Source organism: Rhodococcus sp. NPDC006774, assembly GCF_040636045.1.
Taxonomy (GTDB): domain Bacteria; phylum Actinomycetota; class Actinomycetes; order Mycobacteriales; family Mycobacteriaceae; genus Rhodococcoides.
On the sequence record NZ_JBEYIW010000002.1, the window covers coordinates 1 to 228,130 of the forward strand.

Annotated in this window: 214 protein-coding genes, 1 tRNA gene and 2 pseudogenes (1 of these 217 cut by a window edge); 97 read left to right on the plus strand and 120 right to left on the minus strand. The window is 64.7% G+C overall.

Features of this window, described 5'->3' with window-relative positions; translation table 11 throughout:
• Together ABZ677_RS03035 and ABZ677_RS03040 are read left to right on the plus strand one after the other, a co-directional pair.
• Window positions 1-123 (plus strand): annotated as a pseudogene (locus ABZ677_RS03035) (acyl-ACP desaturase); the annotation flags it as partial.
• 62 nt (window positions 124-185) lie between these two features.
• Window positions 186-890 (plus strand): M50 family metallopeptidase, encoded by a 705-nt coding sequence (locus ABZ677_RS03040; RefSeq protein WP_358366542.1) that lies wholly within the window; start codon window positions 186-188, stop codon window positions 888-890.
• A 32-nt stretch (window positions 891-922) separates the two neighbouring features.
• On the opposite strand, the gene ABZ677_RS03045 is transcribed toward ABZ677_RS03040, so the two are convergent.
• Window positions 923-1,393, minus strand: coding sequence for a YdeI/OmpD-associated family protein (locus tag ABZ677_RS03045; protein ID WP_179273422.1), 471 nt, complete (start codon window positions 1,391-1,393; stop codon window positions 923-925).
• Window positions 1,394-1,523: 130 nt separating this feature from the next.
• On the opposite strand from ABZ677_RS03045, the gene ABZ677_RS03050 reads away from it, so the two are divergent.
• Both ABZ677_RS03050 and ABZ677_RS03055 read left to right on the plus strand, forming a co-directional pair.
• Window positions 1,524-2,486, plus strand: coding sequence for an SMI1/KNR4 family protein (locus ABZ677_RS03050; protein ID WP_358366544.1), 963 nt, complete (start codon window positions 1,524-1,526; stop codon window positions 2,484-2,486).
• Between the two features lie 40 nt (window positions 2,487-2,526).
• Window positions 2,527-3,129, plus strand: coding sequence for a YdeI/OmpD-associated family protein (locus ABZ677_RS03055; RefSeq protein WP_358366546.1), 603 nt, complete (start codon window positions 2,527-2,529; stop codon window positions 3,127-3,129).
• Between the two features lie 482 nt (window positions 3,130-3,611).
• On the opposite strand, the gene ABZ677_RS03060 is transcribed toward ABZ677_RS03055, so the two are convergent.
• Window positions 3,612-5,015 (minus strand): GntP family permease, encoded by a 1,404-nt coding sequence (locus ABZ677_RS03060; RefSeq protein WP_037196098.1) that lies wholly within the window; start codon window positions 5,013-5,015, stop codon window positions 3,612-3,614.
• Between the two features lie 116 nt (window positions 5,016-5,131).
• On the opposite strand from ABZ677_RS03060, the gene ABZ677_RS03065 reads away from it, so the two are divergent.
• The 6 genes from ABZ677_RS03065 to ABZ677_RS03090 all read left to right on the plus strand — a co-directional run bounded on the left by ABZ677_RS03065 (window position 5,132) and on the right by ABZ677_RS03090 (window position 10,142).
• On the plus strand, window positions 5,132-6,097 hold the full coding sequence (locus ABZ677_RS03065; RefSeq protein ID WP_094740330.1) for a lysophospholipid acyltransferase family protein: 966 nt from the start codon (window positions 5,132-5,134) through the stop codon (window positions 6,095-6,097).
• 96 nt (window positions 6,098-6,193) lie between these two features.
• Window positions 6,194-7,180 carry an ATP-binding cassette domain-containing protein gene (locus tag ABZ677_RS03070; protein WP_358366548.1) on the plus strand — a complete coding sequence of 329 codons (987 nt, stop codon included), beginning with the start codon at window positions 6,194-6,196 and terminating at the stop codon, window positions 7,178-7,180.
• On the plus strand, window positions 7,177-7,932 hold the full coding sequence (locus ABZ677_RS03075) for an ABC transporter permease (RefSeq protein ID WP_094740245.1): 756 nt from the start codon (window positions 7,177-7,179) through the stop codon (window positions 7,930-7,932). The genes ABZ677_RS03070 and ABZ677_RS03075 overlap by 4 nt, the downstream gene beginning before the upstream one ends.
• Before the next feature lie 102 nt (window positions 7,933-8,034).
• Window positions 8,035-8,520: a hypothetical protein gene (locus ABZ677_RS03080; RefSeq protein WP_358366550.1), complete on the plus strand. Its 486-nt coding sequence runs from the start codon at window positions 8,035-8,037 to the stop codon at window positions 8,518-8,520.
• 57 nt (window positions 8,521-8,577) lie between these two features.
• The gene (locus tag ABZ677_RS03085) at window positions 8,578-9,315 is read left to right on the plus strand and encodes a 1-acyl-sn-glycerol-3-phosphate acyltransferase (protein ID WP_094635171.1); all 738 of its coding nucleotides are present in this window, start codon (window positions 8,578-8,580) and stop codon (window positions 9,313-9,315) included.
• Window positions 9,316-9,383: 68 nt separating this feature from the next.
• Window positions 9,384-10,142: an SDR family oxidoreductase gene (locus ABZ677_RS03090; RefSeq protein ID WP_037196086.1), complete on the plus strand. Its 759-nt coding sequence runs from the start codon at window positions 9,384-9,386 to the stop codon at window positions 10,140-10,142.
• A 78-nt stretch (window positions 10,143-10,220) separates the two neighbouring features.
• On the opposite strand, the gene ABZ677_RS03095 is transcribed toward ABZ677_RS03090, so the two are convergent.
• The 5 genes from ABZ677_RS03095 to ABZ677_RS03115 form a co-directional block, all read right to left on the minus strand.
• Window positions 10,221-11,114: a glucose 1-dehydrogenase gene (locus ABZ677_RS03095; protein ID WP_094635349.1), complete on the minus strand. Its 894-nt coding sequence runs from the start codon at window positions 11,112-11,114 to the stop codon at window positions 10,221-10,223.
• 123 nt (window positions 11,115-11,237) lie between these two features.
• A complete protein-coding gene (locus ABZ677_RS03100) occupies window positions 11,238-12,032 on the minus strand; it encodes an SDR family oxidoreductase (RefSeq protein ID WP_037196083.1) in 795 nt (264 codons plus the stop codon).
• Window positions 12,033-12,148: 116 nt separating this feature from the next.
• Window positions 12,149-12,997: a 3-hydroxybutyryl-CoA dehydrogenase gene (locus tag ABZ677_RS03105; protein WP_303396309.1), complete on the minus strand. Its 849-nt coding sequence runs from the start codon at window positions 12,995-12,997 to the stop codon at window positions 12,149-12,151.
• A 5-nt stretch (window positions 12,998-13,002) separates the two neighbouring features.
• Window positions 13,003-14,160: an acyl-CoA dehydrogenase gene (locus ABZ677_RS03110; protein WP_037196251.1), complete on the minus strand. Its 1,158-nt coding sequence runs from the start codon at window positions 14,158-14,160 to the stop codon at window positions 13,003-13,005.
• A gap of 148 nt (window positions 14,161-14,308) precedes the next feature.
• Entirely contained in the window at window positions 14,309-14,956 is a 648-nt protein-coding gene (locus ABZ677_RS03115; protein WP_358366553.1) for a TetR family transcriptional regulator, read from the minus strand.
• Between the two features lie 116 nt (window positions 14,957-15,072).
• Between ABZ677_RS03115 and ABZ677_RS03120 the strand changes: the two genes are divergently transcribed.
• The 3 genes from ABZ677_RS03120 to ABZ677_RS03130 all read left to right on the plus strand — a co-directional run bounded on the left by ABZ677_RS03120 (window position 15,073) and on the right by ABZ677_RS03130 (window position 18,681).
• The gene (locus tag ABZ677_RS03120) at window positions 15,073-15,417 is read left to right on the plus strand and encodes a metalloregulator ArsR/SmtB family transcription factor (RefSeq protein WP_094635350.1); all 345 of its coding nucleotides are present in this window, start codon (window positions 15,073-15,075) and stop codon (window positions 15,415-15,417) included.
• A gap of 108 nt (window positions 15,418-15,525) precedes the next feature.
• Entirely contained in the window at window positions 15,526-17,223 is a 1,698-nt protein-coding gene (locus ABZ677_RS03125; RefSeq protein ID WP_358366556.1) for a SulP family inorganic anion transporter, read from the plus strand.
• Between the two features lie 39 nt (window positions 17,224-17,262).
• Window positions 17,263-18,681: an FGGY family carbohydrate kinase gene (locus tag ABZ677_RS03130; protein ID WP_358366558.1), complete on the plus strand. Its 1,419-nt coding sequence runs from the start codon at window positions 17,263-17,265 to the stop codon at window positions 18,679-18,681.
• A 92-nt stretch (window positions 18,682-18,773) separates the two neighbouring features.
• On the opposite strand, the gene ABZ677_RS03135 is transcribed toward ABZ677_RS03130, so the two are convergent.
• The 7 genes from ABZ677_RS03135 to ABZ677_RS03165 are packed head-to-tail and all read right to left on the minus strand — an operon-like array spanning window position 18,774 to window position 26,138.
• Entirely contained in the window at window positions 18,774-19,847 is a 1,074-nt protein-coding gene (locus tag ABZ677_RS03135) for an SDR family oxidoreductase (protein ID WP_358366560.1), read from the minus strand.
• 46 nt (window positions 19,848-19,893) lie between these two features.
• A complete protein-coding gene (locus ABZ677_RS03140; RefSeq protein WP_037196247.1) occupies window positions 19,894-20,619 on the minus strand; it encodes a sulfite exporter TauE/SafE family protein in 726 nt (241 codons plus the stop codon).
• Between the two features lie 11 nt (window positions 20,620-20,630).
• Window positions 20,631-21,626, minus strand: a complete 996-nt coding sequence (locus ABZ677_RS03145; protein ID WP_358366562.1) for an oligopeptide/dipeptide ABC transporter ATP-binding protein — start codon at window positions 21,624-21,626, stop codon at window positions 20,631-20,633.
• Window positions 21,619-22,638, minus strand: a complete 1,020-nt coding sequence (locus ABZ677_RS03150) for an ABC transporter ATP-binding protein (RefSeq protein ID WP_358366564.1) — start codon at window positions 22,636-22,638, stop codon at window positions 21,619-21,621. Before ABZ677_RS03150 ends, ABZ677_RS03145 begins: the two co-directional genes overlap by 8 nt.
• Complete coding sequence (locus ABZ677_RS03155; RefSeq protein WP_358366566.1) at window positions 22,635-23,621, minus strand: ABC transporter permease; 987 nt, start codon at window positions 23,619-23,621, stop codon at window positions 22,635-22,637. Before ABZ677_RS03155 ends, ABZ677_RS03150 begins: the two co-directional genes overlap by 4 nt.
• A gap of 8 nt (window positions 23,622-23,629) precedes the next feature.
• Window positions 23,630-24,559: an ABC transporter permease gene (locus tag ABZ677_RS03160; protein WP_358366567.1), complete on the minus strand. Its 930-nt coding sequence runs from the start codon at window positions 24,557-24,559 to the stop codon at window positions 23,630-23,632.
• A gap of 1 nt (window position 24,560) precedes the next feature.
• The gene (locus tag ABZ677_RS03165) at window positions 24,561-26,138 is read right to left on the minus strand and encodes an ABC transporter substrate-binding protein (protein WP_358366569.1); all 1,578 of its coding nucleotides are present in this window, start codon (window positions 26,136-26,138) and stop codon (window positions 24,561-24,563) included.
• 338 nt (window positions 26,139-26,476) lie between these two features.
• Between ABZ677_RS03165 and ABZ677_RS03170 the strand changes: the two genes are divergently transcribed.
• Window positions 26,477-27,472 carry a 2-hydroxyacid dehydrogenase gene (locus ABZ677_RS03170; protein WP_358366571.1) on the plus strand — a complete coding sequence of 332 codons (996 nt, stop codon included), beginning with the start codon at window positions 26,477-26,479 and terminating at the stop codon, window positions 27,470-27,472.
• Window positions 27,469-27,864 (plus strand): universal stress protein, encoded by a 396-nt coding sequence (locus ABZ677_RS03175; RefSeq protein WP_037196059.1) that lies wholly within the window; start codon window positions 27,469-27,471, stop codon window positions 27,862-27,864. Before ABZ677_RS03170 ends, ABZ677_RS03175 begins: the two co-directional genes overlap by 4 nt.
• A 3-nt stretch (window positions 27,865-27,867) precedes the next feature.
• Here the strand turns inward: ABZ677_RS03175 and ABZ677_RS03180 are convergent, their stop codons facing one another.
• Entirely contained in the window at window positions 27,868-28,761 is an 894-nt protein-coding gene (locus tag ABZ677_RS03180; protein ID WP_358366573.1) for a LysR substrate-binding domain-containing protein, read from the minus strand.
• A gap of 170 nt (window positions 28,762-28,931) precedes the next feature.
• Between ABZ677_RS03180 and ABZ677_RS03185 the strand changes: the two genes are divergently transcribed.
• Together ABZ677_RS03185 and ABZ677_RS03190 are read left to right on the plus strand one after the other, a co-directional pair.
• A complete protein-coding gene (locus tag ABZ677_RS03185) occupies window positions 28,932-30,440 on the plus strand; it encodes a SulP family inorganic anion transporter (protein WP_256986531.1) in 1,509 nt (502 codons plus the stop codon).
• Window positions 30,441-30,470: 30 nt separating this feature from the next.
• Complete coding sequence (locus ABZ677_RS03190) at window positions 30,471-30,875, plus strand: MerR family transcriptional regulator (RefSeq protein WP_037196051.1); 405 nt, start codon at window positions 30,471-30,473, stop codon at window positions 30,873-30,875.
• An 11-nt stretch (window positions 30,876-30,886) separates the two neighbouring features.
• Here ABZ677_RS03190 and ABZ677_RS03195 read toward each other — a convergent pair whose 3' ends face one another.
• Both ABZ677_RS03195 and ABZ677_RS03200 read right to left on the minus strand, forming a co-directional pair.
• On the minus strand, window positions 30,887-32,512 hold the full coding sequence (locus ABZ677_RS03195) for a ribonuclease J (RefSeq protein ID WP_094740236.1): 1,626 nt from the start codon (window positions 32,510-32,512) through the stop codon (window positions 30,887-30,889).
• Window positions 32,513-32,715: 203 nt separating this feature from the next.
• Complete coding sequence (locus ABZ677_RS03200) at window positions 32,716-33,645, minus strand: serine/threonine dehydratase (RefSeq protein WP_358366576.1); 930 nt, start codon at window positions 33,643-33,645, stop codon at window positions 32,716-32,718.
• A gap of 92 nt (window positions 33,646-33,737) precedes the next feature.
• Between ABZ677_RS03200 and ABZ677_RS03205 the strand changes: the two genes are divergently transcribed.
• The 3 genes from ABZ677_RS03205 to ABZ677_RS03215 are packed head-to-tail and all read left to right on the plus strand — an operon-like array spanning window position 33,738 to window position 36,786.
• On the plus strand, window positions 33,738-35,276 hold the full coding sequence (locus ABZ677_RS03205) for an NAD(P)/FAD-dependent oxidoreductase (RefSeq protein WP_358366577.1): 1,539 nt from the start codon (window positions 33,738-33,740) through the stop codon (window positions 35,274-35,276).
• Complete coding sequence (locus ABZ677_RS03210) at window positions 35,273-36,118, plus strand: SDR family NAD(P)-dependent oxidoreductase (RefSeq protein ID WP_037196044.1); 846 nt, start codon at window positions 35,273-35,275, stop codon at window positions 36,116-36,118. Before ABZ677_RS03205 ends, ABZ677_RS03210 begins: the two co-directional genes overlap by 4 nt.
• Window positions 36,115-36,786, plus strand: a complete 672-nt coding sequence (locus tag ABZ677_RS03215) for a TetR/AcrR family transcriptional regulator (protein WP_358366580.1) — start codon at window positions 36,115-36,117, stop codon at window positions 36,784-36,786. The genes ABZ677_RS03210 and ABZ677_RS03215 overlap by 4 nt, the downstream gene beginning before the upstream one ends.
• Here the strand turns inward: ABZ677_RS03215 and ABZ677_RS03220 are convergent.
• The gene (locus ABZ677_RS03220; RefSeq protein ID WP_358366581.1) at window positions 36,783-37,709 is read right to left on the minus strand and encodes an alpha/beta hydrolase; all 927 of its coding nucleotides are present in this window, start codon (window positions 37,707-37,709) and stop codon (window positions 36,783-36,785) included. The genes ABZ677_RS03215 and ABZ677_RS03220 overlap by 4 nt on opposite strands.
• A gap of 81 nt (window positions 37,710-37,790) precedes the next feature.
• On the opposite strand from ABZ677_RS03220, the gene ABZ677_RS03225 reads away from it, so the two are divergent.
• Window positions 37,791-38,339, plus strand: a complete 549-nt coding sequence (locus ABZ677_RS03225) for a TetR/AcrR family transcriptional regulator (RefSeq protein WP_358366582.1) — start codon at window positions 37,791-37,793, stop codon at window positions 38,337-38,339.
• Between the two features lies 1 nt (window position 38,340).
• Here the strand turns inward: ABZ677_RS03225 and ABZ677_RS03230 are convergent, their stop codons facing one another.
• From ABZ677_RS03230 to ABZ677_RS03245, 4 genes are read right to left on the minus strand one after another with little or no spacing between them, the layout of a single operon-like run.
• Window positions 38,341-39,288: a GGDEF domain-containing protein gene (locus ABZ677_RS03230; protein ID WP_037196040.1), complete on the minus strand. Its 948-nt coding sequence runs from the start codon at window positions 39,286-39,288 to the stop codon at window positions 38,341-38,343.
• 48 nt (window positions 39,289-39,336) lie between these two features.
• Window positions 39,337-40,608, minus strand: a complete 1,272-nt coding sequence (locus tag ABZ677_RS03235) for a glucarate dehydratase family protein (protein WP_358367202.1) — start codon at window positions 40,606-40,608, stop codon at window positions 39,337-39,339.
• On the minus strand, window positions 40,605-41,531 hold the full coding sequence (locus ABZ677_RS03240; RefSeq protein ID WP_358366584.1) for a 5-dehydro-4-deoxyglucarate dehydratase: 927 nt from the start codon (window positions 41,529-41,531) through the stop codon (window positions 40,605-40,607). Before ABZ677_RS03240 ends, ABZ677_RS03235 begins: the two co-directional genes overlap by 4 nt.
• Before the next feature lie 31 nt (window positions 41,532-41,562).
• Window positions 41,563-43,161 carry an aldehyde dehydrogenase (NADP(+)) gene (locus tag ABZ677_RS03245; protein ID WP_358366585.1) on the minus strand — a complete coding sequence of 533 codons (1,599 nt, stop codon included), beginning with the start codon at window positions 43,159-43,161 and terminating at the stop codon, window positions 41,563-41,565.
• A 288-nt stretch (window positions 43,162-43,449) separates the two neighbouring features.
• On the opposite strand from ABZ677_RS03245, the gene ABZ677_RS03250 reads away from it, so the two are divergent.
• The 3 genes from ABZ677_RS03250 to ABZ677_RS03260 all read left to right on the plus strand — a co-directional run bounded on the left by ABZ677_RS03250 (window position 43,450) and on the right by ABZ677_RS03260 (window position 47,022).
• Window positions 43,450-44,796 (plus strand): enolase C-terminal domain-like protein, encoded by a 1,347-nt coding sequence (locus ABZ677_RS03250; RefSeq protein WP_358366587.1) that lies wholly within the window; start codon window positions 43,450-43,452, stop codon window positions 44,794-44,796.
• A complete protein-coding gene (locus ABZ677_RS03255) occupies window positions 44,796-45,749 on the plus strand; it encodes a 2-hydroxyacid dehydrogenase (RefSeq protein ID WP_358366588.1) in 954 nt (317 codons plus the stop codon). Before ABZ677_RS03250 ends, ABZ677_RS03255 begins: the two co-directional genes overlap by 1 nt.
• 73 nt (window positions 45,750-45,822) lie before the next feature.
• Window positions 45,823-47,022 (plus strand): mandelate racemase/muconate lactonizing enzyme family protein, encoded by a 1,200-nt coding sequence (locus ABZ677_RS03260; RefSeq protein ID WP_358366590.1) that lies wholly within the window; start codon window positions 45,823-45,825, stop codon window positions 47,020-47,022.
• Between the two features lie 16 nt (window positions 47,023-47,038).
• On the opposite strand, the gene ABZ677_RS03265 is transcribed toward ABZ677_RS03260, so the two are convergent.
• A complete protein-coding gene (locus ABZ677_RS03265) occupies window positions 47,039-48,307 on the minus strand; it encodes an EAL domain-containing protein (RefSeq protein WP_358366592.1) in 1,269 nt (422 codons plus the stop codon).
• 288 nt (window positions 48,308-48,595) lie between these two features.
• Here ABZ677_RS03265 and ABZ677_RS03270 point away from each other — a divergent pair, with 288 nt between their 5' ends.
• Both ABZ677_RS03270 and ABZ677_RS03275 read left to right on the plus strand, forming a co-directional pair.
• The gene (locus tag ABZ677_RS03270) at window positions 48,596-49,909 is read left to right on the plus strand and encodes a potassium transporter TrkG (protein WP_358367205.1); all 1,314 of its coding nucleotides are present in this window, start codon (window positions 48,596-48,598) and stop codon (window positions 49,907-49,909) included.
• The gene (locus ABZ677_RS03275; protein ID WP_037196024.1) at window positions 49,902-50,567 is read left to right on the plus strand and encodes a TrkA family potassium uptake protein; all 666 of its coding nucleotides are present in this window, start codon (window positions 49,902-49,904) and stop codon (window positions 50,565-50,567) included. Before ABZ677_RS03270 ends, ABZ677_RS03275 begins: the two co-directional genes overlap by 8 nt.
• Here the strand turns inward: ABZ677_RS03275 and ABZ677_RS03280 are convergent.
• Both ABZ677_RS03280 and ABZ677_RS03285 read right to left on the minus strand, forming a co-directional pair.
• Entirely contained in the window at window positions 50,551-52,026 is a 1,476-nt protein-coding gene (locus ABZ677_RS03280; protein WP_358366594.1) for a mannitol dehydrogenase family protein, read from the minus strand. The genes ABZ677_RS03275 and ABZ677_RS03280 overlap by 17 nt on opposite strands.
• A complete protein-coding gene (locus tag ABZ677_RS03285; protein WP_037196018.1) occupies window positions 52,023-53,045 on the minus strand; it encodes an NAD(P)-dependent alcohol dehydrogenase in 1,023 nt (340 codons plus the stop codon). The genes ABZ677_RS03280 and ABZ677_RS03285 overlap by 4 nt, the downstream gene beginning before the upstream one ends.
• 116 nt (window positions 53,046-53,161) lie before the next feature.
• On the opposite strand from ABZ677_RS03285, the gene ABZ677_RS03290 reads away from it, so the two are divergent.
• The 5 genes from ABZ677_RS03290 to ABZ677_RS03310 are packed head-to-tail and all read left to right on the plus strand — an operon-like array spanning window position 53,162 to window position 58,491.
• Window positions 53,162-54,193 (plus strand): sugar-binding domain-containing protein, encoded by a 1,032-nt coding sequence (locus ABZ677_RS03290; RefSeq protein WP_037196016.1) that lies wholly within the window; start codon window positions 53,162-53,164, stop codon window positions 54,191-54,193.
• The gene (locus ABZ677_RS03295; protein ID WP_230596525.1) at window positions 54,190-55,542 is read left to right on the plus strand and encodes a sugar ABC transporter substrate-binding protein; all 1,353 of its coding nucleotides are present in this window, start codon (window positions 54,190-54,192) and stop codon (window positions 55,540-55,542) included. The genes ABZ677_RS03290 and ABZ677_RS03295 overlap by 4 nt, the downstream gene beginning before the upstream one ends.
• A complete protein-coding gene (locus ABZ677_RS03300) occupies window positions 55,539-56,489 on the plus strand; it encodes a sugar ABC transporter permease (RefSeq protein ID WP_037196012.1) in 951 nt (316 codons plus the stop codon). Before ABZ677_RS03295 ends, ABZ677_RS03300 begins: the two co-directional genes overlap by 4 nt.
• Window positions 56,489-57,373, plus strand: coding sequence for a carbohydrate ABC transporter permease (locus ABZ677_RS03305; protein ID WP_037196010.1), 885 nt, complete (start codon window positions 56,489-56,491; stop codon window positions 57,371-57,373). Before ABZ677_RS03300 ends, ABZ677_RS03305 begins: the two co-directional genes overlap by 1 nt.
• Window positions 57,374-57,384: 11 nt before the next feature.
• Window positions 57,385-58,491, plus strand: coding sequence for an ATP-binding cassette domain-containing protein (locus tag ABZ677_RS03310; RefSeq protein ID WP_037196008.1), 1,107 nt, complete (start codon window positions 57,385-57,387; stop codon window positions 58,489-58,491).
• Here the strand turns inward: ABZ677_RS03310 and ABZ677_RS03315 are convergent.
• Window positions 58,488-58,961: a DUF3995 domain-containing protein gene (locus ABZ677_RS03315; protein ID WP_358366597.1), complete on the minus strand. Its 474-nt coding sequence runs from the start codon at window positions 58,959-58,961 to the stop codon at window positions 58,488-58,490. The two genes, ABZ677_RS03310 and ABZ677_RS03315, sit on opposite strands and share 4 nt — an antisense overlap.
• A gap of 104 nt (window positions 58,962-59,065) precedes the next feature.
• Between ABZ677_RS03315 and ABZ677_RS03320 the strand changes: the two genes are divergently transcribed.
• The gene (locus tag ABZ677_RS03320) at window positions 59,066-60,754 is read left to right on the plus strand and encodes an AMP-binding protein (protein WP_094635355.1); all 1,689 of its coding nucleotides are present in this window, start codon (window positions 59,066-59,068) and stop codon (window positions 60,752-60,754) included.
• Window positions 60,755-60,822: 68 nt separating this feature from the next.
• Here the strand turns inward: ABZ677_RS03320 and ABZ677_RS03325 are convergent, their stop codons facing one another.
• From ABZ677_RS03325 to ABZ677_RS03335, 3 genes are all read right to left on the minus strand, one after another.
• Window positions 60,823-61,608 (minus strand): alpha/beta hydrolase, encoded by a 786-nt coding sequence (locus ABZ677_RS03325; RefSeq protein WP_358366599.1) that lies wholly within the window; start codon window positions 61,606-61,608, stop codon window positions 60,823-60,825.
• A gap of 64 nt (window positions 61,609-61,672) precedes the next feature.
• A complete protein-coding gene (locus tag ABZ677_RS03330) occupies window positions 61,673-63,283 on the minus strand; it encodes an ATP-binding cassette domain-containing protein (RefSeq protein ID WP_358366601.1) in 1,611 nt (536 codons plus the stop codon).
• 133 nt (window positions 63,284-63,416) lie between these two features.
• The gene (locus ABZ677_RS03335) at window positions 63,417-63,962 is read right to left on the minus strand and encodes a hypothetical protein (RefSeq protein WP_037196003.1); all 546 of its coding nucleotides are present in this window, start codon (window positions 63,960-63,962) and stop codon (window positions 63,417-63,419) included.
• Between the two features lie 92 nt (window positions 63,963-64,054).
• Between ABZ677_RS03335 and ABZ677_RS03340 the strand changes: the two genes are divergently transcribed.
• The 3 genes from ABZ677_RS03340 (at window position 64,055) to ABZ677_RS03350 (ending at window position 68,429) form a co-directional block, all read left to right on the plus strand.
• On the plus strand, window positions 64,055-65,884 hold the full coding sequence (locus ABZ677_RS03340; RefSeq protein ID WP_358366604.1) for a penicillin-binding transpeptidase domain-containing protein: 1,830 nt from the start codon (window positions 64,055-64,057) through the stop codon (window positions 65,882-65,884).
• A 105-nt stretch (window positions 65,885-65,989) separates the two neighbouring features.
• Window positions 65,990-67,651 carry an NTF2-like N-terminal transpeptidase domain-containing protein gene (locus ABZ677_RS03345; protein WP_358367207.1) on the plus strand — a complete coding sequence of 554 codons (1,662 nt, stop codon included), beginning with the start codon at window positions 65,990-65,992 and terminating at the stop codon, window positions 67,649-67,651.
• A 31-nt stretch (window positions 67,652-67,682) separates the two neighbouring features.
• Window positions 67,683-68,429, plus strand: a complete 747-nt coding sequence (locus ABZ677_RS03350) for a sulfite exporter TauE/SafE family protein (RefSeq protein ID WP_094740219.1) — start codon at window positions 67,683-67,685, stop codon at window positions 68,427-68,429.
• Between the two features lie 29 nt (window positions 68,430-68,458).
• On the opposite strand, the gene ABZ677_RS03355 is transcribed toward ABZ677_RS03350, so the two are convergent.
• The 13 genes from ABZ677_RS03355 to ABZ677_RS03415 all read right to left on the minus strand — a co-directional run bounded on the left by ABZ677_RS03355 (window position 68,459) and on the right by ABZ677_RS03415 (window position 80,860).
• Entirely contained in the window at window positions 68,459-69,793 is a 1,335-nt protein-coding gene (locus ABZ677_RS03355; protein ID WP_358366606.1) for an NAD(P)-binding domain-containing protein, read from the minus strand.
• Window positions 69,790-70,860, minus strand: a complete 1,071-nt coding sequence (locus ABZ677_RS03360; RefSeq protein ID WP_358366607.1) for an ArsO family NAD(P)H-dependent flavin-containing monooxygenase — start codon at window positions 70,858-70,860, stop codon at window positions 69,790-69,792. The genes ABZ677_RS03355 and ABZ677_RS03360 overlap by 4 nt, the downstream gene beginning before the upstream one ends.
• 5 nt (window positions 70,861-70,865) lie before the next feature.
• A complete protein-coding gene (locus ABZ677_RS03365; protein WP_358366609.1) occupies window positions 70,866-71,282 on the minus strand; it encodes a low molecular weight phosphatase family protein in 417 nt (138 codons plus the stop codon).
• Window positions 71,279-71,701, minus strand: coding sequence for an arsenate reductase ArsC (locus ABZ677_RS03370; protein ID WP_358366611.1), 423 nt, complete (start codon window positions 71,699-71,701; stop codon window positions 71,279-71,281). Before ABZ677_RS03370 ends, ABZ677_RS03365 begins: the two co-directional genes overlap by 4 nt.
• Entirely contained in the window at window positions 71,701-72,789 is a 1,089-nt protein-coding gene (gene arsB, locus ABZ677_RS03375; RefSeq protein WP_037195985.1) for an ACR3 family arsenite efflux transporter, read from the minus strand. Before arsB ends, ABZ677_RS03370 begins: the two co-directional genes overlap by 1 nt.
• Window positions 72,786-73,151, minus strand: coding sequence for a metalloregulator ArsR/SmtB family transcription factor (locus tag ABZ677_RS03380; protein WP_358366613.1), 366 nt, complete (start codon window positions 73,149-73,151; stop codon window positions 72,786-72,788). Before ABZ677_RS03380 ends, arsB begins: the two co-directional genes overlap by 4 nt.
• Window positions 73,152-73,182: 31 nt before the next feature.
• Window positions 73,183-74,436 carry an APC family permease gene (locus ABZ677_RS03385; RefSeq protein ID WP_358366615.1) on the minus strand — a complete coding sequence of 418 codons (1,254 nt, stop codon included), beginning with the start codon at window positions 74,434-74,436 and terminating at the stop codon, window positions 73,183-73,185.
• A gap of 66 nt (window positions 74,437-74,502) precedes the next feature.
• Window positions 74,503-75,600 carry a serine hydrolase domain-containing protein gene (locus ABZ677_RS03390; protein WP_358366617.1) on the minus strand — a complete coding sequence of 366 codons (1,098 nt, stop codon included), beginning with the start codon at window positions 75,598-75,600 and terminating at the stop codon, window positions 74,503-74,505.
• A 42-nt stretch (window positions 75,601-75,642) separates the two neighbouring features.
• A complete protein-coding gene (gene nhaA, locus ABZ677_RS03395) occupies window positions 75,643-76,953 on the minus strand; it encodes a Na+/H+ antiporter NhaA (RefSeq protein WP_037195971.1) in 1,311 nt (436 codons plus the stop codon).
• A 150-nt stretch (window positions 76,954-77,103) separates the two neighbouring features.
• The gene (locus ABZ677_RS03400; protein ID WP_358366618.1) at window positions 77,104-77,478 is read right to left on the minus strand and encodes a DUF3054 domain-containing protein; all 375 of its coding nucleotides are present in this window, start codon (window positions 77,476-77,478) and stop codon (window positions 77,104-77,106) included.
• 103 nt (window positions 77,479-77,581) lie between these two features.
• On the minus strand, window positions 77,582-78,133 hold the full coding sequence (locus tag ABZ677_RS03405) for a YceI family protein (protein WP_037195967.1): 552 nt from the start codon (window positions 78,131-78,133) through the stop codon (window positions 77,582-77,584).
• A 111-nt stretch (window positions 78,134-78,244) separates the two neighbouring features.
• The gene (locus ABZ677_RS03410; protein ID WP_037195966.1) at window positions 78,245-79,375 is read right to left on the minus strand and encodes a YbhN family protein; all 1,131 of its coding nucleotides are present in this window, start codon (window positions 79,373-79,375) and stop codon (window positions 78,245-78,247) included.
• Between the two features lie 9 nt (window positions 79,376-79,384).
• Window positions 79,385-80,860 carry an adenylate/guanylate cyclase domain-containing protein gene (locus tag ABZ677_RS03415; RefSeq protein WP_037196235.1) on the minus strand — a complete coding sequence of 492 codons (1,476 nt, stop codon included), beginning with the start codon at window positions 80,858-80,860 and terminating at the stop codon, window positions 79,385-79,387.
• Between the two features lie 142 nt (window positions 80,861-81,002).
• On the opposite strand from ABZ677_RS03415, the gene ABZ677_RS03420 reads away from it, so the two are divergent.
• From ABZ677_RS03420 to ABZ677_RS03435, 4 genes are read left to right on the plus strand one after another with little or no spacing between them, the layout of a single operon-like run.
• Window positions 81,003-82,196, plus strand: coding sequence for an AI-2E family transporter (locus ABZ677_RS03420; RefSeq protein WP_170945806.1), 1,194 nt, complete (start codon window positions 81,003-81,005; stop codon window positions 82,194-82,196).
• On the plus strand, window positions 82,183-83,352 hold the full coding sequence (locus tag ABZ677_RS03425) for a DUF5931 domain-containing protein (protein WP_358366621.1): 1,170 nt from the start codon (window positions 82,183-82,185) through the stop codon (window positions 83,350-83,352). The genes ABZ677_RS03420 and ABZ677_RS03425 overlap by 14 nt, the downstream gene beginning before the upstream one ends.
• Window positions 83,349-84,008: a response regulator transcription factor gene (locus ABZ677_RS03430; protein ID WP_037196234.1), complete on the plus strand. Its 660-nt coding sequence runs from the start codon at window positions 83,349-83,351 to the stop codon at window positions 84,006-84,008. The genes ABZ677_RS03425 and ABZ677_RS03430 overlap by 4 nt, the downstream gene beginning before the upstream one ends.
• Before the next feature lie 37 nt (window positions 84,009-84,045).
• A complete protein-coding gene (locus ABZ677_RS03435; protein ID WP_094635220.1) occupies window positions 84,046-84,267 on the plus strand; it encodes an autophagy-related protein 2 in 222 nt (73 codons plus the stop codon).
• 2 nt (window positions 84,268-84,269) lie between these two features.
• Here ABZ677_RS03435 and ABZ677_RS03440 read toward each other — a convergent pair whose 3' ends face one another.
• Window positions 84,270-84,659, minus strand: coding sequence for a MarR family transcriptional regulator (locus ABZ677_RS03440; RefSeq protein ID WP_037195957.1), 390 nt, complete (start codon window positions 84,657-84,659; stop codon window positions 84,270-84,272).
• 109 nt (window positions 84,660-84,768) lie between these two features.
• On the opposite strand from ABZ677_RS03440, the gene ABZ677_RS03445 reads away from it, so the two are divergent.
• The 3 genes from ABZ677_RS03445 to ABZ677_RS03455 all read left to right on the plus strand — a co-directional run bounded on the left by ABZ677_RS03445 (window position 84,769) and on the right by ABZ677_RS03455 (window position 88,530).
• Window positions 84,769-85,881 (plus strand): glycosyltransferase, encoded by a 1,113-nt coding sequence (locus ABZ677_RS03445; protein ID WP_358366623.1) that lies wholly within the window; start codon window positions 84,769-84,771, stop codon window positions 85,879-85,881.
• A 21-nt stretch (window positions 85,882-85,902) separates the two neighbouring features.
• The gene (locus ABZ677_RS03450) at window positions 85,903-86,553 is read left to right on the plus strand and encodes a DUF1707 domain-containing protein (protein ID WP_037195953.1); all 651 of its coding nucleotides are present in this window, start codon (window positions 85,903-85,905) and stop codon (window positions 86,551-86,553) included.
• Between the two features lie 75 nt (window positions 86,554-86,628).
• On the plus strand, window positions 86,629-88,530 hold the full coding sequence (locus ABZ677_RS03455; RefSeq protein ID WP_358366625.1) for a DUF2339 domain-containing protein: 1,902 nt from the start codon (window positions 86,629-86,631) through the stop codon (window positions 88,528-88,530).
• 164 nt (window positions 88,531-88,694) lie between these two features.
• Here the strand turns inward: ABZ677_RS03455 and ABZ677_RS03460 are convergent, their stop codons facing one another.
• From ABZ677_RS03460 to trmB, 4 genes are all read right to left on the minus strand, one after another.
• Window positions 88,695-90,848 (minus strand): MMPL family transporter, encoded by a 2,154-nt coding sequence (locus tag ABZ677_RS03460; RefSeq protein ID WP_358366627.1) that lies wholly within the window; start codon window positions 90,846-90,848, stop codon window positions 88,695-88,697.
• Window positions 90,849-90,936: 88 nt separating this feature from the next.
• The gene (locus tag ABZ677_RS03465) at window positions 90,937-94,047 is read right to left on the minus strand and encodes an MMPL family transporter (RefSeq protein WP_358366629.1); all 3,111 of its coding nucleotides are present in this window, start codon (window positions 94,045-94,047) and stop codon (window positions 90,937-90,939) included.
• Window positions 94,048-94,722: an NYN domain-containing protein gene (locus tag ABZ677_RS03470; RefSeq protein WP_358367211.1), complete on the minus strand. Its 675-nt coding sequence runs from the start codon at window positions 94,720-94,722 to the stop codon at window positions 94,048-94,050.
• A 26-nt stretch (window positions 94,723-94,748) separates the two neighbouring features.
• Window positions 94,749-95,507: a tRNA (guanosine(46)-N7)-methyltransferase TrmB gene (gene trmB / locus ABZ677_RS03475; protein ID WP_037195945.1), complete on the minus strand. Its 759-nt coding sequence runs from the start codon at window positions 95,505-95,507 to the stop codon at window positions 94,749-94,751.
• A gap of 212 nt (window positions 95,508-95,719) precedes the next feature.
• Here trmB and ABZ677_RS03480 point away from each other — a divergent pair, with 212 nt between their 5' ends.
• The 4 genes from ABZ677_RS03480 (at window position 95,720) to ABZ677_RS03495 (ending at window position 100,750) form a co-directional block, all read left to right on the plus strand.
• On the plus strand, window positions 95,720-96,748 hold the full coding sequence (locus tag ABZ677_RS03480) for a hypothetical protein (RefSeq protein WP_358366631.1): 1,029 nt from the start codon (window positions 95,720-95,722) through the stop codon (window positions 96,746-96,748).
• Window positions 96,745-98,274 (plus strand): hypothetical protein, encoded by a 1,530-nt coding sequence (locus ABZ677_RS03485; RefSeq protein WP_358366633.1) that lies wholly within the window; start codon window positions 96,745-96,747, stop codon window positions 98,272-98,274. Before ABZ677_RS03480 ends, ABZ677_RS03485 begins: the two co-directional genes overlap by 4 nt.
• A 32-nt stretch (window positions 98,275-98,306) precedes the next feature.
• On the plus strand, window positions 98,307-98,612 hold the full coding sequence (locus ABZ677_RS03490; RefSeq protein ID WP_052048118.1) for a DUF6802 family protein: 306 nt from the start codon (window positions 98,307-98,309) through the stop codon (window positions 98,610-98,612).
• Window positions 98,613-98,920: 308 nt separating this feature from the next.
• Entirely contained in the window at window positions 98,921-100,750 is a 1,830-nt protein-coding gene (locus ABZ677_RS03495; RefSeq protein ID WP_037195939.1) for a phosphoenolpyruvate carboxykinase (GTP), read from the plus strand.
• A gap of 66 nt (window positions 100,751-100,816) precedes the next feature.
• Here the strand turns inward: ABZ677_RS03495 and ABZ677_RS03500 are convergent, their stop codons facing one another.
• The gene (locus ABZ677_RS03500) at window positions 100,817-101,695 is read right to left on the minus strand and encodes an ROK family protein (RefSeq protein WP_358366635.1); all 879 of its coding nucleotides are present in this window, start codon (window positions 101,693-101,695) and stop codon (window positions 100,817-100,819) included.
• A 9-nt stretch (window positions 101,696-101,704) separates the two neighbouring features.
• On the minus strand, window positions 101,705-102,475 hold the full coding sequence (locus tag ABZ677_RS03505; protein ID WP_256986535.1) for a class I SAM-dependent methyltransferase: 771 nt from the start codon (window positions 102,473-102,475) through the stop codon (window positions 101,705-101,707).
• 84 nt (window positions 102,476-102,559) lie between these two features.
• Between ABZ677_RS03505 and ABZ677_RS03510 the strand changes: the two genes are divergently transcribed.
• Complete coding sequence (locus ABZ677_RS03510) at window positions 102,560-103,780, plus strand: glycosyltransferase family 4 protein (RefSeq protein WP_358367214.1); 1,221 nt, start codon at window positions 102,560-102,562, stop codon at window positions 103,778-103,780.
• Here ABZ677_RS03510 and ABZ677_RS03515 read toward each other — a convergent pair.
• Window positions 103,727-105,490 (minus strand): hypothetical protein, encoded by a 1,764-nt coding sequence (locus tag ABZ677_RS03515; protein ID WP_358366637.1) that lies wholly within the window; start codon window positions 105,488-105,490, stop codon window positions 103,727-103,729. The two genes, ABZ677_RS03510 and ABZ677_RS03515, sit on opposite strands and share 54 nt — an antisense overlap.
• On the opposite strand from ABZ677_RS03515, the gene ABZ677_RS03520 reads away from it, so the two are divergent.
• Window positions 105,489-106,703 carry a polysaccharide biosynthesis protein gene (locus tag ABZ677_RS03520; protein WP_179274834.1) on the plus strand — a complete coding sequence of 405 codons (1,215 nt, stop codon included), beginning with the start codon at window positions 105,489-105,491 and terminating at the stop codon, window positions 106,701-106,703. The two genes, ABZ677_RS03515 and ABZ677_RS03520, sit on opposite strands and share 2 nt — an antisense overlap.
• Here ABZ677_RS03520 and ABZ677_RS03525 read toward each other — a convergent pair.
• Window positions 106,684-107,760, minus strand: coding sequence for a substrate-binding domain-containing protein (locus ABZ677_RS03525; RefSeq protein ID WP_358366639.1), 1,077 nt, complete (start codon window positions 107,758-107,760; stop codon window positions 106,684-106,686). The two genes, ABZ677_RS03520 and ABZ677_RS03525, sit on opposite strands and share 20 nt — an antisense overlap.
• A 106-nt stretch (window positions 107,761-107,866) precedes the next feature.
• On the opposite strand from ABZ677_RS03525, the gene ABZ677_RS03530 reads away from it, so the two are divergent.
• The 3 genes from ABZ677_RS03530 to ABZ677_RS03540 all read left to right on the plus strand — a co-directional run bounded on the left by ABZ677_RS03530 (window position 107,867) and on the right by ABZ677_RS03540 (window position 111,630).
• On the plus strand, window positions 107,867-108,304 hold the full coding sequence (locus tag ABZ677_RS03530) for a MarR family winged helix-turn-helix transcriptional regulator (RefSeq protein ID WP_094635230.1): 438 nt from the start codon (window positions 107,867-107,869) through the stop codon (window positions 108,302-108,304).
• Window positions 108,305-108,472: 168 nt separating this feature from the next.
• Window positions 108,473-109,915: a cytosine permease gene (locus ABZ677_RS03535; protein WP_358366641.1), complete on the plus strand. Its 1,443-nt coding sequence runs from the start codon at window positions 108,473-108,475 to the stop codon at window positions 109,913-109,915.
• Complete coding sequence (locus ABZ677_RS03540; protein ID WP_358366643.1) at window positions 109,912-111,630, plus strand: nitrilase-related carbon-nitrogen hydrolase; 1,719 nt, start codon at window positions 109,912-109,914, stop codon at window positions 111,628-111,630. The genes ABZ677_RS03535 and ABZ677_RS03540 overlap by 4 nt, the downstream gene beginning before the upstream one ends.
• A 97-nt stretch (window positions 111,631-111,727) precedes the next feature.
• On the opposite strand, the gene ABZ677_RS03545 is transcribed toward ABZ677_RS03540, so the two are convergent.
• Window positions 111,728-112,861 carry a DUF3068 domain-containing protein gene (locus ABZ677_RS03545; protein ID WP_037195929.1) on the minus strand — a complete coding sequence of 378 codons (1,134 nt, stop codon included), beginning with the start codon at window positions 112,859-112,861 and terminating at the stop codon, window positions 111,728-111,730.
• Between the two features lie 166 nt (window positions 112,862-113,027).
• Here ABZ677_RS03545 and ABZ677_RS03550 point away from each other — a divergent pair, with 166 nt between their 5' ends.
• Window positions 113,028-114,176 carry an acyltransferase gene (locus tag ABZ677_RS03550; protein ID WP_037195928.1) on the plus strand — a complete coding sequence of 383 codons (1,149 nt, stop codon included), beginning with the start codon at window positions 113,028-113,030 and terminating at the stop codon, window positions 114,174-114,176.
• Here the strand turns inward: ABZ677_RS03550 and ABZ677_RS03555 are convergent.
• The 3 genes from ABZ677_RS03555 to ABZ677_RS03565 all read right to left on the minus strand — a co-directional run bounded on the left by ABZ677_RS03555 (window position 114,154) and on the right by ABZ677_RS03565 (window position 119,165).
• Window positions 114,154-118,401 carry an alpha-(1->3)-arabinofuranosyltransferase gene (locus ABZ677_RS03555; RefSeq protein ID WP_358366646.1) on the minus strand — a complete coding sequence of 1,416 codons (4,248 nt, stop codon included), beginning with the start codon at window positions 118,399-118,401 and terminating at the stop codon, window positions 114,154-114,156. The two genes, ABZ677_RS03550 and ABZ677_RS03555, sit on opposite strands and share 23 nt — an antisense overlap.
• A 22-nt stretch (window positions 118,402-118,423) precedes the next feature.
• Complete coding sequence (locus ABZ677_RS03560) at window positions 118,424-118,594, minus strand: DUF2613 domain-containing protein (RefSeq protein ID WP_082073827.1); 171 nt, start codon at window positions 118,592-118,594, stop codon at window positions 118,424-118,426.
• 103 nt (window positions 118,595-118,697) lie between these two features.
• Window positions 118,698-119,165 carry a universal stress protein gene (locus ABZ677_RS03565; protein WP_027495380.1) on the minus strand — a complete coding sequence of 156 codons (468 nt, stop codon included), beginning with the start codon at window positions 119,163-119,165 and terminating at the stop codon, window positions 118,698-118,700.
• A 101-nt stretch (window positions 119,166-119,266) separates the two neighbouring features.
• Between ABZ677_RS03565 and ABZ677_RS03570 the strand changes: the two genes are divergently transcribed.
• Both ABZ677_RS03570 and ABZ677_RS03575 read left to right on the plus strand, forming a co-directional pair.
• Complete coding sequence (locus ABZ677_RS03570) at window positions 119,267-120,442, plus strand: glycoside hydrolase family 3 N-terminal domain-containing protein (protein WP_358366649.1); 1,176 nt, start codon at window positions 119,267-119,269, stop codon at window positions 120,440-120,442.
• A gap of 62 nt (window positions 120,443-120,504) precedes the next feature.
• Window positions 120,505-121,107 carry a TetR/AcrR family transcriptional regulator gene (locus tag ABZ677_RS03575; RefSeq protein WP_032396646.1) on the plus strand — a complete coding sequence of 201 codons (603 nt, stop codon included), beginning with the start codon at window positions 120,505-120,507 and terminating at the stop codon, window positions 121,105-121,107.
• 75 nt (window positions 121,108-121,182) lie between these two features.
• Here the strand turns inward: ABZ677_RS03575 and ABZ677_RS03580 are convergent, their stop codons facing one another.
• Both ABZ677_RS03580 and ABZ677_RS03585 read right to left on the minus strand, forming a co-directional pair.
• On the minus strand, window positions 121,183-122,040 hold the full coding sequence (locus tag ABZ677_RS03580; protein ID WP_037195924.1) for a MaoC/PaaZ C-terminal domain-containing protein: 858 nt from the start codon (window positions 122,038-122,040) through the stop codon (window positions 121,183-121,185).
• A complete protein-coding gene (locus tag ABZ677_RS03585; protein WP_094635237.1) occupies window positions 122,037-123,383 on the minus strand; it encodes a 3-oxoacyl-ACP reductase in 1,347 nt (448 codons plus the stop codon). The genes ABZ677_RS03580 and ABZ677_RS03585 overlap by 4 nt, the downstream gene beginning before the upstream one ends.
• 83 nt (window positions 123,384-123,466) lie before the next feature.
• On the opposite strand from ABZ677_RS03585, the gene ABZ677_RS03590 reads away from it, so the two are divergent.
• Window positions 123,467-124,810: an acetyl-CoA C-acetyltransferase gene (locus ABZ677_RS03590; protein ID WP_052048116.1), complete on the plus strand. Its 1,344-nt coding sequence runs from the start codon at window positions 123,467-123,469 to the stop codon at window positions 124,808-124,810.
• Window positions 124,811-124,944: 134 nt separating this feature from the next.
• Here ABZ677_RS03590 and ABZ677_RS03595 read toward each other — a convergent pair whose 3' ends face one another.
• Genes ABZ677_RS03595 through ABZ677_RS03615 form a run of 5 tightly spaced genes read right to left on the minus strand, consistent with a single transcriptional unit; the run spans window position 124,945 to window position 129,744 of the window.
• A complete protein-coding gene (locus ABZ677_RS03595) occupies window positions 124,945-126,264 on the minus strand; it encodes an ABC transporter substrate-binding protein (RefSeq protein ID WP_037195919.1) in 1,320 nt (439 codons plus the stop codon).
• Window positions 126,261-127,304 carry a branched-chain amino acid ABC transporter permease gene (locus tag ABZ677_RS03600; RefSeq protein ID WP_037195917.1) on the minus strand — a complete coding sequence of 348 codons (1,044 nt, stop codon included), beginning with the start codon at window positions 127,302-127,304 and terminating at the stop codon, window positions 126,261-126,263. Before ABZ677_RS03600 ends, ABZ677_RS03595 begins: the two co-directional genes overlap by 4 nt.
• Before the next feature lies 1 nt (window position 127,305).
• Window positions 127,306-128,184: a branched-chain amino acid ABC transporter permease gene (locus tag ABZ677_RS03605; RefSeq protein WP_037195915.1), complete on the minus strand. Its 879-nt coding sequence runs from the start codon at window positions 128,182-128,184 to the stop codon at window positions 127,306-127,308.
• A gap of 26 nt (window positions 128,185-128,210) precedes the next feature.
• Window positions 128,211-128,933, minus strand: a complete 723-nt coding sequence (locus tag ABZ677_RS03610; protein ID WP_037195914.1) for an ABC transporter ATP-binding protein — start codon at window positions 128,931-128,933, stop codon at window positions 128,211-128,213.
• A complete protein-coding gene (locus tag ABZ677_RS03615; RefSeq protein WP_230596523.1) occupies window positions 128,923-129,744 on the minus strand; it encodes an ABC transporter ATP-binding protein in 822 nt (273 codons plus the stop codon). The genes ABZ677_RS03610 and ABZ677_RS03615 overlap by 11 nt, the downstream gene beginning before the upstream one ends.
• Before the next feature lie 148 nt (window positions 129,745-129,892).
• On the opposite strand from ABZ677_RS03615, the gene ABZ677_RS03620 reads away from it, so the two are divergent.
• From ABZ677_RS03620 to ABZ677_RS03635, 4 genes are all read left to right on the plus strand, one after another.
• Window positions 129,893-131,197 (plus strand): helix-turn-helix domain-containing protein, encoded by a 1,305-nt coding sequence (locus tag ABZ677_RS03620; RefSeq protein ID WP_288143177.1) that lies wholly within the window; start codon window positions 129,893-129,895, stop codon window positions 131,195-131,197.
• A 228-nt stretch (window positions 131,198-131,425) separates the two neighbouring features.
• Window positions 131,426-133,708 (plus strand): VanW family protein, encoded by a 2,283-nt coding sequence (locus ABZ677_RS03625; RefSeq protein WP_358366654.1) that lies wholly within the window; start codon window positions 131,426-131,428, stop codon window positions 133,706-133,708.
• A 148-nt stretch (window positions 133,709-133,856) separates the two neighbouring features.
• Complete coding sequence (locus ABZ677_RS03630; protein WP_037195909.1) at window positions 133,857-134,348, plus strand: flavin reductase family protein; 492 nt, start codon at window positions 133,857-133,859, stop codon at window positions 134,346-134,348.
• Window positions 134,349-134,908: 560 nt separating this feature from the next.
• A complete protein-coding gene (locus ABZ677_RS03635; RefSeq protein ID WP_358366656.1) occupies window positions 134,909-135,895 on the plus strand; it encodes a hypothetical protein in 987 nt (328 codons plus the stop codon).
• 169 nt (window positions 135,896-136,064) lie between these two features.
• Here ABZ677_RS03635 and ABZ677_RS03640 read toward each other — a convergent pair whose 3' ends face one another.
• The 3 genes from ABZ677_RS03640 to ABZ677_RS03650 form a co-directional block, all read right to left on the minus strand.
• Window positions 136,065-137,900, minus strand: coding sequence for an acyl-CoA dehydrogenase (locus ABZ677_RS03640; protein WP_358366658.1), 1,836 nt, complete (start codon window positions 137,898-137,900; stop codon window positions 136,065-136,067).
• A gap of 79 nt (window positions 137,901-137,979) precedes the next feature.
• Window positions 137,980-138,603: a class I SAM-dependent methyltransferase gene (locus ABZ677_RS03645; RefSeq protein ID WP_094740198.1), complete on the minus strand. Its 624-nt coding sequence runs from the start codon at window positions 138,601-138,603 to the stop codon at window positions 137,980-137,982.
• A gap of 23 nt (window positions 138,604-138,626) precedes the next feature.
• Window positions 138,627-139,697: a DUF4185 domain-containing protein gene (locus ABZ677_RS03650; protein ID WP_094635365.1), complete on the minus strand. Its 1,071-nt coding sequence runs from the start codon at window positions 139,695-139,697 to the stop codon at window positions 138,627-138,629.
• A gap of 177 nt (window positions 139,698-139,874) precedes the next feature.
• Here ABZ677_RS03650 and ABZ677_RS03655 point away from each other — a divergent pair, with 177 nt between their 5' ends.
• Window positions 139,875-140,309, plus strand: a complete 435-nt coding sequence (locus ABZ677_RS03655; protein WP_358366660.1) for a MarR family transcriptional regulator — start codon at window positions 139,875-139,877, stop codon at window positions 140,307-140,309.
• Between the two features lie 6 nt (window positions 140,310-140,315).
• Here the strand turns inward: ABZ677_RS03655 and ABZ677_RS03660 are convergent, their stop codons facing one another.
• From ABZ677_RS03660 to ABZ677_RS03680, 5 genes are all read right to left on the minus strand, one after another.
• Window positions 140,316-140,477, minus strand: a complete 162-nt coding sequence (locus tag ABZ677_RS03660; RefSeq protein ID WP_170945786.1) for a hypothetical protein — start codon at window positions 140,475-140,477, stop codon at window positions 140,316-140,318.
• A 195-nt stretch (window positions 140,478-140,672) separates the two neighbouring features.
• A complete protein-coding gene (locus ABZ677_RS03665) occupies window positions 140,673-141,323 on the minus strand; it encodes a DUF2064 domain-containing protein (protein WP_358366662.1) in 651 nt (216 codons plus the stop codon).
• Window positions 141,320-141,973, minus strand: coding sequence for a glycosyltransferase (locus ABZ677_RS03670; protein ID WP_037195893.1), 654 nt, complete (start codon window positions 141,971-141,973; stop codon window positions 141,320-141,322). The genes ABZ677_RS03665 and ABZ677_RS03670 overlap by 4 nt, the downstream gene beginning before the upstream one ends.
• A complete protein-coding gene (locus ABZ677_RS03675) occupies window positions 141,966-143,024 on the minus strand; it encodes an NAD-dependent epimerase/dehydratase family protein (protein ID WP_037195891.1) in 1,059 nt (352 codons plus the stop codon). The genes ABZ677_RS03670 and ABZ677_RS03675 overlap by 8 nt, the downstream gene beginning before the upstream one ends.
• Window positions 143,021-143,818 (minus strand): S-methyl-5'-thioadenosine phosphorylase, encoded by a 798-nt coding sequence (locus ABZ677_RS03680; RefSeq protein ID WP_037195889.1) that lies wholly within the window; start codon window positions 143,816-143,818, stop codon window positions 143,021-143,023. Before ABZ677_RS03680 ends, ABZ677_RS03675 begins: the two co-directional genes overlap by 4 nt.
• 79 nt (window positions 143,819-143,897) lie before the next feature.
• Between ABZ677_RS03680 and ABZ677_RS03685 the strand changes: the two genes are divergently transcribed.
• The gene (locus ABZ677_RS03685) at window positions 143,898-145,214 is read left to right on the plus strand and encodes a hypothetical protein (RefSeq protein WP_358367217.1); all 1,317 of its coding nucleotides are present in this window, start codon (window positions 143,898-143,900) and stop codon (window positions 145,212-145,214) included.
• Here the strand turns inward: ABZ677_RS03685 and ABZ677_RS03690 are convergent.
• The 5 genes from ABZ677_RS03690 to ABZ677_RS03710 form a co-directional block, all read right to left on the minus strand.
• Window positions 145,201-145,866 (minus strand): methyltransferase domain-containing protein, encoded by a 666-nt coding sequence (locus ABZ677_RS03690; protein ID WP_082323875.1) that lies wholly within the window; start codon window positions 145,864-145,866, stop codon window positions 145,201-145,203. The two genes, ABZ677_RS03685 and ABZ677_RS03690, sit on opposite strands and share 14 nt — an antisense overlap.
• Entirely contained in the window at window positions 145,863-146,333 is a 471-nt protein-coding gene (locus tag ABZ677_RS03695; RefSeq protein WP_358366665.1) for a hypothetical protein, read from the minus strand. The genes ABZ677_RS03690 and ABZ677_RS03695 overlap by 4 nt, the downstream gene beginning before the upstream one ends.
• A gap of 92 nt (window positions 146,334-146,425) precedes the next feature.
• Window positions 146,426-147,121, minus strand: coding sequence for a hypothetical protein (locus tag ABZ677_RS03700; protein ID WP_037195884.1), 696 nt, complete (start codon window positions 147,119-147,121; stop codon window positions 146,426-146,428).
• 162 nt (window positions 147,122-147,283) lie between these two features.
• The gene (locus tag ABZ677_RS03705) at window positions 147,284-148,870 is read right to left on the minus strand and encodes a GMC family oxidoreductase N-terminal domain-containing protein (RefSeq protein ID WP_358366666.1); all 1,587 of its coding nucleotides are present in this window, start codon (window positions 148,868-148,870) and stop codon (window positions 147,284-147,286) included.
• 34 nt (window positions 148,871-148,904) lie between these two features.
• Window positions 148,905-150,647 carry an aldehyde dehydrogenase family protein gene (locus ABZ677_RS03710; protein ID WP_358366667.1) on the minus strand — a complete coding sequence of 581 codons (1,743 nt, stop codon included), beginning with the start codon at window positions 150,645-150,647 and terminating at the stop codon, window positions 148,905-148,907.
• A 164-nt stretch (window positions 150,648-150,811) separates the two neighbouring features.
• Here ABZ677_RS03710 and ABZ677_RS03715 point away from each other — a divergent pair, with 164 nt between their 5' ends.
• Window positions 150,812-151,999, plus strand: a complete 1,188-nt coding sequence (locus ABZ677_RS03715; RefSeq protein ID WP_358366669.1) for a helix-turn-helix domain-containing protein — start codon at window positions 150,812-150,814, stop codon at window positions 151,997-151,999.
• Between the two features lie 4 nt (window positions 152,000-152,003).
• On the opposite strand, the gene ABZ677_RS03720 is transcribed toward ABZ677_RS03715, so the two are convergent.
• From ABZ677_RS03720 to ABZ677_RS03745, 6 genes are all read right to left on the minus strand, one after another.
• Window positions 152,004-152,960 (minus strand): alpha/beta fold hydrolase, encoded by a 957-nt coding sequence (locus ABZ677_RS03720; RefSeq protein ID WP_358366671.1) that lies wholly within the window; start codon window positions 152,958-152,960, stop codon window positions 152,004-152,006.
• Window positions 152,961-153,128: 168 nt separating this feature from the next.
• On the minus strand, window positions 153,129-153,980 hold the full coding sequence (locus tag ABZ677_RS03725) for a glycoside hydrolase family 16 protein (RefSeq protein WP_358366673.1): 852 nt from the start codon (window positions 153,978-153,980) through the stop codon (window positions 153,129-153,131).
• Between the two features lie 370 nt (window positions 153,981-154,350).
• Window positions 154,351-154,424, minus strand: a tRNA-Gly gene (locus tag ABZ677_RS03730).
• 32 nt (window positions 154,425-154,456) lie between these two features.
• Complete coding sequence (locus ABZ677_RS03735; RefSeq protein WP_358366674.1) at window positions 154,457-156,319, minus strand: EAL domain-containing protein; 1,863 nt, start codon at window positions 156,317-156,319, stop codon at window positions 154,457-154,459.
• 36 nt (window positions 156,320-156,355) lie between these two features.
• Entirely contained in the window at window positions 156,356-158,485 is a 2,130-nt protein-coding gene (locus ABZ677_RS03740; protein ID WP_358366676.1) for an Rv1355c family protein, read from the minus strand.
• Window positions 158,482-159,195 (minus strand): hypothetical protein, encoded by a 714-nt coding sequence (locus ABZ677_RS03745; RefSeq protein ID WP_037195869.1) that lies wholly within the window; start codon window positions 159,193-159,195, stop codon window positions 158,482-158,484. Before ABZ677_RS03745 ends, ABZ677_RS03740 begins: the two co-directional genes overlap by 4 nt.
• Before the next feature lie 139 nt (window positions 159,196-159,334).
• Between ABZ677_RS03745 and dcd the strand changes: the two genes are divergently transcribed.
• From dcd to ABZ677_RS03780, 7 genes are all read left to right on the plus strand, one after another.
• Window positions 159,335-159,913 (plus strand): dCTP deaminase, encoded by a 579-nt coding sequence (dcd, locus tag ABZ677_RS03750; RefSeq protein ID WP_032396620.1) that lies wholly within the window; start codon window positions 159,335-159,337, stop codon window positions 159,911-159,913.
• Between the two features lie 169 nt (window positions 159,914-160,082).
• The gene (locus ABZ677_RS03755; protein WP_358366679.1) at window positions 160,083-161,603 is read left to right on the plus strand and encodes an Hsp70 family protein; all 1,521 of its coding nucleotides are present in this window, start codon (window positions 160,083-160,085) and stop codon (window positions 161,601-161,603) included.
• Between the two features lie 55 nt (window positions 161,604-161,658).
• The gene (locus ABZ677_RS03760) at window positions 161,659-163,101 is read left to right on the plus strand and encodes a CYTH and CHAD domain-containing protein (RefSeq protein ID WP_094740189.1); all 1,443 of its coding nucleotides are present in this window, start codon (window positions 161,659-161,661) and stop codon (window positions 163,099-163,101) included.
• Window positions 163,102-163,182: 81 nt separating this feature from the next.
• Window positions 163,183-164,286, plus strand: a complete 1,104-nt coding sequence (locus tag ABZ677_RS03765) for a hypothetical protein (protein WP_358366681.1) — start codon at window positions 163,183-163,185, stop codon at window positions 164,284-164,286.
• A 151-nt stretch (window positions 164,287-164,437) separates the two neighbouring features.
• Entirely contained in the window at window positions 164,438-164,725 is a 288-nt protein-coding gene (locus tag ABZ677_RS03770; RefSeq protein ID WP_358366683.1) for an ANTAR domain-containing protein, read from the plus strand.
• Window positions 164,726-164,865: 140 nt separating this feature from the next.
• Complete coding sequence (locus ABZ677_RS03775) at window positions 164,866-165,834, plus strand: Hsp70 family protein (RefSeq protein ID WP_358366685.1); 969 nt, start codon at window positions 164,866-164,868, stop codon at window positions 165,832-165,834.
• 50 nt (window positions 165,835-165,884) lie between these two features.
• Window positions 165,885-166,997 carry a fused (3R)-hydroxyacyl-ACP dehydratase subunits HadA/HadB gene (locus ABZ677_RS03780; protein WP_358366687.1) on the plus strand — a complete coding sequence of 371 codons (1,113 nt, stop codon included), beginning with the start codon at window positions 165,885-165,887 and terminating at the stop codon, window positions 166,995-166,997.
• Between the two features lie 387 nt (window positions 166,998-167,384).
• On the opposite strand, the gene ABZ677_RS03785 is transcribed toward ABZ677_RS03780, so the two are convergent.
• A complete protein-coding gene (locus ABZ677_RS03785; RefSeq protein ID WP_358366689.1) occupies window positions 167,385-167,852 on the minus strand; it encodes a helix-turn-helix domain-containing protein in 468 nt (155 codons plus the stop codon).
• A gap of 93 nt (window positions 167,853-167,945) precedes the next feature.
• Here ABZ677_RS03785 and ABZ677_RS03790 point away from each other — a divergent pair, with 93 nt between their 5' ends.
• Window positions 167,946-169,115, plus strand: coding sequence for a thiolase family protein (locus ABZ677_RS03790; protein ID WP_358366691.1), 1,170 nt, complete (start codon window positions 167,946-167,948; stop codon window positions 169,113-169,115).
• 20 nt (window positions 169,116-169,135) lie between these two features.
• Here ABZ677_RS03790 and ABZ677_RS03795 read toward each other — a convergent pair whose 3' ends face one another.
• The 3 genes from ABZ677_RS03795 to ABZ677_RS03805 are packed head-to-tail and all read right to left on the minus strand — an operon-like array spanning window position 169,136 to window position 172,464.
• Window positions 169,136-170,005, minus strand: a complete 870-nt coding sequence (locus tag ABZ677_RS03795; RefSeq protein WP_358366693.1) for an alpha/beta fold hydrolase — start codon at window positions 170,003-170,005, stop codon at window positions 169,136-169,138.
• Between the two features lie 14 nt (window positions 170,006-170,019).
• On the minus strand, window positions 170,020-171,240 hold the full coding sequence (locus ABZ677_RS03800) for a lipase family protein (RefSeq protein WP_358366695.1): 1,221 nt from the start codon (window positions 171,238-171,240) through the stop codon (window positions 170,020-170,022).
• 39 nt (window positions 171,241-171,279) lie between these two features.
• Window positions 171,280-172,464 carry an oxygenase MpaB family protein gene (locus ABZ677_RS03805; protein ID WP_358366697.1) on the minus strand — a complete coding sequence of 395 codons (1,185 nt, stop codon included), beginning with the start codon at window positions 172,462-172,464 and terminating at the stop codon, window positions 171,280-171,282.
• A 44-nt stretch (window positions 172,465-172,508) separates the two neighbouring features.
• On the opposite strand from ABZ677_RS03805, the gene ABZ677_RS03810 reads away from it, so the two are divergent.
• Together ABZ677_RS03810 and ABZ677_RS03815 are read left to right on the plus strand one after the other, a co-directional pair.
• On the plus strand, window positions 172,509-173,141 hold the full coding sequence (locus ABZ677_RS03810; protein WP_358366699.1) for a TetR/AcrR family transcriptional regulator: 633 nt from the start codon (window positions 172,509-172,511) through the stop codon (window positions 173,139-173,141).
• 52 nt (window positions 173,142-173,193) lie between these two features.
• Window positions 173,194-173,949 carry a TspO/MBR family protein gene (locus ABZ677_RS03815; protein WP_358366700.1) on the plus strand — a complete coding sequence of 252 codons (756 nt, stop codon included), beginning with the start codon at window positions 173,194-173,196 and terminating at the stop codon, window positions 173,947-173,949.
• Between the two features lie 12 nt (window positions 173,950-173,961).
• On the opposite strand, the gene ABZ677_RS03820 is transcribed toward ABZ677_RS03815, so the two are convergent.
• Together ABZ677_RS03820 and ABZ677_RS03825 are read right to left on the minus strand one after the other, a co-directional pair.
• Entirely contained in the window at window positions 173,962-174,627 is a 666-nt protein-coding gene (locus ABZ677_RS03820) for a TetR family transcriptional regulator (RefSeq protein ID WP_358366702.1), read from the minus strand.
• A gap of 70 nt (window positions 174,628-174,697) precedes the next feature.
• The gene (locus ABZ677_RS03825) at window positions 174,698-175,900 is read right to left on the minus strand and encodes an oxidoreductase (RefSeq protein WP_358366703.1); all 1,203 of its coding nucleotides are present in this window, start codon (window positions 175,898-175,900) and stop codon (window positions 174,698-174,700) included.
• 140 nt (window positions 175,901-176,040) lie between these two features.
• On the opposite strand from ABZ677_RS03825, the gene ABZ677_RS03830 reads away from it, so the two are divergent.
• Window positions 176,041-176,472: an SRPBCC family protein gene (locus ABZ677_RS03830; RefSeq protein WP_358366705.1), complete on the plus strand. Its 432-nt coding sequence runs from the start codon at window positions 176,041-176,043 to the stop codon at window positions 176,470-176,472.
• A 126-nt stretch (window positions 176,473-176,598) separates the two neighbouring features.
• Here ABZ677_RS03830 and ABZ677_RS03835 read toward each other — a convergent pair whose 3' ends face one another.
• Together ABZ677_RS03835 and ABZ677_RS03840 are read right to left on the minus strand one after the other, a co-directional pair.
• Window positions 176,599-178,947, minus strand: coding sequence for a pyruvate dehydrogenase (locus ABZ677_RS03835; protein WP_358366707.1), 2,349 nt, complete (start codon window positions 178,945-178,947; stop codon window positions 176,599-176,601).
• Between the two features lie 267 nt (window positions 178,948-179,214).
• Entirely contained in the window at window positions 179,215-179,844 is a 630-nt protein-coding gene (locus ABZ677_RS03840; protein WP_358366709.1) for a TetR/AcrR family transcriptional regulator, read from the minus strand.
• Window positions 179,845-179,962: 118 nt separating this feature from the next.
• On the opposite strand from ABZ677_RS03840, the gene ABZ677_RS03845 reads away from it, so the two are divergent.
• Genes ABZ677_RS03845 through ABZ677_RS03865 form a run of 5 tightly spaced genes read left to right on the plus strand, consistent with a single transcriptional unit; the run spans window position 179,963 to window position 184,164 of the window.
• A complete protein-coding gene (locus tag ABZ677_RS03845) occupies window positions 179,963-180,598 on the plus strand; it encodes a VOC family protein (RefSeq protein ID WP_358366711.1) in 636 nt (211 codons plus the stop codon).
• A 41-nt stretch (window positions 180,599-180,639) separates the two neighbouring features.
• A complete protein-coding gene (locus ABZ677_RS03850; RefSeq protein ID WP_358366713.1) occupies window positions 180,640-181,566 on the plus strand; it encodes a fumarylacetoacetate hydrolase family protein in 927 nt (308 codons plus the stop codon).
• Window positions 181,563-182,150, plus strand: a complete 588-nt coding sequence (locus ABZ677_RS03855) for an FAD-dependent monooxygenase (RefSeq protein WP_358366715.1) — start codon at window positions 181,563-181,565, stop codon at window positions 182,148-182,150. Before ABZ677_RS03850 ends, ABZ677_RS03855 begins: the two co-directional genes overlap by 4 nt.
• On the plus strand, window positions 182,143-183,342 hold the full coding sequence (locus tag ABZ677_RS03860; protein WP_358366717.1) for an FAD-dependent monooxygenase: 1,200 nt from the start codon (window positions 182,143-182,145) through the stop codon (window positions 183,340-183,342). The genes ABZ677_RS03855 and ABZ677_RS03860 overlap by 8 nt, the downstream gene beginning before the upstream one ends.
• A 60-nt stretch (window positions 183,343-183,402) precedes the next feature.
• Entirely contained in the window at window positions 183,403-184,164 is a 762-nt protein-coding gene (locus ABZ677_RS03865; protein ID WP_358366719.1) for a lysophospholipid acyltransferase family protein, read from the plus strand.
• Window positions 184,165-184,168: 4 nt separating this feature from the next.
• Here ABZ677_RS03865 and ABZ677_RS03870 read toward each other — a convergent pair whose 3' ends face one another.
• On the minus strand, window positions 184,169-184,327 hold the full coding sequence (locus tag ABZ677_RS03870) for a hypothetical protein (protein ID WP_358366721.1): 159 nt from the start codon (window positions 184,325-184,327) through the stop codon (window positions 184,169-184,171).
• A 354-nt stretch (window positions 184,328-184,681) separates the two neighbouring features.
• Between ABZ677_RS03870 and ABZ677_RS03875 the strand changes: the two genes are divergently transcribed.
• Both ABZ677_RS03875 and ABZ677_RS03880 read left to right on the plus strand, forming a co-directional pair.
• A complete protein-coding gene (locus ABZ677_RS03875) occupies window positions 184,682-184,825 on the plus strand; it encodes a hypothetical protein (protein ID WP_155292954.1) in 144 nt (47 codons plus the stop codon).
• A gap of 4 nt (window positions 184,826-184,829) precedes the next feature.
• Window positions 184,830-185,042, plus strand: coding sequence for a hypothetical protein (locus tag ABZ677_RS03880; RefSeq protein ID WP_037195837.1), 213 nt, complete (start codon window positions 184,830-184,832; stop codon window positions 185,040-185,042).
• 10 nt (window positions 185,043-185,052) lie between these two features.
• On the opposite strand, the gene ABZ677_RS03885 is transcribed toward ABZ677_RS03880, so the two are convergent.
• Complete coding sequence (locus ABZ677_RS03885) at window positions 185,053-185,721, minus strand: TetR/AcrR family transcriptional regulator (protein ID WP_358366723.1); 669 nt, start codon at window positions 185,719-185,721, stop codon at window positions 185,053-185,055.
• Window positions 185,722-185,874: 153 nt separating this feature from the next.
• Here ABZ677_RS03885 and ABZ677_RS03890 point away from each other — a divergent pair, with 153 nt between their 5' ends.
• The 4 genes from ABZ677_RS03890 to ABZ677_RS03905 are packed head-to-tail and all read left to right on the plus strand — an operon-like array spanning window position 185,875 to window position 188,802.
• Window positions 185,875-187,077, plus strand: a complete 1,203-nt coding sequence (locus tag ABZ677_RS03890; protein ID WP_358367220.1) for a cytochrome P450 — start codon at window positions 185,875-185,877, stop codon at window positions 187,075-187,077.
• A complete protein-coding gene (locus ABZ677_RS03895) occupies window positions 187,074-187,271 on the plus strand; it encodes a ferredoxin (RefSeq protein WP_037195832.1) in 198 nt (65 codons plus the stop codon). The genes ABZ677_RS03890 and ABZ677_RS03895 overlap by 4 nt, the downstream gene beginning before the upstream one ends.
• Entirely contained in the window at window positions 187,268-188,410 is a 1,143-nt protein-coding gene (locus ABZ677_RS03900) for an FAD-dependent oxidoreductase (protein WP_358366725.1), read from the plus strand. The genes ABZ677_RS03895 and ABZ677_RS03900 overlap by 4 nt, the downstream gene beginning before the upstream one ends.
• Before the next feature lie 11 nt (window positions 188,411-188,421).
• On the plus strand, window positions 188,422-188,802 hold the full coding sequence (locus ABZ677_RS03905; RefSeq protein WP_358366726.1) for a hypothetical protein: 381 nt from the start codon (window positions 188,422-188,424) through the stop codon (window positions 188,800-188,802).
• A gap of 21 nt (window positions 188,803-188,823) precedes the next feature.
• On the opposite strand, the gene ABZ677_RS03910 is transcribed toward ABZ677_RS03905, so the two are convergent.
• Window positions 188,824-190,128, minus strand: coding sequence for a carboxylesterase family protein (locus tag ABZ677_RS03910; protein WP_358366728.1), 1,305 nt, complete (start codon window positions 190,126-190,128; stop codon window positions 188,824-188,826).
• Window positions 190,129-190,203: 75 nt separating this feature from the next.
• On the opposite strand from ABZ677_RS03910, the gene ABZ677_RS03915 reads away from it, so the two are divergent.
• From ABZ677_RS03915 to ABZ677_RS03935, 5 genes are all read left to right on the plus strand, one after another.
• On the plus strand, window positions 190,204-190,755 hold the full coding sequence (locus ABZ677_RS03915) for a TetR/AcrR family transcriptional regulator (protein WP_358366730.1): 552 nt from the start codon (window positions 190,204-190,206) through the stop codon (window positions 190,753-190,755).
• Between the two features lie 102 nt (window positions 190,756-190,857).
• Entirely contained in the window at window positions 190,858-192,447 is a 1,590-nt protein-coding gene (locus ABZ677_RS03920) for a GMC oxidoreductase (RefSeq protein WP_358366731.1), read from the plus strand.
• A gap of 20 nt (window positions 192,448-192,467) precedes the next feature.
• On the plus strand, window positions 192,468-193,763 hold the full coding sequence (locus ABZ677_RS03925) for a lipase family protein (RefSeq protein ID WP_358366733.1): 1,296 nt from the start codon (window positions 192,468-192,470) through the stop codon (window positions 193,761-193,763).
• 26 nt (window positions 193,764-193,789) lie between these two features.
• Window positions 193,790-194,035 carry a hypothetical protein gene (locus ABZ677_RS03930; protein ID WP_358366735.1) on the plus strand — a complete coding sequence of 82 codons (246 nt, stop codon included), beginning with the start codon at window positions 193,790-193,792 and terminating at the stop codon, window positions 194,033-194,035.
• Entirely contained in the window at window positions 194,022-194,768 is a 747-nt protein-coding gene (locus ABZ677_RS03935) for an EAL domain-containing protein (protein WP_358366737.1), read from the plus strand. Before ABZ677_RS03930 ends, ABZ677_RS03935 begins: the two co-directional genes overlap by 14 nt.
• 23 nt (window positions 194,769-194,791) lie before the next feature.
• On the opposite strand, the gene ABZ677_RS03940 is transcribed toward ABZ677_RS03935, so the two are convergent.
• Window positions 194,792-195,481 carry a helix-turn-helix domain-containing protein gene (locus ABZ677_RS03940; RefSeq protein ID WP_358366738.1) on the minus strand — a complete coding sequence of 230 codons (690 nt, stop codon included), beginning with the start codon at window positions 195,479-195,481 and terminating at the stop codon, window positions 194,792-194,794.
• Window positions 195,482-195,641: 160 nt separating this feature from the next.
• Here ABZ677_RS03940 and ABZ677_RS03945 point away from each other — a divergent pair, with 160 nt between their 5' ends.
• Together ABZ677_RS03945 and ABZ677_RS03950 are read left to right on the plus strand one after the other, a co-directional pair.
• The gene (locus ABZ677_RS03945) at window positions 195,642-196,292 is read left to right on the plus strand and encodes a redoxin domain-containing protein (protein WP_358366740.1); all 651 of its coding nucleotides are present in this window, start codon (window positions 195,642-195,644) and stop codon (window positions 196,290-196,292) included.
• Between the two features lie 45 nt (window positions 196,293-196,337).
• Window positions 196,338-197,153 carry an MBL fold metallo-hydrolase gene (locus ABZ677_RS03950; RefSeq protein ID WP_358366742.1) on the plus strand — a complete coding sequence of 272 codons (816 nt, stop codon included), beginning with the start codon at window positions 196,338-196,340 and terminating at the stop codon, window positions 197,151-197,153.
• Between the two features lie 135 nt (window positions 197,154-197,288).
• Here the strand turns inward: ABZ677_RS03950 and ABZ677_RS03955 are convergent, their stop codons facing one another.
• From ABZ677_RS03955 to ABZ677_RS03970, 4 genes are read right to left on the minus strand one after another with little or no spacing between them, the layout of a single operon-like run.
• Window positions 197,289-197,900 carry a methyltransferase gene (locus ABZ677_RS03955; protein ID WP_358366744.1) on the minus strand — a complete coding sequence of 204 codons (612 nt, stop codon included), beginning with the start codon at window positions 197,898-197,900 and terminating at the stop codon, window positions 197,289-197,291.
• A 23-nt stretch (window positions 197,901-197,923) separates the two neighbouring features.
• Window positions 197,924-198,916, minus strand: a complete 993-nt coding sequence (locus ABZ677_RS03960) for a tripartite tricarboxylate transporter substrate binding protein (RefSeq protein WP_358366746.1) — start codon at window positions 198,914-198,916, stop codon at window positions 197,924-197,926.
• Complete coding sequence (locus ABZ677_RS03965; protein ID WP_358366748.1) at window positions 198,913-200,436, minus strand: tripartite tricarboxylate transporter permease; 1,524 nt, start codon at window positions 200,434-200,436, stop codon at window positions 198,913-198,915. The genes ABZ677_RS03960 and ABZ677_RS03965 overlap by 4 nt, the downstream gene beginning before the upstream one ends.
• Window positions 200,437-200,439: 3 nt before the next feature.
• Complete coding sequence (locus ABZ677_RS03970) at window positions 200,440-201,015, minus strand: tripartite tricarboxylate transporter TctB family protein (RefSeq protein WP_358366750.1); 576 nt, start codon at window positions 201,013-201,015, stop codon at window positions 200,440-200,442.
• 142 nt (window positions 201,016-201,157) lie between these two features.
• Between ABZ677_RS03970 and ABZ677_RS03975 the strand changes: the two genes are divergently transcribed.
• Window positions 201,158-201,997, plus strand: coding sequence for a hypothetical protein (locus ABZ677_RS03975; RefSeq protein ID WP_358366752.1), 840 nt, complete (start codon window positions 201,158-201,160; stop codon window positions 201,995-201,997).
• A gap of 74 nt (window positions 201,998-202,071) precedes the next feature.
• A pseudogene (locus tag ABZ677_RS03980) lies at window positions 202,072-203,040 on the plus strand (MFS transporter); the annotation flags it as partial.
• A 126-nt stretch (window positions 203,041-203,166) separates the two neighbouring features.
• Here ABZ677_RS03980 and ABZ677_RS03985 read toward each other — a convergent pair.
• The 6 genes from ABZ677_RS03985 to ABZ677_RS04010 all read right to left on the minus strand — a co-directional run bounded on the left by ABZ677_RS03985 (window position 203,167) and on the right by ABZ677_RS04010 (window position 207,887).
• Window positions 203,167-203,601, minus strand: a complete 435-nt coding sequence (locus ABZ677_RS03985) for a GNAT family N-acetyltransferase (protein ID WP_358366753.1) — start codon at window positions 203,599-203,601, stop codon at window positions 203,167-203,169.
• Between the two features lie 31 nt (window positions 203,602-203,632).
• The gene (locus ABZ677_RS03990) at window positions 203,633-204,052 is read right to left on the minus strand and encodes a DUF4234 domain-containing protein (protein ID WP_094703074.1); all 420 of its coding nucleotides are present in this window, start codon (window positions 204,050-204,052) and stop codon (window positions 203,633-203,635) included.
• Window positions 204,053-204,165: 113 nt separating this feature from the next.
• Entirely contained in the window at window positions 204,166-204,882 is a 717-nt protein-coding gene (locus ABZ677_RS03995) for a TetR family transcriptional regulator (RefSeq protein ID WP_358366755.1), read from the minus strand.
• A gap of 57 nt (window positions 204,883-204,939) precedes the next feature.
• On the minus strand, window positions 204,940-205,725 hold the full coding sequence (locus tag ABZ677_RS04000) for an SDR family oxidoreductase (RefSeq protein ID WP_358366757.1): 786 nt from the start codon (window positions 205,723-205,725) through the stop codon (window positions 204,940-204,942).
• Entirely contained in the window at window positions 205,722-206,702 is a 981-nt protein-coding gene (locus tag ABZ677_RS04005; protein WP_358366759.1) for an NmrA family NAD(P)-binding protein, read from the minus strand. The genes ABZ677_RS04000 and ABZ677_RS04005 overlap by 4 nt, the downstream gene beginning before the upstream one ends.
• Before the next feature lie 207 nt (window positions 206,703-206,909).
• Entirely contained in the window at window positions 206,910-207,887 is a 978-nt protein-coding gene (locus tag ABZ677_RS04010; RefSeq protein WP_094740144.1) for a bile acid:sodium symporter family protein, read from the minus strand.
• Between the two features lie 200 nt (window positions 207,888-208,087).
• Here ABZ677_RS04010 and ABZ677_RS04015 point away from each other — a divergent pair, with 200 nt between their 5' ends.
• On the plus strand, window positions 208,088-208,495 hold the full coding sequence (locus ABZ677_RS04015; RefSeq protein ID WP_358366761.1) for a hypothetical protein: 408 nt from the start codon (window positions 208,088-208,090) through the stop codon (window positions 208,493-208,495).
• Window positions 208,496-208,497: 2 nt separating this feature from the next.
• On the opposite strand, the gene ABZ677_RS04020 is transcribed toward ABZ677_RS04015, so the two are convergent.
• The 3 genes from ABZ677_RS04020 to ABZ677_RS04030 form a co-directional block, all read right to left on the minus strand.
• Window positions 208,498-209,292: a hypothetical protein gene (locus ABZ677_RS04020; protein WP_358366762.1), complete on the minus strand. Its 795-nt coding sequence runs from the start codon at window positions 209,290-209,292 to the stop codon at window positions 208,498-208,500.
• Between the two features lie 113 nt (window positions 209,293-209,405).
• Window positions 209,406-209,690: a hypothetical protein gene (locus ABZ677_RS04025; RefSeq protein WP_358366764.1), complete on the minus strand. Its 285-nt coding sequence runs from the start codon at window positions 209,688-209,690 to the stop codon at window positions 209,406-209,408.
• 532 nt (window positions 209,691-210,222) lie between these two features.
• Window positions 210,223-210,639 (minus strand): hypothetical protein, encoded by a 417-nt coding sequence (locus tag ABZ677_RS04030; RefSeq protein ID WP_358366766.1) that lies wholly within the window; start codon window positions 210,637-210,639, stop codon window positions 210,223-210,225.
• A 66-nt stretch (window positions 210,640-210,705) separates the two neighbouring features.
• Between ABZ677_RS04030 and ABZ677_RS04035 the strand changes: the two genes are divergently transcribed.
• Window positions 210,706-211,275, plus strand: a complete 570-nt coding sequence (locus tag ABZ677_RS04035; RefSeq protein ID WP_358366768.1) for a CGNR zinc finger domain-containing protein — start codon at window positions 210,706-210,708, stop codon at window positions 211,273-211,275.
• On the opposite strand, the gene ABZ677_RS04040 is transcribed toward ABZ677_RS04035, so the two are convergent.
• The 3 genes from ABZ677_RS04040 to ABZ677_RS04050 form a co-directional block, all read right to left on the minus strand.
• Window positions 211,276-212,409, minus strand: coding sequence for an NAD(P)/FAD-dependent oxidoreductase (locus ABZ677_RS04040; protein ID WP_358366770.1), 1,134 nt, complete (start codon window positions 212,407-212,409; stop codon window positions 211,276-211,278). It abuts the gene before it with no gap.
• A 103-nt stretch (window positions 212,410-212,512) separates the two neighbouring features.
• Window positions 212,513-213,175 (minus strand): TetR family transcriptional regulator, encoded by a 663-nt coding sequence (locus ABZ677_RS04045; protein ID WP_358366772.1) that lies wholly within the window; start codon window positions 213,173-213,175, stop codon window positions 212,513-212,515.
• 97 nt (window positions 213,176-213,272) lie between these two features.
• A complete protein-coding gene (locus ABZ677_RS04050) occupies window positions 213,273-213,902 on the minus strand; it encodes a helix-turn-helix domain-containing protein (protein WP_358366774.1) in 630 nt (209 codons plus the stop codon).
• 72 nt (window positions 213,903-213,974) lie between these two features.
• Here ABZ677_RS04050 and ABZ677_RS04055 point away from each other — a divergent pair, with 72 nt between their 5' ends.
• Entirely contained in the window at window positions 213,975-214,919 is a 945-nt protein-coding gene (locus ABZ677_RS04055; protein ID WP_358366775.1) for a zinc-binding dehydrogenase, read from the plus strand.
• Window positions 214,920-214,957: 38 nt separating this feature from the next.
• Here the strand turns inward: ABZ677_RS04055 and ABZ677_RS04060 are convergent, their stop codons facing one another.
• The 11 genes from ABZ677_RS04060 to ABZ677_RS04110 form a co-directional block, all read right to left on the minus strand.
• Window positions 214,958-215,527, minus strand: a complete 570-nt coding sequence (locus ABZ677_RS04060) for a hypothetical protein (protein ID WP_358366777.1) — start codon at window positions 215,525-215,527, stop codon at window positions 214,958-214,960.
• A gap of 317 nt (window positions 215,528-215,844) precedes the next feature.
• A complete protein-coding gene (locus ABZ677_RS04065; protein ID WP_358366778.1) occupies window positions 215,845-216,873 on the minus strand; it encodes a hypothetical protein in 1,029 nt (342 codons plus the stop codon).
• A 5-nt stretch (window positions 216,874-216,878) separates the two neighbouring features.
• Window positions 216,879-217,994, minus strand: coding sequence for a glycosyltransferase (locus tag ABZ677_RS04070; protein ID WP_358366779.1), 1,116 nt, complete (start codon window positions 217,992-217,994; stop codon window positions 216,879-216,881).
• Window positions 217,991-219,136 (minus strand): polysaccharide biosynthesis C-terminal domain-containing protein, encoded by a 1,146-nt coding sequence (locus ABZ677_RS04075; RefSeq protein ID WP_358366780.1) that lies wholly within the window; start codon window positions 219,134-219,136, stop codon window positions 217,991-217,993. Before ABZ677_RS04075 ends, ABZ677_RS04070 begins: the two co-directional genes overlap by 4 nt.
• On the minus strand, window positions 219,133-220,203 hold the full coding sequence (locus ABZ677_RS04080) for a glycosyltransferase (RefSeq protein WP_358366781.1): 1,071 nt from the start codon (window positions 220,201-220,203) through the stop codon (window positions 219,133-219,135). The genes ABZ677_RS04075 and ABZ677_RS04080 overlap by 4 nt, the downstream gene beginning before the upstream one ends.
• On the minus strand, window positions 220,203-220,808 hold the full coding sequence (locus tag ABZ677_RS04085) for an acyltransferase (protein ID WP_358366782.1): 606 nt from the start codon (window positions 220,806-220,808) through the stop codon (window positions 220,203-220,205). Before ABZ677_RS04085 ends, ABZ677_RS04080 begins: the two co-directional genes overlap by 1 nt.
• Complete coding sequence (locus ABZ677_RS04090) at window positions 220,805-221,779, minus strand: GDP-mannose 4,6-dehydratase (protein ID WP_358366783.1); 975 nt, start codon at window positions 221,777-221,779, stop codon at window positions 220,805-220,807. The genes ABZ677_RS04085 and ABZ677_RS04090 overlap by 4 nt, the downstream gene beginning before the upstream one ends.
• Window positions 221,776-222,771, minus strand: coding sequence for a GDP-mannose 4,6-dehydratase (locus ABZ677_RS04095; RefSeq protein ID WP_094740132.1), 996 nt, complete (start codon window positions 222,769-222,771; stop codon window positions 221,776-221,778). Before ABZ677_RS04095 ends, ABZ677_RS04090 begins: the two co-directional genes overlap by 4 nt.
• Complete coding sequence (locus tag ABZ677_RS04100) at window positions 222,768-223,901, minus strand: glycosyltransferase (RefSeq protein WP_358366785.1); 1,134 nt, start codon at window positions 223,899-223,901, stop codon at window positions 222,768-222,770. Before ABZ677_RS04100 ends, ABZ677_RS04095 begins: the two co-directional genes overlap by 4 nt.
• Window positions 223,902-224,332: 431 nt before the next feature.
• Complete coding sequence (locus ABZ677_RS04105) at window positions 224,333-225,823, minus strand: cellulase family glycosylhydrolase (protein ID WP_230596252.1); 1,491 nt, start codon at window positions 225,821-225,823, stop codon at window positions 224,333-224,335.
• 141 nt (window positions 225,824-225,964) lie between these two features.
• Window positions 225,965-227,404 carry an O-antigen ligase family protein gene (locus ABZ677_RS04110; protein WP_358366787.1) on the minus strand — a complete coding sequence of 480 codons (1,440 nt, stop codon included), beginning with the start codon at window positions 227,402-227,404 and terminating at the stop codon, window positions 225,965-225,967.
• Between the two features lie 93 nt (window positions 227,405-227,497).
• Here ABZ677_RS04110 and ABZ677_RS04115 point away from each other — a divergent pair, with 93 nt between their 5' ends.
• On the plus strand, window positions 227,498-228,130 hold the beginning of the coding sequence (locus ABZ677_RS04115; RefSeq protein ID WP_358366789.1) for a polysaccharide biosynthesis tyrosine autokinase. It continues 840 nt past the right edge of the window; the window shows 633 of its 1,473 coding nt (coding positions 1-633); it begins with the start codon at window positions 227,498-227,500; its stop codon lies beyond the right edge, outside the window.

Here is a 228,130-nt window from a genome sequence, read left to right on the forward strand (position 1 = left end):
AACAAGCGCGAAGAACTCGCCGCGTTCCTCGAAGACCTCGAGCGGCAGGCCACCAAGTTCGAGGAGATGCGCGATCGCTCCCTCGCCCGCGAACGTGCGAAGGCCGAGTCGCGCGCGTCCTGACGTGACCGATGTGAGCGGAACTTCGTAGCCTGCTCCGAAGTTCCGCTCACATAGGGTGTGGTGTGAACGAATTCTGGGACCGCATTTCCGCGGTGAGTCCTGATCCACCGGTGTGGATCGTCCAAGTCGCTGCCCTGGCTGCACTCGTCATCGTCGTTTTGCCGCAGACGTGGCGGATCGCACGCAACGTCGTGACCATCGCGCACGAGGGCGCGCATCTGTTCGTCGCGCTGATCACCGGCCGACAGCTGATGGGGCTGCGACTGCACTCCGATACCTCCGGCGTCGCCATCTCCAAGGGCAAGCCCACCGGCCTCGGCGTCATCGCGATGACGTTCGCCGGCTACGTCGGGCCGTCGCTTCTCGGCCTCGGTGCCGCTCTGGTGCTGGGCACACAGCGAGCGTCGGCGGTGTTGTGGATCGGCATCATCTCGATTGCGTTGATGCTGTTGATGATTCGCAACATCTACGGACTGCTGTCCCTCGTCACCGTTGGTGGACTGTTGTTCGTGGTGTCCTGGTGGGGCACCGGAGAGCAACAGGTCGCCGCGGCGTACTTCATCACGTTCTTCCTGCTGATCGCCGGTCCGCGCCCCGTTCTCGAACTGCAGAAATCCCGCAGCGCAGGACGGGCTCGGGACTCCGACGCCGATCAACTGGCCCGGCTGACCTTCCTTCCCGGCATCGTCTGGGTCGGCCTGTTCCTGCTCGTGACCGTCGGCGCATTGGCGTTGGGGGCGTGGAGAATTCTCGTTCCGGTGCAGTGACGGAGGGCGGCCTGGGCGCCTCGACTGTCCGGTCATGGATTTTCCGTCAACATCCCGACCAGTCGCGCTACGCGGTCTGCGCGGGTCTGCTCTCGCGCAGCGTTGTCGATGGGCATCAACAACTGACGACGCTCGCTCGGCCGCTTCCGCTCCCACGCGGATGTGCAGTGCGCCGTCTCCATTGCCTCCGCGACATCCTGCGGGACAGGTACCAGATCGGGGTCGGCCGGTTCGAATTCACACGACACCAGATCACCGGGGTGGACGCCCAATCGGCGCTGAAGGCCTGCACCGATGTAGACGAACGACCCGGGCATCACATTCGAATCTGCTTTGTTGAGACCGAGATTGAGACTCAGCCCGTCGATCGAACCGTCGATCCGGCGAGTCGGCCACCGCTCCGCTGCCTCGACCAATCGAGTCGGAACACGGATGATCGTGTACGTGTTCTTGCCCCACGTCATCGGCTCGAGCACTCCGTCGAATCGAATGCTGTCACTCACGATTGCCTCGCACCGTCGATACACCGCTGAAGGAAATGTCGCCTGAGACTGCAGCATATCGAGTGATCTCCGCGGAAAGGAGACCCGTATCGAACCCCCCTCGCCGATCGAGACCCATTAGGTTCGAGTCGTGAACCTCACCGCGGTATGGACCGCGTACATGACGACGCTTCGTGAACGTGCGCCCATCACTGCTGCGTCGATTCGGCCGCCGCGAACCGCGGGCGAGCGAGAGTCTGCGGAACGTGCGACAACGCCGTGGACCGAGGAACTGCGCGAGTTCTACGGACTGCACGACGGGCAGCACGTTCCGGAGGGTGAGGACTGCGGCCGAATCGGTTCGGTGCTACCGGACTCGACCCTGTTGTCGCTCGACGAGGTTCTCGCCCGGCACACGTTCAGCCTCGAAAACCCGCATTCGATCGACGATCTGGGCGATGACTGGCCGGACGTCGTCCGCGCTCAGGAGGCAGGTGAGACGGCCGAAATGTTTCTCCCCTCCTATGTCCCGTTCGCCGAGGATGGTGCCGGTGGCACAACCTACGTCGACACACGTCCCGGTACGCGTCGAGGGTGTATCCGCAACTTCTCGCATGATTCCGCTGACCAGGGTGCGCCGTGGTTCGACTCCCTGACCGAATACATCGCAGCGGTCCACCGCAGCATCGAGACCGGATCGGCGATCTACGACGATCTGACTCCCACGTTCGCGGACGGTGTGCTCGAGTGGCGTGACCCCGAGTTTTCCGACGGATCGATGGCTCATGCGGCGACGCTCCCCGTCATCCGAATACCTTTCGCACTCATCGACTTTCGTCCGTCGCAACTGTCGGATGACGACGACCTGATCGATCTCGACCATGTCCGTCGTACCGTCATCGAGACCGCTCGGAGGCTGCATCCGCAGGCCGTGGTCGAGGACGCCCGAGCGGTGTATCGGCAGGTGCCGCGTCTGCGCGGTGCGAACATGAATTGGTGGGTGGGGATCGACGGTGCGGAGCTCATCTTCACCGCGATCGTCACCGGAGAGGACCACGACGTCATCGTCCTGGAGCTTCCACCCGGGGGATGCGTGTTCGAAGCCGACGAGTGAGACGAGCGCTGTACTGGTGCCGACGAACGAAGGGGTACGCATGGCCGTCATGGACGACGCACCGAGAGTGCATGCCGAGACACGAGCCCAGTGGCGGACATGGCTGATCGCACATCACGACAGAGCGAAATCGGTGTGGCTGGTGTCGTGGAAGAAGGCCACCGGGAGACCGGCGATCAGCTACGACGACGCAGTGTCGGAAGCACTCGCCGTGGGGTGGGTCGACAGCCGACCGCGCAAGCTCGACGACGAGCGCACCATGTTGTATTTCTCGCCCCGGAAACCCGCGAGTGCATGGTCCCGTCCGAACAAGATCCGCATCGAGGCCCTTCGTGAAGCGGGCCTGATGCTTCCGGCGGGGGAGCGCGCCGTCGAGGCCGCCGTCGCCAATGGAGCATGGACCGTACTCGACGAGGTCGAGGAGCTGATCGTTCCCGACGACCTTGCGGCTGCATTCGCCGAGTACGTTGATGCGGAGGACAATTGGAACCAGTTTCCGCCGTCCGCGCGTCGAGGGATTCTGGAGTGGATCGTGACCGCCAAGCGGCCCGAGACCCGAGCCGCTCGTGTGCACGAGACTGCACGGCTCGCATCGATCGGCGAGCGCGCAGCTAGATGGCAACCCAAGCGCGACGGACGATAACAGCCAGGGTCGCCGACTGTCACGAGCGAAGCGATCCTCGAAAGAGTATGTCCAGCAATTGGCGTCGTGCCTCGGTCGGTGAGTAGGGCAAGACGGACCTGGTCGCTACAGGTGAGACGCCGCGCGCCGCTGAAGAGCACTCCAGTAATGCCATCGAGCGTGCTTTCCCCGCGGGTGCTCCCACCCCGAACAACACTGTGTTCGACCTCGTCGACGACACCGGCCAGATCGTCGGGTACCTCTGGATCGGTCGCGACAACTCGGACGACGCCAGCTCGTGGTGGGTGTGGGATGTCGTCGTCGAGCCGGATATGAAACCACAAGTGTGAAGATGCGCAAGCAGCTCTGACCCCCCTCGGTTCTTGGCCTGTCGGGATGGCCGTGACCTGGTGGAAGGTCGCGCCGATGCCCGAGCTTGTCCTACCGACGTTCGACGACATACATCCGATACAGAGCGGCCGTGCTGGTTGTGGCCGAAGCCGCTAGAACACCACCCACAGCAGCGACGCGAGGGCGAATATCGCCAGTCCCAGTGTCGTTTCCATGACGGTCCAGGTTTTCAGTGTCGTCTTCTCGTCCATGCCGAAGAAGCGGCTGACGAGCCAGAAGCCGGAGTCGTTGACGTGGGAGAGCACGGTGGCTCCGGCGGCCAGTGCGAACACCAACAGCGCGATCTTGAAATTGCTCAGATCGAGCTCGGCGACCTGGACCGAGATCAGCCCGGCGGTGGTGGTCAGGGCCACGGTGGCCGAGCCCTGCGCGACGCGAAGGGCGGTGGCGATCAGGAAGGCTTGCAGCAGGATCGGCAGTCCGAGGCCGGACAGCGAGGAAGTGAGCGACTGCCCGATGCCGCTGGCCCGCAGCACTCCACCGAACATGCCGCCGGCGCCGGTGATCAGGATGATCGAACAGATGGGTCCGAGGGCCTGATCCATGTACTTGGCACCGTCGGCGACGGGGAAGCGTCCCGGCGCGAGAATGAACAGAGCCAGCAGCAAGGTGATGAGCAGCGCGATGGGCGTCTGACCGATGAGTGTCAGCGCTGCTGCCCAGGTCTCGTCTCCGGTCAGCACTCCCGAGGTGGTCAGAGTGTTGACCACGGTGTTGAGGGAGATCAGTACGAGCGGCGTCAACAGAATGAACAGCACCGCACCGAACTTCGGCGCAGGGTCGCGGAGGCCGGCCATCTCTTTGTCGTGTTCTTCGGAGTTGGCTGCGCCGTCGGCGAAGAGGTCGGCGGGCAAGGTGTGGAACCGCTTACCGAGCTGAGTGCCTACGAGGTACGAGCCGACGAACCAGGAGACGACGGCGACGGGGACGCCGACCAGCAGTACCGATCCGATATCGCCGCCGAGAAGTTCGGTGGCGGCGACAGGTCCGGGGTGCGGGGGAACGATCGCGTGCATCGCGGCGAATGCGCCTGCCGTCGGGAGGGCGTACAGCAGCACCGATCCACCGAATCGCTTGGCGACGGTGAAGATGATCGGCAGGAAGACGACGAGGCCGGCGTCGAAGAAGATGGGAAAGCCGAAGATGAGTGCGGCCACACCGAGGGCGAGCGGTGCACGCTTGGCACCGAATCGGTTGATCAGGGTATCGGCCAATACCTGTGCACCACCGGTGATTTCGAGCAGTCTGCCGACCATCACGCCCAACGCGACGAGTAGGGCGACCGATCCGAGTGTGGAACTGAAGCCCGAGAGCAGGGCCGACGGCACGTCTGCCAGTGGGATTCCCGCCGCGACGGCGGTGACCGCGCTGACCAGGACCAGGGAGACGAAGGCATGCAGCTTCACCTTCATGATGAGGAACAACAGAATTGCAACGGCTGCGGCGGCGATCAGCAGCAGTGCTGTCGTTCCGTATGCCGGTTCGATCGGATCCATCGGTGTACCTCGTTCGCTCGGCTCGAATTTTGACCATAACGGACAGACGGGACGTCGCGCGGGGTTACGAGCGCTGGTTGTGAGTCGGCTTCGGGCGAGTGGAGTACCGTTCGGGTATGAGTGATGGGGATCACGTATTGGGCGGGGACGGCTCCGAAGAACCGACGAAGGAGCAGCTGCGCGAGCAAGCGCAGCGGTACGCCGCGGCAGCGCGACTGAAGATGAAGGAGCGTCGGGCGAAGGCGTCCGGTGGTCTCGGAGCCGTTGTCGCCGAACGCGCAGGTGGCTGGGACCTCGACGATCAGAACACCGTGGCGATGGACCGGCAGCAGCGGCTGTGGAACGGTGTGATGGACCGCTACTTCCGAATGGAGATAGACGGGTGGGAGACCATCCCCGAGTCGCCGGTGCTGGTCGTGGGCGTGCACTCGGGTGCGCCGTTCGTGTGGGACGCGTGGACCGTCGGTGCGCAATGGTGGCGACACTTCGGCGAGAAGCGGATTCTGCACGGTACCGCGCACGACGCACTCATGGCGTTCCCGTTGATCGGCAAGGTCTTTCGATCCATGGGTGTGCTGCCCGCGGCACCGGACTCGATGTCGACGGCACTGGCCGAGGGGCGGGACGTCATCGTGTGGCCGGGCGGTGAGGTCGATTCGTTGCGGCCCTGGAGCAAGCGAGACGAGGCCACTCTCGGCGGTCGAACCGGCTTCATCAAGCTCGCCATTCGGATGGGCGTTCCCATCGTGCCGGTGGCGACGGTGGGTGGCGCCGACGCGATGCCGGTACTCATTCGTGGTGACAAGCTGTCGAAAGCGTTGAAGCTGGACAAGATTGCACGGTTGAAGGTGTTCCCGATCGCGATCTCGCTTCCGTGGATCATCGCGCCCGCCGCGCTGCCACAGATTCCCTTGCCCGCCAAGATTCGTACTCGATTCATGCCGCCCGTCGAACTGGATCACGATCCGGCTCGGTGCGAGGACGAGGCGTACGTCGACGCGAAATACGACGAGGTGCGCGCGAGCATCCAGTCCGGGATGGACGCCCTCGCCAGTAAGCGAAAGTTCCCCGTCTTCGGCTGATTGTTCGCCGCCTCGGCAACGCGGACCGAAGCTGACCGCGATCGTTTCTAACGTCTCCGTCGTAGGAATTCACCGCTACGACGAGGGGCGTCACAGATGATCGAAACATCGGGATTGACCAAGACTTTCCGGCAAGGCAAGAAGACCGTGAATGCGGTACGCGGCATCGACCTGGCGATCGGTGAGGGAGAGTTGGTGGCTCTGCTCGGTCCGAACGGGGCAGGCAAGTCGACCACTCTGCGGATGCTGACCACCCTGCTGACACCGACGTCGGGCTCGGCCCGCATCGCCGGGTTCGACGTGGGCAAGGACCGGGATCGAGTCCGGCGGAGCCTGGGCTACGTGGGGCAGGGAAACGGTGCGGGACACAATCAACGCGTCCGTGACGAGCTCGTCGTGCAGGGCCGGTGCTACGGCATGACGCGTCAGCGATCACGCAGTCGTGCAGACGAATTGATCGAGGCACTCGAGCTCGGCGAGCTCGCTGCCCGTACGGTCTCGACTCTCTCGGGTGGGCAGCGTCGACGGCTCGACATCGCACTGGGTCTGGTGCACCGTCCGCCCCTGTTGTTTCTCGACGAGCCGACCACCGGAATGGATCCGCAGAGCCGAGCGAACCTGTGGGACCACATTCTCCGGCTCAGGCGAGAGATGGGCACCACCATCGTGCTCACCACCCACTATCTCGACGAGGCCGATTCCATGGCCGAGCGGGTGATCGTCGTCGATCGCGGCACCGTCATCGCCGATGACACCGCCAGCGCACTCAAGTCGGAACTGGCAGGCGATCTCATCGTCCTCACCGTGTCCGACGCCGCGGCGTTGGTCCCGCTGCTCGACGGTGTGGGCGGAATCAAGGACGTGACGGTGGCGGGGTCGAGGTTGAACATCAGGGTCGAGCGGGCCGAGGTGGTTCTCCCGGATCTACTGCGGCTCAGCGAGTCTCATGGAATCACGGTGCACACGGCGGACATGACGAGGCCGACCCTCGACGATGTGTTCCTCGGCCTCACCGGCCGCAGTCTTCGTGAGAGCGCCGCGGCGGGCACGTCTTCCCTCGAAACCGCGGGAGAACTCCGATGAACGTACTCGCGGGAAGCGCCTTGGTGATGGGCCGCGAACTGCGGCCGATGGTCCGCGATCCGTTCACCGTCATCTTCAGTCTCATCCAACCGCTCATTCTCCTCGCACTGTTCGGCCCACTGCTCACCGATGTTCCCGGTCTGGGAGACGGAAGTGTGTGGGACTGGTTCGTTCCCGGCGTGCTCGCCATGATCACCATCTTCGGAACGTCCATGACGGGTTCGAATCTGTTGGCCGAGTTGCAGCAGGGTTCGCACGAACGAATGTTGGTGACCCCGTTGCCGCGATCGGCGCTGCTCGTCGGGCGCGCGTTCAAGGAAATGGTGCCGCTGGCCGCACAGGCCGTGCTGATCGTTCTGGTGGCATTGCCGCTCGGGCTGTCCGTGAATCCGATCGGTGCTGCCGTCGGGATCGTGCTGCTCGGTGTGTTCGGCGTCGGGCTCGGCGCACTGTCCTACTCATTGGCTTTGGCTGTGCGCGGGCAGGATTGGGTGTTCTGGTCCATCCAGCAGACATTGATGTTCCCGCTGCTCATCCTCTCCGGCACGATGCTGCCGCTGACGGCCGCCCCGGGGTGGATGCAGTTCCTGGTGAACATCAACCCCCTCGGATATCTCGTCGATGCCGAGCGTGCACTGTTCGCCGGCGACTTCGCGAGTTCGACGGTGATGGCAGGTGTCGTCGCAGCCGCGGCCACTGCGGCGGTCGGACTTGCCGTCGGGATCCGGGCAATGGGTTCCTCGCGGGTGTGAGGCCGGCTCGAACCGTTCGCGGTGCTCACAGCGCTGCACAACCGAGCCCACAGGCGCAGACTGGCGGTCGTCCGGGCAGGGTTCACGAGGAGTGCAACGCCGATGAACAGTCGATCGACTTTGGGATGTGCGGTAATTCTCCTCGCTGTCGCGGGGTGTTCGTCCACTGGAGAGAACCCGTCCACTACAGCTGAGCCGTCGGCCGCAGAATCGGTGGAATCCGTGGAGTCGGTCGAGGCGGATTCGGGTGGGTCGGATTTCTGCACGCTGTACGCCACACAGGTGGCGCAGGGTCTGGCCAATCTGCGGGAAGCCGAGGCCGGTGGTGTCGAAGTAGCCGAATCCATTGCCGACGATCTCGCTGCGAAGGCCCCGGTGACCCAGTCGGAGCTGCAAGCCGTCGCTCCACCGGAGCCATTGGCGTGGCTACGAGCCATGGAAGAGGCCGACGCCAAGGGTGCGGCAGGCGACTTCAGCGCGATGGATGGGGTGTTCGAGAACCTCACCCTGCTCACCGACTGGTCGATCGCGAACTGTGGCCCCGAGTACGCGCCGATCTTCACCGAATACAAGGCGATCATCGGGTAGGCGATACGAATGAGGGCTCGGCCCCGACGGCGCAGCTCGAACCATTAGGCTCGGCTCATGGATCGGCCTGCGGTAATTCTCGAAAACGATGTGACCGTGTACGACTTCTATCTGCGTCATCAGCAGAATCGTCAGGTCGCGAGGCTGGCGTATGCCGCCCTCGCCCGACGCTTCCGCCCGCGGGTGTCGTACCCCGACGGTGCTCGTGAGGAGCTGCGTCGTCTTGTCTACGACAACACGCGTCTGCTCATCGCGGTCAATCATCTGACCGAGAACGATCCGTACACGCTCGCAGCGGCGGCATGGGCGTCGCCGCTGCGTCCGGTCATCGGCCGCACGCGGGTATTGGCCAAGGACGAGCTCTTCCAGGAACCGAAGCAGCGCAGGCGAATCGACATGATGGGTGGCATCCCCGTCTTCCGCGGCAAGAATCACGGCATGCGAGCCGTCAGCGCAGCAGGCAGCCGCATGATGGACGTCAGTGCCGAGCGAATGAAGCGGGGCGACGACCTCGCAGTGTTCCCCGAGGGCACCTGCAATCTCGAAGACCCGACGACGGTGCAGCACGTCGGCAGCGGGATCGGCCACATCGCGATGCGGGCGCGCAAGCTCGGGGTCGAACCGGTGCTGGTCTGCATCGGTCTGAGCTACGGCCCCGGTACGCCCAAGGTGAAGCAGGCGAGCGTCTACATCGACACGCCCATCACCGAACTGCCCGAGAAGCCGATCGACATCACCCGAGTGGTGGCAGAGGGAATGCAGAAGGCGCTCGACGGAGCGGTGGCTGCGTACTGACTGCGCCGCCGGGGTTGGTAGAAACAGATGACAGGTAATTCGATTCGGCGTTGTGTCAGGAGATATTCGTGAGCGATCAGATCAAGACGGCCATTGTCACCGGTAGTGCGCGTGGAATCGGCGCTGCGGTAGCGAAGCGGCTGGCCAAGGACGGTTTCGGAGTTGCCGTGGTGGACCTCGACGAGGCCGCGTGCAGCGATACCGTCGGTGCGATTCAGGCCGCGGGTGGGCAGGCAGTGGCCATCGGTGCCAACGTCGCCGACGAGGAATCCGTCCAGACCGCGGTCGATCGCATCGCCGGCGAGTTCGGTGCGCCGACCGTACTGATCAACAACGCAGGCATCACCCGCGACAACCTACTGTTCAAGATGACCGTGCAGGACTGGGATTCCGTTCTCGGCGTACACCTGCGCGGATCGTTTTTGATGACCCGCGCGGTCCAGAAGCACATGATCGACGCCAAGTGGGGTCGCATCGTCAACCTGTCGAGCACGTCCGCCCTCGGCAACCGTGGCCAGGCCAACTACTCCGCCGCCAAGGCCGGAATGCAGGGCTTCACCAAGACCCTCGCCATCGAACTCGGCAAGTTCGGTGTCACCGCCAACGCCATCGCCCCCGGGTTCATCGAGACGGAGATGACGGCGGCCACCGCAGAACGTGTCGGCATGCCGTTCGAGGACTTCAAAGCTGCTGCGGCGTCGCAGATTCCGGTCAATCGCGTCGGACACCCCGACGACATCGCGCACCTGGCGTCGTTCTTCGTCAGCGAGGGTGCAGGCTTCATCTCGGGTCAGGTCGTCTACGCCGCTGGTGGGCCGAAGGACTGACCTCTCCTGAACGCGTGAATGGACCATTCACAGGCCCAGACGGGTGTCAATGGTCCATTCACGCCGAACGGATACGGACTACGGCGTCGGCATTCCGCCGTTGACGTTCAGTGTGTCGCCGGTGACGTAACCCGATTCGGCGGACGACAGATAGACGTACGCTCCGGCGATCTCGGCGGGCTGCCCGGCGCGTCCGAGCGGTGTTTCCTTGCCGAATTCCGGCAGTGCCGAGGTCGGCTGACCGCCGGCTGCCTGCAGCGGTGTCCAGAACGGTCCCGGCGCAACCACATTGACGCGAATTCCCTTGGGTGCCAACTGCTGGGCGAGGGCCTTGCTGATGGTATTGATGGCCATCTTCGTGGTCGCGTAATCCACCAGTCCGGGTGACGGTGTGTATGCCTGGATCGAGCTGGTGTTCACGATGGTGGAGCCGGCGGGCATGTGCGGCACCGCTTCCTGGATGATCCAGAACAGTGCGTAGACGTTGGTTTTGAACGTCTGATCGAATTGCTCGGACGTCAGGTCGGCCAGGTCTTCGACGAACTGCTGTTTACCGGCAACGTTGATCAGCAGGTCGAGGCCACCGAGTTCGTCGACAGCAGTGCGCACGATACCGCGCGCGGCCTGCTCGTCGGTGATATCTGCCGGTGCCAGGACTGCGGTGCGTCCGGCGTCGCGTACCAGCTGAGCAACTTCCTGAGCGTCTTTTTCTTCCGACGGCAGGTAGTTGAGCACCACGTCGGCACCCTCGCGGGCGATGGCAATGGCTGCTGCGCGACCGATTCCGGAGTCTGCACCGGTGACGAGCGCTTTGCGGCCGGTCAGTCGACCGGAACCGCGATAGCTGTTCTCGCCGTGGTCGGCAAGGGGCTGAAGATCTGCGGCCAGACCGGGCGGATCCTGGTGCTGCTCCGGGAAGCCGTCCTGACGGTACTGCGTGACGGGGTTGGTGAAGGTGTACTGATCGCTCACTGTGGAATCGTCTCCGAATACGGTGAAATGCGTGAAGAACCTTTGCTTGATTCCGTGTATTTCACGCATGCCCCGAAGCGGTCGGCCACAAACTGTGACCGACCGGACCGGCCTGACGGAAACTCAGGGCAGTATCGAGTCGACGTAGCCGCCGTCGACGCGTAGAGCGCCACCGGTGGTCGCAGAGGCTTGCTCGGAGCTCAGATAGACGATCATGTTGCCGATCTCCTTCGGCTCGATCAGCCGGCCGATCAACGATTGCGGACGGTTCTCCTTCATGAACTTGGCCTGAGCTTCGTCCCAGGGCAGTTCGTCGCCGACGAGCTCGGCCACGAATTTCTCGACGCCCTCGGTGTGGGTAGGTCCGACAATCACGGAATTGACCGTGACGCCAGTTCCTGCAGCGGCTTTCGCGAACCCGCGGGTCACCGCGAGCAGGGCTGTCTTCGTCATTCCGTAGTGGATCATCTCTTCGGGAATCACGACTGCGGAATCGCTGCAGATATTCTGGATTCGGCCCCAGCCCGCTTCGGTCATCGCCGGCAGATACGTGCGGATCAGCCGGATTGCCGAGAGCACGTTCACCTCGAAATAGCGTCGCCATTCGTCGTCGTCGATGTCGAGGGCGGCTTTGGCTCCGAAGATTCCGAGATTGTTCACCAGAATATCGACCACCGGGACCGTGGCGAGCAGCGTCTCGACCCCTTCGGCCGTCGCGAGATCGGCTGCCACGACGATCACTCGTGCGCCGGGTACTTCGGTGAGCAGTTGTTCCTCGGCCGAATCCAGCGCGGATGCGCTCCGACCGTTGAGTACGACGCGCGCACCGGCACGGGCCAATTCGGTGGCGATGGCCAATCCGATGCCCTGACTGGAGCCGGAGATCAATGCAGTTCGGCCGTCGAGATCGATGTTCATGAAGCCTCCCAGTGTTGTGGAACGACTCCAGTGTGCGCCTTTCGAAGACGTGAATGGTCCATTCACCGGCCCTGACGGGGGTGAATGGACCATTCACGCAGACTCGGGGGAGACCACTACGAATACGAGTAGAAACCCTTACCGGTTTTGCGGCCCAGCATTCCGGCGTCCACCATGCGCTGCAGCAGTGGCGGCGGAGCGTAGTGCGGTTCGCGGAACTCCGCGTAGAGGGACTCGGCGACCGCGAGGGTGACGTCGAGGCCGACGGTGTCGGTCAGACGCAACGGGCCCATGGGGTGTGCGCAGCCGTTGACCATGCCCTCGTCGATGTCCTCAGCGCTGGCGAAGCCGGACTCGAGCATGCGGATGGCCGAGACCATGTACGGGATGAGCAAGGCGTTGACGATGAATCCGGCGCGATCACCGGCGCGAATCGTCTTCTTGCCCAGTGTGTTCCCGGCGTAATCCGTCACCGCTGCAACGGTCTCTTCGCTGGTGAGAAGGCTGACGACGATCTCGACCAACGGCAGCACCGGCACCGGGTTGAAGAAGTGCACTCCGACGACCTTGTCGGGACGCTTCGTCGCGTTGGCCATCTTGATGACGGGGATCGACGACGTGTTGGTGGCCAGGATTCCGTCGGGCTTGACGATGGAATCGAGCTTTCCGAACAGATCGAGCTTGAGCGATTCGATCTCCGGTGCTGCCTCCACCACGAGATCGCGGTCTGCGAAATCGTCGATGTCGAGCGTCAACGTGATTGCTGCTCGGGCCTTCTCGGCCGCGTCGGCTTCGATGCGGCCGGACTTGACGGCGCGGGCGAACGACTTGTCGAGGCGTGCCTCTGCAGCATCGGCTGTGGCCTGACTGGTTTCGAGGATCAGCACCGAACTGCCGGAGCGAGCGCACATCTCGGCGATGCCTGCTCCCATGGTGCCGCCGCCGATGACGCCTACGAGGTTGATGTCGCTCATTTGAGCAGCGCCCGCGACATGACGACACGCTGGATCTGGTTGGTGCCCTCGTAGATCTGGGTGATCTTGGCGTCGCGCATCATGCGCTCGACCGGGAAGTCGGTGGTGTAGCCGGCACCGCCGAAGAGCTGCACGGCGTCGGTGGTGACCTCCATGGCCACGTCGGAGGCGAAGCATTTCGCGGCCGCGGAGATGAACCCGAGGTTCTTCTCGCCACGCTCGGCGCGGGCTGCGGAGCTGTAGACCATCAGTCGAGCAGCTTCGACCTTCATCGCCATGTCGGCGAGCATGAACTGCACGGCCTGGAAGCTCGAGATCGCGGTGCCGAACTGCTTACGGTCCTTGGTGTATGCGATGGCTGCGTCGAGTGCACCCTGTGCCAGTCCGACGGCCTGCGCGCCGATGGTGGGGCGCGTGTGGTCGAGTGTTTCCAGCGCGGTCTTGAAGCCGGTGCCCGGGTCGCCGATGATGCGATCGCCGGGGATCTTGCAGTTCTCGAAGTAGAGCTCGGCGGTAGGTGAGCCCTTGATGCCGAGCTTCTTCTCCTTGGGGCCGACGACAAATCCCTCGTCGTCCTTGTGCACGATGAACGAGGAGATGCCGTTGGCGCCCTTGTCGGGGTCGGTCACGGCCATGACGGTGTACCACTCGGACTTGCCGCCGTTGGTGATCCAACACTTGGAGCCGTTGAGGATCCAGTCGTCACCATCGGCCTTGGCGCGGGTGCGCATGCTCGCCGCGTCGGATCCTGCTTCGCGCTCGGACAGGGCGTACGACGCCATCGCGCCACCGGCGAGGGACGGCAGAACCTGCTTCTTGAGCTCCTCGGAGCCCTTGAGGATCAGGCCCATCGTGCCGAGCTTGTTGACCGCGGGGATCAGCGAGGACGAGCCGCACACGCGTGCAACCTCTTCGATGACGATGCAGGCAGCGACGGAATCGGCACCCTGGCCGTCGTACTCCTCGGGAACGTGGATGGCGTTGAAGCCCGAGGCATTCAGCGCTTTGAGCGCCTCCTCGGGGAAACGGGAGTCCTCGTCGACCTCTTTGGCGTACGGAGCGATCTCCTTCTCCGAGAGAGCCCGAATGGCCGCGCGCAGTTCGTCGTGCTCTTCGGGCGATTGATACAGATCGAAGTCGGGATTTCCGGCCATGTCGGCCACGCTCCTCGGTGTGTCGGGGGTAGCACTGCCCACAGGGGGCACTCAGTGCCAAGGATTGCCCCAGTGTACGTCCGGATTCGGACCGATTCAAGACCGGGTCTTCGGCATCCGGCACTCAGTGCCATTTGAACCGGGCAGATCAGGCGGTTGTGTGATCGGCCAACGCATCGACGACTTTGGTGACGGACGTGCCCCGGGGGAACGACGCGACGACGATCTCACCGAAGAACTGCGCGCGGACCTGCGCCAGTGCCGAACGCAGATCCTCGACGGATGTCGGCAGGCCGTCGCGAATCATTCGACGAAGGATGTAGTTGTGCGTCGCAGTCACCGAAGCCGAGAACTGCAGAATCTCCAGGTGAGGGTGATCGGGCAGAACGCGCTGCAGATATTCGACGAAGAGTCGGTCGTAGCGAAACACGGTGACGATCTCCCGATCGCGCAGCGCAGGGTTGCGGTGCACCACCTGATAGCGCAGGCGCGACATCTCGATCCAATCGGAGAATCGCTCGTACACCTGCTGCGCGGCATCGCACACCGCCTGCCAGGGATCGCCCTCGTTCGATTCGAGGAAGGCGCCTGCCTGCTCGAGCAGTATTTCGTGATCGGCGAAGACGACGTCTTCCTTGGCGCGGAACTGACGAAAGAATGTCCGACGCGAGATTCCGGCGGCACCGGCGATGTCGTCCACCGTCGTCGACTCGTATCCCTTGACGGAGAACAGGTCGAGGGCCGCTGTGGCCACGGTGAGCCTGAAGTCGGTCGATTCTTCCGGGTCTCCGCGCATGGGAGTGAAGGTAGCCGAGTTTCGGGACGTGCAGGGAGGTCGTCCCGTTCCGTCCTTTGATTGCTAGTGTTCGCAAGTAGCCTGCTGCGCGGTGGTGGGTGCCACGGGAGGACTTCATGGCCACGGATTCGAGCCGGCCGCTCTACAGAATGAAAGCCGACTTCTTCAAGACGTTGGCGCATCCCGCCCGTATTCGGGTGCTGGAGTTGCTGAGCGAGCGCGAGCACGCCGTGTCCGAGATGCTGCCGGAAATCGGCATCGAGCCGGCCAATCTGTCTCAGCAGTTGTCGATCCTCCGGCGCGCCGGTCTCATCGAAGGCACCCGGGAAGGCCTGTCGGTGTCCTACACATTGACGTCGCCGAAGGTGGCCGACCTGTTGGTCGTCGCGCGGGAAATACTCACGGGAGTGGTGGCCAACCAGGCCGAGCTGCTCGAAGGCGAGTCCGGAGCGCGCGCCTGACTCGACGGCTCGGGATGGTCTGGCTCACGTGGCTGTTCACCTGATTCATTACTTGCTAAACTTAGCAAGTAGCTCGATCAGGATCGATGAGTTCTCAGAAAGCGTCACATGTCCGAACCGACGAAACCCGCCCGTAAGACCGACGCCGTGAGGGCTGTGACAGCGCTCCTGCCCAGGTGGAGCGAGTGGAAACCCGCCCTCCGCGCGCCCGGTGCGGATCTGCTGGCCGGCCTGATCGTGGCCCTGGTCGCGCTGCCTCTGGCGCTCGGCTTCGGCGTCAGTACCGGCCTGGGTGCGGCGGCCGGCCTGACCACGGCGATCATCGCGGGAGTCGTGGCCGCGGTATTCGGCGGATCGCGGTTCCAGGTGTCCGGTCCGACCGGTGCCATGACGGTGGTGCTCGTGCCGATCGTCGCCGAATACGGGCCGACCGGAGTGCTCGCCGTCGGCCTGATGGCCGGGGTGATCCTGCTCGCGCTCGCCGTCGCCGGAGTCGGTCGAGCCGTCCGGTACATGCCGGCACCCGTCATCGAAGGGTTCACCGCCGGCATCGCCGTCGTCATTGCGCTGCAACAGGTTCCGTCGGCCCTGGGTATCACGGACGCCGAGGGTGACAAGGTGTGGCAGTCCGCGTTCGACGCGGTGCGCTCGTTCGTCTCGCACGCGAGCATTCTGACGCCCACCGTGGCCGTCACGGTCGCGATCGTCATGCTCGTCGGTGGCCGCCTGGCTCCGAAAGTACCGTTCTCTCTGGTTGCGGTCGCGGGAGCAACGGTGGTCACCCAACTGTTCGATCTCGACATCGCCCGTATCGGCACGATTCCGTCGTCGTTGTCCGCTCCGAGCCTGAGCTTCTTCCATCTCGGTGACGTGACGGCGTTGTTGGCACCGGCGTTCGCCGTCGCTGCGCTGGCTGCCCTGGAATCGTTGCTGTCCGCGACCGCGGCGGACTCGATGGGCGTCGGCGCGCGGCACAATCCCGACCGTGAACTGTTCGGGCAAGGGCTGGCGAACATCGCCGCACCGTTGTTCGGCGGTATCCCCGCCACCGGTGCCATCGCCCGCACTGCCGTCAACGTCAGATCCGGAGCACGCACCAGGCTCGCCGCGCTCACCCATGCCGTGATCCTCGCCGCGATCATGTATTCCGCCGCGGGTCTGGTGGCCGACATTCCACTCGCAGCCCTCGCCGGGGTGCTCCTGGCGACGACGGTGCGCATGGTCGAAACTGCGTCCATCCGAGCAATTTCCCGCGCCGGTCGTGGGGACACCGTGGTGATGTTGTCGACCTTTCTCGTCACGGTCGTTTTCGACCTGGTGACGGCGGTGGCGGTCGGCGTCGGGTTCGCTGCGGTGCTGGCACTGCGCGCCGTCGCGCGATCGGCCACCGTCGAGAAGGTGCCCCTCGATGCACTCGACGCGGTCTCGAAGGAAGAACAAGACCTGCTGCGCGAGCACATCGTCGCCTACCGGATCGACGGTGCACTGTTCTTCGGAGCCGCGCACAGCTTTCTGCTCGAGCTCGCCGACGTGTCGGACGTGAAAGTGGTGATCCTGCGCATGTCGCGGGTGACCACCATCGATGCCACCGGAGCCATCGTCCTCAAGGACACGATCACCGAACTCGAACACCGCCGCATCACCGTCCTCATCTCCGCGGCCAAACCCGAACACCTTCGCCCGCTGACGGCGCTGGGGGTGTTCACCACCAAGGACGACGAAGCGCGCCGTGTTTTCGAGACCACGCCGCAGGCCATCGCCTACGCGCGCACGCTGGTGACCGAGGCAACCGCGCCTCGCGGGTAGGGTCCAAGTCACACTTGCGTAGGAAAGGACCGGCTCATCGTGGCTCTCGTTGCAGGGATCGACTCCTCCACCCAATCGTGCAAAGTCTTCGTTCGTGACGCCGAATCGGGAGAGTTGGTGCGCCAGGGGCGAGCCGCCCATCCCGACGGTACCGAGGTCGACCCGCAGCGATGGAAAGACGCGCTCGACGAGGCGGTGGCAGCAGCAGGCGGACTCGACGACGTGGACGCGGTGTCGGTCGGCGCGCAGCAGCACGGCATGGTGTGCCTCGACGACGCGGGATCCGTGGTCCGTAAAGCGTTGTTGTGGAACGACACTCGGTCGGCGCAGGCCGCGACGGACTTGGTGTCGGAGTTGGGGAAGGAGACCGGCGTCGACGGCGGGCAGGCCTGGTCCGACGCCGTCGGAGTGGTTCCATTGGCCTCGATCACCGTCGCCAAGTTGCGATGGCTCGCCGACCACGAGCCGGAGAACGCCGATCGCACTGCGGCGGTGTGCCTTCCACACGATTGGCTGAGTTGGCAGCTCGGCGGGGCATCGGGGCTCGACGCTCTGGCCACCGATCGAGGCGACGCCAGTGGCACCGGGTATTTCTCGGCCGCGTCTAACGAGTATCGAACCGACCTGTTGCAGTTCGGTTTTCGTGGGCGTAACCCGCAGCTTCCGCGGGTCGCCGCACCGAACGAGACCATCGGCCGCACACCGAGCGGGGCCCTCATCGGGCCGGGGACCGGAGACAATGCCGCCGCGGCCCTTGCTCTCGATGCCCAGCCCGGTGACGTGGTGGTGTCGGTGGGGACCTCCGGCGTCGTATCGGCGGTGACCTCGGTTGCGGCAGCCGACGGTTCGGGTCTCGTCGCCGGATTCGCCGACGCCACCGGCCGTCAGTTGCCGTTGGTCTGCACGCTCAACGCTGCCCGGGTGCTCGATGCCACGGCGCGTCTACTGGGCGTCGATCATGACGAACTGTCTCGATTGGCGCTGTCGACGACCAGCGAAGGTCTGGTGTTGGTGCCGTATCTCGAAGGTGAGCGCACCCCCAACCGCCCCGATGCATCCGGTGCGATTCACGGCCTGCGACTGAACAATTCGACGCCCGGTCACCTGGCGCGCGCGGCAATCGAGGGACTGCTGTGCGGCTTGGCCGACGGCATCGATCACCTGCGTGCACAGGGGGTGGAGACGAAGCGGGTGCTGCTCATCGGCGGCGGCGCGAAATCGGCGGCGGTGCGGGAGCTGGCCCCGGCCATTCTCGGGGTCCCGGTGATCGTGCCCGAGCCGGGTGAATACGTCGCCGACGGTGCCGCGCGCCAGGCTGCATGGACGTTGGCCGGGACTATTGAGCCGCCGACCTGGGCGCAGGCCGCGTCGAAGACATACGAGGCAGACCCGACCCCGGCGGTGCGAGAACGCTACGCCGAGGTGCGGGATCTGACCGAGGGTGCCGCCCCCAGGTGAGCGGAACCTCGTAGCAGAGGTCGAGTTCGGAGTGGAGCCTGCGGAACGACCGCAGGCTCCGCGCGCACGTGCGGCGCAGCCGCTCTCACGCTCTAGGGAATCAGGCGAGCGTCTCGGTAGCGCTGAATCACCGAGGCGATGGCATCCGGCGTGGACCGGAAGCCGAGGAAGCCGGCCTTCTTGGACTTGTTCATGTCGGTCAGACATTCCATGTCGCGGCCGAGGTCGCCGTCGGTGTGCCACCACGACGCCAGACGGGAGACATCGCTCTCCACCAGATCGTGCTTCTCCGCGATGCGCTTCCACGCGGCAGCCGCGTCGGACATGCGGGGTTCGAGGGGACGCGGTTCGGTTTCGAAGCCCTCGGGCTCCACGCCGAAGTGCGCGGCGAACTGGGGCCACAGCCAGCGCCAACGGAACACGTCACCGTTGGCGATGTTGAAGGCCTCGTTGTGCGCATTGTCATCGGTTGCGGCCCAGACCATCTGCTCGGCAAGCAGGTCGGCGTCGGTGAGGTCGGTGAGCCCGTTCCACTGCGTTTCGGAGCCGGGGAAGACGAACTTCTCACCGAGTTCCTTGCAGATCGACGCGTACACGGACAGCGTCAGCATCATGTTCATCGCGTTGCCGACCGCGAAGCCGGAGATGGTGTGGGCGCGGTGCACGCTCCAACCGAATCCGAACTTCTCGGCACCGGCGAACAGTTCGTCTTCCTGCGCGTAGTAGAAGTTCGGGGTGTCGAGGCGATCCTCGGTCTCGTGGAACGGCGTCTCGGCCATCACTGCCTCACCGTAGGCATCGAACGGTCCGAGGTAGTGCTTGAGGCCGGTCATCAGCGCGACGTGCTTCACCGACTCGAGGGGCCCGAGAACATTCAGCACATTGCGTAGGGTCGCCGAGTTGACCTCGATGTTCTCCTGCTCGGAGTCCTTCTTCATCCATGCGGTGAAGAACACGACCTCGGGGCGAACGTCCTTCAGAGCCTTCTCGAGCGAGGCCGGATCGAGCAGGTCCGCGGCCACCGGCACGACGCCGTCGACGGGGGTACTTCCGCTGCGACTCAGTCCGTAGGTGGTCCAGCCTGCATCGAGTGCTGCGTGGCACAGGGCCTGCCCGGAAATACCGGTGGCACCGACGATCAGCGCGCGCGTCGTGTTCGTAGTCATCGTGAGCGGTTACCCACTGGAGCCGATGCAACACGTGACACGGCCCTCACATCAGAGCGAGTACCTGCTGGGCGACGAGCACGAGTGCGCCGGCTGCGGAGACACCGATCGCGGTGATGCGCAGGCGTCGACGATCGAGAACGCGATTGACCACGCGAGAGAGCAGGAAGCCGAGAACTGTCGCCGGGGCCAGGAACACGAACAGCGTCGCGGTATGCGCGTCCACTGCACCGGCCACCGCCAGTACCGCCAGCGAGATGAGTGATCCGACGAGGAAGAAGCAGCTCATGGTGCTGCGCAGTTCGGCTCCGGTGTTGCGTTGCCACACCAGGGCCATCGGCGGTCCGCCGATGGAGGTGGCCGTTCCCAGAATTCCCGACGCGGCCCCGGCCACCACCAGGTTTCGTCTGTGCGGCAACGGGACCCAACCGAAGGACGTCAGTGCGACGCCGCTCAGCACCACCAGCGCGAGCAGGATGGCCAGGCCGCGCTCGGGCAACAGCACGAGCAGCAGTGCGCCCACCGCCGATCCGGGTAGGCGACCGGCCAGCGCCCACCCAGCACCCGAGAGGTCGAGGGCAGTGCGATCACGAACCAGGACGAGCACACTGACGACCACGGCGAGCATGATCAGCGTCGCTGGGATGAGCCCGGGGTCGACGATGGCCACGATGGGCGCGGCGAGCATGCCCATGCCGAATCCGATGGACGCCTGCATCGCCGACGCGAAGAAGATGGCAAGCGCGACGACGACGAATCCGGTGACGCTCAGGTCTGTCGCCATCACGTCCCGGCAGCGACGAGGCCGAGATTGCCTGCGGCGAGCGGATAGTGGCATTCGGCGATGTGATCGGCCTCGTCGGCGTCGAGCGCCACCGGGGGTGCCTCACTGGCGCACAGTTCGGTCGCTTTCCAGCAGCGTGTGCGGAACCGGCATCCCGACGGCGGGTTCAGCGGAGACGGTACCTCGCCCTTCAGCAGGATCTTCGTCCCGCGGTTCGACGCGTCGAGTGTAGGTGCGGCCGACATCAACGCCGCGGTGTACGGGTGCGCGGGACGCTCGAACACGGCCTCGGTAGCGCCGGATTCGACGATGCGGCCCAGGTACATCACCGCGACGCGGTCGGCGACGTGTCGGACGACCGACAGATCGTGCGAGATGAACACGTACGAGATGCCGAGTTGCTTCTGCAGGTCGTTGAGCAGGTTGAGCACCTGCGCCTGGACCGAGAGATCGAGTGCCGAGACCGGCTCGTCGCAGATGATCACGTCGGGGTTCAACGCCAGGGCCCGCGCGATGCCGAGGCGCTGGCGTTGACCGCCGGAGAACTCTTGCGGGAATCGGTTCTCGTCGCTCGGTCGTAGGCCCACCAGATGCAACAGCTCACGCACTCGTGCGGAGCGATCGCGGCGAGTCTTGTACAGGCCTTTGTGAGTTCGCCACGGCTCGCCGATGATGTCACCTGCCGTCATCCGCGAGTTCAGTGAACCGTACGGGTCCTGGAACACCATCTGTACTCGTCGACGCCACGCGAGGAGTTCCTTGCCGCGCAGGGCGAACGGATCGATGCCGTCGAAGGCCACGGTTCCCGAGTCGGGTCGTTCGAGCATCATCAGCGTGCGCGCGAGAGTGGACTTGCCGCAGCCGGATTCACCCACCAAGCCGAGGGTCTCGCCGCGTCGCAGGTCCAGGTCGATGGCGTCGAGGGCGCGGAGCTTGCCGCGGCCGACGTCGAAGGTCTTGTTCAGGCCGCGCACGGTCAACAGTTGTTCAGGCATGGCTGGATACCTCGTTCGGGAAGTGGCACGCCGACATCCGGCCGTCGGCGACGGATTCGAGCGGAGGGCGTGTGCTGACGCAGATGTCGCGGGCGATGGGGCAACGGGCCTGATAGACGCACCCGTCGGGAATCGAATGGAGATCCGGCGGGGTGCCGCCGATCGACTTCAGATCCTCACCGCGGACGGCGTGTACAGGGACCGAGTCGAGCAGTCCCTTGGTGTACGGGTGGCGCGGTTCGCCGAACACCTCGGACACCGGTCCGGTCTCGACGACGTTGCCCGCGTACATGATCGCGACCCGGTCGGCTTCCTCTGCCACCAGGGCGAGATCGTGGGTGATCAGGACGACGGCCATGTCGTGCTCGGTGCGCAGTTCCTTCAGCAGAGCCATGATCTGCGCCTGGACCGTCACGTCGAGCGCGGTGGTGGGTTCGTCGGCCAGCAGTACCGACGGACTCAGGGCCACGGCCATCGCGATCAGCAGTCGCTGACGCATGCCACCGGAGAACTGATGCGGGTAGGAGTCGGCGCGCGATTCGGGCTCGGGAATGCCGACGCGGGCCATGAGTGTGATCGCCTCGACGCGTGCCTGTTTGGCCGACATGCCCCGGTGGATCCGAAACGGCTCGGCCAGTTGAGTTCCCACGGTGTAGACGGGATTGAGTGCCGTCAGTGCATCCTGGAAGACGATGGCCAGTTCGGTGGCCGCGATGGTGCGTCGCACCTTGGTCTTGGCGGTCACCAGGTCCACCTCGCCCAACTCGACGGAACCGCCGGTGATGTCGGCGATCGGCTCGAGCAGACCGACGATGGCCTGTGCCGTCATCGACTTGCCGCAGCCCGATTCACCCAGCAGAGCCAGGGTTTCACCGCGGCGGGCGCTGAAGGTGACGTTGTCGACGGCGCGAATGACACCCGACGGCGTCCGCAGATCGACGGTCAGTCCGCGTACGTCCAGGGCGACGCTGCCGGTGTCCGGTCGCTGTGGTGCGGTTGCCGGTGCGCTCATGAGACGACCTTTCGTACGGGGAGCAGGCGAGACCGCTTGGAGCGGGGGACATTGAGTCGCCAGCGCTGCGCCGGGTCGGTGGCGATGCGGGCCCAGGCGGCGAGGACGGTGGCCGAGACGGTCGTCAGCACGATGGCCAGGCCGGGGAAGAAGGAGAGCCACCAGGCGGTCTGCAGGTAGGTACGGCCCTGCGAGACCATCAGGCCCCACGAGACGTCGGGTGGCTGAATGCCGATGCCCAGGAAGCTCAGTGACGATTCGGCGAGAATGACGAAGCAGAAGTCCAGGGTGGCGACGGTGAGCAGGGTCGGCAGCAGAATCGGGGCCACGTGGCGTCGGATCACCGATCCGCTCTTCGCGCCGAACGTACGGGCGGCATCCACGAACAATCGACTCTGCAGTTCGGCCGACTCGGCGCGGGCGGTACGCAGGTAGATCGGGATACGCGTGACCGTCAGGACCAGAACGATGTTCGCGGCACTGGGCGAGAAGACGTAGAGCACCACGACGGCCATCAGCAGCGACGGAAAGCTGAGGATGACATCGGCGACGCGCATCGCCGCGGTCTCGCGCCAACCGCGATGGAAACCGGCCCACATCCCGATGAACGAGCCGATGATCGCCGAGAGGATCACCGCCGGAATGGCCACCGACAGTGTGGTTCTGCTGGCCACGATCAACCGGGCCAGCATGCTGCGCCCCAGTGGATCGGTACCGAGGATGTTCATCCAGCCGGTGTCGAGGGTGAACGGCGGCAGGTTCGAGCGGTCGAGATCTTGATCGGTAGCAGCATCACCGACCAACATCGGGCCGAAGATCGCGGTGAGGAAGACCAGCACCAGAATCGCGGCGGCGACGGTGGCGACCCTGTCTCGCAGGAGCAGCTTCCACAACGGGGCCGATGCCTTGCGGGCTTCCACCGGAACCGTAGGTGGAACATCCTCGGGCTCGGACGTTTTCGGTGCTTCGAAGTCGAGTGACATGTTCTTACCTAGACCTTCACCTTGTCGCGAACCCGGGCGTCGAGCAATGCATAACAGGCATCGATGACGATGTTGAGCAAGAAGATACTCACCGCCGTCAACAGCACGGCCGCCTGCAGAACGGCGAAGTCGCGCTGCAGGATGGCGTCGATCATCAACTTTCCGATGCCGGGCCACCCGAAGATGGCCTCGACGACCACCGCGCCGTTGACGAGTCCGACCATCAGGTCGCCTGCAACCGTGAGCGCCGGTGCCGCGGCGTTGCGTAGGGCGTGATGGGTGACGACCCGAAGATTTCCTGCCCCTTTGCTTCTCGCGAGCCGAACGTACGGTGCCGACAGTGCCGAGACCATCGCGCCACGCACCACCTGAGTCAGCACGCCGAGGGGTCGAATGAGCAGTGTGGCGATCGGCAACACCCACGAGAGCATTCCGCTGTCCACGCCCGAGGTGGGCAGCCAGCCGAACACGATGGCGAAGACGTAGACGCCCATGATGGCGAACCAGAAGTCGGGGATCGACGCGGCCGTCATCGACAACAGGCTCGAGATGCGATCGGCCAACGAGTTCGGTCGGTACGCAGCCCAGCAGCCGATGATCACGGCACCGAGGATGGCGAGGAACATCGTCGCGAAGGCGAGCTGCAGCGTTGCGGGGAAGGCGCGCAATGCCATCGCCGACGCGTCCTCACCGGTGCGGAGCGACTGCCCGAAGTCGAGTTGGACGACGCCCTTGAAGTAGTCCATCAGCTGCGTCAGCACCGGCTGATCGAAGCCGTTGGTGGCACGGAACGCCTCGCGCTGCGCTTGGGTGGCCGACTCGGGTAGGTACAGGCTGGTGGGGTCGCCGGTGAGACGAGCGAGGAAGAACACGCCCAGCAGGACGACGAACAAGGGGATCAGGCTGGTGTAGATCCGTCGGCGCAGAAATCTGAACATGTCAGGGCCTCTCGGTATCGGCGCGCGTCATCGCGGCCAGGTGCATTTCGTCGACCGTGGCCGAGTTCGGCGTGTAGTCGACCGAGGCGGCCTTGGCGAGCACCCCGTTCATGTGCGCGATGTACGCCATCTGCATGATGTCTTTCGGTTCGTCGGCGAACACCTGGGCGTATGCGGCCTGCCTGTCCTCTCCGGTGAGTGCACCGGCGGCAGCGATCTCCTTGTCGAAGTCCGCTGTGCCGTAGGCACTCTGGAATCCGTCACTGGTGAAGTACTGGTCGACGGTGAAGGCGGAGTCGCCGGCCTGGTTGCCGTGCTGAATCACCAGCAGATACGGCCCGACGTCCGGGAACGGACGTTCCTGGTATTCGGCGGTACCGGCGGCGTCCATCATTTCGATCTTGACGTTCATGCCGATCTTGGACAGTGAGTTCTGGATGACCTCCACTGTCTCGTTGATCTTGGGGAACTGTCCGGTGCGTCCGATCAGGCGGATCTCGGTGTCCACCGGTACCCCGTCTGCCCGTGCCTCGTCGATCAGCGTGCGGGCCTGGTCCATGTCGTATGGCCACGGCGTCAGGTCCTCGTTGTAGCCGACGACGCCCTCGGAAATCAGTTGTGCTGCCGGTGAACCGAGTCCCCTGAACAGGGCCTTGACGATGCCGTCGCGATTGATCGCGTAGTTGATCGCCTGCCGCACCCGCATGTCGTCCAGTGGTGGCTGAGCGGCCTGGATGCGGAGCGCCGTCGTTTCGTTGTTGGGGTACGCGACCCCGAGGTCGCCTGCACCGTCTTCCGGTCCGACGGAGGTTGCGATCTCGGCCTCGCCGTTGGTCACCATCGAGGCGCGGACGCTGCCCTCGCTGCGCCACTGGTACTCGGCCCTGGCGTACTCGGGCTTCGGACCCCAGTAGGTCTCGTTGCGTACGAGCGAGAGCTTCTGGCCGTAGTCCCAACGCTCGATCGCGAACGGTCCCGTTCCGATGGGCTCGCGTACCCGCTCGGTGTAACTGGCTGTGCGCGGGACCATCTCCACGAACGACAGGCGCAGCGGCAGAATCGGGTCGGGTTCCGGCGACTGCACGGTCAGTGTCATCGGGTCGACCGCCGTGACCACCAGGTTCGCGTCGCCGAAGACGTAGCCCTCGACGTTGCAGCCCAGTTCCGAGTTGACCGTGCGATCGATGGAGAACGCGGCGTCCTCGGCCTCGAAGGGACTGCCGTCGCTGAACGTCACACCGGGGTGGATCGCGAACGTCCATTCGGTATCGGAGGTCTGCTCCCACGAGTCGGCGAGCTTGGGTTCGAGATCGCCGGTGCTGGGATTGCGCTCCATGAGCGGCTCGGTGATGTTCGAGCGCGTCACCACACCCACCGATGTCAGTGAGACATCGCAGGCTTCGAGGGTCGGCGGTTCCTGCGGCAGAACGATGCGGAGAGTATCTGCGCGGCTCGGTCCACCGTTGTTGGAATTGGCGACGGTGCAACCGCTCACGACAAGTGAAAATGACAGTGCGCCAACGGCTGTTGCGGCGACGCGATGGGTCCGTCCCTGCTGCACGAAGAGTGCAGGGCTCATGGTGGCCTCCAGTGGGAAAAGGATCCGCGTCTGCGAGTCGCAGCCGAATCTGTGACGGTAGACACACGGTATGAGCGGGCTGTCTTCACCGTCAACCGGACGAAATGCCCTTTCCGGCCAGTTTTGTGGGTCACAGTGACAGTTTCGATGAGGCCTGAATCACATCTGTAGTGGACTGACCAGGTCGGATGTAGGGAAGACTGGACGGGTCTGCATCGGCAATGCGTCGTTCATGCCGTTTGGGTATCGGTCCATGTTATTTCCGTGTTGGACAGGTATTCGAGGAGCGGCATACCGTACAGGAAACGCGCACGTTCCACCATCTCGCGAGGAGAACAATGGTCACCGTCAGCTCGCAGAGTTCCTCTGTGTCTCAACCGGATTCGCAACAGGGCGGTCGAGTGCTCCGAGTCGGACCGCTCAAACCGTCTCTGATGGACACCTTGGTCGCCGAGTACGACGCGCTGGAACTGCCCGAAGGGGATGGTCGCGACGAATTCCTCGATGCGCACGGCGAATCGATCACCGCAGTGGTCACCTCCGGCCGCACCGGCGTCGATGCCGCGTTGATGGAGCGATTGCCGCAGCTCGGAGCCGTGGTGAACTTCGGCGTCGGATACGACACCACCGATGTCGACGCCGCAGCAGACCGCGGCATCGCCGTGAGCAACACCCCCGACGTGTTGACCGACTGTGTGGCGGACCTCGCTGTCGGTCTGGTGATCGACACCGTGCGTGGGCTCTCGTCCGCCGAGCGTTTTGTGCGCGCCGGCCGCTGGCCTGCCGAGGGCAACACGCCACTGACGCGCCAGGTCACCGGCAAGCGCGTCGGAATCATCGGGCTCGGCCGAATCGGCTCGGCAATTGCCGATCGGCTCAACGGATTTCGATGCGAAATCTCGTACCACAATCGAAACGAGATCGACGGCTCTCCCTACGTCTACGCCGCCAGTCCGACAGCGCTCGCCGAGAACGTCGACGTACTGATCATCGCCGCGTCCGGCGGTTCGGGAACTGCACATCTGGTGGATCGCGCGGTGCTCGAAGCGCTGGGACCGCAGGGATATCTGGTCAACGTGGCCCGCGGAAGCGTCGTCGACGAGGAAGCACTCATCGAGTTGCTCGCCGCCGGGCGGCTGGCCGGAGCCGGTCTGGACGTCTTCGCCCACGAGCCGAACGTGCCCGACGCCCTGCTGGCGATGGACAACGTGGTGCTGCTGCCGCACGTGGGCAGCGCAACGGTGGAGACCCGCGCCGCGATGGAAGCGCTCACGCTCGAGAACCTCGATCGCTTTCTGGCCGACGGCACCCTCGTCACGCCGGTGACGCAGTGACCGTCGTCGTCGGCTACTCGCCGACCACCGAAGGAAAAGGCGCGCTGCCCTTCGCATTCCGCGAGGCTCACATGCGTGGAACGGATCTGATTGTCGTCGCCGAGGACAACAGCGCGTCCGACGCCGAGTTCGGTGCCGTCGTCGAATCTGCCCGCGACGAGGCGGGCGCGATCGGCGTGACGACGAAAGTCCACGACAACGAGGCCGGTCGCTCACATGCAGACAATCTGATCGACCTGTCGTTCGACGAACAGACGCAACTGGTCGTCATCGGCATCAGGCGTCGATCGCCCGTCGGAAAGTTGTTCATGGGCAGCATCTCTCAGCGCGTTCTCCTCGAGGCGCACTGCCCGGTGACGGCCGTCAAGCCGCCGGTGGGGACGCCGCGGTAGCCGTCACGACCACTCACGTGCCGGCAACACATCGGTCATGAAGCGGTGCAGTGCCGGGTTGTCGTTGTCCACGCGCCAGGCCGCGTCGAGTTCGACGGGGCGTTCCTTCACGGTCCGAACCGGCCGGAAGACAACACCTTCCGGCCGCATGGTCGACGCCGACTCCGGTACCAATGCCAATCCGATGCCGGAACGAACGAGCACCAGCATCGTGTGCACCTGGGTCACGTACTGCACGTAGCGCGGGGTCACGCCGACGATGGTGAACGTACTGATGAGCAACTCGTGGAAGTACCGCGCATCGACCGGTGAGTACATGATGATCGGCTGGTCGTCGAAGTCCTCCACCGACAGTTCGTCCTTCTCGGCCAGCGGGTGAGAGTCGGGCATCGCTGCGATCAACGACTCGTGCAGCACCGGCCGGGATGCGATGCCCGGTCGCTTGAGTGGTGGCCTGGCCAAACCGAGATCCAGATCGCCGACGGCCAAGGACTCCATCTGCACTGCCGAGACCATCTCGCGTAGAACGAGTTTCACGTCCGGCAGCTTTTCGCGCGCGGCGTCGAGCAACTGCGGGAGTACTGCATGGGCCGATGCGCCGGTGAATCCGACGACCACGGTCCCCAGGTCCCCGGTGGGAACGCGTCGCACCGTCAGCAACGCGCCCTCGGCGAGGTCGAGGATGCGTCGGGCCTCGGGAAGGAAGGCCAATCCCGCGGCCGTCAGGGTCACCGACCGGCTCGTGCGGTCGATCAGCTGCACGCCGACTTCGCTCTCGAGCTGTTGGATCTGCCTGCTCAGGGGCGGCTGAGTCATGTGCAGCCGTTCGGCAGCGCGGCCGAAGTGCAATTCCTCGGCGACGGCGATGAAGCAGGAGAGCCTGTTGAGCGAGAACATCGATTCATTCCTTGCATCGCGGAGTGAGTTCTGTTGTGCCTCTGTAGATCAATCTAACTCACCGGCCGCGCCCGAACGATTGACAACCTTCTCTCCGGTAAGAGTAGAGTTGCTCGCGGAGTGGACGCCACATCGGCCGCGGTCCCTCGCACCCATCGAACGGAGTTGTCGTGTCTCGAGCTGCCCAGGTGCCTGCCACCGCCGTCGAAGACGTTTCGGTGCTGGGTGCGTTGCGCTCACCCAGGCGGCTCAAGACCGAAGTTCTGGCGGGCCTGGTGGTGGCTCTGGCGTTGATTCCGGAGGCCATCTCGTTCTCGATCATCGCCGGGGTCGATCCGCGCGTCGGGCTGTTCGCGTCGTTCACGATGGCCGTCACCATCTCCATCGTCGGTGGCCGACCGGCGATGATCTCCGCGGCCACCGGAGCGATTGCCCTGGTCGTCGCCCCGTTGGCGCGTGAATACGGCCTCGACTACCTCATCGCGGCGGTGATCCTCGGCGGAGTGTTGCAGGTGGTGCTCAGCGTGCTCGGCGTCGCCAAACTGATGCGGTTCATCCCGCGCAGCGTCATGGTGGGATTCGTCAACGCGCTGGCGATCCTGATCTTCACTTCGCAGGTGCCGTACTTGATCGGAGTGCCGTGGCTGGTCTATCCGATGGTTGCCGTGGGCCTGCTCATCATGTTCTTCCTGCCCAAGCTCACCACCGTTGTGCCGGCTCCGTTGATCGCCATCGTGATACTCACCGGCGTCACACTCGTCTTCGCTCTCGCGGTTCCCGATGTGGGTGACGAAGGTGAACTGCCGTCCTCGCTGCCGTCGTTCCTGATCCCGAATGTGCCGTTCACGTTCGACACGCTGAGCATCATCGCCCCGTTCGCACTCGCCATCGCCCTCGTTGGGCTGCTCGAATCTCTGATGACGGCCAAGCTCGTCGACGACATCACCGACTCGCACTCCAACAAGACCCGTGAGGGCTGGGGTCAGGGTGTGGCGAATCTGGTCACGGGATTCACCGGCGGTATGGGCGGTTGCGCGATGATCGGCCAGACCATGATCAACGTCAAGGTCTCCGGAGCCCGCACTCGAATCTCGACGTTCCTTGCCGGCGTCTTCCTGCTCATCCTGGTCGTCGGTCTCGGCGACATCGTCGCGCTGATTCCGATGGCCGCGCTCGTCGCAGTGATGATCATGGTCTCGATCGGCACCTTCGACTGGCACAGCATCGACCCGAAGACGTTGCGCCGCATGCCCAAGAGCGAGACCCTCGTCATGGTCGCCACGGTTGCGGTCACCGTCGTCACCCACAACCTCGCGTACGGCGTGCTCGTCGGTGTCATCACTGCAATGGTGCTGTTCGCCCGACGGGTCGCCCATCTGACCGAGGTGGTCGATGTGGCCCATCCCGACGAGGACACCCGGGTGTACGCGGTGAAGGGCGAGTTGTTCTTCGCGTCGAGCAACGATCTGATCTATCAGTTCGACTACGTCGGAGATCCGAAGAACATCGTCATCGACATGTCCGAGTCGCACATCTGGGACGCATCGACCGTGGCGACCCTCGACGCCATCACGACCAAATACGCCGCCAAGGGCAAGACGGTGAAGATCGTGGGGCTGAACGCGCCGTCCACCGAGCGGCACGACCGCCTCAGTGGAAACCTCGGTGCCGAGCACTGACTAGGGTGGGCTGTCGAGGAGAGGCGGCACATGGCAGACGACGGCATGCACATGCAGATCGGACAGGTAGCTCAACGAACCGAGCTGTCCATCCGCACGGTTCGTCATTACGACGACGTCGGCCTCGTCACGCCCTCTGCTCGGACCGTCGGCGGCTTCCGGCTCTACACCGAGTCCGACGTCGAACGACTGCTCGTCATTCGTCGGATGAAGCCCCTCGACTTCACGTTGGCCGAAATGAAACAGCTACTCGAATCCCTCGACGTTCTGGGGGACGAGAACGCGACGGACGACGCCAAGTCCTCGGCCGCGGCCTTCGTTCGTGAGTGTCACACCAAGGCCGAGGAAAGCTGCCGCACGTTGCGGCGGCAGCTCGCCTACGCCGAGGAACTGACCGATGTGCTGTCCACCCGTGGTGCGGCAGCCCAGATCTGACCGGACCGGCTCTAGCCGTCCACGACCACCGGGACGATGAGGGGCTGACGGCCCAGGGTCTGCTTGGCCCAGCGTGCCGATTCCTGCACGATGCGCTTCTCGATGTTCTCGCGAGACGCAACCTTGACGTCGCTCTCGCGCGTGAGGGTCTTGCCGATCGCCTTGGCCAGCGAGTCGAATGCGTTGGCCTCGTGGGCAAATCCGCGTCCGATGAAGTCGACGTCGTCGACCAGCAGGCCGGTGTCTGGATCCACGATCGCGATGACGGTCAGCACGCCCTCGTTCGCGAGCAAGCGACGCTCGGCCAGCGAATCCTCGGTCACACCACCGACGGCACTGCCATCGACATAGATCAGTTCGATGGGGACGGAGCCGGTGATCTGCGCGACGCCGTCGAACAGGTCGATGACGCTTCCGTTCTCGGCGATCAACACTCGATCGCGGGGAACGCCGGTCCTGATCGCGAGATCGGCGTTGGCGCGCAGATGTCGCGACTCACCGTGTACGGGAAGCACATTGGCGGGTTCGAGGATGTTGTAGCAGTAGACCAACTCGCCTGCGCTGGCGTGACCGGAGACGTGCACCTTGGCATTTCCCTTGTGCACCACACGTGCACCCTTGTCGACGAGACCGTTGATGACGCGGTAGATCGCGTTCTCGTTTCCGGGAATGAGACTGCTGGCCATCAGTACGGTGTCGCCGTCACCCACCTTGATCTGATGCTCGCCCGACGCCATCCGCGACAGCGCGGCGAGGGGCTCGCCCTGCGATCCGGTGCAGATCAAGGTGATCTTGTTGGCCGGAAGTCGGTTGAGCTTCGGTAGATCGACGACGAGCCCGTCGGGCACATCGAGGTAGTTCAGATCGGTCGCAATCTTCATGTTGCGCACCATCGATCGGCCCACGAACGCAACCTTGCGGCCCTGCGCATGCGCGGCGTCGAGTACCTGTTGAATGCGGTGCACGTGACTGGCGAAGCTCGAGACGATCACGCGCCCCGTCGTTTCACGGAACACCTTCTCGATGGCCGGGACCAGATCGCGTTCGGACACCATGAACCCGGGAACTTCGGCGTTGGTGGAGTCGACGAGGAGGAGATCGAGCCCTTCCTCGCCGAGGCGTGCGAAGCTACGGAGATCGGTGATCCGGCCGTCCAGCGGGAACTGGTCCATCTTGAAGTCGCCGGTGTGCAGCACCAGCCCGGCGTCGGTGCGAATGGCGATGGCGAGACCGTCGGGGATCGAGTGGTTGACGGCGATGAACTCGAGCTCGAACGGGCCTTCCTGACGGGTTTGTCCCGCTTCGACCTCGATCAGCTTTGTCGAGACCTTGAACTCCTCGAACTTGGCAGCCAGGAAGTGCAGGGTCAGCCGCGACGAGATGACGGGGATGTCGCCGCGCTCGCGCAGCAGGTAGGGGACGCCCCCGATGTGGTCCTCGTGTCCGTGGGTGAGGACGATCGCGACGACGTCGTCGAGACGATCCCGGATGCAACTCCAGTCGGGGAGGATGACGTCGACGCCGGGCTGGTGCTCTTCGGGGAACAGGACGCCGCAATCGACGATGAGCAGTTTTCCGTCGTACTCGAACACGGTCATGTTCCGACCGATCTCGCCGAGACCGCCGGTCGCGATCACGCGAAGGTGCCCTGCCTGAAGCGCGGAGGAGGATCGCTTTCTCGGTGCGGCGGGGGATCTGCGGTTCCGTGGTGATCTCGACATGCCTCTTACGCTACGGGGGGTTCTTCACCTGGTCTCGACCCCGGTCCGAAGATTTGCATATTGTTCCCCGTCGAGGGCGTGATGTCAGGTGCCTACCGGCTTCGGCTTGTCGGCCCGGGTCAACGCAGGTCGGAGGGATCGGAGTTCGCTCCGCAGAGGATGATTGCGACTCTCTCGCCGGGTTTCGGTTCGTATCTTTTCGCTCTGATCGCAGCAACCGCTGCCGCAGCCGCATGCTCGACGACGAGCCGCCGCGAATCCCACAGATGTTGTCGCGCTTCGACGATGGCAGCGTCGTCGACGAGAACGGAGATGGTGTCCGACGCCGCGGCCGCAGTCAGAGCGAGCGGCGTGACCCGCCGCGCGCCCAGAGAATCTGCGGCAATCGAATCCACCGGTACGTCGACAGGGAAGCCCGCCTCCAACCCTGCTGCGAAGGCTCGACACTTCTCGGGTTCGACGGCCACCACCCGAACACCTCGTTGCGCCGCGACAGTCGCGATGCCGGCGAACAGTCCGCCTCCACCGACCGAGACTACAACGGTGTCGAACGCGTCGGCGGTCAGCATGTCGAGCAGGAGAGTTCCGGCACCCGCAGCGATCAGCGGGTTGTCGTAGGCATGGGAGGCCAGAGCTCCGGTGTCCGCGGCGTAGTCCATCGAGGCCTCGAACGCCTCCGCGTACTCGGTCCCGACGGCTCGAACGTCTGCGCCGAGAGCGATCAGTTTCGCCTTCTTGAACTCGGGCACCGTGGCGGGCACGAACACGGTCGCGGGCACGCGGTACTTCGTCGCCGCCCACGCACAGGCCAACCCTGCGTTTCCTCCCGAGGCGATCACGATCCCCGCGTCGGGCATCGTTCCCGCCTGCCGGTGCGCGGTGACGAAGTTGACGGCTCCACGTGCCTTGAACGTTCCCGTGTGCTGCATGAATTCGGCCGCGTACAGCAGGTCCGGGGGCTCGGCCGCGATCATCGTGACCGGTCTGACGGTGCCGGCAATACGTGATTGGGCATCGACGACGTCGTCGTACGTGATCGCAAGAGGCACCCACCCATTGTGGTCCTCCCACGTGAACGTCCGCCGAAGGGGACAGCGACCGCCGAAACCATTGCGGAATCGCGCGTCATCACTTTAAAGTGATGACACGCATCATCGGATTGCATCTCGTGCGGGAGGGGTTCGTCAGCATGCATATTCACACCGTGGTGATCATCGGCAGCGGCTTCGGTGGCCAGTGCGCAGCGAAGGCATTGCTCGATCGAGGCATCGACGACCTCGTCGTTCTGGAGAGACGATCCTTCATGGGTGGCACGTGGAAGCAGAATCGCTACCCGGGCGCAGCCGTCGACGTGCAGAGTCCGCTGTACTCGATCGCGTCGGAACCGTTCGAGTGGACGCGCATGTTCGCCGAACGCGAGGAGCTCGAGCGGTACACCGACCATGTGCTCGAATCCAACGGTCTGCCGGCGCGGACGCATGTCGACACCGACGTCCAGAAGATCGAATGGGCCGGAGACCACTGGACCATCACCACCTCGCGGGGCGGCTACGCGGCGAAGTTCGTCGTCAACGCGTCGGGACCACTCAGTACGCCCGTCATACCGCCGTTCCCCGGCCGAGAGAAGTTCCAGGGCACCCAGTTCCACACCAACGACTGGCACACCGACTACGACCACGCAGACAAGCGAGTGGCGATCGTTGGCAGCGGTGCCAGTGCCGCGCAGGTGATTCCCGCGATCCAACCCGACGTGGCGCAGCTGCACGTCTTCCAGCGCACCCCGCACTGGGTGATGCCACGTCACGATCGCGAATTCACGCCGCTGCAGCGCAGGCTGCTGAAGTTGGAACCGATCCGCAGGCTGGTCCGCGCCGGGATCTACTGGAGTCTCGAAACTCGTATCCTCGGCTTCAAGTACTCACGGACGATGTTGAAGGCGGTCGCCCAGCGAACTGCGGTGAAGCACATCGAGTCTCAGGTTCCGGATCCCGAGCTTCGAGCGAAGGTCACCCCGGACTACGTCATCGGGTGCAAGCGGGTTCTGCTGTCCAACACGCTCTATCCCGCGCTGGGGCAGGCGAACGTCACCCTGCACGACAAGAACGACGGCATCGCGGAGATCACCGAAACCGGAATCGTCACCACCACCGGCGAACACGTCGACGTCGATCTGCTGGTGTGGTCCACCGGATACGACGCGACCGACGGCGTCATCTCGTACCCGGTGATCGGCCGCGACGGCCGAGCGCTGTCCGAGGTCTGGGATCCGTACCCGCGCGCCTACCTCGGCACCACGATTCCCGGCTTTCCCAACCTGTTCGTCGTCACCGGACCGAACACCGGAATCGGGCACACCTCTGCGATCTTCCTCATCGAGGCGCAGATGGAGTACATCGTGCGGGCCGTCGACGCCGTCCGACAGGTGGGTGCGACCGCCATCGAGGTCACCGCAGCCGCCGAGCAGGAGTACACCGACACCATTCACCGCGAGATGGAAGGCACCGTCTGGAAGGACGGCGGCTGCCACAGCTGGTACCAATCGAAATCCGGGCACGTCGTTGCCATGTTCCCGGGATTCAGCTTCACGTTCCGCCGCTGGGCCAAGCGTTTTCGGCCGGAAGCCCATCACATCCACCGGTCATCCACCGAGGTGACGACGAAGGACGAGGTCTCGGCATGAGCAAGCACACCGGACAGGTAGCGCTGATCACCGGCGCGGCAGGCGGAATCGGTTCCGCCGTGGCGACCGCACTGCATCGACGCGGCGCCTCGATCGTTCTCGTCGACATGGCGTCGACCGACCTCGAGGCCGTGGCGGCGAAGCTGGGCAACCAACGCGTGGCGATCGCGTATGCCGACGTCACCGTGCGGGAGCAGCTCGATGCGGCCGTCGCGACCGCGATAGACACCTTCGGCAAGCTCGATTTCGTGATGGCCAACGCCGGAATCTCCAGCGGTGCACAGGCATCGACCGTTCGGTCGATCGAGGACGGAGTCTTCGAGCGGGTCATCGGCGTCAACCTGATCGGCGTCTGGAACACGGTGCGTGCCGCCCTTCCGCACATCGTCGAGTCCGGGGGCTACGTGCTGCTCACCTCGTCGACGTACGCGTACCTCAACGGACTGGCGAATGCGCCGTACGCGGCATCGAAGGCGGCGGTCGAACAGCTCGGTCGTGCTCTGCGTGCGGAACTCGCGGGCACGAAAGCGACTGCCGGAGTGCTGTATCCGGGGTGGGTGGCAACTCCGATCGCCGAAGTCGCGTTCGGCGGCGACGACGTCGCGACGGCCATGATCGACCGCGCCTTCCCCACGCCGCTGCTCCGCCCGATCACACCGGACAAGCTCGCGCGCGTGGCCGTTCGAGGGATCGGACGGCGGGCTGCGCGCATCGCCGTGCCCGGTCGCTGGATCCCGATCTCGCTGTTGCGTGGCATCGTCAACCCGGTCATGGACGCCATGATGGAGCGGGACGCCGAATTGATCCGTCTCACTGCCGAACTGGATGCCCGACGGTCATGAGTGCAGCGCCGGAAGCCGCCGGCCGCGCCTACGGCGGTGAGAGCGCGGCCGACCGCGACGACCGCAGGCGGCGGCAGCTTCTGGACGCCGGCCTGCGGGTGTTCGGCAGCACCGGGTACCGCGCCGCGACCGTCCGCGGACTGTGCCGCGAGGCCAAGATCGCCGACCGGCACTTCTATCAGTATTTCGACAAGACCGAGGATCTCCTGCTCGCTGTCTACGCGGAATGCATTGCACACCTGACCGACTCGGTGTCCGGGGCCATCACGGAGGTGGAGACGGGCAGCGAGATCAGGGCTGTCGCCGAGCAGTTGCTCGAGCCGTTCTTTCGGGTCGTCGAGGACCCGCACCTCGCTCGCGTGGTGTGGATGGAGGTGCTCGGAGTCAGCCCTCGCGTGGAGCAGACGTACCTGACAGTGATGCAGCAGTTCGGGACGCTGTTGCTCGGCTACCTCCGCACGTTCGCCGGCGACGTACCGTCGGGCCCCGATCTGGATGTCGACCTTCTCGCCACCGCTGCGATCGGCGGAATCAGCCACACGGCCATGACCTGGTATCAGAGCGGTTATGTCGCAGAGCGTCGCATCGTCGTCGCCACCATCGCGACCATGCTTGCCAATATCGTTGCACCGCTGACGAACACAGAATTCGAGGGCCGAGAGAGTTAGCGCACCGGCACAGTCCTCTTCAGGAACTCCAGCTGCTTTTCGATGATGATCGGGAACAACGGCTGCACGTAGGGGTCGAAGTGGCCGCCCTTGTGGATGTGCACGGTGGCGTCGGGAATCTTCGCTGCGATCTTCACGGTGACGTACGCCGGCGTGACCACGTCGTCGGACATGATCTGCATCAGAACGGGGCAGGTGATGTTCGACGCGGTCTTGCCCGGCGAGTACAACCCGATGCGCAGGAGTATCCGCGCAGCAACGGTTTCCGGGTAGTCGCCGTCGGTCAATCCGGATTCGGCGAGGAGGAGGTCGCGGCCGGGGACGGCGTCGGGTGAGGTCATCACGGCTCGATCGCCGGGGTTGCCGACCGAGTCGACGTACAGGGGTGATTTCCCGCGCACTGCGCGGATCTGGTCGATCACCGCTGACGGGGCGAGCTTGACGATGCGCCGAAGTCCGGTCGCGCGCACGGCTGCGATCCCGTCCACGTGCGGGATCTGGGCGATGACGGCGGCGAAGTTCTCTCCTGTGCCGGCCCGGGTGAGCACGTGTCCGCCGGCGAAGGAGGTACCCCAACCGACGATGCGTGCCGAGTCGACACCGTCGAGTGTCCGGGCGTAGGCGACGGCGTTGCGCCAGTCGACGAGTTGCCTGCCGATGTCGAGCAGCTGCCGCGGCTCACCGTCACTGTCACCGAAGTGGCGGTAGTCGAAAACGAGAACCGTGTAGCCGGCGCGGGCGAAGACCTCCGCGTAGGCGAAGAGGCGAATGACACGTGGGGTGCCGAATCCGTGGGCCATGACCACGGCAGGAGCGTCGACCGTCGTGCCCGTGGGCCGATACACCGCGACAGCGCAACGGACTCCCTCCGAATCGAACCATTCGTCGGTACGGCTGTATTCGGGCTGGTCGTAGGCGCTCATGTGGTTGTCCTTCTTCGTTCTCTTGATCGGCATTCAAGAAAATAGCACCGTCTTGAATGACGATCAAGATAGGATGATGCAATGCCGCGCAACCGTCGACCCGTCGATCGCGCCGAGAAGCGCTCCGAGATCGTGAACGCCGCTCGCTCGCTGTTCGTCGACGACGGCTACGAGAACACCCCGATGGGTCGAATCGCCACCGCTGCCGGAGTGACCACCAATACGATCTACTGGTATTTCGGCGACAAGGACGAGCTGCTCGTCGGGGTGCTCGACGACATTCACAACGAGGCCCTCGGCCGATTCGGTGCTCTCGCGGCGCAATCGGTGAACGAGCAGGTCCTCTGGGTGGTCGACGAGCTGGAGAAATATCATCGACTGGTCGATACGGTGCACTCGCGAACGTCGGTAGCTGCCTGTATCGACAAGTGGCACAACGATTTCCATGCGTTGTGGGAACAGTGGATCGCCGTCGAGCTACGCAACGCCGGCGTAGATGACGCAGACATCGAACCGACGACACGAATGATCGTCTTCGTCATCGAGGCCATGCTGACGCACCCGCAGGACGAGGCGTCGAAACGGGCCATGATCGATCTGCTGTTCCGCAAGGTCGGCGTCCGACGTTGACCTACTCGTGGACGGTTGTGCGGTTCCGCCCGAGATTCTTGGACTCGTACAACGCTCGGTCGGCGCGCGCGAGGGTGGCGCGGGCGGCTTCGCCGTCCTGCCGGCTCGCCACTCCCGCCGAGATCGTCACGTCCTTCGGTAGCTCCGTCCGAACGCGATCGACGGCGTCGCGTAGTTCGGCGGCTGTGCCCGTGATGCACAGCACCGTGAATTCATCGCCGCCCGAGCGGCTCAGCAGGTACTGCCGCGGCAGGCAGGTGCGTAGTGCGGACGACACGATCTCGAGCGCGCGATCACCGGCCGCATGACCGTGGTCGTCGTTGATCACCTTGAAGCGATCGATGTCCACCACTGCGATGGCGTCGATCTTTCCGCTCGCCACCGTTCCCGGACGAGCGTCCAACTCACGGGTGAGGCGCCGTCGATTCGGGAGCTGGGTGAGGTGGTCGATCTCGGAGGTCGAGGCCACGCTCTGGACCCAGGCCGCGGAGATCGCGATGGCGACGAGCACCAGTTGGGCGTTGATCACCAGGACGGGATGGATACCGCCGACGACGGCACCCAGGTACGCGACGTACACGGCGTTGAGAACCGTCGTCCGCCAGGCGATGCGGTTGGGCAGCACGATGAACGCAGGCGTCACCAGAAGTAGCTGCAGGAAGATGCCGGACATGGCCGCGATCGCCCCGCCCGCCGCGCTGCAGAACAGGGCGATGCTCGTCAGACCGGACAGGTGCATCGCCAGGTAGAGGCGTCGAGACAGCACCGGTGCCGCCGCGATCATGTAGATGCCCAGTGCGCACCATGCCACCGCCAGGACGAGCAACACGGTCGCCGCCCGAGGCGAAGCCCCGACGACGGTGACGACACCCACCAGTCCACTGACGAGGCAGTTGACCCCGGACGTTCGCGCGACCGGCGCGGGGGAATATTGCCAACCGGTGTTCACACGACAGACCTCTCGCACGGATCCCCACGACCCGGAGCGAGCTTAGTCCTACCAGCGCGGGCAGGTGTTTTCGAAGCTCGAATCGATGCTCTGCATGTATCCGGTGTCGTCACGGTCGCGGATACCGCAGTCGAGGTACTGCTGATGCAGCGCCGCGAGCGCGTCCTCGTCGATCTCGACGCCGAGGCCGGGCCCGGTGGGAACTGCCACCGAGCCGTCGACGAAGTTCAACACCCCGGGTACGACGACGTCCTCGCTCTTCCACGGCCAGTGCGTGTCGCAGGCGTAGGTCAGGTTGGGCGTCGCCGCGGCGAGGTGAACCATGGCGGCCAGGCTGATTCCGAGGTGGCTGTTCGAGTGCATCGACAGACCCAGCTCGAAGGTGTCGCAGATGCCGGCGAGCAACCTCGATCGTTGTAGCCCGCCCCAGTAGTGGTGGTCGGACAACACCACCTGCACCGAGTCCTTCACCACCGCGGGCTTCAGATGATCGAAGGCGACGACGCACATGTTGGTCGCGAGAGGCATCTTCGCCTCGCGCGCGACCTCGGCCATCCCGTCGAGTCCCGGTGTCGGGTCCTCGAGATACTCGACGATGCCGTCGAGCTCGGCGGCGACACGGATGGACGTGTCGACCGTCCACGCCGCGTTGGGGTCCAGCCGGAGCGGTAGCTCCGGGAATGCCTCCCGGAGCGCCTTGATCCCGGCTATCTCCTCGTCGGGTGGAAATACGCCGCCCTTGACCTTGATGGCCTCGAAGCCGTACTCGTCGATCATCTTTCGGGCCTGGCGTACCAGGCCGGCCGGGTCGACGGCCTCGCCCCACTCGTCCGGTCGGCCACCGGGATGTGCTGCCCATTTGTAGAACAGGTACGCGCTGAACGGAACGGAGTCCCGAACCTTGCCCCCGAGCAGGTCCGACACCGGTCGCCCCAGCACCTTGCCCTGCACGTCCAGGCACGCGATCTCGAACGGCGAGAAGACGCGGTCGGTGGTACTGGCCGTGGTGATCATTCCCGCGACGCCGTCTCCGCCGGTGATGGACAGCGTCCCGAGTACCGTATCGACGGCATCTCGAATCTCGTTGAGTGCGAACACGTCCAGGCCGGTGATGGCCTGAGCCGCCGCGTCGAGACGAGCCAGATGCGCAGTGTCGGCGTAGGTCTCACCGAGTCCGACGACGCCGGCATCGGTGTCCAGCTGAATGATCGCGCGCAGTGCGTACGGCTGATGCACCCCGACTGTGTTGAGCAACGGAGGGTCCACGAAGGCGATCGGCGTGATCCGAGCGCCGGTGATCAGAACCGGATCCTGCATCAGCGCACCGCGAGCTCGTTCGCCAGCACGGCCCGGCCGGCGGCGACGATCGCGGTCAGTTCCTCGAGGTGCGGCGCACTGATGTCCACCAGCGGCGGGCGCACCGGTCCGGCCTCGATACCCTCCATCGTCACGCCTGCCTTGATGAGAGCGACGGCGTACCCGGGAACCTTGTCGCGTAGACGCACCAGTGGGTGGAAGAACTCGCGAAGCAGTGCAGCAGTGAGCTTCTCGTTGCCGCTGTCCAGAGACCGGTAGAACGCCAGCGCCAGCTCGGGAGCGAATGCGAACGTGGCCGAGGAGTACAGAGTGACACCGATGGCCCGGTACGCCTGTTGTGAGACCTCTGCGGTGGGCAGTCCGTTGAAGAACTGGAAGGGCTTGCCGGACGGCTCGAGTGCATCCAGTACTGCGCGGACGATCCGGCCGACCTGATCGAGATCGCCTGTGCCGTCCTTGAACCCGACGACGGTGGGCAGCTGCGCAACCTCGACGGCCGAGTCCTCGGTGAAACGAGCGTTGCCGCGGTTGTAGACGATCAACGGCAGATCGGACGCGGCGGCCACGGCCTTGGTGTAGTTGACCAGACCGGCCTGCGGCATCGTCACCAGGTACGGAGGTAGCAGCAGGATGCCGTCGGCTCCGTTGGTCTTCGCGCTCGCCGCGAACGCCTTTGCCTGCGCCACGGAACCGCCTGCGCCTGCGTACACCGGCACACGGCCCGCGACGACGTCGACTGCAGTGCGCACGATCTTGCCGAATTCCTCGCCTTCGAGGGCATGGAATTCGCCGGTGCCGCAGGCGATGAACACCCCACCGGGTCCGGCATCGACGCCCTTCGCGATGTGCGCGGCCAGCAGGTCGTAATCGACCTCACCGGAGGCGGTGAACGGGGTGACGGGGAAGAACAGGACTCCGTCGAGCATGGTGGTCTCCTCGGGAACTTGGTGGGGTGAGTCAGTCTTGGGTGAGCTGGCCGTCGATGCGGCGAAAGATTCCCTCTGGGTTGCCGTCGGCAATTGCAGTGGGCAGCAATGATTTCGGAACGTCCTGGTAAGAAACGGGACGCAGGAAGCGCTCGATGGCGAGAGATCCGACCGAGGTGGTGCGGGAATTGGAGGTGGCAGGGAAAGGGCCGCCGTGGACCATTGCGTGGCCCACCTCGACTCCGGTCGGCCATCCGTCGAACAGGATGCGGCCGGCCTTGAGTTCGAGAACCGAGAGGAGCTTGCCTGCCTCGGTGTGATCGTCCTCGTCGGCGTGAATCGTGGCGGTGAGCTGACCTTCGAGTAGCGCGGCGACGTCGCGAACCTGCTGCGCGTCGGTGCACCGAACGATGAGGCTCGACGCCCCGAACACCTCGGCCTGTGCGTCCTCGGAGGTCAGGAACGTATCGGCGTCGGTCTCGAACAGCGCTGCGCGGCAGGCGTTCGGAGCATCGGAGTCGGATCCTCGCGCGACCACAGTGACTGCTTCGGACAGCGTGGCGACGCCGTCCGCGTAGCTGGACGCGATGTTCGGGGTCAGCATCGTGGTGGGGGCGGATTCCTCTACCGCCGCCGTCGCTGCCTCGGTGAAGGACTGCAGTCCAGGGCTGTCCACGGCGATGACGAGACCGGGGTTGGTGCAGAACTGGCCCGAGCCCATCGTCAGCGATGCGACGAAGGCGCGGCCGAGCTCGGCTCCGCGGGTGGCGAGAGCGCCGTCCATGACGAACACCGGGTTGATGGAACTCATCTCGGCGTACACCGGGATCGGCTCACGACGACCGGCCGCGGCAGCGACGAGAGCAGTTCCACCCGAACGTGATCCGGTGAAGCCGACTGCCTTGATGCGAGGGTCGGTCACCAGAGCGGTGCCGAGTCCACGGCCGGAGCCGAACAGCAGAGAGAATGTGCCCGAGGGCATTCCGGTGGAAGACACCGCATCGGCGATCGCTCGACCGACCAGTTCGGACGTTCCCGGATGGGCATCGTGGGCCTTGACGACCACCGGGCATCCGGCTGCGAGAGCGGAGGCGGTGTCGCCGCCGGCGACGGAGAAGGCGAGCGGGAAGTTGCTGGCTCCGAACACTGCAACCGGGCCCAACGGAATCTGCCGCTGGCGGATGTCGGCGCGGGGGAGTGGCGTGCGATCGGGCTGGGCCGGATCGATACGGGCACCGTTCCAACTGCCCTCGCGCAGAACGGAAGCGAACAGACGGAGTTGGCCGGTGGTGCGGCCGACCTCGCCGGTGATGCGGGCCAACGGAAGTCCTGACTCGGCGACGGCGCGCTCGATCAGCGTGTCGCCGAGAGCCGCGATGTTGTCGGCGATGGTCTCGAGGAACTGAGCGCGGGTCTCCGAGGACGTGGCCCGGTAATCGGCGAACGCCTCGGCCGCTGCGGCACAAGCTTTTTCGACGTCGGCATTGTCGCCGTGTCCGTAGGCAGGGTCGAGGTTAGCGCCGGTGCTGGGGTCGATTCCGTGAATCTGCGTACCGCCACCGAAGACCGGGACGCCGGCGATGATCATCCGGCCGGTGAGGTGGGTGGACTGTGTCGTCGACGCTGTCATGGGGTGACTCCTAAGGCTGTGGTGCGGTACGTACGCTGACGCCGAGGCGTGACCTGGCTCATAGCTCACCACGGTAGAAGGCCGATCGATACATGTCCAAGTCTAAAAATGTCGCATTTGATTCAGTCTCGGTATCGATCTCACTGCCAGGACTGATGCGCTCTCGGTGTCGTTACCGATGCCACTACTGCATCGGTCGATGCGCAGATGGTCTTGGACAGGAATCGATCGACAGCCCTACTGTCGTCTGTGAGCCGAGTCACCAGAAGTATGTGAGAAAGGTCGGGCATGAACGTCCACACCAGCACACCCGTCGTAGCCGAGATGCGTGTCATTCCGATCGCGGGTCACGACGACATGCTGCTGAACCTCAGCGGAGCCCACGCCCCGTACTTCACCCGCAATCTGGTGGTGCTCACCGATTCGGACGGGCGCATCGGCGTCGGTGAAGTGCCGGGAGGAGAGGCGATTCGGCAGACTCTCGAGGATGCGCGGGTACTCGTCGAGGGCCAGGGCATCGGTCGGTACAACGCTGTGCTGGCCGACATGCGCCGCACGTTCGCGGATCGTGATGCCGGAGGCCGCGGAGCGCAGACCTTCGATCTGCGGATCGCGATTCACGCTGTGACCGCGGTGGAATCGGCATTGTTGGATCTGCTCGGCCAGCATCTCGGCGTCAGTGTTGCAGCACTGTTGGGTGACGGACAGCAGCGCGAGAAGGTTCAGGCTCTGGGCTACCTGTTCTTCGTCGCCGATCGGACCAAGACCGACCTCGCGTACCGCAGTGCAGCCGACGAGGCCGCCGGAGCAGACGACTGGATGCGTATCAGGCACGAGGAGGCCATGGATCCCGAGTCGATCGTGCGCCTCGCCGAGGCGGCGCAGGCACGCTACGGCTTCCAGGACTTCAAGCTCAAGGGGGGTGCGCTGCCCGCCGCCGAGGAGGCCGCCGCGGTACGTGCTCTGGCCGAGCGATTCCCCGAGGCTCGAATCACGTTGGATCCCAACGGTGGTTGGTTGCTGAAGGACGCGATCGAGACGTGTCGTGGCCTGCGGGATGTCCTGGCCTACGCCGAAGACCCCGTCGGCCCGGAGGGCGGATTCTCCGGCCGAGAAGTGATGACCGAGTTCAAGCGCGCCACCGGGTTGCAGACCGCGACCAACATGATCGCCACCGACTGGCGCGAGATGGGCCACACCATCCGATCCGGTGCGGTGGACATCCCACTCGCCGACCCGCACTTCTGGACGATGGCCGGTTCTGTCCGTGTCGCGCAGCTGTGCGATGCGTGGGGTCTGACGTGGGGTTCGCACTCCAACAACCACTTCGACATCTCGCTGGCCATGTTCACACACGTGGCCGCGTCCGCTCCGGGGACGATCACGGCCATCGATACGCACTGGATCTGGCAGGACGGACAGCGAGTGACCAAGGAGCCGTTCACGATCGAGGATGGCTACCTCACCGTGCCCGACAAGCCGGGTCTGGGTGTCGAACTCGACTTCGAGCAGATCGACGCGGCGCACGAGTTGTACCAGAAGGAAGGTCTCGGTTCCCGCGACGACGCCATCGGTATGCAGTATCTGATCGAGGGGTGGACGTTCGACAGCAAGCGGCCGGCTCTGGTCCGCTGATGAAGATCGTCGTCGGCGATCGAAATGTGCTGCCCCATCGGGAGCAGTTCGAGGCGGACCTGCCAGCCGATGCCGAGGTGGTCTGGTGCGTGCCGTTCGACGAGAGCCGGGTCATCGACGAACTTGCCGATGCGGACGTCTACGTCGGTGGGAAGTTCAGCGCGGCCATGGGCAGCGGTGCACCGAAGCTACGCATGGTGCACGTTGCCGGTGCCGGAACGGACAACGTCGATCGCTCCGGATTGGGCCCCGATGTGCAGGTGTGCAACACCTTTCACCACGAACAGTCGATTGCCGAGTACGTGGTGGCAGCAACGGTAATGCTGCGCCGACAGTTTCTGCTACAGGATCGGGCACTGCGCGAGGGGCGGTTCGCGACCGCCGTCTACGACCCGAGCATCCCGCAACCGTTGTCGCTGAGCGGTGCCCGCATCGGCTTCGTCGGCTTCGGACACATCGGTCGGCGAACCTGGCAGCTGTTTCAGGCGTACGGGGCGACCGGTGCTGCGGTCACCGGAAGCGGGCGGGCTCCGGATGAGGGACTCCAATGGGTCTCGGATGCGGGGGATTTGACGAGGCTCGCCGATTTCGCGGATGTTCTCGTGGTCTCCGCACCGCTGAACGAGCACACGCGCGGGATGATCGGTGCCGACGAGCTGAGCAGACTCGGTCGCGACGGGGTACTCGTCAATGTCGGTCGTGGACCCTTGGTACAAGAGCAGCCACTGTTCGACGCGTTGTCTTCCCGCAAGATTGCCGCTGCCGCAATCGATGTCTGGTACCAGTACCCCGGGCCGGACGGCGTGGGAGAACCGAGTGTGTTGCCGTTCCGCGATCTCGACAATGTGCTGATGACGCCCCACTCGTCGGGCGTCACGCATCATACGTTCGTGGGACGGGTCGCGGATATCGCGTCGAACATCGATGCTCTGGCGGCATCGATCAATCGATAATTGGTGTTGGACCCACATCGATCGCCGAAATATTCTGTGAGACAGAGTAAATCGACGATCCCAGGAGCCCGTGATGACCATCGCCACAGAAAAACCGACAAGCGGCCTCACTGCCCCCGATGCGGCAATCATGGCACTGGCTCCCGGTGTCGCAAGTATCGATCGTATCGCCGAAGTCACGCTGTCCTCGATCGTGTTACCGCTGAAGAATCCGATCAGCGACGCCAAGGTGCTCACCGGCCGGCAGAAGGCGATGACCGAGGTGGTGTTCCTGTTCGCCGAGATTCGTACCGAACAGGGGCATGAGGGAATCGGTTTCGGATACTCCAAGCGCGCCGGCGGGCCCGCCCAATTTGCGCATGCCCAGGAGATCGCCCCAGTTCTCATCGGCGAGGACCCGAACGATATCGGCAAGATCTGGACCAAGCTCGTGTGGGCCGGAGCGTCGGTGGGCCGGAGCGGTGTTGCGACGCAGGCGATTGCCGCGATCGACATCGCGCTGTGGGATCTAAAAGCCAAGCGGGCGGGGTTGCCGCTGGCCAAACTGATCGGCTCGGCGCGCGATTCGGTGCAGACGTACAACACCTCGGGTGGTTTTCTGCACACTCCCATCGAGGAGGTCATGGAGAACGCCGCCATCTCCCTGGCCAACGGCATCGGCGGTATCAAACTGAAAGTGGGCCAACCGGATTGGCGTACCGATATCGCCCGCGTCACCGCGGTCCGTGAATTCCTCGGTGACGATGTCCCGCTGATGGTGGACGCCAATCAGCAGTGGGACCGCCCGACGGCGCAGCGCATGGGCCGAATCCTGGAGCAATTCGACCTCGTGTGGATAGAGGAACCCCTCGACGCGTACGACGCCGAGGGGCATGCCCAGCTCGCTCGTAGCCTGGATACCTCGATCGCAACGGGAGAGATGCTGGCGAGCGTCGGCGAGCACGTCCGCCTCATCGAGGCCGGCTCGGTCGACATTCTGCAACCCGACGCTCCCCGCATCGGCGGGATCACGCAATTCCTGAAGTTGGCCACGCTGGCAGAGCACCACAATCTGCAACTCGCCCCGCACTTCGCCATGGAGATCCATCTGCACCTCGCGGCGGTGTATCCACTGCAGACGTGGGTGGAGCACTTCGACTGGCTGGACCCGCTGTTCGACGAGCATCTCGAGACCCGAGACGGGCGTATGCATCTGTCTGCACGTCCGGGACTGGGCTTCACGTTGAGCGAGCAGGGTCGGGCCTGGACAGTGGCGAGGGTGGTGGTGCGCTAGCTGGTACCAGCCGCAGTCACATAGGAATGATGCGGCGCATGAGCGATCTGGCTGCGGCGACGACGAGCTGCCGATTGTGCGTGTGCACGAACTCGAATCGTCGATCCGCGTCGGCGCAGTCGGTGTCGCCCAGATCGCGGGCGATGAGCGCCGAGAAATAGTGCTGACCGACCGCCGTGATCGTCCACTCTCGAGTGAACTCCTCCGTGGGATCGAGATCTGCTCCGCGCACACCCGGTGCAGGTGCCCCTCCCAAGCCGACGCCGACGGCCGCGACGAATGCGTGCTTGGTGGCCAGCAAGGCGTATTGCTCGGCGACAGGCGGGCTGAACCATCGGGAATGCTGGAAAGTGGACATGAGGGCCAGCGAATCGTTGGTATCGCGGGCGTAGTCCTCGATCTGGCGGGAGATGGCGCGGATGAAGGCTTTGGTTCCGATCGACGGAGCCACGAGCTCGAAGAGATCCGATGGCAGGTTCGGGACCAGACCGGAGTTCGAAACGGGTTCGCTCAGAATCGACAGCGCACCCGGTGCCGTCCGCACCGACTCGGGCAGCGGACCGGGCTTTCCGAACAGCCAGCCCTGGCCCAGTACCGCCCCGAGTGAGTGAGCGCGGGCGAGGTGTTCGTCATTTTCGATGCCCTCTGCCAGAACAGTCGCCCCGGTCGCCTCGGAATGCGCTCGTACCGCGGCGATCACGCGCGCCTGCGCTCGATTCGGATCTTGCTGGACCAACGAACGGTCGAGCTTGATGATGTCCGGTGCGACGAATTCGAGCATGGTCACCGTGTCCGGATGCACTCTGATGTCGTCGAGAGCGATGCGGCATCCTGCCCGCCGACCGTCGGCAACCACGGCCAACAACACTGCGGGATCGGCCAGCAGTGACCTCTCTGTCAGCTCGAGCACCACGGAGAATCGGCCCTCGGCCGATGCGAACACGCGCTTGGCGGCGTCGGGCGGTCCGGTCGCGGTGTGGGGTTCCACGTTGACGAACAAACACAGTTCCTGTGCCATCCCTGCAGCGAGTGCTGCGTCGACCGCGCTTGTGCGACAAGCCCAATCGAGCTCGTCCACCACACCCAGATCTGCGGCCGTCGAAAACACGGAATCCAGGTCCAATTGGGGCCACTCGGGCCACCGCGCCAGAGCCTCGTACCCGAGGACGGTTCCGGTGCCGAGTTCGACCACGGGTTGGAATACCGGTCGGACAGCGCTCACATCGGCGAGGGCAGAGGAAATCGCCTCGTGCGAGGAACGCTCGCGCACAGCGTCGTCCGGCATGAAGGTGTCTTTCTTCGCGATCGAACAATAGATTTTCAGCTCGTTTTCGACGTTACCCGCCCTGCGCGAGTTCGGCCCGGGGACGTGCAGATCACCACTGGGTGGGTCTCGCGCCGTAGGCACTGCGCGGTCGGATGCCGCCCGGGGCCCATGGGAGTGCAGCTTGCGGAACGACCCGCGGGCTTTGCCACACCACTGCGCGAGGTGCACAGTACTGTTTCTCGGGTGACAGACGCTCACCAGGCATCGCGATGGGCCGCGATCTTCAGGCCGACGCCGGTCCGGGTCATGGCCACAGGCTTCGCGCTCGCCATTGCGATAGGTGCGGGCGTGCTGTCGCTGCCTGCGGCCACCGTTCCCGGCAGTGAGACCGGGTTTCTGCAGTCGTTGTTCACGTCGACCTCCGCCGTCAGTCTGACGGGTCTGATCGTGGTGGACACCCCGGTGTACTGGTCGGGTTTCGGGCAGGGCGTGATTCTCGGCCTGATCCAGATCGGTGGGTTCGGGATCATGACGATCGCGTCCCTCGTCGGGCTGGTCCTGGCCGATCGAATAGGTCTGCGCGGCAGGCTCAATGCGGCTGCAGAGGTACGTACATCGGGTCTGGGCGATGTCCGAAGCGTCGTGGTCGGGGTGTTCCGTACCAGTCTGATCATCGAGAGCGTCGTCGCGATCGCCCTCGCGGCGCGGTTCTTTCTCGGATACGACGAGCCTCTCGGGCGCGCACTCTGGCTGGGGATCTTCCATGCGGTCTCCGCGTTCAACAACGCCGGCTTCGCCCTGTTCAGCGACAACATGATCGGGTTCGCCACCGATCCGTGGATCTGCATTCCACTGTTGATTGCGGTCGTGTTGGGCGGCATCGGATTTCCGGTTCTCTTCGAGATCGCCCGCCACCTCCGCGCACGTGCCTGCGGCGTTCGGGCACGCAAGAGATGGTCACTGCACACTCGGCTGACCTTGACCGTCACCGGCGTTCTTCTGGTGCTCGGGCCGACGGTGGTGATGTTGTTCGAGTGGTCGAGAACGCTGGGTGGATTCGGCTTCTGGGACAAGATGCTCGTCGCGACGTTCCAGGGCGTCATGCCTCGAACCGCAGGATTCAACAGTGTCGACTACGCCGATGTCGACAACGCGACCCTGTTGGTCACCGATGTCCTGATGTTCATCGGCGGCGGCAGCGGCGGCACGGCGGGTGGCATCAAAGTCACCACCTTCGCGCTCCTTCTGTTCGTCATCCTGGCCGAGATCCGCGGAGACCGGGAAGTGACGGTGTTCGATCGTCGGATCGACGCGCGCGTGCAGCGTCAGGCGTTGACGGTGGCACTGATCGGCGTCGCGTTGGTCATGCTCCCGGTCGTCGCGTTGTTGGCGGGCACGAACTTCGACCTCGACGTCCTCCTGTTCGAGGTCGTCTCCGCGTTCGCCACCGTAGGCCTGTCCACCGGCATCACCGCACAGTTGCCCGGGTGGGGGCAGGTGATCCTGATCGTTCTGATGTACCTGGGCCGCATCGGATCCATCACTCTGGTCAGTGCCCTTGCCGCCCGCGACCGCGGTCGGCGCTACACGCTCCCCACGGAAAGGCCGTTCATTGGCTAGGAAACCATCCTCCGACGTCGTCGTGGTTCTCGGGCTCGGCCGTTTCGGCAAGTCGCTGGCACTGGAACTGATGGGCCAGGGAGTCGAGGTGCTCGGCATCGACAGCGACGAGGCCGTAGTACAACGCGTGGCAGACCGTTTGACGCATGCTGTGGTGGCCGATACCACCGACGAGGAGTCTCTTCGGCAATTGTCGGTGCACGAGTACGACCGTGCAGTCGTGGGCATCGGGTCCAATCTCGAAGCCAGCCTGCTCACTGCATCGGCTCTGGTGAATCTGTCGATGTCGACGATCTGGGCCAAGGCTCTGAGCAACGCGCACGCCAAGATTCTCACCCAGATCGGCGTGCACCATGTGGTGCGGCCCGAGCACGACATGGGCAAGCGCGTCGCCCACCTGGTGCGCGGTCGGATGATGGACTACATCGAATTCGACGACGGTTTCGCCATGATCAAGACTTCTCCGCCCGCCTCCATCATCGGAAAGAAGTTGGGCGAAAGCGGGATACGCACCAAGCATCGTGTCACCGTCGTCGCGGTCAAGCGTCAGGGCGAAGGATTCACCTACGCCACGGCCGACACGGTGATCGGCGCGGGCGATACCGTCATCGTCTCCGGTCAGGTTCGAGACGCCGAACGATTCAGTGAGTCGACCTGAGCGATTCCAGCGTCGCGCGTGCTCCCTGCTCCTGCAGAGACGACAGTTGTTTCGTGTACTCGGCGACGAACCGCTCGTTGTCGATCAGATCCCCGAACACCGCGCGGTTGGCAATGAACGCCGTCGGATTCTCACGCTGACTCTGCGCGATCGGCACCAGTGAATCCTTCAACTGGTCGACGATCTCGATGGGATCGCCGGACTCGTCGACGGCCTCGGCGTAGCGAGCCCAACTGGCCACCACTGCGGTGGAGCGGGTGATGTCACCGCCGGTCTCGAGATTCTTGCGGATGACAGGCAAGAGCCACTTGGGAATTCGGTCGGAGGACTCGGCACACAGGCGGGCGACGGTATCGCGAATCTCGGGGTTGGAGAACCTCTCGATCAACGTCCGCTTGTAGTCGGTCAGATCGATTCCGGGGACCGGCTGCAGCGTCGGGGTTGCCTCCTCGTCCATGTAGGCGAGCAGGAAGTCCGCGAACAGCGAATCCTGGCACACCTCGTGGACGAGGCGATAGCCACTGAGATAGCCGAAGTACGCGAGCGCCTGATGGCTGGCATTGAGCAACCGCAGCTTCATCAGCTCGTAGGGGGTGACATCCTCGACCACCTGCACGCCCACCTCTTCCAGCGGCGGACGGCCGAGGGTGAAGTTGTCCTCGAGGACCCACTGTGTGAACGGCTCGCCCGCGACGGGCCATTGGTCGTCGATGGCGTATCGAAGCGAAAGCTGTTCGGTCACTTCCGGTGTCGTGACCGGCGTGATGCGATCGACCATCGAATTGGGGAACGCGCCTTCGGCTTGGATCCAGTCGGCCAACTCCGGGTCCTTCAGGCGCGCGAACGTCGTGAACGTCGACTGCGCCATATGACCGTTGCCCTCGATGTTGTCGCAGGACATGATGGTGAACGGGGTCATGCCACGCTCCTTGCGCCGAGCCAACGCCTCGATGACCAGTCCGAATGTCGTTGCGGGAACTGCGCCGTCGGCGAGGTCGGCGACGATGGCCGGATTGTCCGCGTCGAACTCGCCCGTCGTCGCGGAGAAGTTGTAGCCACCCTCGGTGATGGTGAGCGAGACGATCTTCGTCGTGTCGGCGGCCATCTTCTCGATCACGGCCTCGGCGTCGTCCGGTGCGAACAGGTACTCGACGATGGAACCGATGACGCGGGTGTCCCACGTGCCGTCGGAATGCTTGAGCGCCAACGTGTACAGGCAGTCCTGTGCCTGCATGACGTCGTTCATTCGACGGTCACCGGGCAGCACCCCCACACCGCAGATTCCCCAGTCCAGCGCCTGCCCCTGCTGCATCAGACGGTCGATGTACATCGCCTGGTGGGCACGATGGAAGCCGCCGACACCGAAATGCACGATGCCCGCCGTCACCTCGGATCGGTCGTACGTCGGAACTGCGACGTCCTCGATGAAGTCGGCGAGGTTCTGCGAGTTCAACTTCATGCGTTCGTCTCCTTCGAAAGTCCTGGGATCACTACGGCTTTGATGCTTCCGGGTTGCCTGTCGGCGTTCAACGCATCCTCGACGCCCTCTAGTCCGAAGCGCGCCGTCACCATCGCGTCGAGATCCACCATGCCCGACGCCACCAGCGCGCGTGCGATCGGCCATGTGTTGGCGTATCGAAAGACGCCGGTGAGCAGCAATTCTCGGTTCTGGATCCGCGAGATCGGCAGCGGGTAGTCCGATCCGCCCATGCCGACGAGGACGACCGTTCCTGCGGGACGTACCGCGTGGATGCCGTCGATCACGGCTCGGGCCGCACCGGATGCGTCGATGAAGGCGTCGACCGTCAGGGAGCGCACGTCCTCGGCCGTGGGGTCGAGGACGCGAGTCGCGCCGAACTTCGCCGCGTTGGCGCGGCGGGACGCGTCGATGTCGGTGACGATCACTTCGGTGGCTCCGAATGCGCGCGCGACCTGAGCGGTGACGAGCCCGACGGGGCCCGCCCCCGCGATGAGCACACTCGATCCCGCGGAGATACGTGCCTTCTGGGCCGATGCGATGCCGACCGACAGCGGCTCGAAGAGGGCTGCGGCCTCGTCGGAGATGTCGTCGGGGACGTCGTGGGCGAAGGTCGATTGGATCAGTACGTACTCCGCGAGCGCTCCGTCGATGGGCGGCGTCGCGAAGAACTCCATGGCCGGGCACAGGTTGTAGCGGCCGGCGCGAGACTGAGCGCTGGTGGGATCGGGGCGCTGCGGCTCGATGGACACTCGCTGTCCGACGCGGGTGTCGGAGACGTCGGTGCCCACGGCCACGATGACGCCCGCTGCCTCGTGTCCGAGTACGAGGGGACCGTCGACCACGTAGTCGCCGATGTGTCCCTCGCGGTAGTAGTGCGCGTCGGAACCGCACACCCCGACTGCTGTGACCTGCACGAGGACCTCGTCGTGCGCGGGCGTGGGGACGGGCCGTTCTTCGAGTCGTATCTCCTGCACTCCGGTCAGGACGCTGGCCTGCATGGACTGTGGCACGGGTCGCTGGTGGCGAGGGGGTGTTGTGTAGATCACACCTTAATGTTAGCTTAGTGAGCAGATGAACACGAGCTGAGCATCTGCTCACAACTTGGGGAGGCGACATGGATGGATCGTCATCCGGTCCAGCGGGGTCGAAGTCTCCGCGGTCGGGAGAGGACCTCCGCTTGGCGCTGCGCGCCGCCACCATGTATCACCTCGAAGGCGCGACGCAGGCCGAGATCGCCGTGAAGCTCGGCGTCTCGCGCCCGACGGCGGGACGGCTGGTCGCTCGTGCCCGCACCCAGGGTCTCGTCACCATCGAGATCAACGTTCCCGACGATCTGCAGGGCACCGTCCACGCCGACGTCGAGCGTGAACTCGAGGCTCGCTATGGGCTGACCGAGGTACTCGTCGTATCGGACGTCATCGACGGCACGGACGCCGGCTACGGGTCGCTGGGTCGCGCAGCGGCGACGTTGCTCTCGCGTCGCCTCAAGGATCAGGACGTTCTCGGCTTCACCTGGGGGCCCGAAACGGTTGCGGTGGCCAGCTCGCTCAAGACCAGATCCACCAAATGTGCTGCGGTGGTGCAACTCGACGGTTCCATCACCTCGGCCGATTACCAGACCGGTGTGGAGTACACACTCGGACGCTGCGCTGCGTACCTGCAGGCGACACCCGTCAGGCTCAATGCGCCGCTGTATGCCGATCAGGCGACAGTGGTTGCGTTGGAGCAGGATTCCGTGATCTCGCGTGCCCTCAAGGCCGGGACCGATGCCGATGTGATGATGTACGGCATCGGTCCCGTTTCCACGTCCACCACGTTGTTCGAGGGCAGCTTCATCGACCTCGAGGTGCTCGACGAACTGCGTCGCCTCGGTGCGGTCGGTGAGATCGGCGGACGGTTCTACGACGCAGACGGCAAGGACACCGGAGGATCGCTCCCCGGCCGAACCGTGTCGGTGGGGCTCGACGCCATCAGGGCCTGTGATCGGGCCGTGCTCGTCACCGGCGGAAAACGAAAACACGAAGCGCTGCTCGGTGCGTTGCGGGGTGGACTGGCCTCGATCCTGGTCACCGATATCGAAAGTGCACGTTGGCTCGTTGCGCAAGCTCCGGCAACGGCGACCTCCAATGGAAAGGTATTTCAGTGAGGGTTCTACCGAAAGTGGTTGTCGCGAGCTCACTCGCGACGACCTTGGTGCTGTCCGGATGTGCCGGCGCCGGCTCGTTCGGCGGTGACGGTGACGGTACGACGATCACCGTCGCGATCGTCTCGAATTCACAGATGTCCGACGCCATTTCGCTTGCGCCCGAGTTCGAGGCGGAGAACCCTGGCATCAATCTGAAGTTCGTGTCGCTGTCGGAGAACGAGGCCCGGGCCAAGATCACGGCCTCGGTCGCGACGGGTGGCGGCGAGTTCGACGTGGTGATGATCAGCAACTTCGAGACCCCGCAGTGGGCCGAGAATGGCTGGCTCACCAACCTTTCCGAGTACGCGGACGCCACGCCGGGGTACGACGAGGACGACTTCATCCCGACGTTGAAGGAATCGCTGTCGTACGAGGGCAGCATGTACTCGGTGCCGTTCTACGGTGAATCCTCGTTCCTGATGTACCGCAAGGATCTGATGGAGGCCGCGGGCATCACGATGCCGGCGGAGCCGACGTGGCAGCAGGTGGCAGACGCCGCGGCCGCACTCGACAGCCCCGGCCTGTCCGGAATCTGCCTGCGCGGCAAGCCCGGCTGGGGTGAGGTGCTCGCGCCGCTCGACACGGTCATCAACGCGTTCGGCGGCCGCTGGTACGACGAGAACTGGAATGCCCAGCTGAACAGTCCCGAGGTACGCGAAGCCGTCCAGTTCTACGTCGACACCGTGCGCGAGCACGGTCAGGCCGGCGCGGCCACCAGCGGCTTCAGTGAGTGCGGAACGCAACTCTCGCAGGGCAACACGGCAATGTGGTACGACGCCACCTCGGCTGTCTCGGTACTCGAGGATCCGTCGTCGAGCAACGTCGTCGGGCAGATCGGTTATGCCAAGGCCCCGTCGGCGGCCAAGGGCGACAACGGTTGGCTGTACTCCTGGGCGCTGGGCATTCCCCAGACCAGCGAGGCTCCCGACGAGGCGTGGAAGTTCGTCTCGTGGATGACCAGCAAGGAGTACCTGAACAAGGTCGGAAACGAACTCGGTTGGGAGCGTGTGCCTCCCGGAAGTCGTCTCTCGACCTACGAGATTCCCGAGTACGCGGAGGCGGCGGCTGCCTACGGTCAGCTGACCCTCGACTCCATCGACAGTGCCGACCCGAACAACCCCACCGTGGACCCGGTTCCGTACACCGGAGTCCAGTTCCTGACCATTCCGGAGTTCCAGGACCTCGGTACCCGGGTCAGCCAGCAGATCAGCGCCGCGATCGCCGGACAGATCAGCGTCGACGAGGCGCTCGACCAAGCGCAGCAATACGCCGAAGTGGTCGGCAAGACGTATCAGGAGGACCAGGGATGACCACCACCGAAGAACGGACGGCTCCGGCCGAACCGGAGAAGTTCGTACCGCGACCGAGAACGATCTCCAAGGCCGAGGGCTGGCGTCGACGCGGACCGCTGTTGCCGGCGTTGGTGTTCGCCATCATCGTCACCCAGATCCCGTTCCTGTTCACGCTGTACTACTCGACGCAGTCCTGGAACCTCGTTCGTCCGGGGTCGCGTGAGTTCAACGGACTGAACAACTACATCGACGTCTTCCGCGACAGCCAGTTCCGCGAGGTCGCGATGAACACCGTGATCATGATCGTCGGAACCGTGATCATCTCGGTGGTCCTCGGTCTGGCGCTCGCGCTGCTGCTCGATCGAAAGTTCATCGGGCGCAGTCTGATCCGTACACTGCTGATCACCCCGTTCCTCGTCACCCCGGTCGCCGGTGCGCTGATCTGGAAGACGACGATGTTCGATCCCGTCTTCGGTCTGATCAACTTCGCTCTGAGTCCGTTCGGAGTCGGTGAGATCGACTGGGTTTCGCGGTTCCCGCTGGCCGCGGTCATGACGAACCTGGTGTGGCAGTGGACGCCGTTCATGATGCTGCTGATTCTCGCCGGGTTGCAGTCCATGCCCAAGGACATCGCCGAGGCCGCACGCGTCGATGGCGCAGGCCCGTTCAAGCTCTTCCGTGAGCTGACGTTGCCGCACCTGCGCCGGTTCATCGAACTGGGCACGGTTCTCGGTGCCATCTACCTCGTCAACACCTTCGACGCCGTCTACATGATGACCTCCGGTGGACCGGGAGTCGCGTCGGCCAACCTCCCGTTCTACATCTACCAACGTGCCTTCCTCGGCTTCGACATCGGTCAAGCCGCGGCCATGGGCGTCGTCACCGTGGTGGCAACCATCGTCCTCAGCACTCTGGCGCTGAGATTGATCTTCAAGAGCTTCAGCGCAAACGAGGAGGCGGCGTGATGAGCACGGCAACCACGAGCAAGAAGAAGGCCGTCGCGCAGACCTCCGACGGGCAGGAAATTCGCAAGAAGAGCAAGTGGGGCCCGGGCACGATCTGGTCCTTCGTCGCCTGGGTGGCCGGTATCGCATTCTTCTTCCCGGTGCTCTGGATGGTGATCACCGGCTTCAAGCAGGAGGCCGATGCGTACTCCAACCCGCCGAAGCTGATCTTCACCCCCACCCTCGATCAGTACCGGGGTGTCCTCGACAGTGGTATCGGAACGACCCTGCTGAACTCGGCGTTCGCGACGATCGTCTCGACGATTCTCGTTCTGCTACTGGGTGTTCCGGCAGCGTTCGCCTTGTCACTGCGGCCCGTCAAGAAGACCCAGGACGTGCTGTTCTTCTTCATCTCCACCAAGATGCTGCCCGTCGTGGCCGTCATCGTTCCGCTGTACGTCATCGTCGGCGACATCGGCATGCTCGACAACATCTGGGCACTGGTGATCCTCTACACCGCGATGAATCTGCCGATCGCCGTGTGGATGATGCGCTCGTTCTTCATGGAGGTGCCGTCGGAACTGCTCGAAGCCGCCAGTATGGACGGTGCGTCGTTGTGGACGTCGGTCCGCGAGGTGATCCTGCCGCTCGTCTCTCCCGGTATCGCGGCGACGTCGTTGATCTGCGTGATCTTCTCGTGGAACGAGTTCTTCTTCGCGGTCAATCTCACTGCTGTTCAGGCCCAGACGATTCCGGTGTACCTCGTCGGATTCATCACCGGCCAGGGCCTGTACTGGGCCCAGCTGTCCGCCGCTGCGACGTTCGCAGCACTCCCCGTCGTCCTTGCCGGATGGTTCGCGCAGAACAAGCTCGTGCGCGGCCTGTCCTTCGGCGCCATCAAATAGGAGAAAGTCTCATGGCTGCAATCACGTACAAGAAGGCATCCTGCGTCTACGAAGGTGCCGATTCGCTCGCCGTCGATTCCCTCGACCTCGAGATCGAGGACGGCGAGTTCGTCGTCCTGGTCGGACCGTCCGGCTCCGGCAAGTCCACCGCCCTGCGCATGCTCGCCGGTCTCGAGGAGATCGACGGTGGCGCAATCGAAATCGGCGGCAAGAACATGGTGGGCGTTCCGTCCAAGGACCGCGACATCGCCATGGTCTTCCAGAACTACGCGCTCTACCCCAACAAGACCGTCGGGGAGAACATGGGCTTTGCGCTCAAGATGCGCGGAGTGAGCCTCGAGAAGCGTCAGGCGCGCGTCGCGGAAGCTGCCCGTCTGCTCGATCTCACGGAGTACCTCGACCGCAAGCCCGGCAAGCTCTCGGGCGGCCAGCGTCAGCGAGTTGCCATGGGCCGGGCCATCGTTCGTGAGCCGCAGGTGTTCTGCATGGACGAGCCGCTGTCCAACCTCGACGCCAAGCTGCGGGTGCAGACTCGTACGCAGATCGCGGCGTTGCAGCGCAGGCTCGGCACCACGACGGTCTACGTCACCCACGATCAGGTCGAGGCCATGACGATGGGCGACCGCGTCGCGGTGCTGCGCGGTGGCAAGCTGCAGCAGTTCGCCTCTCCCACAGACCTGTACGACAATCCTGTCAATGCTTTCGTCGCAGGATTCATCGGGTCCCCGGCAATGAACCTGATGACGGTACCCATCGGCTCCGGTGGCGTCCAGATCGGTAAGTTCCTGCTCCCGCTCGAGCGCGACGAGCTGACCAAGCTCGCGAGCCTGGGTATCGACGAGGTCACCATCGGAATGCGGCCCGAGAACCTCGGCATCGTCCACGGCGGCGGCGAGGGCTTCGAGGGCAAGGTCGATCTCATCGAGGAGTTGGGCAGCGAGTCCTACGTCTACGCGCACCTCGACGACCCGAAGGTCAAGGGACTCGACGGGGGACCGGTGTCGTTGGTTGCGCGTTCGGCAGTGCGTGCCCCGGCGAGGATCGGTGAAAGCATCGGCCTGACGCGCCTCGACGGTGCGATCCACCTCTTCCACCCGGAAACGGGGGAGCGCATCTAACGCGGTCGGTACGGGGCTTTCCGGGAGAGGATCAGTGCCTTCAGAAGGGCGACACCCCAGAGCAGGAAGATGCCGTCGAAGAACAGGTGCCCGTACTTGACGCTTCGGTTCTCGTCCGAGGCGATGAGGCCGATCACCGCGCCGACGAACGACGCTCCGCCCCACAGGATCAGCAGCACAGAGCCGGGCCAGGATATGCCGAGGATCGACGACGGCAGCCGGGTCCGGTTCTGTGCTGCCAGGCGCGGCCGGTTCATGTATGCGAGAGCGGGAAGAATTGCCGCGCCGAGTTTGACCAGCGCAAGTGCCAGCAGTGCCGTCTTCGCGGTCTGCGGTTCGGTGTCGACCCATTCTGTTGCGAAGGAACCGACGGAGCTGAGCATCCACCGCCCGCCTGCGGCCCAATAGCCGGAAAACGCGGCGTGGACTATCCCGAGTGCACATGCGATCGCGAAGTATCTGACGGCCACGGTGACCGAGGGTAGCCGAGGTCGCACCCCCGTTCGGGGGTAGCGAGAGGCCGTGCGCGTCCCCTAGCTTGGTGGTGATGGGCATCACACGCGCAGGAGGAAACATGGCCGAATCGGCACACACGGCATTCAGGAATGCACGCGATCTGTTACTCGACGCCTACGGCGAGTACGACCGTGCAGTGGCATCTTTCGAATGGCCGTCGTTCGGTGAGACGTTCAACTGGGCGATCGATTGGTTCGATGCGATCGCGCGGGGCAACGATGGCACCGCGCTGTGGATAGTCGAGGAGGACGGCAGCGAGGCCAAGTACAGCTTCGACGACATCGCTCGTCGCTCGGACCAGGTTGCCCGCTGGCTGGAGCAGCAGGGAATCGGCCGCGGCGACTCGGTGATCCTGATGCTCGGCAACCAGGTGGAGCTGTGGGAAGCGATGCTCGCGGTGATGAAGCTGGGCGCGGTCCTGATGCCGACCACCACTGCCATCGGATCCGCAGATCTGACCGATCGCGTCGTACGCGGCAATGCACGCGCAGTGATCGTGAACCCCTCGGACACCGGCAAATTCGACGACGTCCCCGGTGACTACCTGCGTATCGCCACGTCCGCGTGTGATGGTTGGGTCGACTATGCCGAGGCTCGCTCCGTCGAGGCCGTACCGTTCGAGTCCGTGACGGCTCCCACCGACCGCCTTCTCATGTACTTCACCTCCGGTACCACCAGCAAGCCCAAGCTCGTCGAGCACACTCAGATCTCCTATCCCGTAGGGCATCTGAGCACCATGTACTTCCTCGGGCTACGCCCGGGCGACGTACACCTGAACATCAGCTCGCCCGGGTGGGCCAAGCACGCGTGGAGTTGCTTCTTCGCCCCGTGGATCGCCGAGGCGACCATCTTCATCTACAACTACGGCAGATTCGACGCGAAAGCGTTGCTCGAACAGATCCGACGGGCCGAGGTGACGACGTTCTGCGCGCCGCCGACGGTGTGGCGCATGCTGATTCAAGCCGATCTCGCCGGTGGCGGTGGTTCGCTACGCGAGGCCATCGGAGCCGGTGAGCCGCTCAACCCCGAGGTGATCTCGCGGGTCCAGCAGGAGTGGGGCCTGAACATCCGCGACGGGTTCGGCCAGACGGAAACCACTGCGCTGGTTGCCAATACGCCGGGTGCGGTACTCAAGTCCGGCTCGATGGGGAGGCCGCTGCCGGGCGTTCCGGTGGTGATCGTCGACCCCACCACCGGCGAACTCGCCGACGAGGGCGAAATCTGCCTCGACCTGGCCCAGAAGCCGTTCAACCTGATGACCGGCTATCTCGGTGACCCCGAACGCAACGCCGCCGTGATGGCCGACGGGTACTACCACACCGGCGACGTGGCATCACGGGACTCCGAGGGCTACATCACCTACGTCGGCCGCACCGACGACGTGTTCAAGGCCTCGGATTACAAGATCTCCCCGTTCGAGCTCGAAAGCGTGTTGATCGAACACCCCGCCGTTGCCGAAGCCGCGGTGGTGCCGGCCCCCGACGAGACGCGACTGGCCGTTCCGAAGGCATACGTGGCGCTGGCGTCGGGCTGGGAACCCAACGAGGACACTGCATTCGAGATCCTCAAGTACGCCCGCGAGCACCTGGCACCGTTCCTGCGTGTGCGCCGAATCGAGTTCTTCGAGCTACCGAAAACGATCTCCGGCAAGATCCGCCGAGTGGAGTTGCGCGCCCGCGAGGACGCGGCGGTCGGACCGCTGGAGACCGAGTGGCGCGACGACCAGTTTCCTGCGCTGAAGAGGTGATGTGGCTGTCCACTATGTGCTGCGTGAGGCGGGATTCCGATTCTCGAGGCGAATTGTGGGCGCTGACGTCACCTGTCCCAGAACCGTTCGAGGACGCCGAGCACTTCAGTGGACGCCGCCATCGTTGTCGCGTGGTCGAATCCGCGGATGACGTGCAATTCGGAGTTCGGTACCAGCGCTGCGGCAGCTCGGGTGTCGTCGAGCCTGGTGCCGTCCTGACTGCCGACGTAGAACAGCGACGGTTGGGTGAATCGTTGCAACGCCTCGTCCGGTAGGCCGGGATCGGCGTCGGATGCTCGGATGTACGCGGCCATGGCCTGGGCATCGTTGGCGGAAAACACCGCTCGGGTACCCGCATCGATCGGGAACATGCGGTGGCTGGTCCAGACCTCGAGAAATCCGTCCATGCCGCGCTGCTCCAACACATCGGCGCATCCGGGGAAGAACAGGCGATCGAACGCGCCTGCCTGAGCGCCGTGACTACCGCCGCCGACGGCCAATGATCGCACTCGCTCGGGAGCCGCAGCCGTCAACGCCAAGCCCGCCCGAGCCCCGAACGAGTACCCGAGGTAATCGACGGTATCGACCCCCACCGCATCGAGCACCGCCGTCAGATCGCCGACGATAGTGCCCATCGCATAGGCGTCGGGAGAATGGGGCTTCTCGCTGCGGCCGTGCCCACGACTGTCGATCAGTATCAACCGCCGACTGCCGCGCAGCGCCTTCACATAGCCGAACGTCCGCCAGATCGTGTGCGTGAGAAAACTGCCGTGCACCATCAACAACGGCGGCCCGGACCCCACCACCGTGTACGCGATCCGTGTTCCATCGTCTGCATTCGAGGCGTACTCCACCCCGCGATTCTTGCCTTTGAAGTCCACTCAACGTGACATTGACCCCCACAAAGGCCACTGAACGTCACATTGACTCCCTACGGGCGGGCGCTTCTTCGGCGGACTCGGGAGGCTCGGCGGTCGGGGTGAGGTCGATGGTGCGGGTGGGCGCTATGGCGTCGAGGAACGGTCGATCGTGGCTCGCGATGATCAGCGCACCCTCGAATTTTCCGAGGGCGTCGATGAGGTGTTGTCGGCTGGTGATGTCGAGGTTGTTGGTCGGCTCGTCGAGCATCAGTAGTTTCGGAGCCGGCTCCGCCAGCAGAATTCGTGCCAGTGCGGCCCGCAGTCGTTCGCCACCGGAGAGGCTCGCGACGACGGCGTCGGCGTCGGATCCGCGGAACAGGAAGCGGGCGAGTTGGCCTCGGATCTGTTCGGCGGTGGCCTGTGGGGCGACATCGGATACGTTCTCGGCGACGGTGCGGGATTCGTCGAAGACGTCCAGTCGCTGCGGCAGATACTTCCACGGCACCTCTGCCCCGGTGGCGTCCAGAGCCCGCAACAGGGTGGTCTTGCCGCTCCCGTTCGGTCCGATCAGCGCGATGCGCTCGGGACCGACGATGCTGAGCTCGGGTTGATCGAGAACCACCTGTCCCGCATGGACTTTCGTCGCCGGGAGGTCGACGCGTATCTCGCGGTCGTCGCGCAGGAGATCTTCGGCGGCCGTCAGTGACGATCGGGCGTCGTCGACGCGGTCGCTCTGCGTCCCGCGAAGTTTGCCTGCCGATTCCTGGGCAGCCCGCTTGCGTCGGCCCGCAAGGATCGGAGGTACGCGCTTCTGCTCTTCCATCTTCTTGCCGAATCGCTGGCGTCTGTCGAGTTTGATTCGGGTGTCGATCAATTCGCGTTCCTGCTTGCGGACGTCGTTCTTGGCATCACGGACGGTCGCCCGTGCGGCTTCCTGTTCTGCGTCGACGACCGAGCGATAGTGCTGATAGTTGCCGCCGAACATCCGCAGCCGCGAGACTCCGCTGCGCTCGGCCCGCACCTCGGCGATGGAGTCGACGCGTTCGAGCAGCTCGAGATCGTGAGTGCACACGATCAGCACACCCGCGTAGCCGTCGACTGCCGTGTACAAGCGTTCTCGCGCAGCGTGATCGAGGTTGTTGGTCGGTTCGTCGAGCAGCAGTACGTCGGGTTGGGCGAGCAGTTGTGCGGTGAGAGCGAGCAGGATCGTCTCGCCGCCCGACAGGGTGCCGACGCGGCGATCCAGATCGTCCAGGGAGCCGACGATGCTGCCCAGGCCGAGCTTGTCCAGCAGTGCCAGAGCGCGCTCCTCGACGTCCCACGCCGACCCCACGATTGCGAAGTCGTCCTCGGTGGAGGATCCGGATTCTATGCGATGCAATGCTTTTCGCACCGATTCGATGGCCAGTACCCGATCGACGGGCAGGTCGGGGTCCAGTGCGACGTCCTGGCGCAGGTGTCCGAGTACGCCCGGTATCGAGATGGAACCGAGTTGTGGTGTCAATTCCCCGGCGAGCAATCGCAGGAGCGTCGACTTTCCCGCACCGTTGGAACCGATGAGACCTGTTGTGCCGCTGGCGAAGATGGCCGACATGGCGTCGAACACGGGGTCGCCGTCCGGCCATGTGAAGCTCAGGTTCGAGATGGACAGTGATGACGAATGAGGCATGGTTGCTCCAAAGGTGTGCGTGCGATGGATCTGCAGGCGTCTAGAACCTCTGGAAGAGCAATGGCCTCTCCGAATCTGTGGGCGACAAGGCGAAGGCCACGCTAACCCCGAACCCGACGAGTACGCAAGCGAATTAAACCGACGGGCCCTTCTTGCGTAGCTCGTCGACCGTCGTCATGGCGCCCCGCAGTTCGTCCAGCCATTCCTGCGTGTGTTCGCCGACCAGCTTCACGGCCCAGGCCAAGGCGTCCGCGCGGGAGCGAGCGACCCCGGCATCGACGAGGGTATCGAGGACGCGACGCTCGGGCTGACGCAGGCGCGTCATGACCGGTACTGCGAGGTGGGTGAACAGGACCACGTCGGATCCGGTTCTCACTCCCCAGGCAACCTTGCGTCCGTATCGCTTCTCGGCCTCGTCGGCGATCTGCATGCGGTCGCCGCGGGTCGTTTCCCGGAATCGCGCGATGCGGCCCTCGTTGGCCGCGGGTGAACTGTCCTGCTCCACAGGCAATGTCCCGACGACGACGATCTCCTCTCGGTCGACCTCGACCGAGGCGGCACCGTCGAACCAGGTGTCCGGGAGTCGGCCACCGAACCACTCGGCGGCGTCGGTGGCGTCCGGAATGTCTGCGTGCTGCCAGCCGCCGGGGCGACCGAACGAGCGTCCGTTGGGTTTCATGTGAGCTCCCTCGTAGGTGTTTGTAAGACTGATTACATGATTACACTTCATCCGGAGATCGCGCCACCGGTGTTTCGCGGACGCTCTGGGGCATGATCGATCCCGTGCGCACTTCGACAAGACCGACGACTCTGGCCGCAATCGTGTCCGTTCTGGCACTGGTGCTCGCCGCCTGTGGTCAGAGTGGGCCCGATCAGCCGCAGACCGTCGCCGAGCAGTTCGCGGACGCGGTCAACAGCGCGAATATCGATCAGGCTGCCGCGTTGACCACCGATCCGGCCGGCGCGACGGCGGCGCTCACCGGGCTGTACGACGGGCTTTCGGCCGGCGGTACGGTCACGGCAACTCCCGATTTCGAGGCAGTCGACGCCAACGAGGATGCGGGCACGTTCACATTGAATGCCGGCTGGCGCTTCTCGACGACCACCGACGGCACCGCCGAACCCGACGGCGAGCCGAAGGAATGGAACTACACGACCTCTGCGACAGCGGCGGAAACCGAGCAGGGCTGGAAGATCACCTGGGATCCGGCGATGTTGGTGCCGGGCCTGACGGCCGACTCGTCGGTGCGCTTCACTCCTACCGACGCGCTCGTCGCGCCGCGCATCTTCGACGGAAACGGCGTCGAGCTGATGTCGCAGCAGGTGGTCACCCTCGTCAACGTCGATGCGACGGCCGATCCCGTGGCTGTCGCGAACCTCGTCGGATCCGTCGTCCCGGGCATCACGGCCGAGTACGTCACATCGACTGTCGCTGCAGCGCAAGGTAACTCGGCGACCATCGTGTTGCTTCGTCAGGCGGACATCGATCCCATCGGTGCTCAGCTCGCGACCGTCCCGGGCGTCAAACTGGCTCCGCAGACGCGGCTGCTCGCCACCGACCGGAACCTCGTTTCGCCGGTCCTCAACGACCTGACGACTCTGTGGGAGCAGGAGCAGGCAGCCAATCGGGGATGGGCTGTGCAGGCCGTTGCAGCCGACGGCACCATCACCCCACTTGCCGGCCGAGATGCCGGAACCGGAGACGACATCGCGACCACCCTGGATTCGGCACTGCAACTGAAAGCCGAGAATGCCCTCGCGTCGCTGCCGCAGCAGGCGGCCATCGTTGCGCTTCGGCCATCGACGGGGGCGGTTCTGGCCGTGGCGCAGAATGCCGCTGCAGATGCCGAGGGCCCGATCGCTCTCACCGGTCTGTACCCGCCGGGGTCGACGTTCAAGACGGTGACCACCTCGGCTGCACTGCAGTCCGGTGCCGTCACTCCCGATACCGTGCTGCCGTGCCCGGCGACCGAGAACATCGAGGGCAGGCAGATCCCGAACGACGACAATTTCGATCTCGGCGACGTGCCGCTGCACACCGCCTTCGCCAAGTCCTGCAACACGACGATGGGTCGCCTCGGTGTGGCACTCCCGCCGAACGGATTGACCGACGCGGCCGCGCAGTACGGCCTCGGCGTCGACTACGTCACCCCCGGTCTGACGACCGTCACCGGTTCGGTGCCCTCGGCCGACACCCCGGCGCAGCGGGTCGAATCCGCCATCGGCCAGGGGCAGGTGACCGCGTCGCCGTTCGGAATGGCGCTGGTCGCGTCGTCGATCGCCAACAACGGATTGCGCCCACCGACGGTCGTCGCCGGTGAGCCCGGAGTGGGAAACATGCAGCCGGCAGCGGTGGACCCGCAGGTCACCGAGCAGATCAAGACCATGATGCGCGAGACGATCACCGGCGGTACCGCGACGTCGCTCAATGACATCCCCGGGCTGCTCGGCAAGACCGGCACCGCCGAATTCGGCGCGAACAACGAAGGAGCCCACGGCTGGTTCGTCGGTATCTCCGGTGATCTCGCGTTCGCGGTGTTCGTGAACGATGCGGGCAGTTCGACGCCTGCCGTCGAGGCTGCGGGTCGTTTTCTGCGCTAGTAGAGGCCGAAACCGACCGGGGCGTATCCCAATCGTGACCGGCTCGTATGAATCCCGTGCTTGTTACTCGTGTGACTACAGTGAATATTGTGACTCATGAGTTCTATGAGTCGTGCCCGTCGTGGCCCGCGCAAGGTCCGCGGTCGCTACCTCGTCGCCGTTGCAGCATCGGCGACGTTGACGGTCTCGGCAGTGTTCTGGATGGTCGATCGCCCACCGAGCGAGGCCGAGGTGCTGGTCTCGAAGTTCGTCGATGCTCTGGACAACCGAGACGTCGCTGCCGCTGCCGCACTGACGACCTACCCGAACGCCGCGACGGCCGCACTGAACCAGATGTTCGACGGCTTGTCGGCCGAGGGCACGTCCACCGGCGATTTCGACCTGACCCAGTACATGGACCTCTCCGACGAGAGCGGCTACTTCACTCTCGCGTCCGCATGGAATTTCGGTGAGGGCAAGAACTGGAAGTACAGCGCTCAGGGCTCGACCAAGAAGCTCAGTGTCGGCTGGCGAATCGCGTGGGATCCGGCCACCCTCGTCCCCGACCTCACCTCGGGAGGGTCGGTCCGATACACCAGGACCGACGCCGCTCCGCCGCTGATCTTCGACGCCGCGAACAACGTACTGATGAGCGAGCGCACCATCAACGCCATCTCCCTCGACCCGGCACAGACGAGCGATCCGGCGGCGTCCACTGCGCAACTCGCGGACGTCATCGACGTCGTGGCACCGCTGATCACCTCCGAATCGATGCTGGCCAAACTCGATTCGGCCGGCGGTGCACCGATCACCGCAGTGACCTTGCGCGACGACGATTTCGCCGTCCTCGAAGACGACCTCCGCGCCGTGCCGGGCGTGGTCGTTTCTCCGCAACCCAAGCTCATCGTCGACGACCGTCGGATCACCTCACCCGTGCTCGACTCGTTGCGAAGCGCCTGGCAGGAAGGACGCGACGCCACCGCAGGCTGGGCCGTCGACACCTACACCGCCGACGGAACCGGCGAACGCCGTGTCGGCTTCCAGGGACCCGCCGGTCCTGACCTGCACGCGACGCTCGATCCGCGAGTTCAACTCGCAGCCGAGAACGCGGTCGTCATGGCGGGGTCGTCGGCGTCGATCGTCGCCCTGTCCACCTCGACCGGCGCGATTCTCGCTGCGGCACAGAACAGTTACGCGAACGAGCAGGGCGATGTCGTCTTCGCGGGCTCCTACCCGGCCGGCACCGCGTCGGAACTCGTCCGGGCCGTGCAGTCCGATCGCGGTGACGACAGCGCCGAAGATGCAGCTGCCAGGTTGGGTCTCGGTATCAACTACTCGATGCCCGGACTCGACGCCTACACAGGAACTCCCGCCGACAGTCGCAGCGCGATCGACGGCATCAGGACCGTGTCCACCGCCTCCGCCGACGAGGCGACGGTGACTCCGTTCGGACTCGCGCAGATGGCGGCCGCGATCTCTCGGGGCAGCGCTCCGACTCCGACGATCGTCGCGGGTCAGACCGCCGTCGCGAATCGGGAGTCCGAGGCAATCGGGTCGGATGCGGCAAACCGGTTGCGCGGCATACTCGCCGACTCGTCGAGCAGTAGCGGTCTCGACACCTTCGACGGTGTGCAGGGATTCGCCGGGGAAAGTGGCGACGATCGCTTCGTGCTCGCCACCAGTGGTGACGTTGCATTCGCGGTGTACATCGAGGACGCGGACGGCGGGGATCAGGCAGTGCGCATGACGAGCCGGTTGCTGCAGGAGATGGCGAACCCCGTCGAGTAGTCAGGATCGTTAGGCGCGGTAGCTTTGTTCGGTGACTGTGCTCGATTTCGGACTTCTGGTGGTGGCCGGGTTCTTCGCCGGGCTCATCGGGTTCGTCACCGGGCTCGCGTCGCTGGTGTCCTATCCTGCTCTGCTTGCGGTGGGTTTGCCTGCGGTGTCTGCGAACGTGACGAACACGGTCGCGTTGGTCGCGGCCGGTGTCGGGGCGACGGCGAGTTCCTCGGCCGAGCTCGCCAAGGACGGCAAGCAGCTGGTTCGCTATGCGATCTACTCCGCGCTGGGCGGTACCACCGGTGCGATTCTGTTGCTCACTACGCCGGACGGTTCGTTCGAGGTGGTCGTACCGTTCCTGGTGGCGATGGCAGCCATCGCGCTACTGCTGCAGCCGCGTATCCGAAAGCTGTCCGGCGGCAGACAGTTTCCGACGCTCTATCCGTTGGCGCTGTTCGCGGTCGCGATCTACGGTGGCTACTTCGGTGCCGGGGCCGGTGTCATCTTCCTTGCGCTGGCGCTGATCTGCACCTCGGATACTTTCTGGCGCGCAAGCGTTCTGAAGAGTTTCTTCCTCGGCATCGCCAATCTCATTGCCGCCATCATCTTTTCGTTCTCCGGCCAGGTGCACTGGTGGGCCGCGCTTGCCCTGGCGATCGGCTGCTTCGTCGGCGGTGCCTGCGGGCCGCCGACGGTCAAGGTGATCTCGCCGATCGTTCTGCGTATTGCGGTCGGAATTCTGGGGCTCGGTCTCTCCGGATGGCTGGGGTATCAGGCCTTCGGTTGACGGTCAGGTGCAGTCAGGTCACCTGTTCGCTACTTGCTCGACGGCGACCCGAGAGTGATCAACTCCGGCGCAGCAGGGGCAGCGCAGCAACCGCCGCTCGACGGAGCGTCGGGCTCGTCGAACAGTCCCGCGCCGCCACAGACGCCGGTGTCCGGCAAAGTCAGCTCGACCTTCCGTGCGCCCTCGTGGTCGCCGGCGAGTTCGGCTGCGATGCTGCGAACCTGCTCGTATCCGGTCATCGCGAGGAACGTCGGCGCGCGGCCGTAGCTCTTCATCCCCACCAGGTAGAAGCCGGGCTCGGGTTGGGTCAGTTCTTCGACTCCGTGCGGTGACACCGATCCGCACGAATGCATGTTGGGGTCCACCAACTCTGCGACGAACTTGGGTGCCTGCAAGGTGGGATCGAGATCGAGGCGAACCTCGGACAGCCATGACAGATCCGGGCGGAATCCGGTGAGTGCAACCACGCGATCGACGCTCCCGATGCGCGCGCCGGTATCGCCGACGAGGGTCGTCCGATCACCCTCGAACGCAACGGTGTCGGTGCGAAATCCCGATTGCACGGTGAGGAAGCCGTCGTCGACTGCCTTCTTGGCGCGTTGGCCGAGTGCGCCGCGAGCAGCGAGCCCGTCGGCGTCGCCGCCGCCGAACACATCGGCGGTAACTCCTCGGCGGACGGCCCAGGTGAGCGTCGTTCCTGGTTCCTCCGCGGCGAGTTCGGCGAAGGTGATGATGGCGGTCAAGGCGGAGTGTCCACTGCCGGCGATGACGGTGTGCTTGCCCGCGAACCGGGCGCGAATGGCCGGATCGGTCAGATCGGGGACCCGGTAGTCGATCCGGTCCGCAGCGGCCTTCTCGCCGATGGCCGGAAGTCCCTCGCTGCCCAGTGGATTCGGTGATCCCCAGGTGCCCGACGCGTCGACGACAGCGCGGGCGAGGATGCGTTCCTCGCTGCCGTCGGAGTGGCGGATGTGCACCGACAGCGGTTCGGTGTCGCGGCCGGCGTCGACCACGCGGTCGCGTCCGCGGCGGGCGACGCCGACTACCTCGGAGTCGACTCGGACGGCGTCGCCGAGAACGGCGGCGAGGGGTGCGAGGTACCGCTCCACCCATTCGCGACCGGTGCCATAGGTGTCACCGTCCGGTGCAGTCAAGCCGGTGGGCTCGAGCAACCGGGCCGCAGCGGGGTCGACGACCTCGGACCACGGGGAGAACAATCGCACGTGGTTCCATTCGGACACTGCAGCGCCCGCGGACGGCCCGCGTTCGAGAACGACCACGGCAGAGCCGGTTTCGGTGAGATGTGCTGCGGCGGCGAGACCGATGGGTCCTGCGCCGATCACTATTACGGGGTATTCGTTCATGACTGATCTACCTTTCCTCGTCGAGCGAGAGTGTTCACTGCTGCGCGTGCGGTACGGCCGACGCCGATGAGCGTTGCCGATGCCGGTCCGGTCCAGTCGCCGTACCCCAGGAATATCAGGGTCGACTCGCCGTGAATATGATTGTCTTCCAACATGATTCGAGGTCCGTCGGTGTGCAGGTGCAGCGGCTGCAGGTGCAGCGGTTGCAGATGCCGCAGCGCGGGCCGAAAGCCGGTGCACCAGACGATCGCATCCAGTTTCTCCGTTGTGTGCCCGTCCGTCACGCCGTCGGCTGTGATCGCCGTGAACATCGGCCGGGCGTGCAGGACTCCGCGATCCCTGGCCTCCTTCACCGGCGGGACCATGACGATGTCGCCCAAGCCTGCAACCCCGCCGGTATCGGTGTCACCCGCTGCCAGCGCTCGGGCGCGGTCGCTGGCGACATCGAACAGCACGCGCCCATCGACGTCGTCGGGCAGGAATTTCGGTTCGCGGGCGGTGAACCACAGGGTCTCGGCCACGGTGGAGATCTCGGCAAGTATCTGAGCAGCCGAGTTTCCGCCCCCGACGATTCCTACTCGCTTGCCCACGAATCGATCCAGTGTGCGGTAGTCGGCGGCATGCAGTTGGGCCCCACCGAATTCACGCATGCCCGGGTAGCTCGGCCAGAAGGGCCGAGACCATGTTCCCGTCGCGTTGACGACTGCTGTGGCGGTGTACGACTCACCATCTGTGTCGATTCGGTAGCCGCCCGGGACCCGATGCACGGCCGTCACCCGGACGGGCCGGTCCACCGGCAGTTCGTACTTCTTCTCGTACGCTCGCAAGTAGTCGACCACATGAGATGCGGGTGGAAAACCGTTGTGCCACGGAGGCATCGGCCAGCCGGGTAGTCGCGAGTACTCCGCCGGTGAGAACAGGTGCAGCGACGGCCAGTAGTCCTGCCAGGACCCTCCGGCATGCGTCTGGTCGTCGAGAACGACGAAGTCCAGCCCGGCTCGGCGCAGGTAGTAGCCGGCGGCCAGTCCTGCCTGACCGCCGCCGATCACCACCACGTCGTACTTCATTCGAGTCAAGCGTCGGTGCCGCGCATGCGAGATGCGAGTTCCTCGACGCGAGCGGCAATATCGTCACGGACCAGACGCATCCGTTCGATGCCGTCGATACCGCGCTCGGACGGCTCGTCGGTGTCCCAGTTCTCGAATGTCGGGCCGTCGACCACGTCGACTTTTGCCTCACCACCGAGAGTGACGACGTAATCCATGCGAGCGATCAGATCGGGATCGATGGGCTTGGGTGCTTCGCCCGACAGGTCGACGCCGACTTCGAGAAGAGACTCGGCCGACAGTGCGTTGACCGCTCCGCCCGGTTTCGTTCCGGCCGAGTGCACGTCCACCGAATCGCCTGCGATCCTGCGCATCAGGCCGGCGGCCATCTGAGATTTCCCGCCGTTCTTGACGCAGACGAACAGCACGCTGGGTGTCGTCATGACGCCGAACTCTGGTTCGCTGGAACCAATTCCGCGATCAAGTCTTGGATTCGACTCTTGATCTCGTCACGAATCGGACGCACGGCTTCGACGCCTTTGCCGGCAGGATCGGCCAGAGCCCAGTCGCGGTAACTCACACCCGGGAACACCGGGCAGGCGTCGCCGCAGCCCATGGTGATCACGACGTCGGATGTCTCGACGGCCTCGGGTGTGAGGATCTTCGGAGACTGCGACGAGATGTCGATGCCGACCTCGGCCATGGCCTCGACCGCCGCGGAGTTGATCGTTTCCGCGGGCGCGCTACCGGCAGAACGCACTTCGACGGTGTCGCCGGCGAGGTGGGCCAGAAAACCGGCGGCCATCTGAGATCGGCCCGCGTTGTGGACGCAGACGAAGAGAACGCTGGGGGTGTCGGACATCAGGACTCCTTTGTCACTGTGTTCGCGGACGTACTGGGGGCGAAGCGTTTACGCAGTGCGAGCGAGACGTAGACGAGGCCGACCAAGACCGGCACCTCGATGAGTGGTCCGACGACTCCGGCGAGTGCCTGCCCGGATGTCGCGCCGTAGGTCGCGATGGCGACGGCGATCGCAAGCTCGAAGTTGTTGCCTGCAGCGGTGAACGCGAGGGTGGTGGTGCGCTCGTAGCCCAGACCCATCGCGGCACCGAGGGCGTAGCCGCCGCCCCACATCACCGCGAAGTACACCAGCAGTGGCAGCGCGATACGCACCACGTCGAAGGGCTGTGACGTGATCTGATCGCCCTGCAGCGCAAAGAGAATGACGATGGTGAACAGCAGGCCGTAGAGCGCCCACGGGGCAATCCTGGGGATGAACTTCTCCTCGTACCACTCGCGGCCCTTGGCGCGTTCACCGAAGAAGCGCGAGGCGAATCCCGCAATCAGCGGGATTCCGAGGAAGATCAGCACCGATTTCGCGATCTGCCAGGGCGAGGCTTCGATGGTCGTCTGTTCCAACCCGAGCCAGCCCGGCAGGACGGAGAGGTAGAACCATCCGAGGATGGCGAACATGAAGACCTGGAACACCGAGTTGATCGCCACCAGAACCGCGGCGGCTTCCCGGTCGCCGCAGGCGAGGTCGTTCCAGATGATGACCATCGCGATGCATCGGGCCAGACCGACGATGATGAGCCCGGTGCGGTACTCGGGTAGATCCGGCAGGAAAAGCCATGCGAGAGCGAACATCAGGGCCGGACCGAGGATCCAGTTGAGGACCAGCGATCCGATCAGTAGGCGCTTGTCTCCGGTGACGGTGTCGAGGCGGTCGTAGCGGACCTTGGCCAGCACCGGATACATCATGATCAGCAGTCCGATGGCGATGGGGAGCGAGACGCCGTCGATGGAGATGGTGGACAGCGCGTCGTCCATTCCGGGGATCATGCGTCCCAGGAGCAGGCCCACAACCATGGCCACGCCGATCCACACGGGTAGGAACCGGTCGAGGGTGGAGAGCTTGCCGACTACGGCAGTATCGGTCGTCGTACTCATGCCATGACCTCCGTGGACTCCGCAGCGTTGAGCACTGCCGACAGTTGTTGCAGTGCAGCGGGAATCACCGAGTAGTAGACCCAGGTACCGCGTCGTTCGCAGTCGAGCAGCCCTGCCTCGCGCAACACCTTGAGGTGATGGGAGATGGTGGGCTGCGACAGGTCGAATGCGGGGGAAATATCGCAGACACACGCTTCGCCGCCTGCATGGCTGGCAACGAGGCTGAGCAGCCGCAGCCGGACGGGATCTCCCAGTGCTTTGAACATGCGGGCGAGACCTCCGGCCCAATCCGCGTTCAGGGGTTCGCGGATCAGCGGCGAGCAGCAGTCACCGTCGAGGGACGACCGGTCTTGATTCGACATTTGTCTATATTGACGTTTGTCGAATCAGTCGTCAAGTGAACAGTTGCCGAACGCGGATCAGCCGATAGGCGACACCGAGCACGACCACGACGGTTCCGACGGCAATGGAGGTGGCGGGCAGCGTGGCGATCAGAACCACGCACCCGATGCTGCCGAGGATCTGCAGGGCCCGTGGGTAGCGGCGGTGCGCGGCATCCTGAGTGAAGGCGCTGAGATTGGCCACCAGGTAGTACAGCAACACCCCGAACGACGAGAAACCGATGGCGTTCCGCAGATCGACGACGAGAACGAGGACGCAGACGATCACTGCCAGAGTGATCTCGGCGCGATGCGGAACCGAGTAGCGGGGGTGGACCGCGGCCAGGTACGACGGCAGGTCGTGGTGGCGGGCCATCGCCAGTGAGGTGCGGCCGATGCCTGCGATCAGCGCGAGCAACGCTCCCAGCGCAGCCAGGCCGGCACCGATGCGCATCACCGGCGACGCCCACGAATGTCCGGAGGCCACAACCAGATCGACCAGAGGAGCCGACGATGACGCCAGTGAGTCGGAGCCCAGTACCGACAACAGGGTCAGTGCAATCACCGCATAGACCAGTAGTGCGATACCCAGGGCGGAGACGATGGCGCGCGGAATGGTGCGCTCGGGCCGGACGACCTCCTCACCCAGGGTGGCAATGCGCGCGTAGCCGGCGAAGGCGAAGAACAACAGGCCGGCCGACTGCAGAATTCCGTACCACCCACTGTCGGGGAACGAGCCGAGCCCGGCGACGTTCGGCTCGATCGAGCCGGTGAGTCCCAGGACGACACCCACGACGAGCACGGTGAGCACGGCGGCGACCAGAATCTTCGTCAGCACGGCCGTGCGGGTGATGCCGAAGTAGTTCACTGCCGTCAACGCAACGATGGCAAGAACAGCAACGACTTTCGTGTACCCGGCAGGTGCGATGTAGGCCGCGAACACCAGCGCCGTGGCTGCGGAACTGGCGGTTTTGCCGATGACGAAGCTCCACCCGGCCAGAAAGCCGGGCCACTCGCCGAGCCGCTCTCGGCCGTAGACGTACGTTCCGCCCGACGTCGGATACTGCGCGGCGAGCTGAGCCGACGCGGTGGCGTTGCAGAACGCGACGACCGCGGCGATGGCGAGACCGATCAGCAGACCCGTGCCCGCGACGGCCGATGCGGGGGCGAACGCCGCGAACACCCCGGCTCCGACCATCGAACCGACACCGATGGCGATGGCGTCGAACAGCCCGAGTCGACGGCTGAGCGATGGCGGATTCGTCATGCCGGGAACCGATCGTCGATCACGGCGACAACTGTAGGTGCTGCACTCGACTCGGCGTCGATCCTGTCAGCGCAGTTCCTGGAACTCCGACAGCAGCGCGAAGGTGGCCTCGCACAATTCGGTCTGCGTCAGCAGGATGCCGACCGTCCCGTCCGGGTCGACGAAGAAGTCGGTGCCCTGCCCGCCGGACCATCCGTAACGGCCGAGGTGCTCTCCTTCGGTGACGACCGAGACGCCGAATCCCCACCCCGTACCCGGCCAGAAGCCCGGGTAGAAACTGTCGTCGGTCTTGATCGACGCAGGCACCTGGTCGTGTGTCATCAGCTCCAGGTGCTCGGTCGACACGGATGTCGGGACAGCACGGAGAAAGCGGTGAAAATCGGTCACGGTCGACACCAACTCGCCATGACTCACGTCGACTGGGGGCGGTCCCGCATAGGATCCGCCCGCGGCGGGTTCGGTCTCGATCAACGACCCGTCCTCGTACCGGTAGGCCGCCGTCAGGCGATGGCATCGGTCGGTGGGTACCCACAGTCCGGTGTCGGGCATGTCGAGTGGCCCGAACAGGTCGTCGCGGAGATGATCCTGCAGAGACCGGCCGACGATACGAGAGACGAGGATGCCGAGGATCGCGAAGCCGTGGTGGTAGCGCCACCCGGTACCGGGCTGAAAAGCCAGCGGAAGATCCGCAATGCGTGCCGACCACTCGTCCGCGCCGAGCGGAGACGGCGCGGGGCCGGCCTCCGTGTCGTTGGCCCGCATCGCCCGAGCAAGCGGGGTGTCTCCCATCTGAATTCCGTACCCACTGGTGTTGGTGAGCAAGTGCCGCAACGTGATCGGCCGGTCCTGCGGAACGGTGTCGTCGAGTGCAGCGTCGGGACGGGTGAGCACAGGGCGGTCGGCGAGTTCGGGAAGCCAGGGCGCGACGTCGTCGTCGAGCGTCAGCCGGCCCGCCTCCACGAGCCGCAGGGCGGCCACACCGGTGACGATCTTGGTCATCGACTGAATCCGGACCAGTGCGTCGACCGCCATCGGTGGACCGCCGACCGCCGATGACCCGACCGCGACGGGTTCCGCATCGGGGCCACCCAGAAGCGCTGTTGCCCCCGGCATCAGTCCTGCGTCGATGTGCCGGGTCAACAGTTCGCGCACGGTCTCGCTCACGGTCTCATCGTGTCACCGGAGCGGTCCGGATTCCAGCGCCCGCTACTTCTGATACACGTCCGGGATGCCGTCGTGATCGTCGTCGCGGGTTTCTTCGACGTAGATGTCCCGGTACGCCTTGTTGCGGCTGCGCAGGATGACGGCGGCCAGCGAGGCGGCGATGATCGAACCGGTCAGCACACCGACCTTGACGTGGTCGTCGCGCTCGGTTCCCTCACCGAAGGCGAGGTCTCCGATCAGCAGCGAGACGGTGAATCCGATACCCGCGAGCATCGAGACGCCCAGGACGTCGAGCCATTTCAGTCCGGCATCCAGTGTGGCCCGGGTGAACCGCGAGACGAGGTAGGTGGTGCCGAAGATGCCGACGGCCTTGCCGATGACGAGGCCTGCGATGATGCCGATGGCGATCGGATCGGTCAGCGCGCTGGCCAGGCCGGAGAATCCGCCGACGGTCACACCGGCCGCACAGAATGCGAACAGGGGAACCGCGATGCCCGCGGAGATGGGCCGGATCTTGTGCTCGAAGTGCTCGGCGAGGCCGGGGCCTGCTTCGGGGCCACCGTTGGCTTTGCTGCGCATGACCGGAACAGCGAAGCCGAGCAGCACACCCGCGACGGTGGCGTGAACGCCGGACTCGTGCATGAGTACCCAGGTCACGACCGCCAGCGGGATGAGAATCCACCACGAGCGGACGCGCATCTGTACGGCGACGGCGAACAGCGCGAGCGGAATCAGTGTCAGGCCGAGCGCGATGAAGTTGATGTCGTCGGTGTAGAAGATGGCGATGACGCTGACGGCGAGAAGGTCGTCGACCACAGCCAACGTCAGCAGGAAGGTCCGTAGCGCGGTCGGCAGGTGGGTACTGATCACGGCGAGGACGGCAACGGCGAACGCGATGTCGGTCGCGGTGGGGATTGCCCAACCGAGCAGTGCGCCGTCTCCGGTGCCGAGGTTGATCAGCACGAAAATGACTGCTGGAACTGCCATTCCGCCGACGGCCGCGGCGACAGGTAGTGCGGCGCGTGCGGGATCGCGGAGATCTCCTGCGACGAATTCTCGCTTCAGTTCGAGTCCGACGACGAAGAAGAAGATGGCCAGCAGTCCATCGGCGGCCCACGTCGACAGGGTCAGATCGAGGTGCAGCGCCGAGGGTCCGACTCGGGTGCTCATCAGCGAGTCGTAGGCAGCGGACCAGGGTGAGTTGGCCCAGATCAAGGCGACAAGAGTGGCGACGAGGAGCAATGCACCGCCGACGGTTTCCTTGCGCAGGATCTGCGCGACCCGGTCTGCCTCGGACCACGAGCCGCGGGAGAACAACGGCAATCGCGTCTTGGAACTGGATGAATCTGTCACGGTGACAACGCCTTTCGGTAGCTTCGTCGCGTTGCGAACCGACCGAACTTCAGATGGCAAGTACGCAGCGCAAAGTCGTTGCCGACCAGACTTCCCGGCGCACCGTGGATCATCCTATCGCGTCGAGGCCGTTCCCGACGAACTCTTCAGTCACCGAACGCTGGGCACGAATTTCGCCAGCGCACGCCAACCCAGCAGCAGAACTGCGGTGGACAGGGTTGCCACGACGATGAACGATCCGGCTGTTCCCTGCCCGGTCAGTGCACGCAACACCATGCCGACCGCGACCGTCATCACCCACACGACGATGCCCGTCGGGACGATGAGGAACGCGTCGAACTTGTTGCGGTACAGGGCAAACGCGATGATCCAGCCGATGGCGGCACCGACGACGAACGGCCACGCGGTGTGGAACAGGCCGGACAGTGCGGTGGCTTCGGCGTGACTGCGCCGACCGATCGCGGCGAACAGCAGGACCATGGCCAGATCGAGGACGCCGGCAACTACGGGAGAACGAAACTTCACGCGCACCACTGTAGACACCGACAGCGAAAGGCCCGCACCGGCAAATGCGGTGCGGGCCTTTCGGCGGACCTTCCCGACGGGGGAGGGGTGAAGCGGAGGAGGATTACGCCTGCAGTCCGGCTTCGATTTCGAGGTTCAGCGTGATCTTGTCGCCGACGACTGCGCCGCCGCCTTCGAGGGGCATGTCGATGCTGATGCCGAAGTCCTTGCGGTTGATGACGGTGCTGGCCTCGAAGCCGGCGACCGGTCCGTTGCCCATTCCGGCGTTGACGCCGTTGAACTCGAGCTTCAGATCGATGGAGTTGGTGACGCCGTGGAGGGTGAAGTCACCGGTGACGATGAAGTCTCCGCCGTCGGCCTTGACCGAGGTGGACTTGAACGTCGCGGTGGGGAACTTCTCGACCTCGAAGAAGTCTGCGGTCTTGAGGTGGCCGTCGCGCTGGGCGTTGTCGGTGGTGATGGACGCGACGTCGATCTCGGCGTCGACGGACGGGGTGCCGTCGGCGTCGACGGTGATGGTGCCGGTGAAGGTCTGGAAGCGGCCACGGACCTTGCTGACGACCAGGTGGCGGACGGTGAATCCGACGGTGGAGTGGGTTGCGTCGATGGCCCAGGTGCCTGCGGTGAGCTCGGGAAGTGCGATGGCGGTGGTCATGGTGGCTCCTAGTGGGTTGAAGTTTCAATGCTCATAGTACACAAGCGGACCGGGGTCCGTATATATTCCGGGTGAACACGAAGTGACGGAAGCCATACCGCTCGGGGGTGGCTATGCGGGTTCCGGATCGCCCTTGGCGTCGCGGATGTCCTCGGTACGCCGCAGCTCGGCGGTCTCCTGCTGTTCGAGCGCGATGTCGAATTCGAGATCGGCGTGCTGATGCCCCCGGAACAGTACGAGGAACACGATCCACCCGACGATCGCGACGAGGATGAAGCTCACGCCGCGGTACACCAGCGCGGAGGCGACGGCCTGCGATGCGCTGATCGAAGCGGCGCTGGTGAGAAACGCGATGAGGGTCGCGTCGACCACCACCAGGCCGCCGGGCGCGAGCGGAACCGATCCCACGGCCTTGCCCGCCGCGAACGCGATCAGCAATCCCGACAGCCGGGGATCCGCGCCGACGGCGAAGCACGCGAACGCCAGGCAGGCGACGTCCGCGAGTCGATGCACGGCCGACCACGACAGAGTGAGCGCGCCGTCGCGTTTGCCGAGCTGGACGGATTGAATCTGGCCGATGATCTTGTCGATTGCCTCGGCCCCGGCGTCGAGCTCTTGATTACGGAACGCGTTGTATCTGTGCAATCCCCAGCGCGCGATGCTCTTGATCGACTCGGGGTGATTGGAGATGTAGCGAACGGCGGCGACGATGGCGATGACGCCCGCGATCGGGAGCACCACGGTGAACGTGTTGAAGGAGCTACCGACGACCAATCCTCCGGCGACTCCGAGGACGGCCAGTCCGGCCGCGGCGATCACGCCCGAGATGGCCAGCTGCCAGGACGCGACGACCGGGCTCGCTCCCCAGCGGCGTGTCTCGCGATAGGTGAACGCGGTGGAGAACACCTGCCCGGCGGGGAGGGTGAGCGCCATCGCGGTGCTGCCGTAGATGACGGCCACGGACTTGCGCTGGCGTACCTTCACTCCGCCTGCGTCGAGCAACTGCTTCTGTACTCGGCCGAACGCGCTCAGCGACACCGCCTGCGCGAACACGCAGGCCGCCAGCCAACCCCAGTGGATTTCGCGGACGGCGGTCCAGGATTCGTGAAGTCGCGGCCAGAGGTAGATCCCCTCGCCCACCAGCAGCGCCACCAGTGCGATTCCGGCGATCCATTTGACCCACCGGAGTCGGTTTCGCGGACGCCGTACTGCTGGTCCGCGGGTGGAACTGGGGTCGGGCACCCTGTCAGACTAACCGTCGCTCGAGGAGGAATCGGGATACTCCACCGGCCAGGCCAGATGGGTTGCACGTCGTCGACCACGCAGTTGCACCTGGTCTCCCAATTCCCACTGTTCCTGTTCCTCGTCGTCGGCGAAGTACAGGGCCGAGGTCGACGCCAGGACGCGTCCGGGACGCAGTTTCGCCAGCTCGGTGAGCCGCGACGCCTCGTTGACCGGGTCTCCGATGACCGTGTACTCGAAGCGCTCCGACGCACCGATGTTGCCGGCGACGGCCAGCCCCGCGGATACGCCGATGCCGATGTCGAGGCCGGTGATCTCGTCCAACGCGAATCGCAGCTCACGCGCGGCGGCGAGCGCGGCGGTCGGCGCGTCGGGACGATCCAGTGGGGCACCGAAGATCGCGAGGGCAGCGTCGCCCATGAACTTGTTGACGAACCCGTGATGACGCCCGACGACGTCGACGACCACCCGGAAGAACTCGTTGAGCAACACCACGACCTCGCTCGGTGGGCGCTCGGAGGCGGTGGCGGTGGAGCCGACCATGTCGACGAACAGCACTGCGACGAATCGTGTCTCGCCGCCGAGCTCGGTTCCGAACTGCAATGCTCGACGCGCCACGTCCTCACCGACGTGTTGGCCGAACAGCTCTCGCAGGACGCGTCGTTCCGCCGATTCCTCCATCATTCGGTTGAAGCCCACCTGGAGGCGTCCGATCTCGGATCCGTCGAACACATCGACCTCGACGTCGGTCTCGCCGCGCTGAACTCGCTCGATGGCGCTGTGCAGCTGACTGATCGGGTCGGAGATCTGGCTCGCGGTGAGCATCGAGAGCACGAATGCCTGCACGATGGCGAGCACGCTGAGCAGGATGATGGCCACGGCGAGTGCGTTGGGGGAGAACACCAGATCGGTGGTCAGCTGCGTGGCGCACAGCAGGATGATGCCGATGACGGGCATCAAGGTGCCCAGGCCCCACGTCATGGCCATGCGAGTACCGACGCCGGGCGTCATCGTGCGATCGAATCGGCCCTCGCTCAACGCCAGTGCCGCGACCGGCCGCAGGATGCGCTCGCCGAGCATGTACGTGAATCCGAAGGTGACCGTCGCGGCCATTCCGACGGTGACGATGACGGCGATCGACAGTGACGGCATCTCGGCGATGGTCAACAGCACGAAGATGATGCCGCCGATGATCCACAGAATCAGATGCACGATCGCCTGCCGCAACGGCGCGTGCAGCGTCGTCATCTGCTCCTTGCGGGTGGGCGGGCCACCGCGGAGCTGCCACCTGATCACCGAGCGCAGGAGGAAGTACGCGTAGATCATGCTGACGACGAGGGCCACCAGCAGATACGCCCCGAAGATGTACACGTTGCGGACACGGTCGGCGACGATCGAGTCCGATTCGGGGATGGGTAGGCCGTACCGCACGAAGGCGAACACGAGCACCGCGCCGAAGACGTTGGCGATGAGCATGGAGAGCATATAGAGCGGCCAGCGACTCTTCAGGGTGAGCGAGACCGCTCGGAAAGATGCCAGCACAGGTTAAATTTAGCGGGTGAGCACCGACGAGTTGCGGGCGCAAGGTACGGGGGCGTCCCCGGGCCCCACTTCGGCGGCGGATTCGGTGCATCCGCTGGTGCGGGTCGGCGCGGAATGGACATGGCGACTGCTTGTCCTGTTTGCCGGATTCATCACTTTTTGCCTGGTGGTGGCCAAGCTCAGCACCGTCGTCATTCCGTTGGGTCTGGCGCTGCTCGCGTCGGCGATGCTCGTTCCCGTCGTCGATTGGATGCACCGACGCGGAGTACCACGTGCTGTTGCGGTGATCGTCGTGATCATCGCCAGCATCGGCGTCGTTGCCGGAATCATGACCTTCATCGTCGAGCAGTTCATCGAGGGCCTGCCGCAGGTGGGCGATCAGTTCACCCAGTCCATCAACGGCATCGAAGAATGGCTCAGCAACGGCCCGCTGCACATCAGCGAGGATCAGATTCGGCAGGCCACCGACAACTTGGTGAAGGTCGTTCAGGACAACCAGGAAGCCGTCACCAGCGGAGCGTTGACCACGGCGGCGGTGATCGGCGAGATACTCACCGGCGCATTGCTCACCCTGTTCACTCTGATCTTCTTCCTGTACGGCGGCGATCAGATCTGGCAGTTCGTCACCCGGCTTGCCCCGACCGCAGCCCGCAGGAAGATCCGCACCGCGGGCATCCAGGGCTTCGGGTCTCTGGTGGGATACGTCCGAGCGACGGTTGCCGTCGCAGCCGCCGATGCCATCGGCATCGGAGCCGGGCTGGCCATTCTCGGTGTGCCACTGGCACTCCCACTGGCCTCGTTGGTGTTCATCGGAGCATTCATCCCGATCATCGGTGCGGTGCTGACCGGATTCGTCGCGGTGTTCATCGCACTCGTGACCAAGGGGCTGATCACCGCGGTCATCACCCTCGGCATCGTGGTGGCCGTGATGCAGCTCGAAGGCCATGTGCTGCAACCACTCCTGCTGGGCCGCGCCGTGCGGCTGCACCCGTTGGCGGTGGTTCTGTCCATCACCGTCGGCATTCTGCTCGCGGGCATCGTCGGCGGACTGCTGGCGGTGCCGATCGTCGCCGTCCTCAACACCGCCGTGCGGTCACTGCTCGCCGACGACCCGGACGAGGTCTACGAGGAACTCGAGGTACCCGACCCGCTGTATTCCGCCGAGCCGAGCGACCCACACACTCCGCCCGGGAGCGACGAGCCGGATCGGCTTGCCAAGGGACAGCTGAAGATCCCGGATACGAAGACTGCAGGTCCGAAGACCGATGCGGACGGCTGACCGGGCACGGACCACGCTCACCTCGTCCGATCCCGACTCCCCGCTGTGGCGGGCCTCCCAGGCCTTTCGGCTGGTCACCCTCGTCTATGCCATCGGCTACCAGGTGGCCACCGTCGACAACTACACCAATCCACGGTTGAGCTGGATGTTGGTGGCACTGATGGCGGTGTGGTCGGGCGCGTCGGCTCTGATGCTCGCGCGCGCCTCGCTTCCGCGCTGGCAGGTGGTCCTCGCCGATCAGGTCATCGTGATCGCGCTGATGGCATCGACGAGATTGGTGGCCGACTACGACTGGTACAGCACCCGCCAAACCCTGCCGACCACACTGTGGGCGACCAATGCAGTCATCTCGGCCGCAATCCTGTTGGGCCCCAGAGGAGGAATCGCATCCGGGGTAGCGATGTCGGTGGTCAGCGCACTCGTCCGCGACCGCTTCGACTCCGACCTCTGGTCCGATGCCACCGCCCCGGTGCTGCTCTCGGCCGGCCTGGCGCTGGGCATGGCGTCGAACACCGCCCGGCGCGCCCACGAGGAATTGCGTCGCGCAGCACGATCGGCCGCGATCACCGAGGAGCGAGAACGGCTGGCCCGGCAGGTGCACGACGGGGTGCTGCAGGTGCTGGCGCTGGTGCGACGGCGTGGTCTCGAAATAGGCGGGCGTGCAGCCGAACTCGCCGAGCTGGCCGGCGAGCAGGAAGTCGCTCTGCGCGTGCTCATCTCGGAACAGGCGGCTCCGCGTGGTGATCACACCGGCTCGATCGTCGACGTCAGAGCACTACTGAGGACTCAGGCGGGCACCTCGATCTCCGTCTCGACGCCTGCCGATCCGGTTCTCGTCGAATCCGAGGTCGCCGATGAACTCGCCGCTGTCGTGGCAACCGCACTGTCCAACGTCGAGCTCCACGCGGGAGCCGATGCGAAGGCCTACGTGTTGCTCGAGGACGTCGACGGGGAATTGATCGTCAGTATCCGCGACGACGGCCGCGGAATCCCTGCCGGACGGCTCGCCGCCGCCGAGGCCGAGGGTCGAATGGGTGTCTCGAAGTCGATACTCGGCCGCGTCGAATCTCTCGGCGGTACTGCGATACTCGACACCGACGAGGGCGAGGGAACCGAATGGGAGATCCGCATTCCGCGAGCGAAGGGACCGGGATGACAGAGGAAGCGAATGCCGAGATCGCGGTGATGGTCGTCGACGACCATCCGATGTGGCGGGACGGCGTCGCCCGGGATCTCGAGGCCGCCGGATTCAGGGTCGTCGCCACCGCGGACGGCGTCGCCGCTGCGCGGCGCCGCGCCCGAGCAACCACTCCCGACGTCGTGCTGATGGACATGCACCTACCCGACGGCAACGGAGCCGATGCCACCGTCGCCGTGCTCGACGCGTCGCCGCAGACGAAGATCCTCGTGCTCTCGGCGTCCGCAGAACGCAACGACGTGCTCGACGCCATCAAGGCCGGTGCGACGGGTTACCTGGTCAAGAGTGCATCGGCCGAGGAACTGTTCGACGCCGTCCGCGCCACCTCGGCCGGGCAGGCGGTGTTCACTCCCGGTCTCGCGGGCCTGGTGCTCGGGGAGTTCCGGCGGATGTCGTCGTCGCCCGAACCGGAATCCGACGCTCGCCCCACGCTGACCGACCGCGAGACCGAGGTGTTGCGACTGGTAGCAAAGGGTTTGAGCGCCAAACAGATTGCGACGCGATTGACGCTCAGTCATCGGACCGTCGAGAATCACGTCCAGGCGACCCTGCGAAAACTGCAGCTGGCGAACCGCGTCGAACTGACCCGATACGCCATCGAAAAAGGGCTGTGAGGGTTTGCGTCGGTAGCTCAGGGGCACTCTGCATCCCATGACCGACAACAAGAATGCAGTGGACACCACCGTCGACCCGGCGAAGCACTCGAAAGGCGTCGACGCCGATCTCGATCAGACCGGTGCCGAACGCGACGAGGCGATCGATGAGTTCGACGGCCATCTGGACGGATCGGGTGAGGATTCCTCGCTCCCGACGCCCGAGCCGACCGACGTGGCCGACAAGTCCGAGGAGAAGACCGTCACACGGTCCGAGTAGCTCTACCGACTGCACAACCTGCCGAGCGCGAACTTGGCGACGGGCACGTACGGCAGAACCAGCGGCAGCGGGCCGTCGATCGTCAACCACGCCCTGGTGCCGCTGGGTCGGGAGACGACGCCGTGCGTCAGGTCCACCCCGATGGCCTGGTTCTGGAACCACGCCGACCACGCCCACGTCCAGGACTGCTCGTCGACCGAATGCACCCGAAAATCGATCGGCAGGCCCAGTGGCCCCAGCACTCGGCCGGTGGTGTCGGCGTCCAGACGCTCGCCGCGGTACTCGACGCCGATGATCTGCGGTGCCCAGGTCTTCCAGGCCGTCGGTTCCATGTAGCGCTCCCAGACCTCGGTGGCGGGGGCGTTGCCGGTGGATTGCAGTGTCACTCGCATCTGTCTCACCTACCCGTTGGTAGCGCTCCCCACACAGAATTCCGCGAAGGTTCGGTCACCATCCATCGCCGCGCCGTCGGGCGGACTTGTCGCTGGGAAGACTGGTCGAGTGCGCATCGTCCAGCTCGCCAACTTCTACGGACCACGGTCCGGGGGATTGCGGACGGCCGTCGACCAGCTCGGATCGGGGTACGTCGCCGACGGCCACGAGGTGACTCTGATCGTGCCGGGAGATCGACGAAGCGAGACGCTCCTGCCGTCGGGAGTGGTGCGCATCGAGGTGCCGGCACCGCAGATCCCGCTCACCGGCGGGTATCGGGTGGCCGACCCGCGCCGGGTGTCCTCGGTGGCGGCCGGACTGCGGCCCGACGTGATCGAGGTGTCGGACCGACTGACGCTGCGCGGAATGGGTGCCTGGGCCGCGCGCCGAGACGTGCGCAGCGTGATGATCTCCCACGAACGCCTGGACCGACTGCTTGCGCAGACGATGCCGATGCGCTGCGCCCGCCCCATCGCGGACATGGCCAACCGTCGCACCGCCGACTCGTTCGACGCCGTCGTGTGCACCACGGAGTTCGCGAGACAGGAGTTCGACCGCATCGGTGTTCGCAACGTGCACCGAGTGCCGCTCGGCGTGGATCTCGACCTCTTCCATCCGCGTCGCCGGCAGGCAGGCGAACGATCCGCATGGCTGGGCAGTGCCGATCGACTGCTCGTGCACTGCGGCCGGCTCTCGGTGGAGAAGCACGTCGAGAGAAGCATCGATTCACTTGCTGCACTGTGTGATTCGGGAATGCGGGCGCGGCTGATCATCGCCGGCGACGGCCCCCGCCGAGCCGGTCTCGAACGACGCGCCCGCGGTCTGCCCGTCGACTTCCTCGGTTTCGTCGACGGCAGATCGGCCGTCGCAGCCCTGCTGGCCTCGGCGGACATCGCTCTCGCGCCGGGACCACATGAGACGTTCGGGCTCGCCGCGCTGGAATCGCTCGCCGCAGGCACCCCCGTCGTCGTCTCGGAGACCTCGGCGCTGGCGCAGATCGTCACCCCGCACTGCGGCGGATCCTCGGAGAACACCGCAGACGGATTCGCCGCCGAGATACAGCGAGTTCTCGAACTACCGGTCGACGGCCGCCGCATCGCCGCCAGGTTGCGCGCCGAACAGTTCGGATGGCCCGCATCGGTGTCCGGAATGCTTTCCGTACTGGGCGGTCGCGTGGCCTGAGATCTTCGCTACCCTGAACGCATGGAGGCAAGGGATCTGAGAGTGTCCGATGCCGAACGCGAACACGTCGGAGAGCTGCTGCAGCGCGCCGTGGGCCAGGGCATGTTGTCGCTCGGCGAGTTCACCGAGCGAATGGACACCGCATTGGCGTCGAAGACCCGCGGTGAACTGAACTCGGTTCTCGCCGACCTGCCCGGGATGCAGATCGCCGAGGAGCATCGCCCGGCACCGAAACCCTTCGCCGCGCCCACCCCGCAACCGGCCCCGGGCCGCGTCGTTCAGGAGCACTGGGGGCACAGCAGCGGCGCGTCGGACACACTGCGCGGCACGATGTCCACGGTCACCCGTAAGGGACCGTGGAACGTACCTGCGAATCTGCGTGTCTCCACCCGCATGTCGACGGTGACACTCGACTTCACCCAGGCGGTCATGTCGACGCAGGTGGTCGAGATTCACGTCGACGATTACTGCAGCACCGTGACGCTGATCGTGCCGACCGAGGCGACGGTCGATCTCAACCGCGTCGAGACGGTGGCGGGTAGCGCTACCAACAAGGTTCGCACCGGCCCGCCGTACGGGCCGCTGCATCTTGTGGTCTCGGGCAAGGTTCGCTTGGGTTCGGTGACCGCCAAGCATCCGTTCGGTAGCTCGATCCGTCGTATGTTCGGCTAGCGAGGCGCTTCTACTCGAGTGATCCGAGTAGCACTACTCACGCTTTTCGACCGCGACGGTCGCAGGATCTAACCCATGACTTCTTCCCAGAACTCCGGGCTGGATCCGCAACTCGTCGCGCGACTGTCCAGCCGCTTCGATTCGCTGGGCGACCACATGCGCCAGGTGGCCGTCGATCTGCAGACGTTGCAGTCGCAGCTCGGTGTCGCAACGGCTCCCGCTCCGACGCGGCAGGCACCCGCACCGTCGGCTCCTGCCGTTCCGCCGCCTGTCGCGTCGCCGCCGTTGCCTCCGCAGCCCTACGGTCAGCCGTTCGGCCACTCGGTCCGTCAGCCGACGGGCCGGCAGATGGTGCGGCCCCAGCCCGCCATGACCTACCCCGCACCACCCCGGGGGCCGGTCGTCGCACATCGACCGCCGGCTCCGCCGCGCGAACCGTGGTGGCAGCGTGACGGTGTCATCAGTCGTCTGTTGGCTGTCGCAGGTGCGGGCGTCACCCTCGTCGGTGTGGTGATGCTGCTCGTCCTCGCTGCCCAGGCCGGGTGGTTCGGCCCTCCGCTGCGGGTCGCCGCGGGCGCGGTGTTCTCACTCGCGCTGATCGGTGCAGGCGTCCGAGTGTTCGGCCGCTCGGGCGGCCGCGTCGGCGGAATCGCCCTCGCCGCCACCGGCATCGCGGGCCTGTACCTCGATGTACTCGCGACGTCCGTCCTGTACGGCTGGCTCGATCCCGTACTCGGGCTGATCACCGCATTCGGAATTGCCGCAGCCGGAACGGCACTCGCAGTGCAGTGGAAGTCGCAGCCGATGGCGGTGCTGATTCTCGCCGGCGTCGCGGTGTGTGGACCGGTGCTGACCGACGGCCTCACCCTGACCCTGATCGCGTTCCTCATCGCCACGTACGTCGCCAGCTTCCCGGCTCAGATCGGCCGCAATTGGCAACTCCTGCAGGTCGTTCGGACCGTACCCCTCGTCGGTGCGGTGCTGGCTGCCATCGCGAGTGTCGATCTGTCCGGATCCACCGGCGACCTCTGGCTACTCCTGGCCGTCGTGTCGGTGGCCGTCTTCGGCATCGGCACCTCACTGGAGTTGTTGCGCCGCAACGTCTCCGATGTGGTCGCCACCGTCATGATCGCTCTCGCATCTGTGCCGGTGCTGGTGTCCGCAGACGTTTTCGAACGCGCCGCGACCGTCTCTGTCCAACTGGTTCTTGCCGCTGCAGCTGTGGCGATCGTGATTCTGGTGAGCTGGTTGCCGGGGCACGCTCGCATCACCGTCGCGGTCATCGGAGCCCTGGCGACGCTGCAGGCCGCAGTCGAGTCGACGACCCTCGAGATTCGCCCGGTCGTGCTGTTCGCCGTCGCCTTGGCCCTGATTGCGGTGGCCCACAGCACCCGCTCGACACTCGCATACTCGATCGGCAGCGGATTCGGCGTGATCGGCGCACTGATGTTCGTCTCGGTCAGTCCGCCACAGGCGCTGCTGGACTCCGATCACGCAGTGGGCAGCGTCGGTATCGCACTCGGCGGAATCCTGCTCGCTGCAACGGCATTCGCCTTCGCCTACGTGCTGGCCGAACTGAAACTGGTCGACGACGGACTGCAGACCCTCGGCATCGTCTCCGGCGTACTCGCGCTGTACGGCCTGACGTCGGCAACGGTGACTCTCGGCATCGGAATCGGCGGCGAAACAACAGGATTCACTGCAGGTCACACCGCGGCGACCATCGAGTGGATGATCGCAGCCTTCGCACTCCTGGCCTTCGGACTGCGCAGCGTCACCCACGCCCATCTCGCCCTGCTGGCCGGACTGTCCTTGACCGCCGCGGCCATCGCAAAACTGTTCCTGTTCGACCTCGTCGCCCTGGACGGACTCTTCCGGGTCATCGCCTTCATTGCAGTGGGACTACTGCTGCTGATCGCCGGCACCCGATACGCCAAGGTGTTCGCGGACCGAGAAAGTGCGGCAGTTTCCTCCTGACCCCCCTGCTGCGTCAATGGACCATTGCATACGTCTCGACGGTGTGCAATGGTCCATTCACGCGTCCGACCTGGGCCGGCCAGACCGCGTGAATGGACCGTTGCATACGTCTCGGCGGTGCAGTGGTCCATTGACGCGTTGCGGGGCGGCGGCACGGCGGCGCGTCAGTCGTCTTTCGGAACCGTTTCGCCGAGTCCGAGTTTGCGTTGCATGCGCTTCATGCCGGCCGGTGCCCACCAGCTCGCGTCGCCGAGCAACTTCATCGTCGCGGGCACCAGGAACATCCGAATGACGGTTGCATCGATGATGAGGGCGGCGATCATGCCGTAGGCGATGTATTTCATCATCACCAGATCCGAGAACGCGAATGCTCCGGTGACGACGATGAGAATCAACGCTGCCGCGGTGATGATGCGTCCGGTATGCGAGGTGCCGATGTGAATGGCTTCGCTTGTGCTGGCACCATTTTCGCGAGCTTCGACCATGCGGGAGAGTAGGAACACCTCGTAGTCGGTGGACAGTCCGAACACGATGGCGGCGATCAGCAGCAGAATCATCGCCATGATCGGCCCGGGCGTGAAATTCAGCCACGCCGCGCCGTGGCCGTCGATGAAGATCCACGTCAGAATGCCCATCGTGGCACCGAGCCCGAGGGTCGTCATCAGCACCGCCTTGATCGGCAACACCAAGGAGCCGAACGTCAGGAACATCAGAACCGTGACGATGAGAACGACCAGTACCGCCATCAGGGGTAGACGGTCCACCAGTGCATCGATCGAATCCCGTTCGATTGCAGGCGTTCCCGTCACTTCCATCGAGGTGCCCTCGGGAGTGTCGATGCTGCGCAGGAACTCGATGGCGGGCGCTGCGTCGTTGCGATCGATCAGTCCGGCCTTGAAGGCGATGATGCCGTCCTTGCTGGCGCCGACCGGGGTGAACTGCTCGACCAGGCCGGGTGCGTTGTTCGCCTGGGTGGTGATGGCGGCGAGGTTCGACCCCTGGGCGTTCTGGATGACCAATTCGATCGGCTCGGTGCGCTGGCCGGGGAACAGTTCGTCGAACTGTTCCTGCGCCACTCGCGTCGGATTGTCCGGTGGCAGATACGTTTCGTTGATGCCGCCGAACGCGAGGTTCCCGATCGGAAGCGTCAGCGCCAGCAGTCCGAGCACGATGGTGACGACCACCTTGATGGGGTTGCGCATCACCCAGGTGGTGAGCTTGCCCCACATCCCGTTCTCGATCTCCTCCGAGGACTTGGTCTTGCGCATGAATGCCAGACCGAGCGCGTCGACACGTGGGCCCAGTATGGACAGAATGGCCGGCAGGACGGTGATCGCGGTCAGCGCCGCGAGTGCAACCGTCGCAATCGAACCCAGGGCCACCGACCGCAGGAACCCGTGCGGAAACAGCAACAGACCGCCGAGGCACGCGACGATGATCGTCGCCGAGAACGCCACCGTACGACCGGCCGTCATGACCGATCGACGGACGGCATCGGGCGTCGACCGGCCGTCACCCAGTTCCTCTCGGAAACGCGACACGATGAACAGTCCGTAATCGATCGCCAGGCCGAGTCCCACCAGCGACACCACCGGTGCGACGAAGGTGTTCACTTCGGTGAAGTGGGTGAACAGCTTCACGATGCCGTTGGCACCGACGACGGTCAGCGCGCCGACGATGAGCGGCAGCGCAGCGGCCACGACGCCGCCGAACACGAAGAACAGCAGCACCGCCACCGCCGGGATGGCGAGGATCTCCATGCGGTGGATGTCGTCGGTCATCGTCGACTGGAGTGCGGCCGCGACGGCTTGTTGGCCGGCGACCTGTACGTCGACGCCGTCGATGTAGAAGGCGTTCTGGACGGCCTGGAAGTTCTCGGTCAGCTCGGTGTCGTTGGTGCCGACGATCGCGATGCTGGCGATGGCGTGCTGCTTGTCCGTGGTGCCCAGCGCCGCCAGCACCGGGGCTTCGGCAGTCCGGAAGTAGCTGCCGTTGATTTTCGCGATGCGGTCCGGGTGATCGGCCACCAGTGAATCGAGATTGGCGACGACCGCAGCGTCGAATGCCGGGTCGTCGATGGTCGACCCCTCGGGCGCGGTGTAGAGGACGATCACATCACCCTCGGCATTGCGGCCGAACGTCTCCTCGGCGAGGTTGTTCGCAGCAGCAGATTGCGACGTGGGATCGTCGAAACCGCTCTGGCTCAGGTGGTCGGTGAGATCCCAGCCGTACGCCGCCAGGATCGACAGCCCGGCCACCATGACACCGAGAACGGTGTACCGGAGTCGGTGGACGAAATTTCCCCATCGAACGAACACGTGTGTGCAACTCCCCCCGGATCCACGCGACTACCGCCGCCTCGTCGGCGAACAGTTCGGCCGACGAGGCAAGCCAATCACATCTGCGTCAGCGTGAGCGGTTGCGCTCGCGCGCGAGCAGTTCGCTGACGCTGAGCACGTGTCCGTTCTCGCCGCCGCGATGACGACCGCTGTCGCCGCCCTCGGTGGTCGGTGCGGCCCGGCGACCCGACGGCTTCTCGGACGGGGATTCGCTCGACGCGGATCCGTTGCTGCCGTTGCGATCGGTACCGGTCGGCTCCGTGCCGTTTCTCTCGGACCCGTTGCTGCTGTTGCGTTCGGTGCCGGTGCGTTCGGAACCGTTGTTGCTGTGGCCGTTGCGTTCGGCACCGTTCTGCGTCGAGCTGTTCTCGTCGGGACCGGTGTGGTTCGAGTCGCTGTGGCTCGAGCCGTTCGAGGTCGAACCGTTGCGCGGTGTGCTCGGGGGTGGTGATGCGCTGGGTGCTCGCAGATCGGCGAGCCAGCTCTCGATGGAACGCGAATCCGGTTCCTCGGCCCGAGGTGTGCGAGCAGCCCGGGTTCGACTCGGCGGTGCGACCGGCGGACGCGGTGCGCTCGGTGCGCGTGGCGGCTGAGCCGACGGGGGAGCAGCCACCGGGTTGATCGGCGGTGCGGGCCGGACGACGTCTGCTGCCTGCGTCGGTTCCGGTTCGACGGTCGGGCGCGGGGCCACCGGTCGGCTCGGGGCAGGCCGAGGAGCGGGTTGTTCCTGCGGAGCTGCCTGGGTCGGGGAAGGGGTTGCGGTAGGTCGAGCGGCCGGTGCCGGAGGTGTGGCGGGAGCACGGGTCGGCTCGGGTGGGGTTGCCGGACGCCCCGTCACGCTGCGCCGGGATTCTTCCTTCGCGGCGTGGGTCGCCCGGATGGGTCCCCCGCCGTGTGGTGCGACCACTGGAATGGGTTCGGTGAGCGGCTCGTTACGGCGCGGTGCCGGACGCATCGGCGGCGCGACCGTACTCGACGGTGCACCGCCTGCGAGCGCGAGCTCGGGCACGTTGTCGATGGGGAGCAGCTCGTCCTCGAGGATGGTCTCGCCGAGTCCGAGTTTCTTCTGGATTCGCTTCATCCACTGCGGTGCCCACCAGCAGTCGTCGCCGAGCAGTTTCATCGTCGCCGGCACGAGGAACATGCGGATGAGGGTGGCGTCGATGATGAGGGCGGCGATCATGCCGTAGGCGATGTACTTCATCATCACCAGATCCGAGAACGCGAACGCTCCGGTGACGACGATGAGGATCAGGGCAGCGGCGGTGATGATGCGTCCGGTATGCGAGGTTCCAATACGGATGGCTTCGCTTGTGCTGGCACCCTTTTCGCGCGCCTCGACCATGCGGGAGAGCAAGAAGACCTCGTAGTCGGTGGACAAGCCGAACACAATCGAGATGATCAGCACCAATACCGGTGCCATGATCGGACCAGGGGTGAAATTCATCAGCCCTGCCCCGTTGCCGTCGATGAATATCCACGTCAATATGCCCATGGTGGCACCGAGGCCGAGGACGGTCATGAGCACCGCCTTGATCGGCAACACCAACGATCCGAACGTCAGGAACATCAGCAGCGTCACGATGAACACCACCAGGACGGCCATCAACGGAAGCTTGTCGATGAGTGCACTGATCGAGTCCTGCTCGATGGCAGGTGTGCCGCCGACGAGAACCGACGCTCCTTCGGGCACGTCGATACTGCGGAGGAAGTCGATGGCGGGCTTGGAGTCGTTGCGATCGACCAGCCCGGCCTTGAAGACGATGATGCCGTCCTTGCTGGCCCCGTTGGGAGTGAACTGCTCGATCAAACCTGGCGCATTGTTGGCCTGGTTGGTGATCGCTGCGAGGTTGGCCCCCTGCGCATTGCTGATCACCAACTTGATCGGCTCGGTGCGCTGGCCGGGGAAGAGCGAATCGAACTCGCCCTGCGCTTCGCGGGTGACGTTGTCGGGAGGCAGATAGGTCTCGTTGATGCCGCCGAACTTGATGTTGCCGACCGGCAGCGTCAGGAGCACCAAGCCGAGCACGATGGGCACGGTGACCTTGACGGGGTTGCGCATCACCCAGCGGGTGAGGCGGCCCCACATGCCGTTCTCGATCTCCTCGCTCGACTTGGTTTTGCGCATGAACTTCAGACCGAGCGCGTCGACGCGAGGGCCGAGGATGGCGAGCATCGCGGGCAGGATCGTGATGGCCGTCAGGGCCGCGAGTGCGACGGTGGCGATGGAGCCGTAGGCCACGGACTTGAGGAAGCCCTGCGGAAACAGCAACAGACCACCGAGGGACGCGACGATCATCGTCGCGGAGAACACCACGGTTCGACCGGCCGTCATGACCGTCCGGCGCACGGCCTGTGGCGTCGAGTAGCCGTCGCCGAGTTCCTCTCGGAATCTCGAGACGATGAACAATCCGTAGTCGATGGCCAAGCCGAGGCCGACGAGCGAGACCACGGGTGCGACGAACGAATTGACCTCGGTGAAGTTGGTGAACACCTTCACGATGCCGTTGGCTCCGACGACCGTCAGACCACCGATGATCAACGGGAGCGCGGCGGCCACGACGCCGCCGAAGATGAAGAACAGCAGCACCGCCACGGCAGGGATGGCCAGGATTTCCATGCGTTGGATGTCGCCGGCCATCGTCGACTGCAACGCGCCTGCGACGGCCTGCAAGCCGGTCACCTGCACGTTCACGCCGTCGATGTAGAAGACGTCCTTGACGGCTTGGAAGTTGTTGGTCAGTTCGGTGTCGTTGGCACCGGCGATGGCGATGCTGGCGATGGCGTGTTGTTTGTCGGTGGTGCCGAGCGCGGCGAGATTGGGCGCGCCCGTCCCGGGGAAGTAGGTGCCGTTGATCTTCTCGATCTGGTCCGGATGGTCGGCGACCAGAGAGTTCAAATTATCGGTGATCGCCGACTGGAACGCCGGATCGTCGATGGTCGAGCCCTGCGGCGCGGTGTAGAGGACGATGACGTCACCCTGCTTGTCGCGACCGAAGGTGGTGTCTGCCAGACGGGCGGCCTGAGCCGATTCCGACGTCGGATCGTCCCAACCGCTCTGACTGAGATGGCTGTTGAGATCGAGACCGTAGGCGGCGAAGCCCAGCAGTCCGGCCACCATGACACCGATAACGGTGTACCGCAGCCGGTAGACGATGTCTCCCCATCTGGCGAACACTTAAGAAACTCCTTGGCGCCCGACGAGCAGGGCGGACAGCGGTCGGAAGGGCTGCAGCCACGCGCCTTCGTCGGGAAGCGAATCCAGACTCACCCGTGGCAGTGGCTCGCGGAAGACACCCGGGATGTCCTCGAGGTCGAGGAATTCCAGGATGTCCGACGTGACAGCCCAGCTTGCGTGCTCCCGGAAGCCCAATACCTGTACGGGCACTCCGGTTGCTGCGATGGCCTCCAGCGGCCCCTTGAACGCCTGACCGTCGGCGGACGCGACCATGACCCCGGCGAGGCCGCCGTCACGGTTGCGGAAGTCGATGTGGTCGAGCATGTCTGCGTCGACGTCACTGTCTTCGTCGACCTTGGGCTTGGCGAACACCGCGAAGCCCACGTTACGCAATGCTTCGACCCAGGGTCGGACCACATCTGCGCTGCCGGGGGCGATGTTGGTGAACACCGTGGCCTCGGGTTCGAGTGTCGCGGTGCCGGAGGTGGACAGTTCGGCGGTGCGGCTGAGCAGCCATCGGCCCAGGGCATCGAAGCGCGGACGGTAGGCGGCGGTGGGTCGGCCACCCAGAATTGCGCCGAGTCCCATGTCCAGGTTCGGCGCGTCCCAGACCAGCAGGACGCGTTTGCTGTGGCGCGATTCACCGATCGCGCCGAGTTCTGAGGGGTCGACCATGGTGTCGGGCATGTCCGTACTGACGCTCATGCTGTCTTCTTTCCCCAGATCAATTCCGTCACCGAGCTACCGACCAGCTGTGCCTTGCCCTCGAACTTCGTCACCGGTCGCTCGTGTGTCATGGGCGATTCCCAATCGAGAACGGTCAAACCGGGCTCGGCGTTCCCGGCCTCGGCAATCCACTCAGCGTATTCGGCATGATCGGTGGCCACGTGCAGAACGCCACCGGGCTTCAACCGATCCGCGATCATCGCGAAGGTCGGACCCTGCAGCAGTCGACGCTTGTGGTGCCGAACCTTGGGCCACGGGTCGGGGAAGAAGACGCGGACGCCGGTCAACGACTCCGAGGACAGCATGTTCTCGAGCACGTCCATCGCGTCACCGCGGAGCAACCGAACGTTCTCGATGCCCTCTCGTTCGATCTGCTGCAGTGTCTGGGCCAGGCCGGGTCGGTAGACCTCGACGGCCATCAGGTTGACGTGCGGCTCGGCCGAGGCCATCGCCGTGGTGGCCGTGCCCGTACCCGAGCCGATCTCGAGAATCGCCGGGCCGCTGCGCCCGAACCAGGCGTCGACGTCGATCTGCTCGTCGGCGACGTCACGACCGATGCGCGGCCACAGGTTGTCCCAGGTGGTCTGCTGCGCTTCGGTCAGCGCTCCGCGCCGAGAGCGGAAACTCGTCACGCGGGGGTACAGCCGTGAGCCCCGTTCCTGGGTCTGCGCGGCGTTCTCCTCGGTGTCGACAGAGGTGTCCTGGGGCTCGTTCACCGGTCCATTGTCGCGCATCGGCGGGGCGTGTGACAGGTGGGTCTCGAGTTGAAGTTGAGACTTGCGGTCCTGCCGCTGATCAGCGCCAGGACGAACCCGCCTAATTACAACCGTGCAATTTCTCTCGACCGGCTCACGAGCGCCCGCGTGTGCCAGAATCGGTGCCGCAGCAGGGGGCTGTGCGTCGACTCTGAAACGTGGCGGCGGGGTCGTTCTGGGGGGAATCGATCATGGACGTCGCCGAGGCAGGTCTGGGCCGATTGCGTGACCGCGCTGCGTCGAGCGACGCACATGCAGCCGTCGAATCCGCCGTCCACGAGCGCCTGCGGCCGATGACCGCACGGGTGACCGGCCGCACCGGCGTCGGGAAGTCCGCGGTTCTCGCCGTTGTCGGGTCGGTGTCGCTCGACGCCGACGGCCTCGATGTCCGATGGCACGAGGGCAGAACGGACAGCAGCGAGGGCGAGGTGCTCGTCCACGTGATCGCGGGTGCGGTGTCGTCGGTCGACACCGCACTGCTCGGTTCCAGGCCGAAGGATGTTCTGGACGGCACCGTCGTCGTGCTGACGAAGGCGGACACACTCGACGATCCCGCAGCCGCGGCCGCAGCGGCCTCGGAGCAGCTGGGGCGGACGGTGCTGCCGGTGATGGGAACGACCGCGGCGGGATTGCGAGGAGTGGGCCGGGCCGGTGCGCCTCTGGACATGGCCGACGTGCGAGCCGTCGCGTCGGCCGATCTGCGCCCGACCGACCTGATGACCGTCGAGCGGTTTCGCGCCGCCGACATCGCGGTGTCGACGCGTCGCAGAGACGCGCTGATCGAATGTATCGAACTGCGAGGTCTCGCTCTGCTCGTCGACGTACTGCGGCAGCGACCCGCTGTGTCCGACGCCGATGCGGTGCGCATGCTGGCCGACGCCACCGGTGCCGACGCCCTGATCGCCGCCGTCTCCACGGCCGTGTCGGCGGCCGCGGCGGCTCGGGACGCCGAACTGCATCGCACAGTGCAAGAGATCTCCGCCGGCCACCGGCGGGTTCGTGACGCCGTCGAGGCGTACCTGGCCTCCGACGAAGCGGTGGCTGCCGAGATGCGCTACGCGGCTCTACGTCTGGGGGTGTCGATCGAGACCGGTTCGGAGCAGGTCGCGTTGGAGCAGGCGGTGCTGTGGAAGAGGCGGGCGGCCGCTGCCGGTGACCCCGATGTGCGCCGCGCGGCACTCGCGCTGTGTCGAGGGCACGTGCGAATGCTGCGCCGATGACCCCGCTCTCGGAAGACATGAAAAGCGTTCTACGACGCTGGAATTCGGGTGCACTCGACGAGATAGACAGGGCGAGGGGCAGCAGACCTGCAGGGGTTCACCTCACCGGTACCGCTGGGTCCGGCAAGTCCGAACTGCGCCGTGAGCTGTCCCGGCTCGGCGGCATCGAGTTCTCGGACTCGGTAGCCGACGCAGCCGTCGTGATGATCGTCGTCGACGCGTCGGCTCCGGTGGGCCGCGTCGAGGTCGAGCAGTGGCGAGCAGCCCTCGAATCCACGCCGGTCGTGTTCGTGGTGAACAAGATCGACGTGCATCGACACTGGCGTGAGATTGTCTCGGCCGACAGTGACGTCGTTGCCGAGTGCGTCCCACGGGCGGTGGAGTGCACGTTCCATCCGATCTCGGTTCGGTTGGCGCGCACGGGCCGGGAGAGCGGTGACACAGCGATGTCTGTCGAGTCGGGTCTCGGAGCAGTGGCAGACCGACTGGGCGCGCTGCTGCTGCAGGCCACGGCTCTCGGATCCCAGCGCAAATATGCTGCGGCAGTGCAGGACTGCGCATCCGGAGCCAGAGCGTCGATCGTGGCGAGAGCGCGCGCGGTGACCGGGGGCAGTGATACGGCCGAACTCCGAGCGCGGCGAGCCGAGCTCGTCGGCGAACGAGAGAATCTCGGTGGCGATCGACGGGCGCTGCTGCACAACCGAATTCAACGGGTGCGCGTGGAGTCTCTCCATGTCGCCGCCGAAGATTTCCGCGCCCTGGTTGCCGAGGCCAAAGCCACGATCGACGGAGCCGGACGTGCAGAACTCACGCACCTTCCGGTGCATGTCGCCGAGTCCGCGCGCGGAGCCCGGAATCGAGCCGACGCGGCGCTCACGGCCCGCTTGCGGACGGTGCAGACCGATCTCGGGCTCGCGCCGATACCGGCGGAGTCGAGTGTCGCGGACGACCCGCTCGACATCGGGGAGCCGTCCCGGCGTCGGGGAATCGAGGATCTCGTCATGATCGTTGTCGGCGCGTCGGCGGGGGTAGGACTCGGGCGGCTGGTGGTGTCGCCGATGGCGCTCGTGCCGGCCTGGGCCGTCGCCAACACCGTGATCGCCCTCGTCCTCGGTGGTGCGCTCGCCTGGTGGATCACGCGCTCGCGGGCGCTGGTGGCCGACCGTGCCCACCTGCGCGGCTGGATGCAGGAAAGCCTCGCTCGGGTGAAATCGTCGGTGGAGCAGCGATTGCTCTCGCGGATTCTCGATGCCGAGTCGATGCTCGCGTCCGCCGTCGCGACCGCGGACAGGGACGCAGTGGCCCGCATCGACGTCGCACTCGCCGAGGTCGATGCCGAGCTGCGTCGGCTCGCCGACCACCGATCGGCGCTGCTGTCTGCCTGCGATCGCGATCTCTCGGCACTCGAGCGGGGGCTCGAGCGATTCCGCGGACCTGATCGCGGTGCGTTCGTGCCCCGCGAACCCGACCATTTCTCCGCCGCGCGCGCGGAACCGTTCGACGAGCCGGTGCGTCGGAGTCAGTAGGTGCAGTGTCGGGTTCGAGGGGAGGAGCGTCGATGATCGCGGTGGATGGCTTCGCAGCAGGGGGTTTCCTCACGGAGGAGGTCGACCACCACGATGTCGACGACCCGGGTGCGCCCGCGGTCTCGACGGACCTGTTCGATCTCGACGGAGACGGCCACTACGAGACCACCGTACGACGTACCGACGCCGGGATGACCGTGGCGACCGACGTCGACGGCGACGGTGTGACGGACAAGTTCACAGCGTTCGGACGTGACGGGCAGTACCGATCCTGGGAAATTTTTCGAGAAGCGAACGGTATCGGCCGGGGTGAAATGACCGAATCGGGTGAGCTGTAGTCCGGATGTCCGCGGAGGGTGTCGCCGCTGGTAGACGCCTTCTTGCGCGGATCTTTCCCTATCTGAATCGGTCCTGTGACTAATCGGACAACACCCTGTTTCCGGATTTACGTCGCTCGGCGTTAACCTGAACAACAGGACACCCGGCGCTCGACCCTCGGCTTGCTGTACCCGTTACGATGGTGTACTGCGGCTCGAACGGTCGAGCAGCGCCCCGCCGAGAGGGGAAAACCGAGATCTGCTCGCGCATGTTGCCCACAGTGATCGTGCGAGTACTTCCCGGTTCCGGCTCACCCCAGGAGAGTTAGATGACCTCAGCCACCATTCCCGGTTTGAGCGGCACCGACAATGTGCCGACTCGACACAAAGAACTGCTTGCCTGGGTTGCCCAGGTAGCCGAACTGACCGAACCGGATTCCGTGGTGTTCGCTGACGGATCCGACGCCGAATGGGAGCGCCTGACCGGCAAGCTGGTCGAGGCAGGCACTTTCACTCGTCTGAACGACGAGAAGAAGCCCAACTCGTTCCTCGGCAACTCCGACCCGTCGGACGTTGCTCGCGTCGAGTCGCGCACGTACATCTGTTCCAAGGAAGAGATAGACGCCGGTCCCACCAACAACTGGATGGAACCGTCCGAGATGCGGACGCTCATGACCGATCTCTACCGCGGTTGTATGCGCGGACGCACCATGTACGTCGTGCCGTTCTGCATGGGCCCGCTCGACGCGGCCGACCCCAAGTTGGGCGTCGAGCTCACCGACTCCGAGTACGTTGTCGTCTCGATGCGCGTGATGACCCGCATGGGCCAGGCCGCACTCGACAAGATCGGTGACGACGGTTTCTACGTCAAGGCGCTGCACTCCCTCGGCGCTCCGCTCGCCGAGGGCCAGGCCGACGTGCCGTGGCCGTGCAACGACACCAAATACATCACGCACTTCCCCGAGGATCGTGAGATCTGGAGCTACGGATCCGGCTACGGCGGCAACGCCCTGCTCGGCAAGAAGTGCTACTCGCTGCGTATCGCGTCGGCGATGGCTCACGACGAGGGCTGGCTCGCCGAGCACATGCTGATCCTCAAGCTGATCTCGCCCGAGGACAAGGCGTACTATATTGCCGCGGCGTTCCCGTCCGCGTGTGGCAAGACCAACCTCGCGATGATTCAGCCGACCATCCCGGGCTGGCGTGCCGAGACCATCGGTGACGACATCGCGTGGATGCGTTTCGGTGAGGACGGTCGTCTCTACGCCGTCAACCCCGAGTACGGCTTCTTCGGCGTCGCACCGGGTACCAACTGGGACTCGAACCCCAACGCGATGAAGACCATCGACCAGGGCAACTCGGTGTTCACCAACGTCGGCATGACCGACGACGGCGACGTGTGGTGGGAGGGCCTCGAAGGCAAGCCCGAGCACCTGATCGACTGGAAGGGCAACGACTGGACCCCCGAGTCCGGAACCGATGCCGCGCACCCCAACTCGCGCTACTGCGTGCCGATGGCCCAGTGCCCGTCCATGGCTCCCGAGTGGGACGACCCGAAGGGCGTGCCGATCTCGGCGATCCTGTTCGGTGGACGTCGTAAGACCACCGTTCCGCTGGTGACCGAAGCTCGTGACTGGCAGCACGGAGTGTTCATGGGAGCAACCGTCGGCTCCGAGCAGACCGCTGCCGCCGAGGGCACCGTCGGAACCGTCCGACGCGACCCGATGGCCATGCTGCCGTTCCTCGGCTACAACGTCGGCGACTACTTCCAGCACTGGATCGACCTCGGCAAGAACGCCGACGAGTCGAAGCTGCCGAAGGTGTTCTACGTCAACTGGTTCCGTCGCGGCGACGACAAGCGCTTCCTGTGGCCTGGATTCGGTGAGAACTCGCGCGTGCTCAAGTGGATCGTCGAGCGCATCGAGCACAAGGCCGCAGGCATCGAGACGCCGATCGGTGTGGTCCCCACCGCCGAGGCACTCGATATCGACGGACTCGACACCACCGTCGAGGACGTGGCCGAGGCACTCGCGGTGAACTCCGACGAGTGGAAGGCCGAAATCCCGCTGATCCAGGAGTGGTTCGACTTCGTCGGCGAGAAGCTGCCCACCGGAATTCAGGACGAATTCGACGCCCTCAAGCAGCGCCTGGGCGCGTAGTATTCACGACACAGAACGGGGCTCACCGAGGGGTGGGCCCCGTTCTGGCTGTGTGGGTATGCCCGGTCAGGCAGTGAGCGCGGCTGCCCCGGCCAAGGTGCCGAGGCCACCCAGAGCAGCGGGTACCACCTGCAGGCCGTCGAGGAATTTCAGACGCGCGTGCAGCGCGATCGACTCCTGAATCGGATTCCACAGCGGCGGGCCGGCTTGAGCGAAGCCACCACCGATCACCACCATGCGTACGTCCATCAGTGCGACGGCCGACGCGATCGCCTGACCCAGTGCCACTCCGGCGCGCTGCAGTGAGGTGATGGCGACCGGCTCACCGGCGGCGGCATCGGCGGCCAATTCGGTTCCGGTGCTGCCGGTCCAACCCAGCTCGCGCGCCCATCGCACTGCCGACGGCCCACTCGAGACGGTTTCCACGCATCCGATTCCGCCGCACGCGCAGGGCGTCGTCGAACCGGGAACGACGATGTGGCCGATGTGCCCGGCGTTACCGCTGGCACCGGCGACGATCTTCCCGCCCAGTACCAACCCACCGCCGATGCCGGTCGACACCACCAGACTCAGCACGTCCGGAACTCCTACGGCGGCACCGAAGCGGTGCTCACCGAGTGCCGCTGCGCTGCCGTCCATCGCGAGGCGGACGTTGGCTTCGGGGAAGACCTCGGCGATGTGATCGCGCAGACCGAAGCCGGTCTTCCACTCGTCGATGTTGATCGGTGCGACCGACCCCGTCTCGAGATCCACCGGACCGGAGCAGGCGACGCCGATCCGAGTGACAGTCGCGGATTCGGTCGTGTTTCGAAGCAGCTCGGCGCAGGCGTCCCAGACATCGGACTCGGGCGTCGGCACCGTGACCGGATTCTCCGGCCGCCCGTCGTCGCCGACGAGTGCCGCCGTCATCTTGGTGCCGCCGATGTCGAGTGCGAGTGCCGTCATCGTTCCAGGCTATGTGTTCGGTTTCAGGACGAGGACGAGGTTGCTGCCGAGGAACTCGCGGAGTACCGGAACGCGCATCATCCACCATGCCCAGCGGGGGTGGTAGCGCGGGAATGCGGCCAGTAGCGTTGCGTTGGGAGTGCTTCGCGCCCAACGTAATCCGTCTGCGGCGCTGATGTCGAACAGTGATTCGCCGAATCGATTCTTCGGTTCGTGACCGGTGGTGCGGGCGTAGCGGCGGGCCGCGTACTCGCCGCCGAGGTAATGCCAGGGCCGGGTCTCGTGGCCGCCGAACGGACCGAACCAGATGGTGTACGAGAGGACCGTCAACCCGCCGGGCTTGGTGACCCGCAGCATCTCCTCGGCCATGGTCCACGGCTCGCGGACGTGCTCGGCGACATTCGAAGAGAAGCAGATGTCGACACTGTTGTCACGGAACGGTAGTGCCATGCCGGAGCCGCGCACCGAACCGGGAATCTGCAGACCCGCCGCGTGCATCTCGGAGGCGTCGGGCTCGACGGGCAGGTAGCGCGCGCAGCTCGCACCGAAGACCTCGGCGAAGTATCCGGGTCCGCCGCCCACGTCCAACACGGTCGCCGCGGACATGTCGGTGCCGGTCAGGCCCCGATACAGATCGCCGATCAGCTCCACGGAATCGCGGGCCAGTGCGCCGTAGAAGATGTCGGGAGCACTCTGCTCGTGTCCGAAGTCCTTCAGCAGACTCACCGAGCGGCGCAGTGTCGCGCGAGAGGCGAACAGACGTGTCACGGCGGAAGTCACGAAGACGAACCCTAGCGGTTACTGTGGCAACGGTAATCGACGGCGGTCGAGAAACGAACATGCGGAAATTGGGTGAAGCGGGCTGTGCGCGAGGTTCTGTTGCTGTGCTGGCGCGATACCGGGCACCCGCAGGGCGGCGGCAGTGAGCGATACCTCGAGCAGGTGGGCGCAGGTCTGGCTCGACGCGGCGTCCGCGTCACGCTGAGGACGGCGTCGTACCCCGGAGCTCCCGCCGAGGAGATCGTCGACGGGATTCGCATCAGTCGCGGTGGTGGACGCTTGTCGGTGTATCCCCGCGCCCTGGCCGCCATCGCAGCCGGCCGGCTCGGATTCGGCCCGCTCAAAGGCATTGCACCCGACGCGGTGATCGACACCCAGAACGGCATTCCCTTCTTCTCACGTGCCGCGCTCGGCGTACCGGTGACATTGCTGGTGCACCATTGCCACCGCGAGCAGTGGCCGGTCGCGGGTCCGCTCATGGCCAAGCTCGGGTGGTGGCTCGAATCGACCGTGTCCCCGAGAGTCCACCGCCGCAATCAGTACCTGACGGTGTCGTTGCCGTCCGCGGACGAGTTGGTCGCGCTGGGCGTCGACCGCGAGCGCATCGCCGTGGTGCGCAACGGAGCCGACGAGATTCCCCTGGCGGTGCCCGAGGGTGACGAGAGCACCCGCACCGCGCACCCGTCGCTGACAGTGCTGTCCCGGTTGGTTCCGCACAAGCAGATCGAGGACGCCCTCGACGTCGTCGCCGCGCTGCGGGGCCGAATTCCGAACATTCACCTCGACATCATCGGCGGCGGTTGGTGGGAGCAGAACCTCCGCGACTACGCGAGTGAACTGGGGATCGATCGATTCGTCACTTTCCACGGTCATGTGGACGAGGACCGCAAGCACGCGCTGCTAGGTCGCTCGTGGGTGCACGTGATGCCGTCCCGCAAGGAGGGTTGGGGTCTGGCGGTCGTCGAGGCAGCTCAGCACGGCGTGCCGACCGTCGGCTACCGAAGTTCCAAGGGCCTCACCGATTCGATCATCGACGGCGTCACCGGAGTTCTGGTGGGCGGGCTTTCGGACAGTGAAGAGGACCGGGACGTCTCCGGTCTGACCGCTGCCGTTTCGGAGCTGCTGCAGGACGCCGAAGCCCGAACTCGCCTGGGCGAGAAGGCGCGAGTGCGCGCAGGGGAGTTCTCCTGGGAGCAATGCGCCCAAGGCGTCTACTCGGTGCTCGACGCGACGACGCGTGGCTCGTGGTCGTCAGGTCTGGTGGGTGCGCAGCACTCGGATTCGGCCCAGCAGTCCTACCGCTAGTCCGCCGAGAAGTAGTAGTGCCCAGGCGAGGTGGGCAGCGATCACGGCTGCAGCTGGGCGGCTTTCGGTGAGCACGGGATCGGGTACTCGGTAGAGCGTGAGTTGCTCGTCGGAGTACGCGATATCCAGTGAGTTCAGTGTCTGCGAGGATTCGCCGAGCTCGCCGGGGGTGGTGTTCTCCACCAGTACCCAGCCGACACCCAGCTGTGCGATCACGTTCATGGATTCGCCTGCGAGCAGCGCATTCTGGACCTCTGTCGCGCGCGCCCCCTCACCCCGCACCGTGCCGCCCGCGACGATGAGCTCGCCGGTCTGCAACACGTCCAACGGCAGCATCCGCGGCGCAGGATCGAGAACGGGAGCACTGCCGCTGTACGGAAAGCGGCGGAACATCCCGGCCGGTAGTACCGCGACATCGCCTGCGCTGCCCTGCACTTCGTCTGCGACCGCCTGCCAGGACGCCGGGTACGCCACCGGCCGCATCGAGTTCCCGACGCCCCAGGCCAGGTCGGGTAGTGCGATCAGCAGGGCCAGTATCGCAACGGCGCTGCCGAATCGGGTGCGCTGGACCGCGCTCAGCGCGGTTGGTTGCACCGGATTCGGTCGACGCCGGGGAGTAAACGCAGCCGCGGCGGCCAACGCATAGATCGGCATCGCCAGCGCGACCCATTTCTGCGAGTCCCGGAGCAGACCGGCACCGGGCACCGTCTCGCCCAGAGCCCGGGCGACTGCCAGCCCCGGTCCGGTCGCTGCCAGCGCAGGAGCTGCAATGGCAAGCAACGCAACGACAGCGAGTCCCAGGATCACCGGATTTCTTCGGCGCCTGATCAGCGGCCGCACCCCGAACGCGACGACGGTCAGCAGCAGCGCCGTGCCTGCGAACGCGAAAATGCTTGTACGAGTGGCGGGTACAGCATCGGAATTCCAGATTCCGCCGAGGCCGGCCAGGGAACCCAGGGTACCGAGGCCGGGCTCGGCACGAGCCGCGAACGCCGCCCACCCCGCAGGATCCGTCTGCTCGACGCCACCGCCGGACACCGCCGTCGCCACCAGCCACGGTGCCGACGCCACCGCCGCCAGTCCGGGGGCGCCGACCACGCGCAGGCCGCGTCGGGCACCCCCGGGGAGGGCGAGGACCACCAGGGCGATGGTCGCGGCGAGCAACGCGCCGGTGGGGGTGAGCCCGGCAGCAGCGAGACAGACTGCGAGCGCCCACCAGGAACGACTCTGCCGGACGGCGAGCGCGGCGACCACGGTCCACGGCAGGGCGGCATAGCCGACGAGCAGGCTCCAATGCCCCTGCAGCAGTCGCTCGGCGACATAGGGGTTCCACACCGCCACCGTCGATGCAACGAGCAGCGCGGGTAGTGGGGCTGTCGGCAGTACCTTCTGCGCCATGACGGCCGCGCCCCATCCGGTCAGCCACAGGGCCAGCAGCAGAATCGTCTTGACCACCAGGCCACCGTCGAACACCATCGTCAGCGCGGCAATAGCGGCGTCCTGCGGAACGGCCCGCGCGGCCGCGTCGGCGATTCCCAAGGCCGAGTCGGTGAAGTAGGAACGGGGAGTGCTGACGGCGTCGCGCAGCAGGAGATAGCCGGGGCCGAGCAGCGGGCCGAGAATCACCACGGCGAGCAGCAGGCTGTAGAGCGGCGGTGTCCACCTCGACCTCGACCACGCCATGATCGGCACCCTATACCGTGGGCTCATGTCTTTCCGCGCCTCGTCCGAGGCAGACCACACGGCGGGTGCCTCGGTCGCCGGGATGGGGATGGTGACCGCCGGTTCGATGTTCGCGAACGTTGCGGCATACCTGCTGCAGGTTCTCGCGAGCCGGATGCTCGGCGTCGAGGGCTACGGAGAATTCGCGAGTCTGCTTGCTGCGCAATTGGTTCTCGCGGTTCCGGCGTTGGCGTTGCAGTCCGTCGTTGCGCGTGAAGTGGTGCGCGGGCGCAGTTCTCGTGAACTGCGAACAGTGGGGTATCGGTGTGCGGCGGTGGTGGGGGTGCTCGCTCTGGCACTGGCCCCCGCACTGTCCGCGGCCATGGACGTCTCGATGGCGGCGACCGTGTCTGCGGTCATCGCTGCGCCGGTGCTGGTGCTGTTGGCCGCCGAACAGGGATTGCTGCAGGGACGTGGGCGATTCGGAGCCCTGAGTGTGGTGTTGGCCGCCGCAGGATTCGGCAAGGTGGCTCCGGCCGTGCTGGTGTTGGTGCTCGGCGGTGGGCCCGGTTCGGTTCTGTTGGCCACGGCCGCGGGCATCGGCGTGGTGGCGCTCGGTGCGCGGTGGACGGCCGGGGTGCCGGTGAACTCGGTGTCGGAAACCAAGGTCACCGTTCTGGCCGTGCTGCAGGCCTCGCAGGTGCAGTTGGTGTTGATCGCGATGTCCGCGCTGGATCTGGTGCTGGCGCGCACGCTGCTCAGCTCCAACGAGGCCGGGCTGTACGCCGTCGGAGCCGTTGCGTCCAAGGCGGCGTTCTGGTTGCCGCAGGCCGTCGGTGTCGTGCTGTATCCGCGGATGGCGAACCCGCTGCATTCAGCCTCCGCTGTGCGGTCGGCTCTGGCCGTCGTCGCGGGGCTCGGTACGGTTCTGGTTATCGGCGGTGCACTGGCGTCTCCGCTGTTGCCGTTGGTCGTGGGCGATACGTATTCCGGTGTGCAGGAGTACGTCTGGCTGTTCGTGCTGCAGGGTGCGTGCCTGGCCGTGCTGCAGAGCGCATTGCTGTGGGCAATCGCGGGCGAACGCACCCACCTCGCTCTCGTCGCCTGGTTCGCCCTCGGCGTCGAGGTATTGCTGTTGCTGTTCGTGGCGTCGACGCTCGCGCAGTTCGTCGTCGTCGCGGCAGTGACTGCCGCGGTGACCATGGTGGTGGTGTGTGGGTTGGTGTTGTGGGGGAACCGCGTCAGTCCTTCGCGGGTCTGATCTCGCTGAGGATCTCGAAGTCGACTTCGCCGGCCAGCGCCAAGTAGATCGGCTGCGAGACATGGCCGTTGGACAGGGACAGTCGACCGCGGGCACCGGTGAACGACACCGAATCGGAGATGGATTCGATGACGCCCACATCGGTGGTGCCGGCCCTGTTCACCAGTGCACCCAGCAGCTTGATGCCCTCGTAACACGATTGCCCCAGAGCACCGACGATCGGCGCGTCGACGCCGAACGCACGGGCGAATCGGCCGGAGAATCCCAAACTGTCTTCGGTGGCCAGTGTTTCGAAGTATCCCGAGGCGACATAGAGCCCGTGTGTGTTCTCTCCGCCTGCCGCGATCAACATGTTCTCGTCCATCAGCGGACTGAGCCGAACGCATCGGACGTCGAGTCCCGCTGCAGCGAATTGCTGATGGAAGTACACCGCGTCGTCGCCGAGGAGCAGAACGACGGCGCCGTCGGCCCCTGATCGTTCGAGCGCGCCGACGGAGGTGGCGAAGTCGGTGCTGCCGACCGGCCTGAACTCGGCGTGCACCACGCTGGCCCCGAGTTCCCGGAGCCGGGCGGCCGCGATGGTGGCGCTCTTACGCGGCCAGACGTAGTCGTTTCCGACGATTGCCCACCGTCTGCGTCCGAACTCGCGGACCAGGAAGTCCAGTGCCGGGACGAGTTGGTTGGTGGGTGTCTCGCCGGTGATGAACAGACCCGGATAGCGGTCACCGCCCTCGTACAGGGACGTGTAGACGTAGGGGATTCGGGTCGTGGCCACCGGAATCACGGCTCGACGGACTGCCGAGGTGTGCATCCCCGCGACTGCGTCGAGGGTGCCTGCGTCGAGCAGGGTCGAGACCTCGTGGGCGACGGCGGCCGGGTCGCGACCGCCGTCGATCGAGATCAGCTCGACGCGCCGGCCGAGTACACCGGCGGCGGCATTGAGTTCGTCCCGTGCCAGCTGGGCCGACAGTTCACTCGACGGGCCGACCAGGCCGAACGGTCCGGACATCGGAAAGATCAGACCGACGCGAAACGTGTCGAACCGATCGCTGTTCATGGTGCTGTCCGTCCGATCCGTGTCGATTCGCTGCTCGCTTCGCCCTAGAATCGCTGAGGGAGACTGTAGCGCCGCAGGCGAGGTAAGAGCAGAGGGGCATGATCGCGTGAATCACGACGAGGCTGGTTCGGCCGCTCGTTTGCTCACCGTCGTCGAGCGCGCCGTCTCGGACCGGTTGCGCGGTGCGCTCGTCCCGTGGGAGCTCGATCTCGAGGAGTGGCGGGTGCTGTCGTTGCTGTCGGACGGCGAAGGCCACACGATGGCCGAAACCGCGGAGTTCGCGCTGCTCGCGCCGCCGACGCTGACCAAGGCCGTCAATCGGCTGGTCTCCAACAATCTCGTGCACCGTCGTACCGGCACCGTGGATCGTCGTCAGGTGCTCATTCGCCTGACCGCGCGTGGGCGCGCCAAGTACGACGAGGCGGCTCCGGTCATGGAAGCAGTCGCGGCCACTGTGTTTCCGTCCGAATCCGAACGTGAGCAGTTGCAATCCTTGCTGCGCTCTCTCGAGACCAACGCGAAGGCGTCCTCGGTCACCCTGTGATCGTTGCCGGGTTCCGGCATCGGCTCGACTTCGGCAGTCCCTCGCCTGGTCGTGAACTTTCGTGATCTCCTTTTAACATGTTTCACGTTGCAATAGTGTCCACGGAAAGTATTGTTCCGATGCAGCGCAGCCAGCGCTCTCACCGCGAACCGAAGTGGACACCAGTTCATGAACATGAAGAAGTACTTCGAGGGGCCAGCGACCAGCCTCGACGACCAGATCGAAAGTTACGCAACCTCTCGCGTGCCCGACGATCAACGATGGCGACGGCCGGCGATACTGCTGGTGCTCACCGGCAACGTCACCGCGATGTTCTGGTTCGCGCTCGGCGGCCAGATCGGCTTCCTGGTGGGGTGGCCGATGTTCCTGATCCCCGTCGCCTACATGGTGATCGGCGCAACGCTGGTCGGCAGCCTGATCATGCGTATTGCCAGCCAGGAAGGCCTGTCGCTGCCACTGCTCACCCGCGGACTCGGCTTCGGCACCAAAGGATCGGCCGTGGCCTCGCTCGTCTACGCCGTGAACTACGTCTTCTACTTCATCTTCGAGGGCAGCATCGTCTCGCACGGCCTCAGCGAACTCGCCGGCATCGACATCAACTCTGCCTGGGCGACAGTGGTGTTCGCACTGGTCGCCCTCGTTGCGCTGTTCTTCTCCTGGCGTGGAATGCACTCGATGAACATTCTGCAGCGGTTCGGTATGCCGATCTTCCTGATTCTGTTCGCCATCGGCATGTACATGCTGGCCAGTGGATACGTCCTGGTGGGGCCGGGCCAATGGGAAGCCACCGGCGGGTTCACCGCAACCGCGATGTGGCAGGCGTTCAGTCTTGCGAACGGACAGGTGGTGTTCCAGGCTCTCATCGCCACCGACTACGGACGTTTCGTCAAGAAGAGCGTCGGCTACGTGGGCACCGCGGGGCTCATGCTCGCGGAGCTGCTCATGATCGTCGTGGTGATGATCCTCGGTGTCTTCCTCGGCTTCACCATGTTGCGCCACTTCACCGGAAGCACTGCCACACCAGAACTTTCGGCCACCGATCCTGGGCTGTATTTTGCCGTCGTGATGGGACTGCTCGGCGTGATCTTCGCCGTTGTCACCCAGGTGCGCATCAACGTGATGAACCTGTACTCCGGGTCGCTGGCACTGTCCAACGCCTGGGACGTGCTCTCGCCCCGCAAGGTCGGACGCCAGTGGTGGATGGTCGCGCTACTCGTCGTCGGCGTGCTCTGCTACCCGGTCAACATCCTGCAGTACACCGACAAGTTCCTGGCCGTCACCGGGATCATGACCAACACCTGGATCTTCATTCTGCTCGCCGATTACTTCGTCTGCCGACGAATGCTCGGCCTCGCACCGCGGAACAACATCGAGTTCCGCGAAGGGCGAGTGCGTAATTGGAACCCCTGTGGCATTTTCGCCATGGCGGCAGGCGTGGCCGTGGGCGGACTCGGCGTGTTCGGTCTCTACCCGTCGTACTACGCCTCGTTCATCGCGATGTTCCTCGGGCCCATCATCTACATCTCACTGACGATGGCAACGCGGGGGAAGTACTACGAACCACCTGTCTCCACCGAAGCTCCGACAATCGAAAGGACTGTGACGTCATGACATTCACCGCAGCGGCCATCCAGTTCGAACCCACACTGTTCGCCAAGGACGCGAATGTCGCCGCGCTGGCAGAGCTGGTCGACAAGGCCGCTTCCGACGGAGCCGAATTGATCACCACGCCCGAAATGGCCACCACCGGTTACTGTTTCCATGATCCCGAGGAGGCATCGACCGTCGTCGAGCAGATCCCCGGGCCCACCACCGATACGTTCGTCGAGATCGCGGCCCGTCGCGATTGCTACATCGTGCTGGGGATGCCGGAAGTCGATCCGACAAGCGGGTTGTTCTACAACAGCGCAGTTCTCATCGGACCCCAGGGAATCATCGGTACCCATCGCAAGACACACCCGTACATCGCCGAGCCCAAATGGGCAGCTCCGGGGAACCTGGGCCATCAGGTGTTCGAGACCAGGCTCGGCCGAATCGCGATGCTGATCTGCATGGATCTGCACTTCGTGGAGACCGCTCGGGTGGTCGCACTGCAGGGCGCCGACGTGATCTGCCACATCAGCAACTGGCTGGCCGAGCGAACTCCGGCTCCCTACTGGATCAGTCGAGCCTTCGAGAACAACTGCTACGTCATCGAGAGCAATCGATGGGGACTCGAACGGACGGTCCAATTCAGTGGCGGCACATGCATCATCGAGCCCGACGGAACCGTCACCGGCCGGATCGACGTCGGCAACGGCATCGTCGCCGCCGAGATCGACATTCGGCGTACCCGCGAGTGCGGGCCCGCGCGTCGACCTGAGCTGTATCGGGAACTCCAGACGAACACGTACACCTGGAACCCTCTGGACTTCTTCACCCTGTACGGCCACTCGCCGCTGCCCGCAGGTGAGACGTCTGCGGTGACCGTGGTGCAAAGCACTCCGGGTACATCGGTCGAGAGCAACCTCGCGGACATCGAGGCCTGGATCCAACAGGTCTCCGGCACAACGGATCTCGTCGTCTTTCCCGAGCTGTCGATCACCGGACCGGTCTCGGCAGCTCGACCGCCTCGCGACGTCGCCGAGACCGCCGACGGGCCCTCGCTCGCACGGATCGCGGACCTCGCGGTTCGGCACGGCATGTCGATCGTCGTCGGCATCGCCGAGCGCGACACCGACACCGAGCGGGTGTACAACTCGGCCGTCCTGCTCGGAACCGACGGAGCCCGCACAACCTACAGACAGATCCACCTGTCCGCCGAGCATGCGCCGCTGTTCGACGCCGGCGACACCTGGGCGGTCGTCGATCTGCCCCTGGGACGAGTCGGTCTCCTCGTCGGCAACGATGCGCTGCTACCGGAATCGGGCCGAGTGCTCGCGCTGCGCGGGTGCGATCTGATCGTCTGCCCATCCGCACTGGCGGGTACCTTCGTCGGATCGCACCCCGGAACCGAGATTCCGCTCGCCGCCGAGGTTCTCACCGGGCCCGACGCCACCCACTGGCACCATATGCGCGTACGCGCCGGCGAGAACAACGTCTACTTCGCTTTCGCGAATGCCGTCGACCTCGACCGCGGAATCACCGGACACAGCGGAGTGTTCGGGCCGGACACATTCGCATTTCCTCGAACGGAAGCCATCGTCGATGCATCCGAACCCGGCCACGCGACGAGCGTTGTCGACACCACCAACCTCGACGGGCCGTACCCGACCAACGTCGTACGACGCAAAGACCTCGTCCTGATGCGGCAACCCCACCACTACGGGATTCTCTCGACCGCCTGAGAAAACACCAGTGGCGTGGTTATGTGCCCCCACGGGCACCTAACCACGCCACTGACCAACCGGGTCGTTCCGCAGGCTCCACTCCTGCGTAGCGCACCTACTCCTTGTTGAGGTTCGTCCTCGGAATCTCTTCCGTGCGATCCGTCGTCCAATCACGGTTGCTCGACGGAGCGGGAGCGGTTCCGCCACCGGGGGTCGGTCGCGGAGTGTTGTCCGCTCGGGCCGGCTGACGGTGTCCACCGTTGCCACCGCGCAGGAGTAGAAACACTCCGGCGATCAGCGAGATGACACCGAGAATTCCGGCAATGATCGGGACGGTGCGGCCGAAGAGCGAGATCTGATCCTGGCCGTCCTTGGCCTGCTGGATCTGGTATTCGACCGTGTTCTCGTCGAACGTGATCGGAGCGTTGAGGACGTCGACCTCGGGTTGGCCCGCCTCACGTCCGTAGTACTGGTGAATCTGCTCTTCGCCCTTGACGACGACGCCGGTCTCGGGCTCGACCCACAGGGTGCGGGTGTTCTCGTACCAGCGGGTCATCGTCACCGGCGCGGCTCCACCCTCGACACCCCAGGTGTCGGCGGGCAGGGTGACCTTGTTGGTCGGCAGGTTCACCACGGTCGACAGATCGACGGGGCCGACGGTCTGCTGGTACTGGTACACCGGCGTGCCGTTGATCTCGGTTGCCTCGACGAAGTCGATGTCCTTGGTCGCACGCGCATTGACGTCGAAGTACGGGTAGCTCTTCTGTTCCGAGTTGAACGGGAACTTGTACTGCAGTCCGGTGTGGGCCACCTCTTCGGCGGGCGCGTTGCCTGCCACCTGGATGGTGCCGATCGGGCTCTCGACGGGCATCGACGTCTTGCGGTCGATGGTGACGCGGTCGACGCTTGCGGTGAGCAGTCCGGTGTCGGCCTGCTTGTCGCTGCGACGCAGAGTCTGGCCTGCCTGCAGCGTCATAATGTCGGCGTCGGAGGGATCCTCGACGGTGACGAATCGCTGGGAGACGAGGGGAACGTTCTGGTCGACCACTGCGCGACCTGCTGCAAGGGAACTCGCGTTCAGCACGCTGCCCTCACCGGTGGAGACGGTGGTGACTTCGAGGTCCAGCGGCGTCTTCTCGAGCGCCGAAATGGTGTAGGTGGGGATGAGGATGGCGGCGACCACCAGAAACGCGCCCAAGCCGATGAGTACGAGGGCAAGTATCCGGCTCGGCCCTGAGCGCTCCGCCATGCTGTATCTCCTTAGTTGACCGCTTCATGGAAGACACCGCGGGCGGGAAACACGTGCGCCCCGACCCGATGCCCGATTTATTACGACACGTCGCAGGTGACAGTAACAGTCGACAGTGGCACCGGTCTCGTCTGCGCCGGTTCGACACGGCACACTTGAGGCCACCATGAGCACACAGACCCTTTCGGCAAGCGTTGTCCCGCTTCGTGGGTTCGTACCGTCCCTCGAGGGGATGCGTGCCGTCGCGTGTATCGGAATCGTTGTCACCCACGTGGCCTTTCAGACCGGTGGCGCGACGTCGCCGATCCTGGGTCATGTCTGGGGAAGATTCGACCTGACTGTGGCGATCTTCTTCTCGCTGTCGGGATTCCTGCTGTGGCGTCCGCACGCGGCCGCAGCCCGCGGTCATCGGAGTGCTCAGCCGCTAGGCCGCTATTTCCGTTCGCGGTTCGCGAGGATTCTGCCCGGTTACTGGGTCGGTGTGCTGCTGATCCTGATGTTTCTTCCCGATGCAGGCGGTGACTACCGCGTGTGGCTGGCGAACCTGTCGTTCACTCAGGTGTTCGTGCCGTTGACCCTGACCCAGGGGTTGACGCAGATGTGGTCGCTGTCGGTCGAGATCGCCTTCTATCTCCTGCTGCCGGTGTTCGCTTGGCTGATGGTGCGCCTGCGCGGTGCGGCCGCCGCCCGCCGTATACCGGTCATTCTGGGTGCTGCGGTGCTGACCCTGTCGTGGGCATTCGTTCCGGTGTCGACCCCCGACGGCATTCACCATGACAACTGGCTCCCCGGCTACTTCCCGTGGTTCGCGGCTGGGATGCTGCTCGCCGAGGTCTCGGTGGGGCCACCGACCTGGGTGCATCGGCTGGCTCGTCGCCGATTTGTCATGTCGTCCATCGCGGTTGCCGCGTTCGCCTTGTCGGCGACTCCTCTGGCGGGTCCGCAGGGCTTGGTGCGTCCGGCGGCCTGGCAGTTCGAGATCAAGATCCTGCTCGGCGCGATACTGGCCTTCGCGATGCTCGCCCCACTGATTCTCGCCGAGGACGGTCGACGGCATCGCTTCCTCGAGCATCCGGTGATGCTGACGCTGGGCCGCTGGTCGTACGGATTGTTCATCTGGCACCTGGCCGTGCTCGCCGTCGTGTTCCCGGTGTTCGGCATCATCCCGTTCTCGGGTGGGATGTGGTTCGTCTTGCCGGTGACTCTCGCACTGTCGATTCCGGTGGCAGCGGCGAGCTACGCGCTGGTGGAAGACCCTGCTCGACGACGCCTGGCATCCCGCAAGAAAGCGGTCACGGCTTCCGTATCGCCGTGATCGCCAACGCGACGATTCCGATCAGGGACGCCAGCTGCACCCAGTAGGACCCGCCGACGTACCCATCGGGAGATCGCCACGGTCCGAGCGAGAGCAGTGCTGGAGCCAGCAGTGTGAATCCGCCTGCAACGCAGACCGATACACGTGAGGACACCGTGCGTCCGTAGCGGCGATCCACGAGCACCGCGCCGATGCCGATCACGGCCACGGTGACCGCACCGGCGATCCCGGCCAACACGATCGTTGCTCCGAGCAGCGCAACGACTGCGGCCGGAACGCTCTGCCACGGCCGCGGTGATGGGCCCGGGTTCGGCGCACTGCGCGGCCGGCGCAGCGCTGCGAACAGCAGCGGGATCAGCAGGAGCAGCCCGCCGAAGATTCCGAGTCGGTACCAGCGATCGGTGGCGAAATCCAACGAAATCGTGCCCGACGCCCCGGCCGGAACGATCCAGGCCTGTTGCCATCCGTCGACCACGACCGGGGAGAGTTCGACGCCACCGGGTGTGGTTGCGCGCCAACCACTGTTGTTGCTTTCCGGGATGACCAGCAAGCGGTCCTCCGTCGCGGAGGTCAGCGTCACCTCGCGGTGATCGGGGCTCCAGGCGGTCGTCCTGGCGGCCTGCGGTGCCGATCCCGTCGGCCACTCGGCCGGAATAGGCATGGTGCGCAACCGAATACCGTCGACGAAGAACGACGCACCCGGCTCGACCACCACGTCCTGGCGTCCCTCGGGCAGTGATACCGGGTTGACGAAGTTTTCGTTCACCGGGGTGTCGGCATCGCACACCGACGCCTTCAGCGGCTCGCCGGAACGGAACTGGTCCGCGGTGGCCGTCACTGACGTGCGCACCGTCTGCCCGGCGATGGAGACGATGGGGCCTGCGAAGCAGTCCACGGTGATCTCGCGGTCGCCGTCGTACGGTGCGCCGATCGGTTCACCACCGGACAGCGGCGTCACTTCGGCGAAGCCGGGTGGTTGAGACTGGATGAAGCCCAACGAGTTTCGGTCCAGTACGCCGTCCCAGTCCACGATCGACAGAACGATCCTGTCCGTCACGTACGGCGCGAGGTCGAGGGTCGTCGAACCGTCGGTGTCGACGTCGCGCACCATCGGCCCGTTGCCGAGGTTGACCGCGACCCGGGTGGGGTGCGCCGGAAGTGCGCCGAGGCTGGGGCTGAGCTCGAGCCCGTCCACCAGTGTGGGAGAGGGCAATTCGATGGTCAGAGTGGGGTCGGTTCCCGCGCGATCGGTGATCGACTTCTCCGGCGCTGTCCAGGACGTCCGCGGATCGCCGTCGGTCGCGGCGAACGCCGAGCCGTGCAGGTCCGCGACGTCCGACGCCCCGCTGGCCAACGGCCGCCCCGGTTGCGCCAGTAGCGCTTCGAGTTCGGGGGACTGCCGCGTGCGTACCGTCAGATCCGGAATGACCGCAGTACCCATCGGCACGTCGATCGTGCGCGAGAAGCGGCCCAGTTCCTCGGGCGATTTGGACAGTCCACTGCTGCAACGGATTCGATCCTCGGTGTCGAGGCACCCGGAGCGGCCGGGGAATTCCTGGCCCAGTTCCCAGGCGTCGACGCTTGCCCCGGAGGGAGTCGCAGGCAGCACCGCGCGGTGCACGATCGGTACCTGTTTCGGGTTGTCCCTGTCGGAGTAGTCGTCCACCGACACCTCGCTGATGCCGAACTGGCTGCCCCGGGTCCCGTCCACCGTCGACTTCGCGGTGATGCGCAGCCACGGCGTCTCACCGCCCGGGAGTGACACCGTCATCGGTTCACCCGGCTCGTCGACGCGTGCCGCCGTCGAGCCGTTCGGGGTGGTGATCTCCACCCACTTGACCGGGTCGCCGATCGTCCCCGGGCTGGTGCGCATGCGCAGCAGCCCGCCGCGCACCGGCGTATCGAAGTCCAGTTGAAGCCATTGCCCCACAGCACGTTCGATCCCGTTGCTGATCCAGCTGGTGGCAAGATCGCCGTCCACTGCGGCGGCGACACCGCTGCCGGGGGCGCTGCCACCGATCTGCGTGGCGTCCGACGCCGAGCTCGACGCCGTCAGCGTCGCGCCCTCCCACTCGGCATCGACGGTCTCCGCCCCGTACACCGGGTAATCGGACACCTCGTTGAGCGAACGTCGCGGCTCGTCGGCGGCCCGCAGGGCAGAACTGTGATTGTCGACCTGACCGAAGTCCGTCTCGCGATTCATCGGGGTGTCGGTCACCGTCACCGAGTCCACGGCGATGCCCGCCGCAGCGGCATCCGAGGCCAGCAGAGTGGGTCCCGACGGCACCGGATTGCGAATCCCATTGTTTCGCAGCTCGTTCGAGCGCAGAATCGACTCCGGACCACCCTGGACCACCGGGACACGGTCGAGATCGACGGTGTACGGACCGGACGCGGGAATGTCTGCCGAATCGCCGACCGAATAGATCTCGACAGCCGGATACGGCGGTCGCAGATCACCGTCGAGCACAACGCCGTCGACCTGACCCGGAGCCACGTCCTCACCGAATTCGGCCACCTTCTCGAGTCCCGGCGAACCGGCGAGCACCTGGTGCACCGAGGCCGGACGGGTGGATCGGGAGTTCTCGGGATCGAGGTCGTTGCGCACGACGACGTAGCTGATGCCCTGGCCCAGAAGGGTATCGGCCAACCCGGCCGACGGCCGACCGTCGGCGAAGAGCCGTTGCACGGAGTCCAGTGCGCGGATGGCACCGGGCGGGGTGAGCGGCACGGCGTCGCGGACGGCCCAGGGCGTGGTGGCCAGAGCCTGCAGTGGTTCGTCTCGGGTCAGACCCCAGGTCTGCAGGGCGAACGGTGCGCCGGGCACGATCAGGGCCCGCTGCGCGTCGGAACCGTCGGGACTCGATCCCGAGGCATTCTCGGTGAGCCAGTCCGCGGCGTCGTGCCAGTACTGCGGAACGGCCTCGTACGCTCCTCGGGGCGCGAGCTTGCCCGTCCACGCCAGTGAGGTGGACAGCGTCAAGGCCACGAGAACCAGTGCGGTCACCGCCATCATGGGGTGCTTCTCGGGATGCGCGACGGCCGATCGCCACTGCGTGCGCGGCGCGGAACCCGGGAGCGGAACTCGGGCCAACAGATGAGCCAGGCCCAGCACCAACGGAATTCGAATGACCGGCTCGAGTTTGTGGATGTTGCGCAGCGGTGCGCCTGCGGAATCGAGGAACACCCGGACGGCAGCGGCGAACGGACCGTCCAGATCGCCGACGAACCCGGCACCGAGGCCGACGAGACCGACGAACAGCATGATCGTCAACCGGCCGCGGGCCGGCATCGAGCGCATCGCCAGGCCCGCGATTCCGGCAGCCGCGATCAGGCCCGTCGCGACGACGGCCGCGGGCTGAGTCACCAGAACGGCACCGGCCACTCGCTCGGGGGAGACGAACGGCGTCCAACTGCCGGTGCCGCGCAGCACCTCCGTCAGCGACGTCCACTGCGTGGTGGTGCCGGACGATTCGATGTAGTCGAGAAACGGTGGAGAGACCTTGCCCAGCAACAGCAGTGGAACGATCCACCACAGCGTCGCGAGCACCAGGAAGCCCGACCACCACGCACCGAAGACGAACCACCGCTTGTTCGGCCGATGCGTCAGCATCCAGATCACGGCCACCAGGACGGCGGCGGCGGTGGCGACGGCATTGACCGCGCCCATCAACGCCACTGCGAGGGCCGATTGCGCCGCAGTGCGTCGAGCCGTCTGTTTCGCATCGTCCCCGACGAGATACCGCACCATCGGGATGAGCACCCACGGTGCCAGCATCATCGGCATCGTCTCCGAGGAGATCGACGCGAGGGTGGTGATCACGCGCGGAGAGAGAACGAAGGCCGTCGCTGCGATCAGACGGGAACTGCGGCTGCCGATACCGAGAGCTTCGGCGAGCCGGACGATTCCCCAGAAGCCGGCGATGAGCAGCAGCGCCCACCAGATGCGTTGAGTGATCCACGGCGGGATCGACAGCAGGTCGCCGCCGGCGAAGAACGCACCGTGCGGAAAGAAGTAGCCGTATGCCTGGTTCTGCACCTGGCCGAGCGGAGCCGCGCTGTTCCACTGATGGGAGGCGCGTTCGAGAAATCCGAGGGGGTTCTGAGCCAGGTCGTACTTGGTGTCGGCGACGGTGAAGCCGGGGACCTGCAGAAAAGTGAGGAGGAACGCCAGAATCGAGACGCCGAAAAGCCATTTACGGCCGAGCGGCTCGGCCGAGATCATCGATTCACGAAAGCGACCAGCGTCAGCGGCTGCCGTACTCAACCTGGTTCAGCAAGGACGAGTCGGCGTTTCCGGAGCGATCGATATCCGGACGAGAGTTGTCGGCTGCAGCTGCGGTGACTCCGAAGACGACGCCCGCACCCAGTACGGCTCCGACGACGGCGGCAATGACACCCGGGACAGCAAACTTCATCTCGGTTCTCCAGTCAGTCGGCTCAGGAAAGAAGCGGGCGAGGTGGACCCCCACGCGGGCATCACGGTATCACTCGCACCTCCAGAAGAGGCCGGTGGACGCGTTACTTGCCGGGAGGAACGATCAGGACGGGTCGATGACTGTGTCGCAGAACGTGCTCGGCCACCGAACTCTGGAGCAGCGCACGTAGACCGGTGGTGCCCCTCGTGCCGGTGACGATGATGTCGACGTTCATCTCGTCGGCTTTCTCCACGATCGCGCTCCAGATGGCGGTGGTGCATTCGGTGCACTGGCCCTCCACCTTCAGGCCTGCGGCCTCGGCCAGCGCGACGCCCTCACTGTTGGTCACTTTCGCATCGGTGAGCGCCACGTCCTCGGCCTCGTCGTCGGGCACCCATTCGGGCTGCATGACGCCGGAGAGGCCGGACATTCGAGCGGCCTGACGCACCATCGGCTCCCACGCGGTGACGACGATCGCGCGAGAAGTGGTGAGAAATCGGCCTGCATAGTCGATGGCGCGTTTGGCATTGTCGGAGCCGTCGTAGGCAATGAGTATGAGGTCTGCGGTCATGGTCGAGCTCCTCCTCATGTCGCTTTCGTCCAGATTACCCCCACCCCTCCCGCACCCCGGGGCGAAACCGGCACCCCGCATCTCGGCTACCGTCGTCTTCCATGCGACTTCGGTTTTCGGTTCGGTCCGCTGCGGTGATGACGGTCGGTGTCGGCCTGTTGGTCTCGTGCTCCACCGAGTCCGCGCAGGTCGCGTCGACGCAGTCGGCGTCCCCTGCCCCGACCACCACCGCCGTCGAAACGACGGTGCCGCAACCGGTCCCGCCCGTCGACGAGTGTGTTGCGTTCGTCGACGGACTGTCGGAACGGCAGCGTTTGGCTCAACTCCTCACCGTCGGAGTCACCGGAACTGCGGACGCGGTGCAGATCATGTCCACCGAGCAGGTCGGCGGCATCTTCGTCGGCAGTTGGACCGACGAGTCGATGCTCGGCAATCGGGAAGTACCGCAGGTGCTCGATGCGTCCGCGGTGGCTCCGATGGTCACGATCGACGAGGAGGGCGGTCGGGTTTCGCGGGTCGCGGATCTGCTGGGGGAGGCGCCGTCGGCGCGAGTGCTGGCACAGACGATGACGGTGGACCAGGCATACCAGGAGGCGTTGACGCGCGGCCAGGGGTTGAAGGACCTCGGGGTCACCGTCGACTTCGCTCCGGTGGTCGATGTGAGTGCACAGCCCGATGATTCGGTCATCGGTGATCGGTCGTTCTCCGACGATCCGCAGCTCGTCATCGAGTACGCGGGGGCGTACGCGCGTGGTCTGGAGGACGCGGGCGTCAAGCCCGTCATCAAGCATTTCCCCGGGCACGGCTCGGGATCGGGCGACTCGCACACCGGCGCGGTGACGACGCCGTCTCTCGACGAGTTGAAGGCAAAGGATCTGTTGCCGTTCGCGGCGCTGAACAACACCGGCGTCGGCGTCATGGTCGGGCATCTCGATGTGCCCGGACTGACCGAGCCGGGTGTGCCGGCGAGCATCAGCCCGGCGGCGATGGCGTTGCTGCGCGATGGCGTCGGATACGGTGCCGCTCCGTTCGACGGCCCGATCTTCACCGACGACCTCAGCGGCATGGCGGCGATCACGGCGCGACTCGGGATCGTCGACGCGGTCGAGGCGGCGTTGGTGGCGGGAGCCGACGTCGCGCTGTGGCTCACCACCGATCAGGTGCCCGCGGTGTTGGACAATCTCGAAGACGCGGTGGCGACGGGACGCCTCGAGGCGGCTCAGGTGGACGAGGCCGCAGCGACGGTTGCTCGGTTCAAGGGGGCGTGCGGGGCCTGATTGCGCGGTACTGGACCTTACTGTGGAGTAACGTCTAGTACTTCGTACGTATTGGAGGGTCCATGGCTGGCGGCACCAAGAGATTGCCCCGCGCCGTCCGCGAGCAGCAGATGCTCGACGCGGCGGTGGATGTGTTCTCCGACAACGGGTTCCATGAGACGTCGATGGATTCGATCGCCAAGAAGGCGGCCATCTCCAAGCCGATGCTCTACCTGTACTACGGGTCGAAGGACGAGTTGTTCGCCGCGTGCATCCATCGCGAGGGCGTGAAGTTCGTCGAGGCTCTGACTCCCGCTGCAGATCCGACGCTGACGCCGCGCGAGCAGTTGCGCAAGGCGCTGATCGGTTTCCTCGGATTCGTCGGCGAGAACCGGAAATCATGGATGGTGCTCTACCGACAGGCCATCGGTCAGCAGGCGTTCGCCTCGCAGGTGCAGAGCAGCCGAGATCGGTTGATCGAGCTGACGGCCGGCCTGCTCGCGATGAGCACGAGGGATCCCGAGCAGTCGCAGAACTTCGGGCTGATGGCCGTCGCGTTGGTCGGGGCGGGCGAGGCCGTGGCCGACCGAGTGGCAGGCGGCGAAATCGAGGTCGACGCCGCAGCGGACCTACTGGAAAATCTGGCGTGGCGCGGCCTGGCCGGAAAGAAAACCGCCACCACCTGAGAAGAACTACCGCCGAACTCGAAGCTATGGACGAAAATCCGAGGAAATCCGTCCACAACTTCGAGTTCGAGACAGTTACCGCAGGGTTCCCGTCAGATGCGGGTAGCCCTTCTTCGGGTTCTTCAGCGACAGGTCCCAGCCGGTGCCGACGGCCTCGGCGTAGGCGTTCACCGTCGCGGGCAGGACGATCGGCTTGCCGAAGCGGATGCTGTAGTTCACAGCTTCCGGGATTCGACCCTCGACGGTCTGCAGTACTGCGGCAGCACTCCACATTCCGTGCGCGATGGTCTTCGGGAATCCGAATGCCTTTGCGCCCAGCGAGGACACGTGAATCGGGTTGCGGTCTCCGGAGATTGCCGCGTACCGGCTGATGATCCGCTGGTCGACGCGCAGGGTGCGGGTCGGGGGCGGCGGAACCTCGTCGGCGGGCGGTGCCTCGCGGGGTCCACCGGACAGTGACGTCTTCTGCAGGCTCAGGAAGCTCGAGGTCTGCTTCCAGACCAGTTCGCGTCCTACCTTGACCTCACTGATCAGGTCGACCAGCAATCCCTTGCGGTGCTCGCGCAGGTTCTCCGCGTGCACTCGCACGTCCAGTGGCTCGGAGGACGAGATGCCACGGAACTGCTCGATGACGTTCTCGGCGTGTACCGAACCGATCGCGGCGAACGGAAAGCCCTTGGACACCATCAGTTTCATCACCGTCGGGAAGACGAGGGTGAAGGGGTAGGTGACCGGGAGCTGATCGCCGAATCGCAGTCCCGTCGCGCGGCAGTACCCGGCGAGGTTGTCGGGGTCCACTCGCAGACCCTTGAGCTCGTACACCGTGCTGGGAACCGAAGACGACCTGGATCCGAAGAACGGCAGCGCGCCGAGCGCAGCCGAGGTGTAGATGTCGGACGTCTTCGGCTGCGCGGTCAGCGTGACGGTGCTCATGCGCCGAGGAGGCTCTGGCCGCACACGCGCACGACCTGACCGGTGACGGCGTTGGATGCGGGAGAAGCGAAGTACGAGACCAACTCTGCGACGTCGACGGTCTCACCACCCTGCAGCAGCGAGCTCATGCGTCGCCCGGCCTCGCGGGTGGCGAACGGGATGGCAGCCGTCATCGCGGTCTCGATGAAGCCGGGGGCGACGGCGTTGATGGTGATGTTCTTCTTCGCCAGCACCGGTGCCGACGCGTGCACCAGGCCGATGACGCCTGCCTTGGACGTGCCGTAGTTGGTCTGGCCGCGGTTGCCCGCGATGCCTGCGATGGAGGAGACGTCGACGACGCGGCCGCCCTCCTTCAGTGCACCCGACTCGACGAGCTGGTCCGTGATGCGCTGCGGGGCAGCGAGATTGACGCCGATGACCGAGTTCCAGCGGGCGTCGTCCATGTTGGCGAGCGTCTTGTCGCGGGTGATGCCTGCGTTGTGCACGATGATGTCTGCGCCGCCGTGGCGTTCGAGGAGATGCTTGCTCAGTACCTCTCCGGCGTCGGGCGAGGTGACGTCGAGTGCGAGCGAGGTGCCACCGACCTTGTTGGCCGTCTGCGAGAGTGCTTCTCCGGCAGCGGGAATGTCCGCGGCGATGACGGTGGCTCCGTCGCGGGCGAGGACCTCGGCGATGGTGGCACCGATACCGCGGGCGGCTCCGGTGACGACGGCTACCTTGCCTGCGAGCGGCTTGTCCCACGAGGCCGGTGCCTGCGAATCTGCGTCACCCACGGTGATGACCTGACCGTCGACGAATGCGGACTTGGCCGACAGCAGGAAGCGGAGGGTGGATTCGAGGCCGGACAGGCCGGTCGATGCCTTGGGGGAGATGTAGACGAGCTGCGCCGTGGCGCCGCGCTTGACCTCTTTGCCGACGCTGCGGGTGAAGCCTTCGAGGGCGCGCTGAGCGATGTGCTCGTCGACGCTCGAGGTCTCCTCCGGCGTGGTGCCGATGACGACGACGCGTGCGGACGGTGCCAGATTACGGATGACCGGCTGGAAGAACTTGAAGAGCTGCTCGAGCTCGGCGACGTTGCCGATGCCGGTGGCGTCGAACACCAGTCCGCCGTGCTTGTCGTCGTGCGGCTGCGACTGCGGGTAGTCCGAGAGCAGCTCACGCAGCGGCTCGACGAGGCGACCACTGCCGCCGATCAGGACCGGTCCGGCCAGCGGCGGCTCGCCTGCCTTGTAGCGGCGCAGCTTCTCGGGCTGCGGCAGGCCGGCCTGCTTGGCGATGAAGGCTCCCGGCGCGGACGCGAGGAACGTTGAGTAGAGATCTGGGGCTCCCTTGGAGGCTGCCACTGTCGTACCTTTCATTCAGCGCTGCTCGCTCTGGGAGCGAGGCGCACGACCGGGTGTCGACAACCAACTTACTCGCCAGTAAGATGAAACTCCACCAGGGCCTTTTTCCACGATGTTTGGAGACGTCAGTGACAAGCAAGCAGCTACGACCGGTCGCAATTGTCGGTGGCAACCGCATTCCTTTCGCGCGTTCGGACAAGAAGTACGCGCTGGCGTCCAACCAGGACATGCTCACCGCGACCATCGACGGGCTCGTCTCGCGATTCGGTCTGCAGGGCGAGCGGCTGGGCCTCGTCGCCGCCGGTGCCGTGCTCAAGCACTCACGCGATTTCAACCTCACTCGCGAGGTCGTACTGGGCAGCGCATTGAGCCCGTACACCCCGGCCTTCGACATCCAGCAGGCCTGCGGCACCGGCTTGCAGTCGATCATCGCCGTCGGCGACGCCATCGCGTCGGGCCGTATCGATGCCGGCATCGGTGGCGGTGTCGACACCACCTCCGACGCTCCGATCGGTGTCAACGACGAGCTGCGCGAGTTCCTGCTCTCCCTGAACCGGGCGAAGAGCACCGGCGATCGCATCAAGCTCCTCGGTAACGTCCGTCCCGGCATGCTCGGCATCGAGATCCCGCGCAACGGCGAGCCGCGTACAGGCCTGTCGATGGGTGACCACGCCGCCATCACCGCCAAGGAATTCGGTGTCCGCCGCGAGGACCAGGACGAGCTGGCCGCAGCGAGCCACCACAACATGGCGGCTGCGTACGATCGCGGCTTCTTCGACGATCTGGTGACGCCGTTCCTCGGCCTGACTCGCGACGACAACCTGCGTCCGGGATCGACCGTGGAGAAGCTCGCGACCCTCAAGCCGGTCTTCGGAACCAAGCTGGGCGACGCCACCATGACGGCGGGTAACTCGACGCCGCTCACCGACGGTGCGTCGGCTGCCTTGCTGTCGAGTGACGAGTGGGCTGCCGAGCGCAACCTGCCGGTGTTGGCGCATCTGGTGGATTCCGAGACCGCTGCAGTCGATTACGTCCACGGCAACGGATCGTTCAAGGACGGTCTGCTGATGGCTCCGACCTACGCGATCCCGCGTCTGCTCGCTCGCAACGGCCTGACGCTGCAGGACTTCGACTACTACGAGATCCACGAGGCGTTCGCTTCGGTGGTGCTCGCAACTCTGCAGGCCTTCGAGAGCGACGAGTACTGCAAGGAGCGGCTCGGCCTCGACGGTGCGCTCGGTTCCATCGACCGCAGCAAGCTCAACGTCAACGGCTCCTCGCTCGCTGCAGGTCACCCGTTCGCCGCGACCGGCGGACGCATCGTGGCCTCGCTGGCGAAGATGCTGGCCGAGAAGGGCTCGGGCCGTGGCCTGATCTCGATCTGCGCGGCCGGTGGCCAGGGCGTCACGGCGATCATCGAGCGCTGATCACTGCAGCTTCGGCTGCTCACAGTCCGGGGGACGTGAGGGTCGGTGGATCCGTCCGATCGAGGGGTTCGACGGATCTACCGACCACGACGTGAAAAAGGGGCACGCATGATGCGTGCCCCTTTTTCGTGTGATCAGCCGGGTATGCCGCTTTCCGGTGGCGTGGACTCCTCGCCGGTGTATTCCTCGACGGCCGAATCCCCGATGTCGGTCTGCAGTACCGGAGTCAGGTACTCGGGTACGCCGCCTCTGATCTGGAAGACACTGGCACCGGAGATTCCGAGGTGGCTCGATTCCGAGTACCGGAACGGGGCCAACTGCGGTCCCTCGAAGTCCATTCCGCCGTCCTGGATGGCTGCGACGATGCCCTCACGTGTGGGGTTCTCGCCCGCCGCCTCGAGGGCTTGCACGAACGCGTATGCCTGGCTCAGACCGTAGATGCGGTAGTTGGTCAGGGGGTCACCCGTCCCGTTCTCCGCCCAGACCTTCTGCCACAGCTGGGTCCACGGATTCTCCGGCGAGTCGACGCCCGGGATGTACTCCAGCGAGATCATGCCTTCGAGCGACTGCGCGCCGTCGGTGACCGCACCCTGGGAGAAGCGTCCGAGCAGAGAGCCGACGAGGTCGACGTCGGAACCGATCGAGCTGTAGAACCACTCGGGGTCGTAGTTGAGCCGCATGGCTGTCAGCTGGCTCAGCGCGGTGTACGAGGGAACGTTGAAGCCGAGGATCAGATCTGCTCCCGCACCTTGCAGGGCCGCGATCTGAGGTGCAACGTCGGTGTTGCCCGAGGTGTACCGCACGACCTCGACGATCTGATCGTCGAGATACTGGCGCACCGCCTCTTCGCTGTCTCGGCCGAGGTCGTCGTCCTGGAGGAACAGTCCGACCTTGGCGTCGGGACGGTTCTTCGTCACCCAGTCGCCGATGATCTTGCCCTCGACCTGGTAGTCGGGCTGCCAGCCGAAGGTGTTGGGGTACTTCTCCGGATCGTTGCCCCACATGATCGCGCCGGAGGAGACGAACAGGTCCGGCACTCCCTCTTCGTTGAGGAAGTCGATGACCGCGCTGTGGGTCGCCGTGCCGAGACCGCCGACGACGGCGAACACCTCGTCCTGGAGGACCAGTTCGTTGACGACCTGGGTGGTGGTCGTCGGATCGTAGGAGTCGTCTCGAACCACGTACTCGATCTGTCGGCCGTTGATGCCGCCCGCAGCGTTGACGTAGTCGAAGTAGGCCTGTGCGCCCGTGGGGATTTCGCTGTATCCGGGCGCTGCGACCCCGGTCAACGGAAAGTGGGCACCGATCTTCACCGAAGTGTCGGTGATGCCGACCGTCGACCCTTCCGAGGATTCCGTCGCCTCTTCTCGGCCACCTGCACCGCACGCCGCGGCCAACGAGACGACGGCGACGAGCGCGGTCGTTCTGAACGCCACCGATCCGAACTTTTTCATTTCATTCCTTTTCTGGTTGTACGTAACTTGCGATACGTGCCCACCAAACCCAGTGGGGCGAAGAGGATCACGAGGACGGTGAAGATTCCGGTCACCAACGGTGCGAGTTCGGCAGATTGCAGACTGCTCAGCCCCACATCGAGCCCGAGGTTGGTGACCACCGGTGGGATGTAGGTCAGCAGAACGGCCCCGATCAGCGCGCCGGAGAGGGTTCCCAGCCCGCCGATGACGACGGCGGAGAGCAGGGTCAGCGAGAGGGTCAGGGTGAAACCGCTCGGTGCCGCGATTCGTGCCGACATCGCCAGGACCGCACCGCCCGCGCCCGCACAGGCCGCACTGACCACGAACGCGAGAATGCGTGCGCGTCCGAGATCGATACCGGACAGCTCGGCGGCGACCTCGTCGTCCCGAACGGCACGCCAGCGACGTCCGATTCGGCTCGACGAGACGTTCGCCAACAGGAAGAACACGATCACCAGCAGTAGCCAGCTGACGTAGGCGACGAATTTCGTTCCGCTGAGCTCGTTTCCGGTGACGAAGAACATCACGTCGTCGATCAGCTCGGGCACTTTCGGCGCCGGGACGACGAGTCCCTGTTCACCGCCGAGGTAGTCCGAGAAGTACAGGGCAAGGCCCGGTACCGCGACGGCGAGCGCAAGCGTCGCACCGGCCAGGTACGGCCCGTGCAGTCGGGCGGCGGCCACACCGACCACAACACCCACCACGGCCGAGATCACGGTGGCGGCGAGCAGAACCAGGGGTACCGACCATCCCGAATCGTTGGCCCGCAACATCAATGCCGCGGTGTACGCACCGACCGCCATGAACGCACCGTGCCCCAGCGACAGCTGGCCGCTCAACCCGGTCAGTACCGTCAGTCCGCCGGCCGCGATGGCCAGGTAGGCGACCGAGGTGAGTTGGCTCTGACGGAAGGTGCTCAGAGATTCGAGGGCGAGCACGATGACGACGAGTCCGATGACGGCCCCGAGGACGTGGCGTCGAACCGGCGTTGCGGTGAGGCGAGTGAGAGTTGCGTTCATGTCACACCCTCCTGGCCGCGGAGCCGGCGAACAACCCGCTCGGTCGCAGTAGAAGTACGACGATCAGGATCACCAATGCCGCGCTGGAGACCAGATCCTGACCGAGATAGCCACTGACGAAACTGAGCCCGACGCCCATCAACAGGCCGCCGACCACCGCGCCCGCCGGACTGTCCAGTCCGCCGAGAACTGCTGCGACGAAACCGAATACGACGATCGAGTCCATGTAGCCCGGATGCACCAGCGAGCCACCCGCGATGAGCAGTCCGGCCAGCGACCCGACCACTGCGGCCAGAGCCCAACCGAGAGTGAGCATTCGACTCACGCGTACTCCGAGGAGTTTGGCGACCTCCTGCTCGAAGGCGCTCGCGCGCATCTTCAGTCCCAGATCGGTGAACCGGAACAATAGGATCAGCAACCCCAGAACCACGAGGACGGCGACGATCTTGAAGATGTCGTATCCGGTCAACGCCACGTTGACGTCGCCGATCCGCTGGCCGGTGAGGCCGAACGGTGCAGGGAAGGACCGGAATTGGTTGCCGAAGATGATGGCGGCCACCGCATGGATGATGATGAACAACCCGAGCGTGAGAATGACCGGGTTGATGTGCGACGAGCTGTCGACGAATCGGATGACGAGTCGCTCCGTCAAGGCTCCCAGCAGCAGGCCGCACAGAAGCGCGACTCCGAATCCGATCCAGTACGAGTAGCCGGCGTCGATGACGACCAGTGCCACGTACGTGGTGATCATGGCCATCGGAGCCTGGGCGAAGTTGACGATGCGGGTCGATCGCCAGATGAGTACGAGGGCGAGCGCGAACGCGGCGTAGATCATGCCTGTTGTCACGCCGTTGATGAGGATGGTGAGCAGTTGTTGCACTGTGGCTGGCGTCCTTTCGGCTTGCTCTAGAACCCGAGATAGGCGTGTCGGAGGGCATCGTCCCCGGCCAAGGTGTCGGCGGGACCTTCCACCGCGACCTTGCCCAGATCCAGGACGACGGCATGTTCGGCGATCGACAGCGCGCTGCGGGCGTTCTGTTCGACGAGCACGACGGTCATCGACTCGGAGTCGACGAGCGCACGCAGCGTCTCGAATATCTGCGCGGCAACTTTCGGTGCGAGTCCGAGCGACGGCTCGTCGAGCAGAAGCACCGACGGTGTCGCCATCAGCGCTCGCCCGATCACGAGCATCTGCCGCTCGCCACCGGACAGAGTGTGTGCCGAGGATGCTCGACGACCGGTCAGGGGCGGAAACATGTCGTAGATGCGGTCGAGGGTGACGGCGTCGTGGCTTCGGTTGCGTCCCATCGCACCGAGTCGAAGATTCTCGTCGACGGTCAACTCGGCTATCACGCCCCGGCCCTCGGGAACGTGCGCAAGACCTTTGCGGGACATGCGATCCGGTGCCACACCGACGATGTCGGCCCCGGCGAGTTCGATCCTCCCCGACACCGGTTTCAGCAATCCCGAGATGGTGCGCAGCAGAGTCGTCTTCCCTGCTCCGTTTGCGCCGAGTACGGCCGTGACGGCTCCGGCCGTGACGGTCATCGACACCGAGTCGAGAGCGGTGACCGGGCCGTATCGAACGGTCAGATCGGTGATCGTCAGGTGCGCCGCGTCAGTCTTCATGTGCCACTTCGTTTCCGAGATATGCAGCGAGCACGGCAGGATCCTCGCGAATCTCGTCGGGTGTTCCCTGTGCGATGACCTTGCCGAAATCCAGCACGTAGATCCGGTCGCACACACTCATGACGAGATCCATGTGATGTTCGACGAGCATGACCGATGTTGCGGGTCCTGCCGGCTCGGAACCGGTGGGTGAAACTGCGAGAGAACGGATCTCGTCGCCGAGTTCGCTCATTTCGTCACTGGACAGACCCGAGGCGGGTTCGTCGAGCAGGAGCAATGTCGGTTCGCTCACCAGGGCGCGTGCGAGTGCGACGCGTTTGCGCACCGCGTACGGCAGGCTCGGTGGCAATCGGTGCGCATAGCCGTCGATCCGCAGGCGTTCGAGGGTTGCCATCGCGGTGGAGCGGACCGCAGCGTCGTCGGAGGCACTCGACGGTAGGCCGAGGAGGCCGGCGAGGATCCCGGTGTGCGCTGTTCGGTCGGCACCGACCATGACGTTGTCCAGAACCGTCATGCGATCGAACAGTCCGAGTCCCTGGAGAGTTCGGCTCATGCCGAGCCGGGGAAGGTCGTGCGGTCGTAGCCGGGTCAACGGTTGGCCGAGTCGTCCGAGTGTCCCCGATTGGGGACGAACGAGTCCGCACGCAACGTTGAACAGAGTCGTCTTGCCTGCACCGTTGGGCCCGATGACGCCGAGGACTTCGCCGGGTCGCACCTCGAGACTGACTCCGGACAGCGCGACGATTCCGCCGAAGGACACCTCGACGTCCGTCATGGTGAGGACCGGGTCCTTCGTATCGAGAGAGTTCAAGTGATCCACCTCACAATCTGTTGCGTTCACTATGGTGCGTTTCGCACAACGGGGGATATGGGCACTGCGCACAGAATGTTTGGGTCCCTGGGCACCAATAACGGTCAAATCGACCTGCCATGTGGGCTCAGTGCGCAAAACTGTGCAGGTGGGTGCCCCCGATGGTCGACGCGCATCGGCGCGTTCCGCTGCTCGCGGAGCGGTGACGGACTCCGACCAGGAACAGATCCGACGCGCGTGGGCAGCACTGACCTCACGAGCGGATTCGATCGCGGACTCCATCACGCTGGCGTTGATCGAGCAGGAGCCCGCCTACCTGGCCAGCTCCACTCCGGACATCGCAGGCGAAATTCGTCGCAGCACTCGCGAGCACATCAATCAAGGTCTCCGCACCCTGTCGGGGCTGCCCGCCGCGGGCGACAACGCGCGCGAGGTGTGGCGTCGTACCGGCAGAGAGCGTGCACGCCAGGGGATTCCGATGGAACTGGTGCTCAAGGCGTACACGCTGGGGAGTCGGACGCTGTGGGAGGAGCTGATGCTCGAGCGCGAGCAGTGTCGAACCAGCATCGACGAGCATCTGCTGCTCGTGGCGGGTCAACAGCTGTGGCGCGCACTCGACAGTCAGTACGAAACCCTCGTCGAGGCATACCGGCAGGAAAGCGCCCGGATGCAGCAGCGCGATCTCGCCAACGTTCTGGTGATACTCGACGGCCTACGATCGGGGCGAGGCGGTGATCCGGCGTTCGTCATGGAAGCACGTGCCACCCTTGGCCTTTCGGCCTCGCAGCAGATCGCGTGTGTCGTCGGCCCGCTCGACGATCAGGGGTCGCCGCCGCTCCCGGCACCCGAGGACGCGTTGGATCAGATCGGTGCGGTCTCGCATTGGAACACCAGGGACGGCCACCAGTTCGCGCTCGTCGCACTCGGAACGGGATCGTGGAACTCCGTCGTCGACGCTCTCGCTGCTCGGGCCGTCGGGCCGGTGGGTGTTGCGCATTCGCCGGAGGGTCTGTCGTCGTTCGCTGCGGCGTATCGCCTCGCGGCGTTGACGGCCGAGACCATCACCGAAGACAGCGGCGTGGCCTTGGCGACGGACCGACTGCCCCGCGTGATCATGGCGGCCGACGATCGATCGTCGGAGTTGCTGGTGCGTCACGCTCTGGGAAAACTGTGGACGCACCCGGAGCCACATCGAGGAACGCTGCTCGACACCCTGGCGCACATGCTCGCGTCGGACGGTTCGCCCACCAACGCGGCCAAGGCGCTCTACTGCCACCGGAACACCGTGATCTACCGGGTCCACCGAATCGAGGAGTTGACCGGGCAAGATCTGACCGATCCGCGAGATCGGCTCTTGCTCACGCTGGCACTGGTCAGGACGGGACATTGGACCCGAGCCGTCGGGCAAGGGGACAGTTCGACACCCCGTGGATCATTCAACCGAATGAATTGACGAGACAATTTCGAAGTCGGTGTAACGGCGTGGTGCGGTGTGCCTATATTCCGAGTGGCTCCGTGCTGCTGCCTGACCCCCGACCCGGCAGCAGCGCGGGGCCTTTCTCGTTTCTGTGCCGATGGTCTCCGAGTGAGCGTCACCGTTCGGTTTGCGTAAGCTCGTGCGAGGGGTACGCCGTGCAGAAGGGCGGAACAACAACCAACGGTGGTCCTGGAAGGGTCGAACGTGAGCGAGGGCAACAGTAGGTCGGGTGACGCACCCAACGGTGCCGAACCGAAACCCGACGTACGGCCGTACGACGCTCCCACCGAGGTCTTCGGTGCGATCCGCGACGAGGCGACCGATTCGAAGCATGCATCCGAGGCCGAGCAGGTTCCGGCAGAGCAGACTCCGGAAACAGAGCCCGAGCAGGCACTGGAGGCGGAAGCCGACACCGCTGAGCCCGAGTCCGAGGACACCGATCCGGTTACCGCAGATCCGGCCGTCGACGATGCCGAGGCCACCGAAGCCCACGCCGCAGCCGTCGTGCCGGAGGACGCCGAGCCCGATCCGATCACGGCCCCGCAGCAGCCGCCCGTAGCCGACGAGTCGCCGACCGTCGCGCAGCCAGTTGTTCCCGCTGACACCGTTGCTCCTGCCGACGCCGATGTTCCTGCTGATACCGATGCTCCTACCGAGACGGTTGTTTCTCCCGAATCCGAGTCGCCGGTCCAACCACCCGTGATTCCGCCGGAGGACGGCGCAACCCCGCCCGCCGGCGGGTCCGGGTTCGTGCCGCCGTGGCGGAAGATCGCGATCGGAACCGGCGCGGTGGTTGCAGTTCTCACGCTGCTGTACGCGGCGGATTGGATCACCTCCAGCGATCGAGTGCCCCGCGGCGTCACCGTCGCCGGGATCGAGGTCGGCGGTAAGAGCCACTCCGACGCCGAAGCTCTCCTGCGCTCGGAGTTGGGTGCTCGTGCCGAGCAGCCCGTGTCGGTCGACGTCGGCGATCGACAGGTCGAGGTACTGCCTGCCGCTGCCGGTCTCGGTGTGGACTGGAACGCGACGCTCGACCGCGCCGGATCGCAGCCGATCAATCCGATCACTCGTCTGACGTCGTTGTTCGGCAGCCGCGAGATCGGCGTCGTGTCGACCACGGACGAGCAAGCCCTCACTGCTGCCGTCGACGGATTGCGCGTCGAGACCGACCGTGATCCCGTCGAAGGTGACGTCGTGTTCGACGGCAGCGCACCGATTGCCGTTGCGCCGCTGTCCGGCCGGGTACTCGACGCCGACGGGACGCGTCGAAACCTGCAGGCCGAATGGGCCTCGGGCGCAACGGAAGCGGTCTACGAAACAACACCCGTCACGGTGACTCAGGAGGCCGTGGATCGAGCGTTCGCCGACATCGCCGTTCCAGCGGTGGAGGCACCGGTGACCGTAGCGGGCAGGCAGAACGTCGACGCGATCCTTCCGACGGATCGTGTGGGCGAGGTTCTGCGCTTCGACCCGGACGGCCAGGGTGGACTGACTCCGATCTACGACACCGACGTCGCCACAGGCATTCTCGCGCCGCAACTCGTGCGCACCGAGGTACCGCCGACGGACGCGTCGTTCACCTTCTCCGGCGGTGCCCCGACCGTCGTCCCCGGTGAGATGGGCGAGTTGGTGGAGTGGCGCAAGACTCTCGAGCAGCTGCCCGCGCTGCTGTCCGCGGACGGACCCCGCACCACCGAGGCGATCTACGAACCGGCCCCGCCCGCTCTCACCACCGAAGCCGCGCAGAATCTCGGTGTCCGAGAAGTGATCGCCGAGTACACCACCGGCGGGTTCGAGTACGCGTCGGGCGTCAACATCGGGCTGACCGCGCAGATCGTGAACGGTGCGCTCGTGAAGCCGAAAGAAACGTTCTCGCTCAACGGGTACACCGGTCCCCGAGGCAGCGCGCAGGGCTTCGTGGAGTCGGGGATCATCGACAACGGTCGTCCCGATCGCGCCGTCGGCGGTGGCATCAGTCAGTTCGCGACGACGCTCTACAACGCGTCGTACTTCGGCGGCATGGAAGACACCGACCACACCGAACACAGCTACTACATCAGCCGATACCCCGAGGCGCGCGAGGCGACGGTGTTCGAAGGTGCCATCGACCTGAAGTTCACCAACCCGAACGACACCGGCGTGGTCATCCAGTCGTTCGCCGACTCGTCCAGCGTCACCGTCCGACTGTGGGGAACGAAAACGGTCGACGTCGAATCGATCACCGGTTCGCGAACCAATTTCACCTCACCGAACACGGTGACACTGCCCGCAGGCGCAGGTTGCGTTGCGTCCGGTGGAGGCCAAGGATTCACCGCCAGCGACACCAGGGTGATCAGCGATGCCGCGTCGGGCAGGGAGATTTCGCGGAACACCAGAACGGTGAAGTACGACCCGATCCCCATCGTCCGATGCGTTCAGCCCGATCGCCCGGACCCCGCTCCGGCACCCGCAGCGGACCCTGCCCCGGAACCGGATGAAGACGAGTGACGACGCAACCGCCGGATCGCAATTCGAATCACGTCGATTCGGACTGTGGCGTCACCGCCCGTTCGGGTGTTTGCTTGCAGTAGGTGTTCACCCGATAGAACTGTGCCCACGCGGGGGTGCACCACGAGATCGAAAGGGAGCTTTGTCCATGGCGCTCACACGCACCGTCCTCGATCAGCAGACGCTTCGTGAGGCGTATGCGCAGTTCCCGAGCGGCGTCGTCGCGATCGCCGCGAAGATCGACGGCGTCCTGGTGGGCTTGGCGGCCAGCAGCTTCGTATCGGTGTCCATCGACCCACCACTGGTGGCGGTGTGCATCCAGAACACGTCGACGACATGGCCGAAACTCGAGTTGGCACCCAATATCGGCGTCAGCGTTCTCGGTGAGGCGCACAACGACGCCGTCCGTACCCTGGCCGCCAAGACCGGTGACCGGTTCGCCGGCCTCGATCTCACCGTCACCGACGGGGGTGCAGCCTTCATCGTCGGTGCCACCGCATGGCTGGACACCACCATCGAGCAGCAAATCCCCGCGGGTGACCACGCAATAGTGTTGCTGCGCATACATTCCCTGGACGTGCAGAGCGAAGTGAACCCAATCGTGTTCCACGGCAGCAAGTTCCGCAAACTGCAGCAGTAGCGGCTGGTCGACTTCGTTGGGCCTGTTCGGTCCGGCCCTGTTCTGCCCGGCCCCAGGATTCCGCATTCGGCTCCCCGAGCTACGCAAACGCGCGCGCATTTGCTGAACGCGCGCAAAATAGCGGCGAGATCGTGAGCGATTCTGCGCGCACCTGACGAATGCGCGCGCGTTTGTGGGACCGGCGTTCGTTTCGGCCTTCGACGCTTCGTCGGGTCGGCCCGCAATACGATGCGCCGCCGACCTGTTCCCTTGTTTTCTCGGTCCCCCTGTTCCCCTGTTCCCCGGTTCCCCGGTTCCCCGGTTCCCCTGTTCCCGGTCCCCGCTCGTCAGCTTCGGCTCCCCAGGATTCCGCAAACGCGCGCGCGTTTGCTGAACGCGCGCGAAATGGTGGCCTGATCGTGGGCGAATCCGCGCGCACCTGACGAATGCGCGCGCGTTTGTGCGACGGACGGCGTGGCGAACTGGTACCCCCGTACCTGTATTCATCCACAGGTCCGAAGTTGTGCACAGGTGGCTACTTTCGTCCCGGAGTCGTTGCGCGCGTAGTCGAGACTCGCAGGATGAAGGATGATCGAATGGTGCGACGCTCGGAGGCGCTTGCCGATGGCCACGCCGATCACGAGTTGCGGGCGCTGTACGAACGCGAGGGATGGGAGCGTTTGGTGAACGGCGTCTACGTGCCGTCGTCGAGGCTTGCCGGCCTTTCGGAGCGGGAGCGCCATCGGCTGTTGATCGACGCCATATTTCCGACGATGGCCGAGGGCAGCGCAGTGAGTCACCGTTCGGCGGCGCTACTGCACGGATTGCCGTTACCCACTGGCGGATTCGACAAGGTCCACGTCACCCGACATCGCCGCGGCGGAGGTCGCGCGAACGCGGCGGTGATCGTGCACTGTGCGCCGTGGGTGCCGTACGCGACCGTCGACGGAATTCCCGCGACCTCGTTGGCGCGGACGGTTGTCGACCTTGCCCGTACTGAGCCCCTTCTGTCGGCGGTGATCGCAGGTGACTCGGCTCTGAAGCGCTGCGATCCGCAGGACCTCGACGCGGAGTTGCAGCGTGCTCGGGGATGGAAAGGTGTGGCGCAGGCGCGACGAGCCGTGTCCCTCATGGACGGGCGGAGCGAAAACCCCGGCGAATCTCAGAGTCGAATCATTCTGCGCGAGAATGGATTCGAAGTCGAGTCGCAGGTGGAGATCCTGGATGCGGACGGACGATCGTTGGCGCGGATCGACTGGCTTGTCAATGGCGTCGTCGTCTGCGAGTTCGATGGTAAAGCCAAGTACACCAAGTACCTACGGCAGGATGAGAACCCCGGCGACGTGGTCTTCAGGGAGAAGGTGCGGGAGGACGCGATGCGCGATCTCGGCTATCCCGTGGTGCGCTGGACCTGGGCAGACCTGGGGAATCCGGCGGAGCTGGTGGCACGCGTAGCCCGAGCTGTGGAGAGGGCTGCAGCCCTGCCGCCACCGCGGGGGAGCGTGCGGGGAACGCCGTGCGGCCGACAAACGCGCGCGCATCTGCCGAACGCGCGTGAAATTGCCTGAAGATCCTGCAGAATTCGCGCGCATCTGACAAACGCGCGCGCATTTGCGGTAGCCCGGGGTTCGCACTCCGCCACTCTGGCAAACGCGTGCGCGTTTGCCGCAACCCCGACCCCCGCACACGACAACGGCCGCACCCGAGAACAGGTGCGGCCGTTGTGAGTTCAGGGAATCAGAATGCTGCTTCGTCCAGTTCCATGATGTCGTTGTCGATGTTGGTGAGGATTGCGCGGGTGGAGGTGAGCTGCGGCAGGATGTTCTTGGCGAAGAACGAGGCCACTGCGACCTTGCCTTCGTAGAACGCCTTGTCCTTGCCCTCTGCGCCGTTGTCGAGTGCGGCGATGGCGATTTCGGACTGACGCAGCAGCAGCCAACCGATGAGCAGGTCGCCGAAGCCCATGAGGAATCGCACCGATGCCAGGCCGACCTTGTACAGCTCGGCGGGCTGGTCCTGTGCGCCCATGAGGTGCTGGGTCATCGAGGTGACGATGGCCTGCACGTCTTCGAGTGCGGTGGCGAGCAGTGCACGCTCGGCCTTGAGGCGGCCGTTTCCTGCTTCGCTGTCGATGAACGACTTGATCTGTCCGGCAACGTGAGCCAGTGCTACGCCGCGGTCGCGGGCGATCTTGCGGAAGAAGAAGTCCTGCGCCTGGATGGCGGTGGTTCCTTCGTACAGCGAATCGATCTTGGCGTCGCGGATGTACTGCTCGAGGGGGTAGTCCTGCAGGAATCCGGAGCCGCCGAGGGTCTGCAGGGATTCTGCGAGTACCTGGTAGGCGATTTCGGAGCCGACGCCCTTGACGATGGGCAGCAGGAGGTCGTTGACGCGGTACGCGATGTCTGCGTCTGCGTCCGAGACCTGCTTGGCGGTGACGGGATCCTGGTGCGCTGCGGTGTAGAGGTACACCGCGCGCAGGCCCTCCGAGTAGGCCTTCTGCATCATCAGGCTGCGACGCACGTCGGGGTGGTGGGTGATGGTGACGCGCGGAGCGGTCTTGTCGGTCATCTGCGTCAGGTCTGCGCCCTGGACGCGCTCCTTGGCGTACTCGAGTGCGTTGAGGTAGCCGGTGGAGAGGGTGCCGATTGCCTTGGTGCCCACCATCATTCGAGCGTGCTCGATGACGTCGAACATCTGCGCGATGCCCTTGTGGACCTCGCCGACGAGCCAGCCCTTGGCGGGGACGCCGTGGCCACCGAAGGTGAGCTCACAGGTGGCGGAGGCCTTGAGGCCCATCTTGTGCTCGACGCCGGTGACGAATGCGCCGTTGCGCTCGCCCAGCTCGCCCTTCTCGAAGTCGAAGAGGACGGACGGTACGAAGAACAGGCTCAAGCCCTTGGTGCCCGGTCCGGCACCTTCGGGACGAGCGAGTACGAGGTGGAAGATGTTCTCGAACAGGTCGTCGGAGACGGCCGAGGTGATGAAGCGCTTGACGCCCTCGATGTGCCACGAGCCGTCGTCCTGCTTGATGGCCTTGGTGCGGCCTGCGCCGACGTCGGATCCGGCGTCGGGCTCGGTGAGGACCATCGTGGCACCCCAGCCGCGCTCGACGATGACCTTGGCCCATTCCTTCTGCTCGTCGGTTCCGTTGTGGAACAGGATGTTCGCGAAGCCGGGGCCTGCGGAGTACATGAATGCCGCGGGCTGTGAGCCGAGGAGCATCTCGTTGATGCCCCACAGGAGGTTGCGGGGGGCGGGCATGCCGCCGATTTCCTCGTCGAGACCGACACGCCACCACTCGCCGTCGTAGAGCGCCTTGAACGACTTCTTGAAGGAGTCGGGCAGCTTCAGGCTGTGGGTTTCGGGATCGAAGACGGGCGGGTTGCGGTCGGCGTCCGCGAAGGACTCGGCCAGCGGTCCCTCGGCCAGACGTACGACCTCACGCAGCATGTCGCGGGCAACTTCGCCGTCCATGTCGCCGAAGTTGTCGCCTTCGAGTGTCTCGTCGAGTCCGAAAAGCTCGAAGAGGTTGAACTCGAGGTCCCGAAGGTTGCTCTTGTAATGGCCCATTGCTCGTTCGCTCTCCAGTCGGTGGTGCGGTCTCGTGAGTACCGCCCAAGTTAGCTACTCGTCGGTAACTTAAGGGATATTACCCTCGATCCGGTTCGCTGCCAAGGGGAGACCTACTCGCCAGTAGCAGTGCATCGATCGCTGTGCCGCCGGTCACGTCGCGATAGCGGTTCTCGGCGGTGAGGACGGTCAGTCGAGTACCGATGTCCGACGCCAAATCCTCTGGCGTGTAGAGGATTTCGGCTTCCTGTGGGCCGCCGACGCCGGACTCGATGTTTGCGGCGTGGTGTCCGAGAATCATGAGGATTCCGTCAGGTTTCAGTGCCGACACCGCCCTCGAAACGGCCGCCTGCCGCTCCTCCGGGGGCAGGTGGAGGTACAACATGAGAACCAGGTCATAGTTCGGTTCTGTTGACAACTGCGTCACATCGGCGTGGACCCAGGTCAGGCGTTCGCGCACCGATCGCGGTGCCGAAGCGGCAACACGACTTGCCTTCGTCAGTGCGACCGAGGAGAAATCGACGGCGTCGACGGTCCAGCCGCGGGTTGCCAACCAGATGGCATTTCGACCCTGTCCGGCCGCGAGATCGAGTGCCCGACCACGTTTCAGCGTCGTCGCGACTTCCACCACTGTTGCGTTCGGTGCCTCGCCGTAGACGAGTTCTCGGCCTTCGTACTTGCGATCCCACTCTGCGGCGTCCACCCGGGGAAGCCTAGTGGGGGTACCTACAGCGTCGCGCGCAGCAGCAGCACGTTGTAGTTCTGGTAGACGGTGGCGAGGAAGTACAGGTCGCGGCCGGTCGAGTAGGGGTGGATGTACGGCGCGTAGATGGAGCTGACCTCGCGGGTGTCGACCAGAACCTCCGGCGCGCTCCACGGCCCGACGGGCGACGGCGAGCGCCGAAGCACGATCGAGTTGGCATTGTCGGTCGTCATCATCAGGTACTGACCGAGGGTCGCGTTGTATGCGACGGACAGTTCGCCGACGCCGCCGACGATGGGTGCGGCTGCGGCCGGGTCACCCTTCTTCCAGTCCTGCCCGGTCCAGTACTCGTATTCGCCGAGCCTGGCGATGTCCTGTTCCTTGACGCGGGCGACGTGACCGAGGTTGAAGCGGCCGGGCGGGGTGCCGTACTGGTAGACGTAACCGCCGTCCTTCAGGTAGGCGCTCTGCTGGAAGTTACGGTCGCCGCCGACGCTGGGCCGCTGGGTCTCGGGCAGTGCTGCCCAGTTCTCTCCGTTGTCGTTCGACACTGCCAGGCCGGAGAAGTTGGTCTCCCAGGTTCCTGCGGGTCCCCAGTTCTTCACGGACATCAGGTTCAGGTACTGACTGTCGCCGACGGCCACGCCTGCCGTCGGGATTCGGCTGATCTCGACGAACGGGATCTTGGGGCTGGGGACGACCTCTTTGGTCTGGCCGATGGGGTCGAGTACGACGCTGTCGAAGTTCATGCCGTCGGCGAGGTTGCGGTCGTTGCTACGCACGATGGCGTTGCTGCGCCACGACCACAGGCTGCCCTGCAGCAGGTTGGGTACGCCGAGACCGGCGGTGTCGCCGAAAGCAGTCAGTACCTCGCCGCGGCCGTTGTCCCACATGATGCCGAGATCGGTGCCGATCATGTTGACGTTCTGAGTGTTGTTGGGGCTCGACATCCCGGTGACCTGAGCGACGGCTTGTGCGCGACCCTGCAGTTGCGGGAGCCCGAACGTGCCGTTGAGTCCGGCAATGGGATTGACCGCGTTGGGATTGGCGAGCGCGTTGGGCCCGGTGACCAGCAGCGATGTGGCAACGGCCATGACGGCAACGGTCAATACTCTGGAACCCACGCGACTCACGACGTTCTCCCGATTTCGATTCACTCCCCGGTAATCGAGGAGAACCATATCAGCGGTTTGTTCGAGGGGGGATAAATCGGGCGATCCGCTGTTTCGAGAAATCGGGCGAATGCACCTCGGTGTCGTAATCTGGAGAGCGTGAGTGATCTGCCCGATTCCCGGCTGGCGAGGGATTTGTCCGTCAGTGCGATGCGGCTGAATCGGAGGCTCCGTCTGCGCCATTCCAGTGACAGATTGCCCGTCGCTCACCTGTCGATTCTGACGACGTTGCTCCGTGAGGGGCCGATGACGACGGGGGAGTTGGCGGCCCGAGAGCGGATCAAGCCGCCGTCGGTGTCCAGGTCGTCGCATGCCTTGGTCGAGTCGGGGCTCATGTGCCGGGAGCCGCATCCGACAGACGGTAGACAGGTGGTTCTGCGGCTGACCGATGCGGGGACGGCGACCGCGCGTCAGGAAGTAGCCGCTCGGGAAATGGCGCTCGCGGAGCAATTGGACGCGTTGACGCCGCAGCAGCGGGAGACTCTGGCCGCAGCGGCTCGAATTCTGACCCAGATCGTCGAACGGGTCGACTGAACACCCTCAGTTCTCGTGGTGAACTTCGTGATCGAGAGTGTCGACGTCCCATTCGATGGTGGACCCCAATTCTTCGGAGTCACCCCGGCGCGCGACGCGGCCGAGGACGACGGCGACGAGTATCGCCACCACCATCCACACGGCTACGCCTATCAACAACCCGGTCATGTCACACTTTCTAGCACCTGTGTCTGTGAAATCGCCGTGAAACGGTGGTTCGGCTTTGTTGCAATTCGAAATTGGTCGTGTACGGTCCGGCAATTCGGACAGATCGAACGCACTGTTCCACAACGGATGTGGAGATTCCGGGCCGCGAATGGATTTTCGGTGTGAACGGACCTACCGGAACGCGCGACGCACCGATCAATTTTCCAATTGCGTGACGGCAATACGGAAACGGCTGGTCGGTATGCACAATTGCGCGACGGCGTCGAGATCGGACTCGAAATCGACATCGCGTAATTCGGGGAGCATCGTGATCGACGCTCCTGCGGCGGTCAGAGCCTCGAGTGTGTCGGTGCCCGTCGACGGCGCAGACATGGGCACGTCGAGCAAGGACCGTGCGAGGTCGGGGTTGCGCAGGCCCAACGCCCACCAGCCACCGTCCTCGGCCGATCCCAGTACGTCGCTGCTGCCGAGCAACGCGGCCGCGTCGGACAGTAATTGCGCCGTCACCTGTGGGGTGTCCATGCCGATCTGCAGAGTTGCTCCGGTGGTGGCCGCGTCGGCGTGTGCGTTCGCCAGTCGTTCGCCCAACCCGTCGCCGCGCTGCGGAATCACCGTGAACGACGCCAGGGCCCGGGTGAGTTCCTCGGCACGAGCCGCGTCGGCGAGTGCGCCGGTGAGGGCCACGACACGGCGGTCGACGTCGGCGGCCGAGACGGCGTCGAGGGTGTCCAGCAGCGAGGCCGCGGCCAGATCGGCTGCGGCGGCGTTGCCGATCGTGGCGGCGAGGCGTGTCTTGGCCAGCCCGGGAACGGGGGCTTTGGCGACGACGAGAGCGGTGACGGTCACGAGAGCACCTTCCAGAAATCTCGCACGGCGACGATCGTCCCCTTCACCGAGCCCGAGACCTTGGACGTGCCGGCTGTCCGTGGCCGGTAGTCCACGTCGTGTTCGACGACGGTCCAGCCGGCTTCGGACGCCAGTACGAGCAACTGCAGGGGGTAGCCCGAGCGGCGGTCGGTGACATCGAGGTCGAGCAATGCCTGACGGCGTACCGCGCGGATGGCTCCCAGGTCGTGTACCGGCAGCTTGTACTTGGTTCGAAGCCGAAGCGAGAGAACGGCATTGCCGATTCTGGCGTGCAGCGGAGAGCTTCCCTTCGCCGGTCGGCGGCGACCGACGGCGAGGTCCGCGTGATCCAGGGCCGCCACGAGGGTCGGCAGATCGCGTGGATCCATCGAGCCGTCTCCGTCGAGGACGCAGACGATGTCGGTGTCGGCCGCGACGACGCCTGCGTGCACTGCTGCGCCGTAGCCGGGCACAGTTTCGGAGACCACTGTTGCTCCGTGGGCAGTGGCCACAGCGGCGGTGGCGTCGGTCGAGTTGTTGTCCACCACGATCGTCAGGTAGCCCGCCGGTACCGAATCGAGCACTGCCGGAAGCGATTCGGCCTCGTTCATGCAGGGGATGACGACGGTGACCGATTCCTGTTCAGACACGGGGTGGTCCCGTTCCTTCGGCGTCGCGCAACGGTGCGTCGGCGAAGGCGGTGAGACCGTCCCTCGGCATGATCTTCGCGCGGAATCCCAGTGTCTCTTCGGCCAGTCGGGAACTGGCGACGATGTGCCGTACGTCGCCCGCTCGGTAGCGTCCGGTGATCTCGGGTGTCGGTCCGCCGCGTGCGTCGGCGAGGATGCCGGCGACCTCGCCGATGGTGATCGGCTGCCCCGAGCAGACGTTCAGGGCGGTGAACCCGTCGACCTCCGCGTCGATCGACGCGATGTTGGCGGCTGCTACGTCGTGGACGTGCACGAAATCGCGGGCCTGCTTGCCGTCCTCGTAGACAGTCGGGGCCCGACCGAGTTCCAGAGACGACCGGAACATCGCTGCCACACCGGAATACGGGGTGTTGCGCGGCATGTTCGGTCCGTAGACGTTGTGGTAGCGCAGTGCGACCACCGAGCCGCCCGTGGACACCGCCCATGCGGAGGCGTAGTTCTCCTGGGCCAGTTTGCTCGCGGCGTAGATACTTCTGGGTTCCAGAGTCGAATCTTCTTCGACCAGAAGCCAATCGAGAGGCTCACCGGATGCCGGGTCTCGATTGTCGAACAATCCCGCGTCGAGGTCGGCGCGAGTGCGGGGACGGGGAACGACGGTCTCGCCGGACGAATTGATGTATCGCCCTTCGCCGTAGACGACCATCGACGAGGCGAGAACCAGGCGAGAACAGCCCGCCTCGTACATCGCGGCGAGCAGAACCGCCGTCCCGTAGTCGTTGTGGCTGGCGTAAGCCGGGGCATCTGCGGCGTCGACGCCTGCTCCGACGACAGCGGCCTGGTGACACACGACGTCCACCCCGCGCAGTGCGTCGACGAGCGAGTCCTTGTCGCGCACATCGAGATCGATGATCCCGTCGGCTCGCGCTCCTGGACCGTGAGCCGATTCCAACATGGCGTCGACGGCTACGACCTCGTGGCCGGAGCCGGCTGCCGCATCGAGAATGTGTCCACCGATGAATCCGGCTGCGCCGGTGAGCAGTACCCGCGTCATGGCAGTTCGATCGGCAGCGTCAGGCCGGTGTGCACCCGACACGTGGGGCAGTCGCCGGTGGGAGCGTCGGAGATGGCCGAGCGCACCAGTGCCTTGAGCGGCTCGATGTTCTTCTGGAATTCGGCGAACACGTCCACTGCCTTGACACCCTGACCGGACTCGATGCCGGCGTCGAGGTCGGTCACCAACGCGATCGGTGCGTAGCAGAGCTCGAGTTCACGAGCCAGGACCGCCTCGGGGTGGCCGGTCATGTTCACCAGCGTCCAACCCTGGCGGGCGAACCACTGACTCTCGGCACGAGTGGAGAACCGAGGACCTTCGACGACGACCATGACGCCGCCGTCGATCGCCGAGTTCTGGACCGCGGACTTCCTCAACGTGGGGCAGTACGGGTCTGCGAACTCGACGTGAATCCCGCCCTGGTCGAAGTAGGTCTGCGCGCGCCCGGAAGTTCGGTCGACGAGTTGATCGGGAATCACGACGGTGCCCGGGCCGTACTCGGACACCAGGGACCCGACCGCGCACGGGGCGAACACTCGCCGCACTCCGAGCATCCGCAGCGCCCACATGTTGGCGCGATACGGCAACGTGTGCGGCGAGTACTCGTGGTTTCGTCCGTGTCTGGGCAGAAACGCGACTCGCCGACCTTCCACCTCGCCCAACGTGATCGGGGCGCTCGGAGTGCCGTAGGGCGTGTCCAGCACTACCTCCTCGGCGTCACCGCCGAAGAACGAATAGAAGCCGCTGCCGCCGATGACGGCTATCTCGGCCCGCCCCGTCGCGTCGTTGTCCATCTACTCATCCTCCATCACCGTGGGTCGATATGCTGGTCCGAAGTCGTGGTCGCCTTCAAGTCCGCAGGGAGAAAAGACTATCCGTTACTGGAGAGAAGCCGTCGCCGGCACGTTGGCCGTCGTGCTCGTGGTGGTCGCGTTCGTCGTTCCGTACCTGGGAAACGAACTCGTCACCCCCATCATCAACAGAACTCCGCAGCAGGTGCGTGATTTCGCCGATGCAGCACCGCTGTTCGGCTTCCGCGAGATTCATGTGGGATGGGGAACTCCCGTAGCCGTCCTGATCGCCGTGGCCACCGTGTTGTGGGGGCCGACGGTGGCACGCCGACTGTCGTGGACGCGCCTGTTGTTCGTCGTGTGGGGTGCGTCGGCGGCCTGGGCGATGTCGCTGGCGATGGTGGACGGTTGGAAGCGCGGCTTCGTGAACCGGCTGGCATCGACGGACGAGTACCTGCACGAGGTGCCCGGCATCACCGACATTCCCGCCACGCTTCGCGGGTTCTCCGATCGCATTCTGGACTACCAGGCCGATTCGTGGACGACGCACGTGTCGGGTCATCCACCCGGCGCGTTGCTCACCTTCGTCTGGCTCGACCGTCTCGGCCTCGGCGGTGGAGCCTGGGCGGCGGCGCTCTGTGTGCTGGTCGGCACGAGTGCCGCTGTGGCGCTGGTACTGACACTCCGAGTACTCGGCGACGAGAACATGGCGCGGCGTGCAGCACCGTTCGTGGCCATCGCCCCGGCCGCGATCTGGATCGCCGTCTCCGCCGATGCGGTCTATGCCGGTGTCGCCGCGTGGGGAATTGCGCTGCTGGCGATTTCGACGAAGCGCTACCTGTGGCCCGCGTCGATCGGCGCGGGGGTACTGCTCGGCTTCGGCGTGTATCTCAACTACGGGTTGGTGCTGATGGGTCTGCCCGCCGTCGCGGTGCTGATCGCCGGACGAAAGATTCTGCCGTTCGTCGGCGCGCTGATCGGTGCGCTGATCGTTGCCGGGATCTTCACCGCGTACGGATTCTGGTGGTACGACGGGTACGAACTGGTGCAGGAGCGCTACTACCAGGGCATCGCGAAGGACCGCCCGTTCGAGTACTGGGGCTGGGCGAACTTCGCGGCACTGTTCTGCGCGTTGGGTGTTGCTGTGCCCGCTGCGTTCCCGCGGATACTCACTCGGCTCCAGCCGATCAATCTGTTGGTGATCGCGGCGATCGCGGCGGTGGTGATGGCGGATCTGAGCCAGTTGAGCAAGGCAGAGACCGAGAGAATCTGGCTGCCCTTCGCGATGTGGATGCTGGTCGCGCCCGCGGTGTTGCCGATGCGGACGCATCGTTTCTGGTTGGCGCTGCAGGTGATCGGTGCGTTGGCGATCAATCATCTGCTGTTCACGAACTGGTGAGCGGAGCCAGCGTCATCTGAGCGAACCAGCGCCCGTCGATCGGTGCCACGTCCACAACTCGCAAGCCTGCGGCGTTGGCGAGATCCGCGGTGGCGTCGGCGCTGACACTCGACCAGGCGAACCAGTCGCCGACCATGGTGTCGGTTTCCCATCGCACGGTGCGGTGCCGAATTCCCGTGTTGCTGGGCGCATCCACTTCGGCGATGACGGCTCCGTGGGGTGCGAGCAGGTCGGCTGCCCGGCGGAGCAGTCGTACCGGGTCTCCGCCGATGCCGATGTTTCCGTCCGCGAGGAGGACACACGACCAGTTGCCGGTGTCGGGCAGTGGCTCGAAGAGGTCGCGGAGAACGGCGTTGCCACCGCGTCCGATGGTCAGATCGACTGCTGCTCGGGAGGTGTCGACACCGAGTGCCGAAACGCCGCGTCGAGCAAGCGCTTCGGTGAGTCGACCCGGACCGCAGCCGAGGTCGATCGTGGACCCGGTACAGCGGCTGAGCATGGCGTGGTCCGCGCGGCGATCCTCGGCTGACGAGGCGCTGCCACCCATCCACCGTGCGGTGGGAAGCTGCTGCCTGCTGCCGTCGGAATCACCTATCCAGCAAGGTAGTCCGGCTGCTGCGCGGTTGAAGAGTGTATCGGCGGTGACGCTCATGCTCGGCTCCGTACGAGGGTCCATCGAATGAAGTAGGCGGCGGCGCTCACGGTGAACAACACCGCGGTCAGCGCTAGCCAACGTCCGAGAAAGGGTTCCTGGGTCAAACCGGTTGCGGCCCGGTACGACTCCGCGCCCTGGGAGAGTATCCCGGGGAAGAACATCAGAAACGTCAGTGCTGTCCCGAGAGCGGGAACTCGAACGAAATTCACCGGCGACACGGCCAGGCGGCGGCGTGGAATGCCGGTGATCAGCCGATCGGCCAGCGAGTAGAGCGGGAACAGTACGGCGTCGTGCAGCAGTACCGATCCGAAGAACCACACGAGAACGGATTTCCACCACACGTCGCTGTTCCACAGTGTCTGCGGCCCTGCGAGTGTGACGACGTAGCCGACGAGGGCGAACGAGAGCAGCAGACCGACCGCATGCAGCGGGTGTCCGCCGTAGCTCTTCGTGAACGCTCTCATCTTCGGGCTCCTGACCGTGCGATGCAAACACCCGTGCGCGAGAGCCACCGTCTTTCACGGCGGCATCTCGCGCACGGGCGTTCAGGAGGTGATTAGGCAGTGCTGACCGTGATGGTCGCAACGCCGACGAGCAGACCCGGGGTCACAGCATCGGTGTTGAAGGTGCTGTTGAGCAGTCCGGCTGCGGTCTCCGAGATCTTCACCTGGGTGCCCTGCAGGATTGCGGTGTTGTCAGGTCCGGTTGCGAGCGGCTGCAGGGTGCGGCCGTCCAGATCGAACAGCACTGCGTCTGCGGCTGCTTCTTCGCCGTTGACCATGACGTCACCGGTGAGGAGCGAGGTGCCCGGGTCGATGTCGAAGTTGATGAGCTCGACGACGGTCTCGCCGGCGGTCAGCGACAGGCCGCTGCCGTCGTGCATGATCTCACCCTGGACGTAGGGGTCGACGGTGCCGGGCTCCCAGTACTTGACGTCGCCGCCGGTGATCGGGAATCGGATGGATCCGTCTGCGAGAGTGGCAGTTCCGACGACACCGGGCGTGAGGCCCAGGGTGGTCAGTGCGCCGGTGAAGCCGGGATCGAGTGCAACTGCGGTGTCGACACCGTTGCTGAGGTCGGGGACCTCGGCTGCGGGCTCGGGCATGCTCTCGGTGGTTTCCATGGCCGACGATGCCGAGGAGGTGGCTGCGTCGGTGGTGTCGGACGCTTCGTCGCTGGAGCATGCGGCAAGCGGGACGATGGTGAGTGCACCGATTGCGGTGGCGGCCAAAGCTTTACGAACAGTGAACATGTCGGTCAACCTTCCGTGCTCGTCTCTCGAGCGTTGTGGGTCATTCGGCGCTGCTTGCCGAGCGGATGGGTTCCATCTCGATCCCCTGCAAGGGAGCGTGCCCACCTGTTACCCGACAAACCGGACTGCCAAACCGGAAAGTTTCCGAAGGTTCACTCGGATTCAACGAAGGATCAAGTCCGCCGCCCGTTCGCCGATCACCACCGACGGTGCATGAGTGTGTCCGCGGATGATGCTGGGCATGATCGACGCGTCGGCGACGCGAAGGCGATCGACGCCCCGCACCCTTAGTTCGGCGTCGACGACACTGTCGGCGTCGTTGCCCATACGGGCCGTGCCCACGGGGTGATACAGAGTGTGCGCATTCTGCTCGAGGGCCTCGGTGAGCAGGTCCGCCGGGGAGATGTTCGACGCCACCCTGGGGCGGACGATGTCGCCGAGTTCGCCCTTCATCGAGGGGGTTTCGGAGATTGCAACGCAGGCCCGTAGCCCCTCGATCATGGCGCGGCGGTCGAGTCCGCCGGGGTCGCTGAGGTAGCGCGGCTCCACGATGGGCTTGGCCATGGGGTCGGCCGAGCGGAGGGTGATCTCGCCTCGGCTCTCGGGTTTGACGAGTACCGCGCCGATGACGGCAGCATGCGAATCCTGGCCGACGAGTCCCTCGTCGAAGAACGGTGCCGGTCCGAAGATGAGTTCCACGTCGGGCAGGGCGAGGTCTTCTCGGCTCTTGATGAATCCGTACGCCTCGGCGACGTTGGAGGTGAGCATGCCGCGTCGGCGCGTGAGGTAGTTGACCAACTCGGGGATCTTCTCGGCGTGGAAGAGGGAGTCTCTTTCGGTTTTCCAGCCGATGAGGGCGGCCAGGTGGTCGAGGAGATTCTGCCCGACGCCCGGTGAGTGGTGCTGAACGGTGATGCCGTGGGATTTGAGCTGTTCCTGGTCGCCGATGCCCGAGAGCATCAGCAGCTGCGGAGTGTTGACGGCTCCGCCGGAGAGGATCACTTCCTTGCGTGCGCGCACGGTGTGTGTCTGTCCACCGGAGGTGTACTCGACGCCTACTGCCGCAGTGCCCTCGAAGAGGACGCGAGTGGCGTGTGCCTCGGTGAGGACGGTGAGGTTCTTGCGCTTCTTCGCCGGTCGCAGGTAGGCATCCGCGGTGCTCCATCGTGCTCCGCGCTTCTGGTTGACCATCGTGCGGGTGAAGCCCTTGGGCTCGGGCAGGTTGGCGGTTTCCAGCGGATAGCCTGCTTCTTCGACGCCGTCGAGGAACGAGGACGTCAGGTCGCGGGGGCTGCGCTGGTGAGAGACGATGAGTGGGCCGTCGGTTCCCGCGTCGAGTGCTGTTGTGCCCTCGATGTTCTCGATCTTGCGGAAGTATCCGACGAGGTTGCGGAAAGCCCACGAGTCGTCGGACACCGCTGCCCAGTCGTCGTAGTCGGCGGCGAATCCGCGTACCCACATCATGGCGTTCATCGACGACGAGCCACCGAGCATCTTGCCGCGCGGCCAGTAGATGCTGCGATCTCGAAGCTCCGGCTGCGGTTCGGTCAGGTAGTCCCAATCCACCTCGCTACGAAAGAGTTTGGAGAATGCAGCGGGGATGTGGGCGAACTTGTTCTTGTCCTCGGGGCCGGCCTCGAGGAGGATCACCTCGTTGCGCGGGTCTGCGCTGAGGCGGTTGGCCACCACTGCGCCTGCGGAACCTGCGCCCACCACGATGTAGTCGGCAGTCTTGTGCTGTGAGCTCATCTTTGTCCTTGACGTCGGTGCGGGCGCAGAGGTGTCAGCCGCGCAGGGCGGAAGCGAATATCGCAGGCAGTTTGGACCAGGACGGCGCACCTGCGAATGCGGTGAGCAATTTGCCGGTCGATGCTGCGGTTTTGTTCGTGACGAACCACGGTGGCTTCGGAGAGATGGAGAGTTCGCCGTTGATCAGCGAGCGCGGCATCGGTCGGAACGGACCGCGCACCACTGTTCGCTCGGCCCCGTCGATCAGCAAAGCGTTGTGCACGATGCCGATTCCGCTCTGGACGTCGTCTACTGTGTGGCCGGGGAATGCGCCCCAGGTGGCCGCTGCGGTGAGGAATCCGATGGCCGTCCAGGCGTTGACGGCGATGGTGCCGTAGCGCAGGTCCGCGAGCATGGTGTCGAACTTCTCCCCGAGTCCCTTGATGGTGGCGGGGGTGCCGATGATGTTGATGCCGAGTGTTCCGGTGAATTCCTCGTTCGCGGCCTGCACTGCCTTGGCGGCGAATGCTGCTCCGCTGTAGGGCAATTCGATGATGCCCATGACCGGGGCGAAGTACTCGGTCTGCAGCAGCGGTGCGTATTCACCGGGGTTCAGATCGGTGATGAGCACGCGGCCACCGCGCTCGCCGAGGCGTTCGGCGGACGGGTAGGTGGCGGTGGCGTCGGACACTCGCTTGTCGCTGCCGGGGTAGTAGGGAGCTCGGGCAGGCGCGCGGTCGAGGGCGGCGCGCAGGGCGGCGACGAATTCGTCGCGCTGCTTCCATTCCGAAGACAGAACGACGACCTGTGAAGCGACACAGTTGTATCCACTGTTGTGCAGGCGTTGGGTGGCGATGTGTTCGGCCTGGAACTCGATGTCGGCACGGCTCCACTCACCGGGCAGAACGATGGTGGGCGAGACGCCGCCGAGTTCGCTGGAGATCTCCTTGGTGAGGATCGGGTCGTTGGCCGCCTTGCGCGCAGCTCCGTCCGGGCCGGGACCGAAGACGATCGCGTCGTGCGTGATGGCACTGCCGGTCATGTGAACGTGGTCGACGCTGTCGTGCTGGACCAGGTAGGTGCCCACGTCGGCTCCACCGGTGAGCAGGCGCAGTGCGCCGATGTCCACGAGCGGTGCGAGGACTTTCTCGAACACCGGCAGCAGTGGATCCATGATGGGGTTGAGCTTGAGCGCGACGACTCGGTTGAAGGCGATCAGTTCGTACAGCGCGTCCAGCGGCGCGATCGAGGTGATGTTGCCCGCGCCGAGCACCACTCCGATGCCTGCGGTGCTGGTGGGATGGAGCTGGGCGAGGCCCGCGGTCCGCTGTGCGGTTGCACGGTCGATTCCGGGCTTCAGCCATACCTCGGCGGTGAACCCGTTGAGCAGGAGTCGCTCGAAGATGTTGAGGGGCAGTACCGACACCGTCGTGCGTCCACCGGGCGCCGTACCGAACGTGGCACCGGCCAGTGGGCTGCTGTCCGCCTCGAGCGCCGCAAGCGTGTGTGCCACGGTGCCGAGTCCGTTCAGGAACGAGTACGGACCCGACAGCCATTCCTCTCCGACGAGGCTGGACGAGGCGTCGAGGCCCTTGATCGACGCTGCCGCCGTCACCCACTCCTGCGCGTGAGCTGTGGTCAGCGCATGCACGCGTTCGAGGATGGCCCGCCGCTCGGCCAGGGTGAGGCGTCCCCAGTTCTTCTCTCCCTCGACCAGATCGGCGAGTGCCGAGTCGACTGCCTCGGTGGGTCCCGTCTTCGGTACGGATTGCAGGTGTGGGGTCACGTCGCTGGTCAACTTCTCGGCTCCACTCGTCGTTCGGGTACACGGCTTCACTGTGATTGTGGTCGCACTCGGTCGCCTGACGCTATGGGCCACGGGCCTCAATAGGATGCGACGGTTTGTGCCGTCGCACAATGTGGCTGTGGTGTGGCTTACACGGGTGAGGCTAGAGTTCTGCCATGACCGCGACCGAGTTCGATGTGCATCCGTCACCGACCGATCTGGCCGCGACGATGCTCGACGGCGTCGACGACCTGGCGACGGAACTGGTGCGACGGATCCTGGGGGCCGAGCACGCCTACCTCGAATCGACGCTGCTCACCACCGAGCAGCTCTACGAGGCGTCGCGGAGCAATCTGGCGTCGATGCTGGGCAAGCTGTCCGGTCGTGCTCCCATGCGACTCGAGTCGGCGCGGGACGCGGGCCGACTCAAAGCCGAGCAGGGGGTACCGCTGGCTGCCCTGCTGCATGCTTTCAGGCTGGGCGGCAGGTTGGTCTGGGACGAGTTGATGGAACGTTCGGACGGCCGGGCCAGTCATGCGCTGCTGGACATGGCCGCCCAGGTCTGGGCGCTGGTCGACGTGTACTCCGACGAGGCAGCGGAAGCCTATCGAGAGAGCGCGGACATGCGTGCCCGCGAGAGCGCCGAAGCCCGTGGCCGCCTCATCCGGGTGCTCTTCGCCGATCACGGTGCCAATCCGACTGCCGCCGCCGACGCGTTGCGCACGTTTCGCATTCCCGACCACGGCTACTTCGCGGTGGTCTCGCAGGAGCCGTTGACCGCAGCGGTGGGGATCGACAAGTTGATCTCTCGCCTCCGTACCGCGGGTGCCGAATCGGTGTGGGACGCCGAGGTGGACGGTAGCGTCGGGCTGATCTGTGCCGCAACGGAATCGGAGATCGATTCGGCGTTGGTCACCCTCAGCGAGCTGTGTCCGGGACGCGTGGGGGTGAGTTCGGTCTTCCGGTCCCCGTCGGGTATCGGCGACGCCGTGGGCCAGGCCCGGCTGGCGAGGTCGTGCACCTCGAGCCAGGCCGCACCGTCCACACCGGTGCGCTACGACTCCGTGCCGGTACCGCTCCTGCTGGTCCGCGATCCGAAATCGGGCCGGATCGCCTCACGTCAGATACTCGGTGATCTGCTGGCGTTGCCGCGAGCCGAACGGCAGAGCCTGCTGGACACCCTGGACGCCTGGTTCTCGTGCGGCGGTTCCACCCGCGATGCCGCCGAATCGCTGCACTACCACCGCAATACGGTGTTGTATCGGCTGCGTCGAATTGCCGAGCTCACCGGTCGCGACTTCCGTGATCCGGTTCAGGCCGCGGAACTCTACGTCGGGCTCAGGGCGTATCAGCTCCTGACCTGAAGGGTCAGTGGCTGGCGAGGACGACGTCGAGGATTCCGGCTCCCAGCGGCACCGGTACGCAGGTCGGGGGACGCGCGTTCGCCGGGTCCAGAGCGTTGAGCGCCAGCCGCAGCGCGGTGGGATCGTAGGTGAACGTGAAGTGCGCTACCTCGGTATCGGGGCACACGTCCTGCACCACGATGTTGTGCGCTCCCGGATCCCGAAGCAGCGCATTGGTGTACGGCTGGATCACCTCGTCGACCCTGGTTGCGATGGACGTGTACTCCACCCCCGGCACGGTGTCGCCGCCTGCATTGAGTCGGTCGAGGAAGTCGGATCCGGCCATCAGCTGGGCCAGACCCGGGCCGAATTCGCTTGCCAGGACACCGGTTGCACCCGGCACCGCCTGCACGACGGGTGACACTCCGTACATGGTGCCGCCGTAGGTCGGCGATGCGATCCCCACCCAGCGATCGACCACGTAGGCACCGCCGAGCCTGTTGACGAAGTACCGAGCGACCGCGGCACCTTGCGAGTAGCCGACCACGTCGACTGCGGCGGCGCCGGTCGCCCGGAGTATCGACAACGTCATCGCCTTCAGTTGTGCTGCACTGTCTTCGATGACGCCGTAGCCGTTGGATTTGCCGTCCGGTGACGTGCCGTAGTTGATGGCGAAGACGCAGAATCCGGCTGCTTTCAGAATCGGTGCGAAGCCGGCCCAGTCCGAGTACGCGGTGGCGTCGGTGCCGTGCACCAGGACGACGGGATTCGGGTGGGCTGCGGTGGGCTTGCAGCTCATGTCGTTGGCTCCGGGCGGGGCGGCGTCGCGATTGGATGCCGCGTAGCGAATGGCATCTGCGTGATCGGGTTGCTCGGGGGCCGCGGCGATGGGCATCACCGGCCCCGCGTGTGCGGAGGGCGCGAGCAGTGCACCGGCGGCGGCGATTACGAGGGTGATCAGACTCCGCCGTGGTCCGCGCATGGATCGACGATATTCCTCGAACTGTGGAATGTCCCTATGAAAAGAGGTCGGAGCTGATAAAAGTCACAAGAATTGTTCTGTCGTCGAATTCGTGCCTGATGCGCACACCGCTCGGGGCCCAGCCGTAGTGGCTGGGCCCCGTACGGACAGCAGTTGCTGCTCTGCAGGTCAGAGGCGACTCACGCGCAACCAGTCGACACTCATCGTCTGCGGATACGGTGTGCTGTTCAATGTCTTTCCGACCCAGTTGTTGCCCACAGCGACGTTGAAGAGGATGTAATGCGGCCAGGTGCCCGAGAAGGCCTTCCAGTTGCCGCCTTTTGCCTCGTACTGGGCCTGAGTCAGGGAGAACCGGGCGACTCCGTCGACGAACCAGGTGATGCTGTTCGGTAGCCAGTCGATTCGGTAGGTGTGGAACCCGTTGTCGACCGGATTCATGCTTCCGCCGGTCTTCACATCTTGATTGGAGTTCGACTTCGAAGGTCCGTGCAAATTGAATGACGGTCCGTACAGTCCGGGAATTTCGACGATGTCGACTTCCCCTTGGCTGGGCCATGAATATTCGCCACCGGGTTGTAGGCCGAGGGTCCAGAATGCGGGCAGCAGGCCTCGGGCGCTCGGCATCTTGATCGATGCTTCGATGCGTACCGGCGGCGTCACCGACTGCTTGCCCATGCTGACCACGCGGGCGCTGGTGAAGTTGTACGGTGCCCGCTTGCGGTCCGGTGGATTCTCCCGCCGCGCGGTGATGTTCAAGGAGCCGTTGAACTGGTTGGCGTTGTTCCAGGAATCCGTATAGTACTGCTGCTCACCGGAACTCGCGCCCCAGCGGCCGGTCTGAAAGCCCCACTTGGCGGGGTCGGGTCCGCCGTACCCGTTGAATTGATCTTCCCACAGAAGGGTTCCTGCGCTGCCTTGGGTTCTCGGGGGTGCGGCCAGTGACGGGGCTGCGGTCGCTGACGAGACGGCCACGGCCATCGTCGTCAAGGTGACCGCGACAATTGTTATTAATGATCGCATGAGGGGGATTCCTGTCAGGTCATATGTCGGTGAACAAATGTCGACATTTGATTTCTAGCACGACAAAGTAGGCGGTAGAAGTTTCTTCTGGAATGCAGGAATTCTTGCGAATACAATGAATGAATTCACCAGTGCTACCGGTCGGAAGCAAGGGTACCGACCGATATTGGTCGGTGGTCGGTTTGTTTCAGGAGTGACCGCAGTGACTCGGCAGTGTCTGTGAGTTCAGCGATGCGTACGAGGCGGGAGCGACTACGAGGACCCGGGAGTGGAGCCTGCAGGAACGACTCGAGAGGGGTTGGAGTGGAGCCTGCAGGAACGACTCGATGAGCGGGAGTGGAGCCTGCAGGAACGACTCTATGAGCAGGAGTGGAGCCGGTGACGGGAATCGAACCCGCCTCTCAACCTTGGGAAGGTCGCGTTCTACCAATGAACTACACCGGCGTGTGGTGTCGGCTCGAAGGTTACCAGGGCGTTCAGATGTCGATTCGCACGCCGTGCAGCAGGGTGAGGGCGTCGGGTGCTGCTACCGGCTTGGAGAACAGGTAGCCCTGTGCGCGGGTGCAGCCCAATTCGATCAGGGTGTTTCTGGCGCTCTGTGTTTCGACGCCTTCGGCGATGATGTTCAGTCCGAATGCGTCGGCGAGTCCGATGATGGACTGGACGATGGCCACGTCGCCGGTGTCTCTGGCGCCGAGGTCGGTGACGAAGGCTCGGTCGATCTTGAGCGCATCGACGGGGAGTTCCTTGAGGTGCGACAGGGAGCTGTATCCGGTGCCGAAGTCGTCTATGGCCACTTGCACGCCGAGTTCACGGAGCTCGCGGAGCGTCACGCGGGTACGGGAAAGGTCCTGCACCACTGCCACTTCGGTGATCTCGAGGCAGAGGTCGGGTCCGGCTATCGAGAATTCCGTGAGTGCTCTGGCGACGGCTCCGACGAATCCGTTGGTGACCAGCTGGACGGGGGATATGTTGACGCGCATTGCGATGTCGAGGTGGGGGATCTCGCGTTGCCAGTCGGCGAGGGTGCGGCAGGCGCGGTCGAGGACCCAGCGGCCGAGTTCACCGGCGAGGTTCGTCTCCTCGGCCACGGGGATGAATGCGGACGGGGGAAGCAGTCCGCGGGTGGGGTGTTGCCATCGGACCAGTGCTTCGACTGCGGTGATGCGTCCGGTGACGAGGTCCACTTCGGGCTGGAAGTGCAGGGTGAGCGAGTCGCCTGCGATGGCGTCGCGCAGATGGATCTCGACGTCGTTGCGGAGTTCGGCTTCGGCGTGCATCTCTTCGGTGAACAGGGCGATGTTGTGGCCGCCCGCGCGTTTGGCCACCAGGGCGGCCTGATCTGCTTGCCGCAGAAGCGACTCGGCGGTGTGCTTGCCCGGTTGGCCGAAGGCGATTCCGATGCTTGCGCTTCTGCTGATGCGTTCGACTCCGAGGGTGACGGGGGCGTTCATGGCGTCGGCGATCAACTCGGCGTGGTGTGTCGCGACGCGGGCCGAGCACGGGCCGGCCAATACCACCAGGAACTCGTCGCCGCCCAGGCGTGCGGCGAGACCGACCGACTTGCCGACGAAGCTCTGCAGTCGATCGGCGATGGTCTCGAGGTAGTGGTCACCGGCGAGGTGGCCCAGAAAGTCGTTCAGTGCCTTGAGTCGATCGAGGTCGATGTGCATCACGGCGACGGGACCGGGCATGGACGGGTCGAGCCGTTCGCGGAGGTGTTGTGCGAGGGCCGTGCGGTTCGGCAGTTTGGTCAGTTGGTCGTGGAGCGCCGCGAAGCGAAGCCGTTCCTCGGCGATCACTCGCGCCTGTAGTTGAGAGAGCAGTGCCGCAATTGCTTTGAGCGCATTGAGTTCTGCCTCGGACCAACTTCGGTCGCCGATCTTGATGAAGCCGAGGATGCCGGTGGTGCGTCCGGAGTGCAGCAGCGGCACGACGGCCATCGAGGTCGCGGAGAATCCCGACCCCTCCTCGACGCGTCGGCGGTAGTCCTCCTGCTCCGGATCCGGCCGAAACACTGCCGGTTCGGTCAGTGTTTCGGCCAGACGGAATACCGAGTCTGCGTCGTCGAAGTAGACCACTGCCAGTGGATCCGGATCGGGCACGCTCAGTCGCGGTGGCCATTCCGCGCTGAGTCTGGTGGCCCTGGCCTCGAAATCGTTGTGTCGGAGGAAGCTGAAGTCGATGCCGAGGTAGTCCACGAGCTGCCGCAGTACGGAGTCGTACGCCTCGCGCACCGTCGCCGAATCGACACCCATGAGTTCGGTTGCGACGCCGGTGACGAGGACCTCGAGCGGCCGATTGTGCTCCAGGGCTCCACTCCCGCCTCTCGTGGACACAGTGCAGGACTGTTCCCCCTGGTCTCCGCCGAAACTCTACCCCGATACAGACGCTGAAACAGGAAGTCTGCGACTATGTATCGTGGTTTTCGGGGCGCAACTGAGCCGCAACACCAGCGCAACGGACTCGGTGGTTTCCATTTCAAGCAGCGTGCGGAACTCGAAACTCAACTGCTGCAGCGTTTCTGCATGGTGCGTCGACAGTTGTCGGTATTCCTCCTCGGTACGTGCGTAGAGGAACGCAGGGGAAACCGGTTGTACTGCCAATCCGTGCAAATGCGCAGTTACCCAAACGTTCTCCATTGCAGATCCTCCTCTGATGTAATGTTCTGCGGTCGCTCCGGGTACGACGATCACTGCAAGTGCCGAACTCGACAGCACTCGATCGCGCATGTCGGTCCCCAGTGCGGCGCCGGCGTCCCAGTCGTGAACCAGCTCCATGACGTCCGGCCGCTTGACGATCTCGAGCTTGGACAGGTCTGCGTCGTCGATCCCCAGCGTCGAGACCTCGATTCCTCGATCGGGATCGAGATCTCCAGGCCAGCGCAACTCCGAGAACATGTCTCGGTGCAGGTGCGGTGTGAGATACCGGATTCGATCCGCCGCGGCGAGGACATTCGCGGCCGCCGCAATGGATTCGGGTGCCGTCAGCAGCACTGCCCGTCCACCTTCTGCTGCTGCCGCAGCAGCGATGTCGGCGGCGATGTTCGCGTCCAGGGGTGCGCCGGTGCCCATTTCCCGGTTGGTGCACCGCTCGAGAACTCCGTCGAGCAGGCGTCGATCCTCGACGGGTTGCGGGCCACCCGCACTCAGCGTGATCTCGACTCCGCGCTCGGTGACTTCGGTGCGGTCGAGTCTGCCCTGCGCGGAAGCCACCACTCGCGCGTTGAAGGCGGCCGCACCGACTGCCACGTAACTGCCGCGGAAGGCGATGTCGAGGGTCGAGGTTCGCGCACGATCGACCCCGATGCGCACGGTGCGTGCGTCGCGGGTGAACGTCCACGGCTGGCTGTTTCCACCGGACGGCGCTCGGCGGGCAGCGTCGAGAACGAGCGCGTCGGGATCGACGGACGTGCGGTGAGCGTCGACGGCGGTGTCGACCGAGGGCTGCTGCGCCCTACGCGTCGGGTTCGGGGCCGCGAGCGCGTCGAGATGGGTGTCGAGGTCGATGCGGATTCGTCCGGAGGGCAGGTTCGCTCCGGTGCCGAAGCGTCGAACGGCTGCGGCGATGGTGGCACCGCCGAGTTGGACGTCGCCGCCCAATTGCGGCCAGGTCTCTATCGTTTCGCTCACTTCCACCATCGAGGCTGCCATGCGGGCCGAGAGCAGCGAGGCGTCGAGCTGATCCAGCACGATCGGGATCTTGTCGCGGGTGCCCAGCCCTCGCAGGCTCGTGGAGTCGATCTCGCCGAGGACGCCGTGGAACACCGGGCGGTCGGGTTCGAGGTCGAAGCGTTCGACGTCGAGAAGTCCACGGTCGGAGGTCTCCATCAGTACGGGGATGCGTCGCGACCGGGCTGCCTCGCGGGCGCGGACCTTGACATCGAGGGAGTCGCATTCCTCGACGAGCAGGTCCAGTCCGTCGAAGAAGTCGTCGATGGTGTTCTCGGTGATTCCGTCCTCGCTGATTTCGACGCGCAGATACGGGTCGATCTCGGCAATGCGGCGGGCTGCGACGACCGCCTTGTTGACGCCGAGATCGAGGATGGACGCCGGAATTCTATTGAGGTTGGAAAGTTCGATCTCGTCGAAGTCGGCGAGGCGAAGCGTCCCGCAGATTCCTTCGAGTGCAAGGGTGTGGGCAATGGCGTGCCCGACGCTCAGGCCGATGATTCCTATCGTGAGATCTCCCAAGGAATTCTGTTCCGCCAGGGTTATCTTGTTCCTGTTTCTGGCCAGCCTCAGGTGTCGAAACGAGTTCGGTCCGAGTAGGGCGACGACCGTCTTTCGCCAAGGAAAGAAAACCCATCTGTCTCTTTCGTCGAGAATGCTCTGCTCAGGGCTGGGGAGCAATGAGTGCAGGCCTTTTCTCTGCGTCTGCCGCTCGTCCATGAATGTGAGGCTGGAATCTCGTCTGAGTTCGTCGAGGGCGGCTCGCTGTGTGGCGTCCGTCTCGTCGAATATCACAGGCTTCCAGTGGTTGCCGGCTGTGGTTCGATCGTTCATGATGCGACTGCTTCCTCGAGTGCGACGGCTGCGCGGCGGTGTGCGAGCAGGGTGACCGTGTTGTGCCGCATCCGGCGCCAGGTGGCCAGATCGGCATTGAATGCCAGTGTTGTTCTGTCCCACCAGAACACCTCGGTTCGATAGCGTTCGTCGGGGTAGGGAATCGGCGCGATCTGGGTGGCGATGACCGCTCCGGTGTCGAGCCAGGCGGTGCGGACGTGGGAGGCCGCGGTCGCCAAGGCATAGCGCGCGCCGAGAAGTGCAGTGCTGTACGCGGGTGATTCCGCGATCATCGCGGTGACGGCGCGGCCGTGGGGTGCGTCCTGAGCCACCCACGCAGATTTCAGTTCGACGACTCCGTGGCCGATGCGTTCGTCGAGCATGGTGTGTACGTGGCGTAGGCCGTCGGGATATGCGGCGAATTCGATCAGTGCGTGCGATTGATCGACCGAGGAATACGGCCCCTGCACCCGTACCCCGCCGACTATTTGTCCGGTTCGGTCGAGTGCGGCGAAGAACAGTGCTGTGGTGCCGCCGTCACGAATGGTCGACATTTCGAGTGCGGTTGTCACACCGTGTCGCAGATAGCTTTCCTCTGCGCCGTCCAGGAATTGCTCCCACAACTCCGGATTTTCGGTGGGAGTGGTGGCCAGAACGTGGCATTGGGATCGGTGATCCCAATACGAGGGGACGTCGAACAGAATTGTCATTTCAGTCTTCCTGATAGGAGTTTCCCGAATGCGAATGGTGGTGCCGTTCGATTGTCCGGCTTTTCCTTTGCGGAGCTATGCGTTGTGATCGGGGCTCGGGTGTGTCGCGGCGGGCTGCCAAGACCAGTAGCCTGCAGAGGTGCTGCTCTCCGACCGTGACATCCGTGCCGAAGTGACTCTGGGAAACCTGGCGATCGAACCGTTCGACCCGTCGATGGTTCAGCCGTCGAGTGTCGATGTGCGACTCGACAAGCTTTTCCGGGTGTTCAACAACACCCGCTATACCCACATCGATCCGTCGCTACAGCAGGACGAGTTGACGACTCTGGTCGAACCTGCGGCAGGTGAGCCGTTCGTACTCCATCCGGGTGAGTTCGTTCTCGGCTCCACGCTGGAATTGACGACGCTGCCGGACTACCTGGCCGGTCGGCTCGAGGGGAAGAGCTCGCTCGGACGGCTGGGTCTGCTCACGCACTCGACTGCAGGCTTCATCGATCCCGGCTTCAGTGGCCACATCACGCTGGAGCTGTCCAACGTCGCCAACCTCCCGATCACGTTGTGGCCGGGCATGAAGATCGGGCAGCTGTGTCTGTTCCGGCTGTCGTCGCCGTCCGAGAATCCGTACGGCAGCGCCGCGGTCGGGTCGAAGTATCAGGGCCAGCGCGGGCCGACGCCTTCGAAGGCCTACCTGAATTTCGTTCGGTCGAGCGTCGAGTAAACGATCGAACGGTTTGTTTCCTCGCGGTAAAACATGGCGAATGTCCGGTTGTAGCGGTACTCTGGTGAGCTGACGTGGGTTGGGGCCTACCAGAGCGAGGTTTCTAGTGTCCGCGGTTCCCGATGTGTCCGTACTCGGCGCTTCGTTGGGGTCGAGTGGTCTCCGCAGCGTGATCAGCGACAACGCTCACCCCGGTGCCGTCCTGGAAGTGCACGAGCCCGTCGCCACCCGGCCCGCACCCAACGGTCTCGCCCCCGATCCGTGGGATGCCGTTATCGCATCTGTACACAATCTGGCGACCGAGTACGCGTCCGCGGACTTCTATCCGGTGCTCGCACTGCGCGAAAGTGATCCCAGAACGGCCTACGACCAGGACTTCTCCGACGGCGTTGTGCTCGTGTCCGAACTCGGTGCCCAGTTGGGTGCGTTGCGTGAGACGCGTGTGCTGGCAGGCGAGCGCTGCGTCGCTCTGTTCGACGTCGGCGCATCCGGTACCTCGGTCTCCGTCGTGGACCTGGACAGCGGCGATGTTCTCGCGTCGCGTCGAACGGACGCTCTCGGTGGTGACGTCTGTGATCGGGTGCTGAGCGAACACCTCATCGCGACGTTCGGCGCGGCCGAGGCACTGACGGTCGAGGCTCGCAGGCGACTCGTTCACGATGTCCGCGACGGGAAACACGAACTGGCTCTGCTGCGCAGCGTGTCCATTGCCGGACCGTTCGTCGGCGGACGCGCATCGCTGTGGCGCGGCAATCTGGACGAGCTCATCGGCGATGCCGTGCACCGAGCCGTCTCGATGGCCGTCGACGTGCTCGACGCGGTCGGCGCGCAGGGCGTTCACGTCGACGCCATCGTCGCCGTCGGCGGTGGTGCCAACATGCAGATAATTCGGCAGGTCCTGTTCGACGCGGTGCCGATGCCGGTCTATGTGCCCGAACAGCCCGAACTGCTGGCGGCGCACGGCGCTGCCGGGATCGCTCGGACTGTGGGTCTGCGTCCCGCGCCCGCACCACCCGAGGTGTTCACCGATCGGTACGCTGCCGTGGATCGGGAGTCCGCAGACCTACAGGTGGCTGCGGTTGCCCCGGTGGTTTCCAAGCGCCCGCGACACAGCGACACCTCCTCCAAGCGAATGACCAGGGTAAACAAGGCTCGGCATCTCGGTGGCGCGCTCGCGGCGCTCGTCGCTGTGTGTGCAGCCGGCACCGTGGTCACGGCGGCTGCGCGAACCGGCGGCGACGATCCGGCACCGGCGGTGAACATATCGCAGGATTCCTCGCAGACCGCTCGGTCGCAGTCCGTGGTGCCTGCCGCAGACGGATCACCCGCCGCGCCTGCTGGGTCGTCGGTGCCGCTCGCGACCACGACGGCGCAGACGTCCACTCCGGTCGCCGCGCCGGCACCGTCGTCCTCGCCCGAGGCCCCGACCACGACGGACGCTCAGAGCGCCACGGCCACGCGGCGCACCGTGGCCACGACGAGTTCCCCGTCCGACATCGCGGAGACGACGGCACCCGACAGGCCGACCGTCGATCGACCGACCGTGGTGCCGACGGCGGTCCCACCTGCCGCTACGACTCGTCCGACCACAACGAAGCCCACCGCCACGACGACGCATCCGACGACCACCACGCGGGCGACTCGAACGTTCGATTTTCCGTTCCCGGACTTCGACTTTCCGCGTCGCTGACCGGTCTGCGCTTTCCGGCTCCGCCTGCCCCGGTACTCGAGGCAGGATGAGCAGTATGGAGTCGATTCAGACCGAGCGCGAAGACAAGTTCGACGTCGACGCAGAGTTCCAGTTGCCCACTCTCGCTTCGCTGGTGCCCACCGGCGGCGCACTGGAGTCGAGCGAGACGGACCTGAGCAGTGAGTACTTCGATACTGTCGGCCACGATCTGTTGCGACGCGGAATCACGGTGCGGCGTCGTACCGGTGATTCCGACAACGGCTGGCATGCGAAGGTCCCGGCGGAGAAGGCGCGGACCGAGATTCGGCTCCCTCTGGGCAACGGTGCGCACAATGCGGTGCCGGACGAGCTGAACGATGTGCTGCGCGGTGCGGTGATGGGCGGTGAGTTGTCCGCGGTCGCGACTCTGACGACGCGTCGAACGATCCACACCGTGTCCGACGCCGACGGGGCGGTGGTTGCGGAGATCGCGGACGACGAGGTCTCTGTCGTTCTGATCGGCGGCGCGACCGGTCCGCGGTGGCGGGAGGTCGAGGTGGAACTCGGACCCGCAGGCTCGGAGTCGTTTCTGAAGAAGGCGGGCAAGGTATTGCGCGCTGCCGGTGCTCGGCCGTCGGCGCATCCGTCGAAGTTGGATCGGGCGCTGTCGGTGGTGCGCCAGGTTCCCGCCGAACCCGGGGCAGCCCTGCTGGCGGACTATCTCGATGCACAGGCACAGGCGATCGTCGCAGGCGATGTCTACCTGCGCCGAGGGCTGGATCCGATTCATTCCACGCGGGTGGCGATTCGGCGATACCGCAGTACCCTCCGCGTGTTCGGGAGTCTGTTCGAGGACGAGCCCGCCGCGCACTTGGAGGCCGAACTATCCTGGTATGCAAGCATTCTCGGTGAGGTACGAGATCGTCAGGTGCAGCGTGCTCGGTTCGCCGCTGCGTTGCGCGAACTGCCGCCCGAACTGGTGCTCGGGCCGGTCGCGTCGCGCATCGAGAACGATCTGTTGGCCGAGCAGATTCGATACCGCGAGGCGGCGATGACCGAACTCGACGGAGAGCGTTACCGCGCGCTGCTCACGACGCTGTCCGAGTGGTCACGCGGTCTACCGATCGACGGCGAGGTCACCGACCGCGTGTTGATCAAGCTTGCCCGCAAGGCAGGGAAGAAAGCGATCGATCGCACGAAGAGTGCCGTGCGCGGCACCGACGACGAGGCTTTGCATCGCGCACGGAAGGCATCGAAACGTGCACGGTATGCGGCCGAGCTGGTGGCGCCGGTGACGGACAAGAAGGTGTCGAAAGCGAACATCAAGCACTTCAAGACAATTCAGGAGGTGCTGGGAGAGCATCAGGACGCGGTGATCGCGGCGGACATTCTGCGGACTCTCGGCGCGCGGGCAGGGACGACGGCGGGGGAGAACGGTTTCACCTTCGGCCTGCTCTTCGAGCGCGAGCGCCGCGCCGCCGAGATGGCCCGGGACGAGGCCGGCAGATTGGAGTTCTGATCGCGGAAAGCGGTATATTTCCCCGATTCGAGGCTCGAAGAGTACTCTGAGTCGGAATCGAGTTCGGGGGAGTCGACGATCATGGCCATTGCACTCGGAGTGCACGTCGGTGTCGAAGAAGTGTCCGCTTCGCTGGTAGAGGCCGATCTGCCCGAACTCGGGCCCATTTCCACTCGCACTGTCTCCGTTTCCTCGGTTCCCGGGGGTGTCGGTGACGCGGTCACGACGATGCTCGGAATCATGAGGGTGCAGGCGGCCCAGAACGACCTGCTGATCAGCGGTTCCGGGGTGGTCTGCGACAGCATCGCGCTCTGTGGGACCGTTCGCGCTGCTCTGGCCGCCCACGATGTTCGCGACGTCGGGGTAGTCGATGCCGGAGATCCGCGGTTGAACTCCGCGGTTCCGTTGGGAATTGCTGCGGCACTGATCGGAGCCAAGGCCGCCCTCGCCGAGCCTGTGTCCGTCTCTGCTGCGACGGGTGACGAGGGCCGGAGTGGCTCTGCCGGGGACGGGACGGGCACGCCACGCAGCGCGCGGCTGACGATGATCGGATTGGGCGTTGCGGTTCTCGCGGCACTGAGCGGAGCCACGGTGTGGGCACTGGCGGCGGCCGATCCGACACAGAATCCCGTGGTCGACACCGCCGAGATGCCGTCGAGCGAAGACGGCGGAGCCGTGTCGACGTCGGTGGCGGTCATTGCCGATTCGGCGGTCCCGCCTACTGCCCCGTCTGCTGTTCCGCCCGTCGAGGCGGGGCTGTTCGATGCCCCGGTGTACGGGCCGATTTCAATCGTCGACTGGAGTGACGCGGTCCTCGGGGGTTCGGTCCCCACTCCGAACGGCGAGGTGTCGTCGGGTGGCGGCAACTCCCGTGCCGTCGATTCGGATGGCGGCAGACCCGGCGTGGTCACCGGCGGAGGCGGCAACGCCGGCAGTGGCGACTCCGACGGCGCTACGGGCGGCGGGGCTTCGGGTGGTGGCCATTCGGGCGGCGGTCACCCGGGTGGCGGGAATTCTGGCGGTGGCGGTGGCGGATCGGGTGGAGGGGAGACGCCGACCGTCGATCCGGAGCCGGAGCCGGAGCCCGAGGTGCCGCCCACCGAGCCGTCCGAGCCGACCACGGAGGTTCCGGAGACCACCGAGCCCACCACCGATGCAGCACCGTCGGCGGATCCGGTCGAATGACGTTCGAGTCGTTGATTGCATTGTGAGCGAGCGGTTTTGATACTTGGACAAGTCCTTCGCGTGACGGGTATGTGAATTCGACTCCGACACCTGAACTTCTGCTCACGCCTCGCTACCATCGGGTGATCGACCAGTAGACGGTGAGTATCCGATGACCGATCATTCCGCAGCAGGACCGGTGACCCGCACAACCATCGACAGGGCAGTGGGTGTTCTCATCGCGCTGCGTGGCTGCAGTCCGGAGGATGCGTTCTCCGAATTGGCGGCGCACAGCTTCCGTTTCGACGTCTCGCTCGTGCAGTCCGCTCGTTCCATCGTCGCGGCCGCGCGTGGGATGGACTCGGACAACGGTGTCGACTGTGCGGCGATGATGTCGGCGCAAGAGGAATGGGGCCCGCTGCTGGCGGACCGTCGAGATCCTTTCGATCACGTCGCCTGAGATCGGACGACTCGTGTCCTGCTGCTTGTTATATCTCCCAAAACAAACCGAAAGTTCATTCAGATACCGATATTGCTGTCCAGACGGCGGTTCGGCGGTTACTATCGGCAGGTCGGAGTAGCCAGTCGAGTCGAGGAATCATGAGAACAGTCCTTGGTGTTTCGGTGGGTTCTGCCACTGTCCGAGGGGTCGCAGTCGATGCGATCGACGAGTCGGTGCGGTCGGCCCACATCGTCCACTCGTTCGATCCTGACGACCACCTTCAGGTCGCCCTCGACTTGCTGGACTCCATGTCGCGAGACCAGATGGTCGACAGAACCGACATCGTCTTGGCCGTGCCGGACGATCCCGGTGCTCGCGCGCGTACGTCCGCCTACTCCACGTACGAGGCCGATCGCCTGCTGGTCGCGTCCGAACTCGGTGCTCAGCTGCGGTACCTGCAGGGCACGGGCCAGCTCGAGGGCGCTCGAACCGTTGCGATCTGTGACGTCGGCGCATCCGGCACCACGGTGTCCGTCGCAGACCCGGCCACCGGTACGGTCTTCAGTTCGGTGCGCACCACGCTGTTCGGAGGCAACAGCTGCGACGAGCAGGTCGCGCGCTACCTGCTCTCGACGTACGGGGCAGACGAGTTGGCGTCCGATCGCGCCCGAGCAGAATTGACGGTGTCGATCCGCACGGCACGCGAGCAGCTTTCCCGGCTGCGGGTGGCGGAGGTTGCCGGACCCTTCATCGGTGGTCCGGTCAGGTTGTGGCGCAACACCTTCGACGATGTGCTCGAGCGCAGCATTCGTTCATTGGAGGACTGGGTGGCCAGTGTCATCGTCGACGCTCCCTGCGCTGTGAATGCCCTGGTGATGGTCGGTGGCTGCGCCAATATCCCGACGCTTCGGCGCCTGTTTCGTCGTGATCTGATGCTGCCGGTCGTCGCGCCTGCCAATCCTGAGTCCCTCACCGCGCACGGTGCGGCTCTGATGGCCGTCGACGCGGTCGCATCGCGTCGGCATCACCCGCGTGGTGCCACGATCGCCAACGTTGTGCCGTCGCAACACGCCTCGATGGTGGGCATGGTGGGCTACCACGACTCCCCGCGACACCGCTCGGCTTGAACCCGCCGGCCTGGCCAACGAACGCCGTTGTTGGGTAGGTTGCTCCAGTAATGGTGAACAGTGGGGTACGAGACGGTGGGACAACAGTGGCAGAGCAGGTAGCGGAGTCCGGTGCGGCAGCAACCGACGGGGAAGCATTCGATCCGGCAGAACATGCTCGGAGCATGGTCGGTTATCACTACCGCACCGAGGACTACTACGAGGTGGGCCGCGAGAAGGTCCGTGAGTACGCCCGCGCCGTCCAGGACTTCCACCCCGCCCACTGGGACGGCGACGCCGCGGCAGAGCTGGGCCACAGTGCCCTCGTCGCACCTCTGACGTTCATGTCGCTGGTCGGCACTCTCGCGCAGAAGAAGCTTCTTCAGTCCATCGCCGAGGGCTACGACCTGAGCCAGATTCTGCAGACCGATCAGGTGCTGGTGTTCCAGAAGCCGATCCTCGCCGGCGATCAGCTGACGTGCGACGTCTCGCTCGATTCGTTCAAGACGGTCATGGGTCGCGACATGATGGTCACCAAGAACATCGTGTCCAATCAGAAGAACGAACTGGTGCAGACCACGTACACCACGCTCCTCGTCGGTCGGTCCGGCGAGATCGATCCGGCCATCGCCGAGGCGGCTCGCAACATAGTGATGTTGGGTGCGACCGACACCGGCGATACTGGGGCGAATGAGCACGACGCACTGTCCACTCCGCAGCAACACGAACCGTTGATCATCGAGGAGTACCGGGGACGGCCGACGCAGAAGTTCGACGATGTGAACGTCGGAGACGAACTGCCGTCACGCACGGTGCGCCTGACCCGCGGTGACCTGGTCAACTACGCAGGCGTTGCCGGAGACGCGAACCCGATTCACTGGGACGAGAAGTTCGCCAAGCTGATCGATCTCGAGAACGTGCTGGCCCACGGCATGCTCACGATGGGTGTCGGCGGCGGATGGATCAGCGAGTGGCTCGGCGACCCGGGCGCTGTGAAGGACTACACCGTCCGCTTCACCACCCCTATCCCGGTCGACACCCACAAGGCCGCCGAAATCGTCTTCACCGGCAAGATCAAGTCCAAGGACGAAGCGACACGCACTGCAGTGATCTCACTGGGTGCGACATTCGAGGGCAAGCGCATCTTCGGTCACCGCGCTACGGCAACAGTGCAATTGGGCTGAGTGCCTGGGCGGCACTCAACCACACCACTCGGTGCCCGGCTGTCCTGTCCGGGAATCGGCTCCTCAGTTTTGGAGATCCGACTCCGATCGGCGTCGGGTATCCGAATCCGGGGAGCTGATCGGCAGGGTGGCAGCGGTATTTACGCCCCTCGTTGCAATCCACACCCCCTGTAGCGGGCGTGAATTCATGCGAGGGGCGTAGATGTGTTCAGCCTCGGCGTCTGCCGCGGATCGGCTCCCCAGTTTTGGATTTCTGACTCCGATCGGCGTCGGATATCCGAATGCGGGGAGCTGATCGTCAGGGTGGCAGCGGTATTTACGCCTATGGGCAGCGAGTTGCGCGTCGCGTCGACTCTGCACGCGCTTCTTCGATTCGGATGACCGCAGCTACGTGATGCGCACTCGCAACTCGTTCATTGGCACTTCCGAGCCATTGTCGTCGGTGATGCGGACGTGAACTGAATTGCCCTGCCTATCAACCACATTCAACGGCCCGTCGTCGTTCTGTAGATACTCGTCGCCCCATTGCATGAGGCCAAGTACGACGGGGAGAAGGTCTTCTCCCATCTTCGTCAGGACGTACTCGTAGCGCGTTCGCCCTTTGTCGGGGCGGTAGGGCTGTTTGACGAAGATTCCCGCGTCGACGAGTTCTTTGAGACGGGCTGCGCTGCTGGCGTCGGTGATGCCCACGCGTCTGCTGAAATCGTCGAACCGCGTCGTGCCGTAGAACGCCTCGCGCAGGATCAACATGGTCGATCGGGTGCCGACCACCGACAGAGCGCGTGCGATGGAGCAGCGATCTCCGGCCGTCCAGGCGGCGAGGTCGGACAGTGGGCCGTCCATGTTGAGGGGCATGCCACGATAGTACTGACTTTACAAAACTATAGCTAGCTCGTACGGTGGTGTCAGCGATCCGATAGGAACGGATCGATCGGACAAGGAGCCGTCATGAGAGACGCAGTCATCGTCGAGGCAGTCAGAACTCCGGTCGGGCGGGGTAAAGCGAACGGCACTTTGCATCCCGAGCATCCAGTCGACCTGATGGCTCACAGCCTGCGGGAAGTGCTGCAGCGCAGTGGGGTAGATCCAAATCAGGTCGATGACGTCATCGGTGGCGTCGTCACCGCAGTGGGTGATCAGGCGTCGAATATGACCCGGCGCGCGGCGCTGGCGGCGGGCTATCCGGAATCGGTACCCGCAACCACCGTCGATCGGCAATGCGGAAGTAGCCAGCAGGCAATACATTTCGCCGCGCAGGGTGTGATCTCCGGTGCTTACGATCTGGCCGTTGCTGCCGGTTCGGAGTCGATGAGCCGTATTCCGATGGGCTCCAACCTGATCGGTACCGAGGATCCTGCGGGTGTTGCATTCGCCGAGCGGTATCCCGAGGGGCTTGTGCCGCAGGGCATCAGCGCCGAACTGATCGCTGCGCGATGGGGCATCAGTCGCACCGAGATGGACGAGTTCGCGTTGTCCAGTCACGCGAAGGCTGCGGCGGCAACCGAAGAGGGGCGCTTCAAGCGGGAGATCAGCGCCATCCGTGGGCTCGACCGAGACGAGGGCATCCGTACCGGATCCACACTCGACGCGTTGGCCGGACTGCGTCCCGCATACTACGACGAGGCGATGGCGGCACGATTCCCGCAGATCGGCTGGAACATCACCGCGGGCAACGCAAGTCAGATCAACGACGGTAGCGCCGCGGTCATGATTACCACCAGCGAGAAGGCGAAGGAGCTCGGCCTGACGCCGATGGCCAGGCTGCACAGCTTCGCCGTGGTCGGCGACGATCCGTTGATGATGCTGACCGCCGTCATCCCGGCCACGAAGAAGGTGCTCTCGAGAGCGGGGTTGACGATGAACGACATCGACCTGTTCGAGGTGAACGAGGCCTTTGCGTCGGTGGTGCTCGCGTGGGCCAAGGAGACCGGCGCGGATCTGAGCAAGGTCAACGTCAACGGCGGGGCCATCGCGATCGGCCATCCCCTCGGCGGCAGTGGTGCGCGCATCATGACGACCATGGTTCACGCCCTGGCCGAACGCGAGCAGCGCTTCGGCCTGCAGGTGATGTGTGAAGCGGGAGGACTCTCGAACGCGACCATCATCGAACGCCTGTAAGTACCTCGACGAACTCGCAGTTATGCAGACGAATCGGACCCGAAGCCCTGCGTAACTGCGAGTTCGGCGTTGGTCAGGATCGCTGCCGCTGCCGCATCCGGTGCTTGGGTCGGAATCCAGTGCGACACATCGGGTAACACCGTCAAGGTGTACGTAGCATCGACGTAGCGTTGCGCACCCTCGACGGCGGATCGTCCGATGAAGGTGTCTCCGTCACTCCAGACCATCGACGTCGGCACGGTGATGCGCAGGCGGCCGATGCTCGGATTCGAGAACGGCAGTCCCCGGTACCAGGTGACGGCGAAGGGCAGTGCGCCGTAGTCGACGATCTCCGTCTTCGTCCGTTCGAGGTCGTCTTCGGTCATTCCGCTTTGCTCGTACCACTTCTCGGCCCGTGCGCCGGGCCGCATCATCCACTTCTCGGGCAGTATCGGCAGTTGGAAGAACGCGAAGTACCAGGAGTGCAGAATCTGTTTCGAGGTGAGCAAGCCGGTCATGAAAGCGCCGGGGTGCGGAACCGAGAACGCCGTCAGCGATGCAACGAGCCGAGGGTGTCGGCCTGCGGTGACCCAGGCGATGTTCGCTCCCCAGTCGTGTCCCACGAGATGAACCGGTCTTCCGATCACCTCCATCAAGGCGGCGACATCGCCGACCAACGCTCCGACGCGATAGTCGCGACGCCTCTTCGGCCGGGCCCGTGGTGAGTACCCACGCTGATCCGGTGCAACAGTGCGGTATCCGTGCTCGTTCAGGATGGCCATCACCGCGGACCATGACGATGCCCGCTCGGGAAATCCGTGCAGCAGCAACACGATCGGGCCGTCGAGCGGACCCTGGTCGAGGACGTCGAACACAAAACCGTCGTGCGTGTACTCGGTGATTCTCTCCATCGAAGAGCCGGTCGTCAGCATGTGCTCGGCACCGATTGGCCTGCGAACGAGGCAGCCAGGAACTGCATGGCTGCTTCGTCGCTGACGTCGTGGCCCTGCTCGGGCTGTTCCTGCGCAACGATCGGATCACCCAGGGCGCAGGCCTTTCGGACTCCCTCGGCGGTCCACTGAGGGAGCACGATGTCGTCCTTCGCGCCGTAGGCCACGAACATCGGTACCTCGGTTCGCACCTGGGGAAGTGTGTAGCGATCGATCACGTCGAGCAGCTGTTGCTCGGATTGCGCTGAATTGGAAGCGAACTCGTCAGGTGCCATCGCCGCGACTGCTCGCTCCTTGCCTTCGACGTCTCCGCCCGAGCAGGTGAGCAGGAGCTCGTTGTTCTCTTCGGCGACGCTGCCCATGTAGTTCCTCGGATCGATGGCAGGGTCGACCTGTTGTGCACCGTAGAGCACCGAGGGCATCAGTTCTTTCTGCGGTGTGGTGAGGGTTCCGTCCATTCCGGCCTGCACCAGGGGCTTCAGATCCGTCGGCGGCGACAGCGACACCGATGCCACCAGGTCGAGGCCTTGGCCGTAGCTGGCGGCGAGTTCGTTTGCCGCCCAGGCTGCTTGGCCGCCCTGTGACAACCCGACGGCGGCCCAGCGGGTGGACGTATCGGGCAGTGCGCTCGTGGCCGCGCGGGCCGCGTCGATCATGTTGTGTCCCGAGGTCCGCGGCTCCAGATACGGGTGGGTGCCGCCGCCGGTGCCCAGGCCCTGGTAATCGGGCAGCACGGTGACGTATCCGAGTTCGGTGAAGTCCTGAATCGCGAATTGATAGCCGAGCAGATCGGGATACAGGGTGGGTCCGCAGTCGGCCTGCACTCCGGTGGTGCCGTGTCCGTAGACGACGATCGGCCAACCACCCTCGGGCGGGGTGCCTGCCGGAACGGCTGCCACTCCCGAGACCGCCGTGGGGGAATTGTCGACACCCGACGTGGACTCGTAGACGAATCGGTACAGCGTGGCTCCGGTGGCGGAGAGCGCTGTCGACCGATCGCCGAAATCCTCGGAATCGAGAACGGTGCCCGGCACTCCCGTGAAGTCGTACTGCGGGGCCGGTGCTGTCGTCGTCTCGGCGGGCGTGGTCGCGGGCTCGGGCTCGGGCGTGGAGCTGCACCCGACGAGCGCGCAGCTGGACACCGCGAGTGCGGCTCCGACGCGTCGAGCTCGGTTCGGTCGACTGATGGCATTCACTCCCGCGTGTCTACCAGACCGGGGCGGGAATCGGCAGGCTCAACCGACCGAGTGCGTCCGGTGGACGTCGTCGACCAAGTCGTGCGTGACCCGGTAGCTCGCGCGCATGCGCTGCATCTCCTCGTCGCGCACGAGGTAGGACCGCCGCGTCAGCTCGGCCGGTCCGCCGGCACGGAGCGTGCGCGCTCGGTTCACCAGAGGAAGCAGCGGCCCGGCGAGCGACACGACGTGCGTGAGCGACGTGGCCGGGATGTGCAGATCGTCCGACGCCTCGTCGCCGATCAGCACGCGCTGCAGGGCAGACATCGTCGCCGACGCCACCGCGCGGGTCGCCTTTCGAGGCCCGGGTAGCAGGTTGGCCAGTTCGGGCACCAGATAGTCGTCGGTCAGGGCCGCGACGAAGTCCCGATCGTCCTGGCTGGGGCCGGGGGAGGTGAGTCGGTACAGCTGCTCGATGCGGATGTGGTCCGATTCGTCGATCGGGTTGAGCTCGTGGTCGACGCCGACGACATGTCCGACGTAGCGCCACAGGTGGTAGATGTCCCCGAGTTCTCGGTCGGTGAAGCGCACGCCGACCCGATGCATGGCGTCGAGCGCGATGTGGCCGAACTCGGCGATCGTGAACGCCATGTACGGCTGCGGGATCGGCACGCCCCAGGCGTCGTCGTCCCACGTGCCGAGGTGTCGGATTCCCCGTCGCACGTGGGCGTGGATCATGCGCACCCGCACCGTGTAGGCGAATCCGTCTCCGTGCCTGGCCATTCCGCCCGGGGAGATGACTTTCTGCAGCCAGTTTCCTACTTCGATGGAGCGGATTGCCGGTTGCGAGACGTACCGTCCGGTGATGGCCAGCGGTTTGCCGGCAATGGAGTTCTCTGCGCCGCGAAGCAGCGACGCCGCTCCCAGTACGATCCCCATCACCGCGCTGTAGCGGACGAGGGCGTCGGCGGCGCGGTCGAGGCGGTCGTGATCGACCCAGTCCGGTTCGGAATCGAGAAATGCGAACAGCTTTCGAAGCGCAGCCGGGGCGTCGGGATCGATGCCGTTCGTGAGCGCGGCAGAGACGGCGGCGGTCGACGACGAAGAACCGAAGTCCTCGTCCAGCACTCGATCGGCGAGTGGATCGGCTCGCCACATCGCGTCGAGCCACTCGCGGCCCGCCTGGCCGTGCATCGAGACGGCGTCGTCTGCGCGAACAAGCCCGGTGGGAGCGCGAGTATTCATACTTTCAGTGGAACACGAGAATTCCTCACTTACTATTCACTTTCATGCCAGCTCGACGCCCGTCGTCACCGCGACCGAGATCGACTCCGCGGCAGCAACGCGCCGTCGAGATGCGTGCTCGACTGTTGGCCGGGACCATCGAGCTCTTGCAGAAGAAGCCCGGCTATCTCCCGACGACGTACCAGCTCGCACGGCACGTGCACGTCAGTATCGGCACCGTCTATCGCTACTTCACCGACATCGAGTCCGTGATGGACGAGCTGCGAACCGCAACGATCCACGACATCACCACGCGGCTGGCCACCGGAATCGGACGGGCGATGGACCAAGCGCCGGCCGACGCGATCGTCACCATCGTCGAGACCCTCACTTCTGCGTTCGAGGAACACGAGGCGGTCGTCCGGACGGCCTTCGCAGCAGGAGGCTCGGAACTGGGTGGCCAATGGAAGGACATCGAACGTCCACTGCTGCCCCTCGCGCGCATCATGCCCACCCGAATCCGACCCGATCTCGACGACGACGTCCTCGACGATCTCGTGTTCCTGACGATGGGTGCCACCGCGAGCCTGTGCATGAGGGTGGCGTTGTTCAGACCCGCGGGTTCGGACCGAACGATGTTGGTGGCCACGACGGCTCGAATGTTGCTTGCCGCATTCGAGGGTGCCGATGCGGGCTAGCAAACCCGGCAGGGGTGTTTGCGACCGCCGAATTCGGGGGATCAGTGCTGCTATGAAAATCGTGGTCGTCGTCAGTGCGGTCGTGGCAGTCGTGGTGTCGTTCCTCGGGTCGGGTGCGTGGATCGGGACGCCGATTGCCGAGGCGGCAGGTGGGGCGCTGAGTGCCACGTCCACGTTGGTGGCACCGGCCGGCCCTGCGTTCTCGATCTGGTCGGTGATCTACACCGGGCTCATCGCCTACGCCGTCTGGCAGTACCTACCAGGCCGCACCGCCCGCCACGACGCGTTGCGCGCACCGATCGTCGCCTCGATGTTGCTCAATCCGGCGTGGATTCTCGTGATTCAGATCGGGCAGTTGTGGCTGAGCGTGATCGTCATCGTCGCACTGCTGGCGGTACTCGTCCGCGTCTTCGTGCTGATGCAGCAGCATCGACCGGAGGGCGTCGTCGATGCGGTGATCACCGACGGCACGATGGGTGTGTACCTCGGGTGGGTGTGTGTGGCGACCATCGCGAATGTCTCCGCATGGCTGGTGAGTCTCGGATTCACCAGTGGCGCAACGGTATGGGCGATCATCGTGCTCGTCGTAGCAGCCGGTGTCGGGGTGTTTCTGGCTCAGTACTCCGGTGGTGCGGTCGCACCGATGCTGGCGATCGTCTGGGGACTGGGATGGTTGGCTCAGGGCCGCCTCGCCGGTGAGGTGGTCGACACGACCGTCGGCTGGACAGCGGTTCTCGCGGCCGTGGTGGTCGCACTCGCAACGGTAGGAACACGGATCCGTGAGCGAAGGTCGGTCTCGGTGGCGTGATCCCCCCGCGACCTAGTCCGATCCTCGAAGCAATGCGACGGCTTTGTCGACCTGCAGCGTGGGATCGAGAACCGGCGCGGTGCTCAGGCACGCAACGATGAGGTGTACCAGCCACTCGACCATCTGCTCTACGTCGATGCGGACGTCCTCTTCGAGCCATCGGGCCGTTGCACCGTCGATGGCGGCGACGATGCTTCGACCGACCAGCCTGACACCGGTGTTCTCCGGGTCCAGTCCGAGCCGGGTGGCCGCCGCCTCCAGCACTGCGGTGCGGGCACCTTCGAATACTTCCCAGGCTTCGGGATCGGCACCTCTGCCGCCCAGCACCATTCGGAGCGCCAGGCCGCGGTGCACGCGCAGGTACTCGAGATGGCTGGTCAGAGCGGCCCGTATCTGAACGTCGGGTGTCGAATCGGGGATGTCCGCGAACGCCTGGGACATCGCGGAGGCCGTGGCCCGCATCGACGCGAGGTAGATGCCTCGCTTGTTGCCGAAGTAGTGGAACAGCAAGCCGTGCGCCACATCCGCCGATTCCACGATGTCGGCTACGCCCACCTTGTCGTAGTCGGATTCTGCGAACAGGGCGACTGCCGCATCGATCATTCGCTGACGGGTTTCTGCGGCTCGAGCGGTTGCCCGGGTGGCCCGGGCAACCGGCTCGGTGGATCGATTCGGCACCTCGAGTCCCCTCTGTCTCGGCGTCCCCGCTCGGCGGCTACCCACGGTTCGCTACAAGACTAGGTCCTCGTCAGATGATCGGCGTGATGTGGTCATGAAGGTCGAAGCCGAGGAGTGCCTTGCCGTAGGTTTCGATCGACACTCGCGGGAGCATGACGGCGTGGCGGGCACCGACGTTGGAATCGCGCCAAATACGCTGCAGTGCATTGACATCGGCGAAGGCCCCGGCCCCGGTGGCGTCCATGAGGATGTTGAGCGCCTCATTGATGCTGCGCAGTGCAACGGCTGCGTCGCCGCGAACACGAGCGCGCGAGAGCAGGTCCGGGTACTCGCCGGCTTCGGCCCACCGCTTGACGTCCTCTGCCGCGCGGTACGCATGCAGGTGTGCAGTGTCGACCTTCAGTGCGGCTTCGGCGAGCATCATCTGGAAGGCCACCGAGTCGGCCTGCCGGTCGTACGTGGTGTAGGCCAGGGCCTTCTGTGACGCCTTCGTTCGAACGAGTTCGACCGCAGCACGGCCCATTCCGAGCTGCGGTCCGACGAGCACCATGACGAGCATGGGACCGAAGGCCGAGCGAGCGAACGCGGAGTCTGTACGTTCTGCCACGTTGGCACCGCTGAACGCCGGAATCATCGAGAGCATGCGGTGTTCGGGGACGAACACGTCGTCCGCGATGACGGTGTTGCTGCCGGAGGCGCGCATGCCGGCCACGTACCAGGTGTCGTCGATGCGGTAGTCCGAGCGAGGCAGCAATGCCATGCCCTGGTCCAGCATGTCGCCGTCTTCGTCGTTGATGATGATTCCGCCTGTGAACCACTCCGAGTGCAGGCTGGCCGAGGCGTAGGGCCACGTGCCCGTGAGACGGTAGCCGCCCTCGACCTTGCGGGCGGCGCCGCCGGGAGTGACGACGCCGGCAATGACTGCGTCCGGCCCGTTCGCGTAGATCTCGGCCTGAGCGTCGTCGCTGTAAAGCCCTACGGCCCAGTTGTTCACGTTGGACAGGGTGGTGACCCAGGATGCGCCCGCGTCACCTTCGGCGATGATCGCCGAGACGTCGAGCATGGTGCGTAGATCGGTTTCGAGTCCCCCGAACTTCGCCGGTGCTGCGACTCGGAATGCGCCCGCGCGGCGGAGGGCGTCGACGGTGTCCTCGGACAGGCGTCGTGCCTTCTCGTTCTCGGCAGCTCCGGCCTTCAGGTCGGGTACGAGAGCCCGAAGGTTGGCAACTACATCGGCGGCGGTGTCAACGGACAGCGTTTCGGTCGTTGTCATGACTCTTCTTTCGGTTCGGCCCCCAGCCTGTGAGGCGTGTCTCATGAAACTAGGCGGTTCTTGACTTGAGGTCAACATTGACTTCCGATCAATCGTATGGCGTAGTTGTGGGCACGCCGTTGTCGAACGAAGGAAACCGGATGCTGAACATCACCATGACGCAGGAGCTGCCCGCCTCGCAGGACAAGGTGTGGGCAACACTGTCCGACGTCAGCACCTTCGAGAAGTGGCATGCGCTACACGAGGAATGGGTGGAGACGCCTCCGAGGGACCTCGAGGTCGGGTCGACCATGGTCGAGAAGATCAAGATCGCCAGCATTATCGACACCATCGAGTTCCAGGTCGAAAGTCTGCGTGCGCCGGAGGAATTGGTCCTGGTGGGTGCCGGATCCACCGGATCGAAGATTCGGCTGACGATGAACTGCGCCGCTCGCGGCAGCGGTACTGACGTCACCCTCGAGCTGGGGGTGACCAGTCCGCTGTTGTTCGGAGTGGTGGGCAAGGCGCTGCAGGGCACCTTCAAGAAGAAGCTCACCGCCACCCTGAACGGACTCGCGGAGTACCTCGCGTGAAGCGTCGATCGCCCCGCTCTCGCGAGCGGGGCGATCGCTATGTGTAATTTTCGGTCGGAACCGCGGTGATGGTCAGATTTCCCGCGTCGCTGTCATGGCTGCTTTCGTATGCTCGATGGGTCGGCGTCAGTGATCGGTGACATCGAGTGCGGCACCGACGATGGAGTCGGTATCGATCTTGTGGTGCTTGTACACCTCGTCGAGTGATCCGACCTGCCCGAAGTTGCTCACTCCCAACGACGTCGAGGCCACTCGGTTGACGGTGGCGAGGAACGCGAGAGTGTGCGGGTGACCGTCGAGCACGGTCACCATCGGTGTCGCCCGATCCGCGGGGAGCAGCTGATCGAGAATCCACGACTCACCGACACCGCGTCCTTGCCTGGCTTGCAGGGCGCGGTAGAGCTCGCCCGGGCTGGTGATGCACAGAACGTCCGCGATCACGCCGACCTTGCTCAATCGCTCGGCGGCCTCGAGTGCTTCGGTGATCACGGCTCCCATTGCCGCGATGGTCACCGTCGCACCGTCTCGACGCACCAGCGGATATCCGCCGGCAACCACCTGGCGACGCCTGCGTTCCCGGGCCGCCGGGTCGGTGGGAACGTCGGCCTTCGACTGGTCGACGGGTCGCGTCGACAACCGTAGGTATGCCGAGGTTCCGTCGGGCCGGCCCAGACGCGCGATGCTGGCGAGCAGGGTCCATTCGACGTCGATGGCGAATGCGGGTTCGTAGCTGATGCAGCCGGGCTGTTCGAGACCGATGGACGGCGTCTTGATCGATTGGTGTGCACCGCCTTCCGCGGCCAGGGTGACTCCGGACGGAGTGCCGACGAGGATCGACTGGCCGCCGGCATAGATGCCGTACGACCACGGCTCGAGGGCGCGTTCGACGAATGGGTCGTACATGACGCCGATCGGGAACAGTGGCTGTCCCCATCGGCTCCACGTGGCACCGAGTTCGCCCATCAGCCCCACGAGGTTGGTCTCGGCGATGCCGAGTTCCATGTGCTGACCGGACGGTCCTTCGCGCCAGTGCATGATCGTTTCGGCGTCGTCACCGAACCAGTCGTGCCGATCGGACGAGGACCACACGCCGACCTTGTTGACCCAGCCGCCGAGATTGGTGGTGGAGCTGACGTCGGGGCTCACTGTGACAACCCTTTTCGCCGCTTCCGGGGCCTCGCGAGTGAGGTCGATCAGCGTGCGGCCCAGGGCCGCCTGAGTGGTGGCGGTGCCCTTCGGTGTGCGGCCGATGTCGGTGGGAACGGCAGGGGGAGTGGACGCCGGAACCGGTTCGCGGCGTAGCCGTTCCGCGGTGGCGTTGCACAGTCGTCCCGGTGCGCTGTCGTCGTCGAAGCGGCCCCAGGGCGCAGCGGGATCCAGCTCGAGAGTGCGTGCGAGCTCGGCGTACTCGTCGACGGTGAGCAGCGAGGAGTGATTCTGCGGATGTCCCTGAGTGGGCAGTCCGAAGCCCTTGACCGTGTACGCGACGATCACCGTCGGCCGGGTGTCGTCGATGTGAGAGTAGGCCTCGCGCAACGCATCCAGATCGTGTCCGCCCAGGTTGCGGATCGACTCGGTCAACACGGTGTCGTCGAGGTCGGCGATCAGGTCCGCGATCGTCGTGGCATCCGGTCCCGATCCGGGGAGTCTGGTGCGCACTTCGTCCGCCGTGCAGCGCAGCAGGCGTTGGTACTCGGGGTTCGGCATGTCCAGGATTCGGGTGCGTAGAGCATCGCCACCGGGTCGAGCGAACAGGTCTTCGAGCAGTCGGCCGAACTTGACGGTGATGACCTGCCAGCCTGCAGCGTCGAACATCTTCTCGAGACGGCGGGCGGCGATGTTCGGCACGACGCGATCGAGGGACTGGCGGTTGAGGTCGACTATCCAGACGATCTCGCCGAGTTCTGCGATTCCCGGGTCGATGATCGCTTCCCACACGGCACCTTCGTCGAGCTCGGCGTCACCGACCAGTGAGTACTGGCGTCCGCTGAACCCGGTTCGTGGGGAGTCGTCCGGGCCGAACCGGTCCTCTACGAAGCGTCGCGACATCGCACCCCAGATCGGTGCAGTGGCACCGATTCCCACCGAGCCGGTCGAGTAGTCGACGGTATCGGGGTCCTTCGAGCGCGACGGGTAGGACTGCAGACCGCCGTAGGCACGGAGCGTCGTCAGATACTTCTCGTCCAGCTCGCCGAGTAGGTAGTTGATCGCGTGCAGCACCGGTGAGGCGTGGGGCTTGACCGAGACGCGGTCACCGGGCTGCAACTGCTCGAACCACAGCGACGTCATGATCGAGACCATCGAGGCGCAGGATGCCTGGTGTCCGCCGACCTTCAGCCCGGTCGAGTTGGGCCGAATCCGGTTGGCGTGGTGAATCATCGATGTCGACAGCCACAGCACGCGCTGCGCGATGTCGTGCAGGTCTTCGCCGTCCCCGGTAGACGAACGGCGGTCGGCGGGGCTGATGCTGGTCATGACAGTTGGCTCCTGAGTCGACGATGAAGAACGTCCTGATGCCGGCCGAGGCCGAAGGGCACGCGAGAAGAGCGGACGACGCGGGACCGAGTGTGGTCCTGTGGTCCGGGCGGGCGTTCGGGTTGCGAATCGCCGGAAGGGTGCAACTGAGCTGCGATGGGGGACAGTGGACCAGCCGCTTCCCTTGTTGCGCAAGTGCTGCGGCAGAAATGATGCAGATTGATCAATTCGAGTTCGGTGATGGGCCGAACCTTGGTCGTCCTGACCTCAATCTTCCCAGTCCGGACGAGAGTGTGTTGCTGCCACGACAGCCTCGAACGTGTCGACGACCAATTCGACCACCGCGTCGAGTTCGAGATCGGGGGTGTCGAAGTACGCGTCGGCAGTCCGGTCGAGAAAGCCGGTCCACCCGGAGATGGCGGCACTCTGCAACGGAGACAAGGGTTCCGAGAGCTCGGCGAGGGCTGCCACCTGTCGAGCGCCCTCCGTGCGGGCTTCCCGGACGGCGTCTTCGACGACGGAGTCGCCCAATTCTCCCTCACGGATCACCCGGACATAGAGGGCGCGGTGACGTTCGAGGAACTCGATGTGGCGTCGTACGAAACCTTCCACCCGAGCCCGCACGGATTGCTCACCGGCTTCGGGCTCCTGGAATTCGGCCAGTTTCGCCAGGACGTCGGCCAGCGCTGCCGCGACGAGTCCCTGTTTGTCGGTGAAGTAGTAGAACAGCAGCCCGTGGGCCACCCCAGCGCGACGCGATATGGCCGCTGCGCTGATATCGGCGCTGTTGCCCTCGGCCAGTAGTTCGATCGCGGCGTCGATCAGGGCCTGGCGACGGTCCACCCGAGGGCGGGCGCGATGGGACCGCTCGGCTCCGGGAGGCGGGTTGGTCGACACCGATCCGACATTAGCGCACCTCGAGCGAGCGTTCCTGACCGTCGTTCAAATTCTTGACTGATAGTCAAAGTGGACGTAGCGTCGGTCACATACAGCTGGTCCGAAGAAAGGTCGTTCGATGAGTACGACGCAGGATGCAGGGAGTCGGAAAGCGCCGAGGGTCGCGCCCGATCTCATCGCCCACTGGGTGGTCAAGTCCGCTCGCACCGAGGAAATGGTGCGGTGGTACGGCAAGGTCTTCGGTGCCGAGATCGTCTACCAGGACGAGGGAATCACATTTCTGACCTGGGACGACGAGTCTCACCGGTTGGCGATCATCGCAGTGCCGAAGCCCGTCAGGTTCCTGTTCCCGTTCGCCAAGTTCCGGCGCAAGGCCTACGGAATCGACCACATCGCGTTGACGTTCATCTCACTCGAACGACTGCTGGAGAACTACGTCCGACTCAAGAGGTTGGGCATCCTCCCGGTGTGGTCGATCAATCACGGACCGACGATCTCGCTCTACTACGAGGATCCCGATGGGGTGCGTCTCGAGTTCCAGGTCGAGAACTTCGACGCGGAGAACACCGCGGCGTTCTTCTTCACCGAGGAGTTCGCCGAGAACCCCATCGGCGTCAACATCGACCCCGATTACCTGCTCAGTCAGCTGCGCAACGGCGTACCCCACGAGGAGCTTCGCCGACGCGAGGCCGGAACTCGGCCAGGGCATCCGGTCGTCGCGAACAAGAAGACCATCACGCCGAAAACTCTGTGACCGAATCAGCTGCTGATCCAACAAGGGGGAGAGAGAATCACATGTCTGTCAACGTAGTTCGAACAGTCGATGGTTGGTGGCGTCTCGACGGCGACCGTGCGATCCGTATCGACACGACGGCCGAGACCACCCGCGAACTTCTCGCCGACCGCGGTGCCATCACCGGTGCATCGGGCGCGGCAACGAGTGTCGGCGAGCTCGAGCTCGTCTCTCCGATCACGGCCCCGTGTCGTGTGGTGGCGCAGCTGCTCAACTATCGGTCGCATGCCATCGACGCCGGGTCCGACCCGAAGACTCTGCAGCCCACGTTCTTCCGCAAGTCGTCGGCCTCGATCAGTGGCCCGTTCGATCCCATTCGTCAGCCGCCCGAGGTCGCTCTGCTCGATTACGAGATCGAACTCGGAATCGTCATCGGTGCCGAGATCCCGATCGGTACGACGGTCACCGACGACAACCTCTCCGACTACGTGGCCGGTGTGGTCGTGGCCAACGACGTCTCTGCTCGTGAGATCCAGTTGACCAAAGTGCAGGTGTACGAGAGCAAGTCGTATCCCACGTTCACGCCACTCGGTCCGCGGTTGGTGCTTCTCGACAACGACGAACTTCGTCGCATTCCCGAGCTGCACATGACGTTGGCCGTCAACGGTGAGACGCGTCAGGACCAGACGATCGGCAACGACCTGATCACTCCGCCCGCCGAGGCGCTGACCAGGTTGGCCAGGTTCCAGAACATGACGGCCGGCGATGTGCTGTTGACCGGAACGCCCATCGGCACAGCCATTTCCGCACCGCCCAAGTTCGTGCAGAAAATCGGTGAGCTGATTCCGCCTGCCCTCAAGTGGAAGTTCTTCTTCGCGCGCCAGGCGAAGAACCCCAAGTACCTCTCGGTGGACGATGTTGTCACGGCCGGAATCCGGACCGCCGATAGCGCAATCGATTTGGGCACCCAGAGGACTGTGGTTCGATGACCGCACCCGTCGTCGTCATCGGGGCGGGGCCTGCTGGAACCACTGCTGCACTTCTGTTGGCTCGCAGGGGTATCCGGAGTGTGGTTCTCGAGCGTCGTGAGAAACCACTGTTCCATCCGGCCGCGCATGTAATCAATGCCCGCACCCTCGAGATCTGGAACGAATACAGCCCGGAGCTGGCGAAGTCGATCGCTGCGATGTCGCCGCCGCACGAGACCGTCAACCTGATCAGCTGGTACGGCAATCTCGCGGACGAGGCCATCGGTTCGATCGACCTGCTCTCGGACCCCGAGCGCAAGGCAATCGTCGAGAGCCAGAGCCCGTTCATGGTCTCGCACATCGGCCAGCACATTCTGATGCCGGTGTTGTGGGACGCGATCGAGGCGGAGCCGTTGGTCGATTTTCGTCGCGGCGTCGACGTACGGTCGGTCGACCCGGCCGTGGACGGTGTCCTCGTCACGGCGACTGGGCATTCCTCCGAGATACGGGCCCAGTACGTGCTCGCGTGCGACGGCGCGAACAGCGCGACTCGTGATGCGGCCGGAATCTCCTTGTCCGGGCCGGTTCTGGCAAACATTGGGTAGCGCCTTCTTCACGTCGAAGACTCTCTTTCCCGACGACGCGCGGCCGTTGCTGAGCTGGGTCTACACGCCCGAGCTGTGCGGGGTGCTCATCGCCCACGCCGATCATCGATACATTCTGATGACGGCGTATCTGCATCCCGACCAGGAGATTGCGCGCAGCGGTAGGCAGTTCTGGGCCGAGACGTTGCCGAAGGTGTTGAACGGCCACGACTTCGAGTTGGAATCGACAGGTACGTGGGTCATGACCTCGCAGACCGCCGATAACTTCCGCCGTGATCGGTTGCTCTTGCTCGGCGACGCTGCGCATCGGTTCCCGCATACCGGCGGCTTCGGACTCAACTCGGGAGTGCAAGACGCGCACAACATTGCCTGGAAGCTCGACGCAGTCCTGTCGGGAGCCGCGTCGGACTCACTGCTGGACACCTACGACACGGAACGCCGCCCGGTGGTGAAGAAGTTCGCGAAACAGAGTGTGGACAACCACTTTCGGATGGACGCCATCGGCAAGAAAGTAGGCATCACCAACGTCATGCTGGCCAAGGCCACCACAGCGATGGGCCGTGCACCGATGAACAAGATCCCCGGTCGTTTCGTCGCCCCGCTCGCGGCCGCGGCCACGCGGAAGCAGATGAGCCGCTCACGCCGGTTGGACCCGAAGGTCGCCGGATCGGCTCGACTCCGCCAGCAGATCGCCGACGCCATTCCGCTCCAAGTCGAGCACTTCGTGTCGACCGGCCTGCAGTTCGGCTACCTCTACGCCGGTCCGCTGATCGCGCAGGACCCGTCGAGCACGCCTGCCGAGGACGTGGTCGACTACGCGCCCACCACCTATCCGGGTGCCCGCCTTCCGCATGCGGTGCTGTCGGTGGACGGCACGCTCGTGGACGCGCACGACGCTCTGGATCCGAACAGGTTGACGCTGTTGACGTTTGCCGGTCACGAGTGGGCTTCGGTGGTCTCGAAGCTCGCAGCGAGCGGGCCCGGGGTGATCACGGTTGCGATCGACGCGCCGTCGGGCACCGAGCGGCGCCGACTGATCGACCTGTACGAGGTCGGCGACGTCGGAGCAGTGCTCGTGCGACCCGACGGACATGTTGCGTGGCGTACGGCAGGTTCGGCGCCTGCTGCCGGTTCGGAACTCGAACGTTTTCTGACCACTCAGTGGAATCGCTACTTCACTGCCGTGACATAGCCCGGACACGAGTCGATCGAACCCGGTATGGCCGCGAGTGCGTCCCGCTAGAGTGCGCCCATGCACAAAGTACCTCGCGCGATTCGGGCCATGGGCATCAATGCGGTTCGTCTGTACAACCGCCTCGAAGTGTCGGTCGCGCAACCGGTTCCCGACGAGCCCGTGTTGTTCGTGTGCAATCACGGGTTCGGCGGAGTGATCGATCTGAACGTCTTCGCCTTCGCTGCTGCGTACGACGACCTGGACCTGTCCAGGGAAGTCATCGCGTTGACGCACCAGATCGCGTGGACCCTGCGTGCAGGGAAGTTGGTCGAGCCGTTCGGTGCTCGGCCTGCCGCTCGACAGAATGCTCTCGACGCATTCGAAGAGGGACACAATGTCCTGGTCTTCCCCGGCGGTGACCTCGATGCGCTGAAGTCGTGGCGCCAACGCAACGAGATCGTCTTCGCGGGACGCAGCGGCTACGCCCGTCTGGCAATGGAGGCCGGGGTGCCGATCGTTCCGGTGGTGACCTCGGGAGCGGGTGAGTCGCTGCTCGTCCTCAGTAGCGGAAAGCGCATCGCCCGAGCGCTTCGGCTGCACAAGACGTCCCTCCGGGTCAAGACGGTGCCGCTGTCGATATCCATTCCCTGGGGTGTCAATGTCGGGGTGGTCGGGTTGCTTCCGTATCTCCCACTACCGACGAAGCTTCGGACGTCGGTCCTGGCACCGATGCGTCCCGAGCCCGACGAGTCGGCAGAGGATTTCGCGCACCGCGTTCACTCTGCGATGCAGGCAGAACTCGACGAACTGACGAAGGATCGCCTGCCGGTGATCGGCTGAGCCGTCAGCCCGGTCCTTCCCATCCGCAGGCTTCACAGGAGACATAGATGCGGCTGTTGGTCGGTCCGACGGCCGGCGAATCGATGACGTTCTCTCCCAACGTGATCTGCTCGCAGATGGGACATATGCCCCGGTAATCGAGGTTGAAGCTGTAGGTGAGCACTCGGACTCGATCCTGTACGTCGAATGCCGCTACCGTGCGTGTCCCGGTCGAGCAGCTCGAACCTCGGCAGGAAGGTCTGCCGAGGTTCGAGTCGCCGTTACCCCGCGCTGTGTACCCAGGGCCGGCCATCGACTGCCGCTTCTTCGTGATCGAACTTGTCGACGTGAGCGACAGTAGACCCCGAGCCCCGGGCTCGTCGATAGCAGCGGACTTCTGGTCGACGGTGTGCGGCGCAGCGTCGACCGCGTGGGAGGAAAGGCCGTAGGGTCGGTGTCACGCCGCTCGTTCAGCGCACACAATGGTTCAGCGAAACCGAACCGACCTGCGAATCGTAGGTCGAGAAGGTCGAGTCTCATGACCGACACACCTATCCACGACGAACTGCAGAACTTCATGAAGATGAGCACGCGCGGTAGTGATCGGAAGGTCGAACCCGTTGCCGTATCGGTTCCCGTCGAGGTGTCTGCGCACGCGCCCGCGCGACACCAGAGAGCCTGACGGCATGGCCACCGCACGAGAGAAGCAGGACGAGGCCCTGGCCGCCTACCGGCGAGCGAAAGATCGCGAGCAGGAACTCGCCGATGTGCGCGGACAGTCCGACACCGAAGTTCCGTTGCTCGTGGACCTCGACGATGCCGAGATGCGCGGTGCGATCGAGGCGGACATATCGGCGCAAGAGGCGCTGAGCGTCGCGCTCAGGGCCGCGGACGACTGACTCCGGTCGGCTACGGGAGCGGCTGGGACGTGGGGTCGATCGCTGCCTGAACTCCGCCGCTGTAGGACGTCGGAAGCTCGCGGCCACAAAGTTTTTCGGCCTCGTCGGCGGATATCCCGAGCGCTCGCAGCACGCGCTGCGTCGTGTCGTCCACGGTCGCAGCTTCGTCGCGCTCGGGTTGGGCGAGCAGCAGTCGCCCCAACGACAGCAGTGAACCGGCCACGATCGCGAGTGCGACATCTGGGTCGTCCACATCGAATCGGCCTTGTTCGGCGGCAGATTCGATATCACGGCGCGAACGCGGTGCCAGGCCGCCGGCTGCTGCGAATGCCGCGGCCTCGGAGTTGAGCAGCACGAGACTCAGTTGCGGTTCGAGGCGGAAGAGTCGTCCGGACAACCGGAAGGACTGGGTGAATTTCTCGACCGGGTCGTCCAATCCCACGGTCAGCGAGTCGAGGTAGTCGCCTGTGGATTCGAGGGCCGCGTCGATGGCCGCCTGCCACAGCTCCTCTTTGGTATCGAAGTAGTTGTAGAACGATCCATTGCTGACATCGGCGGCCTGGGTTATCTCCAGAACGGGCGCGTTGGTGTTGCCGCTCGCCAGGAATCCTTGCGCGGCCCGAACGAGGGCGGCTCTGGTGCGAGCCTTCCGGCGCTCGACACGGTTGCCTTCGGTCACGGTGTGCTCCTGCTCTGGAATGTGGTGAGGGCAGCCTATCGCGAGAAATATTGACGAATTCGTCAAAAATGCTTGACGCGGTGACGTGTGATGAGTGACGATATCGTCAATGTCTGGCGGACGTCGCCGGATCCGTGGCCCATCGAGGACTTGATGACAACCGACGTGTCGATTCCCCAGTACCGCAGGAACATCTACTCCACCGACGCCATTGTCGATCCGTACCCGCACTACGCCAGGTTGCGGGAGCTCGGCCCGGTGGTGTGGCTTCCTGGTCAGCAGGTGTTCGCGATCCCTCGGTATGCCGAGTGCAAGACAGTGCTGCTCGACGACGAGACCTTCGTTTCCGGGGATGGCGTCGCGCTCAATCCCATCGCCAACCGACTCGGCCGGGGCACGACCCTCAACAGTGACGGCGACGAGCACGCGTCGAAGCGCGCGGTTCTGGCTCACCGTCTGACTCCGCGAGCAGTTCGGAAGATGACGACGGCGATCTCGGAGAAGGCGGAAAGTATCGTCGACGCCGCGTTGAGCAAACAGTTCGTCGACGGCGTCGACGACCTCGCAACGGCGCTGCCCATGTCGATCGTGCCAGACCTCGTCGGCTGGCCGGAGGATGGCCGCGAGAACCTTCTCCGCTGGGCCGGAGCAACTTTCGACTCGCTGGGCCCCGTCAATCGGCATTCGGCCACCGCGGTCAAGGCCACCACCGAGATGCTCAGTTTCTCCAAGCGGGTGGTGCGCGAGCGGTCGGTCCTGCCCGGAAGTATGGGCGAGGACGTGCTGATCGCCGCCGACGAGAATCGACTCGAGAAATCGGCGTGCCCGGCACTGATGATCGATTACCTCGGACCATCACTCGACACCACCATCGGAGCGATCTCCGGCGCACTGGACCTGTTCGCTCGACATCCCGAGCAATGGCAGGCGATACGGGAGAACCCGGACCTGATTCCCAACGCTGTCAACGAGGTCGTCCGGTACGAGTCACCCATCCGGGCATTTTCACGACGGGCTGTGCGCGACGCCGATATCGGCGGATCCAGAATTCCCGCAGGAGCCCGTGTGCTGGTGATCTACGCGTCGGCGAACCGCGACGAGCGGGAATGGGACAACCCCGATGCGTTCGACATCACCCGCGATGCGGCGCGCCAGCTCGGCTTCGGTTCGGGTACACACGGCTGCGCCGGTCAAGGACTGGCGCGTCTCGAAGCGCAGACGATGCTCCGTGTGCTGGCGCGCCGAGTCGAAAGATTCGTCCCCTCGGGAACGCCGAAAAGGGCCGTCAACAATGTCATTCACCGATACGAACGCCTGCCGCTGAAATTGGTGGCTGCAGAAGGGACACCGCAATGAGAATCGACGTCGACTGGGATCGGTGCGAAGGGCATGGAATCTGTGCCGATCAAGCTCCCAAGGTCTTCAGCCTGGACGACGAGGGCGAGCTTCACTACGCCTTCGATGGCGACGACATACCCGACGACCTTGCCTCCCCGGCACGTTCGGCGATCGGAGCGTGTCCGGTAGCGGCCCTCCGAGAGAGCAAGTGAGCGCCACCGACCGTCGCATCGTCGTCGTCGGAGACTCCATCGCCGGGTGTACCGCCGTCCGTGAGCTCCGCGCCCGCGGGCACCGGGGTTCGATCGTCATGATCGGTGCCGACGCGGACGGTTGCTACGCGAAACCGCCGTTGTCCAAGCATGTGCTCAAAGGTGAAGCAGCCGAGGCGCAAACGTGGGATCTGTCGGATCTCGACATCACCTCGATCGTCGACCGCGCGGTGTCGTTGGATATCGAGACTCGGACCGTGACCACGGCCGATGGCACCGAGGTGACGTACGACGCCCTGATCGTGGCCACCGGTGCGGCCGCGCGCCGGATAGCCGCCCCCGGGCAGGCCGGCGAGATCGTGTTGCGGACCTTCGCCGATGCCCGTGCACTTCGGCCACGGTTGGACGAGGCGAAGACCGCCGTCATCGTCGGTGGAGGTTTCCTGGGTATGGAAGTTGCGAGTGCCTGCGCTTCTCGTGGTGTCGACGCCACCGTCGTCGACGTCGATCCTCCTCTGCAGCGGTTGCTCGGTTCGTTTCTGTCCGAGGCTGTTTCGTCCCGAGCGGAAGCCGCTTCGGTCGATGTCGTCCGGGTCGACAGTGCGGTGAGGTTGATCGGCGATCCAGTGGTCGGCGTCGAGCTCGCGGACCGAACCCTCGAGGCCGATCTGGTCGTCACCTGCGCCGGAGACGTGCCCGAGTCGGGCTGGTTGGAGGGGACCGGAATCGCGGACCATCGCGGTGTCGGTATCGACGACCATTGCGCTACAGCGCTTCCCGATGTCTACGCGGCCGGCGATGTCACCTACTCACGCGCTGCGTCGGCTCGGTCGCCGTTCTGGTCGAATGCCGTCGCGCAGGGCAAGGTTGCCGCGGCCTCCGCTCTCGGCGTCGAACCGACCTGCGCACCCACCGACGACTATTTCTGGACCGAGATCCTGGGGCTGTCCATCAAAGTCGTCGGTCCCCTTCCCCTGCAGGGAGATCCGACCGTTCTCGAAGGGTCCGTCGCAGACGGGTCCGCACTGCTGCGGTGGACTCACCCGGACGGCCGCACCACCATCGTCGCGTTCGGTATCAAGAAGCCCGTCGGTGTGCTCCGGCGGTTGGCTCGCGAGAACACTGTCTCCACTACCTGAGGAATGTATTCATGGCTACTGGCTCCACACTTGTACGACGCCTTCCCGAGATCGTCGGATTGGGCCGTGCGGCAATCGGAATCGCCCACATGATCGCGCCCACTCGTGCCAACGAACTCCTCGCCGGGCCCGACGCCGCCGTGGCGACCACGCGTGCTGCCGCCCGCACCTTCGGAATCCGGGAGATCTACATCGGCGGCGGTCTGTACGCGGCCACCAGGTATGCGCCGAAGTTGGTGCGTCCCTTGCTGCGCGCCGGGGTGGCTGTCGATGTCTGGGATACCGGTGTCTTCGCTCTGACCGCGTATCTGCCGCAGCGAACACGCGTGGCTGGGTGCGCCATCGCCGGAGGCTTCGCCGTTGCCGGTGTCCTTGCCGAGACGCAGCTCTGACGATCGACGAAGGAGGGGCTCTCAGAACACCAGCGAGCGGGCAGGCAGCCCGGCCACTCCTTCTCTGGCGAATGCTGCCCATGTCCGACGGACCCTGGCGGCCAGCGCCGTCGGCGGTGTGTGGCCGGCCAACATGGGCGCGTCCGACCACGCGTCGCCGAACAGCAACGGCAATTCGATGCAGTGGCATGCCCCCAACGGTGCACCTTTCGGCGCCCAGTCGACTCGGTACGACGCGACCCGACCACCCGCGCCGTGCCACATCTTCACCATCGAATCCACGCCGAACAGCAAGTTGGTGACGAGACGCACCACCGGAGCGGTGAGCACCGAACTGACAACGCCGAACCTGTTCAGCCACAGCATATTCGACACGATGTCTACGAAGGGCGCAGCATCGTCTCTGGTGTGACCGATCAGCAGTTCGACGCGAGTGGCGGTCCTGCGCAGGGCGGCGTCGGGGTCATCGGACAGTGGCTCGAGGTGAGCGACCGGCCCGAACGGCATTCCGCCTGCGGCACCGAACCTACGCACGGCCTGCGTCACGGCCCGCTCCGCATCGAGCACCTCCGACGCAGGTGCGGTGGCCGGGTCCGTGGAGAACCGAGCTGCGAAAGCCTTTCGTGCCGTGTCGTACAGAGCCGAACGGCCCGAGCGCAATCCGAGCGGTGCGCTCTGCACGATTGCTCTCGTGAACAACCCTGCGGCCGCGTCGCACGCCATCAGCGCGAGGATGGCATCGCCGCCCGCGGATTGACCGAACAGGGTCACAGTGGTCGGAGCACCGCCGAACCGAGCGATGTTGGTCGACACCCAGCGCAGAGCCTCGATCTGATCCTGAACACCGATGTTGCTGTCCCCCGACCCTTTCGGGGTCAGGTAACCGAAACCGCCGAGCCGGAAGGTGACACTGACGACCACGACACCCTCTCGGACGAGGTGGTCTGCATCGTACTTCTCGGCCTCCCCGCCGCCGGAGACGTAGCCGCCGCCGTGCAGCCACACCATGACCGGAAGTCCCTCGGCCGCAGCGGGAGCGGTCACCGACAGCACGAGACAGTCCTCGCTCTGGTCGAGCCGGTCGATCATCGGACCGGTGACATTGTCGAGCCGAGAGGGCAATTGAACGCATGCCGGACCACGGCGGGTGGCGTCGCGCGTCGTCCCCGGGGTGTCGACCGGTCGGGGATTCCGAAAGCGCGTGGCGGTGGCATAGGGGATACCCCGTGCGTGGATCAGCCCGTCGAATTCGACTGCTTCGAGATCTCCGCTGGTCGTGCCGGTGATCGTTCGCCGCGTCGCCCCGGCCGTCATCTCGTCGTTCAAGTGAAGAACCCCCTTATCGAACAGCGCGAGCATACCGTCCGACCGACACGACAGACGTGGCGTCATAATCGGACCATGCGGTCCAAGCAGAAGATTCTCGATGCCACACTCGGGCTGATCGCCGAGTCCGGCTTCGAGGGCGTCACGATCGCGGCAGTGGCTCGTGCTGCTGGTGTCACCCGTCAGACGGTGTACTCGATCTTCACCACCCGTGAGGACATGATCTCCGAAGCCATGATCGGACTCGTCGTCGACGTCATGGGTGGGATACGGGAGAAGGCCGATCAGGCAGAGAGTCCGACGCAGTTCATCGTCGAGACGATCGTCGCCGCACGCCATCTCATTCGGCGGGAACCTGTGCTGAATTCGTTGCTGCGCTCGGGTAACGCGAACCCGCTGTTCGACGCGGACATGATGGATCGTGCACTGCCGGTGGTACGTCAGTTCCTCGACGGATACGCCGAGCGCAATCCAGGATTCGATTCCGCGCAGTTCGACGGTATCGACGGAGTCATCGTGCGGGCGGCGCTGTCGGTCATTCTGTTCGACGACCCTTCCATTCACGAGGACGACGGTCTGCGTCAGTACCTCGAGCGGTGGTTGATTCCCGTTCTGCCACTTACTTAGCCCGTAAAACTTGACACCCGCGGGTGCTTCTGTCTAGTTTTGCACGGCGCGTACGTGTGGCCCGAGTCTCGGTGCGTGCACATCCGCGACTGTGGGGGGAACGTGTCGAATCTGAACCGTCGGACATTTCTCGGTGCTGCAGTGGTTGCAGGCCTTGCCGCGGTGGCGGGCACGGGCGTTGCCGGCGCAGCCACCGGCACAAGAACTCAGGTTCCGCTCACTCGCGAGGACCATCGCGTGGTCGTGATCGGATCGGGGTTCGGCGGTGGCGTCGCAGCATTGCGCCTGGCCGAGGCAGGCCTTCCCGTTCTGGTTCTCGAGCGCGGAAGGCGTTGGCCCACAGGGCCGAATGCAGACACCTTCCCCAACGCGACCGCCCCGGACAAGCGGATGCTGTGGTACGCGTCGAGCCCCAATCTGTTCGGCAGGCCAGTCCCGTTCGATCCGTATGTCGGACTGCTCGAGGCCGTCCCCGGTGACAACATGACCGCGCTGTGCGCCGCGGGTGTGGGCGGCGGATCCCTGATCTATCAGGGGATGACGCTGCAGCCGTCGCAGGCGGTGTTCGAGACACACTTTCCGGTCGAGCTCGACTGGACGAGGTTGAACGCAGTGCACTATCCCCGCGTCGCGCGGATGTTGCAGCTCGCGCAGGCTCCCGACGAGTTGATCGACACTCCCAATTATCGAGCGGCGCGGGTGTTCGCAGACAGTGCGCGTCGGGCTGGACTGCCGGTGTCGAAGATTCCGATGCCGATCGACTGGAACTACGCCCTCGACGAGACCCGCGGGGTGATGACGCCGTCGTACACCAACGGTGCCGGTGCCTTCGGAGTGAACAACGGCGGCAAGCATTCTGTCGATGTCACCTACATCGCGGCCGCCGAGGCGACCGGCCTGGCCACCGTGGCGACGCAGCACAACGTCACGCATGTCGAGCGCGCCACCGACGGCCGCTGGATCGTCCACGTGGACCGAATCGATTCCGATGGAACGGTGTTGGAGAACAAGATCCTCACCACCGGTGCACTGATCATGGCGGCGGGAAGCCTGAACACCACCAAGATGCTGGTTCGCGCGAGCGCCACCGGGGCCATTCCCGATCTGCCGGACGAACTCGGGCAGGGCTGGGGCACCAATGCCGATCGGATCTACGTGTGGTCCAGCATCGAGCAGCAATTCGGTGCGCCGCAGGGCGGTCCGGTGGTGTTCGGCAGCTTGAACTGGGACGACCCGCGCACTGCACACACCGTCATCCAGGCATCGATACCACCACTGTCCTTCGATGCCCGCAGCACGATGCTCGTCGGGTACGGAGTCAGCGACGGGCGCGGCCACTTCGACTACGACTCGGCGCGAGACCAAGCTCTACTGCACTGGCCGGCCAACGGCGACTCCGTCATTCAGGACGGATCCATCGACCCGACGGTTCGTCGCATCGCCGGCACCGGCAGCATTCTCACCGACACCAATGCATTGTTCCCGTCCACCTGGCATCCGCTGGGCGGGGCCAACATGGGCCCGGTATGCGATCTCGACGGCCGCGTACACGGCCAACGCGGACTGTACGTGCTCGACGGTGCGTTGATGCCGGGCAACACCGCGGCCTGCAACCCGTCCATGACCATCGCTGCGCTCGCCGAACGAGCACTGGACAACATCGTGGCTCGCGACCTCGGCACCGTCATCTGACACCAGGAAGAAAGAGACCGATGCACCCGTACCGCAACATGATTCGTGTTCTCGTGGGCACCGCACTGCTGGCATCGTCGGTGGTCGCGCTCGGAGCCTCGCCGGCACATGCCGATCCCGTCGACGAGTTCTACGTGCCACCTGCGCAACTCGATGACAGTCCGGGTTCCGTCGTTCGTACGCAACCGATGTCGTTGTTCGCTGCTCTGCCCGGGGCAGACGGCGTGTATCCGGCGCAGGCACAGCGCGTCATGTACACCTCCCGCACGCAGGACGGCGCGCCCGTCGGGGTGACGGGTACGTTCGTCGACACCGAGGTCCCGTGGCGGGGTGCAGGCCCACGGCCGACGATCGTCGTGGCACCGGGCACGGTGGGGCAGGGCGACCAGTGTGCACCGTCGCGGGCCTTCCCGACTTCGATCAACGCTGTGGCGCAACCATTGTCGATCTCGTTCAACCAGGAGCTGTTGTCGTCGGCGCTGTGGGGGTCGATGGGCGCGAACGTGTTCGTCACCGACTACATCGGATTGGGAACGCCCGGTATCCACACCTACGTGAACAGGCCGGAGCAAGCACACGCGGTTCTCGACGGTGCCCGCGCCGCGCTCGAACTCTCGGGGGATCCGGATGCGCCCATCGGCATCTGGGGTTATTCGCAGGGCGGCGGAGCTGCTGCGGCTGCCGCGGAACTCGCGTCGGAGTACGCACCGGAACTCGATCTGAAGGGAACGTGGGCAGGCGCGCCGACGGCCGACCTGCTGGATGTGTTGGCGAAGGTCGACGGGACGCTGATCGGCGGTGTGATCGGCTATGCCCTCAACGGTTTCATCGAGCGGGACCCCACGTTGAAGCCGCTGGTGGACGAGAGGCTCACCGATCACGGCAAGGCGGTTCTGAACGAACTGTCGACCGAATGCATCGGCGACACCATCCTCGAGCATCCCTTTCTACGCACGGAGTCGTTGACGAAGGACGGCAAGTCGATGCTCGAGAACCTGCGCACCATTCCCCAGGCCGGTGCGATCTTCGACGAGCAACGCATCGGTCGGCGTACACCCGATGCGCCGGTGTTGATCACCAGTGGAATCAACGACGACACAGTGCCCTACGGGCAGGCCCGGCAACTGGCGGAGGACTGGTGCGGTGGCGGTGCGTCGGTTCAGTTCCACAGCAACCCCCTGCCGCCGATTCTGCAGGGTGCGGTGTTGCCGAACCACTTCGGCCCACAGTTGATCGACGGCTACGGCGGAGAAGCTGCTCAGTTCTTGATGGACCGGTTCGCCGATCTCCCGGTGGCAGCATGCGCTTTCGACTGATCGTAGACCGCTGGCGATGGCGAGGGATGCGAGAGTTCCTTCGGCGCAACCGTCTTGTCGGTGCCCTGAGCGTCGAGCAACGGGTGAACGACTACCTCGCCGTCGCCGACGCGTTCGGCCTCACCTGGCCACGAGACGAGACGCGATTGCATGCACTCCTTCTCGGTTTCGGAGAGTCCGATCTCGCTGTGGTGAGCAGGTCGATCCGAGAGAATGCAGTGTCGATGACGCTCTGCCCGGTCATTCCGTTGCGGGCCAGTGCTACCGACTAGGGACGCCTCCCATCGGCGACGCGCGTCGCGCCGCATCCGGTCTGTCATCGACTCGGGTGGTCCGACCATGGTCTTTCAGCCGATCGTTCGCGCCGTCGACGGCGCAATCGAGGGATACGAGGCTCTCTCACGCTTTCCGGACGGCGGAGGCACCACGGAGAGTTGGTTTGCCGATGCTGTGCACTGCGGACTCGGGGCAGCTCTCGACACGTCTGCTGTCATGAATGCGCTGAAGGAGTCCGCTCAGCTTCCGTGCGGATCGTTCCTCGCCGTCAATCTCTGTGCCGCAACACTAGTGGCCGATTTCGCGTTGGTGGGCCACCTCGTGGAATTCGGTCGACGACGGCACCTGATCGTCGAGATCACCGAGCACGCCGCCATCGACGACGAGCTGGAGGTGCTGGCAGCGTTGGCCGAACTCAGACGCGGCAGCGTCGACATCGCCGTCGACGATGTGGGCTCGGGCCACGCGGGACTGCGGCGCCTGGTGCTGCTCGAACCCGACGTCATCAAGCTCGACGCAACCGTTGTGCACGGCATGAGGGAGAACCGGACCAAGATGGTGGTGGCCGAACTCATCCTGGATTTTGCGCGAAAGACCAATGCGCGCTGTGTGTTCGAGGGCATCGAGACCGACGACGATCTGGAGGCAGCAACATCGATGGGGGCCGACTTGCTGCAGGGCTATCGAACCGGTCGCCCCGCAGCGGTGCATCTGCTCGCACAGAAGTGATGACCTCGTCCGCATCGGCCCACCTACGAGGCGCGGACTTCCTGGGTGACGTTGTGGCCCACTGCGTCCGTGATCTGTTGTGCGAACGGGCTCAGCTCGAACCAGGAGAAGAATGCGGATGTCAGAGGCGTCGCACCTGCGAGGTCGATCTCTCCCGACTGGCGAGCAGAGGCGAAGGTGCGGTGCCCGTACCAGATCTGGTTCCAGGTGTTGACGGTGCCGGACACTGCAACGTCGACAGGGAACCGCGGATCCTGGTAACACAGCGTGGCTTTGCCGTTGTCGACCACGATCCAGCCGTGCACCCGCGGTTCGGTGAAGGCGAAATGCAGGGTGGTGCGACGATTGTTCGGCAACCGTGAGATGTCCAGTCCGGCCCGCATTCGCCACAGCAGCAAGTAGGGGTCTGCTTGTTCTTCGGTCGGGGCCGGGAACCGCCAGCGAGCCGTCCACGATCCCAGCGACATCAGGACGCCGAGAAGATCGGATCCGGCCGGGGTGGTGTGGTACTCGCGGTCGAGTTTGACCACGAGCTCTGCTCGCTCGAGGAAGCGGAGACGAGACGCGAGCAGAGTGCGAGAGATCCCGGGGAGGCCACGATGTATCGCGTTGAAATTGTGTGCTCCGGTGATGATCTCGCGGACGATCAGCAGGCTCCACTTGTCTCCGAGAAGGTTGACGCCCATGGAGACCGGGCAGTATTCGACGGTCATGTCTGCGACGGTATGAAGGTTCGAGGGCTGGTACAACCTTTGTACTATGCGTGATTTCAATTGTTGAGTTCTATGCGTACATGGCTATTACATCGAACCCTCAGCAGTGTCTCTTCGGCCGAGCGCGGACGAACGGCTGTACGCGCACGGTGGTGCCGGCATGAGTTCTCTCCTCCTCGGCGACACCGCACCGGACTTTCGATCGAACACCCAGAACGGACCGTTCGCCTTCCATGACTGGCTCGACGGCAGCTGGGCACTCCTGTTCTCGCATCCGAAGGACTTCACCCCGGTCTGTTCCACCGAGATCGCTCGAGCGGCTCGTCTGGCGGGTGAGTTTCGGAAGCGCCGAACGAAGATCGCCACGTTGTCGGCCGGCACTGCGGAGAGCCACCGCCAGTGGGCCGCTGAGCTGTCCGACGCGTTCGGCGTCGCGATCGACTTTCCGTTGATCGTGGACGACGATCGGCTGACGATCGCTCGGCAGTACGGGATGGTTCATCCGAAACTCAGCGACATCACCACGATCCGTTCGGTGTTCGTCATCGATCCGAACAAGACGATCCGATTGATACTCACCTACCCGCACACGACAGGCCGGAACTTCGACGAGATTCTCCGCGTACTGGACTCGCTCCAAACGGCAGACCGGCACTCGATCGTCACTCCGGCGAATTGGTCACCGGGTGAACGAGTGCTCGTTCCGTTCGAGCTGTCCGACGACGACGCGGCACAGAAGTTCGGCTCGGTCGAGAAGGTCCTTCCCTACCTGCGCACCGTAGTGCTGGAGAACTCCGCAGCACAGGCGTAGCCCATCCATACCTTTCCATACATGATCCCCCGAAAGTGAGCAGACATGACTGCAGCCACCACCACCCGACACGCCGTCTCCATCCTGCCGATCGGCGGCCCCACCGCTTTGGTCGACATCGGCGGTCTCCGCATCATCCTCGACCCCACATTCGATGCTGCCCAGGACTACACGGGTCATGACGGCACCGAGGGACTCAAAGGCGTCATTCGTACCGAGGGACCGGCGCTGAGTCGGGACGAGGTCGGGACAGTCCACGTCGCGTTGGTCTCGCACGATCATCACATCGACAATCTCGACACGTCCGGCCGCGAGTTCCTCGGCACGGTCGATCACGTCTACACCACCGATCTCGGTGCCGAACGTATCGCCAACGGTGCCATCGGTCTCGAGGACTACAAGAGCGCCGAGATCGCACTCCCGGAGGGCGGAACGCTCACCATCACCGGCGTTCCGGCTCAACACGGTCCCGACGGGGTCTGGCAACAGATCGGCCCGGTCACCGGATTCGTTCTCAGTGGGGACGGTGTGCCCACCACGTATGTCAGCGGCGACAACTCCTCTGTCGAGGTCGTGCGTGGCATCGCAGAACGTTTCCCGGACATCGCAGTTGCAGTCCTGTTCGTCGGCGGCGCAGGCTTCGAGGAGCTCGCGGACGGCGTGTACATAACCTTGTCCAACGAACGCGCACTGCAGGCCGCCGAGATACTGGAGGGGGCGACCATCGTTCCTGTGCATGCCGATTCGTGGAAGCACTTCCGCGAGGACACCGACGATCTCCGTGCGATCTTCGAACGCGCCGGACTCTCGGATCGACTACGCGTCATCGACCGCGGGGCACAGGTCACCGTCGCCGAGTAACAGCAGAGGCTGCGCAGTCCGAAGACGACGGTGAGCCGGGTTGCGGGTCCTACAGATCAAAATCCGGTGCAGCTGGCCGCGGTGAGCGCGGTCAGCTGCACCGGATTCTGTCGGCAGTCCAGCCCCGCGACCCGACTAGCGCATTCCGGACGAGAAGCTCTCCCGTTTCGAGGCCTCACGTGCCACCACGTCCTCGGCCGCGACGATCACGTCGTCCACATCGGAGCTCTTCACGACAACCACGCCGTCTGCATCGGCGACGATGACGTCACCGGGAGATACGACGACGCCTCCGAGCGCTACCGGCTCGTTCAGCCGTCCCGGCCCGTTCTTGTACGGCCCGGCAGGTGTGACACTTCGGGCGAAGACGGGCAGGCCCAGCTCGGCCAATGCGTCGGCGTCGCGCACGGCACCGTCGATGACGAAACCCGCAATGCCCAGCGATTTGGCGCGGATCCCGATGAGATCGCCGATGAGGGCGCGGGTGTCGTCGCCCGAGCCGTTGACGACGATGACGTCGCCGGGGCGGGCGTCGTCGAGAGCCTTGTGGATGTAGAGGTTGTCGCCTGATCGGGTCCACACGGTGTAGGCCCGGCCGGTGACCGCTGCTCCGGCCCAAATGGGCCGCAGTCCGGCGATGATGCCGAAACGATCCTGGGCATCGCCTACGTTTGCTGCGGGCACCCGAGAGAAGCGTTCGATCATGTCGTCGGACACGGCAGTGGTGGAATAGGTTTCGGTACTCATGAGATCAATGCCTTTCGGGTGACTTATTGCTGGTCGGCGAGCAGTTCGGCGATGATCGGCTCGATCTCGGTTTCACGCTGTTCCCACAGGGTTTCGACGTCGGCACCGGAGACCCAATCGGGTTGTGTCGCTGCCCCGGTCAGCTTCTCGGCCACGGTCGGGTCGGCCAGCGCGGTCTCGAGGGCGTTCTGCAGCGTGGTCATCGTCGCGTCCGGGGTGCCTGCGGGGGCGCTGATGGCGAAGTTGTTGGTCATGAACGGGGCGTCGTATCCCTCGCTCGCCAGCGTCGGTACGTCGGGGATGAGCTTGTTTCGCTCCTCGGTGAGTACCGAGAGGATGTTCACCTCACCCGATGCGAACTGGCCGTAGAAGCTGGACACTCCGCCGAGGGCGAAGTCGGTTTCGCCGGAGACCAGTGCCGAGATCTTGTCGGCACCGCTGTTGTAGTGAACGATGTTGAAGTCCAGGCCCAGAGTGTCTTCGAGGGTGCGCAGGTTGACGTGGTCGTCGCCCGCGCGGGAGTCGGTGCCCACCGTGATGGTGCCGGGGTTGGCCTTCACCGCATCGAACAGTTCGCCGATGTTCGCGTAGGGGCTGGACTTGTTGACTCCGATCACGATGTCGTTGGATGCGAACGATCCGATGGGCGAGAAGCTTTCGCGATCGAACCCGGCTTTCTTGCTCGGGTCCAGGTACCTCCCGAGGATCGACGGGATATTGGTGAAGCCGATGGTCTCGCCGTCCGGCTCGGCGTTGGCCAGGTAGTTCAGTCCGACGACCTGGCTGCCGCCTTCCTTGTTGACCACTTTGACCGGGACTCCCAGTTCGGCTTCCATGGCCGGTGCCATGATGCGGGCGAGGATGTCGTTGCCTGCGCCTGCGGCGGACGGGACGACCCATTCGACGGTGGCACCGTCGCGTGGGAACGGTGCTGCCGAATCGGTTGTGCCCCCGCTGCAACCGGCAATCAGCGCAGCGGTGGAGATGGCCGCGACGAGGATGGGCAGTGTTCTCATGAGACGGGCTCCTTGATGGGGTGGTTCGCGGTGGCGCGGCGGGAAAGGATGCGAGCCAGGACGGGGCGCAGCATTCCGAACAGAACGGCTGCGATGAAGACGAGCAGTAGAACCTTGTTGATGGGGCCTTCGACGAAAACGCCGTAGTCACCGCGGGACAGCGACAACGAACGTTGGAAGTTCTCCTCCAGCAGTGGTCCGAGGATCAGCGCCAGGACGAGAGGAGTGAGCGGAATCTTGGTGAGGTGGAACAGGTATCCGATGACACCTGCGCCGAGCATGATGAAGATGTCGAAGACGCTGCCGTTGATGCTGTACACGCCAAGGAACATGAAGGCGAGGATCATCGCCATCAGGTAGTGGAACGGGATCTTCAGTACAGCAATCCACAGACGTACCAATGGCACGTTGAGAATCAGCAGGATGATGTTGCCGACGAGGAAGCTGGCGATGATGGTCCAGGCGACCTCGGGGTTGTCGCGGAACAACAGTGGGCCGGGTATCAGACCGTTGATGGTGAACGCGCTGGCCATGATGGCGACCGTTGCCGACGTGGGAATACCGAGGGTGAACAGTGGAATCATCGACGACAGTGCGAGTGCGTTGTTGGCCGATTCCGGTCCCGCCACACCCTCGACGGCACCCTTGCCGAATTGCCCAGGGCGCTTGGTGAGCTTCTTCTCCATCGCGTAGGACGCCAATGAAGTTGCAGCACCCGGAGATCCGGGGAGCAGGCCCATGAAGAAGCCGATGACCGATCCGCGCATCGTCGGGCCTGCAGACCTGGCAATGTCCGTCTTGGTGGGCAGCAGCTTGCCGACGGCGAGTGGTCGTCGGCCGGCACCGCCAGCCGAGCGGGCCTGGATGAGGATTTCGGTGAGGCCGAAGCAGCCCATCACGACGGCCACGAGCGCGACGCCGTCGAACAGTTCCGGCATGCCGAACGTGAATCGCTGTATGCCTTGACCGGAGTCGATGCCCACCGACGCGATGGCCAGTCCGAGGCCGACGCTGATGAGGGCTTTCGCGGGGTTGTTGCCCGAGAAGCTGGTGATCAGTGCCATGCCGAGCAGCGCGACGAGAAACAGTTCGGGAGCACCGAATTCGAGTGCGAATCGGCTGAACGGGGCCACGACGACGAATCCGACGACGCCGACCAATCCGCCGACGAACGACGCGAGTGCCGCGACGACGAGAGCGGGTCCGCCGCGTCCGCTCTTGGCCATCTCGTAGCCGTCGAGTGTGGTGGCGATGGACGACGCCTCACCCGGAATGCGCAGCAGCACAGCGGTGACGGTGCCTCCGAATGCGGCACCGTAGAGGATGGCGGCGAGCATGATGAGCGCCGTGGTGGCGTCGAGCCCGAAGGTGATCGGGATCAGCAGCGACACCGCGGCGGCGGGGCCGAACCCGGGGAGGACGCCGACGAGCATGCCCAGCACGCAGCCGAGGAGTGCGAACAGCAGATGCGTCGGAGTGAGGACGTTGACGAAGCCCGCCATCAAATCGGGAAATCCCATGGCTCACAACCCCCAATCAGCGAGGAACGGAATGGAGGAAGCCGGCAGTGCCGTGCCGAGCCAGACGTCGAACACCAGTCGGGTGGCGAGTGTGGTGGCCACGGCGACGCCGACGGCGATCACAGGGGTGCGCTTGCCGACGAAGACCAGGACCACGGCGAGCATCAATGCCATCGACAGGGTGTAGCCGAGTGTGGGGAGAACCAGTGCAGCTCCGGCGATCGCGGCAACGACCACTCCGATTCTGATCCAGCCCGCGCGGTCGGGCAGTTCGGCCTCGTCGGCGTCCTCCTCGTTGTCGCTGGAGAGGAACGCAACGGCTGCCGAGGTAGTGGGCTCGAGTTCGGGATCCGGCTCGGACGCGCTCGTCCGCGGTGCTCGAACGAGCTGGATCGCCCACATCGCGCCGCCGAGGATCATGCCGAGTCCGCCGACCAAGGGCAGGAAGCCCGCACCGACGCCAGGGTCGGCAGTGACGCCGTACCCGGTTGCCATGGTGACCGTCGCCAGGCCGACGACGAGGGTCGCGCCGAGCACGATCCATTCGATCGTGTGTTGTGTGCCGAGCAGTACCTTCACGGCCTGCCGCCTTTCTGACATATGTTCGGATGCGGCCTGAGAGGGTCGGCCGGATTGCTGTGCTGTGGATCACTTGCAATCTTGCACAGGTTTACAGGATTGTGGTTGAGTGTGTCAACAGACACAGTGGAAAGTGGAGGGTATGAGCTTCCGAACAGTGGTTGCCAGCAGCGGAAAGTCGCTGAGTGCGTCCGAGAAACGGGTCGTTGCGGTGCTTCTCGGCGAGCCCGAGCCGTCGAGTTTGCGCGCAGCTCCGGTTGCTGCCCGCGCGCAAACTCACGAGTCGACCGTCGTGCGGTTGGCGCAGAAGCTCGGTTACAGCGGTTTCCCGGACTTGCGTGCCGATCTCGAGCGCGACAACCCCGAACCCGTGGCCTCGTCTGCTCTGATGCGCAGCGATACCGGTCACGAGCTGGCCGTTTTCGCTCGTGACGAGGCGCGTGCACTGGAGCGATTGTCGAGCTTCATCCCTCAGGAGCAGCTGGTGGACGTGGCGACCTCCATCCATCGGTCGCGTGTGGTGTACCTGTTCTCCAAGGCCGACGAACGTCCTGCCTTGGACATGCTTGCACGCCGTCTCCGCAGACTCGGGCTGGTCGTCGTCGAGCTCGGGCTGGGCGGAAAGGACCTCGCCGAGCGATTCGTCAGCTTCACCGAGGACTCCACCTTGATCGCATTTGCATTGCGCGAGGCACCGTCTCAGCTACCCGCGCTGGTTCGTGAGGCGGAACGACGGGGCGGTACGTCGATCCTCATCAGCGATGCGCCGGGATATCACTTCAGGCCTGCGCCGACGCACCTCCTCGTCGCGCAACGAGGAGACGATTCCGAGTACAACACGCTCATCATCCCCATTGCCATTGCGTATGCCTTGCAGCTGGCCATCTTCCACCTCGACCCCGATCGGTACGGTGCTGTGCGCGACGACATCAACGACGTATCGAGGTTGGTCGGAGGAACCGACGAAATTCCACTGCGCTGATGGCTTCTCGTGATTCCATCGCTCTGACCGTTCAGGCGACGGCTGCGCAGGCAGGGTGGGTCGGGGTCCGGTTGATGATCGGATACCGAGCGATCGCCGAGGGCGCCGACACTCGAACGTTGGCGGTGATCGCTGCACTGTTCGCTGCGCCCGCAGTATTGGCAGCACTGCCGATCGGGCGCATCGCCGACAGGTTCGGTGGGCCGGTGGTGATCGTATCGGGAATCGTGTTGTGCTCGATCGCAACCGGTGTACTCGTTGCGTTTTCGGCGATGTGGGCGCTGCTCGTGTGTACGGCGGCGTTCGGCCTGGGGAATCTGCTCATCATGATCGGACAGCAGGCGTTCGTCGCGCACGTTCACGTCGACGGCAAGAACGAAAGTGCTTTCGGTGCACTGACTGCCGCAGCGTCGTTGGGCCAGCTGGTCGGGCCACTCGCAGTGACTGCCATTGCGTCGAGATTCGGCGGTGCGAGCATCGAGAGCCCCAACACGACGGCAGGCATCCTCACTGCCGGTGCCTTCACTGCGGTAGCGCTTCCGACCGCACTGTTCTTGATGCTCGGTCGCAACCACATTCGTGCAGAGAAGCCCGCCGAGGGGGAAGCGTCGGGATTGAAACTGCTGAAGCTGCCGGGCATGTGGCAGTCGTTGACGGTCAGCGGAGCGGTGCTGGTGACTGTCGATCTGCTCTACGCCTTCGTGCCTGCGTGGGCCGTCGAACGTGGAGTATCGGTGACGACGGTGGGGTGGTTGCTGGCACTGCGGGCGGGGGTATCGGTGGTCAGCCGTATCGGCCTGGGACGGCTCGATGCGAAGTTCGGTCGCACTGTGCTGCTCAATGTTTCGCTCGCGGCCGGCGCTCTTGCGCTCGCGGTACTGCCCTTCGTGCAGGCCGTGGGCGCAATAGGCGTCATGGTCGCACTCGGAATCGCGCTCGGTATTCCTCAGCCACTGACGATGTCGTGGGTGGTGTCGATCGTCCCGAAATCCACGCAGGGGGAGGCGTTGGGATTGCGGATGTCGGCCAACAGGTCTGCGCAGATTCTCATCCCACTGACGGTCGGTGCAATCGCTGGGCCGTTCGGGGTGACGGGCATTCTGCTCGGTAACGCGCTTGTGCTGGGGGATCGATCGTCGCGGCCTCGCATCCACGAAGTCGGCCCTGACTCAACCGGCGTGGGTCAGCATCTTCACGTGCGGGATTCCCGCTTCCAGGTAGTTCTCTCCCACTCGAACGAATCCGAAGCGCCCGTACCAGTTTTCGAGGTGCGCCTGCGCGGAGATTTCGACCACCCCGGGGTATGCCGTCAGCGCGGCCTCGACGAGTTCTCCTGCATAGCCGCGTCCACGACCCGCAGCCGCGGTCGCGACGCGGCCGATGTGGACCGTGTCCTCGACGAGGACGCGGAGGGTGGCCAATACCTCGCCGTGGTCGTCCTGGATCCAGAACAACTCCGTCGTCGGAAGTAGGTCCACGCCATCGAGTTCGGCCTCGTCGACGATCTTCTGTTCGTGTACGAACACCGCGACCCGAAGCGCCATGATTCGGTACAGCGTGCTCGGCTCTACGCCGGCAAGCGGAGCATGGTGAAGGGAAGGCATTGGTCCTTTTCGTCAGAGTCGATCTCGATCGTCACACCGCAAGCGGCACAACGGTTCCCGGTGCAGCGTCGTTGTATCGCGCCGTGATCTTGTTCAGTTCCAGCTGGTAGTAGAGGCTCTGCAAGCCGAACACGAACGTGAGTAGCAGGCCGACGATCGAGCTGCACGTCGGCTGGAGGCCGGCCGCACGTTGGGCGTCGGCGATGCGGTTTCCGGTGTTGTAGTAGCTGATCAGCGGCGCGATGATCGTCCAGCCGAGCAGCAGTAGAACCAGCAGTGGCCCGGCGACGGGTGCGTTGACCTTCCGACGGTCGAAGTCTGCCATCTCGCGGTGAATGAGGTAGTACCAGACGAAGTGGTAGATGCCGAGAGTGATGAGCGGCAACAGGATCCAGACGACAACGGGATTGCGCCGCTTCATCGCGCTTCCTTGGGTAACCGGACCGGTCATGATGCTCCCCAACCTTGTCGAACGGCCTGCTCGTGGACCGGACAATTCTCGCACGTCGAGCGGTATTGTGTCCTGGTTTGATTGCTCCACGGGGCATCGGCCCACACCGAATGTCAGCGCGGTGGGACCAACAAGTGAACTCTCTCGACCAGGCTCAACGCAGTGCCAGCGTCCGCGCCCTCGAATACTGCTCTGTGTATCCCTCGCATCGCACCGGTGATCAGGTGGGCGGCAGCGACGATGTCTGTGTCGCGGTCGATTTGACCGGCCTCTGCGGCGGCACTCAGTAGCTGGGCGATCGCGTCGACGAAACTGTCGTGCCAGCGTTCTGCCGAGCCCTCGGATCTCGGTACTCCGAGATTGCGGAACAGCACATGGGTACGCGGGGTGTCGTAGATGCTCGCGGCCGCGATGCGAAGAAATGTCTGCAATTGCTCGAGTGGGGTGTCCGGCCACGTGGTCGCAACCGACCTGTCGTGAATACGGTCTATCAGCACGCTAGCGGCGTCGTCGACTGCGGCTTGGAATAGCTCTCGTTTGGTGGGGAAGTGGTGATATGCGGTTCTCAGTGCGAGACCGCAGCGAGTAGCGACGGTTTCGATCGTGATGTCTGCGTAGTCGTCGTGACGCAGCAGTTCCTGGGTGGCCTCGACCAGTCTGGCCGGTGCGGGCCCTGGATCGTCGGTGGGCGACGACCCGGCCCAGCGATAGAGCGTAGTGGTGTGGATGCCCAGCGACGTCGCTACGGCCGCTGGGGTTTCGGCACCACCGAAGGCGCGCGCTACCGCTGCCTGCCGATCGGCGAGTGTGAATCTGGAGACCCTGGCCATATTCGTGACACTACATTTCGGTGGGAGAGTCGGGAAAATGTCGCGTTCGGAGTCGAACTAGCGAAGCATGCGATCGAGGGCGGGCAAGAGAATCCGCGCGGGGACGAGACTCGCCGCGATGGCTTGAACGGTGTTTCGCCGGCCCGAGATCACCTGCGGTCGAGATCTTTTCGCATCGAGTGCGCGCATTGCAGTGGCCACGACCTCGTTCGGTGTTTGGTAGGTACCGGTCGCTGCGGCGGAGATTCCGATGACATCGAAGAATTCGGTGCGGGTCGGGCCAGGGTTGAGTGCGAACACTCTGACTCCGTTCTGTGCCGATTCGAACCACAGGGACTGACTGAAGCTCAGGACGAAGGCTTTGGCGGCCGCGTACACAGCGAGCGACGGTACGGGCTGGAAAGCAGTCGTGCTGGCCACGTTGACGATGTTCCCGTCCCTGCGGTCGATCATGTCCGGGAGGAACGCCGAGCAGATGTCCACGACAGCGCGGATGTCGACGGCGACAAGACGTTCGAAGTCATCGGCATTGCCGTCTGCGAAGGGTCCCTGTACGGCGAACCCCGCATTGTTGACGACGAGATCGATCTGCTCGGGCACCAATTCACGCAAGAGGCGGCCACTCGATTTTTCCGACAGGTCCCAGGACACTGTGCGGCAACGGATTCCGTATGCCTGCTCGAGCTCCTTCGCCAGAGCCGTCAGTCGGTCTTCTCGCCGTGCGACGAGTACGAGATCGGACCCTCGTGCGGCCAGCGCCCGGGCGAACTCGGCACCGATTCCGGAACTCGCGCCGGTGACCAACGACCGGCCGGGACGGTAGTGAGGGCCTCGGCGGATCATCGATCCGACCGCCCGAGCTCGGCGGCCGAGCGTCGTGCGAACTGTTCGTACGACGTGGGAGCGTGGCCGAGCAGCGTCGGGAGAACTTTCAAGTCTCCTGCCGGTAGGCCGTGGCCGTCGTAGTGGGTCATCATCGTGCGGTAGGCCGTGCGTGCGTCGGCGGGCCAATTCTTCATGTCACGCGGATTGGACGCAGCCTGGGCACCACGAACGAGGTGGCCGACAGATTTCAGTTTCGTCGAGAGCAACGCGTGTCCGACGACCGAGGCGAGTGCAGGCAGCACCGTCAGTGAGTTCGTCAGCGACGACGGCGGGATCCGAATGGCAGTTACCTTGTGGCCGAGCACATCGGACCAGATCTCTGCCATCTCGTGACGCGTGAGCTCGACGGTGGACAGGTCGTAGACGCGACCGGTGTGCGGCGATGGGTCTATCAGGATGTTCGCGGCCGCTTCGGCGACGTCGGCTACATCGACAACGCCCATGACGCTGTCCGGTGACACCGGGTAGGGCATGACTCCGGCCTGTAGAAATTTCCACACTTCCAAGTAGTTCTGCATGTAGTGCGACGGCCTGAGCACCGTAGTGGGAATTCCACTGTCTCGCAGCATCCCTTCGGCGATGTCCTTCTGGTGATGGTGCGTCAGTTGATGCAGGTTCGGGTGGATTACGGAATGGAAAACTATGTGCTTCAACCCACTTGCCGGTCCCACTGCAATCAGGTGATCGATGATCGGCTTTTCGTCGATGATCTGCGTCGGTGCAGCGTGGTAAAGGACGTCGGTCCCCGCCAGGGCGGTATGGAGCGTGTCCTGAGACCGGAGGTCACCGACGACGACCTCGGTCGCTCCGTCCTTGCGGGTGGTCTCCGCTTGCGCTGTGTTCTTGACCAACGCCCGAACCGGCACTTTCTGCGTGGCGAGCTGTCGAACGAGCAAGCGGCCGACACCACCCGCGGCACTGGTCACTGTGATCATGGGGCCTCCTCGACGTTGAGCTCGGCGGACACTGAGCGTTATGCACATATTGCATAGCAAGTGCACATAACGCAAGGGGCTCTGAATCGAGAGCACTGAATCTGCGTGGGGGAATCCCATGAAGCAGAACCGAAAAATCCGGTGCAGCTGACCGCGCTCAGCGCGGTCAGCTGCACCGGATTCTGTGTGTAATCCAGCGTGCAGGCCCTACTCGGTCGTCGTGTGTGTCGACTCCGGTGCGCGTTCGGCCGGCTGCGGTTCGATCGATCGCCGAGACCAGTAGCTGGCGAGTAGTGAGCCCGAGACGTTGTGCCACACCGAGAAGATGGCCGCGGGCAGGGCTGCCGCGGGGCTGAAATGCACCGATGCGAGCGCCGCGGCCAAGCCGGAATTCTGCATCCCGACCTCGATGCTGATCGCGCGTCGGCTGGCGACGTCGAGGCCGCACGCCTTGCCGATGCCGTATCCCACGGCGAGTCCCAGCGAATTGTGCAGCACGACGGCCAGGACGATGAGGGCTCCGATGGACAGCAATGTCGGTGCGCTGGCGGCAACCACGAACAGCACCACCGCGGTTATCCCCGCCACCGAGATCAACGGCAGCGCGTCGAGCATGCGGTCGATGGCTGCGGGAAACAGCAGGCGCAGAACAACTCCCAGTACGACGGGAATCAGCACGATCTGCAGGATCGAGACGAACAGCCCGCCCGCATCGACCGGCAGGAATTCGCCGGCGAGCCACAGCACGAGCAGCGGCGTGAGAATCGGAGCGAGCAACGTGGACACCGACGTCATGGCCACCGACAGCGCGGTATCACCCTTGGCGAGGTAGACCATCACGTTGGACGCAGTACCGCCCGGAGCCGAACCGACCAGCACCATGCCTGCGGTCAGCGCAGCAGAGAGGCCGAGCACGTTGGCGATTCCCAGACCGAGCAGCGGCATCGCGACGAATTGTGCGGCCACGCCGAGCAACAGTGCCCACGGTCGTCGGGCAACGACCGCGAAGTCGGAGAGCCGCAACGTCATTCCCATGCCGAGCATGATGATCGACAACAGCCACGGAACGGCCGGAGTGCCGCCGCTGAACGTATCGGGAGTGATCAGGGCCAGCGCACCCGCCGCCACGACGATCAGGGCAAACCACTTGCCGGTGAACTCGCTGACGGATTTCAGCTTGGGCACGCGGAGTCTCCTGTGCGGTCGGGGCACTCCCCAAGGCGGGCGCGCAACCCACCGAGCGTAACCGCAGCCTCGACAGGCAGGTCTCCACGTCGCAGGACTCTCGAATAGAACAAGACCGAGCGGCCTTGTTCTGGCAGTATCAACCTTTACGTGAACCGCTGCCGGCCACAACCGAAGGACGACGAACGCATGAGGTCACCGTGAACAAGCTCTCGACGGTGGCATTGCTGATCCTGCTGGGCGCAGCCGGGACGTTCAACGGGATGTCGTTGACCTCCGACCCCAGTGGGCGGTCGTTGGGGTTGAACGTCGGAATGCTGCCTAGTTGGCACACCTGGGACTACCGCATCTCCGGTTTGTTCGTGCTGTTCTTTCTCGGGCTCGGACCGTTGATCTGCGTGGCTGCCGTGCTCGTCGACGCGTCCGAAGCTGCGGTGTACGTGGCGTTGGTGGGACTGGTGACCATCGGGTGGGTGGTGTGGCAAATCGTCGTACTCGACATCTACGCTCCCCTCGCCCACATTCCCCTCACGCTGTTGGGGGTCGCGCTGGCTGTCCTCGCGATCGGCCAGTTCCGCACACGTGCCCGCGATCGCAGCCGGCAATAGAGTCACAGACCGACAGCTCCGAGCAGGGCTGCCCCAGGATCGACGACCGCCACGGCGGCTGCGATCAACAGCAACGCCATCACGACGGTCATCGCGGTGCCGAGCGATCCGAGAACGACGAACATTCGACGACGTGGGCTGTCGGTCGCGTCCGTCGATCGGTACCGACGGAACGCGATCACTGTTCCGGTAGCGACTACCGCGATCACCACGGCGGTAGCGACTATCACTGCCCAGTTGTAGTGCTCGACCTGTGTCAGCAGCTCGAGCAGAGGAGGCCTGGTGTCTTCGCTCTGCACACCGTTCTCGATCAGCGACTGCGCAGCTCGCCCGTCCGCGTTGTCATCCGAGAGCATCGGAAGCAGCGCGACCACGGGTGCAACCGTGGACTGAATGTTGAGCACAGCCAGGAATACCGAAAACATCGAGAGCGCAGTCGCACTGGCGGCAGCGATCGTGTATCCCACGCCGGCTGCGAGAGATCGTCGCCACAGAGTCGCCGCGAGCAGACCGAGAACGACGGTCAGCAGAACCGAGATGACGATCTTGATTGCATGCCACTCGAACCAGTAGTTCACCATCTCCGCCAAGCCGGGAGGATAGGTGCGAACACCGCTACCCCAGTATTCGAGCAAGCCGCGGCCGAGCAGCTCACTCATCACGGATTGATCCTGGAACTGCGGATAGCGTCCGCGTAGCAACGCGGCTGGGCCGAGTACGAACGCGGCCACCAACGCCGCTCCGGCGCATGTCAACACAACGATCGTGTTGCGGCTTCGGTTGAGGGACACATTCATCGGACGAATCACGGGTGAGAGTCAATCACCGGGTACCCCCGAGCACATCCATCTGCAGTACTACATCGCGACCGACGAGCCGCAGTTGTTGCATCGAGTAGAGCACCAATTAGTCAGGAGTCGACGTCCGATTGCCGACCGCGTCGGACTCTGGCAACAGTCACCCCGGCCAGGATCACCCCAGCGAGCGTGAGGAAGTCGGACTCGGTCAACCCTCTGTCGGCGTCGACCACGTACAACACTGCACCTTCGATGGGGGCGTTGAAGAACAGCCACAACACCGAGACAACGCTCAGCGATATCGCTGCGGACCACGAGGGCTTGGCCAGACACCATGCGGCTGAGGCGAACACTGCGTTCATCAGAACGAGTGAGTGGAACGGATCGGTAGTCGGCACCGGTACATCATGACCGAATGCGGACGGTCAGGTCCTAGTCTGGTTGCGTGCACAACGAGAATCGGGGCGAAACCAACCGCGAACTTCTCGAATTACTCCTGACGAGTGTCGCCCTTGTTGTCGGCGGTGCCCTGGGTGTTGTGGGGGCCGTGTGGGCACTGAGAGTGGCACCGGATCTTCCGTCGATCTTCGCTGTGCCGGTTCGAGATCGAGGCGCGAGTGCGCCTGATGTACCTGTAACTTATTGGCTCACCTGGTTGATTCCGCCGATTGCCGTGTACGGCTGCTACGGACTGATCGTGTGGGCTGCGCGCCCGTCGACTTGGGTGAGCGTGTGCGCCGTTGGATCTTTCACTGCGGTCTACGGACTTCTGGCCTCCTTGTGGATTTCCATTGATGTGGGCGGTTTTTCGCCGGGTTAGACGAGGACGGAATCGTCGGATCCGTGGGCGATCGTGAGCAACGGCATGTAGCACCCCGAGCCTCGGTCCCTGCTCGACCTACCGATCTGCTCTTCTCGTTCTACCGGCACTCAGCGGCCGAGACCGTCCTGACGGCGAGGAACCGAACCGAGGTCGGTGACGGCAACCTGGGCGTCGGTGACGGCCGTTGTCACCGGCTGGCAACGGGCCGACGCGGTGGCGAGGGCGAGGACCGCAGAGACCAGCGCGGTATCGCGTGCCGTCGTGATCGGGCCGGAAGCGTCCTCAGCGGAACCGCCGGACAGCTGCTCACCTGCGTCGGTTCCGATCCTTTCGATGACGTCGTTGACGGCTGATGTGCATTGGGCGAGCACCCCGAGGGCCCAGTACAGGTCGGCACCGACCAGAGGTGCTCGGGACGCGGATGTCGTCGCTCGGCGTAGGTGATCGCGTGCGTCGGCGAGTTCGTCGGTGAGGGGATGCCCGCAGCCGTCGGCGGTGGAGCTGCAGTGCTGTCGCGTCGTCATGCCGAGATCCGTCCGTAAGGGAGTAAAGTGGTCTTATTCGGTTACGGTAGCGACAGGAGGTAAGGGGTGCAAGCCCTTTTGGACGATTACACCCAGGGTGCCGCGTTCGCGACGGAACTGGTGAACACGTCGCCGACGGTGTGGGTGGTCGCCGGCGACCAATTGAGCGACCCCCGTGCCCTGCAATCGTTTCTCGTCGCGAACGGCGTCGACACGGCAGTGCTCGACGAACGCGATCTGGAAGAGGTACGGGCTCTTCGTGAGCGCCTGCGACCGATCGTCGACGCCCCGTCACCGGGTGAGTTGGTCGACCTCACGCATGAGCTGCTGTCGACGGTTCCGCATCATGTCGAACTCGTCGAACTCGAGGGCAATGTCTGGCGCTGGCAAGCAACAACCGAGGGCGTCGTCACGGTGGCGCAGGAACTGGCCGTGTTCACGGGCTACGCCCTGCTGAGCGCTCTGCGCATGCTCGGGTTCGAGCGATTCCGCGCGTGCGCGTCACCGACGTGCAATGGCGTGTTCGTCGATGTCAGTCGTGGCGGCCGACGTCGCTATTGCATGCCGGACCTGTGCGGCAACCGAATCAACGTCGCCAATCATCGCCAGCGCAGAAATGCGCTCGGCGACAAGTGATTACACCCTGTTGGTGACGCCGGAGATCAGGTCGATCAGTCCATAGGGCGATTGTTCCCCGAGGCACAGGTCGAGCGTTTCATGTGCCTCGATTGCCACCGCTGCACTTCTGGTGAACATGGCCTCCTCGAAGTCGGGCAGAGCTGCGTCGAAGTTGTTGCGGTGAGCGGCGATCGCGCGACCGAGTTCGGCACCGTCGAACATTGCCAGATTCGCGCCGTCTCCGGATGGAGGCATCAGGTGCGCGGCATCGCCCAGAAGTGTTACTCCCGGGGTGTGTTCCCAGCGGTGGTCATTGGGCAGCGTGAAGATCCTCCGGGGAACCAGCGCGGTCTCCCCGTCGGTGATCAACGCCGTCAATTCCGGTGCCCACCCATCGAACTCGGCTGCGACCGTTGCTTTGGCGGAGGCCGCATCGCTGAAGTCGATCGCGTCGATCCAATCGGTGCTGCGGTTGAGTTGAACGTACGTGTGCAGAATGCCGCCGACCTCACGGTGCACGGTGAGCCCCTTGCCCGGGCTGAGGACGAACAGTGCACCACCGCCGACTGCGCGGGCGGTGGCAGGGTGTCGTGCGTCGACGTCGTGCAGGTAGGTCTCGATGAAGACGGTGCCCACATACTCGGGCACGGCGGCGGAGAGTAGCGGTCGGACTCGTGACCACGCGCCGTCTGCACCGACGAGCAGATCACTGACGGTGGTGCTTCCGTTCTCGAACTCGATTTCGTGTTGCCCGTTGCCCAGTGGGCGCACGGAGGTGAGCTTGTGCCCCCATTGGACGGTGTCGGCCGGCAGTGAGTCGAGCAGAATGCGTCGCAGGTCCCCGCGCAGCACCTCCGGTCGACCCCCGGTGCCGTTATCGGGTTCGTCGAACAGAGCCTCGCCGTTCGGGTTCAGTACGCGTGTCGCTTCGCCTCCCTCGTGAATGATGGCGCGGAACTGCGCGGTGAGCCCGGCCGCGGCAAGCGCGATCTGCCCGTCGTGCTCGTGGATGTCGAGCTGCCCGCCCTGTGTGCGGGCGTCGGCCGTGGCGTCGGCCTCGTACACCGTGGCGGCGATTCCGTGAACGTGCAGTACCCGTGCCAGAACCAGGCCGCCGAGTCCTGCGCCGATGATCGTGATGGATGTACTCATGGATGTCTCCGCCCGTTGTTGGAACACTGTTCCAAGCAAGAATGGAACAGTGTTCCAAGGATGTCAACTGGGGCAGAAATGGGCGTGGTGGACTTCGTGCGGTTCAGCCGCGGTCGATGCCCGCCAGGATGATGTCGAGACCGGCCTGAAACTGCTCTCTGTCGTCGTGGCCGGCGAATTGCGACGCGATCCGGGTGAGGAACGGATAGTCGCCCGTGTCCGTCACCGCTACGCGTGTGGAGTCGAGAAATGCCGAGCGGTCCGTCACCGTGGCGGACAGTTGCATGCCGGCATCGCGCTGACTTGCAACCCCGATCGCGTGGAACAGAAGCACGGAAGCGGCGTCGAACTGGGCACTGTGCGGAACTCCGTGTGCGTCGAGTTCGGTGCCGATGCGGTCGAAGAGATGCAACACGGCAGGCTGCCACTGAGCGGCGGAGAGTTGCGTGGCCACCCATGGTCGCGTGGTGATCAAGTCGAACACTCTCATCATCAGTCCGCGAACACCGGGTTCTGCCGCACCGTTCTCGGGCGATGACTCGAAGACCGATGCCATGACGGTTTCGGCCGATGCCGCGAGCAGATCATCCCTGTTGCCGACGTGGTGATACAGCGCTCCGGGGCCTGTCGACAGACGTGCGGCGAGGGTGCGAAACGTCAAAGCGTCGGTGCCACCCTCATCGAGCGTCTCGATCGCTGCCTGCACGATGCGTTGTTTCGACAGAGCATCGGAACGTCGAGCGGATGCCGGCTTCCTGTTCGTCATGCGCAGATCCTGCCATAACTGGAACGTTGTTCCATGCCTGATGCGATGCCCAGACCCGCTGAGTGTGCTCCTGGGGCATCTCGAATTCAGGGCAGTGTCAACCCCGCAGTAGGGAACTCATTCCGAGTCGGGGCGAGGTCGGCAACGTCTGGTTGGTCGGCGACGCGTGCAATCCGTCGATCATCAGGGCCGCGAATCGTCGGGCGGCGCGGACTCGGTCCTCGGTCGAGAGAGTCGAGAGTCCCCGGTTGGCGCTGAGGAAGAGGACAAGATCGTCGACGACGAAATCGGATCGCAGTTTCCCCTGGCGCTGCGCGCGGGCCGCGAGTCCGGTGAACCCGCGTAGGGCATCGTTGCGATGCGTCGAGAGATCGACGGAGCCGGGGTACTCGGCCATGAACGCCTCGGTGAATCCCTGATTCCTCGCATTGAGCTCGCTGAGTCGTTCGATCACGCTGCACAACCCGCGCCACGGGTCTGGATCGGCACACCCGCTCGCAACGATGTTGTGGCACAGACGGAACTCGGCGAGGAACGCTTCGAGGATCAAGTCCTTCTTGGTCGGGAAGCGACGATACAGCGTGGCGGGGCCGACGTCGGCTCGGCGCGCAACCTCGCGCATGGATACTGCAAGCCCGTCCGAGGCGAACACCTCGCGCGCAACCTCGATTATGCGGTCCCGGTTGTTCTCGGCATCGGAGCGTAGGCGAGTCAATTCTTGGACCATGGCTCTCACTTTACGTAAACGGACGGGGGTGTCCACTACCGTCGGCGGAACTCGAATCGACCGGAGGCAGATGTGAAGGCAATAGCGATACAGACGTTCGGAAGTTCCGACGGCATGCAGGTCGTGGACGTGCCGACGCCCGTTCCGTTGGCAGGGCAGGTCCAGATTCGCACGGAGGCAATCGGAGTGGGCGGCGTCGACGCCATCGTCCGACGTGGCACCCTCGGAACCCTCGGGCTGAGTGCCGGACATATCCCGGGCAGCGAGATAGCAGGTGTGATCACCGATATCGGCGACGGTGTGGACGTGAGCTGGATGGGGCGACGGGTGTGGGCGTTCACCGGCATGGGAGGTGGCTACGCCGAACAGGCGGTCGCCGATCTGGCCGACGTGGTGGCATTGCCCGAGCGCCTATCCAGTATCGATGCCGTCACGCTCGGATCTGCCGGTGCGGTGGCGTATTTCGCGCTCGATCGTGCGCGACTCGCTCGAGGTGAGTCGGTTCTGGTGCGCGGGGCAAGCGGGAGTATCGGCATCGCTGCAGTGGAGTTGGCCGCGAGCGTGGGAGCATCGTCGGTGTCGGTCACGACGTCCTCGGCCGAGCGCGGTGCGAAGCTCCGATCGTTCGGAGCTACTCACGTGTTGGATCGCGATGGGCACGGCGGCGGGCCTGACATGTTCGATGTGATCGTGGATATTGTTGCTGGGCAAAACTTTCCGGACTTCGTGGAACGGCTCGCCAATAACGGACGCCTTGTTGTCGTCGGTGTCGTCGGAGGTCCACCGGCCGAGATCGGCCCGGCATTGATGCGCAATTTCCGACGATCGTTGACGGTCAGCACGCTGAGCCTCGACACCGTCCCGACAGCCGAACGAGACCGAGTGCGAGCAGACCTCTTCACACCCGGCCGCCTTCACGCTGTCGTCGACGAGGTACTAACACTCGATCGTGCAGCCGAGGCTCATCAGCGAATGGACGATGGGCAGGTATTCGGCCGAATAGTGCTCACTCCGTAAGAAGCGCGAATTCGATCGTCAGGCGAGAATCAGAACCTTCAATCCCAGCGGCTGAACCAGCTGCCGCCGCGCAGCCCCGCTCCGCCCAGTCCGCGCGATGTCCGTGGCATGGTGGTCCATAAGCGCTCCACACTCTCCGAGGCCGAAATGATCTGTCGACCATCGATGCTGGCTTCGGCCTCGGAAACGCCTAGCTTCGGGATGGCGGTGATGATCCGAACGGGTCCGGGTGGAGGTATGGGATGGAGAAACACGGTGGCCTGTAGTGAACCGGCATTGCCCGAACTGTGCCGAACCTCGAGGACGGTCCCGGCTGGCGCGGCGCGGTCCAACGAAATAGCCGTGCCGTCCGAGAATTCGATCCCGAACCGAATCGGTGCTATCTCGTCCGGCCATCCGTCGGCTGTGTCGTAATCGCTCAGCGCGAGGCCGTAATCCGACTGTTCGGTCAGAGCAGCGACCAGGAGAATCACTCCGAACGAATAGACGTGGACGCCGGAGAGCCAGATGACCGCGCCGTCGGTCCGGTTCAGGTCCGGTGTCTCCGGCAACACGACCGGTCTTTCACTGCGGACCGCCTCGTCGAGGGTCGAGTACTCGAAGGTCACAGTTCCCTCCTGCATATCTGTGCAGTTCCCGCTTTGACGCCGATGATGCATGCTCTTCGATTGTCTGTTGTTCGTATCTTGTCAGCGGAATGATCGATGCGGCCGGCTCGGGTCGGCACACTCATCGGACGACTCCCTTCCGGATGAGAGTCGATCACCGCGATACGCGAGAGCGGAGTGGAGCAGAAGTTGCCTCAGGAGCGGATGACCGGACCTGAGTGTTCGGTATCGAGTCGAGTGCGCGGGATTCCGCGTGCACAGTGCGAAAGTGAACGCTGAGGTGCGCTTCGATCGTCCGGGCATCCCATTGCCCAGCTCTACGACCCCCGCACCACGTCGTATGCCGGCTTGGCGCTGAAGTCCGAGCGCAGTAGTCCGTAGTTCTGCTCGGAGTCGCCGGGGTTGGTGCCCGAGTCACGCAGGGAGTGCACGAAGACCGGGCCGACGTAAGGCAGCGACGACGCCTTGGCCAGGCTGGAGCCGATGATCGCGGCCTGTGCATCCTCGGTGACGGACATAGGACCGTTTCCGGTGGGTGCGCCGAGTTCGGTGATCCAGATCTTCTTGCCACCATCGCCGTTGGCCGCCATCGTGCCGTAGGCCTGATCCACCTGTGCCCATTGGCCATTGGGGTCGTTCTCGACGGTGAAGGGGAAGGTGTAGGGGTGCATGGCTACGGCGTCCATGAATCCGCCCGCTCCGGCGGCGTACATCTGCTGCAGGAAGGTCACCGGCGCGACGGTCCAGGCTCCGGCGTTGATCGTCGTCGCCAGTCCGGCACTCAGCACGGTCGCTCCGGCGTCGGCGTTGTGGATCGCGGGGTACGCCGCGCGCAGCATGTTCGTGTAGCGGACGGCGTCGACGGGTGCGAAGAAGGTGGGGATGTTGGGCTCGTTCCACACCTCGTAGTGGTCGACGCGCTCACCGAGGTGCGCCGCGGCCGCGCCGGCGAATGCACCGAAGGCATTGGGATCCAGCGGAACTGCACCGGGCAGAGGTGAAGCGATGCCGCCCTGCGCCCATCCGGGGGTTCCACCCAGCACGGCCAGCACCGAGTAGCCCTGCGCCGTCGCCGCGTTGATCACGCGATCGGTGTTGCCCCAGTCGAATACACCCGGTGCTGTCTCGATTGCTGCCCAGTTCACGACCACCCGTACCCACGATGCACCGATGTCGCGTCCGGCACCGAGTTCGTTGTTCAGTGTGGCGTCGTCGAGCGTCAGAAACGGTGCGCCGCCAGTGAAGCCCAGGCCGGCAGGCGGTGCCGCATGCGCAACGGGCGTCGAGAGGCCGACGGCGATCGCGGCGGCTGCGGCAACGGTGAGCAGACGGGAGCGGAGGGTCATGGCGATCATCCTAAGGTGCTCGTCAGCGGTGCGCTGATCAGTGCTTCGACGGTGGAATGGGGTACACGGTCGTTCCAGCGGGCGGTGTTCAGCTCGTAGATCCGCCCACCTGCCTTGACGGCGGCGGTGCGGTCGAGCAGGTAGCGGCGGCATTCGGCGACGAACTGCTCTGTGTCGTCGAAGGTGGGCAACTCGAAGATGGAGTCGAGCGATCCGACGGCAGCCGAGGTCCCGACGACGGGTAGTCCCTTGCTGGCCGCGTCGAGGATCTTGACGCGCACGCCGCCGCCGGTGGCGACCGGGGCGATCAGCGCTCGGCACGTACCGAGAAATTCCTGCAGATCGTCGACGAAGCCGAGATCGCGAACTCCGGCAGGGTAGACCGGATCCTTGGCACCCGGGGCCTTCGCGCCGATGATGCACAGTTCGGCACCGTCGATGCCCGCAGAGATCGCCGGCCAGTATTCGAGCGCGATCTTGAAGGCCTCCTGGTTCGGCGGCCAATCGCGAGTCCCCATGAACACCAGGCGCTTCGCGGTCTCGGACAGGTCCAGCTGCGGCGCGGGTTCGAGAGTCAAGTCGATCCACCGAGCGTCGCGCACACCCTTGCTCCGGTACATCTGCGCCTCGTCGGCATCGTAGGTCCCGACGGCGTCTGCCGCACGGGCGACGCGAATCTCGTCACGCAGGATGCGAGGTGCCTCGATTCGGCCGATCACGCCGCGTGTCACCTTCCACACCTGCGACTCGGTGTTGACGGTGTTGATCGCGAACGGCGACCCGAACTTCGACGAGCGGAGGAACGATTCGGCCATGTAACTGTGTTCTGCCACATACACATCCGATTCGGACGCGTCGATGGCGTCGCGGAAGGCGTCGACGTCGTAGCGTCCGTGCACCACCGAGCGGGTCGGCCGCATCGACTTCATCAGCAACCCGGCGTCGACCTTCGGCTTGGGGACGCGTACCACGTCGGGGGCCACGTCGGTCTCCTTGGACAGGCAGATCGAACGCACCTCGAACGCCTCGCGGGCGAGCTGCATCATCAACCGAGACAGTGCGATATCGCCGCCGTGCTCGGTGACGGGGTCTTTGGACAGCAGGAAGGTCGCGCGTCTCATTGCGTCACTTCTTCTTTCACCGCATCGCGGTACAGGGCGCGCATGAACCAGACGAGCAGTACGGCGTCGGTGATCACCGACGCCACGGCCGCCCCGACGGCACCGAAAGGGAACAGGCACAGGACGAGAACCATCTTCAGCGGTGCCAGCGTCGCTGCTGCCATCACTCGTGTGCGGTCGCGGTGCTGCAGGTAGAGCACCGTGGTGAACACGTGGTTCATCACTCGCATCACCACGAACAACGACATCACCACCAGTGCACCCGCGATCTGCGGGGACGCCGGCGTCAGGAAGAGCAGGAGACCGGCAACCAACAGCAATGAGCCGGCGGCGCCGCCGAGCACCGCGGTGTGCTTCAAGGCCGGTCCGGCGCTGACGAGTCCGTCTGCGGCGCGCAGCTTCTCGTGGAAGGTGTTGCCGAATGCCTGACCGATGAAGGCCACCGCCCAGGCCGTCACTGCGGCGACGGAGTAGTAGCCGGCAATGGTGGAGTCGGTGAGGAAGCCCAGCAGCAACACATCACCTTGGATGTAGACCGCGTTGGCGAGGTTCTCCGAGAACAGCATCGATATCTCGCGCCAGGATCCGGGGACGCTCGGTGCTGCGCCGCGCGTCCGTACCGCGGCCATCACTGCGATGACGAAATACGGTGCGGCATAGAGCAGGCTGGCAACGGTCAGCGTGGCATCGGGAACGGCGAACAGGTACGCCGTCGCGAGCGCGATGGACGTGGCCTGGCGTGTTGTGTCCAATCGCTGGGTGAGGTCGGGGCGGCCGTCGCGCAGCGCCCTGCTCTTGTAGGCATTGAACACCAGCTCGCCGCCGCCGATAACCAGGGCAAACCACGCGATGTAGTTGACCTGTACCAGGCACAGGCCGCCGACGATGAGAACCGCTCCGGCGAGCACGCGAGTAGTGCGCTCACCCAGGAACTCTTGTTCGCTCACACGAATCGAGCGCACGGTGAAGGGGTGATCCAGCGGTGCTGCGATGATCGCGGCGAGGGCGAAGGCCATCGCGTACTGGCCGTAGTCGGAGATCCCCAACTTGGCGATCAGCGCGATGGTCCACAGCAGCCCGATGCCGCGGCCGCCGTAGGTCCACAGAGCAGCAATTCCGGCCTTCAGCAGATTGGCGTTCATTGAGCCGCCCACACGGAGACGAAGTCCTCGACGACGAGGTCTGCGGTGTGAGAGATGCGAAGCGCCTCGACCTCGCGTCGAAGTTTGCCCAGCGCAATCGGATCGGTGATGAGGTCCACGGTGGCGTCGGCAAGTTCGGCGACACCTCCGTCGACCACCAGGGCTCCGCTGTCGGACTCGGCGAGAGCGCCGACCTTCAGGCAGGTCACCGGAGTCTGATACGCGATTGCCCGCGTCACGACCGAGGACGCGGGGAATGCATCTCCGTACACACTCCGTTTGCCGTAGGGCAGGACGAGTGCGCGGATGGAGGCGAAGAAGGCGTCCTCGTCCGGTCCGTTCACCTCGCCGAGAATGTCCACACCGTCGACGGGGTCGAGCAGTTCGGTTCCTCGGCCGGCGATGCGGATCGCGATGTCGCGGGGGAGGCAGTCGCGGAGCTGCTGGATCTGGTCGAAACCTTTGCCGCGATAGACCAATCCGAAGAGTCCGACCGCAAGTGGCCGCTCCTCGGCTGGGGTGATGTCGGGGCGCGCGGGAACGAAGAGGGCACTGGCCTTGGCGGTGGCGTCGGGATATTCGCGCGCGAGTGAGTCGGCACCGGAGCGGGTCAACGCGAACAGCGTTCGGCTACCGGCCACCCGGCGTTCGAGGGCCCGCCATCCCGACCGAAGTGGGTAGTGCAGGCCGTGATTGAGCACTTTCTTGCCCGCGAGGAATTTGGTTCGTACGGGCCACCAGACCAGGCCGGGCGGGTCGTGCACCGTCGCGGTCACAACCGGGTCGCCGGTGAGTCGGGCGGTTGCCCAGAACGGCATGACCGAGCCGCCGCTGAGTTCGCAGTGCACGATGACGCGGCCCGGATCCGAGTCGACGAGTTCTTGAATTGCTCTGCGGTGACGCAGAATATCGCGCACCGAGTGCGATCCGGGTCCCTCGTGGCGATACTCGATCACCTCGGCGAAGTGTGGCCGAACGGCGTCGGCGAAGTCGTCGGCATAGTCGCCCACGCCGCCCACCCCGGATCGGGGGGCGACGTAGACGAGTCGGCAGTCGCGCAGGATCATCAGTAGAACAGCGGCCGATACTTGGGGCGGTAGGCGAGTGCCTTGGGATCACGCATCGCCCGTACCTTCGCGGGCACACCGGCGACCACTTCGAGTTCGCCGACATCCGACCGCACCATCGAACAACCACCGACGACGGCACCGCGTCCGAGGGTCACACCGCTGAGAAGGGTGCTGCGACTGGCGATCCACACGTAATCGCCGATGACACAGGGCTCGAGGATCGGTGTGAATTCGGGGGAGTTGTGATCGTGGTACCCGCCGATGATGTGGGTGTCGCTGGCGATGACGACGTTGCTGCCGATGGTGATTCCGCCGCGGGCGTCGAGCATGCACCGGAACCCGATGGCGCATGCGTCACCGATGGTGAGGCCCTCGGGATCGAGGATGGTGGTGCCGCGGAAGATCGAGGTGTCCTTGCCGATCGTCGCACCGAAGGCGCGCAGGAAGTTCTGCCGAATCCAGTGCGACGGAATGTAGGTCACGATCATGTTGAAGCCGAGGGTGCCGATGCGGTTGCGCAGCTTCCGCTTGAACGTGATGTCCTGCATCTTGTAGTTCGACACGTCGTAGAGCTCGTTCTCGGGCTTTTCCACCGCTGTCATGCTGCAATCTCCTCCGTCATGTCGAACTCGATCATTGCGCGGACGACCTGATCGAACGTCTTCGTCGGTTCCCAGCCCAACACGTTGCGGGCCTTGGAGGCGTCGCCGACCATTCTCGCCGAATCGGTGGGTCTGAGCATCTCGGAGTCGCTGCGCACGTACTCACGCCAGTCGTCGATGCCCACCGCCTCGAAGGCGGCGGCCACGAAGTCGGCGACGCTGTGGGCCTGGCCGGTGGCGACGACAAAATTGTCGCCCTTGCCGTACTCGGCCATCGCTGCCATCGCCTGCACGTAGTCCGGAGCCCAGCCCCAATCGCGCACCGCAGTGAGGTTGCCGAGTTCGAGCGTGGACTGGCGTCCACGCGAGATGGCGACCGCGGCCTTGCTGATCTTGCGAGTGACGAAGGAATCCGGTCGCCGCGGTGACTCGTGGTTGTAGAGAATGGCATTGGTTGCTTCGAGTCCTCGTGATCGATACACATCGACCATGTGGTGACTGAGCGCCTTCGATGCACCGTAGGGCGATGTGGGTGCGATTCGGGTCGTCTCGCTCTGCAGCGAGACGCCGGATCCGGCGAAGATCTCGGCACTGGATGCGTTGATCATCACGATCCGCTTTCCCGACGCCTCCTGGTGGGTGAAGCAGGCATCGAGCAACGCCGCTGCAGAGACGCCGTTGACCTTGGTGGTCAGCACCGGGTCGTTCCACGACCGCCATACCGAGGAGATCCCGGCGAGGTGGAAGACGTAGTCGGGCTCGATCTCTCGGACCAGACCCTGTACCGTGCCGGTCTCGCTCAGGTCGGTCTCGTGCTGTTCGACGAGGGGGTTCACCGACTCCTGAGTCCCGCCGGGCTTGGAGACGCCGTGCACTGCCCAGCCGCGGCCGAGTAGCAGTTCGGCGAGGTAGCTGCCGTCCTGGCCTGCCACTCCGGTGATCAAGGCGGTTGGGTGTGGCCCGGTGTTCACGCGATCTTGACGGTGTCGGGGGACTGTTCGGCGAGGTCGTTGCGCACCATCATGGCCACCAGTTCGGGGAAGGCGACCTTGGGCTTCCAACCAAGAGCTGCTTGCGCTTTCGACGAGTCGCCGACGAGTAGGTCCACTTCGGCGGGCCGCAGGAAGCGCGGATCGATCTTGACGTAGGGCTCCCAGTCGTCGATGTCGACGGCAGCGAAGGCATGGTCGAGGAGTTCGCGAATGGAGTGGGTCTCACCGGTGGAGATGACGTAGTCGTCGGCCTCGTCCTGTTGCAGCATCAGGTACATGGCTTCGACGTAGTCGCCGGCGAAACCCCAGTCGCGCTTGGCGTCGAGATTGCCCAGCGAGATCTCGCTCTGCAGACCGAGTGCGATCCGGGCGACGGCCTGGGAGACCTTTCGGGTGACGAATTCTGGTCCACGCCGGGGTGATTCATGATTGAACAGAATCCCGGAGCTGGCGTGCATGCCGTAGGACTCGCGGTAGTTGATTGTCATGTAATGGCCGTAGACCTTGGCGACACCGTACGGCGATCGGGGCCAGAGCAGTGTGTCCTCGCGCTGGGGTACCTGCTGCACCTTGCCGAACATCTCCGAGCTGGATGCCTGGTAGAAGCGAACCTGCTTGCCCGCCACCTGCTCGTACAGCCGCGTCGATTCGAGCATGTTCAGCACTCCGCCGCCGGTGACGTCGGTGGTGAGGCGGGCGTTCTCCCAGGAGTACGCCACGAAGGAGACGGCTCCGAGGTTGTAGACCTCGTCGGGGTCGGCCACGGCGAACGCACGCATCAGCGCGGACAGATCGAGAAGATCCCCGTGCAGAATTTCGACCTGGGGTAGTACTCGCTCCAGCATCGGAGCTTTCGGATTGTTCTGTCCGCGAAGCAGACCGAACACTTTGTACCCCTTGCTGAGCAGCAGCTCGGCGAGATAGAGGCCGTCCTGTCCGGTGATGCCGGTGATCAAAGCGCGCTTGGTCATCGCGACGCCGTCCTCTCGATTCGTTCTGCATTGATCTCGGATACTGCGGAAATGAGTTCGGCAGCGAAGCGTTCCTCGCTGAACTGCTCCACGTGTGCCTGAATCTTCAGTGGTTCCCAGGCCGTCCGTTCGAGAGCGGTGACCGCGTCGCGAATCGAATCCGGTTGTGGCTGATCGAAGTACACCCCTGACACGCCTTCCTCGACTGTGTCGAGAAAACCGCCCCAGCGGAGCACGGCGCTGGGCTTGCCGTGGTAACCCGCTTCGATGGGGGTCAATCCGTAATCTTCATAGCTCGCGGCGATCAAACCGTTACACCCTCGGTAGAGCCAGGTCATCTGTCCCGACGTCAGGTCGCTGAGCATGAGAACGTTGTCGGACTTCAGCTTTCGCAGCCGGTCGGCCTCGGGTCCGCGGCCGACGACGATCAGCTTGCGGTCGGTGCCGGCGAATGCGGCCATCACCTTGTCGACGTTCTTGTACGGCAGCAGTCTGGAGATGCAGAGGTAATAGCCGGCGTCGTCGAGCCATGTTGCTGCCTCGGGTATCGACTCCGGCGGCGCGGCCTCGACGGTGAACGGGGCAGGCACCACCGTCGACCGGATGCCGTATGCGTCGGTGATGCGCTGCTGTATCACGGTGGAGATGGCGAGGTAGCGATCCGCCGACAGTGCCGCTCGCCGGTCCCAGCGGCGCAGCGGCCACGAGAGCGACTTGAGCGCAACACGTTTGGCCGGGCTACGACTCTCGCCCAGATACATCTGCGACTCGTACAACCAACGCGCAGGTGAATAGCAGTAGACGAGCTTGCGGCCGGAGGTGTGGAAGCCGTGGGCCCAGCCGCTGGTGCTGGTGAGCACCACATCGGCGTCGATCTCGATGGACGAGGACGCGAAGGGTAGCAGTGGAAGTGCGGCGCGGTGGTTCTTGCGCAGGAAGCCGACCCGGTTCAGTGCCGACGGGCGAACGTCGAGTTCGGAGAATTCGGGGAAGGTCGTCGACGGCTCGAAGAGCGTGGTGTGGATGGGGGCGTCGGGGAAGGCGCGGGCCATGGCGAGGACAACCTTCTCGGCACCGCCTCGTTGGGTGAGATAGTCGTGCGCAATCGCGACGCGGAGGCCGTCGGTCATATTGCCGCCCGAACTACTGTGGATGTAACCAGCTGTGACACAACACTATCCGTCTTCATGAGCTACCCATCGTGTCGGTCCGTACTCGAGTGGAGCTAGGGCATCCCGAAACGCCAGATGACGCTCCGGCGTGCGACGGTGCACGACAAGAGCGTCGAATTCAAGGCGTCCCCCGACGAGACGTGCGAACACTGGACATAATCCTGCCACGAAGAGTCATTCGTTCGCGCTATATGAATATCCGTTTGCGGAGGAAATAGATAGCGCAAAGTGAGGTGGTTCACAACGCAAAATAATTGATCGATAAAACGAAACCGCGCCTTTGCGCAGAGTTAACGTGGCCGCAATGATGGCACCGGGAAATGGGCGCACTGAACCCAATGAAAAGGGGCGTGCGGTTTGTGAATTATCGATCAGCTGATCGATTGAATTCAGCGGGTGACGGTCGCTCCGACATACGGTGTCCAGGTGATCGCGCCGTACTGGAACGTCACCCGTACGCCGCCTCCGTACTGCGGCATCTCGTCGCTCGTTGCGGGCCCCAGGGTGGGATCCCAGGCGCTGTAGATGCCGCCACCGATGTTGTGGGTACCACCGACGGCGGTGGAGAACACACGCAGGCCGAAGGGGCTGTCGAAGTCCTGGTAGGTGCCATTGAACGGCGTGGTCGGGAGAAATCCGGTGGCGCGGATCGATTCGGCCACGGCGCGGGGAACGGCAACGAAACCGGTGGGCATCTCGTAGAGAACCGCGTCCTGGCGGTACTGCGCCCACGTATCGCGAACGGGGAACACCGGTCCCAGTACCGCTCCGGAGTTGTTCGGAGCAGCAGCGAATCGGTTGTACTCGGCAGTGCGCGGGATGTTGTTCTGCAGCAGGCTCATCAGGCCCCACAGGGCCGGTTTGGCACCCCAGTTGCTCTCGAGCAGGCCGAACGTGTCTTCCGGATCATTGCTGCCGGTTGCCTTGTCTCGCATCGTGTAGAGGAAGATCGGCCCGGTGTACGGCAGCTCGCGCCACTTCTGGATGAAGTCGGTGATCATCACGTTCTGCTGATCTCCCGACACCGCGGAGGTGGGAACGCCGTACTCGGTGGCCCAGATCTTCTTGCTGCCGTCGCCGTTTGCGACCATGGCCGCGCGCATGTCCATGACCTGCCGGGCCGGTGAATGCTCGACGTAGGGTCCCTCGGAGAACTTCAGTGAGTATTGATACGGGTGGTAGGAGAGGGCGTCGAAACTGCCTGCAGCACCTGCCGCGTACATCTGGTTGGTGAAGTCGACGGGATTGACGATGCCCCATCCCTGTTCGGCTGCGCCGAGGACACCGCCGACGACCGTTGCGGCCGAGTCGGCTGCCTTGATCTTGGGGTAAGCGGCCTTGAGCAGGGCGGTGTAGCCGGCCGCGTCGGGCTGCGGCCCGTAGAACATCGACCCGTTGGGCTCGTTCCAGATCTCGTAGTCGGCAACCTTGCCCTTGTAGCGGGCGGCGACCTTGCCTGCGAAGTCACCGAACGCCGCAGGTGATGCCGGGCGGGTGTTGATGGGTTGGTTCACCGGGGAGGTCGCCCACGGCGGGGTGTACGCGATGATGCCCAGCATCGAGATGTTCGCTGCTCGAAGCTTGTTCACGACGCGATCGACGGCCGTCCAGTCCAGCTGATTCTGGGTGTACTCGACGGTGGACCACGGAATGGCGATGCGCATCGATGTGGTGCCCATTGCCGTCATGAATTGCACGGTGGTGTCCAACTCCGCGTCGGAGGCCCACAGCAATCCGCCGCCGTCGGAAATGCCGACGCCGGGTGGATTGGGGGCCGCGTCGGCGCGTGACGGGCCGATGAGGTGATCGGGTGAAGTGATGACGGACGTGACTCCGAACGAGAGCCCGGCAGCGACGATCAAAACGGTTGTCGCTGACATTACTGCGCGAAAGCCACCGCGAAAGTGAACCATCTTCAATTCTCTCCACCAGGGGGTCCGTACCAACATTCGACGGGCCGGTGCCGGAATCATTGCACCTCGAGCGCGCTTTTGTACAAATCACAAAAAGCGGACCGATAATTATGAAACTGCTGGTCGAGAACCTCCGGCCGAAAGCAAGCTTTTCGTTTTCGTACCCTCGACGTTGTCGCCGTCGGGCTTGGTTTCCGACGTCTTTTCCCACGCGTAGACGACGAATGCGAGCATCACGGAAAATGCTGTCGTGGTGGAGGGATTGCTGACGACGGGAAAGTCGAGTTGCAGCGCGACCACCGAGAAGCCGATGAAAGTGCCGCCGTAGAAGCCGAGTTCCCAGCGTCCCGATCGCAGCATCCGGTAGCCCACGACGGCACCTGCAACGAGAATTGCGGTGAAGGCGAGGCCGGTGAATATGCCGCCGCGGTAGACGGTCAACAGTGGCGAGTTGGCGACAAAGTTCACCTCGAATGCGGTGGCGGGATCGACGAATTCGGGCCGGCCCCAACCGAGGCCGAACAGCCAGTGGCCTTGCATGTGGCCGGGGAATTCGGCCAGTGCATCGCCGCGTGCGCTCGAGCCTGCGTCCTCGTTGCCGAAGGACGAGAAGACGCGGCTGCGCACGCTGGGTACTGCGAGCGCTCCGACGAAGGCCGCTATGAATGCGCCGACAATGGCCAGGCGTTCCCTGGTCCGCAGCTGTTGGAACGCGAACATCAGTACTACGCCGAACACCACCGAGAACAGGGCCGCTCGTGACAGCGTCAGCACGATCGACAGGAACAGCAGGGCTCCGAGAGCGGTACGCAGGTATCCCCGCAACAGCAGGATGCACAGCATCAGCGCGAGGACGAAGCCGATTCCGGCGGCGTTGGGGTCGATGTACGTCCCTGCCAGGCGAACCGAGGTCGCTCCGGTGGGGCTGTAGACGAACCGCGTGCTCTCTTCCTCGGTGCCGTATCCCAGAATCGACAGGTAGCGAATGAGTTTGCCCGCGGGATCGCCGACGAAGATCAGCAACGCGAACGCAGCGGCGGCCGACGCCGCGTAGACGTAGATCCTGCCGAACATTGCCATTTCGTCCCGCGGCATTCGCAACAGGCACACCACCACAAGAGTGGATATGAGCCATTTACCGAATTCGAAGAAATCCCCGAGTCCGGTTGCCATGACGACGACCGACAGCGCAGACAGAACGATGAGCGCAATGACGGTCGTTTCGGGCCATGTGATGCGGCTCACTGCTGTGCGGTGAATCACAGTGGCGAAGATGGTCGCGACAGCGAAGGTGAAGACCAACGGCGCGGGAGTGCCCGGTACGTAGCCGAACGGGAGCGCCCCCAAGCAAAAGGCAAGAGCGCGAGTCAAATACAGCGGATGACGTAGGCCGATGTACGCCCCCACGGTCAGCGCGACAAGGGCGAATGCCCCCAATTTCGCTGGAGTTCCGCCGACGATCATGGCGCATGTAACGAGAACGGGGATTGCCACGATGGCGACCCATCCGACCCGCTGCGTGATGCTCATGGGTTCTGATGTTGTCACGCTTTCACCTACTCGCAACATGTACGCCGTGCCGAATCCTTCGCTGCGCTTTATTCTTTGCCCTTGACCGTCGGTTATTCGATAGGAGCATTCGTGGAGATTCGAGAGTATTGGCGGATCCTTCGCGCGGGTTGGTGGATCGTCGCTCTCGCGACGGCCATCGGTGTCGCCGGGGGGTATGCCTACACGTTCTTCACGACGCCTCAGTACCAAGCGTGTGCTCGTTTGTTCGTCACCACCGAAGGCGGCAGTTCCGTCGGTGAGGCGTACCAGAACAATCTCTTCTCGCAGGAGCGCGTGTCCTCCTACGCCGGGTTGGCCACCAGCACACAGGTTGCACAGCGAGCCGTCGATCAGTTGCAGCTGCAGGAGTCCGCGGCAGAACTGCGGTCCAGGATCACTGCGACGCCGATCGAGAAGACGGTGTTGCTCGACCTGTGTGCCACCGATGCCGATCCCGCAGTCGCCCAGGCGTTGACCAACGCGGTCGCCGGGCAGCTGACGCAGGTGGTGCAGGAACTCGAAACATCCCAGCGCGGCGGCAACCCCGCGGCCGGTGCCACCATCGTCGATCAGGGTGACGTTCCGACGGCACCGATCGGCATGGGCTTGTTCGTCGCCCTCGGTCTCGGCGGCGCGGTCGGTTTTGTCGTCGGCCTCGCCCTCGCGTTGCTCCGTGGTCTGATGGATCGCTCCATCCGCGATCGTCCACGCGCCGAGGATGTC

Excerpts from the sequence above, each read along its gene's own strand:
- ABZ677_RS03715 (WP_358366669.1), top strand. The coding sequence starts at position 150,812 with ATGACCGCGACCGAGTTCGATGTGCATCCGTCACCGACCGATCTGGCC.
- ABZ677_RS03555 (WP_358366646.1), bottom strand. The coding sequence starts at position 118,401 with ATGATCTCGGCCGAGCCGCTCGGCCGTAAATGGCTTTTCGGCGTCTCG.
- ABZ677_RS03495 (WP_037195939.1), top strand. The coding sequence starts at position 98,921 with ATGACCTCAGCCACCATTCCCGGTTTGAGCGGCACCGACAATGTGCCG.
- ABZ677_RS03650 (WP_094635365.1), bottom strand. The coding sequence starts at position 139,697 with ATGGCCGTTGCCACATCGCTGCTGGTCACCGGGCCCAACGCGCTCGCC.
- ABZ677_RS04000 (WP_358366757.1), bottom strand. The coding sequence starts at position 205,725 with ATGATCCGCCGAGGCCCTCACTACCGTCCCGGCCGGTCGTTGGTCACC.
- ABZ677_RS03945 (WP_358366740.1), top strand. The coding sequence starts at position 195,642 with ATGAGTTCTCTCCTCCTCGGCGACACCGCACCGGACTTTCGATCGAAC.
- ABZ677_RS03975 (WP_358366752.1), top strand. The coding sequence starts at position 201,158 with ATGAGCTTCCGAACAGTGGTTGCCAGCAGCGGAAAGTCGCTGAGTGCG.
- ABZ677_RS03635 (WP_358366656.1), top strand. The coding sequence starts at position 134,909 with ATGAAGGATGATCGAATGGTGCGACGCTCGGAGGCGCTTGCCGATGGC.
- ABZ677_RS04075 (WP_358366780.1), bottom strand. The coding sequence starts at position 219,136 with ATGAACGCCAATCTGCTGAAGGCCGGAATTGCTGCTCTGTGGACCTAC.
- ABZ677_RS03485 (WP_358366633.1), top strand. The coding sequence starts at position 96,745 with ATGACCCCGCTCTCGGAAGACATGAAAAGCGTTCTACGACGCTGGAAT.
- ABZ677_RS03115 (WP_358366553.1), bottom strand. The coding sequence starts at position 14,956 with ATGCGCGGAGACCCGGAAGAATCGACCGACTTCAGGCTCACCGTGGCC.
- ABZ677_RS03815 (WP_358366700.1), top strand. The coding sequence starts at position 173,194 with ATGAAAATCGTGGTCGTCGTCAGTGCGGTCGTGGCAGTCGTGGTGTCG.
- trmB (WP_037195945.1), bottom strand. The coding sequence starts at position 95,507 with ATGCGCGACAATGGACCGGTGAACGAGCCCCAGGACACCTCTGTCGAC.
- ABZ677_RS03120 (WP_094635350.1), top strand. The coding sequence starts at position 15,073 with ATGGCCACGGATTCGAGCCGGCCGCTCTACAGAATGAAAGCCGACTTC.
- ABZ677_RS03720 (WP_358366671.1), bottom strand. The coding sequence starts at position 152,960 with ATGCGCGGACCACGGCGGAGTCTGATCACCCTCGTAATCGCCGCCGCC.
- ABZ677_RS03160 (WP_358366567.1), bottom strand. The coding sequence starts at position 24,559 with ATGTTCAGATTTCTGCGCCGACGGATCTACACCAGCCTGATCCCCTTG.
- ABZ677_RS03950 (WP_358366742.1), top strand. The coding sequence starts at position 196,338 with ATGACTGCAGCCACCACCACCCGACACGCCGTCTCCATCCTGCCGATC.
- ABZ677_RS03765 (WP_358366681.1), top strand. The coding sequence starts at position 163,183 with ATGGCCATTGCACTCGGAGTGCACGTCGGTGTCGAAGAAGTGTCCGCT.
- ABZ677_RS03245 (WP_358366585.1), bottom strand. The coding sequence starts at position 43,161 with ATGACAGCGTCGACGACACAGTCCACCCACCTCACCGGCCGGATGATC.
- ABZ677_RS03260 (WP_358366590.1), top strand. The coding sequence starts at position 45,823 with ATGACCATCGCCACAGAAAAACCGACAAGCGGCCTCACTGCCCCCGAT.
- ABZ677_RS03690 (WP_082323875.1), bottom strand. The coding sequence starts at position 145,866 with ATGAGCGTCACCGCCGATACACTCTTCAACCGCGCAGCAGCCGGACTA.
- ABZ677_RS03570 (WP_358366649.1), top strand. The coding sequence starts at position 119,267 with ATGCGACTTCGGTTTTCGGTTCGGTCCGCTGCGGTGATGACGGTCGGT.
- ABZ677_RS04105 (WP_230596252.1), bottom strand. The coding sequence starts at position 225,823 with ATGTCAGCGACAACCGTTTTGATCGTCGCTGCCGGGCTCTCGTTCGGA.
- ABZ677_RS03205 (WP_358366577.1), top strand. The coding sequence starts at position 33,738 with ATGACACGCATCATCGGATTGCATCTCGTGCGGGAGGGGTTCGTCAGC.
- ABZ677_RS03965 (WP_358366748.1), bottom strand. The coding sequence starts at position 200,436 with ATGGGATTTCCCGATTTGATGGCGGGCTTCGTCAACGTCCTCACTCCG.
- ABZ677_RS03065 (WP_094740330.1), top strand. The coding sequence starts at position 5,132 with ATGAGTGATGGGGATCACGTATTGGGCGGGGACGGCTCCGAAGAACCG.
- ABZ677_RS03895 (WP_037195832.1), top strand. The coding sequence starts at position 187,074 with ATGAGAATCGACGTCGACTGGGATCGGTGCGAAGGGCATGGAATCTGT.
- ABZ677_RS03580 (WP_037195924.1), bottom strand. The coding sequence starts at position 122,040 with ATGAGCACCGTCACGCTGACCGCGCAGCCGAAGACGTCCGACATCTAC.
- ABZ677_RS03520 (WP_179274834.1), top strand. The coding sequence starts at position 105,489 with ATGTCTTTCCGCGCCTCGTCCGAGGCAGACCACACGGCGGGTGCCTCG.
- ABZ677_RS03500 (WP_358366635.1), bottom strand. The coding sequence starts at position 101,695 with ATGACGGCACTCGCACTCGACATCGGCGGCACCAAGATGACGGCGGCA.
- ABZ677_RS04020 (WP_358366762.1), bottom strand. The coding sequence starts at position 209,292 with ATGAATGTGTCCCTCAACCGAAGCCGCAACACGATCGTTGTGTTGACA.
- ABZ677_RS03600 (WP_037195917.1), bottom strand. The coding sequence starts at position 127,304 with ATGAACGCAACTCTCACTCGCCTCACCGCAACGCCGGTTCGACGCCAC.
- ABZ677_RS03425 (WP_358366621.1), top strand. The coding sequence starts at position 82,183 with ATGCGGACGGCTGACCGGGCACGGACCACGCTCACCTCGTCCGATCCC.
- ABZ677_RS03100 (WP_037196083.1), bottom strand. The coding sequence starts at position 12,032 with ATGAACATCGATCTCGACGGCCGAACTGCATTGATCTCCGGCTCCAGT.
- ABZ677_RS03825 (WP_358366703.1), bottom strand. The coding sequence starts at position 175,900 with ATGACAACGACCGAAACGCTGTCCGTTGACACCGCCGCCGATGTAGTT.
- ABZ677_RS03680 (WP_037195889.1), bottom strand. The coding sequence starts at position 143,818 with ATGGACAACGACGCGACGGGGCGGGCCGAGATAGCCGTCATCGGCGGC.
- ABZ677_RS03250 (WP_358366587.1), top strand. The coding sequence starts at position 43,450 with ATGAACGTCCACACCAGCACACCCGTCGTAGCCGAGATGCGTGTCATT.
- ABZ677_RS03595 (WP_037195919.1), bottom strand. The coding sequence starts at position 126,264 with ATGAAAAAGTTCGGATCGGTGGCGTTCAGAACGACCGCGCTCGTCGCC.
- ABZ677_RS04045 (WP_358366772.1), bottom strand. The coding sequence starts at position 213,175 with ATGACGAACAGGAAGCCGGCATCCGCTCGACGTTCCGATGCTCTGTCG.
- ABZ677_RS03550 (WP_037195928.1), top strand. The coding sequence starts at position 113,028 with ATGAGCACACAGACCCTTTCGGCAAGCGTTGTCCCGCTTCGTGGGTTC.
- ABZ677_RS03845 (WP_358366711.1), top strand. The coding sequence starts at position 179,963 with ATGAGTACGACGCAGGATGCAGGGAGTCGGAAAGCGCCGAGGGTCGCG.
- arsB (WP_037195985.1), bottom strand. The coding sequence starts at position 72,789 with ATGAGTACGACGACCGATACTGCCGTAGTCGGCAAGCTCTCCACCCTC.
- ABZ677_RS04085 (WP_358366782.1), bottom strand. The coding sequence starts at position 220,808 with ATGACAGCGGTGGAAAAGCCCGAGAACGAGCTCTACGACGTGTCGAAC.
- ABZ677_RS03830 (WP_358366705.1), top strand. The coding sequence starts at position 176,041 with ATGCTGAACATCACCATGACGCAGGAGCTGCCCGCCTCGCAGGACAAG.
- ABZ677_RS03590 (WP_052048116.1), top strand. The coding sequence starts at position 123,467 with ATGAAACTCCACCAGGGCCTTTTTCCACGATGTTTGGAGACGTCAGTG.
- ABZ677_RS03415 (WP_037196235.1), bottom strand. The coding sequence starts at position 80,860 with ATGCTCTCCATGCTCATCGCCAACGTCTTCGGCGCGGTGCTCGTGTTC.
- ABZ677_RS03780 (WP_358366687.1), top strand. The coding sequence starts at position 165,885 with ATGGTGAACAGTGGGGTACGAGACGGTGGGACAACAGTGGCAGAGCAG.
- ABZ677_RS03360 (WP_358366607.1), bottom strand. The coding sequence starts at position 70,860 with ATGAAGTACGACGTGGTGGTGATCGGCGGCGGTCAGGCAGGACTGGCC.
- ABZ677_RS03070 (WP_358366548.1), top strand. The coding sequence starts at position 6,194 with ATGATCGAAACATCGGGATTGACCAAGACTTTCCGGCAAGGCAAGAAG.
- ABZ677_RS03725 (WP_358366673.1), bottom strand. The coding sequence starts at position 153,980 with ATGCGATCATTAATAACAATTGTCGCGGTCACCTTGACGACGATGGCC.
- ABZ677_RS03155 (WP_358366566.1), bottom strand. The coding sequence starts at position 23,621 with ATGTCACTCGACTTCGAAGCACCGAAAACGTCCGAGCCCGAGGATGTT.
- ABZ677_RS03835 (WP_358366707.1), bottom strand. The coding sequence starts at position 178,947 with ATGACCAGCATCAGCCCCGCCGACCGCCGTTCGTCTACCGGGGACGGC.
- ABZ677_RS03340 (WP_358366604.1), top strand. The coding sequence starts at position 64,055 with ATGATCGATCCCGTGCGCACTTCGACAAGACCGACGACTCTGGCCGCA.
- ABZ677_RS03320 (WP_094635355.1), top strand. The coding sequence starts at position 59,066 with ATGGCCGAATCGGCACACACGGCATTCAGGAATGCACGCGATCTGTTA.
- ABZ677_RS03890 (WP_358367220.1), top strand. The coding sequence starts at position 185,875 with ATGACAACCGACGTGTCGATTCCCCAGTACCGCAGGAACATCTACTCC.
- ABZ677_RS04100 (WP_358366785.1), bottom strand. The coding sequence starts at position 223,901 with ATGACCGACGGCCTCCGCGTCGCGATTGCGCACGACTATCTCACCCAA.
- ABZ677_RS03875 (WP_155292954.1), top strand. The coding sequence starts at position 184,682 with ATGACCGACACACCTATCCACGACGAACTGCAGAACTTCATGAAGATG.
- ABZ677_RS03060 (WP_037196098.1), bottom strand. The coding sequence starts at position 5,015 with ATGGATCCGATCGAACCGGCATACGGAACGACAGCACTGCTGCTGATC.
- ABZ677_RS03705 (WP_358366666.1), bottom strand. The coding sequence starts at position 148,870 with ATGAGCTCACAGCACAAGACTGCCGACTACATCGTGGTGGGCGCAGGT.
- ABZ677_RS03125 (WP_358366556.1), top strand. The coding sequence starts at position 15,526 with ATGTCCGAACCGACGAAACCCGCCCGTAAGACCGACGCCGTGAGGGCT.
- ABZ677_RS03470 (WP_358367211.1), bottom strand. The coding sequence starts at position 94,722 with ATGGTCGACCCCTCAGAACTCGGCGCGATCGGTGAATCGCGCCACAGC.
- ABZ677_RS03430 (WP_037196234.1), top strand. The coding sequence starts at position 83,349 with ATGACAGAGGAAGCGAATGCCGAGATCGCGGTGATGGTCGTCGACGAC.
- ABZ677_RS03695 (WP_358366665.1), bottom strand. The coding sequence starts at position 146,333 with ATGAGAGCGTTCACGAAGAGCTACGGCGGACACCCGCTGCATGCGGTC.
- ABZ677_RS03810 (WP_358366699.1), top strand. The coding sequence starts at position 172,509 with ATGCCAGCTCGACGCCCGTCGTCACCGCGACCGAGATCGACTCCGCGG.
- ABZ677_RS03915 (WP_358366730.1), top strand. The coding sequence starts at position 190,204 with ATGCGGTCCAAGCAGAAGATTCTCGATGCCACACTCGGGCTGATCGCC.
- ABZ677_RS03330 (WP_358366601.1), bottom strand. The coding sequence starts at position 63,283 with ATGCCTCATTCGTCATCACTGTCCATCTCGAACCTGAGCTTCACATGG.
- ABZ677_RS03380 (WP_358366613.1), bottom strand. The coding sequence starts at position 73,151 with ATGTCGAATCAAGACCGGTCGTCCCTCGACGGTGACTGCTGCTCGCCG.
- ABZ677_RS04040 (WP_358366770.1), bottom strand. The coding sequence starts at position 212,409 with ATGAGTACATCCATCACGATCATCGGCGCAGGACTCGGCGGCCTGGTT.
- ABZ677_RS03075 (WP_094740245.1), top strand. The coding sequence starts at position 7,177 with ATGAACGTACTCGCGGGAAGCGCCTTGGTGATGGGCCGCGAACTGCGG.
- ABZ677_RS03310 (WP_037196008.1), top strand. The coding sequence starts at position 57,385 with ATGGCTGCAATCACGTACAAGAAGGCATCCTGCGTCTACGAAGGTGCC.
- ABZ677_RS03365 (WP_358366609.1), bottom strand. The coding sequence starts at position 71,282 with ATGACGACACCCAGCGTGCTGTTCGTCTGCGTCAAGAACGGCGGGAAA.
- ABZ677_RS03770 (WP_358366683.1), top strand. The coding sequence starts at position 164,438 with ATGACCGATCATTCCGCAGCAGGACCGGTGACCCGCACAACCATCGAC.
- ABZ677_RS03165 (WP_358366569.1), bottom strand. The coding sequence starts at position 26,138 with ATGAGCCCTGCACTCTTCGTGCAGCAGGGACGGACCCATCGCGTCGCC.
- ABZ677_RS04050 (WP_358366774.1), bottom strand. The coding sequence starts at position 213,902 with ATGGTCCAAGAATTGACTCGCCTACGCTCCGATGCCGAGAACAACCGG.
- ABZ677_RS03575 (WP_032396646.1), top strand. The coding sequence starts at position 120,505 with ATGGCTGGCGGCACCAAGAGATTGCCCCGCGCCGTCCGCGAGCAGCAG.
- ABZ677_RS03225 (WP_358366582.1), top strand. The coding sequence starts at position 37,791 with ATGCCGCGCAACCGTCGACCCGTCGATCGCGCCGAGAAGCGCTCCGAG.
- ABZ677_RS04080 (WP_358366781.1), bottom strand. The coding sequence starts at position 220,203 with ATGATCCTGCGCGACTGCCGACTCGTCTACGTCGCCCCCCGATCCGGG.
- ABZ677_RS03565 (WP_027495380.1), bottom strand. The coding sequence starts at position 119,165 with ATGACCGCAGACCTCATACTCATTGCCTACGACGGCTCCGACAATGCC.
- ABZ677_RS03855 (WP_358366715.1), top strand. The coding sequence starts at position 181,563 with ATGACCGCACCCGTCGTCGTCATCGGGGCGGGGCCTGCTGGAACCACT.
- ABZ677_RS03285 (WP_037196018.1), bottom strand. The coding sequence starts at position 53,045 with ATGCAGGCCAGCGTCCTGACCGGAGTGCAGGAGATACGACTCGAAGAA.
- ABZ677_RS03525 (WP_358366639.1), bottom strand. The coding sequence starts at position 107,760 with ATGAACAGCGATCGGTTCGACACGTTTCGCGTCGGTCTGATCTTTCCG.
- ABZ677_RS03905 (WP_358366726.1), top strand. The coding sequence starts at position 188,422 with ATGGCTACTGGCTCCACACTTGTACGACGCCTTCCCGAGATCGTCGGA.
- ABZ677_RS03270 (WP_358367205.1), top strand. The coding sequence starts at position 48,596 with ATGGCCACAGGCTTCGCGCTCGCCATTGCGATAGGTGCGGGCGTGCTG.
- ABZ677_RS03540 (WP_358366643.1), top strand. The coding sequence starts at position 109,912 with ATGACATTCACCGCAGCGGCCATCCAGTTCGAACCCACACTGTTCGCC.
- ABZ677_RS03280 (WP_358366594.1), bottom strand. The coding sequence starts at position 52,026 with ATGAAGTTGAACTCGCAGAACCTCGCCGACTTCATCGAGGACGTCGCA.
- ABZ677_RS03700 (WP_037195884.1), bottom strand. The coding sequence starts at position 147,121 with ATGTTCACTGTTCGTAAAGCTTTGGCCGCCACCGCAATCGGTGCACTC.
- ABZ677_RS03300 (WP_037196012.1), top strand. The coding sequence starts at position 55,539 with ATGACCACCACCGAAGAACGGACGGCTCCGGCCGAACCGGAGAAGTTC.
- ABZ677_RS03850 (WP_358366713.1), top strand. The coding sequence starts at position 180,640 with ATGTCTGTCAACGTAGTTCGAACAGTCGATGGTTGGTGGCGTCTCGAC.
- ABZ677_RS03925 (WP_358366733.1), top strand. The coding sequence starts at position 192,468 with ATGCACCCGTACCGCAACATGATTCGTGTTCTCGTGGGCACCGCACTG.
- ABZ677_RS03480 (WP_358366631.1), top strand. The coding sequence starts at position 95,720 with ATGGACGTCGCCGAGGCAGGTCTGGGCCGATTGCGTGACCGCGCTGCG.
- ABZ677_RS03990 (WP_094703074.1), bottom strand. The coding sequence starts at position 204,052 with ATGACCGGTCCGGTTACCCAAGGAAGCGCGATGAAGCGGCGCAATCCC.
- ABZ677_RS03455 (WP_358366625.1), top strand. The coding sequence starts at position 86,629 with ATGACTTCTTCCCAGAACTCCGGGCTGGATCCGCAACTCGTCGCGCGA.
- ABZ677_RS03440 (WP_037195957.1), bottom strand. The coding sequence starts at position 84,659 with ATGCGAGTGACACTGCAATCCACCGGCAACGCCCCCGCCACCGAGGTC.
- ABZ677_RS03385 (WP_358366615.1), bottom strand. The coding sequence starts at position 74,436 with ATGACGAATCCGCCATCGCTCAGCCGTCGACTCGGGCTGTTCGACGCC.
- ABZ677_RS03450 (WP_037195953.1), top strand. The coding sequence starts at position 85,903 with ATGGAGGCAAGGGATCTGAGAGTGTCCGATGCCGAACGCGAACACGTC.
- ABZ677_RS03405 (WP_037195967.1), bottom strand. The coding sequence starts at position 78,133 with ATGACCACCGCCATCGCACTTCCCGAGCTCACCGCAGGCACCTGGGCC.
- ABZ677_RS03290 (WP_037196016.1), top strand. The coding sequence starts at position 53,162 with ATGGATGGATCGTCATCCGGTCCAGCGGGGTCGAAGTCTCCGCGGTCG.
- ABZ677_RS03955 (WP_358366744.1), bottom strand. The coding sequence starts at position 197,900 with ATGAGTACCGAAACCTATTCCACCACTGCCGTGTCCGACGACATGATC.
- ABZ677_RS03345 (WP_358367207.1), top strand. The coding sequence starts at position 65,990 with ATGAGTCGTGCCCGTCGTGGCCCGCGCAAGGTCCGCGGTCGCTACCTC.
- ABZ677_RS03795 (WP_358366693.1), bottom strand. The coding sequence starts at position 170,005 with ATGGAGAGAATCACCGAGTACACGCACGACGGTTTTGTGTTCGACGTC.
- ABZ677_RS04070 (WP_358366779.1), bottom strand. The coding sequence starts at position 217,994 with ATGAGACGCGCGACCTTCCTGCTGTCCAAAGACCCCGTCACCGAGCAC.
- ABZ677_RS04005 (WP_358366759.1), bottom strand. The coding sequence starts at position 206,702 with ATGATCACAGTGACCAGTGCCGCGGGTGGTGTCGGCCGCTTGCTCGTT.
- ABZ677_RS03335 (WP_037196003.1), bottom strand. The coding sequence starts at position 63,962 with ATGAAACCCAACGGACGCTCGTTCGGTCGCCCCGGCGGCTGGCAGCAC.
- ABZ677_RS03220 (WP_358366581.1), bottom strand. The coding sequence starts at position 37,709 with ATGAGCGCCTACGACCAGCCCGAATACAGCCGTACCGACGAATGGTTC.
- ABZ677_RS03150 (WP_358366564.1), bottom strand. The coding sequence starts at position 22,638 with ATGAGCGCACCGGCAACCGCACCACAGCGACCGGACACCGGCAGCGTC.
- ABZ677_RS03610 (WP_037195914.1), bottom strand. The coding sequence starts at position 128,933 with ATGAAGACTGACGCGGCGCACCTGACGATCACCGATCTGACCGTTCGA.
- ABZ677_RS03355 (WP_358366606.1), bottom strand. The coding sequence starts at position 69,793 with ATGAACGAATACCCCGTAATAGTGATCGGCGCAGGACCCATCGGTCTC.
- ABZ677_RS04030 (WP_358366766.1), bottom strand. The coding sequence starts at position 210,639 with ATGACGACGCGACAGCACTGCAGCTCCACCGCCGACGGCTGCGGGCAT.
- ABZ677_RS03560 (WP_082073827.1), bottom strand. The coding sequence starts at position 118,594 with ATGAAGTTTGCTGTCCCGGGTGTCATTGCCGCCGTCGTCGGAGCCGTA.
- ABZ677_RS03305 (WP_037196010.1), top strand. The coding sequence starts at position 56,489 with ATGAGCACGGCAACCACGAGCAAGAAGAAGGCCGTCGCGCAGACCTCC.
- ABZ677_RS03210 (WP_037196044.1), top strand. The coding sequence starts at position 35,273 with ATGAGCAAGCACACCGGACAGGTAGCGCTGATCACCGGCGCGGCAGGC.
- ABZ677_RS03745 (WP_037195869.1), bottom strand. The coding sequence starts at position 159,195 with ATGACAATTCTGTTCGACGTCCCCTCGTATTGGGATCACCGATCCCAA.
- ABZ677_RS03240 (WP_358366584.1), bottom strand. The coding sequence starts at position 41,531 with ATGCTCGACGGAGTCCTGTTCTTCCCCGTCACCCCGTTCACCGCCTCC.
- ABZ677_RS03790 (WP_358366691.1), top strand. The coding sequence starts at position 167,946 with ATGAGAGACGCAGTCATCGTCGAGGCAGTCAGAACTCCGGTCGGGCGG.
- ABZ677_RS03940 (WP_358366738.1), bottom strand. The coding sequence starts at position 195,481 with ATGACCGTCGAATACTGCCCGGTCTCCATGGGCGTCAACCTTCTCGGA.
- ABZ677_RS03660 (WP_170945786.1), bottom strand. The coding sequence starts at position 140,477 with ATGACCGGGTTGTTGATAGGCGTAGCCGTGTGGATGGTGGTGGCGATA.
- ABZ677_RS03110 (WP_037196251.1), bottom strand. The coding sequence starts at position 14,160 with ATGGCCGGAAATCCCGACTTCGATCTGTATCAATCGCCCGAAGAGCAC.
- ABZ677_RS03055 (WP_358366546.1), top strand. The coding sequence starts at position 2,527 with ATGGCCGTCATGGACGACGCACCGAGAGTGCATGCCGAGACACGAGCC.
- ABZ677_RS03930 (WP_358366735.1), top strand. The coding sequence starts at position 193,790 with ATGCGAGAGTTCCTTCGGCGCAACCGTCTTGTCGGTGCCCTGAGCGTC.
- ABZ677_RS03085 (WP_094635171.1), top strand. The coding sequence starts at position 8,578 with ATGGATCGGCCTGCGGTAATTCTCGAAAACGATGTGACCGTGTACGAC.
- ABZ677_RS03775 (WP_358366685.1), top strand. The coding sequence starts at position 164,866 with ATGAGAACAGTCCTTGGTGTTTCGGTGGGTTCTGCCACTGTCCGAGGG.
- ABZ677_RS03515 (WP_358366637.1), bottom strand. The coding sequence starts at position 105,490 with ATGAGCCCACGGTATAGGGTGCCGATCATGGCGTGGTCGAGGTCGAGG.
- ABZ677_RS03675 (WP_037195891.1), bottom strand. The coding sequence starts at position 143,024 with ATGACGCGGGTACTGCTCACCGGCGCAGCCGGATTCATCGGTGGACAC.
- ABZ677_RS03255 (WP_358366588.1), top strand. The coding sequence starts at position 44,796 with ATGAAGATCGTCGTCGGCGATCGAAATGTGCTGCCCCATCGGGAGCAG.
- ABZ677_RS03170 (WP_358366571.1), top strand. The coding sequence starts at position 26,477 with ATGGTCACCGTCAGCTCGCAGAGTTCCTCTGTGTCTCAACCGGATTCG.
- ABZ677_RS03535 (WP_358366641.1), top strand. The coding sequence starts at position 108,473 with ATGAACATGAAGAAGTACTTCGAGGGGCCAGCGACCAGCCTCGACGAC.
- ABZ677_RS03865 (WP_358366719.1), top strand. The coding sequence starts at position 183,403 with ATGCACAAAGTACCTCGCGCGATTCGGGCCATGGGCATCAATGCGGTT.
- ABZ677_RS03080 (WP_358366550.1), top strand. The coding sequence starts at position 8,035 with ATGAACAGTCGATCGACTTTGGGATGTGCGGTAATTCTCCTCGCTGTC.
- ABZ677_RS03740 (WP_358366676.1), bottom strand. The coding sequence starts at position 158,485 with ATGAACGATCGAACCACAGCCGGCAACCACTGGAAGCCTGTGATATTC.
- ABZ677_RS03180 (WP_358366573.1), bottom strand. The coding sequence starts at position 28,761 with ATGTTCTCGCTCAACAGGCTCTCCTGCTTCATCGCCGTCGCCGAGGAA.
- ABZ677_RS03215 (WP_358366580.1), top strand. The coding sequence starts at position 36,115 with ATGAGTGCAGCGCCGGAAGCCGCCGGCCGCGCCTACGGCGGTGAGAGC.
- ABZ677_RS03880 (WP_037195837.1), top strand. The coding sequence starts at position 184,830 with ATGGCCACCGCACGAGAGAAGCAGGACGAGGCCCTGGCCGCCTACCGG.
- ABZ677_RS03630 (WP_037195909.1), top strand. The coding sequence starts at position 133,857 with ATGGCGCTCACACGCACCGTCCTCGATCAGCAGACGCTTCGTGAGGCG.
- ABZ677_RS03265 (WP_358366592.1), bottom strand. The coding sequence starts at position 48,307 with ATGCCGGACGACGCTGTGCGCGAGCGTTCCTCGCACGAGGCGATTTCC.
- ABZ677_RS03370 (WP_358366611.1), bottom strand. The coding sequence starts at position 71,701 with ATGTCCGACACCCCCAGCGTTCTCTTCGTCTGCGTCCACAACGCGGGC.
- ABZ677_RS03960 (WP_358366746.1), bottom strand. The coding sequence starts at position 198,916 with ATGAGAACACTGCCCATCCTCGTCGCGGCCATCTCCACCGCTGCGCTG.
- ABZ677_RS03545 (WP_037195929.1), bottom strand. The coding sequence starts at position 112,861 with ATGGCGGAGCGCTCAGGGCCGAGCCGGATACTTGCCCTCGTACTCATC.
- ABZ677_RS03435 (WP_094635220.1), top strand. The coding sequence starts at position 84,046 with ATGACCGACAACAAGAATGCAGTGGACACCACCGTCGACCCGGCGAAG.
- ABZ677_RS03640 (WP_358366658.1), bottom strand. The coding sequence starts at position 137,900 with ATGGGCCATTACAAGAGCAACCTTCGGGACCTCGAGTTCAACCTCTTC.
- ABZ677_RS03145 (WP_358366562.1), bottom strand. The coding sequence starts at position 21,626 with ATGCCTGAACAACTGTTGACCGTGCGCGGCCTGAACAAGACCTTCGAC.
- ABZ677_RS03490 (WP_052048118.1), top strand. The coding sequence starts at position 98,307 with ATGATCGCGGTGGATGGCTTCGCAGCAGGGGGTTTCCTCACGGAGGAG.
- ABZ677_RS03985 (WP_358366753.1), bottom strand. The coding sequence starts at position 203,601 with ATGCCTTCCCTTCACCATGCTCCGCTTGCCGGCGTAGAGCCGAGCACG.
- ABZ677_RS04095 (WP_094740132.1), bottom strand. The coding sequence starts at position 222,771 with ATGACCAAGCGCGCTTTGATCACCGGCATCACCGGACAGGACGGCCTC.
- ABZ677_RS03135 (WP_358366560.1), bottom strand. The coding sequence starts at position 19,847 with ATGACTACGAACACGACGCGCGCGCTGATCGTCGGTGCCACCGGTATT.
- ABZ677_RS03190 (WP_037196051.1), top strand. The coding sequence starts at position 30,471 with ATGGCAGACGACGGCATGCACATGCAGATCGGACAGGTAGCTCAACGA.
- ABZ677_RS03805 (WP_358366697.1), bottom strand. The coding sequence starts at position 172,464 with ATGAATACTCGCGCTCCCACCGGGCTTGTTCGCGCAGACGACGCCGTC.
- ABZ677_RS03760 (WP_094740189.1), top strand. The coding sequence starts at position 161,659 with ATGGAGTCGATTCAGACCGAGCGCGAAGACAAGTTCGACGTCGACGCA.
- ABZ677_RS03785 (WP_358366689.1), bottom strand. The coding sequence starts at position 167,852 with ATGCCCCTCAACATGGACGGCCCACTGTCCGACCTCGCCGCCTGGACG.
- ABZ677_RS04065 (WP_358366778.1), bottom strand. The coding sequence starts at position 216,873 with ATGACCCTCCGCTCCCGTCTGCTCACCGTTGCCGCAGCCGCCGCGATC.
- ABZ677_RS03995 (WP_358366755.1), bottom strand. The coding sequence starts at position 204,882 with ATGGCCAGGGTCTCCAGATTCACACTCGCCGATCGGCAGGCAGCGGTA.